A 227,757-nucleotide genomic window follows, 5' to 3' on the forward strand; every position below is an offset into this window, starting at 1 on the left:
GTAGGGCCGAGGATCTGCCGTGGAAGATCTTTCCCGCCAAGCTCATTCAGGCGGCGCGCGCCAGCGTCATACCGATCTACTTCGAAGGGCAGAACGGGCGCATCTTCCATCTCGCGAGTAAGGTGTCGCTCACGCTCCGGATCTCACTGCTGATCCGCGAATTCCGGAGGTTGTCGGGTACGACGATCGCGGCCCGCATCGGGCATATCCTGACATGGGAAGAGCTTTGCGCGCATGGCGACCGCAAGGATCTGCTCGGTCGCATCTATGAGGCGGTGTTTTCGATGGCGCCGCCGCGTCGTCGTTTTCTCAGGCGCGCCGGCTAACGCGGCGTGAGGCATTTGCCTTAACGCCAGCCCTCTACCGTAAGATCAATCCTGCGCTTCCGCGGCCGCTTCCGGGCTTGCGGCGGCGCCGCCGTTGGTCAACAGCACTTCGATGTCGGTGTTGACGCCGGCCTTCACCGTGAAATCGCGCTGGTAGATCTTGTTCTTGTTTCTCGCAACGGCCGTATAGTTGCCCTCGAGAAGAACGAGCGTCGGGAACGCGCCTTCCTCCTGGTCGACGATGTCGCCGGCCGAAGTGAGGATCGACCAGCCGGTATCGGCGATGGCTTCGCCACCCGCTTCGGAAACCAGCTTCAGCGTCAGCTTTGCGGCCTTGTGCTGGATCGTCGCCTCGGTGAGCTTGCCGGCTTCCACCTGGATGTCGGCGGTGATCACCGCGTTTGTCGTGCCGTAGTTGGAGCTGACATGGTAGGTGCCGGCGCCAAGGCGGATGACGGTGCTGGGTTTCACGTCGGCGGCAATCAGCGCCCGTTCACCATCGCCCTGCGTTTCGGAGGAGTAGATGGAGAAGCTGAGTTCGCCCGGAGGTATGCGCACATCGCTGCCGGAGACAGCGTTTAGCGTCATGCCGCCGGCATCGAGCACCAGCACCTGCTTGTCGAGCGCACCGTCTTCCGGGATGCGGATCTTGCGCGTGGCGGCTGCACGTCCGAATGCGACGTTGACGAAATACTCGCCTGGCACCAGGCTGAAGGCCGTTGATCCGCCTTCCGACGTTGCCAGCAGCGGCAGCTTGCCATCGCTTCCAGGGATGGGGCTGAACACCCGCCAGGTCAGGCCCGCCTCGACCGGTTGGCCCTTGCCGGTCAGAAGTGCCTCGAGCTTCACGTCCCTCAGCGTGCCTTCCCGCGTGGGGTCGGTGGTCATCGGGCTGAAGCCGGTCAGCTTCGGCATCTTGCGCGTTCCGGAAATCGACGGAAAGCTCTCGAAAGCCTCGGTCGCATCCTGCGCCAGGGCGCTGCCGGCGGTGATGCTTGCGAGTGCGACCGCCAAACCGGTTCTGATGAAAATACGAGGGCAGGTGCGCATGAGAGCAGTTGACTTCCTGACTGGGTGACTCCACTTGAGACGCCGGTATGGCATTTTCGTGGCTGCCGGTCGGCGGCAAAATAGTGGAATTCACCCAATATGAAAACCGAAATAAAGCTCGTTGATTATCTCGCGTCCCGGCGATCCATTCCCGCTTTTCAGATGGGCGAGCCAGGACCTGGCAAGGCCGAAGTCGAGGAAATGCTGACGCTCGCCTCGCGCGTGCCGGATCACGGCAAGCTCGCTCCATGGCGGTTCATCGTTTACCGTGGCGAAGAGAGAGCCCGCATCAGCGCCGAATTGAAGACAATGGCACTCGCCAAGAAACCTGATCTTTCGGAAGAAATGATCAAGGTGGAAGAGACACGGTTGTCGCGCGCGCCCGTGGTCGTCGCAGTGGTCAGCAAAGCGGCCCCGCATTTCAAGATCCCGGAATGGGAGCAGCAGATGTCGGCCGGTGCCGTCTGCCTCAACTTGTTGATGGCGGCCAACGCGCTGGGCTACGCTTCCAACTGGCTGACCGAATGGTACGCTTTTGACGAAGCGGCGTATCCGCTGCTCGGTGTCGAGCCGGGCGAAAGGGTCGCCGGCTTTATTCACATCGGCACCGCCATGGTTCCGCCGACCGAGCGTCCGCGCCCGGAGTTGGCCGAGATCGTCACTTGGGTCGGAGAAGAAGCCTGATGTTCTACGATACGGCCGCAAACAGGCATGGCCTGCCGCACGATCCGTTCAAGGCGATCGTCTCGCCGCGGCCGATCGGTTGGATTGGCACCCGCGCCGCGGACGGGTCGCTGAATGTTGCGCCCTATTCCTTTTTCAACGCGATCAGCGACCGGCCAAAACTCGTGATGTTCTCGTCGAGCGGCTACAAGGATTCCGTGCGCAACATCGAGGCAACGGGCGAATTCACCGCCAGCTTCGCAAGCCGCAACCTGAGCGAGGCCGTCAACAAGACCTCGATTGCGGCCCCCCATGGCGAGAGCGAGTTTCAGATCGCCGGATTGACGCCGGTTGACGGCACCTTGGTCAATGCGCCGTTCGTCGGCGAGGCCTATGCGGCGCTCGAATGCCGGATGACCGAAATGTTTCAGCCCAAGGGGCTCGATGGCGAGCCCTCGGACAATTACGTCGTCATCGGACAGGTCGTCGGCATCCACATTCGCGACGAGGCAATCCGCGACGGTCGTTTCGACATGGCGACGGTGCGCCCGCTCGCCCGCCTCGGCTACATGGATTATTGCGACGGTGGCGATGTGTTCCAGATGGTGCGGCCGACGCGCTGAACCGTTTTCGTTTTGCTGATGCCTGCGGCCGATCGCGTCAATCGTCGCTATTCAGCCATGCCGCCTGCTCCGGGGAGCGGCAGACCACGGATGAAAACCCATCGGCGCGGCTGGCAGCAAATGCCTGCCGGGCAGCAAGCTCAGTGATGGCCGTCTGCGGCAACACGTCGTAACAGGCTAGACCCGCTTCATGGGCGCGAAGAACGGTGGCGGCACGCCCGGCGGCAACAGGCGCCGCCGTGACCTGGTCCTGCCGTACCGGGAGTGGTTCGCAGCCTGTCGCCGCCGCTAGCTTTTGGCCATCGAACACAAGTCCTTCGAGACGTGGTGAGCTTTCGTGAAGAGAGTAGGGTGAAAGCACGCTTTCCGGGACCGCACCATATTCCGCAAGAATAGCTATCTGTTGCGGATGAGAACCGGTGCTTGCCTCCGCGACACGCAACATGACGTCGAGCTTCTGCACGTCCGCACGGCTCCGGCATTCGGAGAGCAAGACGCCGTCAATATCGTTGCGGAGCAGCGCGAAGAGCGCATCCTCCGTCACGCGGTTGATCGGAGGGATCCGTGCGAAGATGCGCAAGGCGCTTCTCGCGACGCCCGCTGGTCGAGCAAGCGTGTCGCCACCAAACCTGAGTTCGACAATGAGGCCATCAACACTTCCGAGGACAGAGGACGGGGGGACAGGCGCTTCGGCGCCCTGAAACAGCAGCGGCTTCATGGTTTTGAAGCGGTTAACGGACATGGTGAACCAATCTTAAACCTTTGCCGGCTAGGCTTCCAACATCAGGTGGCTTTGGGTGTCTAGTGGGGCGTCGGTGATCATACAAGCATTTCTTCGCTGGGTGGAAACGGCGAGAACGGGCGATCGGGCTCGCGCTGCACGAGCCCTCGGCCGGGCGTATGTCGACGCGCAGATGAACGGCATCGATCGTCAGGCCGCCGAAATGGCCATGACCTTTCTGCTCGACGATCCCTCGCCAAAGGTGCGTTTCGCTCTGGCGGACGTGCTTGCCGCATCGTCCGATGTTCCGCGCGCCATCGTTCTCGGTCTTGCCGAAGACCAGCCTGAGATCGCCTATATCGTCATTTCACGCTCGCCCGTTCTGACGGACGATGATCTTGTCGATCTTGCTGCCCGCGGCTCGGTCGAAACGCGGGCGCTGATTGCGGCGCGTACGTTCGTTTCCCGCTCGGTCTCAGCCGCTATCGCCGAAATCGGCGGCGAAGAAGAAATGCTGATCCTGCTGGAAAACGCCGGCGCGCAACTGTCGCGCCGGTCGTTGAAGCGGATCGCCGACCGCCTCGGCCATTCCGCATCCGTCCGCGACCTTCTGCTTGATCGTGCTGATCTTCCAGGTGACGCGCGGCACGCGCTTGTCGAAGAGGTTGGGGCAGCCCTTGCCGCATTCGGCCTGGTCCAGATGGCGATAGGCACGTCACGGGTAGAGCGCGTCACGCGCGAGGCCTGTGATGTCGCAGCGGTCGGCATGGCTGGTGCCCTGGCAGTGAACGAATTGCCGAACCTCGTCGCCCATCTGCGCGAAACCGGCCGTCTGACGCCGGCCTTCCTGCTGCACGCACTTGTCACGGGCCGGGCGGAGTTTTTCTCGGCCGCGATCGTCGACCTCTCCGGCGTTGCGGAAAAGCGCGTTCGCTCGATCCTTTCGAGCGGCCGTATTCATTCGATCCGCGCGTTGTTCGAGAGCGCCGGTCTCGGGCGCGACGTCAGCGAAGCGTTTGCCGAAGCGGTCCTTCTTTGGCGCAGGGATGGCAATACGGGTGCTGACGATTGCCGCGCCTCCGTCTGCTCGGCGCTGCTTACAAGCCTGCGCGGCCAAGGTGCGTCTTCGCCGGCATGCAATGCAATGGCGGAAATTCTTGAGCGACTGGCCTTTGCCGAGCAGCGGCAGTCGGCTCGCGACTATGCTCAATTGGCCGCGCGCCAAGCCGCCTGACGTTGCCTCACCGAAGTTGAAGCCGAAGGGGCTACAGCTTCGTTGAGGTCACGCCGCCGGCATACGCGTTGATGCTGATCTCGCCTTCCTGCGTCAGTCGGTGAACCGCCGCGCCACCCAGGAGTAACCGTCCTCGATGTAGTGAACCGGCTTGCTGACGAGGCTTTTCAGCTTCTCGCGGTCGGGGACGGCGCCGGAGAGAAATTCCAAAGTCCGTTTCGGCAGGCCCGGTTGCGGCTCGGTCACCTGAGGTGATGGCGTCTCGGGCCGTGGTAGGGGAGCAGCCACCTCCTGCTGCGGTTCGTTGGTTGCAAGGCCGGGGCCGGAGCTCTCGCAGACGGCAACGACCACCGGATAGTTGGCGTTGGAGAAGCGTGGCAGCTGTTTCTGCGAATCGGTATCGCACTGCGCGATTGAGGGCCATGCCCCATCCACGGTCGAAATATATTGGCACTGGTTCACGTCGTGGTCACAGCCAAGAATGGTCATGACGATCAGGGCGGCTTTCATGGTCTGGCTGTGTCCATCTGGTGCATGATTGTGCGTTTTCTGACGTCAACTTATGCCTGCGTGATTCTTCCTGAAATGGGGCGATGGCTTGAATGCGCAGAAACAATTTGTTTCGTCGCGTCATTCGGATTGATGGGGCAGGTCCGTTTGTTGCGCAATTTGACGTATTGGCTCCCGATACGCCCGACCGTAGTTTCTTCCGCGAACCGTACCAGAACTCAGAATCAGCCATGGATCAAAAATTGCCTGAAGTCACGATTGCCGAAGAGCCGCCGCGGCAGCCGGAAATCCTGCGCCTCCTGGAGATGTCGGACGCCTATGCCGCCTCGCTCTATCCCGCCGAAAGCAATCATCTTGTCGATGTATCGGCGCTGGAGCAGCCGGACGTATCATTCTTCGTTGCCCGCTTCGACGGGGCGATCGTTGGTTGCTGCGCGCTGGTCGAAGCCGGCGATGGCACGGCGGAGATCAAGCGCATGTTCGTCGATCCCCAAGCGCGGGGGCTGAAAGTCGGCAAGCGCCTTTTGCAGGCAATCGAGCAGCGCGCCGTGAGCATCGGGCTTGACGTGATCCGACTTGAAACCGGCATTCACCAACCGGAAGCAATCGGACTTTACAGAAACAGCGGTTATGTCGAGCGTCCGCCTTTCGGCGGTTATCAGCCGGACCCGCTAAGCCTGTTCATGGAGAAGGTGCTGCAGCCGCCTGCTGATCTCGACGGATAGGCCTTGTCGCTTCTGGCACCACAGCGGGTGCCCGTCGGCCGGCAAGCAGGTAGGCACCGCGACGGATCGGTTGGTCAGATGTCGAGATTGTCGGCGAACACTGCCCGCTCCTGGATGAAGCGAAAGCGTGCGTCGGCCTTCGTACCCATCAGGTTGTCGACGGCTTCGCGCGTGCCTTCGAAATCGACGTCGTCGATCTGCACCTTCAGCAACGTACGGAACTTCGGATCCATCGTCGTTTCCTTGAGCTGCGCCGGCAGCATCTCGCCAAGACCCTTGAAGCGGCCGACTTCCACCTTGCCGCGGCCGTTGAATTCGGTGCGCATCAGTTCTTCGCGATGGGCATCGTCGCGCGCGTAAAGCGTCTTTGAGCCCTGGCTCAGGCGATAAAGCGGCGGCACGGCGAGATAGAGGTGGCCGCCGCGGATGAGCTCGGGCATCTCCTGATAGAAGAAGGTGATCAGCAGCGAGGCGATATGTGCGCCATCGACGTCGGCGTCGGTCATGACGACGATGCGCTCGTAGCGAAGATCCTCTTCACGGTACTTGCTGCGCGTGCCACAGCCGAGCGCCTGGATCAGGTCGGCGATCTGCTGGTTGGCGCCCTGCTTTTCGCGGCCGGCGCTGGCGACGTTCAGGATCTTGCCGCGCAGCGGCAGGATGGCCTGGTTGGCGCGATTGCGCGCCTGCTTGGCCGAGCCGCCAGCCGAATCCCCTTCGACGATGAAAAGTTCGGCGCCATCAGCGGTGTTCTGCGAGCAGTCGGCAAGCTTGCCGGGCAGGCGCAGCTTGCGCACGGCGGTCTTGCGGTTGACTTCCTTTTCCTTGCGGCGGCGAACGCGCTCGTCGGCACGCTCGATCACCCATTCGAGCAGCTTTGCAGCCTCCGCCGGATTGTCGGCAAGATAATGGTCGAAGGGGTCGCGCAAGGCGTTTTCGACGATGCGCTGCGCCTCGACGGTTGCCAGCTTGTCCTTCGTCTGGCCGACGAATTCCGGTTCGCGGATGAAAACCGACAGCATGCCGGCGGCTGAAATCATCACGTCATCGGTGGTGATGATCGCGGCACGCTTGTTCTGCGTCAGCTCGGCGTAGTTCTTCAGACCCTTGGTGAGCGCGATGCGGAAACCCGCCTCGTGCGTCCCGCCTTCGGGTGTGGGAATGGTGTTGCAATAGGAATGGACCTGCTGGTCGCCGCCGTACCAGGTGACCGCCCATTCGAGCGAGCCGTGGCCGTTCGACTTCTCGGATTTGCCGGCAAAGATCTCGCGAGTGACAGTGAATTCCTTGCCGAGCGTGGCGGCGAGATAGTCCTTCAGGCCGCCCGGGAAATGGAACACCGCCCGATCCGGAATTTCGGAACCTTCCAGCAGCAGCGACGGATCGCACGACCAGCGGATCTCGACGCCGCCGAACAGATAGGCCTTGGAGCGGGCCATACGGAACAGCCGCGCCGGCTCGAAGCGGGCATGCGGTCCGAAGATCTGCGGATCGGGATGAAAGCGAACCCGCGTTCCGCGCCGATTGTGGACGTCACCCAGTTCTTCCAGCCCGCCCTGCGGTACGCCGCGCGAAAAGCGCTGACGATAAAGCTTGCGGTTTCTGGCGACCTCGACCTCCAGATCGTCCGAAAGCGCGTTCACCACGGAAACGCCGACGCCGTGCAGACCGCCGGAGGTCTCGTACGCCTTGCCATCGAACTTGCCGCCCGCATGCAGCACCGTCATGACGACTTCGAGCGTCGATTTTCCGGGGAATTTGGGGTGGTTTTCGACCGGAATACCGCGGCCGTTGTCGGTCACCGACAGATAGCCGTCGGCATCGAGATGGACGTCGATGAAGTTGGCATGGCCCGCCACCGCTTCGTCCATCGAATTGTCGATGACTTCGGCGAAGAGATGGTGCAGCGCCTTTTCGTCGGTGCCGCCGATATACATGCCCGGACGCCGACGGACCGGCTCCAGCCCTTCCAACACCTCGATTGCCGAAGCGTCGTAGTCGTCGCTGCCGCTGTTCTTGGGGGCAGGGCGCGGTTCTTCACGCGGGACCGGTGCCGCTCGCGCAGCGGGCGCGGCTTCCGGCGCAACGGGCTTCGGTTGTTCGGGCATTGCAGAGAAGAGGTCGTTGCTGTCGTCCATGGGGCGTCTAGATCATTCCTGTCGTGCGGAGGTGTCAAGGCCATAGCAAGACCTCGGTCTTGTCGCCATCCCCAGTCATTCGAATCACCCGAATTCTGCCAGACTCTTGCAGATTGTGCGAACAAAAGGAGAATGGCGGCGCCGAATGCCTGCAAAATAATGCCTGAGCGTTGGCACCTGTCACCAACTGTTGCTTTGGTGCCGAGCCGATGGCAAGGCTTTGCGACTAACCAGGGAGCCCTTCGTTGTCCGTGTCCACAGCTCATTTTTGCTTTCGTCGTCTTAGCGCCATCGTGCTGTCCTTCGGGCTTGTTGCCGGGGCCGCTGCTTCCGCCGCGGCGCAGGTGCTGAAGCCATACAAGGATGATCTGTTTTCCTACGGCACAGTGCTTGAGCAGAGCGACAATGGCGACTACCGCGTCGTCGATTATCAGGAATTGCGCGACATCAACGGGCGTGACGAAATTCCGGAGCGGCGGGTCAAGCGCGCCTTCGTTTCGCTTGGCGTCAAGGGAGATCAAGTCAACGAAACTATCGAAATCGGTGGGCGTTCTCTTGATGTAACACGCGTCGGTCGGGAGCAGGGCGCTGCATTCAGCGTAATCTTCATCCACGGGCGAGGCGGCGACCGGCGGCTAGGCGCCAACGACTTTTCGTTCGGTGGCAACTTCAATCGTCTGAAGAACCTGGCTGTCGCCAATGGCGGCGTCTACTATGCACCGAGCGTCCGGTCGTTCGATACGGCCGGGGCGGCTGATGTTGCCGGCTTGGTCAAGCTTGTTGCCGAGCGCTCCGGCGGTCGGCCGGTCGTGCTGGCTTGCGCCTCCATGGGCAGCTTCATCTGTTGGGGTGTGGCCCGAGATGCCGGTGCCGTTGCGGCCCTTGGCGGCATGATGATCATGGGCGGCGTCGCCGATCCCGAATTCACCAAGAGTGCCGCGTACAAGGCAAGGCTGCCGATGTTCTTCAGCCATGGCAGCAAGGATAGCGTCTATCCGGCCGAGAGCCAGAAGGCCCTCTATGGTGCGTTGAAAGGGCAGGGATACCCGACCCGCTTCGTGCTGTTTGAAACCGGTTCGCACGGAACGCCGGTTCGCATGACCGATTGGCGCGACGCCTTGAACTGGATCGGCAGTCGCTGAAACGCACCGTCCAGCACTCGGCATTTGTTAACCAGACCGGCAATTTCCGGGTGCAACCTGGCCGCTTGTTTCCACCTTTGAAAGCGATCGGCGCGATGATCTTCGGCAGATATTGCTGGGGTATATTTCATGGATGCGCGTACCGAAACACGGCAGGTTCCGCTGTGTGTCGACCTGGACGGCACATTGCTGGCCGCCGATACGCTATGGGAAGGCGCCGCGATCATTCTGCTGCGCAACCCGCTGATGCTTGTGCTGATGCTCATGTGGTTGTGGCAGGGCAAGGCACGCCTGAAACATGAGGTTGCCCTGCGCTCGGGCCGAAAGGCGGAGGACTGGCCGTACCGCCAGGTCGTCCTGGATCGCCTGTCGGCCGAACGTGCCGACGGACGCGAGATTGTGCTGGTGACCGGCGCGGCAGCTTCCGTCGCCCACGACGTCGCAGCACATGTCGGCCTCTTTGCGTCGATCATGCATTCATCAGAGACGCTCAACATGACGAGCAGCCGGAAGCGTGACGCGCTGGTCGAACGCTTCGGCAAAGGCGGTTTCGACTATATGGGCAACAGCCGCGACGACATCGCGGTTTTCGACGTTGCGCGCCGGGCGATCGTCGTGGCACCCGACGCGGCCGCCGAGAAATGGCGCCGCAACCACGACGCGGAGAAACTCGACACCGGCAAGGTCAGCATGCTTGCCCCGCTGAAGTCGATCCGGGTCCATCAGTGGGCGAAGAACGTGCTGATCGGCGTGCCGATGATCCTCAATCACGAAGTGCTGCATGTCGATGCGCTCGTGAGCGTTATCATCGCATTCTTCGCGTTCAGCTTCCTCGCCTCCGCCGTCTACGTGATCAACGATCTGTCCGATCTCGCGAACGACCGGCGGCACGCAAAGAAGCGTAACCGGCCGCTGGCCAGCGGTCAGATGTCGGTTCCGACCGCGTTCACGCTGGCCGTCTGCCTGATCCTCGCCTCGGTTTCGCTGACCTTTCTGCTTCCCTGGAAATTTGCCTGCGTCCTCGCTTTTTATGCCTGCGCGACGACGGCTTACACCTTCGTGCTCAAGCGCAAGCTTCTCGTCGACGTCTTCACGCTCGCCGGCCTCTACACCACCCGTATCGTCGCCGGCGCCGCTGCGACCGGAACGGAGCTCTCCTTCTGGCTGGTGTCCTTTGCGATCTTCTTCTTCCTGAGCCTGGCGCTGGTGAAGCGCTACGTTGAACTGCATGAATTCGACGACAAGGATGGTGGCGCCGTTCCTGGCCGTGGTTACCTCGCGGTCGATTTCGAAATGGTCGGACAGGCAGGTGTGGCCTCAGCCTTCACCTCGGCCCTGGTGCTTGCGCTCTATGTGCACAGCAAGGAACTGCAGGAAATGTACACGACGCCGTGGGCGTTGTGGCCGCTCTGCCCGCTGGTGCTCTATATGCTGTTGCGGATCTGGATGCTTGCACGTCGTGGCATGCTGCACGAGGATCCTGTCGTTTTCATCATGCGCGACTGGCGCAGCCAGCTGACCATGCTGGTCGGGGCGTTACTCATCCTTTTCGGAGCTGTCGGGCCGCAATGAACACGCAAGATTACGAAAGCTGGGGCCGGCTCGATCGCCGGCCGCGGCAGGGCATTTCGCCGGACGACTACGAAGATCGCATCGGTTCGATCGAGCCGGAGACGTTCCTCCCGTTCGGCAACGGTCGCAGCTATGGCGACAGCTGCCACAACGATCTGGGCGTACTGATCGACAATCGCCGCCACGCCCGCATACTCGCGTTCGACCCCGGCACCGGCATGATGACCTGCGAGGCGGGCATTACCCTTGGCGAAGTTCTTGCACGTGCCATTCCCCACCGTTTCTTTCTTCCGGTGACGCCCGGCACGGCTTTCGTCACGATCGGTGGCGCGCTTGCCAACGACGTTCACGGCAAGAACCATCATGCGCGGGGGACCTTCGGCAATCACGTCACCGGCTTCACGCTTTTGCGGTCCAATGGCGAACGCTTGACCTGCACGCCACAGGAAAACCCGGAGCTGTTTGCAGCCACGATCGGCGGCATGGGGCTGACCGGTTTGATCCTGACCGTGAGCCTTCGTCTCAACAAAGTGCCGTCGCCACATGTTCAGCAGCACGCCATTCGTTTCGACAATCTCGACGAATACTTCGGTCTGGTCGACGGCGTCGACGAGGAGCATGAATACTCCGTCGCCTGGATCGACCAGCTTGCAACCGGACGGCGCATGGGCCGTGGGGTCCTGCTCGCCGGGGATCATGCGGATGGCTCGTGCGAGTTTCCGGACATGCCGAAAGGCATGAAACTCTCGGTGCCGTTCTCGCCACCTTTCAACCTTCTCAACTTCGCGACGCTCAAGGCGTTCAACGAATACTATTTCCGCAAGGAGAAGCCGGGCGAAACCGTTTCGACGGTGCCGTGGACGTCCTACTTCTATCCGCTCGATGCCATCGGCGCGTGGAACAGGCTTTACGGTCCCAAAGGGCTCTATCAGCACCAGAGCGTCTACCCTACCGAGAATGCCCGGGAAATCACTGCGATCCTGATGGACACCGCGCGTCGTGCCGGACATGCATCCTTCCTCACGGTGTTGAAGCGCTTTGGGGACGTCGCCTCGCGCGGCCTGCTGTCGTTTCCCCGGCCTGGTTTTACCTTGACGCTCGACTTCGCCAATCAGGGTGAACGAACGGTAAAGCTGCTGGACCGCTTGGACGCGATCGTTGTCGAAGCCGGGGGCGCGATCAATCCTTACAAGGATGCGCGCATGAGCCCACAAGTCTTTGAAAAGTCTTTCACTTCTTGGCGGAAGCTTGAGGCGTTGCGCGATCCGGCGCTGACGTCGAACTTCTGGCGCCGCACCGCGTTGGCTTTGTCAAAATGAGAATGCAGACAATTTTATTAAATTAAATGCGCGAACTTCACGGAATATGCGCCTATTGCGTGTAGTTCATTTCCCGGGACTGGGAGTAAAACTATGAAATATATTCCATTCATTCTCTTCACTGTTCTGACCAATGCGGCCGCACAGCTGATGCTGAAGCAGGGCATGATGTCGCTCGGGCCGATCTCGATGACGGCAGAGACGGCGATCGTTCGCCTGTTCCAGATCGTTTTCAATCCATGGGTCTTTGCGGGGCTCGCGACCTTCGTCATCTCCATGGCATCGCATCTCTACGTGCTGTCGAAGGTGGAGCTTTCCTTCGCCTATCCGTTCCTGAGCCTGGCCTACGTGGCGGTCGCGATCTTCGCCTACTTTGTTTTTCGCGAGGATCTCAACGCCTGGCGCATCGCCGGCATCGCGCTCATCTGCGTCGGAACGGTCCTGATCGCCCAGTCGGGCATGTCTTCCCATAGCGACGAAACGCCGGCCGATGCGGCTGGAGCAAGAACAGCAGATTTCGGGAGCAAGTCATGAAGCATATTATCTTTGGTGGCGACGGGTTCGTCGGGCGGCATCTGGCGCAGCGCCTCGTTCAGGACGGCGAAGATGTCGTCGTCGCCGATATCGTCAAATCCGATCTGTCGCACTACAGCCGCGCGCGCTTCGTCCATTGCGACGTGACGCAGATGAGCGATGTGCTGAAGGTCGGCATCGGTCCGGACGACATGGTCTACAACATGGCGGCCAAGATGCTGTCGCCGTTGCAGATCCGCTCGAAGCGTTGGGATTTCTTCTGGCCGGTCAACTACTACGGCGCCGAGAACATCATGAAGGCCATGGGTGTAGCGAACGCCTCACGCCTTGTGCAGTTCACCACCGACATGATCTACGGCCATACGGTTCAGTCACCGCAGACCGAGGACCATCCGGCAAAGCCGCTCGGCGAATACGGAAAGTCGAAGTGGGCGACAGAACAACTGGCCGTGCAATGGCGCAAGCAGGGCATGAGCATCTCGATCTTCCGCCCGCGCCTGATCATCGGCCCCGGTCGTCTCGGCATTCTCGAAAAACTGTTCAAGCTGATCGACATGAACCTGCCGGTGCCGATGATCGGTTCTGGCAAGGTGCCATACCAGTTCATCTCGGTGTTCGATTGCGCCGAAGCGGCGCGGCTTGCCTGGAAAGGCGGCGTGCCCAACGAGGCCTACAACCTCGGCTCCGACAATCCGCCATCGGTTCGCGAACTGCTCGGCAACCTGATCAAGCATGCCGGCTCAAAGTCCTTCCTGCTGCCGACGCCCGCCTTCGCGGTCAAGCAGACGCTTGCACTCTTCGATCTGATCAACAAGCCGATCATGGATCCGGAGCAGTACCTGATTGCCGACGAACTGTGCGTGCGCGAGACGGGCAAGCTGAAGCATCAGCTCGGCTGGCGGCCGGAGTTCAACGACGGCGATATGCTGGTTGCCGCCTATGACGAATATCGGGCCAAGAAGTCCGGTGCCACGATACAAAACGCCGCTGCCGTACCGGCCGAGTGAGGGGAATGACCATGCTGGATAGACCGAACCGCACAGCCGTCTCGGCACCGTCGCAAGAAGGTGGCGTCGCAAGGCCAAATCTGCTCACGGTCGAGCAGGCGAAAGCCATGTCGATCGGCGATATCACTACGGCCTTCAAGGACCACCTCAATCCAGGCCAGTTGCACTTCATGAAGCTGCTCGGTTTTCACAAGGTGAAGATCGAAAGCGCCGAGGGCATGTATTACACCGACCAGAACGGCCGGAAGATCCTCGATTTCTTCGGCGGCTTCGGCTCGCTGGCCTTTGGCCACAACCATCCGCGCATTCTCGAAGCGCGTCAGAAGTTCCAGGACGAGAAGCGCCACGAGATCGCCATCGCCTTCATGTCGCAATATGCGGCGGCGCTCGCCAAGAACATCGCCGCCTGCTCGCCCGGTGACCTCGACATGGTCTTCCTCGGGTCGTCCGGTTCCGAGGCGATGGAGGCAGCGATCAAGCTTGCCGAGCGCGCCGCCGGCCCGAAGCGACCGAAGGTCGTCTATGCGGAAAATTCTTTCCACGGCAAGACCAAGGGGGTGCTTGCTATCACCGACGGGCAACTCTACCGCGCCGATTTCAAGCTCACTGACAACACGGTGCGTGTTCCCTTCGCCGATATCGCGGCCGTGGAGAAAGCCTTCCAGTCCGATCCGGAGATCGGCGTCATCGTGCTTGAGACCATCCAGGGCGGCGGCGGCATCATCCAGGCACCGGCCGAATACTGGCAGCAGCTTCGCGCTCTGTGCGATCGCTATGGCGTTCTGTGGGTCGCGGACGAAGTGCAATGCGGTTATGGCCGCTCGGGCCGCTTCTATGCTTTCGAGCATTATGGGGTCGTGCCTGACGTTACCGCCCTCGCCAAGTCGCTCGGCGCTGGCAAGGCGGCGGTTGGCGCGATGATCGCGCGGCGCGAAGTCTACATGAAAGCCTATGGCACATCGAAGACGGCGATGATCCACGCCATGGCGACGTTCGGCGGCATGGGTGAAGCTTGCGTCACAGCGATCGAGGGCATCAACGTGCTCTACGACGATCATCTGATCGATCGCGCCGCCGACAGCGGCGACTATCTGCTTGAGCGTCTGCAGGCGTTGAAGGAGAAGTATCCGAAGATCATCAAGGATGTGCGCGGCAAGGGCCTGATGGTTGGCCTGGAGTTCCAGGATTTCAGCCAGACATTGCCGATGGTACTGCGTCCCGTGGTTTCCGTGCTCGACGACAAGCTGAAGGGATCGCTCTCGGGCTTCATCGGCGCCTTGCTTCTGCGCGACTACGACGTGCTTGTCGCCTTTACCGAATACAATCGCAACGTCATCCGCCTTGAGCCGCCGCTGATCTGCGAACGTGCTCATGTCGACCAGTTCATTGCCGCGCTCGACGCGCTCCTGGGCCGTGGGATCGTGCGTATCGTCAAGGACTTCGTCGGCAGTCAGATCGGCAGCTGATAGCGTTCGCAATCGATTGAGAGGGGGCAGGGCGCTTAGTGCTTCTGCCCCTTTATGTTCATGTCGAATTCGACGACGTTGGAATAGATCGGTGTGCCGACGTCCATGCCGTAGGGCGAGCGAAAGATGCTGCCCCGGATCATGAACGAGATCGAGCGGCTGTTCCAGTCCGTCAGCTTTACCGAGAAACGTTCCTTCCGGGTTTTGCCGCGCGCGGTCAGGGTGCCTTCGACAGCGGCTGAGTCAGGGCCGGTCTGCGTGATGCTGGTCGACCGGAAGGTGACGGTGCGGTAGGTTGCGCTGTCGAAGACTGCGCTCGACTTCAGAAAGTCTTCGACGCGGCTTTCTCCCGTCTCGACACTTTCGGGATAGAGCGTGAACTCGACTGACGAGCGGCTGATATTGTTGCCGTCTATGCGAAAATTGCCTGAGAATTTGCCGAAGTCGCCGACAATGCCGCCGCCACCGACTTGGGCGACGGAAAAATGAACGCGTGACGCCCCGGTAATGCCGTAGTTGCCGGCAGCGTCCTGGAGTTGCGGGGCACTGGCTCTGGCAATACCTGGTCCAGACGCGCTCGTGAGCACGATACAAAGTGCCAATGCTGCTGGCGATGGTTTCGATTTCTGCATGATCATGGGTTATTTCCTCTTGGCAACCAGGGGCGCGCCGCTGGCTTTCTCGATTTCGCCGTGACGCCGCTGCCGCAACGTCAACATGCGGGCCAGAACCTCATCGCGCCTGATGATGTGGTGGTAGAGAGCGGCCAGGGCGTGGACGAGGACGAGGGTGAGCATCACGTAGGCCAGGATCGCGTGCGTTGACGTCCAGACGGTCTCGGCCGCCTCTGATTTCGCCATCGGCAGATGCGGGATGACGAACCAGTCGAAATAGAAGCTCGGAATGTTCAGGGTCGATGTCGACGCGACCGCCCAGCCGGCAAGGGGCACCGCCAAGGTGAGAACGATCAGCACAACATGCGTTCTTGCCGATGCCTGCCGTTCAAGTGGCGAAAGGCCCGCGGTCGCCTCTGGTTTCCGCTCCAGGAGATGCCAGGCGGCCCGAAGCGCCGCGAGAGCAAGCACGGTAAATCCGAACGATTTGTGCCATTGGTAGAGTGAGAATTGCAACGCCGGATCCAGCGATAGTCTTCGCATGGCGAAGCCGAGCGCGATCAGGCCAAGGATCAAGGCGGCGATCGCCCAATGGAGGACGATCGTCACCCAGCCGAATGTCGATCTGCTGTTTCGCAGCATGGCAAGCTCCCGCGATTTCAGACGAAGTCCAAGACTTCGCTCTGGTCGCTCGGATGGGACCCACAGGCCCTGGCTTTTATTCGCCGACGATACCGTAAATCTGCGGGCCGTTTACGTTGATGCGCGCGAAAGACGCCTCATTTGCTTGTGATCAGGCCGCGGGCTGGCTGGTCTGGTCTCTGCAAAAATCCAACCTATCGCGGAACATCAATCATGACCGAGAATAAGCCGACACACCAGTTGATCCCACTTGAAAACGTGGTGTTGGACCACGCAAACGCCGGCATTGCACTGGGGACGGAGCGCCGGTTCGAGGACGCGCTCGAACAGTGGCGGCTGGCCGCGCAACTGGCGGACGCAAATTTCGAGGGGGAAGATCTCTATTATTGGGTCAAGGGTGGTTATGGCGCTGCGCTTCACGACGTCGGTCGTCACCGCGACGGCATCGCCGTTTCGAAGCTTGTTCGTGCGTGGACGCTTTCACTGCGCCAGCCGCTCGCATCGATGACCATTGCACGCTCTTACCTGGCACTCGGCGAGGCCGAGAACGCCTATCCCCATATCCAGGACGTCCACCGGTTGGTGGGTGACGAGGTGTTCAATTTGTTCGACCGGCGGCACCTGGCGGAAATCCGCAGGGCGCTTGCGGTGAAGGCGTAAGTCAGGGTGCCCCGGTCATCTCCTGAAGCGCGATGCCGAGGTCGTCGGTCACGGTCTGCATCATGAGATTGCGGACGGCTGGCGGCGACAGCAGGGGCACCGGCAGCACCGCCATGCTGGAAAGGCCAATACCGAGACCGAGGATCCGCCACGCGATCGTTTCCGACACGGCGCCTGTGCGGAATTCATCGGCTGCAATGCCATCCGCGATGATGTCACAGAGAAGGCGATGCCAACAGGAAACGGCCTCAGCGTAAGCCTCTGCCAACGCGATGTCGGCCTGGGCCGCCCTCCATGCCTCCGCCCAGAAGCGCATGCCGTTCTCGCGCGCGTTGTCCGTGTGGTCGCTGACGAAGAGCTTGAGTGCCGACGTCGCTGCGAGCGTCGGCCTCATCTTCACGAATTCGGCCCGGGCCGCAGCCTCGTAATGCTGGAAGGCCGCACATTTGAGTTCGCTTGCGGTCTTGAAGTGATGGTGGATGATGCCGTTTGCCGCTCCCATTTCGGCGGCTACCCGCCGTGTCGTCATCCCGTCAAAGCCGTCCTTCAGCATGACGGCAATGGCCGCCGCGATGATCGCCTCACGCCGGGCGAGGCGGGTCATGTACACCATATTCAGTCTCCGGTTGTATCCGGTTGACATAGCGCAGATTTGATCATATGTCCAATTTGAGCGTTGGCTCAAATCGTTGGCGGACGATCTAAAACCGCGGCCGGCCTTTTTGGTCTGGTCTTCGTTTTCATCTATTGATTTTCAGGGAACGCTCATGAGCGAACATGCATTGCCGTCCGATGCCGAAATCACCTTCCGCCGTATCTCGGCGCTGACTGTCTGCGACGTCTGCGAACTCAGCGAAACGCTGAGCGAAGAACAGCGCAACATGGTGGCCGACAACGGCACGTCGATTGCCGAAGCACATTTCTCCGAGAATGCCTGGTTTCGCGCAATCTACGCCGAGGAAACGCTTGTCGGTTTCGTCATGCTGCACCAGGGATCGGATTGGGACGATGGCATCGATTGCCCCGGCGTCTACCTCTGGCGCTTCATGATCGCCCGACCTTTTCAGGGCAAGGGCATCGGCAAGAAGGCGATCGACCTTGTCGTGCGCGACCTCAAGGCGCGCGGGATCCGCGAGCTTTACACCAGCTACGGCTTGGGCGAGGCAAGCCCGGAAGGCTTCTACAAGGGACTGGGCTTTGTTCGAACCGGTGACAGCTACGGCGAAGAGCCGGAGGCCGTGCTGAAATTTGCGGCCTGAACGAGACATCATTGGCGGCGCTCGACCCGGCGTCGCCTGGAATATTTTACGAGAGAGACATGCAAAACGACCTGCACGAGGCCAATCGCCTCTCATGGAACGCGGCAACCGCCGCGCACAACAGCCACAAGGGTGATCAAGGCGCGTTCTTCCGCAACGGCGGCTCGACGCTCTATCCCGAAGAGATCGAATTGCTCGGCGACTTGGCCGGCCTCGATCTCTTGCATCTGCAATGCAACTCCGGCCAGGACAGTTTGAGCCTTGCCCGCCTGGGCGCCAACGTCACTGGCGTCGACATTTCCGACGAAGCCATCGCATTTGCCACAAGGCTTTCGAGCGAAAGCGGCATCGCGGCGACTTTCGAGCGCGCCGACCTTTTCCACTGGTTCGAAGGCGCTCGAGCACGCGGCGCTGTGTTCGATCGCGTCTTTGCGTCCTATGGCACCATATGCTGGTTATCCGACCTCGGGCCGTGGGCTCGAGGTATCGCTTCCGTGCTGAAACCCGGCGGCCGGTTCGCCTTCATCGAGTTTCATCCGTTTGCGATGGTCTTCGATGAAACGTGGACGCCACGTTATGACTATGCACCGCGAGAGCCGATCTCCGAAGCGGGCGTTGGCGATTACGTCGCAGCTTCCGGGACGGGTCTGGCGCCGGATGGCTACGAGCAGGGGGTGGTGGATTTCCGCAACCCCCACCCCTCATTCGAGTTCAATTGGGGCATCGCCGACGTCGTCCAGGCGCTGATCAACGCCGGTCTCAAGGTCGAATGCCTGAAGGAATATCCCTATGCCAACGGCTGGGTCGGCTTCGAGGCGATGCGCGACAGTGGTGGCGGGCGGATGCTGCCACCCGAAACCATGCCCAGCATTCCGCTGATGTATGCGATTGCGGCGGCGAAACCGGACGCGACAACGCAGGTTTCGGCAGGGAAACGGTCCGAGGCAATCATCCGTCCCTACCGCGCAGAGGATCGTGACAGGCTGGTCGATATCTGGCTCTCCGCCTCGCGCGTCGGGCACCCCTTCCTTGGCGAAGAGCGCCTGCTCGCCCAGCTAGAGATGGTTCGCGACACCTACCTGCCGATGGCGGATAATTGGGTTGCGGAAGTGGACGGGCGTCCGGCCGGCTTCATCGGCCTGATCGACAGATTCATCGGCGGGCTGTTTGTGGATCCGGAGATCCATGGCGCCGGCATCGGCCGCGGGCTGATCGAGCACGCGGCAGCGAGGCTCGGGCATCTCGATGTTGGCGTCTATGCCGATAATGCCAGTGCCGTTGAATTCTATCGCCGTCGCGGTTTTGTCGAGACCAGCCGGCAAGAGACGGATGATGAAGGGTTGCCTTTTGCTGTGATCCACATGGCTCGCCCTTCCTGAGCAACAAACGACCGACAGGGCCACTCGTTTTGGCCCTGTCGGGAATATTGCGCGCCGCATGCTTTCCTTTGCCGGTGGCATTTGCTAGGCCGCTTTCCGGAGAAACGTACCTGACCCGGAGGAAATTTCATGACGCCTGACATCCGCCCGCTCGTCGCCGGAAACTGGAAGATGAACGGAACGCGCGCCTCGCTCGATCAGATCAAGGCGATGGCCGAAGGGGTCAAGGGCGATCTGTCAGGTAAGGTCGAGACGCTGATCTGCCCGCCTGCGACGTTGCTCTACGTGGCGACGGCGCTGTGCGACGACAGTCCTCTGATGATCGGCGCTCAGGATTGCCATCAGAAGCAGTCCGGCGCACACACCGGTGACATCTCGGCCGAGATGATCGCCGATTGCTTCGGTACCCATGTGATCGTCGGCCATTCCGAGCGCCGCACCGACCATGCCGAACAGGACGGGCTGGTGCGCGAAAAGACCGACGCTGCACACGCTGCCGAGCTCATCGCCATTGTCTGCATCGGCGAAACAGGTGACGAGCGCAAGGCGGGCAAGACGCTCGACGTGCTCAAGCGTCAGCTCGCCGAAAGCCTGCCCGATACCGCCACGGCGGAAAACACAGTTATCGCCTACGAGCCGGTCTGGGCGATCGGTACGGGCCTGACGCCGACAACTGCCGACGTCGAGGAGGCGCATGCCTTCATGCGCAACGAACTGGTGTCGCGCTTCGCCGACGCCGGTGCCAAGATGCGCATCCTCTATGGCGGTTCGGTCAAGCCGTCCAATGCCCGCGAGTTGATGGCCGTCGCCAATGTCGATGGGGCACTGATCGGTGGTGCGAGCTTGAAAGCCGAAGACTTCCTCGCCATTTACCGGGCTTATGAAGATTTGACGGCCTGATTGTCCGGCACAGATCGGGCAGGGGGTTGGAATAGCGGACAGGTTGGTATAAAGAGGCGCGAAAATTGCGCCCGGGAAACCCCGTGTCCGCGCAAGATTTGATTCGTTTGCCCAAAGGGCAGGACTGGAAGCTGATGCAGACCGTACTACTCGTCATCTATCTCATGGTCGTCGTTGCCCTGATCGGCGTCGTTCTCATTCAGCGTTCTGAAGGCGGTGGCCTCGGCATCGGTGGCGGCTCGGGCTTCATGTCCGCACGCGGCACGGCCAATGCGCTGACCCGCACCACGGCGATCCTTGCCGCGCTGTTTTTCGTTCTGGCCCTGGCGATGGGCATCCTTGCCCGTTACGAGCCGCAGGCGACCGACATCCTTGACCGTATTCCGGGCACCAGCTCGGGTGGCGGCGTGCTCGATTCGCTTGGCGGCGGCAACACCCAGGCTCCGGCTGGAGGTGCAACCCAGCAGCCGGCGACCGGCAATGGCGCCGCGGCACCGGCTCCCGCCACCACGGGCGAAGCTCCGGCCGGCGGTGCTGCGACAACGCAGACACCCGCAGCCGGCGCAAACGGCAATACGGGATCGCAAGTTCCCAGCGGCCAATAAGGTCGCAAATTAGAAGAACCCGCCGGCGGATGGCACCATCCGCCGGTTTTGTTTTGTGTGAAAATCAGATTCCCTTCGAAGACGGAAAAATTCGGATAGACGAATTTTTCGGTGGCGGAATCGTTTGTTAAAAGGTATCCGGTGACTCCCATGGCGCGATATGTATTCATCACTGGCGGCGTGGTTTCCTCCCTCGGAAAAGGCATAGCTGCGGCTGCTCTTGGAGCATTGCTGCAGGCGCGTGGCTACCGGGTGAGACTGCGCAAGCTCGACCCCTACCTCAACGTCGATCCGGGCACCATGAGCCCGACCCAGCACGGCGAGGTGTTCGTCACCGACGACGGCGCCGAGACCGATCTGGATCTCGGCCACTATGAACGCTTCACGGGGCGTTCGGCGACGAAGACCGACAACATCACCACTGGCCGGATCTACAAGAACATCATCGACAAGGAACGTCGCGGCGACTATCTCGGCGCGACCGTTCAGGTGATCCCGCACGTCACCAACGAGATCAAGAACTTCGTTACCGAAGGCAACGACGACTATGATTTCGTGCTGTGCGAGATCGGCGGCACCGTCGGCGACATCGAGGCGATGCCGTTCATGGAAGCGATCCGCCAGCTCGGCAACGATCTGCCGCGCGGCACCGCCGTCTATGTTCACCTGACACTGATGCCCTATATTCCGGCGGCGGGTGAACTGAAGACCAAGCCGACGCAGCATTCGGTAAAGGAGTTGCAGGCGCTCGGCATTCATCCCGACATCCTGCTGGTTCGCGCCGACCGCGAAATCCCCGAAGCCGAACGCCGCAAGCTGTCGCTGTTCTGCAACGTCCGGCATTCGGCGGTTATCCAGGCGCTCGATGTTGCCTCGATCTACGACGTGCCGATCGCCTACCACAAGGAAGGTCTCGACAACGAAGTGCTTGCCGCCTTCGGCATCGAGCCGGCACCGAAGCCGCGGATGGCAGCGTGGGAAGAGGTTGCCGATCGCATCCGTACGCCGGAAGGCGAAGTCACCATTGCGATCGTCGGCAAATACACTGGCCTGAAAGATGCCTACAAGTCGCTGACCGAGGCGCTCTATCACGGTGGCATTGCCAACCGGGTCAAGGTCAAGCTCGAGTGGATCGAGTCGGAAGTCTTCGAAAAGGAAGACCCGGCGCCGTATCTTGAAAAAGTGCACGGCATCTTGGTTCCCGGCGGCTTCGGCGAGCGTGGCTCCGAGGGCAAGATCAACGCGGCGCGTTTCGCCCGCGAACGCAAGGTGCCGTATTTCGGCATCTGCTTCGGCATGCAGATGGCGGTCGTCGAAGCGGCGCGCAATCTCGCCGGTATCGACAAGGCGTCCTCGACCGAGTTCGGCCCCACCAAGGAGCCGGTCGTCGGCCTGATGACCGAATGGGTGAAGGGCAACGAACTCCAGAAGCGTTCCGCTTCTGGCGATCTCGGCGGCACCATGCGCCTTGGCGCTTATCGCGCGTCGCTGAAGGGTGGCACGAAGATTGCCGACATCTACGGCACGACCGACATCTCGGAGCGTCATCGCCACCGTTACGAGGTCAACGTCGACTACAAGCCGCAGCTCGAATCCTGTGGCCTGGTCTTCTCCGGCATGTCGCCTGATGGCATCCTGCCCGAGACCGTCGAGTACCCTGATCACCCGTGGTTCATCGGCGTGCAGTACCATCCGGAGCTGAAATCGCGTCCGCTTGATCCGCACCCGCTGTTTGCGAGCTTCGTCGAAGCCGCGCTGGAACAGTCGCGCTTGGTTTGATCCGCGATCGCGGTTCTGAAAATGACGGCCGGTCCCTTGTGACCGGCCGTCGTCGTTTCAGCGTCCTGTGCTGCATCGTCAGCGGCGTGACGGATGTCCTTGCCGCCGTGAGAAGATGTAGCTGTACAGGCCGCCGACGGCGAACGGTAGCATGAAGGCTGCAATCGTTACCGCCGTGAGCAGCGGTCCGGCGTTTAGGGCCAATGCGGCCAGCATCAGCAGGCTGCCGGATACCAGCATCAAGCGGCCGGTGAGGCGATGCGTCGCCACCCAGTTTGCCGGGTCGGCGAGGGTCCATGGCAGGCGGAGGCCCGCAATGCCGTTGGGTTGCGATTTCGGCATCACGTTGCCGATGACGACGGAAAGCAGACCCATCGCGAATGCGATGACGTTGACCATCGATATGTCGAACCCGAGACCTATGAGCACGATGACGGTTTGGATTGCCATGAAGAGTGCAAGGATGCCGGTCGAAGCCGCGGAAACGACATGGCGGCCGGCCTGTCGTCCGGGTGCGAAGCGGTCGGTAAAAGCCATCAAAGCCAGAACGACCGTTGCACCGACCGGAGCCGACAGCAGCGCCCGGTCGCGCGGCCAGAACGCATCCGGCTTGCCGTCGAGACCCCAATGGATCGGAAGCTCGGTGGCGGACGGTATCATGAGATAGCCGGCGATCGTCGTGGCGACGAGCGCGGCGGCCAAGGGCAGCACCAGCGGAGAACGCAGCACAGAGGTCATGGCGTTTGATCCTTCTTGCCCAGAAGTCCGCTCAAGGCTTCTTCCAGGATGGACATGTTGAGATGATAGATGAGGCTGGTGCCCCGCCGTTCCACCGCGACCAGTTCGGCATCGCGCAGCTTGTTGAAGTGCACCGAAAGCGTCGGCTTGGTTAGATCGAAATGACCGGCGAGCTCGCCGGCGCTCATCGGACCGGTTTTCAGCAGGGTCAGAATTTGTCGCCGCACCGGGTGTGAAAGCGCTTCGAAGACGGTGTTGATCCGCATGTTCATGTTCCGTTATGACTCTATAGTTAGATAATTATCTAATTAGAGTCAACGCGAAGAACGAATCGCGCTGAACAGCAAAACACCCGTCGCGAAACGCGCCGGGTGCAAGGAGATTGCGCCTGAAGCAAGGGGCTATCGCTGATCGGCGCTTGCGAGCTTGCGCCATTGCGGGATGCGGCAGATGGTGATGAAGCGCAACAGCCACTCCAGTGGACCATAGGCGAAACGCTGCATCCACCAGCCGCTGAGAACGAGTTGGACGGCGTAGATGATAAGGGCAATCAATACGGTTTCCAGCGGCGAAACGCGTCCGACCAGGCCGAGGCCATAGCCATGGAAGATCAGCGCGCAGACGAACGACTGCAGCAGGTAGTTGGAAAGCGCGGTGCGTCCGGCTGGTGCCAGCCGATCGCGCAGCCATCGGCCGCCGGCACTGTCAAGGAGCAGCACCATGGCGCCGACATAGGCTCCCGTCAGCAATGGTGCTGTCATGAGCCCAATGGCAAGCCCGATGATCGCCAGCGGCGTATCGCTCATCTCGACGCCGGTATAGGCATAGACGACGGCGCCAGGCAGGCCGAAGAAGAGGCCGAGCCGAACGAGCCGCCGGAGCATGCCTCGGTTCTCCTGCGGGCGAGACAGGATCTGCCGGCGTCCGGCAATCAGGCCGACGAGAAACATGGCAAGCGCCGATGGAGCCTGCAACAGACCAAGGATCACCCAGACTGACGACAGTTCCGTCAGGTGCTGTCCGATGATCGATTGCCAATTGCCTCGGAAGGCCGCTTCCGTCGCTGCGGCCGCGGCGACGATTGCATCCCGGTCAAGCGAAGGAGGTTCCAGGACGGCGACGACGCCAAGAGCGAACCATGCGAGAGCCGTGCCGATCACCAGAAAGCGAGCGAGACGCCAGAGGGTGGCGTCGCTTCGTGTCCGCAGCATCATCAGCGCGATGCCGAGAACGGCGTAGGTCGTCAGGATGTCGCCGTGAAACAAAAGCACCCCATGCGCCAGCCCGATCAGCCAGAGCCCCACTTGGCGCCGCAGGAGGCGCGGCACAAAGGCATCGCCGGCTTTTTCGGCGGAGCGCATCTGCAGCGTGAAGCTGTAGCCGAAGAGGAAGGAGAAGAGCAGGTAGAACTTCATCTCGAAGAACAGCGCGACGATAAGGTGCACGGCGCGGTCGAGGCCGGTATCGTACGACGGATCCGGCAGTTCGAGGCCGTAAAATGCCGAAGCGAACGCCATGCTGTTGACAAGCAGGATGCCGAGCAACGCGAACCCGCGCAGTGCATCGACCCCGTCTATGCGGTCTTGGGTGGTCATGGTCATCTCCGTCACGGCAGGCGCTATGGCTCCCACCGGATCCAACTGATTCAAAACATGTATCGGAGAACGGACCGGGCGATTGCATGGCCGATTTAGCCGCTTCAATCATCCATCTCGGCAGTGCGCCGCGTCAGCCGTTCAACGCTGGTCAGGTTGTGCTATTCAATAAATAGAGTAATCTATCTAATAATTAGCGACGGTAACGTCAAGGCTCTCACCGGGCGGATATGGGCGAGGGCGGTCAAAGGATCGGTTTTGGAGATTGCAGTCCGGTTGATGCGACTATTTACGTGTAGCGTTGGTCCTCAGCCAGGCGGTCTGGCGCCGGGCGCGACGCAGCGCCGTGAGGGCCGCGCCGAGTGCGACAATGACAAGTGCGGCGAGTAACACTTCGCCATCGCCAAGCCACAGCCCCTCAAAAGCGGAAACCACGGCCGCGAGCGTGATTGCCGCCATGCGGTGCTGTTTTGCCATAGGTCCGGAAAAGTCGCTCGGCGCACCATTGGCGCGTCCGAGTTCGCGGACATAGGCAGTGAGCACGGCGAACGCGCCTGCGGCAAAGCCGAGCGCTGGCAGGCCGATGCCGTAGCCGGCACCGACGAGAATGAAAAGATCGGCGACCCGGTCGGGAAACTCGTTCCAGAAGGGACCATCCGGTGCACCTTTGCCGCCCTCGACGGCGACCATGCCGTCAAACAGATTGCAGAGCAGACGCAACTGGCAGAACAGAGCCGCCGCTATGAAGAGAAGCGAGCGAAGTCCGTCCTGGACCTCGCTCGTCAGCCAGAAGGCAAGGCCTGCCAGCGCTGCGGCCGCCATGCTCGCCTGCGATATTTGGTTGGGCGTGATCGCCATCGCGGCAAGCCGCCGGGCGATGGCTTGCGCCCATCGCGTGTTGCGGCTTGCGAGCGGCCTGCGGTCACCGGTGTCTGTCATGGTTCAAGGTCCCCCGCGGCTGATCGAATAGTTGTAGGCAACCGCATAGCTGGTCGAGACCATGAGCGGTACGGCAATGGTCTTCAGAATTTCCGGGGTTCCGGTCGCCGCGTGGATTGCAACGAGAATGCTCGTCGAGGCAAGGCAGGCCAGAAGCGGCGGCATCCAAAGCCGCGCGGTACCGCGGAAACGAAGCGACAGCGCGTCGATCGTCGACTTCAGGCAAAGCGTCAGCGCCGCTGAAAGCGCGCCCTGCACAATGCCGGCAACGAGCGGCCGCGGCATCGGGTGAAGCCTGTTGGCAAACAGCGCCCATCCGCCCATGGCCACAAAGGCAAAAAGCACGTGGACGACGCTGCTGCGTGCAAGGGCGCGCAGATGGCTGTTCATGTCAGCGACCACCAGTATCGCGTCAGATGGAAGAAGATCGGTGCCGAAAACACCACGGAATCCAGACGGTCGATCAGGCCGCCATGTCCTTCGATCAGATGGCCCCAGTCCTTTACTCCGCGGTCCCGCTTGATCGCCGACATCACCAGTCCGCCGAAAAAGCCCATCAATGTGATGATGAGAGACATCACGCCTGCCTGAAGCGGTGTGAACGGCGTGATCCACCACAGCGAGGCGCCGAGCAGCGTGGCGCTCGCAACGCCGCCAACAAACCCCTCCACTGTTTTCGATGGAGAGAGTTTTGGCGCGATCTTGGTGCGTCCGAAGAGTTTGCCCCAGACATATTGCAGCACGTCGCTCGATTGCACGACGATCACCAGGAAGGCGATCAGGAGCACGTTGCGCCCTTCGTAACCGGGGATCTGCAGCGTCAAAAGCGCCGGTACGTGCGAGGCGCAGAACACGCAGATCATCAGTGCCCATTGAACTTCCGAAATCCGCAGCAGGAAGTTTTGCGTGTCGCCTCGCAACACCGCGATGATCGGCATCAGCAGGAAGGCATAGACGGGAATGAAGATCGCATAGATGCCGTACTCTTCCGCCCAGAGCAGATAATAGTTGATCGGCAGGGCCAGGAAGAAGGCTGCGGCGATCGCCCAATGATCGGCGCGTCTCGTGTTGATCAGCGTGATGAATTCGCGCAGCGCTGCAAACGAGCAGAAGGCGAAAAGCAGAAGCACCCCGACACGTCCGGCGATGAAGGCGATGGCGATGAGGAAGACCATTGCCCACCACGCCTTAATGCGGGCGTTGAGGTTCTCGATCGCGCCATTGGAGCCATCCGGCGACAGCTTGCGCTGCAGAACGTAACCGACCGACGAGGCGAACAGCAGGATGCCGCCGACGCCGAGCAGCAGGGTGACCATGTCGGAAGTCGTCGTGCTCATGCGTCGTTGTCCGTCTGGGTCGGGGCGAGGGACAGCAGTGCGCCTTGTGCCCTGGCGATGAAGTCTTCCTTGCTCTCGTCAGCTTCGACTTTGAGCGGTTCGCCGAAGTTGATCGTGCAGATCAGCGGGATCGGAACGAACTCGCCCTTCGGCATCACCCGGTTGAGATTGTTGATCCACACCGGGACCAGCGCCACGTCCGGCCGCTTGCGCGCGAGGTGATAGAGCCCGCTCTTGAACGGCAGCAGCTTGGCGTCTGTCTGGTTGCGCGTGCCTTCGGGAAAGACGATCAGCGAGGCGCCTTCGTCGAGTGCGGTTGCCATCTGCTCGACCGGGTCGCTGGTGCGAGCGGCGGGATCGCGCTCGATCAGAACGGCATTGAAGACGTCGCGGCCGATAAAGGATGTCAGCTTTGACTTCAGCCAGTATTCGGCGCCGGCGACAGGGCGGGCGCGTTGGCGAAGCCACGGCGGCAACACGGCCCAGATCAGAATGAAATCGCCATGGCTTGAGTGATTGGCGAAATAGACGCTTTGCCTCGGAGGCAGGCCGGTTTCGTGCCAGAGTGCCCTGGCAGCGGTCAGCGCACGTGCAAACATCATGATGGCGACTGAAGCGAGCTTGGCAAGAAAATCGCGAATCATGCTGCTTCGATCTCACCCGCAAGAGATGCCGTTGTTGAAGGGCGCTTCGCCCCTCGTGCCCGGATGCGTCTCACGCTGTGCAATGCATTGATCAAATGGTGGCCCTCAAAATGGCAGGCCTGTCGTAACCTCAGGCTGCATTTGCCGACTTTACGCGATTGCGTCCGCTTCACAAGCGGCCCCAGTCGCTGCTGAGATGATGACGTTTGGGCGCCGCGAATTCTTCGATCTCCGTAAGGTTTTTACGCGCACCCAGAAAAGATGCGACGTCTCACCGCAGTCTTTGCCTCAAGGACGGTTTCTATCCAGCGTTGACCGCTTGCAACTCCGGCGCTAATTTCCGAGGGTCAATAAGAGGAGCGTCGTCCAATGCGCCAGTAATGCCCGGTGAAAACCGAATTCGCCTCAACTTCGCTCGCGAAGGGGATGGACGATGGCATTGCTCGACCCGCACAACGGACAGACGCAAAGGCACCTTTGCCTGCAAATTCCATTCCCCGTGAGCGGTCATGTTTGGACATGTTTCCAAGGACCGATTATGCAAGACACAACGAACAAGCTCGATATCATCGATCACAACCGCCAGGCCTGGGACCGCCAGGCAAGCGAGCAACGCGAATGGTCAAGACCGGTGACGCCGGAACTGATCGCTGCCGCCCGCAACGGGCAATGGCAAGCGCGGCTGACGCCCGGTGACCTCCCGAAAGGCTGGCTGCCCGACATTAGCGGCCTGAAGATCCTGTGCCTGGCATCGGCCGGCGGTCAGCAGGCGCCTATTCTGGCGGCAGCCGGTGCCGAGGTCACCGTCTTCGATATTTCGGAACGCCAACTCGATCAGGACCGGCTGGTGGCGCAGCGCGAAGGTCTGGCGCTGAAGGCCGTCCAGGGCGACATGCGCGACCTCTCGGTCTTTGCCGATGGCGCCTTCGACATCGTCTTCCATCCGATATCGAACCTCTATGTGCCGGATGTGCAGCCGGTCTGGCGCGAATGCCACCGGGTGTTGAAGACGGGCGGACGACTGCTGGCAAGCTTTTACAACCCGGTCGTCTTTATCGGCGACCGCGACCCGAGCCATGCCGAGCAGGGTCTCATCCGACCGGCCCACGCGCTGCCCTTTGTCGAGGCCGAGCATCTCTCCCCCGACCTGGTGCGGTCAAAGATCGAAAGGGGTGAGGCACTGGTGTTCGGGCATAGCCTGGCCGACCAGATCGATGGCCAACTCCGGGCCGGTTTCGTGCTGGCTGGCTTCCACGAGGATCGGCGACCGGTGCCGCGCTTCCTGATCGACAGGTTCATGCCGACCTTTATCGCCACCTGCGCCATCAAGAGCGATCTTGGTCTTTAGCGCGCTTGAGCCGACCCCGCTGTTCGGGTCGTAAACACAAAGGTAACGAGGACAACCGCAGCGCCCGACGCGACGCTGCGGTTCCCAACGCCGCTCGTAATCCCATGTTACGTCGTGTTACTGTTACGTACTCGCCAAATCATCGGATTCATTCTTTTCTGTTCTCCAGCGAAACCGGAAAGGGTCAATGCATATGCGCTACATAGCTTTGTTGTTTGTGCCTCTGACGATTGCCCTGCTGGGGCTGTCGGGCTGTGCCACGACGTCATCGAGCAATACGACCTACGCGCAGCCGCAAACATCCGCCCCCGGACTCGGAGCCTCGAGTACGGGCAATGCCACGGCGGCTCCAGGCTACTATTGACGCCGAGGCAGTTCGGCGCCTGCTGGCAGCCGTAAAACCGCGGCGGGGTGGTGCCCGGCGCGGACGGGTTGTGTTTGTTGAGGATGTCTGGGTCAAGGCGGCCAATCGGCGCCATGGCCGGCAGCCGGCTTGCATTCGCCGGGCAAAAGTTGCAAACAGCGGCAAACCATCAGGGAAACCGCCATGAGCCTCTCCAAGCGCACCACCCGCCCGCTCGATCATCTCGTGCTGCCGGTGGACGCACTTGAACAGGCGCGGCGACGGCTCAATGATCTCGGCTTCACCGTGGCCGAGGATGCACGCCATCCCTTCGGCACCGAAAACGCCTGCGTCTTCTTTTCCGACAGCACCTATCTCGAGCCGCTTGCCGTCGCTTCGCGTGAGGAATGCGAAGCCGCCGCCCTGGACGGCAACGCCTTCGTCGCCCGCGACCAGGCATTCCGTTTCCGTCAGGGGCCGCAGGGGCTGTCGGCGATCGTGCTCGGCACCGAGGACGCAGCCTCTGACCACATGCGGTTCCGCGCCCATGGTATCTCGGGCGGCGACATGCTGGAGTTTTCGCGGCCGATGCGGCTTCCCGACGGCCGGGAAGGGCTGGGCTCGTTCCGGCTGGCTTTTGCCGCAGACCTGCGCTCGCCGGATTTCTTCCTGTTCAGCTGTCAGCGTGTGCGCGCGCTTCCGAGCGAGCTCGGTGCGCTGGAGCGGCACGACAACGGCGTGCTCGGGATTTCCGAGGTCGTGCTATCGGAGACGAACCCGACCGATTTCCAGTACCTCCTGCAAGAGGCAGTCGATGAGCGTGAAGTCGAAGCGCATTCTTTCGGCATGGACATCGAGACGACGAACGCCAAGATCTCGGTGCTGAGCGCCGCCGGCATGGAAGCTTTCTTCGGCCGTTCCGTTCGCAGCGCCGAGCGCGGCCTGCGTGGCCGGGCCGTGGTCTTCCGTGTCGCCGACCTCGAGGTGACGCGCGCGCACTTTGCGCGCAACGATATCGAATTTTCAGAAATGGGCGGACGCCTCATTGTTCCCGAAATGCCGGGGCAAGGGGTGATCTTCGCGTTTGGAGCTTGATAATGGAAACGAATGCCAGAGTAGTTGTCGGTGATGGTTCAAAGCAGGTCGCCTTCTCGCAGAAGGAGCGACTGTCGCTGATCGCCGGCCCCTGTCAGATGGAAAGCCGCGAACACGCCTTCATGATGGCCGGAAAACTTGCCGAACTCTGCAAGTCGCTCGACATCGGCCTCGTCTACAAGTCGTCCTTCGACAAGGCCAACCGCACGTCGCTTTCGGGCAAGCGCGGCATTGGCCTCGACACGGCGATGGAAGTCTTTGCCGACCTCAAGAAGGAGTTCGGCTTCCCGGTGCTAACTGACGTCCACACCGAGGAGCAGTGCGGGCTCGTCGCCAAGACCGTCGACATCCTGCAGATCCCGGCCTTCCTGTCGCGCCAGACCGATCTTCTGGTGGCAGCCGCCAAGACCGGCCGCACCATCAACGTCAAGAAGGGCCAGTTCCTGGCGCCTTGGGACATGAAGAACGTGCTTGCCAAGTTCACGGAAAGTGGCAACCCCAACATTCTCCTGTGCGAACGCGGCGCGTCCTTCGGTTACAACACGCTGGTGTCCGACATGCGCTCGCTTCCGATCATGGCTTCGCTCGGCGCACCCGTCGTTTTTGACGCCACGCACTCGGTGCAGCAGCCCGGTGGGCAGGGTGGTTCGACCGGTGGCCAGCGCGAGTTTGTCGAGACGCTTTCGCGGGCGGCCGTTGCCGTCGGCATTGCTGGCCTGTTTGTCGAAACCCACGAGGATCCTGACAACGCTCCGTCCGATGGCCCCAATATGGTGCACTTGAAGGACATGCCGCGGCTGCTCGAAAAGCTGTTGGCCTTCGATGCCGTTGCCAAGGGCTGAGACAGGCTCGTGAAATTTTCGTGAACCCCGGTGGCGCGGTTGTTTTTACATCTTGCGCGCCATTGAAATTCCCGGGCCTTCGCTTATGACAGGCCCGACCCCACCACCGTCCTCAAGTAGGGAAGAGATCATGACTGCAATCATCGACATCATCGGCCGAGAAATTCTGGACAGCCGCGGCAACCCGACCGTCGAGGTCGACGTCTACCTGGAAGACGGAAGCTTCGGCCGGGCGGCAGTCCCGTCGGGCGCTTCGACCGGTGCGCATGAGGCTGTCGAGCTGCGTGACGGTGGAACGCGTTACCTCGGCAAGGGCGTCGAGCGCGCTGTCGACGCCGTCAACGGCGAGATCTTCGAAGCGATCGGCGGCCTCGATGCCGAAAACCAGATCCAGATCGACAAGACCATGATCGAGCTTGACGGCACGGCCAACAAGTCGCGCCTCGGCGCCAACGCCATCCTCGGCGTTTCGATGGCTGTCGCCAAGGCCGCTGCGGAAGCCTCCGGTCTGCCGCTCTACCGTTACGTCGGCGGCCCGAACGCGCACGTGCTTCCGGTACCGATGATGAACATCATCAACGGTGGCGCCCATGCCGATAACCCGATCGACTTCCAGGAATTCATGATCGTTCCTGTCGGTGCCGATACGATGCGCGATGCGGTCCGCATGGGTTCGGAAGTCTTCCACACGCTGAAGAAGCAACTCTCTGCCGAAGGCCACAACACCAATGTCGGTGACGAAGGTGGTTTCGCGCCGGGCCTCGCTTCCGCTCCGGCGGCACTCGACTTCATCATGAAGTCGATCGAAAAGGCCGGCTACAAGCCGGGCGAAGACATGTTCATCGCGCTCGATTGCGCTGCGACCGAATTCTTCAAGGACGGCAAGTACGTTCTCGAAGGCGAAGGCCGTACGCTGGAGCCGGGCGCCATGGCCGAGTACCTGGCCGAACTCGCTGCCAAATACCCGATCTTCTCGATTGAAGACGGCATGGCGGAAGACGACTGGGATGGCTGGAAGGCCGTGACCGATCTCATCGGCAACAAGTGCCAGCTCGTCGGCGACGACCTGTTCGTCACCAATTCCGCGCGCCTGCGCGACGGCATCAAGATGGGAGTCGCCAACTCGATCCTCGTCAAGGTCAACCAGATCGGTTCGCTGTCGGAAACGCTCGACGCGGTCGAGACGGCGCACAAGGCGCGCTACACCGCCGTCATGTCGCACCGGTCGGGCGAGACCGAAGACGCGACGATCGCCGACCTCGCGGTTGCCACCAACTGCGGCCAGATCAAGACCGGTTCGCTTGCCCGTTCCGACCGGCTCGCAAAGTACAACCAGCTGATCCGCATCGAAGAGCAGCTCGGCCTGCAGGCCAAGTACGCAGGCCGCTCGATCCTGCGCGGCTGATAGCCTCGATCGATCGTTGAAATCTTGACCCGCTCACGGCCTCCGTGGGCGGGTTTTGCTTTATCCGGCCATTCATGGTCAACGGTCGGTTAATCAATGCCCGCTAGTCTCTATTCCGTAATGCGTATCAGGGTGTGACGGGATGTGGACACGGCATCATAAGAAACGGAAACTGGGCCGGCTGGTGCTGCCGCTGATCGCGGTCGCCTTTCTCTCCTATTTCGGCTATCATTCCATTCATGGCGGCTACGGCTTGAAGGCGACGGAACAATTCGATCGCCAGATCGTTGAGCGGCAGGCACGGCTGGACGAGCTCACAAAGCAGCGTACGACTCTCGAAAAAGAGGTCCAGCTGATGAGCGACGGTTCGCTGGAGCGCGACATGCTGGATGAGAAAGCTCGCCTCGCGCTCAACATGTCGCGGAGCGACGAAATCGTTATTTTCCACCGCATGACGAATTAACCGAAATTCGGTTAATTGATATTCCGTGTTTAAATTCAATAAGTTACGCGGAATGTGAGCCATGCAAATATGGCATTGCTGTGGCGCTTTTCTTTCCCTATGGTAACCCTCAAAGGCTAACCATTGGGAGGAATGAATGGCTCCGCGAAAAAACGCGTCCGTCTCCAGCCGTAAGACCGCAGCAAAGCCGGCCAAGAAGGACTTGAGCGGCGGCAATATCGCCGACTTCACCAAGGAAGACGAACTGAAGGCCTATCGCGAAATGCTGCTCATCCGGCGTTTCGAGGAGAAGGCCGGCCAGCTCTACGGCATGGGCTTCATCGGCGGCTTCTGTCACCTCTACATCGGTCAGGAAGCTGTCGTCGTCGGCATGCAGATGGCTTTGAAAGAGGGTGACCAGGTCATCACCGCCTATCGTGACCACGGCCACATGCTGGCTTGCGGCATGAGCGCCCGCGGCGTCATGGCCGAACTCACGGGTCGTCGCAGCGGTCTTTCCAAGGGGAAGGGCGGCTCGATGCACATGTTCTCCAAGGAAAAGCATTTTTACGGCGGTCACGGCATCGTCGGCGCCCAGGTGTCGCTCGGTACCGGTCTGGCCTTTGCCAACCGTTACCGCGGCAACGACAATGTCAGCGTCGCTTACTTCGGTGACGGTGCGGCCAACCAGGGCCAGGTCTACGAAAGCTTCAACATGGCGCAGCTGTGGAAGCTTCCGGTGATCTACGTGATCGAGAACAACCGCTACGCGATGGGCACCTCGGTGACGCGCGCCTCGGCGCAGACCGATTTCTCCAAGCGCGGCGTTTCCTTCGGCATCCCCGGATTCCAGGTCGACGCCATGGACGTTCGCGCCGTCAAGGCGGCTGGCGACGAGGCAGTCGAGTATTGCCGTTCCGGCAAGGGCCCGATCATCCTGGAAATGCAGACCTACCGTTACCGTGGTCACTCCATGTCCGACCCGGCGAAGTATCGCTCCAAGGACGAAGTGCAGAAGATGCGGTCGGAGCACGATCCGATCGAGCAGGTGAAGGCGCGTCTGGCTGAAAAGGGCTGGGCGAGCGAGGACGAGCTGAAGCAGATCGACAAGGACGTCCGCGATATCGTCGCCGACAGCGCCGATTTTGCCCAGGCTGATCCGGAGCCGGATGTATCCGAGCTCTACACCGATATCCTGCTTTGATCCGGGGAGGCTCAAACATGCCAGTAGAAATTCTCATGCCCGCCCTTTCCCCGACGATGGAGGAAGGCACGCTCTCGAAATGGCTGAAGAACGAAGGAGACAAGGTCTCCTCCGGCGACGTCATTGCCGAGATCGAGACTGACAAGGCCACCATGGAAGTGGAAGCCGTCGACGAAGGCACGATCGGCAAGCTGTTGATTGCTGCCGGCACCGAAGGCGTCAAGGTCAACACGCCGATCGCGGTCCTGCTGCAGGATGGCGAAGGCGCTGGCGATATCGCCGCACCGAAGGCGGAAGCGCCGAAGGCTGCTGCCGCTGCAAGCGAAGCACCGGCCGCCGCCGCATCCGCGCCGGCACCGGTCGCTGCTCAGCCGAAGGTCGAAGTTGCCGCCGATCCTGCCATTCCGGCCGGCACCGAGATGGTAACGATGACCGTGCGCGAAGCGCTGCGCGACGCCATGGCAGAAGAAATGCGTGCCAGCGACGACGTCTTCATCATGGGTGAGGAAGTCGCCGAGTACCAGGGCGCCTACAAGATCACGCAAGGGCTGCTTCAGGAATTCGGCGCCCGTCGCGTCATCGACACGCCGATCACCGAGCACGGCTTTGCCGGCGTCGGCGTCGGCGCTGCCATGACCGGGCTGCGCCCGATCGTCGAGTTCATGACCTTCAACTTCGCCATGCAGGCGATCGACCAGATCATCAACTCCGCCGCCAAGACGCTCTACATGTCCGGCGGCCAGATGGGCGCCCCGATCGTGTTCCGCGGCCCGAGCGGTGCTGCTGCCCGCGTCGCAGCGCAGCACTCGCAGTGCTATGCCGCCTGGTACAGCCACATCCCGGGCCTCAAGGTGGTCATGCCTTACACGGCAGCCGACGCAAAGGGCCTGCTGAAGGCGGCGATCCGCGATCCGAACCCGGTCATCTTCCTCGAAAACGAGATCCTCTACGGTCAGTCCTTCGAAGTTCCGAAGCTCGACGATTTCGTTCTGCCGATCGGCAAGGCGCGGATCCACAAGGTCGGCAAGGATGCCACCATCGTTTCCTTCGGCATCGGCATGACCTACGCGGTCAAGGCGGTTGCCGAGCTTGAAGCGCAGGGTATCGACGTCGAATTGATCGACCTTCGCACCATCCGCCCGATGGATCTGCCGACGGTCATCGAATCGGTCAAGAAGACCGGCCGCCTCGTCACCGTCGAGGAAGGCTACCCGCAGTCTTCCGTGGGCACCGAGATCGCGACCCGCGTCATGCAGCAGGCATTTGACTACCTTGACGCCCCGATCCTGACGATCGCCGGCAAGGATGTGCCGATGCCTTACGCCGCGAACCTCGAGAAGCTCGCGCTTCCGAACGTCGCAGAAGTCGTCGATGCGGTGAAAGCCGTTTGCTACAAATAAGGGGAGGGCCCTTCGATGCCTATCAACATCACAATGCCTGCCCTCTCCCCGACGATGGAAGAAGGCAATCTGGCCAAGTGGCTGGTCAAGGAAGGCGATAAGGTCAAGTCCGGCGACGTGATCGCCGAGATCGAGACCGACAAGGCGACGATGGAAGTCGAGGCTGTCGACGAAGGCACAGTTGCCAAGCTCGTCGTTCCCGCCGGCACCGAAGGCGTCAAGGTCAATGCGCTGATCGCAGTTCTGGCCGCCGATGGCGAAGATGTCGCCGCGGCCGCCAAGGGCGGCAATGGTGCAGCCGCAGCACCAGCACCAGCCGAAAAGAAGGAAGAGGCAGTCGCAGCACCTGCAGCCGCGGCCGCTCCGGCACCCGCCGCAGCGCAAGCCGTGGCGGCAGCGCCGCAGGCGGCAAAGGCCGAGACCGGCGCCCGTGTCTTCTCGTCGCCGCTCGCCCGTCGCCTTGCCAAGGATGCCGGCATCGATCTCTCGGCCATCACAGGCTCTGGCCCGCATGGTCGTGTGGTCAAGAAGGACGTCGAAACGGCAGTTGCCGGTGGCGGTGCCAAGCCGGCGGCAGCACCCGCAACGGCCGGTGCTGCAGCTCCCGCTGCCGCGCCGCTTGCCAAGGGCATGTCGGAAGACGCCGTCCTCAAGCTGTTCGAGGCTGGCTCCTACGAGCTCGTGCCGCATGACGGCATGCGCAAGACGATCGCCAAGCGGCTGGTCGAATCCAAGCAGACCATCCCGCACTTCTACGTCTCGGTCGACTGCGAACTCGACGCGCTTCTGGCGCTGCGTGCCCAGCTCAACGCTGCATCCCCTGAAAAGGACGGCAAGCCGGTGTACAAGCTCTCGGTCAACGACATGGTGATCAAGGCTCTGGCGCTTGCCCTGCGCGACGTTCCGGATGCCAACGTCTCCTGGACCGACAGCAACATGGTCAAGCACAAGCATGCCGACGTCGGTGTTGCCGTGTCGATCCCGGGTGGCCTGATCACGCCGATCGTCCGCCAGGCGGAGCTGAAGAGCCTGTCTGCCATCTCCAACGAGATGAAGGACCTCGGCAAGCGCGCCAAGGATCGCAAGCTGAAGCCCGAAGAATACCAGGGCGGCACCACGGCGGTCTCCAACATGGGCATGATGGGCGTCAAGGACTTTGCTGCCGTCGTCAACCCTCCGCATGCCACGATCCTTGCGGTCGGCGCCGGCGAGGAACGCGTCGTCGTCAAGAACAAGCAGATGGTCATCGCCACTGTCATGACCGTCACGCTTTCGACCGACCATCGTTGCGTCGATGGCGCGCTCGGTGCCGAATTGCTCGGAGCCTTCAAGCGCTACATCGAAAACCCGATGGGCATGCTGGTCTGAGTTGGATAAGGACCGGCCTTCGGGCCGGTCCGTTCCTTTTCGCGCAGCCGAAGGCGGGCCCGGACGATGAAAACAGTTCTCTGCTACGGTGACAGCCTAACCTGGGGCTACGATGCCACGGACGGCGGCCGTCATGCGCTTGCCGATCGCTGGCCCAGCGTCCTGCAGATGGCACTGGGTTCGGACGTCCAGATCATTGCCGAAGGTCTGAATGGCCGCACGACCGCCTATGACGATCACCTCGCCGATTGCGATCGCAACGGCGCCAAGGTGCTGCCGACTATTCTCCACAGCCATGCGCCTCTTGATTTGATCATCCTGCTTCTCGGCGCAAACGACATGAAGCCGATCATTCATGGGACAGCCTTCGGCGCCGTGAAGGGTGTCGAGCGCCTGGTCAACCTCATTCGTCGGCACGACTGGCCGGTCGAGGGTGAGGGCGGGCCGGATATCCTGATCGTCTCGCCACCGCAGCTTTGTGAAACCGCCAATGCGGCCTTCGGTGCAATGTTCGCCGGTGGCGTCGATCAGTCGGGCATGCTGGCGCCGCTTTATCGCGATCTGGCCGATGAACTCGATTGCGGGTTCTTCGACGCGGGATCGGTTGCAAGGACGACACCGCTCGACGGCGTGCACCTGGATGCGGAAAACACCCGCGCGATCGGCCGTGGCCTCGAGCCGGTCGTTCGGATGATGCTCGGTGTCTGAGATGGCGGACAACGTCACCATCAGACCGGCGGAACGAAAAGAGGCGGCGGAGATCGCTGTTCTCGTCGATATCGCCTCGCACGGCTTTGCCGCCTGGCTCTGGTATGGTGCGGTTCTCGGCGGGGCGAGCGACACGGCCTTCGAGCGCGGTCGCAACAAGCTGCGTGAGGATGTCGGACCGGGAAACTGGCGCGACGCCGTCGTTGCCGATGTCGAGGATGAAATTGCAGGCGTTTCGATCGGCTACGGTATCGACGCGTCAGCGGTGGAGCCCGAAGCAAAGCATGCCGTGATCGAACCGCTGCTGGTTCTGCAGCGGCAGGTGGTTGGCCACTGGTTCGTCGACAGTTTGGGCGTCTACCGTCACCGGCGTGGTCGCGGCATCGGACGCAGATTGCTTGCACATGAAATTGCACGCGCCGGCTCGGCGCCGGTGAGCCTGATCACCGAAAGCCACAATGAAACGGCGCAGGCGCTTTACAGGAAAAACGGCTTTGAAGAGAGGGCCCGGGCTGAGGCCGTACCGCTCTTCGAAGGCAGCAGAAAACACGACTGGGTGCTCTTCACCCGCAAGGTCGCTTGAGACAAAGGCAGGAAACACATGGCTGAGAATTACGACGTCATCGTCATCGGTTCGGGTCCAGGGGGCTATATCGCCGCCATTCGTGCGGCACAGTTGGGTCTCAAGACCGCGGTCGTCGAGCGCGAGCACCTGGCCGGCATCTGCTCCAACTGGGGCTGCATTCCGACCAAGGCGCTGCTGCGCTCGGCCGAAGTGCTGCACTACGCCCAGCATCCGGGCAGCTATGGCATCAAGATCGAAGGTGCCGTGACGCCGGACCTGAAGGCGATCGTCGCCCGCTCGCGCGGCATTGCCGAACGCATGAATGGCGGCGTCGGCTTCCTGATGAAGAAGAACAAGGTCGACGTGATCTGGGGCGAAGCCAAGCTGACGAAGCCCGGCGAAATCGTCGTCGGCAAGTCGACGAAGCCGGCCGTCCAGCCGCAGGCGCCGTTGCCGAAGAACACCAAGGGCGAGGGCACCTACACCGCCAAGCACATCATCATCGCCACTGGCGCTCGTCCGCGCGCGCTTCCCGGCATCGAGCCGGACGGCAAGCTGATCTGGACCTATTTCGAGGCGATGAAGCCGGAGGAAATGCCGAAGTCGCTGCTGGTCATGGGCTCTGGCGCCATCGGTATCGAGTTTGCCTCGTTCTACCGCACCATGGGTGTTGACGTGACGGTCGTCGAAGTCATGCCGAACGTGATGCCGGTCGAAGATGCCGAGATCTCGAACATTGCCAAGAAGCAGTTCGAAAAACAGGGCATGAAGATCCACCTCGAAGCCAAGGTGACGAAGGTCGAGAAGGGTGCGAATTCGGTCACCGCCCATGTCGAGATGAAGGACGGCAAGGTCGAGAAGATCACCGCCGACCGCATGATTTCCGCCGTTGGCGTTCAAGGCAATATTGAGAACCTCGGCCTCGAGGCGCTGGGGATCAAGACCGACCGCGGCTGCATCGTCATCGATGGCTACGGCAAGACCAATGTTGCGGGCGTCTACGCCATCGGTGACGTTGCCGGCCCGCCGATGCTTGCACACAAGGCCGAACATGAGGCCGTCATCTGCGTCGAGAAGATCGCCGGCCTGCCGAACGTCCACCCGATGGACAAGCTGAAGATCCCGGGCTGCACCTATTGCCACCCGCAGGTCGCCTCGGTCGGTCTCACCGAAGCCAAGGCGAAGGCCGAAGGCCGCGAGATCCGCGTCGGTCGCTTCCCCTTCGTCGCCAACGGCAAGGCGATCGCGCTTGGCGAAGACCAGGGCATGGTCAAGACGATCTTCGACAAGAAGACCGGCGAACTCTTGGGCGCGCACATGGTCGGCGCCGAGGTGACCGAACTGATCCAGGGCTTCGTGGTCGCCATGAACCTGGAGACGACGGAAGAAGACCTGATGCACACGATCTTCCCGCATCCGACGATCTCGGAGACGATGAAGGAAAGCGTGCTCGATGCCTATGGGCGCGCGCTGAACGCCTAATCCAAAAGGCTGACGCCGGAACTTTTTGGCGCCATCCGGCATTGAGGACTTGTCCTCAATGAACGGAGATTACCATGAGCTTGAACGGCGTCGGCATTCTGGCTGCGATCATCATCGGCGGGTTGGCCGGATGGCTCGCGGAGCGGTTCATGAACAGCGATATGGGGCTGTTCATGAACATTGCGCTCGGCATCATCGGTGCGGTGGTGCTGAATTTCATTCTGGCGGCCTTCGGCATGGCCTTTGCCGGCTGGCTCGCCTACCTGGTCATCGGCTTTATCGGCGCCTGCCTGCTGATTGCCGTCGGCCGCGCTGTCAAGCGATAGCCTGCGACGCTTTCTTTACGAGCGGTCGGGCCGTCGAGCAAAAGGTGGCCTGACATTTCGCGTCTGGCCATCTATATAGATCGAAAAAGGGGCTGCCGGCACGACGCCGGGCCCGCCGCGACGAGGAAGACAGTATGGTAACGGTGTTCGATGCCGTCTCTGACCGGGCGCAACGCGTCCGCCATCCGGAAAAGGCCCACAAGCCCGATACCGAAATGCTGCGCAAGCCGGAGTGGATCCGCGTCAAGGCGCCGACTTCAAAGGGCTACCAGGAAACCCGTGAGCTGGTGCGCTCGCACAAGCTGGTCACGGTCTGTGAAGAAGCCGGCTGCCCGAACATCGGCGAGTGCTGGGACAAGAAGCACGCCACCTTCATGATCATGGGCGAGATCTGTACCCGCGCCTGCGCCTTCTGCAATGTCTCGACCGGCAAGCCGAATGCGCTCGACATGGCGGAACCCGAAAATGTCGCCAAGGCCGTCAAGCAGATGGGCCTTTCCCATGTCGTTATCACTTCCGTCGACCGCGATGATCTGCCGGATGGTGGCGCCGAACATTTCGAGAAAGTGATCTGGGCGATCCGTGCGGCTTCGCCGGAAACCACGATCGAAATCCTGACGCCGGACTTCCTGAAGAAGCCTGGCGCGCTGGAACGCGTCGTCGCCGCCAAGCCAGACGTCTTCAACCACAACATGGAAACGGTGCCGGGCAACTATCTGACCGTCCGTCCGGGCGCGCGCTATTTCCACTCCATCCGCCTGTTGCAGCGCGTGAAGGAACTCGACCCGACGATGTTCACCAAGTCCGGCATCATGGTCGGCCTCGGTGAGGAGCGCAACGAAGTGCTTCAGCTGATGGACGACCTGCGTACCGCCGACGTCGACTTCATCACCATCGGCCAGTATCTGCAGCCAACCCGCAAGCACCACAAGGTCGAGAAGTTCGTGACCCCTGAGGAGTTCAAATCCTACGAGACGGTCGCCTACACCAAGGGCTTCCTGATGGTCGCCTCCAGCCCGCTGACCCGCTCCTCGCACCACGCCGGCGACGATTTCGCCCGCCTGCGCGAAGCCCGCGAAAAGAAGCTGGCGGCTGCGGCCGGGTAAGGCCGGGGCATATCGAGACAACAGGAACTCCGGCCTTGGCGCCGGAGTTTCGCTATTTGTCGTCCTTCCCGAAACGTCCGGGAATTCCCATGGATCAGCCGTCAGGACCGATTGCGGTGAATTATGTCGAAGATGTCGTGGGTGCTGACTGCATCCGCAACGCTCGACGTATCCTCGTGGTCGGGTGCTCCGGCGGCGGCAAGTCGACGCTATCCCAGAAGCTCGCTCGACATTACGACCTGACCTACATCTCGATCGATCGCGATATTCTGTGGCTTCCCGGCTGGGAGCAACGCGATCGGGCCGAGCAACGCCTACGTATCGCCGAGAGGATTGCCGGCGATCGCTGGGTCATGGATGGCACCGGCCCGTCCACGTTCGATCTCCGTGTGCCGAGAAGCGATGTGGTGATCTGGGTGCGCATGCCGCGGATTCTCTGTGTCTGGGGTGTCGTCACGCGGTGGATGAAATATTTCGGACGCACCCGCCCGGAAATGGCGCCGGGCTGTCTCGAGAAGGTCGACTGGCAGTTCCTCGAATTCATCTGGACCTTCGAGGAAAGGTTTTCGCCGCGTATCGTCGCAGGCCTCGCCGAACATGGCCCTGGAGTGCCGGTTCTGCAGTTGAAATCGCGTCGCCAGATGCAGAGGCTTCTTGATCTTCTCGGTCTGCCCGCTTAACTCCCCTCTATGCCGCAATTCGAAACCAACCACGTCGTCAAGCACACGGCCGATCAGATGTTCGATCTCGTCGCCGATGTCGAACGGTATCCTGAGTTCCTGCCGCTCTGTGAGGCGCTGAGCATACGCTCGCGCAAGGAGAGGGATGGTAAGGTGCTACTGCTCGCCGACATGACCGTCGGTTACAAGGCGATCCGCGAGACCTTCACGACGCAGGTGCTGCTGAACAAGGCCGAGCGCGTCATCGAGGTCAAATACATCGACGGCCCGTTCAAGTATCTCGACAATCGCTGGCGTTTCGAGCCGGCGGGCGAGGGCCAGTCGTCGGTGCATTTCTACATCGACTACGAGTTCAAGAGCCGCATCCTCGGGGCGCTGATGGGTTCGATGTTCGATCGCGCCTTCCGCATGTTCTCCGACGCTTTCGAAAAGCGCGCCGACAAGATCTACGCCGTCTGAGCGATTTCGCTCAGCATCTCCAGCGCAGTTCGGATGGTCGCCAGCCGCACGGCGTCGCGACCGATATCGCCGTAGCGCATTTCACGGTGGAGCGCGGTGCCGTTGCGGCCCGTCGCCGACAGATGCACCAGTCCAACAGGTTTTTCCACCGACCCGCCGCCTGGGCCGGCAATACCGGTGACGGCGACGGCAAAGTCAGCCTCGGAGTGCAAAACCGCGCCACGCACCATCTCAATGGCCGTCTGTCGTGAGACGGCACCATGCGCGGCAAGCGTTGCCGGATCGACGCCGAGCATCTGGATCTTGGCGTCGTTGGAGTAGGTGACGAAGCCGCGGTCGACGACCGCCGACGATCCGGAAATTTCCGTCAGAGCACCTGCTATCAGCCCGCCGGTGCAGGACTCGGCCGTTGCCACCTTGAGGCCACGCGTGGTGAAATCGACGATGATCCTGGCCGCCGCCGCCTGAATGTCATTCGGCCACATCTTGGGTGTCTCCTGCCGTGTAGACAACAGTTGCCGTCGCGATTGCAGCGATGCCCTCGTCGCGGCCGACGAAGCCGAGCCGCTCGTTTGTCGTCGCCTTGACCGAGCAGCGGTCGAGATCGATGCCGAGCATATCGGCAAGGTTCTCTCGCATCGCCTGGCGATGCGGGCCGACCTTCGGTGCTTCGGCAATCAACGAAATATCGGCATTGGTAATGGTGCCGCCGCGCTGACGCACGATCTTTGCTGCATGTTCGAGGAAGATGCGCGATGGCGCCCCTTTCCACTGCGGGTCGGATGGCGGGAAGTGATCGCCGATATCGCCGGCGCCACAGGTGGCCAAGAGCGCATCGGTGAGCGCATGCAGCGCGACGTCGGCATCGGAATGGCCGGAGAGCTTCTTGGTGTGCGGGATGAGCACGCCGCAAAGCGTGACGCCATCGCCTTCGACCAGCTGGTGCACGTCATAGCCATTGCCGGTGCGGACATCCGGAATGAGATGTCGCTTGAGTTTTTCGTCGGCCATGGCGATGTCCCTTTTCAGTGTGAGCTTGACGTTGTCGACCGTGCCTTCGACGAGGACCACCGGGATGCCTGCCCATTCGGCGATCGAGGCGTCGTCGGTAAAATCCGTCCGCCCGCTGCTGGCTGCGCCCCGGTGGGCGTCGAGGATGGTCGTGAGGTCGAAGGTTTGCGGCGTCTGTGCCGCATGAAGGTGATTGCGCGAAACGGTTTCGGTCACCATGCCGGCGGCATCGGCGCGCTTCAGCGTATCCGACACGGCAATTGCCGGCAGCACGGCGCGCGCTCCCTTCGCCACCGCTTCCGCGCAGCGCGAGAGCAGGGCATGATCGGCAAACGGGCGCACGGCATCGTGAATCATGACGTAGCGTGAGCCGGTTGCTGCTACGGCTTCCAGGCCTGCCAGCACCGATTGCTGTCGGGTTGCGCCGCCGTGAACGACGATCAGGGCGCGTGTCGGCGATCGCCTGCGCGCCGCTGCCAACAGATCTTCATCGTCAGGATGGATCACAACGACGATCGGTCCAGTCCCCGGCCATGTCGCGAAAGTGTCAAGCGTATGGGCGATAACCGGCTTGTCGCCGATGGTGCGGTACTGTTTCGGCCCCTCGGTCGACTGTCCCGCGCGTTCGCCGCGCCCTGCTGCAACGATCACAATGCCGCAGGAAAGCTGTTCTTCAGGCTGCATCTTCTGTATGTGGTCCCGGATTTCGCCAATCTTCGCCGTGATGTACCGCGAAGGTCCGCGCTTTGCCAGCCGAACAGGGAAATTTGCCCGACGCTTCGAAATCGCTTGGCAAGCCAGAGAACAATGTCTAAAAATAGTGCAAGAACAACATGTGCCTGAAAGATATGCATTTGCCAGCTCCGGCTTTGTCATCACCGCTTCGGATCGGGAATATCGAAATCCGCAACCGGGTGGCGCTCGCCCCGATGTCAGGTGTCACGGACCTGCCATTCCGCACTTTGGCCTGGCGCTTCGGTGCGGGGTTCGTTGTGACGGAAATGGTAGCGAGCCGCGAACTGGTCGGTAACGCCTCGGAATCCTGGGCGAGGCTGAAGAACTCCGGCATCAAGCCGCATATCGTCCAGCTGGCCGGACGCGAGGCGCATTGGATGGCCGAGGCGGCCAAGATTGCCGCCGCCAACGGCGCCGATATCATCGATATCAATATGGGTTGCCCGGCAAAGAAAGTGACGGGCGGCTATTCCGGCTCGGCGCTGATGCGCGATCCCGATCACGCTCTGTCTTTGGTCGAGGCGACCGTCAACGCGGTCGATGTGCCGGTCACTTTGAAGATGCGGCTCGGCTGGGACGAGAACTCGATCAACGCGCCGCTGATTGCCAGGAGGGCGCAGGAGGCCGGTGTCCAGGCGATCACCGTGCATGGCCGCACCCGCATGCAGTTCTACACCGGCAAGGCCGATTGGGACGCGATCCGCGCCGTGCGCGACGTCGTGACTGTGCCGCTGGTCGCCAACGGCGACGTCGATACCGTCGCGGATGCGCAGGAGATCCTCCGGCGGTCCGGCGCCGACGCCGTCATGGCTGGGCGGTCCTCGCAGGGCCGTCCCTGGCATGTCGGCGTTCTCGCCGGTGCTGCAGGCCATCCTGACCAGGCGGAGATCGCCGACATTTTCGTGGAGCACTATGAAATGATGCTCGAATTCTACGGTGCCGACACGGGCTTGAGGCATGCACGCAAGCATGTCGGCTGGTACTTGGACCGTTTCGCATCCGATCTTGCCGGGTCGGAGAAGGGAGCGATCCTGACGTCGACCGATCCCAAATCCGTCGCCGCGCGCGCCTCGGAGGCCATTCGCAGTTCGCATGCGCCCCTCGCAAGCGAAGGGATCGCGGCATGACGGACAAGCCCAACACGCCGGAAGCCATGGCTGCTGCCAACGGGCTGTCGATGGCCGTTCTGAATGCCATTCAGAACCCGGTAATTCTCGTCGATCAGAATGGCCTGGTCGCCTTTGCCAATTGGGAAGCCGAATCCTTCTTCGGCGCCAGCGCCAATCATCTCGCCCGCCACGATATCAGCGCCTTCATCCCGTTCGGCAGTCCGCTTCTGACGCTGATCGAGCAGGTGCGCGAGCGCAAGGCACCGGTCAACGAGTATCGCGTCGACCTGAGTTCGCCGCGGCTGGGTGCCGACAAGTTGGTTGATCTCTACGTGGCACCGGTGATTTCGGAGCCCGGCTCCGTCGTGGTCGTGTTCCAGGAGCGGTCGATGGCCGACAAGATCGATCGCCAGTTGACGCATCGCGCGGCGGCGCGCTCGGTCACTGGCCTTGCCTCGATGCTGGCGCATGAGATCAAGAACCCGCTTTCCGGCATTCGGGGTGCGGCGCAATTGCTGGAGACCTCCGTCAACGACGAGGATCGGGCGTTGACCCGGCTGATCTGTGACGAGACCGACCGGATCGTATCGCTGGTCGATCGCATGGAAGTGTTTTCCGACGAGAGGCCGGTCGATCGCGTGCCGCTCAACATTCACTCGGTGCTCGATCACGTGAAGGCGATCGCACGGGCCGGTTTTGCGCGCCGGATCAAGGTGACGGAAAACTACGACCCGTCCCTTCCGTCCGTCTTTGCCAACCGCGACCAGCTCGTGCAGGTGTTTCTCAATCTCATCAAGAATGCGGCGGAAGCGATCGGCGATCGGCCGGAAGGCGAGATCATGCTGACGACCGCCTACAGGCCCGGCATTCGCCTTTCGGTCGCCGGCACCCGCGAGAAGATCTCGCTGCCGCTGGAGTTCTGCGTACACGACAACGGCCCGGGCGTTCCCTCCGACCTGCTGCCGCACCTGTTCGACCCGTTCATTACCACCAAGACCAACGGTTCAGGCCTTGGGCTGGCGCTTGTCGCCAAGATCATCGGCGGGCATGGCGGCATCGTCGAATGCGACAGCCAGCAGAACCGCACGACTTTCCGCGTCCTGATGCCGGCCTCAAAGGGGCAGGCGGCGGATGAAGACGACATGCCTATGACAAAAGGAAACATTGCATGACGGGCGCCACGATCCTCGTCGCGGATGACGACGCAGCCATTCGCACCGTGCTCAATCAGGCGCTGAGCCGCGCCGGCTACGATGTCCGGATTACGTCGAACGCAGCGACGCTCTGGCGTTGGATTTCCGCGGGCGACGGTGACCTTGTTGTCACCGACGTGGTCATGCCCGACGAGAATGCCTTCGATCTTCTTCCGCGCATCAAGAAGGCGCGACCGGACCTGCCGGTCCTTGTCATGAGTGCGCAGAACACCTTCATGACGGCGATCAAGGCTTCCGAGAAAGGCGCTTATGACTACCTGCCGAAGCCCTTCGATCTGACCGAGCTGATTGGCATCATCGGCCGGGCGCTGGCCGAGCCGAAGCGACGCCCGGCGAAGATCGACGACGATTCGCAGGATGGCATGCCGCTGGTTGGTCGCTCCGCAGCGATGCAGGAAATCTACCGCGTTCTCGCCCGCCTGATGCAGACCGATCTCACGCTGATGATCACCGGCGAATCCGGCACCGGCAAGGAGCTGGTGGCGCGGGCGCTGCATGACTACGGCAAGCGCCGCAACGGCCCTTTCGTTGCCATCAACATGGCGGCGATCCCGCGCGACCTGATCGAATCGGAACTGTTCGGTCACGAAAAGGGGGCCTTCACCGGCGCGCAGACACGTTCGACGGGTCGTTTTGAGCAGGCCGAAGGTGGAACGCTCTTCCTCGACGAGATCGGCGACATGCCGATGGACGCACAGACGCGGTTGCTGCGCGTGCTGCAGCAGGGCGAGTATACGACGGTGGGCGGACGCACGCCGATCCGCTCCGATGTGCGCATCGTCGCTGCAACCAACAAGGATCTGAAACAGTCGATCAACCAGGGTCTCTTCCGCGAGGACCTGTATTACCGGCTGAATGTGGTGCCGCTGCGCCTGCCGCCGCTGCGCGATCGTGCGGAAGACATTCCCGATCTCGTACGCCATTTTGTCCAGCAGGCCGAAAAAGAAGGCCTGGACGTCAAGCGTTTCGATCAGGAAGCGCTGGAGCTGATGAAGGCGCATCCGTGGCCGGGCAACGTGCGCGAGCTCGAAAACCTCGTGCGACGACTGACCGCCCTTTACCCGCAGGATGTCATCACGCGGGAGATTATCGAAAACGAACTGCGGTCGGAAATCCCCGACAGCCCCATCGAAAAGACGCAGGCGCGCAACGGCTCTCTTTCGATCTCGCAGGCGGTTGAGGAGAACATGCGGCAATACTTTGCCAGCTTCGGGGACGCGCTTCCCCCAAGCGGTCTTTACGAGCGGGTGCTCGCCGAGATGGAGTATCCTCTCATCCTTGCCGCTTTGACGGCGACGCGAGGAAATCAGATCAAGGCCGCAGATTTGCTCGGCCTCAACCGCAACACGCTGCGCAAGAAGATCCGCGAACTCGGCGTCTCTGTGTATCGCAGCTCACGTACGGCTTGACTTGGCCGCAACCACCGTTGCATTTTCGCCACAATGCGTTGCTTGAACGTGTTATGACCGCCGAATCGAGCGGTGTTGCGCTGCTTTGCCTGGCCTTGGGGGCTGTGGCTGATGCGCAACAGCTCCGGTTGACGGTCCGGTCAATACCTTGACCCGGGATGTGCGTGAGAATTGCTGGTGTCGATAGGCGCCGGTCGAGGGAACGTTTTTTACATGGTGGATGCAATGGCCTTGCCGCTGGGCACAGATGACGGATTGGCGGCGCACGACCGTCGCGCGTCCTTTGCCTTACCGGGCCTCATGCTGGCGATCGGCGCACTCGTCTGCGCCACTCTGTCTCTGCTCGTTCTGCTTGGGCTGACGCCGATTCGGCTGGAACGCAACATTTTCATCGCCTGTGCCGCGATCAACGGACTATTTGTCGTCGGCCTGATCTATCTCATCGTTCGCGAAATTCTCAGGCTGCTGCGGGCGCGTCGCAAGGGGCGGGCCGCCGCGCGGCTTCATGTCCGCATCGTCGCGCTGTTTTCGATCGTCGCCATCACGCCCGCCATTCTGGTCGCGATCTTCGCCAGCATAACGCTCGATGTCGGACTTGACCGCTGGTTTTCGCTGCGCACGCAGGCGATCGTCCGGTCGTCGATCAGCGTCGCCCAGGCCTATGTGCTGGAGAATGCCAGCTATCTCCAGGGTCAGACCGTTTCGATGGCCAATGATCTTGAGCGCAACCGGCAACTCTACAGCCTCGACCGCACCGGCTTTACTGAACTGGTGACGCGCCAGGCCAGAGGGCGCGGCATGCTCGGCGCGTTCCTCGTGCGGGCAGACGGCAGCGCCATTCTGCAGGCCAACATCTCGACGGAAAAACCCCTGCCGGCCATCCCGCCGGATGCGCTCAAAAGCTCGGTTTCCGGACAGCCGACATTGATACCGCCCGGGATTACCAATCTGGTGGGTGCGGTGATCCCGCTTGACGATATTCCCGGCACCTATCTCTACACCGTTCGCAACGTCGATCCGGAAGTGATGCGTTCGCTGCGGCTGATGGAAGAAAACACGGCGGAGTATAAGACGCTCGAAGCCGGGCGCGCCTTTACGCAGATTGCCTTCGGTGTGCTCTATATCGGCTTTGCCCTGATCGTGCTTCTGGCGGCCATCTGGACGGCGATCGCCGTCGCCGACCGCATCGTTCGACCGATCCGCCAGCTGATCGGGGCCGCCGACAGCGTTGCGGCTGGTAATCTCGATGTCGTAGTGCCGGTGCGTGCCGTCGATGGCGACGTCGGCAATCTTTCGCGTACGTTCAACAAGATGGTTTCGGAAATCCGCACCCAACAGGAGCAGATCCTTGAGGCCAAGGATGAGGTCGACCACCGACGGCGTTTCATCGAGGCAGTTCTTTCGGGCGTCACGGCAGCGGTCATCGGCGTCGGCCGCGACCGGCAGATCACCATCGCCAATTCCTCTTCGGAGGAGTTTCTGAAGAAGACCGCTCCGGATCTGCTCGGTGCGGATCTGCGCGTGGTTGCGCCTGAGATCGAAGAAGTGCTGGTCGAAGCGGAAAGCCGCTACCGCAACAATTTCCGCAAGCAGATCAACATTATGCGCGGAGGAACCGAGCGCACGCTGAACATCCAGGTGACGCGCGAAGAAGGCGGCGAGGCAAACGAGTCCTACGTCATCACCATCGACGACATCACGGATCTTGTCATTGCGCAGCGCTCCACCGCCTGGGCCGATGTGGCGCGCCGTATCGCACACGAAATCAAGAACCCGCTGACGCCGATCCAGCTCTCGGCAGAGCGCCTGAAACGTCGCTATGGCAAGCAGATCGATCAGGAAGACAAGGCCGTCTTCGATCAGTGCACCGATACGATCGTAAGGCAGGTCGAAGATATCGGTCGCATGGTCGATGAGTTCTCCGCCTTTGCCCGCATGCCGAAGCCGACGAAGGAGAAGGTGGATCTGCGCGCAATTTTGAAGGACGCCGTGTTTCTGCGCGAGATGGGCAACAACCACATCCGCTTCATCCGCGAGTTCGGCGACGAGCCGCTCCAAGGCATGTTCGATGGCCGCATGCTCGGACAGGCCTTTGGCAATATCGTCAAGAATGCCGTGGAGTCGATCGAGGCGGTGTCGACTGACGCTGTTCGTGGCGAGCCGACAGTGCTCGTGCGTGCGCAGCAGGATGGAGCCGCCGGCCGGCTAGTCGTCGATGTCATAGACAACGGCAAGGGCCTGCCGACCGAGAACCGGCATAGAATATTGGAACCGTATATGACGATGCGCGAGAAGGGCACGGGCCTCGGGCTCGCGATCGTCAAGAAGATCATTGAGGACCATGGCGGACAATTGGAATTGCACGACGCACCGGCCGATTTCGATGGCGGCGTTGGAGCAATGATCCGCGTGATCCTGCCGCCTGCCGGAGAAGCCGCGGGCGAAGACACTTTGAAGGGTAAGGGTACGAGCGATGGCCGCTGACATTCTGGTTGTAGACGATGAGGAAGACATCCGCGAGATCGTCTCCGGCATCCTGTCCGACGAGGGGCACGAGACCCGAACGGCTTTTGATAGCGACAGTGCGCTGGCGGCGATCAGCGACCGCGTGCCGCGGCTCGTCTTTCTCGACATCTGGATGCAGGGCAGCCGCCTCGACGGCCTCGCCCTGCTCGACGAGATCAAGGCGCGCCATCCCGATTTGCCGGTGGTGATGATTTCGGGGCACGGCAATATCGAAACGGCGGTCAACGCCATCAAGCGCGGCGCCTATGATTTCATCGAGAAGCCGTTTAAGGCTGACCGCCTGATCTTGATTGCCGAGCGCGCGCTCGAGAACTCCAAGCTGAAGCGCGAAGTCTCGGAGTTGAAGAAGAAGTCGGGCGATCCGGTCGAACTGATCGGAACCTCCGTTGCCGTCTCGCAGCTCCGCCAGACCGTCGAAAAGGTCGCGCCGACCAACAGCCGCATCATGATCCAGGGGCCGTCCGGCTCCGGCAAGGAGCTGGTGGCGCGCATGATCCACCGCAAGTCGACCCGCTCGACCGGTCCGTTCGTGGCCCTGAACGCCGCGGCGATCACGCCCGACCGCATGGAGATCGCGCTTTTCGGAACCGAGGGAACGCCGGGGCAACCGCGCCGTACCGGTGCTCTCGAAGAGGCACATAGCGGCATCCTCTATCTTGACGAAGTCGGCGAAATGCCGCGCGAAACGCAGAACAAGATCCTGCGGGTTCTCGTCGATCAGCAATTCGAGCGGGTCGGCGGCACGAAGCGCGTCAAGGTCGACGTCCGCATTATCTCCTCGACGGCCTACAACCTCGAAAACATGATCTCCGAAGGCCTCTTCCGCGAGGATCTCTTCCACCGGCTCGCGGTCATCCCGGTGCGGGTGCCGGCTCTGGCCGAGCGCCGCGAGGATATTCCGTTTCTTGTCGACATGTTCATGCGCCAGGTCAGCGAGCAGGCAGGTATCCGCCCGCGCAAGATCGGCGACGATGCGCTTGCGGTGTTGCAGGCCCACGATTGGCCCGGCAACATTCGCCAGCTCCGCAACAATATCGAACGGCTGATGATCCTGGCTCGCAGTGACGGCCCGGATACGCCGATCTCGGCCGACATGCTGCCGACCGAAGTTGGCGATACCTTGCCGAAGATCTCCGCGCAGGGCGACCAGCACATCATGACGCTGCCGCTGCGCGAGGCTCGCGAAATGTTCGAGCGGGATTATCTGATCGCTCAGATCAACCGATTCGGCGGCAACATTTCCCGCACGGCCGAATTCGTTGGCATGGAGCGGTCGGCGCTTCACCGCAAGCTGAAGTCGCTGGGCGTTTGAGCGATAGATTTCTTCTGGCTGACGGCCGCCTGTACCTTGGTGAAAGAACGACATGAAGGTGATCATTTGTGGTGCGGGACAGGTCGGCTACGGCATCGCCGAACGGTTGGCCCAGGAAGACAATGACGTCTCGGTGATCGACACATCGGCGGCGCTCATTGCCAACATTACCGAAAGCCTCGATGTGCGTGGCTATGTCGGCCACGGCGCCCACCCGGATGTGCTGGCGAAAGCCGGTGCCGATCAGGCCGACATGTTGATCGCGGTCACGCTGTTCGACGAGGTCAACATCGTCGCCTGTGAGGTGGCGCATGCGATCTTCAATGTGCCGACCAAGGTCGCCCGTATCCGCGCTCAGAACTATCTGGCGCCGGAATACGCCAACCTTTTCTCCCGCGAGAACGTGCCGATCGATGTGACCATTTCGCCGGAAGTCGAAGTCGGGCGCTTGGTGCTGCGGCGCATCTCGTTCCCGGGCGCGACGGATGTCGTACGCTTTGCCGACGACCGGATCGCGATGGTCGCGATCGAGTGCATGGAAGACTGCCCGGTGGTCGACACGCCGCTGCAGCAGTTGAGCGAACTGTTTCCCGATCTGCAGGCAACGGTCACCGGCATCTTCCGCAACGGCAAGCTGATCGTGCCGCATTCGTCGGATCAGTTGCAGACCGGCGACCTTGCCTATGTCGTCTGCGACCGCGACCATGCGCGCCGCACGCTGGCTCTGTTCGGCCACGAAGAGCAGGAAGCGCGCCGCATCGTCATTCTCGGCGGCGGCAATATCGGCTATTTCGTCGCCAAGGCGATCGAGGAAAACCAGCCGAGGACCCGCGTCAAGCTGATCGAGAACGATCGAGACCGTGCGGTGATGATGGCCGACAAGCTCAGCAACACTGTCGTTCTCAACGGTTCGGCGATGGATCAGCGCATCCTGATGCAGGCCGACGTGCAGGATGCAGACCTGGTGGTGGCGCTGACCAACAACGACCAGATCAATATCCTCGGCAGCATGATGGCAAAACGGCTCGGCGCCAAATCGACGCTGGTTTTGATCAACGAACCGTCCTACCAGGATTTCGCGGGAACGGCCGGTGTCGATGCCTATATCAACCCGCGTGCGGTGACGATCTCGCGCGTGCTTCAGCACGTGCGCAAGGGTCGTATCCGCTCGGTCTATGCCGTCCAGAAGGGCACGGCTGAAGTGATCGAAGCCGAAGCGCTGGAAACCTCGCCACTGGTCGGAAAAGCACTGCGGGAGCTGGATCTGCCCGATGGCATTCGCATCGGCGCGCTCTACCGGGACAAGACATTCATCCGCCCGCACGGCGACACCAAGATCAAGGCTAGGGATCGCGTCGTGCTCTTTGCCGCCGCCGAGGCCGTCCGCCACGTCGAACAGCTCTTCCGCGTCAGCATCCAGTTCTTCTGAGGTCAAACAAACGCCATGCCGAGAATTGCCTATGTCAACGGCGCCTACGTGCCGCACGCCGATGCTGCCATCCATATCGAAGATCGTGGCTACCAGTTCGCGGACGGGGTCTACGAGGTCTGCGAGATCCGTCATGGCTTCATCGTCGATCTGACCCGCCATCTCGACCGCCTTGGTCGATCGCTGAGTGAACTTCGCATCGACTGGCCGATGAGCCGTGCGGCGCTGACCCATGTCATTCGTGAAGTCGTGCGCCGCAACCGGGTGCGAAACGGCCTGTTCTACATGCAGGTCACGCGCGGTGTCGCTCGCCGCGATCATGTCTTCCCGGCAAAAGACACCGCGCCGACGATCGTGGTGACGGCAAAGCGTACCGATACGGCGGCAATCGCCCGGAAGGGCGCCGAAGGCATCTCGGCGATAACGGTTCCGGAGAACCGCTGGGATCGGGTCGACATCAAGTCCGTCGGTCTTCTGCCGAACGTGCTGGCCCGCCAGAAGGCCAAGGAGGAGGGCGCCCAGGAGGCGATCTTCGTCGATCCTGATGGCACGGTGAAAGAAGGTGCTGCGACCAATGTCTGGATCGTCGATCGCGACGGCGTCCTGCGTACGCGCCCGGCCGATCACGGCATTCTCAGGGGTATTACCCGCACGACGCTGATGGACGTGGCCAGGCCCCTTGGCATCAAGATCGAGGAACGGGCCTTCTCAGTGGACGAGATGCTCGCAGCGCGCGAGGTCTTCATCACGGCCGCAACGAGCATCTGTTTTCCGGTCGTTTCCATCGACGGCAAACCGATCGGCAACGGTCATCCAGGAAGCATAGCACAGAATATTCGTGAAGCCTTTTTCGACGTTGCGGAAAAGACATTGATTTGATACCAAACTGACAGAGGCGTCGGGGGAAGGGTACTTGTGACGCCTCTGATTGAAAAAATAGACAAAATGCACCGGCGCGCGACGCCGGCAAATAAGAAAGAATCGGCGCGATGGCGGAACGTTCTCAGAACTTGCAGGATCTTTTCCTTAATACGGTCCGCAAACAAAAGATTTCTCTGACAATTTTTCTTATCAACGGCGTCAAATTGACGGGCGTTGTCACGTCATTTGACAATTTCTGTGTGTTGTTGCGCCGCGATGGTCATTCGCAGCTCGTCTACAAGCACGCGATCTCGACCATCATGCCGGGCCAGCCGCTGCAGATGTTCGAGAACGAAGAAGCCGCATCCTGACGGGACGTAAGGCACATTACCAAACGGGATTCAAAGTCGTCGTCGATCATTCCGGAGCTTGAAACGCTCCGCGACGACATGCGCGCAGTCGTCATCGTGCCGGTTCTGAAAAAGACCGGCCGGCAGACGGCTGAAACTCTTTCTGCGACCAGCACCCGCACCGACGAAAGTCGGCTCGAGGAAGCAGCCGGCCTTGCACGGGCGATCGACCTTAACGTCGTTCATGGGGCCATCGTATCGGTGGCACAGCCAAAGCCAGGCACGCTTCTCGGCACCGGCAAGATCGAGGAGATCGGTCACATCCTCGTTGAACAGGATGCTGGCCTGGTCATCGTCGACCACCCGCTGACCCCGGTGCAGCAGCGCAATCTGGAAAAGGAATGGAACGCCAAGGTCATCGACCGGACGGGCCTCATCCTTGAGATCTTCGGACGCCGCGCCTCCACCAAGGAAGGCACGTTGCAGGTTGATCTCGCACATCTCAACTATCAGAAGGGCCGGCTCGTCAGGAGCTGGACTCACCTCGAGCGTCAGCGCGGCGGTGGCGGCTTCATGGGCGGCCCGGGCGAAACCCAGATCGAAGCGGACCGGCGCTTGCTGCAGGACCGTATCGTCAAGCTTGAGCGCGAACTGGAACAGGTTCGCCGCACACGGCAATTGCACCGCTCCAAGCGCAAGAAGGTGCCGCATCCGATTGTGGCACTCGTCGGCTACACCAATGCCGGCAAGTCGACGCTTTTTAACCGAATGACCGGAGCCGGCGTGCTGGCTGAGGACATGCTGTTTGCAACGCTCGATCCGACGTTGCGACGGCTGAAGCTGCCGCAAGGCCGCATGGTGATCATGTCCGACACGGTTGGCTTCATCTCGGATCTGCCGACGCATCTTGTCGCGGCCTTCCGTGCGACGCTCGAAGAGGTGCTTGAAGCCGATTTGATCCTGCATGTCCGCGATCTCTCCGATCCCGACAATCAGGCGCAGGCAAGCGACGTTCTGCGCATCCTTGCCGATCTCGGGATTGACGAGAAGGAGGCTGCGGCCCGGCTTGTCGAGGTCTGGAACAAGATCGACCGGCTTGAGCCGGAAGCGCGTGAGGCCTTGACGAACAAAGCCGCAAGCTCTGAGAACACCGTGGCCGTCTCGGCGATTACCGGTGAGGGCGTTGATGGGCTGCTGGCCGAGATCGGCCGTAGGCTTTCCGGTGTCCTGACAGAATGCACCGTCGTTCTCGGTGTCGATCAGTTGCAGCTTCTGCCCTGGGTCTACGAACATGCCATCGTCGACGGTCGCGAAGATCAGGAGGACGGCAGCGTCAGTCTCGATCTGCGTCTGACGGAAAACGAGGCTGTGGATCTGGAGCGGCGTCTCGGCAACGGGCCGAAGCCCGCCGCGGAAGACTGGTAAGACATTGCAACTGAGGCGCGGATCGTCGCCTCAGGTCAGTTGCCGTTCGATGGCCTTGGCCGCCTGCCACAGCTCTTCCATCCGTTCCAGCGTGGCTTCCTCGAGCGTTTCTCCGTGCGCTTCAAGCTCGTGCTCGATATGGGCAAAGCGTCGGCGGAACTTGGTATTGGTGCCGCGCAGCGCCATTTCCGGATCGGTGCCGACATGGCGGCCGATGTTCACGACCGCAAAGATCAGATCGCCGAGTTCATCGGCCACCTTCGCACGGTCCCTCTCCTTCAACGCCTGACGCAACTCTCCGATCTCTTCCTCGATCTTGTCGAGGATCGGCTCCGGCTCCGACCAGTCAAAGCCGACCTTGGCGGCGCGTTCCTGCAGTTTCAGCGCTTCCACGAGGGCAGGGAAGCTGCGCTGGATCGAACCCAGATGACTGGCAGCACCATCGTGCGGCAAACCCCGGTTGGCGCGCCGCGCCTGACGTTCGGCCTTTTCGGCCTGCTTGATCTCGTCCCACTGGGCCTTGACTGCTTCCGGAGTGTCCGCGTCCGAACGGGCAAAGACGTGCGGGTGGCGGCGGATCATCTTGGCCGTGACGGCCTCGACGACATCGCCGAAGGCGAACTCGCCGGCCTCTTCGGCCATGCGGGCATGAAACACCACCTGCAACAGCAGGTCTCCCAGCTCGTCGCAAAGGTCATGCATGTCGCCGCGCTCGATCGCGTCGGCAACTTCGTAGGCTTCTTCGATGGTATAGGGCTTGATCGTCTCGAACGTCTGGACGACGTCCCACGGGCAGCCGGTTTCCGGCTGCCGCAGTGCTTCCATGATATCGAGAAGGCCCTTGATGTCGCGTGATGGTTTCATGAGATCAATTCAACGGAATGGCGTTGTCGCTTTTGCCCGACTGGTAACTGTCGGACAGGCGCTGATAACAGTCACGGATGCGAGCATCCTGGGCTGCAAGCTTCTCCTGCGTTGCCTGGTCGGCGTCCCTGGCGAGCGCTGCGATCGACGATGACGTCCAGAACGCATTGTTCTGTGCGTAGCCGCCTGGCTCAAGACGAAACACCTCCTTGAGAATCTTCAGGTCGTGCGGGATGGAAAAGCTGTCGCGCGAATCTTCGTGGCTGAAGAAGTAGTAGAAATTGTCAAAGCCCGCCCAGGTGATTGCCGACAGACACATTGAGCAGGGCTCGTGCGTCGAAAGGAAGATCAAGTCGTGTGTATCAGGTTTTTCCGCCAGCTCGTAGAAACGCTTGAGTGCGTGTACTTCGCCGTGCCAGAGCGGATTTTCCGTCTCGTTGTTCGTCTCGGCGAGAACGAGAGAAAGATCGGACTTGCGCAGGATCGCCGCGCCAAACACCTTGTTGCCGGCGGCCACACCCTTTTCCGTCAGGGGCAGGATATCCTGTTCGATCACATCGAGCAGCCGTTCGGCCAGTTCGGATTGCGTCATGTCTTCAGTCTCCGGCAAATGCGTTGCGGCATTTAACGGAGGTTGCCCCTTGGGCGCAATGGCTGCCGACAGCAGGTATTGCGCAACAGTCCCGGAGATATTTGCTCAAAATGCCGCGTGGTCGAGCAAAACAATACGGGACCTCAAAGCCATTGAAATTTCTGTTTCTTCAATTGCTGTGGGCTATGCGGGATATTGAGCGGAGCCTGTAGAAGGAACAGATTGCAAGACCATGCCGCAGCAACTCTCCGTCTTCCCCGCATTCTTTCGCGTCGCGCAAAAGCGCGTGGCGGTTTTCGGCAATGGCGACGAGGCCTTTGCCAAGGTGCGTCTGCTGCTCAACACCGAGGCCGCGATCGTCGTTTATGCCGATGCACCGGAGGCCGACTTCGCTGCATTTCTGAGCGAGCGCGCGATTGAAACCGTACGCGCCGCCTTCGCTCCAAAACAACTTGAAGGCGCGATCCTGGCGTTTGCCGCGACCGGCGATGCAGCGCAAGATCGCAGGATCGTCGTTGCCGCGCGCGAACAGAGAATTCCGGCCAACGCCGTCGATCAGCCCGATTACTGCGATTTCTTTACACCGGCGCTCGTCAATCGCGCCCCGGTCGCCGTTGCGATCGGCACCGAAGGCGCCGGCCCGGTGCTTGCGCAGATGATCCGCGCCCAGATTGATCAGATGCTGTCACCGTCGCTCGGGCTCGTGGCAACGCTCGCCGCCAGCTACCGCGAAGCTGTCGATCGGCTCGTGCCGCGCGGTGTCGCGCGTCGCCTTTTCTGGCGTCGGTTCTTTCAGGGGCCGGTGGCAGACAAGGTCGCGCTTGGCGATGTTGCCGCCGCGCGCCGCGAAGCTTCGCGCCTGCTCGACACGGCACAGGCAGCCTCCGGTCACGTCTGGCTCGTCGGCGCTGGCCCGGGCGCCGAGGATCTGCTGACGCTGAGGGCGCAGCGGGTGATGATGGAAGCCGATGCGATCGTCTACGACGCGCTGGTGCCACAGGCGATCGTCGACATGGGGCGCCGCGATGCCGAGCGCCTCTCTGTCGGCAAGCGCAAGGGGTGCCACACGAAATCACAGGACGAGATCAACCAGCTGCTGGTGAAGCTTGCAAGTGAAGGCAAGCGCGTCGTTCGCCTGAAATCTGGCGATCCGCTTGTCTACGGTCGCGCTGGCGAAGAAATGGCTGCGCTGCGCGAGGCTGATATCACCTATGAGATCGTACCGGGGATCACCTCTGCCTTTGCCGCCGCTGCCGATTTCGAGTTGCCGCTTACATTGCGCGGCGTTGCATCGTCGCTGGTCTTTACGACCGGCCATGACCTGACTGGAGAAGTGCTGCCGGACTGGGCGCGCCTGGCCGTGTCCGGCGCGACCATCGCGGTCTATATGGGGCGCACCGTCGCGGCCTCGGTTGCGGGCCGCCTGATGCAGGCGGGCTTGCCCGCGGAAACGACCGTGGCGGTGATCGAAAACGCCAGCCGCTCCGACCGCCGACTGTTGCACGGCACGCTCAAGGACCTGCCGGATCTCGAGAGCCGCACCGAACTTTCCGGGCCGGTCATGGTCATCATCGGCGACGCCGTGGCCGGCGCGAATTTCGAGCGTTCCGAGCCGCTGGTGGCCCGCAAGCGCACGGCAAAGCATAAGAAGATCGAAGCTGCCGCTGAGCGCAGCGAACAGTTTGTGAATTAAGGGAAACGTCATGGTGAACAAGGTATTGACGGCAAATCGGCTCTCGGATGGCATATCCGTCTGGCTGGATGCCTCGGGCAACTGGGTCGAGCAGCTCCAGCAGGCCTTCATTGCCCGCCATGCCGAGGCGGTCACTGCGCTCGAAGCGACCGGCAAACTCGCCTTTGACGACAACAAGGTTGTCGACGCCAACGTCGTCGACGTCGAGGAAGTCAACGGCACGCTGCGGCCGCTGCGCATGCGTGAACGCATCCGCGCCGAGGGTCCTTCGATCCCCTATGCCGCCGGATATAATGGCCTCGCCGGCCCGAACTTTGCTGCCTGAGGAACCGACAGAACATGTACCGTTACGATGAATTCGACCATGCCTTCGTTTCCTCGCGAGTCGATCAATTCCGCGATCAGGTCGAACGCCGCCTGAGCGGCGAACTGGCCGAGGATGCATTCAAGCCGCTGCGTCTGATGAACGGCGTGTACCTGCAGCTTCATGCCTACATGTTGCGCGTCGCAATCCCCTATGGCACGTTGTCGAGCCGCCAGATGCGCATGCTGGCGCACATTGCCCGCAAATATGATCGCGGATACGGCCATTTCACCACGCGTCAGAACATCCAGTATAACTGGCCGCGTCTTTCCGACACGCCGGATATCCTCGACGAACTGGCGAGCGTCGAAATGCACGCGCTTCAGACGTCGGGCAATTGCATTCGCAACGTGACGGCAGACCATTTCGCTGGTGCGGCGGCTGATGAAGTTGCAGATCCAAGGCCTTATGCCGAAATCCTCAGACAGTGGTCGAGCGTTCACCCGGAATTCTCGTTCCTGCCGCGCAAGTTCAAGATCGCCGTTACCGGTGCCGAGCGCGACCGCGCCGCAATCCAGGTGCATGACATCGGCCTGCACCTGAAGAAGGATGAGAACGGCCGCATCGGCTTTGCCGTCTATGTCGGTGGCGGTCAGGGCCGCACGCCAATGATTGCCAAGAAGATCCGCGATTTCCTGCCGGAAGAAGATCTTCTGTCCTACACGACGGCGATCATGCGCGTTTACAATCTGCATGGCCGTCGCGACAACAAGTACAAGGCGCGTATCAAGATCCTCGTCCACGAGACCGGTGCGGAAGAACTCTCCCGTCAGGTCGAGGTGGAATTCGCAGCGCTGAAGGATACGGAGCTGAAGCTTCCGGAAGCCGATATCCAGGCCATCTCCACCTATTTCGCACCTCCGGCGCTGGAGCCGCGCGCGGAAGGCTGGGAAAGCCTTGCACGCTGGAAGAAGACCGATGCGGAGTTCTCGCGCTGGGTCCACCAGAACGTTCAGCCGCACAAGCATCCTGACTACGGAATGGTCACGATCTCGCTGAAGCCGATAGGCGGCATTCCGGGCGACGCGACTGACGCACAGATGGAAGCCGTTGCCGATATTGCCGAGGAATATGCCTTCGACGAAATCCGCGTCAGCCACGAGCAGAACCTGATACTGCCGCATGTGGCGCTGCCGGATCTGGAGCCGATTTACCGGGCGCTCGTCGTTGCCGGTCTGGCGACAGCCAATGCCGGCCTGATCACCGATATCATTGCCTGTCCCGGGCTAGACTACTGCGCGCTTGCAAACGCTCGCTCCATTCCGGTCGCGCAGGAAATCTCGACCCGCTTCGGCGCGCCAGAGCGGCAGGCCGAAATCGGTGAGTTGAAGATCAAGATCTCCGGCTGCATCAACGCCTGCGGCCACCACCATGTTGGCCATATCGGCCTGCTCGGCGTTGAGAAGAAGGGTTCGGAACTCTATCAGATCACGCTTGGCGGCTCCGGCGATGAGAACACTTCGATCGGCGAAATCATCGGTCGCGGTTTCGAGCCGGAAAAGGTGACTGACGCGATCGAGACGATCGTCGATACCTATCTCGGGCTGCGCAACGACAAGTCGGAGACGTTCCTTGCGGCGTACCGTCGCGTCGGTCCGCAACCCTTCAAAGACGCGCTCTACGGCGGCAGCGCACAGGAAGCCGCTTGAGGGGCTAAGGAACGGACATGACAAAAATCTGGAAAGAAACCGGCTTTGTGAGTGATGATCCCTGGATCATCGAAAACGAGGAAACCAAGGCCGGTTCGAACGAAAAGGCGATCCTCGCTCTCGACGCGTTTCTCGCCAAGGTGGCCGAGACGGACGAGGTTGGCTTGGGGGTTGTCGTTGCTCCGGCGGATGACGTGACCAAACTGCAGCCTCATCTCGATCGCATCGCGCTGGTCGCCGTCGCATTCCCGGCTTTCAATGACGGGCGGGCATTCAGCCATGCGTCGCTGTTGCGCGCGCGGCTTGGTTTTGCCGGTGAGGTAAGGGCAGTCGGAGACGTCCTGATCGATCAGATCCCGTTGATGCTGCGTTGCGGTATCGATAGTTTCGCGGTAACCAATGGAACGGCCCTGAAGCGTCTGACGGAGGGCCGGTTGCCGGGTATCGCCAATCATTATCAGCCGACGGCGCGACCCTCTGCAGACGCCAGATCCTATAGCTGGCGGCGTGTTTCTTGAATGTTGTGCTGACCGCGACAGTGTGAAGCACGCCGAATTGCGCGAAAGCGACTATATTTGGAAGGGATTTCCTTCCCGTTGAGCGCGGCTTGGAATATCCGCTTATTGTTGATAGACAGGGTCATCATTTACAGGACTGTAGCCACGATGAATGCTCCGGCAAAAACGGAAGATTTCGCGATCCAGGCACCAGCAGGTGTCTTCGTCGAGACGGTGACGAGCGTCACTCACTATACGGATCGGCTCTTCCGCTTCCGAATGACCCGTCCTGCGGAGTTCCGCTTCCGCTCCGGCGAATTCGCGATGATTGGTTTGATGGTCGGGGACAAACCCGTCTATCGCGCCTACTCGATCGCAAGTCCGGCCTGGGACGAGGAACTCGAATTCTTCTCGATCAAGGTTCCCGATGGCCCGCTGACGTCGCATCTGCAGGCGATCAAGCCGGGCGACAAGGTGCTGATGCGCAAGAAACCGACCGGTACGCTGGTTCTGGATGCGCTTGTTCCCGGCCGCCGGCTCTACATGTTCTCGACCGGCACCGGCATTGCGCCTTTTGCCAGCCTGATCCGCGACCCCGAGACCTATGAGAAGTTCGAGGAGGTCATCCTCACGCACACCTGCCGCGACGTGGCCGAGCTGAAATACGGCTTCGATCTCGTGGACGAGATTCGCAACCACGAATTCCTGAACGAGATTGTCGGTGACAAGCTTCGCCACTATGCGACGGTGACGCGCGAGGACTACCCGTTCAAGGGCCGGGTGACCGACCTGATGGTCAACGGCAAGTTCTTCGCCGATCTCGGTCTTCCGCCGCTCGATCCGGCGATCGACCGCGGCATGATCTGCGGCTCGACGGCGATGTTGAAGGACACCAAGGAGATTCTCGAGGCGGCAGGCCTGACCGAGGGCGCCAACAACAAGCCGGCCGAGTTCGTCATCGAACGGGCTTTCGTCGGCTAACGGGCGACAAGAGACGAAACATCATCGCAACATCTTGAAGGGCGCATCACCGGATGCGCCTTTTTCGCATCTGTGCCACAGTCGCGACCGGAGGACGAGCTATGCGTTTCCGGAAGCTCCGCTCTGATCAATCAGCGTACCGGCGGCTGGCATCAGGCACTATCGTTCCCCTAGCATTTTGACATGGTGCGCGACCGTAACCAGTCGGAACGAGCGCACCAATAAAAGCGTCCGTGCCGGAGATGTTCCGGCGATGGCGGACCTTGCAGGGAGTGGCTGATGAGCCTTGAATCCAGAATTCGCCGCAAGTCGTTGCATGACCGGATCGTCACGCCTGAGGCGGCGGCGGCCCTGATCAAGGACGGCATGACGATCGGCATGAGCGGCTTTACCAAGGCTGGCGATGCGAAAGCCGTGCCGCTGGCCATGGCGCAGCGGGCGGCTAAGGAGAAGTTCCGCATCACCCTGATGACCGGAGCGTCGCTCGGGCACGACATCGACAAGATGCTGACGGAGGCGGGCGTTCTTGCGCGCCGCCTGCCGTTCCAATCCGATCCCGTGCTGCGCGCTGCCATCAATCGCGGTGAAGTCATGTTCATCGACCAGCACCTCTCTGAAACGGTCGAGCAGCTCCGCTCCGGCCAGATCAGCCCGATCGACTATGCCGTCGTCGAGGCGGTGGCGATTACCGAGGACGGTGGCATCGTGCCTTCGACGTCGGTCGGCAACTCCGCAAGCTTTGCGATCCTCGCTAGGAAAGTGATCGTCGAGCTCAATCTCAGCCACAGCCCGGAGCTCGAGGGGCTGCATGACATCTACATTCCGGCCAAGCGACCGTCGCGCACGCCGATCCCGGTCGTCGCCTGCGACAGCCGCGTCGGCTCACCCTATATCCCGATTGATCCGGACAAGATTGCAGCGATCGTCATTACCGAAAAGCAGGACAGCGCCGCGCGCATCTCGCCACCGGATGCCGAGACCATCTCGATCGCCGGGCACCTCATCGGCTTTCTTCAGGACGAAGTGCGCAAGGGTCGGCTCGACATGACGTTGAACCCATTGCAGGCCGGTATCGGCGTTATAGCGAATTCGGTCTTGAGTGGCCTCGTCGACAGCCCATTCCACGATCTGCGCATGTACAGCGAAGTGCTGCAGGACAGCACCTTCGAGCTTTTCGAGGCCGGCAAGCTGAGCTTCGCCTCGGCGGCGTCGATGACGCTCAGCAGCACCTGGGCCGATCGGGTCTTCCGCAATATCCGCGCCTACAAGGACAAGGTGATCCTGCGGCCACAGGAGGTGAGCAACCATCCGGAGATCATCCGCCGCCTCGGTGTCATAGGCATCAACACCGCGCTTGAGTTCGACATCTATGGCAACGTCAACTCGACCCATGTCGGCGGTACCGACATGATGAACGGCATCGGCGGCTCCGGTGACTTTGCCCGCAACGCCTTCCTGTCCATCTTCGTCGCCAAATCGGTTGCCAAGGGCGGCGCGATCTCGTCCGTGGTGCCGATGGTTTCCCATGTGGATCACACCGAACACGATGTCGATATTCTGGTCACCGAGCATGGGCTCGCCGATCTGCGCGGCCTTGCGCCGCGCGCGCGCGCGCCGTTGATCATCCGCAATTGTTGCCACCCGGCCTATCGCGAGTTGCTGGCGGATTATTTCAAGCGCGCAGTGGCAACACGGGCAGGGCAGACGCCGCATATCCTGGAGGAAGCCTTCGACTGGCATGTGCGCCGGCTGAAGACGGGCAGCATGCTGCCCGGTGCCTGACCGCCTACTCCTGCGCCAGGTAGGTCATCAGGGCTGACATCGCCGTCGCCGCACTCTCGGCGTCGGCAGACGCGATTGCGTCGATCACTTTGATGTGGCGCTCGACCGATCCGCGCATCCGCTCGACGGACGCTGCGGCAAACCAGATGCGCCGGGCATGCGTCTGCAGTGGCGCAAGAGCTGCCGTCAGGAACCTGTTGGGGCAGACTTCCTCCATCAGTTCGTCGAAGACCTTGTCGGCCACCAGGAAGCCTTCCATGTCGGCAGCGTCTGCGCATCGGCTCATTTCCGCGGCGCATTCCTTCATTGCGCGCCGTGCATCCGCGGTGGCGTGTTCCGCGACCAAGGCGGCTGCAAGCGGCTCCAGCTTCTGGCGAGTTTGCACCACATGCGCGCGATCGTCCGGCCCGATCGTCGTTATCTGCAGTCCGATGCGCGGACGGACTTCCATCAGTTCCTGCCAGGCAAGCTTCTGGATGGCCTCGCGCACCGGCGTGCGGCCATGGCCGGCAAGTTCGATCAGTTGTCTTTCCGTCAGCAACATGCCGGGCTCAAGCTTGAGCGTAACGATCAGCCGCTCAAGAGCGAGATAGGCGAGGTGGGCCTGGGAGTGAACTGACATGTGCATCCCACAGTTTCTGATATATCAGAGCGTGTCATGATTTCAGTTTAATGGCAAACAAACTCATGGCTGCTAATCAGGAAGGATTACACTGATCGAAGTGGTAGCCATGGAACGGTAAAAGCCTCAGATTTCAACGGCCTGAATAAATTTGGCTTGCCGCGCGTTCGAGGGTTGAATGGTGTTGACGAAGAGGAAGCTGCTTGTCAGTCTTCTCTAAAAAGAGCGTCAGACATCGGCGTTGAGGGGCTTGGCTAAAGGTGGGTGCGTTTCTGGTCTGGTCGCTGATTGTTTTTGCGGGGCTGCTTGCCGTCCCGGCAGTCAGCCATACGAACGCGCAGACGACGTTCTCGCTGATGGCCTCCTCGATGGCTTTCGTCGGTATGGGCATCGCGCAGTTCATGGCGGCACGCCCGCCGGTCATCGAGCCGTTGTTCGGCGGGCTTGACCGCATTTATCACCTTCACCGCAAGATCGGCATCAGTGTGCTGGTGCTTATCCTTGTCCACTATTTCCTGACGCCAGATTTCAAGGGGCTGTCATTCACCAGTGGACTGAACCAGCTTGCCGCCTCCGCCGGGAAGTATGCGTTCTATGGGCTTGTCATTCTGCTTGTTCTCAGCCTCGTCAAAATCATCCCAAAGACGAAGATCAAGATTCCCTACCACCTCTGGCGCTATACCCATCGCTTCATCGGCCTGCTGTTCGTCCTTGTCGCGTTCCACCAGATGTTCATCAAGCGTCCCTATGACAGCACCGCTCTGCTTGCGGTGTATCTCAATGTGTTCGCAGCACTCGGGATCCTGAGTTATGCCTATACGCAGCTTCTGCCTTGGCTGAGGACCCGTCGATACGACGTTTCCGAGGTGGTGAGGCACGATGGAGCGACGATCATTTCGGCGCGGCCAAAAGGTCGGGCGCTGCGGGCCAAACCCGGGCAGTTCGGTTTCCTGCGTGTGTTGAAGACTGGCCTGCGCGAGCCGCATCCCTTCACCATTGCCGGCATCGATGGCGACGGCACGGTGTGCTTCGCCATCAAGCCGCTCGGTGATTATACGCAGGCCCTGCGGGATAGCGTTGCCGTTGGCGACCGGCTAAAGCTCGAAGGCGGATACGGTCATTTCAATCATCGACGCGGCGCCAGGAAGCAGATCTGGCTTGCCGGAGGCATCGGGGTCACGCCGTTTCTCGCCATGGCCCGCCATCTGACCGGCGCCGAGGAGCAGGACATCCATATGGTCTATTGCGTGCGCGACCGAAAGGAAGCGATCGGCCTTGAAACCTTCGAGGCGCAGGCGGAAAAGCTCGGCAACTTCAGTTTCGTGCTGCACGATTCGGCCGCGGACGGGCGGCTCGATGCGGCCAAACTGGCGGCGGGCAGTCTCATCGATCCGGGCGAGGCCGACCTTTGGTTCTGCGGTCCGGCACCGCTGCGGGAGGCGATCGTCAAGGGCTTGAAAGAGCTTGGAAAGAAGCCGCTCCGCGTGGAGTTCGAACAGTTCCAGTTTCGATAGCAGTTTCATTGAAGATTTTTCGATTGAGGGAGTACGGCCATGCGCGATCTGCGTGAAATGCGAGCAAGCGTCTCGTCAAGTGCCGGCATCCGCAAGAGGAACGGATTGCTAGTGATTGCCGGTCTGCTCGCCGCCACGCTCTGTCCCGGCGCCGCATCGGCGCGCGACGCTTTTGCCGAGGACGCCTTCTCGACCTACAAGTCGAATGTCGAGAACGGCAAATACATGTTCAACGCAGCCGGCTGCGGCGCCTGCCACGGATCGGGCGATGAAACCTTGCTTTTGTCCGGCGGCATGGAGATGAACACGGCGATCGGAACCTTCTATGCGCCGAACATCTCGCAACATTCCAACGGTATCGGCGGCTGGAGCAATGCTCAGTTTCTCAACGCGGTGATGGTCGGGCTCGACCGCGACGGCAACAATCTCTATCCGGTCATGCCCTATACGTCCTATGGCGGGATGAAGCCGGAGGACGTGCTTGATATCAAAGCCTATGTGGAGACCTTGCCGCCGTCGGATGCGGCCTCCAAGGAACATGAGATCGCTTTTCCCTTTAGTCGACAAACGACCATAACCCTATGGAAACGCAGCAACTTCAACGTTACGGCTTATCAGTCGCGCGAAGAGACGCAGATGGAGCGCGGGCGCTATCTCGTTGAAAATGTCGGCGGCTGCGGCGACTGTCATACGCCGCGCACGACTACCTACGGGCTCGATCTGGAACGCGCCTATCAGGGCGAGAAGGGGCTGACGGGTGCGGTCGCGCCCGATATCGGCAAGGCGAAGATGGCGGGTCTGGCCGCGCCCGAAGTCTTTACCACGGGCCTGATCGGCGAAGGCAAGAAGCTGTCCGGCGCACCGATCAGCGATCCCGTCATGCGGCGCATCGCCAAGGGACTTTCGGCGCTCAGCGACGATGATCGTCGCGCGATCTACGCGTTCCTGTCCGATCGCGAGGTCAAGGCGCCGTCGCCGGTGGCGCAATCTGTCACGGCAGTTTGCAAGGAGACCACCGCCTCGACAGCATTCTCTGGCGACAATGCGGCACTCGCCCAACAGGCGGATGCATTCATTGGCAAGTATTGCCGCAACTGCCATGGACCGGGCGAGAGTTCGCAGGGCAGCTACCCCGCAGGCGAACTGACGTCGATCGCCGCCGATGCCAATTTCGTCACGCCGGGCAATGCCGCGAAATCACGCCTCTTCACCTCGGTCACGAGCGGCCGCATGCCGCTTGGCAAGCGACCAACGGATGGAGAGGTCAAGGTGCTCGAAGACTGGATCAATTCGCTCAGTGAAAAGAACCTGCCGCAGACGGCGGCCGCCAAGCCGGATCGATCGCGCCCGATGCTGTCCTACGACCAGTTCGTCGAAGCGGCACTCAAGGATATCTCCAAGGTCAGCGCACTCGATCGTCAGAACGTGCGCTACTTCTCTTACCGCGACCAATATAACGGCATGATGGGTTGCGAAGACGACGCCACGTTCATGAAGCGCATGGATGTGCTGGCGGGTGGCTTCAAGAAGTTGCTGAACTCCTTGTCCTATGGTCCGAAGCTGGTGGTGCCGGCGGAGGTGGACGGCACCAATGGCCTGCTCGTGCGGGTCGATCTGCGAGACTTGCAGTGGGATGCCGCCGACTATGATTTCCTGGTCAAGCGCTACTTCTATGGCGTCGATCCGAAGAGCGATGCCTCGCTTCAGGCGCTGTCCACCGAGACGCAGACGCAACTGCCGATCATGCGCATCGACTGGTTCATGAGCAATGGCGCCCGGCCGGAGATTTACAACAGGCTGATGAAGTTGCCGACGCATATCCGAGAACTGGAAACGCGCTTCAAGATCGATGTGGACGACAACATCAGGCGGCGCAATGTTATGCGGGCCGGATTTGCGGATGGCTCCTCTGGTGTTTCGGACCACAACCGCATGCTTGAGCGGCACGATATGCCGTTTGGCGGATACTATTGGAAATCCTACGATTTCGCTGGTGATCTCGGCAAACAGGTGCTGAAGCGCTTCCCGCATGGGCCCAAGGAACTGGGCACGCTCGATGCCGGTCTGGTGCCGTTTGAGCACGATGGCGGGGAAATGATCTTTTCGCTGCCCAACGGCTTGCAGGGCTATTACCTGTCGACCGCGGCAGGAAAACAGCTCGATGTCGGGCCCACCACCATCGTTTCGTTCCGCGAGCGGCCGATAGGCAAGGGGGTCGAGATCGTCAATGCCCGCTCCTGCTTCGATTGTCATGCCGATGGCATTCTGTCGAAGCGTGATCAGTTGCGCGACCACATCGCCACGTCGACGCTGTTCAGCAAGGACCAGCAGGATGTGCTGCTGGCGATGTATGTGAAGCAGGAGGAGCTGGACGAGGCCTATCGCAAGGATCGCGAGCGCTTCGTCGGGGCTCTGCAGAAATTGGAAGTAACCGAACCGACACCGGACGGCGGACTGCAGAGCAAGCACGCGCCCGGCGACGCGGAGATCGTCACCTATTTCGCCGACAAGTATGAAGACGAACTCGACTTCGACGGTCTGGCGGCTGAATTCGACATGACGCCGCAGCAGTTTTCCGAAGCGGTCAAGCGCGTGACGGATGTGAATGTGCTGCGCCTCGGGCTGGATTGGGTCACGACGCTGGAGGCCGGCGGAACCGTTCCGCGCAACGAGGTCGAGCAGCAATATGCCCTGTTGCTGGAGCCGCTCACCCAGCGTCGCGCCCTCGATACCGGCTTGATCGTGGTCGCCGGCGATGGACTGCAGCCGGAGGCAATGCCGCAGTCCGTGGCCGCGGCGGTTCCGGACTACCGCAAACAGGAGACGACAGACGGCAGCAAGCTGGAACTCGCGTTGAAGGTGCCGACGACGACGGCCAAGGTCGGCGACCAACTGTCGTTCGAGCTCAGCGCCAATCAGGCCTGCGAATTGCAGATCCTCTATGTCGAGGAAAACGGCAATGTCGAAGTCATCCCGGACGAGATGATAGGCAACACGACGCTGCAGCCCGGCGAACGCAGACTGATCCCGCAGCCTGGGACCGGTACGCTGACCTTCGACACGGCAGCGCCCGCCGAAACCATGCTTGCCTTCTGTCGGGTTGGTGGCCTGGCGGAGCAGAAGCTCACATTGGAGAAAGCACGCCAATACGTTGCCCAATCGAAGTTGCCGCCGACCCGCGGGCTGGCGGTCAACCTCGCCAAGAAGGCGCGGGCGGACAACGGTGCGAGCAGCGTGCAGATGGTAACTTTCGAGATAAAGGAATAGCGCTAAAGCAATGGGAAAGCTGATGAAAAGGTTGATCGTCGCTTCCGCAGTGTTGTTGCCGCTCGCCAACCCGGCCAGCGCCTGTGACGCGTTGGTCGAAGCCTCTGAAGCCCTCAACAGGGGCGACGAGGCGGGGGCGCGATCGGCTGCCGCGCTGGAAAGCACGAAAGCTTGTTCTGATACGGAGGCAGCGCTTACCCGGCGCGTGGCGGCGCTTGCGACTTTCAACCGCATCGCAAACGCGGTCGGCGGTGGCGCCTCCCTTGAGACGTTCCAAGGCGAGCTTGAAGCGGTGCGCAACGATGTCGGTGGACCATGGCAGATCCTCGATGCGCTTGGCGATATCGACCGGTCGCGAAAGAAATACGAGAGTGCAGCGACCTATTACCAGCAGGCGTTGGAGGATGCGGCCAATGAGCAACTGACCCCGGAGTGGATGGCGCCGGACAACGCCTACATTCTGCGCCTCGATCGGCTTGCCTCCGAGATGCGGCTTGCGGCAGCCAGGCCGGTGAAGCTCGCGATGCGCGGCGCCTGCAAATTTTCCTATCGCGGCGTATCGATCCGGAAGAAGGCGACGCCGGTTCGCTATGTCTTCGGGACTGCCGAGTTCACACCTGAAGGGCTGCAGTCAGCAAAGGATCTGTTCGAGTGCCTCAAATCGGCAAAACCCGCGTCGATCACCCTGATTGGCCACACGGATCCGGTGGGCAGCACAGAGGCGAACAAGACGTTGTCGTTGGCGCGTGCCGAAGCTCTCGCGCGCTATCTCGTGGACGCTGGGTACAAGGGCACCTGGACCACGGTCGGCAAGGGTGAGGAAGAGCCGTTCAAGCCGGATGACCCGAGCGCCTATGACGAAGCGATGTTGCATCAATTGGATCGCCGCGTTGAAGTTGATGTGGAGAAATAGACGGTGCTGCGCGAAGCTCTGATTTCGAGCGTGATCTTTGGGCTATCGGCGCTGCCCGCCATGGCCGCCACGTCAGCGCTTGTTGTCGGCGTCGATACCTATCCACATGAAGTGAGCCTCGACGGCGCCGTCAAGGACGCACGTGACGTGGCGCAGGCGTTGAAGGCGGCAGATGTCGGCCCTATCCTCGAATTCATCAACGAGCAGGCGACCAAGGACGCGATCCGCACCGCCTGGCTGGAGCTTGTCGAGGCCGCAACAACCGGCGACACGATCGTCTTCACCTATGCCGGGCATGGCGCTCAGATGCCGGAGCTTGTTGCCGGCAGCGAGCCGGATGGGCTGGACGAGTTTTTGGAGCTTCCGGGCTTCGATCGCAGCCGGGCTGCGGAGACGGCAAGGGAGGTCATCGTCGATAACGAGCTCAATGCCTGGTTCGCCGAAGCAGAGGCCAAGGGCGTTCAGGTGTTGTTCGTTTCCGACAGTTGCTACTCGGGCGGCATGAACCGGTCGATCTCCGGCAAGACGCGGCTTGCGCCGACGGTGCGGGCGCAGTTGCCGCCGCCGTCGCAAGAGGCGGTTTCCGGCGCGGCGGTCAAGGACGAGGATCTGGCGCAGGTGACGATCCTTGCCGCATCGCTTGAGAGCCAGCCAACGCCGGAGGTTGTGATCGAAGGTGAGCCAAGGGGCGCGCTCAGCTGGAGTTTCGCCCGTGCGCTTGAGGGGGCAGCCGATCGTGATGGCGATGGCCTGATCTCAAGGGTCGAGCTTGAGGACTACGTCTTTTCTAACGTCAAGCTCCAGTCCGAGGCGCTGCAGGTGCCGAACTTTACGCCGCAGGTTCCGCGATCAGATAGGGAAATCGTCCTGTCCCTGCCCAGAAGCGCGACGCTGGCAATAGGCAACAGTGCTGCCGCGACCGGCCGGTCGGCAAAGCTGAAACCGGCCCGGGACATGGGGTGGACGGGCAAGCTGGCGCTCAGCGTCGACGGCGTGGCGCCGACGCTTGAGAATATCGGTGGCAGCGGCGTCCCCTATCGATGGGATGCTACCAGCGGCACATTCTACACGCCAAACGGCGATGTTGCCGGCGAACACGTTGCCCCCGATATGGTGCAGGGGGTGGTGGACAAATTCATCGTCCTCGATTTCCTGAAGGCTCTCGCCGCGCAGAACCCCGGCAAAGTCTCGCTGACGCCGGCCAAGGACATCTATTCATCAGGGGATCGCCTGAACTTCGATGCGCCGCAATCCGGATACGCGAACATGTTGGTCGTCAATCTCGCCAATACCGGGGAAGTCCAGCTTCTCGACGCCCAGATAGCAGGCTCCGGCAGCCATGTATTCAAGCTGACGGACCTGGAAGTGGTGAAACCCTTCGGCGCCGATCATCTGGTGGTCATCTCGACGAATGCTTCGATCGACGCGGTCGCTGCTGCCCTCGCGGGCCCCGGCGTCGATGCATCGAGGTTTTTGCGTCTCCTGGAAGAACGGCTTGATGGAACCGACAGTGCCGTCGCGATCCAGCCGCTCTATACGCGGGAGCGCGGGCAATGAGCGTCGACATCAGAGCCTGGTCATTGCTGTTGCCGTTTGTAAGCTTGGGGATGTGTTCGCCTTCATTGGCTGCGGACCGGGCCTTGCTGATCGGGATCGGAAGCTACCAGAACCTGCAGCCAAAGCTGTTTCTACACGGGCCGAAAAATGACCTTGTTGCCATGGAGGGGTTACTGACCGGCACTCTCGGCTTCGATCGTTCTGCCATTCACGTCCTGAAGGACGAGCAGGCGACGCGCGCGACCATCCTGTCGTCGATCGAGGAGTGGTTGGTCGCGGGCACGCAGCCCGGCGACCGAGCCTATCTCTATTATTCAGGTCATGGTCTCCAGGTCGCCGATATCGATGGCGACGAGGAGGATGGTTTGGATGAGGCGCTGGCGCCGTTCGATGTGGTCGCCGGGATCAAGGATTGGGACGGTGCCGTCACCGATGACGAGCTCGATGCCATCCTCGACCGTTTGAAGGGCAGGGCGGTGACCCTGGTGATCGACGCCGGTTACTCAAGCACGATTTCGCGGTCGCTGTCGGGCGAGGTATCCGCTGGCATCGACGGCGCCCGTTTCCTGGCGCGGTCGGAGGCGAAGCCGGTGGAGCAGGCGCTGACACGTGGGCTTCGCATCGACCTTGGTGTCGTCGACAAGCCCAGCCGCGTCAAAGAGAGCGGTATCGTCGCCTGGAGTGCAAGCGCACCCTATCAGGTGGCATGGGACGATGTGAGGCTGCCGATCGAAGGCCGCCACGGCGTTTTCACGGAGGCCTATGTCGCTGGACAGACGGGGGCGGCGGCGGACGCCAACGCCAACGGGCTGACCAGCAACGCCGAACTTTTCGAATATGTCACCGCGCAATCTGCTGCTTACTGCGCATCGCAGGAGAAATGCGAGACCCTCGACCCGCAACTTGAGACGAAGGCGCTGAACCTCGGCGCCAGTGCAGTCGTTCCTGTTCAGGCAGGGACTGAAGTGACGGCACGGTATCAGCCCGTTGCCGGCGACGGTGCCGCCCCGGCAAGTTATCAGGATGCAGATGCAGTCGATGCGGTCGGCGATATCGTCGGCAAGGCCGATGCTGGCGACGTGCGTATCAGCATCAACCGGCCAACGACGATGAAAGCCGGTGACGTGTTCAAGTTGACGGTCGCAAGCAAAGCTGCCGGAAGCCTCATCCTCATCGACGTCAATGCGAACGGCACTGCAACCCAGATCTTTCCCAACGAGTTCGCGCAGAAGATTACGCCGCTCGCCGCCGACGTTCCGTTGACATTACCGGACGAGTATTACGGCTTCGACTTCGAAGCCTCGGGAGAAGGCGGCAGCGCCTTTGTTGCCCTCGTGATCAGCGATGCCGTCGATCTGGCAGACGTTGCGCCGAAAACCAGCGGACTGAAGGTCGAGCTCAGTGCGCGAGAAACGCTTAGCGAAATTGTCTCGCGGCTGCAGCAGGCCTGGACTGATGACCTGGAGAAACGTGGTATCCGCTGGTCGATCGGCATTTTGCGCTATCACGTGGAGTGATCGCCGTCACGACGGATCGGATCGCAAGAAAAAGCCCGCCGAAAAGGCGGGCTTTCTGTTTGAAATCTTTCGCAATCCCTAGTGCAGGATCTGGCTGAGGAAGAGCTTGGTCCGCTCGTGCTGCGGATTGTCGAAGAACTCGGCGGGCGAGTTCTGTTCGACGATCTGGCCCTGGTCCATGAAGATCACGCGGTTGGCGACCTGGCGCGCAAAACCCATTTCGTGGGTCACGCACAGCATGGTCATGCCTTCTTCGGCGAGGCCCACCATCGTGTCGAGCACTTCCTTGACCATTTCTGGGTCGAGCGCCGAGGTCGGTTCATCGAACAGCAGGATCTTCGGCTTCATGCACAGCGAACGCGCAATCGCCACGCGCTGCTGCTGGCCGCCCGAAAGCTGACCAGGATACTTGTGGGCCTGCTCAGGGATCTTGACGCGCTTCAGGAAGTGCATCGCGATTTCTTCTGCCTGCTTCTTCGGCATCTTGCGGACCCAGATCGGTGCAAGCGTGCAGTTTTCCAGAATCGTCAGGTGCGGAAACAGATTGAAGTGCTGGAACACCATGCCGACTTCGCGGCGCACTTCATCGATCTTCTTCAGATCGTTGGTGAGCTCGATGCCGTCTACTACGATCTTGCCCTTCTGGTGTTCTTCCAGCCGGTTGATGCAGCGGATCATCGTCGATTTACCGGAGCCCGATGGGCCGGCAATGACGATACGCTCGCCCTTCATCACCTTCAGGTTGATGTCACGGAGAACATGGAAGTCTCCGTACCATTTGTTCATTCCGCTGATTTCGACCGCAACGTCAGTCGCGGATACGGTCATCTTGGAAACAGTGGCTGCATTGGCCATGCGATCTCCCCCTCTTATCGTTTATGGCTCGTGTCGAGCACGCGTTCCATGAAGCCTGAATAGCGCGACATACCGAAGCAGAAAAGCCAGAATATGAAGCCAGCGAAAATTAGCCCTGAGATCGGCGTCACCGCCGAGGCCCAGTTGGCATCCGAGAAGTTCAACCGGACGATACCAAGAAGATCGAACATCCCGATGATCGAGACCAGCGAGGTGTCCTTGAACAGCCCGATGAAGGTGTTGACGATGCCGGGGATAACGAGTTTCAGCGCCTGCGGCAGCACGATGAGGTTCATCTTCTGCCAGTAGCTGAGGCCGAGCGAATCGGCGCCCTCATACTGCCCCTTGCCGATCGCCTGCAGACCGCCGCGCACCACCTCGGCCATGTAGGCGGAGGCGAAGAACGACACGCCGATCAGCGCCCGCAGGAACTTGTCGAAAGTCACCCCCTGCGGCAGGAACAGCGGCAACATCACGCTCGCCATGAACAGAACGGTGATAAGCGGGATGCCACGCACGACTTCGATGAAGAATGTGCAGAGCATCTTGATCACCGGCATTGTCGATCGCCGGCCGAGCGCAAGCAGGATGCCGAGCGGCAACGAGACAGCGATGCCGACGAAGGACAGCACCAGCGTCACCATCAGGCCGCCCCACAGCGGCGTCTCGACGAACGGCAGTCCGAACCACCCGCCTGGCAGAAGGATGAGCGCCAGGATAGGCAGAACGGCGAGAAGCAGGATCGCGTTGATGTTCTTGTAGGGAACCTTCGGGATCAGCATCGGGGTCAGGAACAGGACGAACAGGATGCCGACAAGTGCGGGGCGCCAGCGCTCCTCGATCGGGTAACGCCCGAAGAGGAACTGGTCGAACTTGGCGTTGACGAAAGCCCAGCAGGCGCCGCTCCAGCCATCCGGCTGCGAGCCACCCTGCGCGACGGTCGCACACACACCACGTCCGCCGCCGGTCCAGGCGGCATCGATGAACAGCCATTGCACGGCCGGCGGGACGAGCCAGGCGAGCACAAGCAGGCTTATGATCGTCAGAGCCGTATCTTTCGGCGTCGCAAAGAGGTTCTTGCGAAGCCAGTAGGCAAGGCCGCCCGTCTGTATGGGCGCCGGTGCAGCCTCGATCATCGAGGCGCGGACAAAATTTCCCTGGTGTGAGTTCATGATCTTATCTCTCCACCAGGGCCATTCGGGCATTGAACCAGTTCATCAGCAACGACGTCGTCAGGCTCAGCGACAGGTAGACGATGATCCAGATCGATACGACTTCGATCGCCTGACCGGTCTGATTGAGGATCGTCCCGCCGACGGCAACCAGGTCGGCGTAGCCGATGGCAATCGCCAGTGACGAGTTCTTGGTCAGGTTGAGATACTGGCTGGTGAGCGGCGGAATGATGATCCGCATCGCCTGGGGTACGACGACAAGGCGGGTGGTGAGGCCGGGCCGGACGCCCAGTGCATGGGCAGCCTCGGTCTGTCCCTTCGAGACGCCACGGATACCGGCCCGAACGATTTCGGCGATAAAGGCGGCGGTGTAGAAGGAAAGCGCCAGGAACAGCGACAGGAACTCCGGTCCGATGACCGAGCCGCCGGTGAGGTTGAACTTGCCGGCTACCGGGACATCGAAGGTAATCGGCGAGCCGGTTGCCAGGAAGGCGAGGAGTGGCAACCCGATGACGAGGCCAAGCACGGTCCAGAGCAACGGGAAGCGCTGTCCGGTTGCTTCCTGCTTGATGCGGGCATGGTGGGCGACGAGGAAGCTCGCGATCACGGCGATCACGAAGGCATATAAGACATATTGCGAGCCGTCGCCGAAGACCGGCTTCGGAAAGGCGATGCCGCGGTTGTTGAGGAAGATGTTGAGGGGCAGCGCGGCCGATTCGCGCGGTTGCGGAAGCACGGCCAGAACGCCGCTGTACCAGAAGAAGATGACCAGCAGCGGCGGGATGTTGCGGAACACTTCGACATAGGCGAGCGACAGTTTCGCGATCAGCCAATTGTGCGAGAGCCGCCCGATGCCGACGATGAAGCCGATGATGGTTGCGGTGATGATGCCGGTTATCGCCACGAGCAGCGTATTGAAGAAGCCGACGACCAGCGCGCGCCCGTAAGTGGAGTCACTCGTATAGGCGATCAAGGACTGCCCGACATCGAAGCCGGCGCGCCCGTTGAGGAAGCCGTAGCCGGACGCGATGTTGGCACGCTTGAGGTTCTCGATCGTGTTGTCCGCTATCCAATAGACGACGGCAACGAGAATAATGACGGTTATGACCTGGTAAAATATTCCGCGCACCTGCGGGTCGTTGATGATCGAACCGGAAGGTTTGCTTTTCTCAGGCGTAGTTGTGACGCCAATCGCCATGCAATGCCTCTTTCCCCTTGTCACCCTTTTGGGTGTTTTTATCGTTGGGATGGGGAAGCGGCGTGCCGCTCCCCCTTTCGTGTCGGGCCGTATTAGCGGACCGGAGGAGCGTACTGAATGCCGCCCTTGCTCCACAGCGCGTTGAGGCCGCGTTCGATCTTCAGCGGGCTGCCGGCGCCAATGTTACGGTCGAAGACTTCGCCGTAGTTGCCGACTGCCTTGATGATGTTGACGGCCCATTCGTTGGTCAGGCCAAGGTCGGTGCCGATCTTGCTGTCAGCTTCGACGCCGAGGAAGCGCTGAACGTCCGGGTTGGTGGACTTCTTCATTTCTTCGATGTTTGCCTGCGTGACGCCGAATTCTTCTGCCTGGATCAGCGCGTAATGGACCCAGCTGACGATATCGAACCACTGGTCGTCACCCTGGCGAACGGCCGGACCAAGCGGCTCCTTCGAGATGATTTCCGGCAGGATCATATGATCGTCGGGCTTGGACAGCGTCAGGCGCAGCGAGTAGAGGCCGGACTGGTCGGTGGTGTAGACGTCGCAACGACCGGCGTCATAGGCCGCGTTCACTTCTTCGAGCTTTTCGAAGACGACCGGGTTGTACTGCAGGTTGTTGGCCTTGAAGTAGTCGGCGAGGTTGAGCTCGGTCGTGGTGCCGGTCTGTACGCAGACGGCAGCGCCGGAGAGTTCGAGGGCCGACTTTACGTTCAGGCCCTTGCGGACCATGAAGCCCTGGCCGTCATAGTAGTTGACCGGGCGGAAGTTGAAGCCGAGAGCGGTGTCGCGGTTGATCGTCCAGGTGGTATTGCGGGCGAGGACGTCGACCTCACCGGACTGAAGGGCCGGGAAACGTTCCTTGGCCGAAGTGGGTGTATATTTTACCTTGGTGCCATCCGCGAAGATCGCGGCGGCGATCGCCTTGCAATAGTCGACGTCGAAGCCGCTCCAGTTGCCCGAAGCATCCGGTGCCGCGAAGCCGGCGAGACCGGTGTTCACGCCGCATTGGACGAAGCCCTTGGCCTTCACGTCATCGAGTGTCGCAGCCGAAGCCGCATGCGCGCCAATCCCCATGACAGCAGCGCCAACAAGAGCTGTCAGAATACTTCTTGCCATTTTTTAGAACCTTTTTCTGTTGTCGTTAGTTCCCGTCTGCACCAGCGCGTCTCCCTGCGCGTACAGCCTCCGCCACCCTCATGGCGCGAGTGCAATCTATCTCATGCTCAAAATCCATGGGGGTCAAGAGAGCTTGCCGATTTTCTGAACTTGCGTGTGAAAAACCTGAAATAAGCCAGAAGTTTAGGCAGGTTTTGCAGGAAACGGGCAATTGCTGAGCGAAAAATCGCCAATCCTCGCTTCATTCGGCCGCAAAGTGTGTTTGTCGGATTTTGCCACTTGACCCCGGTTGTAGGGCGTTCGAAGAGTTTGGGATCGGTTTTTCAGCATCGGACACTTCAATGGCAGACAGCGGCAATGTGAACGGCAAGATGGGCATCAACACCCGTCTGGCCCATACCGGCAACAAACCCTTCGACTATTTCGGTTTCGTCAATCCGCCGGTCGTTCACGCGTCCACGGTACTGTTTCCAAACGCTCAGACGATGGAGACGCGCGCGCAAAAATACACCTACGGCACCCGTGGCACGCCGACGACGGACGCCCTCTGCGACGCGATCAATGAGCTTGAGGGGGCCGCCGGCACGATCCTCGTTCCCTCGGGCCTTGCTGCCGTCACCGTGCCGTTCCTGGCCTATCTTTCGTCCGGTGACCACGCGCTCATCGTCGATTCGGTCTATTTCCCGACCCGCCATTTCTGTGACACGATGTTGAAGCGTCTCGGTGTCACCGTCGAATATTACGACCCGATGATCGGTGCGGCGATCGAGAGCCTGATTCGCCCGAACACGCGCCTGGTTCACACGGAAGCTCCGGGCTCCAACACGTTCGAGATGCAGGATATCCGGGCGATCGCCGATGTCGCGCATCGTCATGGCTGCATTGTCACCATGGACAACACGTGGGCGACGCCGGTCTATTTCAAGCCGCTTGACCATGGCGTCGACGTATCGATCCATGCAGCAACGAAATACCCCTCGGGCCATTCCGACGTGCTGTTCGGCACGGTTTCGGCCAATGCCACCCACTGGCCGGCGTTGACGGAAGCCATGGTCACGCTCGGCATCTGCGTTTCGCCTGACGACAGCTACCAGATCCTGCGCGGGCTTCGCACCATGGGCGTCCGTCTCGAGCGGCACCAGGAAAGCGCGCTGTCGCTCGCCACTTGGCTCGAGGGGCGTGACGAAGTTGCCCGCGTCCTGCATCCGGCGCTGCCGAGTTTCCCAGGCCACGACCTCTGGAAGCGCGACTTTACCGGCGCGAGCGGCATCTTTTCCTTCGTGCTGCGCGCGGAAAGTCCAGATCGCTTCAAGGCCAAGGCGCATGCCTTCCTCGACGCGCTGTCGCTGTTCGGGCTTGGTTATTCCTGGGGTGGTTTCGAAAGCCTGGCGCTTCACGTCGGTCTGTCGGATCGCAAGGTGGCGTTGGCGCCAACCGAGGGCCCGGTCCTTCGCCTGCAGATTGGTCTTGAGGATGTTGCGGATATTCGCCGGGATATCGAGGCGGGGCTGGCAGCGGCGAACGCCGTCTGACCGTTTTCAGCGTTCGGGAGCGCCGTAGCCGTAGAGCCAATCGAAGTCGGCTGCGAGCGCTTCCGGACCCTTCATCGACAGAACGATATTCCGCCCGAGCCGGAACGGACCTCGAGCGTGATAGGCGAAACGGTTGAAGGCAGCGCGACGGCGCACCTGGGCGATGCGCGGACGGCGCTTGGCCTCGAAGGCGCCGAGGGCTTGGCCAATATCGCCTGAGCCGGCGAGGCAAGCCGCAAGCTCATGCGCATCCTCGATCGCCATGGCAGCGCCTTGTGCAGCAAACGGCGTCATCGCATGGGCGGCATCGCCGATGAGAACCGTCTTTCGCCCACTCTGCCAGGCGCCATCTGTTACCGTGCAAAGCGGCCAATAGGTTGGCGCGTCGGCGTTTTTCAGCAACGTTTGCAAGCCAATGTTCCAGCCGGAAAAGGCTTCAAGGTAGTCGCGACGTCGATCTTCAGAATCCCTGCCGACCCAGACGCTGTCGGTTTCCTTGCCCTCGATGATCGCAACCAGGTTGAAGCCATCGATTTCGCGCAAGGGGTAGGCGACGAGATGCGCCCGTGCGCCAAGAAAGGCGGTGACGCGATCCGGCTGCAGAAGGCCAGCGGCGGCATCGCGCGTGACTGTCATGCGCCATGCGACATTGCCCGAAAACTGGACCGTACCGGCACCGGGAATTGCACTGCGCAGGCGCGACCAGATGCCATCGGCGCCGATGATCAGCGCTGGTGGCCGACCGGTGATGATGGCAATCGCCTGCTCGGCATCTCCATCGATGCGGTGGCCGAGATGGAGGCGGCAGCGCGGTTCGGCGATTACGGCAGCGATCAGTATCCTTTGAAGGCTTGCCCGGTGCAGCACGCCATAGGGCGCACGCCATCGCTCACGGGCAAAACGGCCTGACGCAACGCTTGCAAGCGAACGCAGGGATTTTCCATCGACAAGCGCGATTGCATCAGGCTCGGTCCAGACAGCCTCAAGCGCCTCGATGAGACCGAGTTCACGCAGGACGCGCGACGCATTGGGGGAGAGCTGAAGTCCGGCTCCGACCTCGGTCAGAGCGGCTGCCTGCTCGACTATGTCGACTTCAAAACCGCGACGGGCAAGGCTGAGTGCTGCCGTGAGCCCGCCGACGCCGGCACCGACGATCGCGACCGCCGCTGACATCCGCGTTGATCAGGCTGCCTGGAACGTAAAGAGACAGCCAGGCGGGTTGGTTTCGGTCGCCTTCAGCTTCGGATTGTAGCGATAGAGCGTCGAGCAGTAGGAGCAGACCTTTTCATTGTCGTCGCCCATGTCGATAAAAATGTGCGGATGGTCGTAGGGAACGGACGCGCCGGTGCACATGAATTCCTTGACGCCGATCTCGATTGCCTGGTGTCCGCCGTCATTCTGGAAATGGGGGATGCTGTGGCCGGCCATGTCATGCTCCGATGTATGCAAGTCTTTGAGGGTCGAATTTGCCGGCACCATAGTGAGCTTTGTTGCAAAAGTGTAGCGGCAAACACGCCGCACCTGTGGTTTTTGCGGGCTCGGGGTTTCCCTCTTGGGAGCGACAAATTAGGTTGCGCCAAACCGATGCCGCCTCAAGGACTAGAATGATGGATCTCAATCCGCCCCCATTTTCGCACTTCACGCATGAGGGGCTGGATATTGCCTTCTTCGACGAAGGTGATTCGTCCGGTCCGCCGATCCTGCTCATTCACGGCTTTGCCTCGAGCGCCAACGTCAACTGGGTTTTCCCCGGTTGGCTGAAGACGCTTGGCGATGCCGGCTACCGGGTGATCGCGTTTGACAACCGCGGTCACGGCAAGAGCAGCAAGCCCTATGATCCAGCCGTCTACCATCCCCAGCAGATGGCCGGCGATGCGATCGCTCTGCTTGGGCATCTCGGCATCGCCGAGGCGCATGTCATGGGTTATTCCATGGGTGCGCGCATCTCGGCGTTCTTGGCGCTGGCTCATCCCGATCGTGTGCGCTCGCTGGTGTTCGGTGGGCTCGGTATCGGAATGGTGACGGGGGTCGGCGATTGGGACCCGATCGCCGATGCGCTCGTGGCGTCGTCGCTCGACGTCGTGACACATGCGCGTGGCCGCATGTTCCGCGCCTTTGCCGACCAGACCAAAAGCGATCGTCAGGCGCTGGCCGCCTGTATCTCGACCTCGCGCGACCTTTTGACCGCCGAGGACATGGGGCGCATCGATGTTCCGACCCTGATTGGCGTCGGCACCAAGGACGATATTGCCGGCTCGCCGCAGGAGCTTGCCGACCTGATGCCGAATGCGCGTGCGCTTGATATTCCGGGCAGGGACCATATGCTTGCGGTCGGTGACCGGGTATTCAAGAAGGCGGTCCTTGAGTTCCTCGAAGAGGTGGGGCGAGCTTAAGTGCGTCTACGACCTTTGGTCGAACTGGTTCCAGCCCATTTATGTCCAGCCGGATTTCCCCTATATTGACGGCATAGACCGATTGAGAAGGAGTGCGACGATGGTCGCGACGACCGAACTTCGTCAGACGGAATCCCTCAAGCTGATGGATCCGATCTGGAGCAGCCTGCGAGAGGAAGCACGCCTCGCCGCCGAGCAGGATCCGATGCTGGCAGCGTTCCTCTATTCCACGGTCGTCAACCAGCATTCGCTGGAAGAAAGTGTCGTCTACCGCATCTGCGAGCGCCTCGATCATCCCGATCTGCAGGCGAACCTCTTGCGACAGACCTTTGCTGAAATGCTGGAGGATTGGCCGGAATGGGGCACGATCCTGCGCGTCGACATTCAGGCGGTCTATGACCGCGATCCGGCCTGCACCCGGTTTCTTGAGCCCGTACTTTACTTCAAGGGCTTTCATGCGATCCAGACGCACCGGCTCGCCCATTGGCTCCTGAAGCGCGGGCGCCGGGATTTCGCGTTCTATCTGCAGAGCAGGGCATCCAGCGTCTACCAGACCGACATCAACCCGGCCGCCCGCATCGGACGCGGCATCTTCCTCGATCACGCCACCGGCCTGGTCGTCGGCGAGACCGCTGTCATCGGCGACAACGTTTCGATCCTTCACGGCGTCACGCTCGGCGGTACCGGCAAGGAAGGCAGCGACCGTCATCCCAAGATCGCCGACGGCGTTCTGATCGGGGCAGGCGCCAAGATTCTCGGCAATATCCATATCGGCCACTGCTCGCGCATTGCCGCCGGCTCCGTGGTCCTGAAACCGGTGCCGCCGAAAACGACGGTTGCCGGCGTTCCGGCCAAGGTCGTCGGCGAAGCCGGATGTTCCGAACCGTCACGCCAGATGGACCAGATCCTGACAAGCTTCGAAATTTGAACCATCGGGAACCGGTGCGTAGCCGCTTTCGAGGGGTTTACACCCGCCAATGCAGCGTGCGAGAAGCGCCGCACATCAAAAACGGCTACGGAGAAGACATTTGAAGCCCGAAGAAATCCGCAAGCTTGAAGCCTACCTCAAGCGCACGTTCAACCAGTCGATGGTCGTCAAGGCTCGCCCGAAGAAGGACGAGTCGGCTGAAGTCTATCTCGGTGACGAATTCCTCGGCGTCGTCTTCCGCGATGAGGAAGATGGCGAACTGTCCTACAACTTCTCCATGGCGATCCTCGACATCGACCTTTAAGTCGCCGATCGACCGTTTCAGGAAGTGACCCGGTGGCGAGCGATCGTGCCGGGTTTTTCTATGCTTTGACGTTTTTTGGGGCGCAAGGCCGAAGAAATTTGCGCATCCGTGGCTCTTTTTCATCAAGCTGTTGCAAGTATTGTGTTTTATTGCACTGCACGCTCGACTTGACTTTTTGTGCAGTGCACATAAACTGAAGCCTCCAGATCAGGCCGTCACTAAGGAGACACCCGATGTTCAACTTCGATGATGCAAACAAGAAAAGCAAAGAAGCCATTGACGTGGCTGTGAAAAGCTATTCCGCCTGGACCAAGGGCCTTCAGGCCATTGCGACCGAGGCTGCTGATTTTTCCAAGAAGTCCTTCGAAGACAGCGTTGCGCACGTGGAGAAGCTCTCCAGCGTCAAGAGCGTCGAGACGGCTTTCGAACTGCAGACCAACTTCCTGAAATCGAGCTACGAAGGCTTCTTTGCCGAGGCGACCAAGATCGGCGAAATGTATGCCGACCTCGCCAAGGACGCCTACAAGCCGTACGAAGCGCCGGTTGCCAAGGCGACCGCAGCCGTCAAGGCCGCCGCTGCCGCGTAACGCAACGGATCATTGCCGTCATTGGAAGGCCGGTCGCCGATACAGCGACCGGCCTTTTTGCTGTTTCGCACACTTCGCGGTGGATCGAAGAAAGTTGATCAATCTTATGCCTCTCCGTGCGATTATGATTGCAGTGCGTTGGTTCGGTCTTAAAATCTAGAAACGAACCATTAGATAAAGGGCAAGCACGCCGCGGCACATCAGATGGATCCGCGGCTTGTACTAAGGAAAAGACACGAATGATCGCCATGCCGGTCCGGATGCAGCAAGGAAGCGACGACGAAGGAGGGGGAAGCAACCGCAGCACCTCCGTCATCACGCGCACCAAGCCGAAGACCAAGAAGCCTAGTTTGTATCGCGTTCTGCTTTTGAATGACGATTACACGCCGATGGAGTTTGTCATCCATATTCTGGAACGTTTTTTTCAGAAGAATCCGGAAGAGGCGACTCGCATTATGCTCCACGTCCACAATCACGGTGTGGGGGAGTGCGGCGTCTTTACGTACGAAGTCGCCGAAACGAAGGTGACGCAGGTGATGGATTTCGCCCGCCAGCATCAGCATCCGTTGCAATGCGTCATGGAAAAGAAATGAGGAACTAACGTGCCAACATTTTCGCCCAGCCTCGAAAAGGCGCTGCACCAGGCACTGACTTTTGCCAACGAGCGCCACCACGAATATGCGACGCTTGAGCATCTGCTTCTGGCATTGATCGACGATGCCGATGCAGCGGCCGTGATGGGCGCGTGCAACGTCAATCTAGAGACGCTGCGCAAGACCGTGACAGACTATGTCGACAACGAACTGTCAAACCTGATCACCGGCTATGACGAGGATTCAAAGCCGACCGCCGGTTTCCAGCGCGTCATCCAGCGGGCCGTGATCCACGTTCAATCGTCCGGGCGCGAGGAAGTGACGGGCGCAAACGTGCTCGTTGCGATCTTCGCCGAGCGCGAAAGCCATGCCGCCTATTTCCTGCAGGAGCAGGAAATGACGCGCTACGACGCGGTCAACTTCATTTCGCATGGCATCGGCAAACGGCCGGGAAGCTCCGAGGCACGTCCGGTGCGCGGGGCAGAGGAACACGAATCCGAGCAGAAGCCTGCACGCGAAAACGAAGAGGCGAGCGCCAAGAAGCAGCAGGACGCGCTGACGGCCTATTGCGTCAACCTCAATGAGAAGGCGAAATCGGGCAAGATCGATCCGCTGATCGGCCGGCACGCCGAAGTCAATCGCACGATCCAGATTCTCTGCCGCCGTTCGAAGAACAATCCGCTCTATGTCGGTGACCCCGGTGTCGGCAAGACGGCCATCGCCGAAGGCCTTGCCAAGCGCATCATCGAGAAGAAGGTGCCGGAGGCGCTCCAGGACGCGACGATCTTCTCGCTCGACATGGGGACGCTGTTGGCCGGTACGCGCTATCGCGGCGATTTCGAAGAGCGACTGAAGCAGGTCGTCAAGGAACTCGAGGATTATCCGGGTGCGGTGCTGTTCATCGATGAAATCCACACTGTCATCGGCGCCGGCGCAACATCGGGCGGCGCGATGGATGCGTCGAACCTGTTGAAGCCTGCGCTTTCGTCGGGTGCGATCCGCTGCATCGGATCGACCACCTACAAGGAGTACCGGCAGTTCTTCGAAAAGGACCGCGCGCTCGTGCGCCGCTTCCAGAAGATCGATGTCAACGAGCCGACGATCGCCGATACGATCGAGATCATGAAGGGTCTGAAGCCTTACTTCGAGGACTATCACCACCTGAAATATTCGAACGAGGCGATCAAGGCGGCGGTCGAGCTTTCGGCCCGCTACATCAACGACCGCAAGCTGCCGGACAAGGCGATCGACGTGATCGACGAATCCGGTGCAGCGCAGATGCTGCTGCCGATCAGCAAGCGCCGCAAGCTGATCACCGAACGTGAGATCGAAGCCACCATCGCGACGATGGCCCGCATTCCGCCGAAAACCGTCTCGAAGGACGACGAAGCAGTGCTGGCCAACCTCGAGAAGGAACTGCGCTCCGTCGTCTACGGTCAGGATCTGGCGATCGAAGCACTGGCGTCGTCGATCAAGCTCGCCCGCGCGGGTCTGCGCGAACCGAACAAGCCGATCGGCTGCTACGTCTTCTCCGGGCCGACAGGCGTCGGCAAGACCGAAGTCGCCAAGCAGCTGGCAACGTCGCTCGGCGTCGAACTTCTGCGCTTCGACATGTCGGAATACATGGAACGGCACACGGTATCGCGACTGCTCGGTGCACCTCCCGGCTATGTCGGTTTCGACCAGGGCGGTCTTCTGACCGATGGCGTCGACCAGCATCCGCATTGCGTGCTGCTGCTCGACGAAATCGAAAAGGCCCATCCGGACCTGTTCAACATCCTGTTGCAGGTTATGGACCATGGCTCGCTCACGGATCACAACGGCAAGAAGATCGACTTCCGTAACGTCATTCTGATCATGACGACCAATGCGGGCGCTTCGGAAATGGCACGGGCCGCAATCGGCTTCGGTTCGTCCAAGCGCACCGGTGAGGACGAGGAAGCGCTGAACCGCCTGTTCACGCCCGAGTTCCGCAACCGTCTCGATGCGGTCATCCCGTTCGCATCGCTGCCGACACCGGTTATCCATCAGGTGGTGCAGAAGTTCGTCATGCAGCTGGAAACCCAGCTTGCGGAGCGCAACGTCACGTTCGATTTGGCACCCGATGCCATCGCCTGGCTTGCGGAGAAGGGCTACGACGAGAAGATGGGTGCGCGGCCACTGGCCCGCGTCATCCAGGAGCACATCAAGAAGCCGCTCGCCGACGAAATTCTGTTCGGCAAGCTGAAGAAGGGTGGCGTCCTCAGGGTGACGATCGGCACAAAGCCCGATGGAACCAGAGGGCTGTTGCTTGATGCCGTACCGGAAACGGCGCCGATCAAGCCGAAGGCGGAAGTGACACGCCCGGCGATGAAGAGCGCCAAGCCGAAGAAGGCCGAGGAAAAGGAAGCCGTCGGCGCTGAGCCCGCACCGAAGGCCAAGCCGAAGAAGGCTGCCGCCAAGGCGCCGTCTGTCGCCGAAGCCAAGGATACGGGCGCGGCAAGCCCACGAAAGGGTAAGACGGTGCCGAAGGTTCCGCGGAAGAAGTAGTCCTACTGGACATGATGTTTGGCGCTGCCGGATGATCTCATCCGGCAGCGTTTTTCTGAATAGAACATTCCGGAACGGCTGATGAAAAGTGATGAAAACGACCAGTCGTCGGTCGTCTGGTTTCTGAGCGGCATGCGTGGCCTGTTCAGCCTACCCGCCTTTATCCTGATGCTGTCCTTCGTCGGCTTCTGTTCGCTGACGGCGCAGGCTGGAATTCCGCCGGAACAAGTCGTGTTCATGACCGGCATGGTCTGGGCATTGCCAGCCAAGGTCATTCTCGTCAGTTCGATGATGAGTGGCGCAAGCCTGGCGGCCGCCTTCCTTGCCGTCTCGCTCTCTTCCGTCCGTCTGATGCCGATGGTTGCGGCGCTCATTCCCGAATTGCGCACGTCGAAGACACCGACATGGCTTTTGCTGTTCCTGTCGCATTTCGTCGCGATCACCGCCTGGGTGTTCGCGATGGAGAGGGTGCAGGCGGTGCCGCGCGACAAACGTGTCGCCTTCTTCGCCGGTTTCGGCATCACGCTGGTTGTCGCCAATATGGTGCTGGTCGGCGTCGTCTATCACTTCGTCGCTGATTTTCCGCCGATTGTCGCGGGTTGCCTGTTCTTCCTGACACCGATCTATTTCCTGGCTTCGATCTGGCATTCGGCGCGCCATCCGGTCGTCCATATCGCGCTGCTCATCGGCCTGGTCGCCGGTCCGTTGTTCTATTGGCTCGTGCCCGAATTCGACATCCTGCTTGCGGGCGTCGGCGGCGGGACGCTGGCCTGGGCCACGGAGCGACTGTGGCGTCGGCGCAAGGAAGCCGGCGCATGACGTGGCAGGATGGTTGGTGGGCCTACGCCTTCATCGCGATCGCCGGCTGGCTTGCAACCGACATCTGGCGCTGGCTGGGTGTCATTGCCGGAAACCGGCTGCGCGACGATTCCGAGGCTTTGAACTGGGTGAGGGCGGTTGCGACTGCGCTCGTCGCGGCCGTCATCGCCAAGTTGATCCTCTATCCGACGGGCGTGCTTGAACAATCGCCGCTATGGCTGCGCCTGGGGTCGGTGGCGATTGGCGCAACGGCATTCTTCCTGCTCGGCCGCAAACCGGCAATCGGCATCGCCACAACGATAGCAGCATTGGCAGCAGGCTTATGGTGGCTAGGTTTCTAGAGCGCCGTTCAGTGGGACGCACCAAGGACGTTCTAGCACTCTGATTCTAAAGCATCTTATCCGCCTGCAGCGATTGCACTTGAAAGCCAGATGCTCGGGAAATGCGAAGCGTGGCAGGTGACGGCCGCTGGCGCGACCGTCAGACTTGCATTCAAAGTGCCTGGCGCACTTTCTCGGCATTGGCGGCCAGCACCGCGCCATCTTCCATCGTACCGGAATGGGGCTTCAGCGGAACGCCGTCGCGTCGCGGAATGACGTGGAAGTGCAGGTGGAAGACGGACTGGCCGGCGGGCGCCTCATTGAACTGCATGATCGTCACGCCGTCGGCATCGAAAGCCTCCTTGGCGGCGACGGCGATTTTCTGAACCGCGGCGATCAGCGCCGGCAGGCTCGCGGCGTCCGCATCCAGCAGGTTGCGGGAAGGTGCTTTGGGAACGACCAGCATGTGGCCCTCTGCCTGCGGCATCACGTCCATGAAGGCGATCGTCGCATCGTCCTCGTAGACACGATGCGACGGGATCTCGCCCCGCAGGATCTTCGCGAAGATGTTGTTGGTGTCGTAAGCGCTCATTGTCTTTCCTCGTAGATTGGATCCGGCCAGAACCGGAGAGCGGTTCAATCGTCCTGGCGCTCACCTTTTCGGAAAGGGCCGTGCTCTGCAAGAAACTCAGCCGTTTCCTCCACATCCCTGCGTTCGCGAACGAGATAGTCCTCGACTGCGCGGGCGAGGCCGGGATGGCTGATGTAGTGTGCCGAATGGGTTGTGACCGGCATGTAGCCGCGGGCGAGCTTGTGCTCGCCCTGCGCACCGGCTTCCACGCGCTTGAGGCCCTTTGCGATCGCGAAGTCGATTGCCTGGTGATAGCAGACTTCGAAATGCAGGAAAGGGTGGTCCTCGGTGCAACCCCAGTGGCGGCCATAAAGCGCATCGCCGCCGATGAAGTTGATAGCACCTGCAACATAGCGGCCATTGCGACGCGCCATCATCAGAACGATGTCGTCTGGCATGCGCTCGCCGATCAGCGAATAGAAGGCGCGCGTGAGATACGGGCGCCCCCACTTGCGGCTGCCGGTATCCATGTAGAACGTGAAGAACTGGTCCCAGATCGCTTCCGTCAGATCGCTGCCGGTTAGCCAGTCGATCGTGATGCCATTTTCAAGTGCCGCACGGCGCTCCTTCTTCAGGGCCTTGCGTTTTCTGGATGCCAGCGTTTCCAGGAAGTCGTCATGGGTGCCATAACCTTCGTTGAGGAAATGGAACTGCTGGTCGGTGCGGTGAAGGAAACCGGCGTTTTCGAAGATTGGCATCTCCGCTTCACGCACGAAGGTCACATGCGCCGACGAGGCATCGTGCCGTCGCGCCAGTTCCTTCAAGCCTGCCGCAAGCCCATCTTGCACGGGCGAGCCATCGTCCCCCGAAACCGTCAGCAGCCTCGGCCCGGTTGCCGGCGTGAATGGAATGGAGCCTTGAAGCTTCGGATAATAGCGGCCGCCGGCGCGCTCGAATGCGTCCGCCCAGCCATGGTCGAAGACATACTCACCCTGGCTGTGGTTCTTCAGATAGCAGACGAGCGCCCCGAGAAGTTGTCCATCGGAGCCCTCCATCAGCAGATGTTGCCCGAGCCAGCCGGTTTTGGCGGTGGCCGAGCCCGATTCCTCCAGCGCCGAAAGATAGGCATGCGAGACGAACGGATTGTAGATTGCGCCGTCTCGCCCCTTCGCCGCGCCGGAAAGCGTGTTCCAGCGCGCCGCCGGTATCTCGGCGAAGGATTGCTCTATGCGGATGGTGACGGCGTCGGACATGAGCTCAGGAAATCAACGCCTCCCGCGGGTCGAAGCCCTCGAAGGTCATCTGGTCGGCGTGGGCGTAGGTATATTCTTCAGCCTGCCTGTCGCGAACGGTCCAGGTGATGATCGTCCGGCCGAGGGTGCGTTCCTTGGTGATGAACGAATTCGGCAGATGGCCGTAATGGTAGGAGATGAAGTCGAGGCCGAGTTGCATCGCCTCTTCGTGCACGAAGAAGGTTTCCGGTCTGGCACCTTCGGCGGTCAGGCCGAGTGGGTAGGGCGCATCCAGTGCTTTCAGGTCCTTGAGCAGCCAATGGTCGAAGCTCATCAGGGCGACGTGGCCCTTGTAGCCTTCGAGCGTTTCGAGGACGGCTGCGGCAAAGCCCTCATCGTCGCCCTTGCGCCCCTTGAGCTCGATGACGAGCGGCACGCGCCCTTTGACCAGCCGCAGCATCTGCGACAGCGTCGGGACCTTGTCCTTCGTCCCGCCGATCGCCATCAGGCCGAGTTCGCCGGCCGTCCTTGCCCGCACGTCGCCCTTGATGCCGCACAGCCGCTCGGTGTCGTCATCATGAAAGACGACAGGCACGCTGTCGGCGGTGTATTGCAGGTCGCATTCGATGGCGAAGGCGGCATCGGCGGCGCGGGAAAACGCCGAAAGCGTGTTTTCCCAGACCTCTTTGTTCATGTCGTGATAGCCGCGGTGGGCGATCGGCTGAGCCTTCAGCCAGGAAATGTCCGTCATGCCCGGCACCTGATCACGCGATCTCGATCACCGCGTCGATCTCGACGGCGGCGTTGAAGGGCAGGGCAGCCATGCCGACGGCCGCGCGCGCGTGCTTGCCGGCTTCGCCGAGCACGTTGGCAAGCAGGTTGGAGGCGCCGTTGATCACCAGATGCTGTTCGATGAATTCCGGCGTGGAGGCAACGAATCCGTTGATCTTGACCAGCCGGCGGATGCGGCCGAGGTCGCCGCCGAGCGCGGATTTGGCCTGGGCGAGAATATTGATCGCGCAGAGTTCGGCGGCGCGCTGGGCGCCCGCGACGTCGACGTCCTTGCCAACATGGCCGGTCACTGCGATCTTCCCGCCTTCCATCGGCAGCTGTCCGGAGATGTAGAGCATCGAGCCGCTGATGACGTAGGGTACGTAGTTCGCCGCCGGCGCTGCCGCCTGGGGAAGGGTGACGCCGAGGTCCTTGAGGCGCGTTTCGATCTCTGCGGACATGGAAAGCTCCGTTGTTGTCTTTTGTGTTAAAATCCGGCATTCAGGCCGGATCGCGGTGGGCGAAGGCATTTAAATGTGGTGACGCCTCGCTTCTGCCGAAAGCTTGTTTATAGCATTGCCCGCGAGTCCAACAGGAGGAAACGGATGTTTCGTAAAGGCTTCGGTCTCGCCGGTTTCGGCAGCGCTTGCTTTGCAGCGATGATGGTTTCGGGCCCCGGCGCGGCGAGCGCAAATGTCCTTGTGCCGCATCGGGCCGTCTACGACCTCGAGCTCAAGGACGCTTCCGACCGATCGGGCATTTCCGGCATGTACGGCCGAATGGTCTACGAGTTCAATGGATCGGCCTGCGAGGGGTACACGGTCAGTTTCCGCTTCGTGACGCAGGTCAATACCGGCGAAGAAACGCGCATGACCGACCAGCAGACGACCACCTATGAAGATATGAAGTCCGGCAACTTCCGCTTTTTGACGCGCTCGTTCACCGACGAGAAGCTCGACAAGGAAGTGCGCGGCACGGCCCATGACGACAAGACCGGCGTCAAGGTCGAACTGACCGCGCCGGACAAGCGCGAGGTCGAGCTGGCGGCAAGCCGGTTTCCGACCGAACATATGGTCGAGGTCATCGACCGCGCCAAGAAGGGCGAAAGCTTCTTCGAGGCACGGATTTTCGACGGATCCGATTCGGGTGACAAGACGCTGATCACCTCGACCTTCGTCGGCAAGTCGCGCAAACCGTCGGCCGACGAGCCGGATGCAGGCAAGGCTGGCAAGCTCGGGACCGAGAATTACTGGCCTGTCACCATCTCCTATTTCAACGACGACAAGAGCGGCGATGCGCTGCCGATCTACCGCATGTCGTTCAAACTGTACGAAAACGGCATTACCCGCGATCTGACGATGGACTACGGCGACTTCGTGCTGAGCGGCAAGCTCGCCGACCTCGAAGTCTTCAAATCGGAAGAATGCAAGTAGTCGATATGACAAAAACGGACTCCAAGTCTTGATTTGTCGGGCAGTTGCCGGTAAGGGGCTGCCCATTCCACACGTGAGGCATGGGATGTTCCGGGAGAAATCCGGATCGTTCCGCCGGTGGGCTTTTCAAAAGAAGAGCTCGACGTCTCGCGGAGGTTCAACCGGAAAAGGAGAAAAGGCATGGCATTGCCTGATTTTAGCATGCGCCAGCTGCTTGAGGCTGGTATTCACTTCGGCCACCAGACACATCGCTGGAACCCGAAGATGAAGCCCTACATCTTCGGCGATCGTAACAACGTTCACATCATCGACCTCGCACAGACCGTTCCGATGCTGTCGCGCGCACTCCAGGTCGTTAGCGACACCGTCGCCAACGGCGGCCGCGTCCTGTTCGTCGGCACCAAGCGCCAGGCTTCTGAAATCATCGCTGACGCTGCAAAGCGTTCGGCCCAGTACTACGTCAATGCTCGCTGGCTCGGCGGCATGATGACCAACTGGAAGACGATTTCGAACTCGATCCAGCGTCTGCGCAAGCTCGACGAAATCCTCGCTTCGGAAGCTTCGGGCTTCACGAAGAAGGAGCGTCTGAACCTCGAGCGCGAACGCGAAAAGCTCAACCGCGCTCTCGGCGGTATCCGCGACATGGGCGGCACGCCGGACCTGATGTTCATCATCGACACCAACAAGGAATCGATCGCAATCGACGAAGCCAAGCGTCTTGGCATCCCGGTTGTCGCCGTTATCGACTCCAACTGCGATCCGGACCAGATCGACTACCCGATCCCGGGCAACGACGACGCATCGCGTGCAATCGCTCTTTACTGCGATCTCATTGCTCGTGCAGCCATCGACGGCATTGCCCGTCAGCAGGGCGCATCGGGCCGCGATCTCGGCGCATCGGCTGAAGCTATGATCGAGCCGGCGCTCGACGAAGCCTCCGAAGCCTGATCGGACGGCGCGGCGGACATAGGATCGCCGCACCAATCTAATGTCGGGACGAGGCCGTTTGGGATGAAAGATCTGAACGGCCTTGTTCTTTTCAGCGAGGGATGAAGCGGCTTGGGCCGGCGATCCGCGCCCCGGACACGACAGCGGTGGGCGCGTTCATCACGGTGTCACATTCGCAAGCCATTCCCCTGCCAAACCTCCTGGTGCCGCGCCACTTGCGGGCAGCGCGCCAGCCAAACAGACAAAGAGGCAAAAGATGAGTGTAACTGCAGCAATGGTGAAGGAACTGCGCGAAAAGACCGGCGCAGGCATGATGGATTGCAAGAAGGCGCTCGCCGAAACCAATGGCGACATGGAAGCTGCGATCGACTGGCTGCGTGCCAAGGGCATCGCCAAGGCCGACAAGAAGTCGGGCCGCACGGCTGCTGAAGGCCTCATCGGTATCGTCAGCGGCGGCGTCAAGGCTGTTGTCGTTGAAGTCAACTCCGAGACCGACTTCGTTGCCCGCAACGAAGCCTTCCAGGAACTGGTTCGCGGTGTTGCCAACGTTGCTCTCGGCACCGACGGTTCTGTCGAAGCCATTGCCAACGCCAACTACCCGGCAACCGGCAAGTCGGTCGACGACACGATCAAGGATGCGATCGCCACCATCGGCGAGAACATGACGCTCCGCCGCGCAGCCCTGCTGCAGGTCGAAGATGGCGTCGTTGCCACCTACATCCACAACGCTGCCGGCGACGGCATCGGCAAGCTCGGCGTTCTCGTTGCGCTGAAGTCGATTGGCGACAAGGAAGTTCTGTTCTCGGTCGGCCGCCAGGTCGCCATGCACATTGCTGCCACCAACCCGCTGGCCATCCGCGCCGACGAAGTCGACGCTGCTGTTGCCGAGCGCGAACGCAACGTGTTCATCGAACAGTCGCGTGCTTCGGGCAAGCCGGACAACATCATCGAAAAGATGGTCGAAGGCCGCATGCGCAAGTTCTTCGAAGAAGTCGCCCTGCTGTCGCAGGCCTTCGTCATGAACCCGGAAATCACCGTCGGTCAGGCCATCAAGGATGCTGAAAAGCTTGCTGGCGCACCGATCGAAGTGACCGGCATGGCCCGTCTTCTGCTCGGCGAAGGCGTCGAGAAGGAAGAATCGGACTTCGCAGCCGAAGTTGCGGCTGTCGCCAAGGGCTGATTTCTTCACCCTTGTTTGGAAAACCTCAGGGCATCGCGTGACAACGCGGTGCCCTTCGTGTATCCGGCTTCGTCAATGCGCCGGACCCGCCGGAAAATGCTCCGCAGCGGTTGAAACCGGGTAGCGCACTATGTCCTTATACGCAGCGCGCCTTTTTGCGTGCACGCGTACCGATCTGATCAGGAGCGATGATGCCGGCCGAGCCAATCTACAAGCGTGTTCTACTCAAAGCCTCCGGTGAAGCCCTGATGGGAAGCCAGGGCTTCGGCATCGATGTGGCTGTCGCTGACCGCATTGCGGCCGACATCGCCGAGGCGCGCGCCATGGGCGTCGAAGTTGGCGTCGTCGTCGGCGGCGGCAACATCTTCCGCGGCGTCGCCGTCGCCTCCAAGGGTGGCGACCGGGTGACCGGCGACCATATGGGAATGCTGGCAACCGTCATCAATGCGCTCGCGCTGGCGACGTCGCTGCGCAAGCTCGACATCGACACGGTGGTGCTCTCGGCAATCGCAATGCCTGAGATCTGCGAAAGCTTCTCGCAGCGCGCAACGCTCTACCATCTGTCGCTCGGGCGCGTGGTGATCTTTGCGGGCGGTACCGGCAATCCGTTCTTCACGACCGATTCTGCAGCCGCGCTGCGCGCCGCCGAAATGGGTGCCGAGGCGATCTTCAAGGGCACGCAGGTGGACGGCATCTATTCCGCCGACCCGAAGAAGGACCCGACCGCGACGCGCTTCGACCACCTGACCCACAGCGCCGTCCTGGAAAAGGGCCTGGCGGTGATGGATGTGGCAGCGGTGGCGCTGGCGCGCGAGAACGCCATTCCGATCGTCGTCTTCTCAATCCACGAGAAGGGCGGCTTTGCCGAAATATTGACCGGTGGCGGCCGCGCCACCATCGTCACGGACAACTAGAAGCTGCCAGACAGCTATCTGCCGATGAAAGACAGAACGGGAGTTTTCAACCATGAGTGAAGGTGTAGACCTGAAGGAACTGAAGCGTCGCATGGATGGCGCTATCTCCGCATTCAAGAGCGATATCGCATCGCTACGCACCGGCCGCGCGTCGGCGAATGTTCTCGATCCGGTGACCGTGGAAGCCTATGGCTCGCGTGTTCCGCTCAATCAGGTGGCAAACATCACTGTGCCGGAACCGCGTATGCTGTCCGTTTCGGTCTGGGACAAGCAGATGGTCGGCGCCGTCGATCGCGGCATCCGCGAATCGAACCTCGGCCTGAACCCGATCATCGACGGCCAGAACCTGCGCATCCCGCTGCCGGAACTCAACGAAGAGCGTCGCAAGTCGCTGGTCAAGGTTGCGCACGACTATGCCGAAAAGGCCAAGGTCGCGGTGCGGCACGTTCGTCGCGATGGCATGGACGACCTGAAAAAAGCCGAAAAGGATGGCGACATCGGGCAGGATATCAGCCGTGCTCAGTCCGAGCGGGTGCAAAAGATGACCGATGAAACGATTTCCGATATCGACCGCTTGCTCGTCGATAAGGAAAAGGAAATCATGCAGGTCTGATCTGCCCCTGATCCTTTGAGTCTCCTTTCGCGGACGCCTTATGCAAACTCTCCTCCCGATCACCGTTCCGGAACACGTTGCCATCATCATGGATGGCAACGGGCGCTGGGCGAACGCGCGCGGACTTCCGCGCACGATGGGGCACCGCAAGGGTGTTGAGGCGGTTCGCGACGCCGTGAAGACGGCAGCGGAAGCCGGGGTTCGCTACCTCACGCTCTTTGCGTTCTCATCGGAAAACTGGAACAGGCCGCAGGCCGAAGTGACGGATCTGATGGGCTTGCTCAAGGCCTTCATTCGCCGTGACCTTGCCGATCTGCATCGCGAAAACGTCCGCATCCGGATTATCGGAGAGCGGTCGAACCTGCGAGGCGACATCCTGCCCCTGCTGATCGAGGCCGAGGAGACGACGAGCGGAAATACCGGCATTACGCTGGTGATCGCCTTCAATTACGGTGCGCGTGACGAGTTGACGCGCGCCATGCGACGCCTGGCGACGGAAGTTGCCGAGGGGCGCCTGCGGCCGGAGGACATCACGCAGGAACGTATTGCCGCTTCGCTCGATACGGCCGGGATACCCGATCCGGATCTCATTCTTCGCACCAGCGGCGAAGAGCGGCTTTCAAACTTTCTGTTGTGGCAGGGCGCCTATTCGGAACTGCTGTTTGTTCCCGAGCTTTGGCCAGACTTCACACGCGAGACGTTCCTGTCCGCGCTCGAGAAATTCGCCTGCCGCGAGCGTCGCTTCGGCGGTCTGGCGCAGCCGACGTTAGCGGTTGGTTCGTAATGCAAACAGAACTCAAGCTTCGCATCGCTTCCGGAGTGGTGCTCGCGGCGGTCGCCCTTGGCGCGACCTGGTTCGGTGGCCTGGCCTTCCAGCTGCTTTCGGTGGCGATCGCCTTGCTCGTCTACTACGAATGGTCGACGATAACAGGCCTTGCGGAACGTGATTTCCAGGGCAACGCCTTCGGTTGGCTGTCTCTGGCGACAATCGCGGCGCTCATTCTTCTCGGAAACATCGGCTACAGTCTGCCGGCCCTGCTCCTTGCCGTCGTAATAGCGGTGCTCTGGGTGTCGCTCAAAAAGGGGAGCTGGTGGCTGCCGGGTGGGATTGTCTACGCCGGATTGACAGGTATCTCGTTGGCTGCGCTGCGAGGCGCCGACAACCCTGGCCTGGTGGCGACGTTGTTCGTCTTCGCCGTCGTCTGGGGAACCGATATTCTTGCCTATTTCGTCGGCCGCGCCCTCGGCGGACCCAAGCTGGCGCCGCGCATTTCGCCCGGCAAGACCTGGTCCGGTGCGATTGGTGGCACCATCTGCGGTGTTCTAGCCGGAACGGCCGCTTTTATGGCATACTTCCCGCTGCAAGACCTGCGTATCCCAATGTTGGCGCTGGTTCTCTCCGTCGCGAGCCAGATCGGGGACCTCTTCGAATCCTTCATAAAGCGCCGTTTCGGCGTCAAGGATTCGAGCCATCTCATTCCTGGGCATGGCGGGGTCATGGATCGGGTCGACGGTCTGGTCTTCGCCAGTATCGCCACGCTGGTCCTTGTCCTGATACAGTATGTCGTCAGCGACGGGCGTCAGATCGCCTTCGGTTCGGTCCTGCTCGGCCTGTGATGCTGGTGGCAGGCACTTAAGGAAAGTCCATGACATATCTGCTTGATGCCCTGCAATTCGTGACCGGCTATATCGTTCCATTCCTGCTGGTTCTGACCCTCCTCGTCTTCGTGCACGAAATGGGACACTACCTCGTCGGCCGGTGGTCGGGCATTCGTATCCTCGCATTCTCGGTTGGCTTCGGACCGGAACTGTTGGGCTGGACCGATAAGCATGGCACCCGGTGGAAATTCTGCGTGATACCGCTTGGCGGCTACGTCAAGTTCTATGGCGACGAGGATGCGGCCAGCACGCCGGACTACAAGCGGCTCGAGACGATCTCGCCGCAAGAGCGGGCGCAAACCTTTCTCGGGGCCAAGCTGTGGAAGCGGGCAGCGACGGTGGCCGCCGGCCCCATCGCAAATTTCATCCTTGCCATCGCCATTTTTGCCGTTCTCTTCGCCGTCTACGGGCGTTCGGTGGCAGACCCCGTCGTCGCTCAGGTCAAGGAGAACAGTGCTGCGGCCAAAGCCGGCATTCTGCCGCGCGACCGGTTGATCGCTATTGACGGGACCCCGGTGGCGACGTTTGACGATGTTCGTCGCTATGTCAGCGTGCGGCCGGAACTCGAGATCAAGATCCGGATCGAGCGGGACGGTGCATTCCTGGATCTTCCCATGGTGCCGCAACGGACCGAGATTTCCGACCAGTTCGGAAACAAGATGGAGATTGGCATCATCGGTATCGTAACCGATCAGGATGCCGGTAATTTCCGTCTGGTCACCTATGGCCCGATCGAGGCGATCGGGCAGGGTGCGCTGCAGAGCTGGCACATTGTTACCGGTACGTTCGACTATCTGGCGAATCTCGTTACCGGGCGGATGAAGGCGGATCAGCTTGGCGGCCCCATCCGTGTGGCCCAGGCGTCGGGTCAAATGGCGACCCTGGGTGTTGCAGCCGTGCTGCAGCTTGCGGCTGTCCTGTCAGTTTCCATAGGATTGCTTAACCTCATGCCCGTTCCGGTGCTTGATGGCGGCCATCTGATGTTCTATGCGGTTGAGGCCTTGCGCGGAAAGCCGGTTGGAGCCGCCGCGCAGGATGTCGCTTATCGGATCGGCTTTGCCATGGTGCTGATGCTCATGGTTTTCGCCACCTGGAACGACATTTCGATGTTCTTCGGCTAGCGTTCGGCCGGGGAGTGTTTGGGCGGATACGACGACCGGTACTGTGAACGATAGGATTTCAATGGCTTGTGCAGCAAGGATTTGTTTACGATAACTCGAATCTGTAGTGGCCGTTAAGCCACGGTTCGAATTGAAGTAAACAGAAATTAACGAGCTGGCTTGCTTGTATGGGAAAAGCGGGTAAAACGGCAACCGTGACCGGAGTCGGCACGAAATTGCCGCGCGACGTTGGGAAAAGGTAAGATTTGAACATGAAAGCTGGTTCAAGGTTTTTGAACGCGGTGTCTGCGTTTGCGCTATCCACGAGTATTGTGGTTTCTGGCGCTGGTGTTGGATTGCTCGCAGGCGCTTCCGTCGCAGAGGCCGCCACCATCAGTCGTGTTGAAGTTCGCGGAGCCACGCGCGTCAGCGCCGAGACGGTGCGCGCGAACATCACGATTGTTCCCGGTAAGAGCTTCAGCAATGCCGATATCGATGCTTCCGTGAAGCGTCTGTACTCGACCGGCTATTTCTCTGATGTCAGCATCAATATTGCCGGTGGGACGCTCGTCGTCACCGTCAGCGAGAATCAGCTGATCAACCAGGTTGTCTTCAACGGCAATCGGAAGATCAAGGACGACAAGCTGCAAGGCATCGTCCGCACCCAGCCGCTCGGTCCCTACAGCGAAGCGACCGTCGAAACCGATATTCAGTCGATCAAGGACGCCTACGCAGCGATCGGTCGCAGCGATATCACGGTGACGACCCAGGTTGTTCCGATCGCCGAAGGTCGTGTGAACCTTGCCTTCGTGATCAACGAAGGTGAGCGTACCAAGATTTCGCAGATCAATTTCGTCGGCAACGAAGCCTACAGCGATGGTCGTCTGCAGTCGGTGATCGCGACGAAGGAATCGGGCATCTTCTCGTTCCTGACCCGCAAGGACGTTTACAACCCGGACAAGCTGCGCGCCGACGAAGAGCTGCTGCGCCAGTTCTATTTCAACCGTGGCTACGCTGACTTCCAGGTCATTTCGTCCGAGGCTACGCTGAACGAGGCGACCAACGAGTACACGGTGACGGTCACCGTCGAAGAAGGTCCGCGTTACGACTTTGGTGCGGTGACGGTTGAATCGACGGTCGAAGGTGTGGATGCTGAATCACTGAAGGGTGTTGTCCTCAGCCGCGAAGGATCGGTCTACAAGGCCAAGGATATCCAGGAAACGATGAGCGAGATTTCGAAGCGCGTCGCTTCGGCTGGCTACCCGTTTGCGCGCGTCACCCCGCGCGGTAACCGCGACCTCGGCAATCATACGATCGCAGTCGATTATCTCGTCGATCAGGGCGAGCGCGCCTATGTCGAGCGCATTGAAATCCGCGGCAATACCCGCACACGTGACTACGTTATCCGTCGCGAGTTCGATATGGGCGAAGGCGATGCCTTCAACCAGGAAATGGTAGCGCGTGCCAAGCGTCGGCTTGAGGCTCTTGGCTACTTCTCAACCGTCAACGTCTCGACGGCTCCCGGCAGTGCTGCCGACCGTGTCGTGGTTATCGTTGACGTTCAGGATCAGTCGACCGGTTCGTTCGGTATTGGTGCCGGTTACTCCGCTGGCAGCGGTGGCGGCTTCCTCGTCGAAGCCTCGATCGAAGAAAAGAACTTCCTCGGTCGCGGTCAGTACATTCGCGTCGCTGCAGGTCGCGGCGATGAGAGCCGGACTTACAACGTTTCGTTCACCGAGCCGTATTTCCTTGGTTACCGTCTGGCCGCCGGCTTCGACGTCTTCAAGAACGAAAACGACTTTGATGACGACAACTACAGCTATGAAGACCAGGGTTTCAGCCTGCGCATAGCGGCGCCGATCACCGAAAACCTTTCGACCACGCTGCGGTATAACTATACGCAGTTCGACTATAGCAGCGGCAATCTCGCAGATCTGTCGTCGCCTTACGTTCGCGCAGTTGAGGGTGGAAATTGGCTCCGCTCGTCGGTATCGCAGTCGGTCACCTACAACACGCTGGATGACGCGCAGCTGCCGCATGACGGTATCCTGGCAACGTTTACCCACGAGTTCGCGGGCCTCGGCGGTGATTCCGACTTCTACAAGATGACCGGTAAGGCCAAGTGGTACTACACCGTGAACGACGAAGCGGACATCATTGCCTCGCTTAGCGGTGGTGCTGGTCATATCTTCGAAACCGGCAGCGACCTGCAGGTCTTCGACCAGTTCCAGCTCGGCAGCAACGATATTCGTGGCTTTGAGCGTAACGGTATCGGCCCGCGCGACCAAAGAACGGGCGACGCGCTTGGCGGCACAACGTACTTCACGGCTTCGGCTGAAGCGACGTTCCCGCTTCCGGGTATCCCGCGTGACAGCGGTTTCCGCGGCGCGGTCTTTGCCGATGCGGGTACGCTCTATAGCAACAAGGTCGCAATGTTGCCTTCGGAAACGGTCCAGGGCAACGGTTCCTCGCTGCGTGCGTCGGTCGGTCTCGGCTTGATCTGGGCTTCGCCGTTCGGTCCGCTGCGTGTCGACTACGCCTGGCCGATCGCGAAGGAAGATTTCGACAAGGTTCAGAACCTGAAGTTCGGTATTTCCTCGTCGTTCTGATAAAGAAGCAGTCCAGAACTGCCGAAAGTTGATTGTTCTGGAGTGTCCATGGAACAGAACTGGTTTTTTCCGCCCCATAAAGGGATTCGTTTGGGTGACCTCGCGGATCAGATTGGGGCGGAGTTGTCGGATGGCGCGGTTGCAGATCGCGCTATCCATTCCGTAGCACCTGTCTATCGGGCAAAGCCCGGCGACATTTGCTATATGCTCTCACGCAAGTACCGCGCCGAACTGGAGAGCTGTCAGGCCTCTGCGATTATCTGCGACAAGACGATCGCTCCGCTCGTGCCGCCTCACATTCCCATTCTCCTGACTGGACGGCCGCATACGGCCTTTGCCTTGGCTGGCACGCTGTTGCACGAGGTGGCGATGCGCCCGTCGCGCAATACCAGCCTTGCTGGCGTCTCACCGGCTGCTTTCGTCGATCCGTCCGCGCGTCTGGAAGAGGGCGTTGAGGTCGAGCCGATGGCTGTGGTCGGAGCCGATGCGGAGATTGGTAGCGGCACCCGGATTGCTGCCGGTGCGGTGATCGGCCCCGGCGTTCGTATCGGGCGAGACTGCACGATCGCAGCAGGCGTCAGCGTTCTTTGCGCTCTTGTTGGCAACAACGTCATCATCCATCCCGGTGCACGGATCGGCCAGGACGGGTTCGGCTACGCGCCGGGTCCCAAGGGTGGAATGATCAAGATCGTCCAGGTCGGGCGTGTGATCATTCAGGACCATGTCGAGATCGGTGCAAACACGACGATTGATCGTGGCACCATGGACGACACTGTCATCGGCGAGGGCACGAAGATCGACAACCTCGTGCAGGTGGGCCACAACGTCCGCATCGGCCGCTATTGCGGTATTGTCAGCCAGGTCGGTATCGCCGGCAGCACCAGAATTGGTGACGGCGTGATGATCGGCGGTGGCAGCGGCGTCAACGGCCACATCACCGTGGGCGACGGCGTGCAGATTGCCGCGATGAGCGGCGTTGCAAGCGACGTGCCTGCGGGCGAGCGTTATGGCGGTATTCCAGCGCGTCCGATGCGCGATTTCCTGCGCGATGTCGCCGAGATGGCGTTGCGCGCAAGTGACAGACAGAAAAAGAAGGGTGGCACGAATGAGTGAGGCGGCAACGGTTCTGGGTACGGCGGATATTCAGGAGATCCTGAAGCTTCTCCCGCATCGCTACCCCTTCCTGCTCGTCGACCGGATCATCGAGATCGACGGTGACAATTCGGCGATTGGCATCAAGAATGTCTCGGCGAATGAGCCGCACTTCACCGGCCACTTCCCGGAAAAGCCGATCATGCCGGGCGTATTGCTGATTGAAGGCATGGCGCAGACCGCAGGCGCGATCTGTGCGCGCAAGACTGCTTCGGGCACCAACCTCGTCTACTTCATGACCATCGACAATGCGCGGTTCCGCAAGCCGGTTGTTCCGGGCGATCGTGTCGAGTTTCATGTCGTGAAGCAGAAGCAGCGCGGCAATATCTGGAAGTTTCATTGTGACGCAAAAGTTGACGGGCAACTTGTCGCGGAAGCTGATATCGGCGCGATGATTGTCAGCACGGAAGACGCTTGAACATGATTGCAGCAACAGCGAAGATCCACCCGTCCTCGATCATCGAAGATGGGGCGACGATCGGCGAGAACGTCAAGATCGGCCCGTTTTGTTACATCGGGCCGAAAGTCGTTCTCGGCGACGATATGGAACTCAAGAGCCACGTCGTCGTGGACGGCCGTACGACGATCGGCAAGGGCTCCAAGATTTTCCCGAATGCCGTCATCGGTGGAGATTCGCAAAGCGTGCATCACAGCACGGTCGACACCATCCTGCAGATCGGCGACAACTGCACGATCCGCGAAGGCGTGACGATGAATGCAGGCACCGTCGAGTATGGCGGCGCGACGATCGTCGGCAATAACAATCTGTTCCTCGCCTATTCGCATGTGGCGCATGATTGCCGCCTCGGCGACAATATCATCATGTCGAACAACGTGATGTTGGCAGGCCACGTAACGATCGGGGACCGTGCAATCCTCGGTGGCGGCTGTGCCGTGCATCAGTTCACGCGCATCGGCCGACAGGCGTTCATCGGCGGTCTTTCGGCCGTCAGCTACGACGTCATTCCCTATGGTATGCTCAACGGCAATCCGGGCGTCCTGAGCGGGCTCAACGTGGTGGGCATGACTCGCGCGGGCATCGAGCGTGCAACCATCCACGTGGTGCGTCGGGCCTACAAGCAGATCTTCGAAGGGCCGGAATCGGTTCGCGCCAATGCAGCTGCGATTCGCGCTGATTATGCGGACTGTGCACCGGTCGTCGAAATCCTCGATTTCATTGCAGCCGAGAGCGACAGGGCACTGTCGTCGCCAAGCCGCGGCAAGGCCTGAGCGTGACGTCGGCCGGGGCGAGCCGTGCGGCAAAAGGCGGCCGGCTCGCGATCATAGCCGGAGGTGGCGCTTTACCCCACCACGTGGCCGAGGCGGTTCGCGCCCGGGGAGAAGATCCCTTTATCATTGCGCTCTCGCGCGAAGCAGAAGAGAGCGATTGGCTTGAGTTCGATCACTCTGTTCTCCCTATCGGTGATTTCTCCGCGATCAGCCGCACCTTTAGGGATGAAGGTATCGACCGGGTCGTGCTTTCGGGTTGGGTTCGCCGGCGGCCGGAATGGCGCGATATTCGACCAACGCTGAAAACGCTTGCCAAGGTCCCGAGCGTGTTGAGGACGCTGGTGTCCGGCGGAGACGATGCCGTCTTGCGCATGGCGATGCAACTCATCGAGGCGAGCGGCGCGCATGTGATCGGCGTGCACGAGGTTGTTCCGAACCTTCTGGCAGATCCGGGGCCCATAGGCGCCCTTGCTCCATCAAACGATGATCGACGCGATGTTGAGGCGGGTATCGCTGCCGCCAACGCGCTCGGTGCTCTTGATGTGGGGCAGGGCGCCGTTGCCGTCGGTGGCCGAGTGGTTGCGCTGGAGGGTGCTGAAGGCACCGATGCGATGCTCGAGCGCGTAGCGACACTCAAGGCGGAAGGACGGGTCTCGGCGCGCCGCCGCGGGGTGCTGGTCAAGCTGTGCAAGCCGGAACAGGATTTGCGTGCAGATCTGCCGTCGATCGGACCATCGACAGTTGCCGGCGCTGTCGCTGCGGGGCTTGCCGGAATTGCCGTCGAAGCCGGCCGCGCCCTGGTGCTCGAGCGTGCCGAGGTGATCGAGGCCGCCAACCGGGCAGGGCTGTTTGTCATCGGCGTCGAGCGCAGCGATTACCGGGGAAGGGCATGAGCGGACAAGGCTATAGGCTGGCGGTGATCGCCGGCGAGGTATCGGGTGATCTGCTTGGGACAGATCTGGTACGGGCACTGCGCATCCAGAGCGGCCGTGATGTCGAATTGGTCGGCGTCGGCGGGGACGGCCTGGAGGGCGAAGGTCTGAAATCGCTGTTCGACTATTCCGAACTGTCGATCATGGGCTTTTCGCAGGTGCTGGCGCGTCTGCCGAAGCTGATTCTGCGCATCCGGCAGACCGCCAATGCTATCATTGCGGCGCGCCCCGATGCCCTGCTGATCATCGATAGTCCGGATTTCACCCATCGTGTGGCGCGTCGCGTGCGTGCCGCACTGCCGGATCTGCCCGTCATCAACTATGTCTGCCCGAGTGTATGGGCGTGGAAGCCGGAACGTGCGCCACGCATGCGCAGCTATGTCGACCACGTGTTGGCGGTTCTGCCGTTCGAACCCGAGATCATGCGCAAGCTCGAGGGCCCGCCGACGACCTATATAGGCCATCGCCTGGCCTCGGACGCCAATGTGCTTGCCGTTCGCGCCAGCAGGCGTGAGAAATTGCGCGAGGCGAATGGCAGTTCCGTTTCGACCTGTCTGCTTCTGCCGGGCTCTCGGTCGAGCGAGATCGGGCGACTGCTGCCGATTTTTGGGCAGATGGTGGAAGAACTTGCGGCCCGGCATCCGGGCATCCGGTTCCTGTTGCCAACGGTTTCTCGCCAGGAAAAACTGGTACGCGAGATCACCTCCAGTTGGAAGGTTCAGCCGGAGATATCCGTCGGCGCTGCCGAAAAATGGGCGGCCTTCGACAAGGCGGATGCTGCAATCGCCGCGTCGGGCACAGTCATTCTTGAACTCGCGCTTGCCGGCGTTCCGGTCGTCTCGACCTATGATGCCGATTGGCTCGTGCGGTTGCTGCATAACCGCATCCGAATCTGGAGCGGGGCACTTCCCAATCTGATCGCCGATTTCCCGATCGTGCCGGAATATTTCAACCAGAGCATTCGGCCGGGCGCCCTGACCCGTTGGGTCGAGCGGCTGTCTGCCCCGACCGCCCAGCGCGCATCAATGCTCGATGGCTACGCGCTCGTGCAAGAGCGCATGGCGACAAGCAGACCGCCCGGCCAACTGGGCGCTGAGATCGTCCTTGCGCATATGCAGGACAAAAACGTCCGCTAGTTACGCATTTCCCGACGGAAAACCGCTCCGCACTTTTCCTGGAAATGCTTTGGCGACCGATCTCCTTGGGCATTCGATCTTTCGGTGCAGCGATCGCCACGGCAATAGAGTAGATCGGAGCATCGTCGCGATGGTCCGGTCTCCAAATGAAAAAAAGCCCGGTCATTTCTGGCCGGGCTTTTTCATTTTATATCAAAATCTTAACGCTTGGAGACCGGCACGTAGTCGCGCTGCGGAGCGCCGACATAGAGCTGGCGCGGGCGGCCGATGCGCTGTTCCGGATCTTCGATCATCTCGTTCCACTGGGCGATCCAGCCGACCGTGCGCGCGAGCGCGAACAGCACGGTGAACATGGTGGTGGGGAAGCCCAGCGCCTTCAGCGTGATGCCGGAGTAGAAGTCGATGTTCGGGTAGAGCTTTTTCTCGATGAAGTATTCGTCGGTCAGCGCAATACGCTCGAGCTCCATCGCCACTTCGAGCAGCGGATCGTCCTTGTGGCCAAGTTCCGCGAGGACTTCATGCGTGGTCTTCTGCATGATCTTGGCGCGCGGATCGTAGTTCTTGTAGACGCGGTGGCCGAAGCCCATCAGGCGGAACGGGTCGTTCTTGTCCTTGGCCTTGGCGATGAATTCCGGAATACGGTCAACCGAGCCGATTTCGGCCAGCATGTTGAGCGCAGCCTCGTTGGCGCCGCCGTGAGCGGGCCCCCAGAGGCAGGCGATGCCGGCGGCGATGCAGGCAAACGGATTGGCTCCGGACGAACCGGCAAGGCGCACGGTCGAGGTCGAGGCGTTCTGCTCGTGGTCGGCATGCAGGATGAAGATGCGATCCATTGCGCGCGACAGCACCGGGTTGACCACATACTCCTCGCAAGGCACGGCAAAGCACATGCGCAGGAAGTTGGAGGCGTAGTCGAGGTCGTTCTTCGGATAAACGAAGGGCTGGCCGATATGGTACTTGTAGGCCATGGCGGCAATCGTCGGCATCTTTGCGATCATGCGCAGCGAGGCGACCATGCGCTGGTGCGGATCGGTGATGTCGGTCGAGTCGTGATAGAACGCCGAGAGGGCGCCGACGCAGCCGCACATGACGGCCATCGGGTGTGCGTCGCGGCGGAAGCCAGTGAAGAAGCGCGACATCTGCTCGTGCACCATGGTGTGGTGCGTGACGCGATAGTCAAAGTCAGCCTTCTGTGCCTTCGTCGGCAGTTCGCCGTAAAGCAGCAGGTAGCAGACTTCGAGGAAATCGCCATGTTCGGCAAGCTGCTCGATCGGGTAGCCGCGATGCAGGAGCACGCCTTCATCACCGTCGATATAGGTGATTTTGGATTCGCACGACGCCGTCGAGGTAAAGCCCGGGTCGTAGGTGAACATCTTGGTCTGCTTGTAGAGCGAACCGATATCGACCACATCAGGACCGATGGACCCCGATCGCACTGGTAGTTCCGCCGACTTTCCATCGAGTGTTACGACCGCGCTTTTTTCTGTCATGGGGACCCTCCGTCTTATGGCAACGTGGCACAGAGATATGCCACGAAAATGAACGTTGCGAAGTTGCTATATGATTTATTTTCGGCTGCCAAGCTGTACGAAAGGCAAATTGTGCGATGCGAAAATGTGCATATGGCGACGCAATAATCGCACGTTAGGGCAATATGTCCAACGGGATCAATGGCGGTCAAAGCAATGGTGGGGGACCATTCCATATAGGATTGCCGCTTTTTTCGGCAGATAGCGTCCTGGTTGCGGATCTGGCGTGTTGGTTGCATCATCGATGTCGACTGTCTTCGGGGGGAAGTGCCGTACGATGAGCGAGATCGAGGCCCGGTCTTCGATGCAGGATGGAGTTCGCGCCGCTCCGGCGCTACCCGCGTCGGTTTTGGCCGACGGTGCGCCTGCAACGCCTGCGAACAGGCGCGCCAAGCTCGTCTTTCGCTTTTTGAAGTCTATGGCAATGGCTGCGCGCATGCGCCTGCGACCGGCTGCCATTGCTTCATCCTGGCGCAGCGCCATCGAGGAAGAGGCGGCGTTCGGCCACGGATTGGTCCTCGTCCCGGTGCTACTTGCCGCCGGTGTGCTGACGTGGCTTTCGCTGCCTTATGACCTCGGACTCGTCAAACTTGCACTGCTGCCTTGCGTTTTCGGTATAGCCGCCTTGTCGTGCAACGGGGCCGTGCGCGCCATTCGCCCGCTGATGATCGCCGCCGGATTGTTCAGTGCGGGCATGGTGCTTGTCGCGGCCGAAACGGCGCGCATCGACACGGTCGTGCTCGACGGCCCGGTAACGACCAATCTGCGCGGGAAAGTGTTTTCACGCGAGAAGAATGATCGTGAGCATTGGCGCTACGGCGTTCTTATCGAGCAAACCACCGAGCCGACGCTGCGGCGGCCACCGCTCAAGGTCATGGTACTGTCACGCAGCCCGCACACACCGTTGGCGATCGGAGCCACGATCGAAGGCAGGGCACGCCTTTCTCCACCTTCAGGCCCCGCGCTACCGGGCCTCAACGATTTCGCATTTGACGCATACTTCCGGCAGATTGGCGCCGTCGGCTATTTCTACGGTGCGCCGCATAGCCCTGCGGTCGATGCTGGCGCCGCGAAGGAGGACCCTTCGCTTTGGGCGCAAATGGCAGAAGGTCTGGCCGCGATGCGCGCAGCGGTCGGCGAGCGGATCCGCGGGGTGATCGGGGGCGACACCGGTGCGCTCGCCGCGGCGCTGGTGACAGCCGAGGAGAGAGCGATCGGTCGCGAGACGGTCGAGATGCTGCGGCAGGCGGGCCTCGCCCACGTGTTGGCGATTTCCGGTCTCAACATGGTGCTCGCCGCGGGAACCTTCTTGATCGGGGCTCGAACGATCCTGAGCGCGGTTCCCGGGTTGGCGCAGCGGGTCGCGATCAAGAAGATTGCCGCTGCCGGTGCGCTGGCCATGGTCTTTCTTTACATCCTGATTTCCGGCGGCGCTGTTTCCGCGGTGCGAGCGTGGATCATGATCTCGATCATGCTGGTGGCGGTGCTCTTCGATCGTATGTCAATCAGCCTGCGAAACATCGCGCTGGCTGCAATTGTCATCATCGTGATTACGCCATCTGCCGTTGCGGGGCCGGGCTTCCAGATGTCTTTCGCCGCCACGTTGGCGTTGGTTGCCGGTTACGCACGCTGGCGTGAGCGTGCGCAAGCTGATGAGCTGGCAGCCGCCGGACGCTGGTGGGGCAGGCGGCTCGTCGTGGGCTTTGTCATCGGCGTACTTGCGACCTCGCTGATCGGCGGCCTTGCGACGTCCGTATACTCCGCCGCCTATTTCCAGCGCCTGCCGGCCTACGGCCTGCTCGCCAACATCCTCGCAGCACCTCTGATCAGCATTGTCATCATGCCGTTCGGTCTCTTCGCCATGTTGCTGATGCCCTTTGGTCTCGAACAGTATCCGCTTGCCGTGATGGCGTGGGGGCTCGATGGCATGCTGGTGATCGCCCGCTTCGTGACGTCGCTCGACGGCGAATTCCTGACGGGCCGAGTCGGGCCTTTGGCTTTCCTGCTCATTGCCTTTGGCGGCATCATCCTGTGCGTGTTGCGGACCTGGCTTGCGGCTCTGGGTGGCGTCGTGTTGCTCGTCGGTTTGATGTGTCTCGTCGTCGAGGACAGACAGCTGCCGGCGGTTGTGGTGTCGGAGGACGGGCGTCTCGTTGGATTGGTCACTGACGCCGCCATTGCGACGAACCGGGATCGGCCCTCGGATTTCCTTTTTTCACAATGGCAGCGCGCATTGGCGGCCGAGAGCCACGTCGCTCCAATGCCTGCGCTTGGGGCGGTAGCCGAAGGCCTCTATCCCGAAGCCAAACGCCAATCCGGCAAGGCAACGCCGCGGGTGTTCGATCCAGCGGCCGCCGCCACCATCCGCAAGGATTTCAACGCCGCGCTCAGTAACGCGTCGCCCAATGTCTTTTCATGCCGCGAGAAACAATGGTGCGTCGCCCGAAGCAATGCCGGATGGATGGTCGCCCTCATCGAAAATCCCAACCTGTTCGAGGTGCTGTGCGATCAAGCCGATCTGTTGATCGTGCCCGGAAGCTTTAGCGAGCGGACCTGTTCATCCGGTCAAGCGCGGATACTGAATGGACGCCTGCTGCGGTTGACAGGTGCGGTCGAGATTTTCGCGGAGCCGACCCTAGGCAATCAGCGTTCGGACATGCGTTTCAAGACGTCGTTTACGTCCCTGCAACGCCCCTGGGAGCGTCACCGTGCTTATGACTGGCGGCGGGACGACTTTGGCGATGATCCGCCACTGCTCTAAATCTTGAGGCCGGGTGGGTTGAAATGCAGGCGCGAAATTATTCTTGATTTATATACTCCACAAATCCTTGTGTTTCGGTCATAGTTTGTCGTAAAGAGCGGCCAATGCACGTTGAGGTGGCTCGAACTCCGGCCGCCAGTGATTTTGTGATGGCGAAACGGACCAGTACGCGAGGAACAAGATGCCCAACCGAACCCGATCGAAGCTGAGTATTTTGGCGGCAGCGACATTGGTGCTGGCTTGCAGTGTTTCCTCAACGGTCGTCTTGGCTCAGGCCACCTCAATCGACACAACAACCCCGACCATCGGTCAGGTTCAGAGCGCCGAACCGGCGGCAACGGCACCGAGCAACGCAGGCACTGCGGCCCAAGGCGAGCAGCCCGTGGCTTCTGGGGCGGTAACGTCGCAGCCCGTGGGCGCTCAACCGGCTGCCGGTACGCAGCCGACGGAGAACGGAATTGCTGTGACCGGAGCAGATACCGGCGGACAAACCCCGCCCGTATCGGTTGATACCCCCGCAGTCGAAGCGCCGCCGGAAGTCGCCGCCAACCCCATTCTGCCGCATGATCTCTCGCCGATGGGTATGTTCCTTGCTGCCGACATGGTGGTGAAGACCGTGATGATCGGACTTGCGCTTGCCTCGGTGATCACCTGGGCGATTTTCGTGGTCAAGACGTTCGAACTCTTTGCCGCAAAGGCACGCCTTGGCCGTGCTGTCCGTCAACTCTCGGCTGCAAACGGATTGGCTGAGCTTAAGTCCACATTCGACGGCAGGTCGGGGCCTGCCGCGGAAATGGTTGCCGCTGCGATCGACGAGATGGTGCGTTCCGAGGCTGTGCTCGATCACGCGCCGGCGGCAGGTCTCAAGGAACGCGTCGCATCGCTGCTGACGCGCATCGAAGTTCGCGCCGGCAAGCGCATGACCAGCGGTACGGGGATTCTTGCCTCGATCGGATCCGTCGGTCCGTTCGTCGGCCTGTTCGGAACCGTCTGGGGCATCATGAACTCCTTCATCGGCATCAGCAAAGCACAGACGACCAATCTGGCGATCGTTGCCCCCGGCATTGCCGAAGCGCTGCTGGCGACCGCAATAGGCCTCGTCGCCGCAATCCCAGCAGTTATCATCTACAACTACTTTGCCCGCTCGGTGGGCGGCTACAAGGTGGTCCTCGCCGACGCGGCAGCTGCCGTCGAACGGCTTGTCAGCCGTGATCTCGATCATCGCCTGGTGCGCAAGGCACAACCGCGTCGCCAAGACGGCTTCGCCCATCCGGCAGAAGCATCCATTGCAAGGATCGGGTGAGACATGGCCGGAAAGGTTAGCGATAGCGGCGGCGATCTCGACGAAAACAGCGAGATCAACGTCACTCCTTTCATCGACGTCATGCTCGTCTTGCTCATCATCTTCATGGTGGCAGCACCGCTTGCGACCGTGGACATGAAGGTTGATCTGCCGCAGTCAGTCTCCAAACCGACGCCGCGTGACGACAAGCCGGTGTTCGTGACGCTCAACGCCGATCTTGGCTTGGCGATCGGCAATGAGGAAACGGCCCGCGAAGAGTTTGCGGCGGAGCTTCAGCGCCTGACCGAAGGCAACACCGAGACACGCGTCCTGCTGCGTGCGGACAAAGCCGTCGACTACGGCGAGCTGATGACGGTCATGAACCTCATCCAGAACGCCGGTTATACCAAGATTGCCCTTGTTGGGCTGGAGGGTGCGCCTGGCCGCTGAGTCGGGCGTTAGCCGTTCGGGTGTCGGCCGGCCGCATGTCTGGCGCATTTATCGGGTCGCGCGATCGCCGAACCCGCTTTTCCGGTTTCCTTTTTCCGCTGCAAGATGTCGCTGTCGCTTGAAACCGGCGGGGCGGCGATTTATGAGCTTATGGAAAGGCTGCGCATCGGCAGCCGTATGACGACTGCGCGGTTTTCCGGGATGCCGGTACCGCGCCCATCCGGACACGAGGGCAGTATGATGAATTTCGAAGCGGCGCGCACCAAGATGGTGGACAATCAGATCCGGACGACGGATGTCACGTCCCACGCGATCTTGTCCGCTTTCCTTTCCGTACCGCGCGAAGAGTTCGTGCCCGCGCGCATGAGGGAGCTTGCCTACATCGACGCCGACATCGAGCTCGACGGAACCAAGGGCGTTGGCCCACGGTACCTTATGGAGCCGTCGCCGCTCGCCAAGCTGTTGCAACTTGCCGAAATTTCGAAGTCGGACGTTGTGCTGGAGATCGGTTGTGGCACCGGCTACGCCTCCGCGCTGCTTTCGCTGATCGCCGGCTCGGTCGTCGCACTTGAAAGCGATGAGGCGCTTGCCGCCACGGCGACGGAAACGCTGGCCCGGCTCGGTTATGACAATGTTGCCGTCGTCACAGGCGATCTTGGCAAGGGCTATGCCGCCGAAGCACCCTATGACGTGATCTTCGTTAACGGGTCCGTGGAGGTGCTTCCTGCGGCATTGTTCGAGCAGCTGCGCAACGGCGGCCGGCTAATTGCGGTCGAAGGCTTCGGTAATGCTTCGCGTGCTAAGCTCTATGTCCATGAGCATGGGAAGACGTCCGAAAGGGCGGACTTCAACACTGCGGTAAAGCCGCTTCCCGGTTTTCGCCGCGAGCAGACTTTTGTTTTTTGAGGTGCCACTTATTGAGGTATCTCAACATTTGATTGTGCTGCTAAAATAGCAATGTTGCCAATTGGCAACGAACCACCTGTTTCTTTTTGAAATGATCGTGCGCAGTATCGGTGTACAGTTGTGATCGTGCCGATTCCGGGTTTCAAAGAGTGCTGAGGTAGTGATTTGCTCACCGGTGGGCGGTGTGAGCGCTTCATCGCCGTATTTATGGCGGCTCGGTTTCGACTTCGGAATGGTGCCGCAGGAAATAGTGGGCTGGCTTTGCCGCCCCGATCGGAGAGGGAAGTATGGTGTCGATTGTCCGCAAAGCAGCCTTTTGGGCTGCCGTCTCGACGAGTGTACTGCTTGCGCCGCAGGCCGTGCTGGCGGAGACGATCTTCGGCGCAATGGCCAAAGCCTATGAGAATAACCCGGATCTGAACGCCGCGCGCGCCGGTCTTCGGGCGACCGACGAAGGGGTTCCGATCGCGAAGTCCGGGTTTCGCCCACAGGTTTCGGCGTTTGCAAACGGAACGCTTTCCAATGTCCAGAACGACGTTATCGGAAGCCGGAACTTTCACCAGGGGCAGATCGGTGTCACCGTAACCCAGATGATTTTTGACGGCTTTCAGACGTTGAACAACGTTCGCGCCGCCGAATCGAATGTCTTCGCCAACCGCGAAGGGCTTCGGGCGAACGAAATCCAGATTCTGCTGGCAGCAGCGACATCCTACGCCAACATCGCACGCGACCAGCAGATCGTTTCCATCCGTCGACAGAACATCGCCTTCCTCAAGGAGCAGCTGAACGCGTCTCAGGCCCGCCTCGACGTCGGTGAAGGCACGCGGACTGACGTGAGCCTTGCTGAAGCATCGCTCGCCAACGCTCAGTCGCTTCTGATCAGCGCCATCGCGCAGCTGAAGCAGAGCGAGGCGGTTTATGTTCAGATCGTCGGCGTCGCGCCGACCGGCATCAAGCAGCCGGCACCTGCCTCAAAGGGGCTTCCCCGGTCGCTCGATCAGGCTGTTGCCCTTGGGCTGCGCCAGCATCCGACCATTCTCGCCGCGCAATACAATGTCGATACGGCCGGCTTCCAGGTGAAGTCAGCTGAAGGCACGATGCTCCCCGGCGTAACTATCCAGGGCCAGGTTGGGCGCACGACGGGTAATTCCGGTGACGGTGTCGTCAGCGACACGTCGAGCGTCACGGCTCGCTTGACGGTGCCGATCTACCAGGGCGGTGCAGAATATGGTCAGATTCGTCGGGCCAAAGAGACCCTGGGGCAGCAGCGTATTCTGGTCGATTCGCAGCGTGCAGCCGTTCAGCAGAACGTTGTGACGGCTCATGCCCAGCTTGAGGCGGCGATCGCCCGCATCGGCGCCAACAAGACCCAGATCTCGGCGGCCAACATGGCGCTCGCCGGCGTCATCGAAGAGCGCAAGGTCGGCCAGCGCACCACGCTCGACGTCCTCGACTCGCAACAGACTGTGCTGAATGCGCAGGAACAGCTGGCGATTGCCCAGCGCGATGCTGTCGTAGCGAGCTACGGTCTGCTCGCCGCCACCGCGATCTTGAGCGTCAAGAGCCAGGGCCTGCAGGTTGCCGAATACCGTGCCGAAGAGCACTACGAGGCGGTCAAGGACAAGTGGTTCGGACTTCGAACCGTCGACGGCCGCTGATCAAAGAAAACGCCTCGGGAAACCGGGGCGTTTCTGCTTCTGCCGGCAAAAACAAATCTGTGCAACAATCCAAGTGTCTGATTCGCGGCGTATGTTTCGCCCGCGAACTCACTTAAGGTTTGTTTGCAATCGGCACATGCGTCGTTTCGGGACACATGCTCGGCCGCGTCAAACGGGGATAGAAATGGCACAGCTCAATGTCGCGCGTGAACCTTCGATGGATGAGATTCTTGCATCCATTCGTAAGATCATCGAGAGCAACGAGCCGGGGCAGATCGATTTCTCCTCGCAGGATCACTACGAGGACGATGCGTCCGACGAAATCGAGCTGACGATCGACAGCGAAATCGAAGCAGCGGCTTTCGGCGGGCGCGACGAGAGCCTCGAAGCGCCAAAGCCAGCAACGCCTGCGCCGGCGATCGAGGTGGCCGTCATCCCTTTGGAGCCGCACGCAAACATCGCGCAGCCGCCGCTTTCCCTGGCCGATGTCGCTGCCCGGGTGCGGGCGGCCTCCGAGCGTCATACCGTGAGCTATACGACGAAAGCGAACGCCGGCGACGAACCGCCGCGTAGTGTTCAGGATAGCCCGGTGATCACGTCGCGAATGGCTGCCGTCTCGTCGCCGCAAGCGCCGGCTGGTCGTCTCCCGCTGAGCGAGGCCCAGCAGCCCGGCAACGAGAGTGTCGCGGTTGAAACGCCGGTAGCGGCGCCGAAGCTGGTAGAGCCTGTGGCCGTCGCCGTTTCGGCCGGTCCGGTGGCGCTTGTCGCTGAAGAACCTGTGGTCGAAAAAGCCGCACCTGCGATCATTTCGGCCGAGGTCGGTCGTCAGGTTGCGCAGTCCTTTGACAATCTTGCCCAGGCGGTCGACCTTAGCACGCGTCGGTCGTTTGATGAAATTGCCGAAGAAATGTTGCGTCCGATGCTGCAGGAGTGGCTGGACGACAACCTGCCGACCTTGGTGGAACGGCTCGTGCGGGAAGAGATCGAACGCGTCGCGCGCGGCCCCCGACGCTGATACCTGAGCCTTTCCGACACAGGGGCCGCGGAACAGTCGCGGCCTTTTTGCGTTCGTGTTGACTTGCACCGGTCGTTCCGGTTTACAAGACATAGATATCAATCTCCAAAATTGGCTTCAAAATGCTTGATAAGACCTACGATTCCGCATCCGTCGACCCGCGTATCGCCAAGAAGTGGGACGAAGAAAACGCGTTTCGTGCAGGTGCGGGAGCAAAGCCCGGCGCCGACAGCTTCTGTATCGTGATCCCGCCACCGAACGTGACGGGCTCGCTGCACATGGGCCATGCGCTGAACAACACGCTGCAGGACGTCCTGGTGCGGTTCGAACGCATGCGCGGCAAGGACGTGCTGTGGCAGCCGGGCATGGACCATGCCGGTATCGCCACGCAGATGGTCGTCGAGCGCAAGCTGATGGAGCAGCAACAGCATCGCCGCCAGATGGGCCGTGAAGCCTTCATCGAGAAGGTCTGGGAGTGGAAGGCCGAATCCGGCGGGTTGATCTTCAATCAGCTGAAGCGCCTCGGTGCCTCCTGCGACTGGTCGCGCGAGCGCTTCACCATGGACGACGGCCTGTCGGAGGCTGTCCTCGAAGTGTTCGTTTCGCTCTACAAAGAGGGCTTGATCTACAAGGACAAGCGTCTGGTCAACTGGGATCCGAAGCTGCTGACGGCGATTTCGGATCTTGAAGTCGAACAGCATGAGATCAACGGAAACCTCTGGTACCTGCGCTACCCGCTGGAACCGGGCGTAACCTATCAGCACCCTGTCGCCTTTGACGAAGACGGCAAGGCGACGGAATGGGAAACCCGCAACTATCTGGTCGTTGCCACCACGCGGCCGGAGACGATGCTTGGCGACAGCGGCATTGCCGTCAATCCGGAAGACGAGCGCTACAAGCCGCTCATCGGCAAGCACGTCATCCTGCCGATCGTCGGCCGTCGCATCCCTGTGGTCGGTGACGATTATGCCGATCCGACTGCCGGAACCGGTGCCGTCAAGATCACGCCGGCGCACGACTTCAACGACTTCGACGTCGGCAAGCGTGCGGGCCTTGCTGCCATCAACATCCTGACCATCGAAGGTCGCATCACCATCAAGGACAACGAGGAGTTCCTCGAAGGGCTCGCCGATCCCGCCGCCTTGCACGGCGCGTGGGACGAGCTTGAGGGCAAGGACCGCTTCGAGGCGCGCAAGATCATCGTGCGGATTTTCGAGGAGGCGGGGCTGCTCGACAAGATCGAGCCGCACAAGCACATGGTCCCGCATGGCGACCGTGGCGGCGTCCCGATCGAGCCGCGCCTGACCGAGCAATGGTATGTCGATGCCAAGACGCTGGCCAAGCCCGCGATCGCGTCGGTCAAGGAAGGCCGCACCAACTTCGTCCCGAAGAACTGGGAAAAGACCTATTACGAATGGATGGAGAACATCCAGCCGTGGTGCGTCTCGCGCCAGCTCTGGTGGGGTCACCAGATTCCGGCCTGGTACGGCCCTGATGGTCAGGTCTTCGTTGAGAAGACCGAGGAAGAGGCGCTGCACGCTGCGATCCAGCATTATCTGGCCCACGAGGGCCCGATGAAGGCCTATGTCGAAGACCTGCTTGAGAACTTCAAGCCGGGCGAGATCCTGACCCGCGACGAGGACGTGCTCGACACCTGGTTCTCCTCGGCACTCTGGCCGTTCTCGACGCTCGGCTGGCCGAACGAGACACCGGAACTCGAAAAATACTACCAGACCGACGTTCTGGTCACCGGCTTCGACATCATCTTCTTCTGGGTCGCCCGGATGATGATGATGGGACTTCACTTCATGAAGGATGCCGACGGCACGCCGGTCGAGCCGTTCCACACCGTTTATGTCCACGCGCTCGTTCGCGACAAGAACGGCCAGAAGATGTCGAAGTCCAAGGGCAACGTTATCGATCCCCTGGAGCTGATGGACGAATACGGCGCCGACGCGCTGCGCTTTACGCTGGCGATCATGGCCGCCCAGGGGCGCGACGTGAAGCTCGACACGGCCCGCATCGCCGGCTACCGCAACTTCGGCACCAAGCTCTGGAACGCAACGCGTTTCGCGCAGATGAACGGCGTCACCAACAGCGACGGCTTCATTCCGGAGGCGTCGTCGCTGACGATCAACCGCTGGATCCTGACCGAGCTTTCGCGCACGATCCGCGACGTGACCGAAGCGCTTGAAGGTTTCCGCTTCAACGAGGCTGCCGGCAGCCTCTATCGCTTCGTCTGGAACCAGTTCTGCGACTGGTATCTCGAGCTGCTGAAGCCCGTCTTCAGCGGTGACGACGAAGCGGCAAAGCGCGAATCCCAGGCCTGCGTCGCCTATGTTCTCGATGAGATCTACAAGCTGCTGCACCCGTTCATGCCCTTCATGACCGAAGAACTCTGGGATCAGACGGCGGGCGAGGGACGTGAGCGCGCCGGCCTGCTCTGCCACGCGGAATGGCCGTCTGCGTCCTATGCCGACGATGCTGCCGCCGACGAGATCAATTGGTTGATCGATCTGGTGTCGGGCATCCGTTCGGTCCGCTCCGAAATGAACGTGCCGCCGGCGGCAACCGCGCCGCTCATCGTCGTCGCCGCCAATGCGCTGACGCGCGAACGGCTGGAACGTCACGCTTCGGCCATCGGTCGGCTGGCGCGTGTGGAGCATATCGATCATGCGACCGTTGCCCCGCGCGGCAGCGCCCAGATCGTGATCGGCGAAGCGACGGCCTGCCTGCCGCTGGGCAACCTGATCGACCTCTCGGTTGAAAAGGCACGTCTTGAAAAGGCGATTTCCAAGGTCGATGTCGAGCGAGACCGTATTCTCGGCAAGCTGGCGAACGAGAAGTTCGTCGCCAACGCAAAGCCAGAACTGGTTGAAGCCGAGCGTGAGCGTCTCGTCGAGCTGGATCTGCAGAAGGAATCGCTCGGCATTGCCCTGGCGCGGGTGGCGGAAGCTGGCTAAGCGGATCGCAAGATCTTGATTTTATACGATCCGCGGTGGCAACACCGCGGATTTTTCATTTTCTGACGGTGCATCCGGAGCGTCTGCCGAGCCGATTCGGCGCGCCGGCGCGGCGGCTTTCTGTCGCGCCGCCTTGGGCGTTCGAGGCTGGCTTTCAAACCCGGATATTTCTTTTTTGGTGCAAAAACCAATGTTGTTGTCGTTGAGTAACACTTTCGGATTATATTGGAAAATAATACTAACATTAGCGACATAATCGCCGTTAGGAGGAAAATCCGTTCGATTTGCGGGGATTGTGTTCAAATGATGAGAATCTTACGTAAATTTGGCGGCGGCGATGGCCGGTATCCCCCTAGAATGCGGCATTTGCGATTTCACGTGATCGTGAGAATACTTTTGCCACAGGCGACGTGAGGTGGATTGTCGCAGATTGAAATGCAGGGGGAGGAGCTTAATGGCTCATGAGAATTTGAAGCGGGGCGTCCTGGCGTTGGCAGCCGGAATTCTGGTTGCGTCGTCGGCGCACGCTGGCGGTCTTGAACGCGGCGGTTACAACATCGACCTGCTGTTCGACCCGTCGGACTATGCGGCGGAAGCAGCAACGACTTACGTGGTGCCGCAGCGCAGGCTGAAGAATGTTCGGGACACTGATACCGGCAACACGGACATCCTCGGCGGGACGTTCGGTGGGGGAAATCTGAATTACCGTCCGAATTCCGTCGATGACACCGAGAACTATTGGGTCCCCCGTGTTGGTATCAAGGCAGCCTTGACTGACGGTATCGATTGCATGGCTGACTACTCCCAGCCTTGGGGTGCGCACACCAATCCCGGCAAGAACTGGGCTGGCGCCAATAACAATATCGAGACGAAGGTCGAGAGCGATAACTATGCGGCGACCTGTTCCTACAAGTGGGATATGGGTCCCGGTCAATTCCGCATCATCGGCGGCGTCTTCTACCAGGAAGTGAACGGCTTCAAAGAACGGTTGGTCCAGGATTATACGGGCACCGCGCTGGCAGGCCTCTTTTCGGGCGTTGGCAGGCTTGAGCTCGAAGGCGACGGCTGGGGCTGGCGCACGGGCGTGGGCTATGAAATCCCTGAGTACGCCCTGCGGGCGAGCCTCGTCTACAACAGTTCGGTAGAGTTGGATAATCTGTCGGGCTTCATCGATCTGCGTCAACTTGGCTTCGTTGTCCCCGGTGTTGGCCTGGTCACCGGTACGAAGTACGATGTAAACGGTTCGGCTTCGATGCCGGATTCGCTCGAACTCAAACTGCAGAGCGGGTTCGCGCCGGATTGGGCGGCGTTCGGCTCCGTCAAGTGGACCGACTGGAGCCAGTTGCAGGTCTTGAAATTCTGCCCGGCCACCGTATCTCCTACCACCCCTTGCACCAGCCTGGACCTTCTTTATCGTGATGGCTGGACCATTTCAGGCGGCGTCGGACACAAGTTCAACGAACAGTGGAGCGGTGCGGTCAGCCTGACCTGGGATCGTGGCACGAGCCACGGTTATGGCAGTCAGACTGATACCTGGCTCTTGGGCTCGGGTGTCTCGTATACGCCGACGAAAAATGTCGAGTTTCGTATGGCTGGTTTCGCCGGTATCATGACAAGCGGCAGTTCCGGCGCGGTTACCTATCAGGGCGACGTCATCGGCGACGATGTGTCGTATGACTTTGGCAATGATTTCGTCGGAGGGATTTCGACGGCACTCAAGGTAAAATTCTGATCCACTATCGACCAGAACGTTCAAGGCCCGGCTCATCCCCGGGCCTTTTCTTTGAGTTGCGCGACATCTGTTGGTGACTGTTCCGCGACCCGCCAATGTGACGATTCAGCAACACATTTAATGCTAGAGTTTGCTAGGGTCGGACTCAAGGTGAGTATGTCCATTTCCCGCCACAAACAGGGAGCAGCGATGTTGGGGACAAACGTGCAACTCGACGATCGAGCCAGCAATGTTTGTAACGAAATGAAGTCATGTGTTGTCTTGAGTGAGCTGCCGCACTTCTGCGGAAATGGTCGGCTAAGGCTACACAAAATGGAGTTTCATCCTGGACTGGGTGCGTCGATGTTTTCGGCGGTTTCGGTGAACAATTGAATGGCAAAGGGCTGTTCAGGCGTTTGTGTTTGCAGCGGTGATGAGTTCGGCGTGGCCGGCTGGAACGGAAGAATTAGACTGTGATGCTTGCGGGTGAACTGAAGTCTCTGAAGGTTGCGATGCTCGGCGTGTCGCTTGTGGTCGGCGGTGCGACGGCCGGTCCAGCGCGTGCCTTTGATCCGGGCACCGGTGTCAGCAAGGAATCCGGCCCGTTTGCCTTGTTCAAGTTCGGCTTCTCCGCCTACAAGAGCGGCCGCAAGGACGAAGCCGTCGAGGCCTACCGCTATGCTGCCGAGAAGGGGCATACCGGCTCCCGCTGGGCCCTTGCCAATATGTATGCTTATGGCGACGGCGTCGCTGAAAACGACCTCGAAGCCTTCAAGATCTACAGCGAGATTGCCCAGCAGGGTGTGGAGCCCGGTTCCGAAGATACGGGGTACTTCGTCAACGCGCTGATCTCGCTTGCCGGCTACTATCGCCGCGGCATTCCCGACAGCCCGATCAAATCCGACATGTCTCAGGCCCGCCAGCTCTATTTCCAGGCGGCGTCTACCTTTGGTGTATCGGAGGCCCAGTTCCAGTTGGCGCGCATGCTGCTTTCGGGCGAGGGCGGCAACGTCAACGTTCAGCAGGCCAAGAAGTGGCTGAACCGCGCGCGAAAGAGTGGTCATGCCGGCGCCATGGGCGTTTTCGGTAATGTCATCTTCCAGGAAGGTCAGACCATCCGTGGTCTTGCTTATATGACCGCGGCGCTCGATCAATGTTCGCCAAAGGACCGGCCGTGGCTGCAGTCGATGCAGGAGCAGGCCTTTTCTCTGGCTACCGAAGGCGATCGCCGCCAGGCGATCATGCTGTCGCAGAACATGCACACGCAGGGCGACGACGACTAAACGCGTCCGGCTGAATACGACCAGGTCGTTCTGGTTTAAACGAAGTCGCAGAAGCCCTCTATCTTCCCGCTGTTTCGCCTTTCCTGACGCAAATCGCTACGCACTTTTCCTGGAAATGCCAAAGCGCCGCCCCCGCGCAAACCTTAGCGTCAAAGCGGACGTTCGAACGTGAAATAACCCGCGACCGGTACGTGGTCGGATGGCTTCTCCCACGCCCGCACATGTTTTTCGATCGACGTCGAAACCAGCCTGTCCGCCGCTTCCGGTGACAGCATCAGGTGATCGATGCGTATGCCGAAATTCTTCGGCCAGCATCCGGCCTGATAGTCCCAGAATGAATAAAGCGGAACGTCATCCGTGGTCGAGCGAACAGCATCCGTCAGGCCGAGATTGCGCAGTTGGCGGAAAGCCTGGCGGGTCTCGGGCAGGAACAGTGCATCGTTCTGCCAGACCTTGACGTCCCAGCAGTCGTGCTCCTCGGGGATGACATTGTAGTCGCCGGCAAGAATGAACGGTTCTTCAAGCTGCAGGCGCTGCTCGGCATAGGCCGCCAGGCGCTGCATCCAGCGCAGTTTGTACGGATACTTCTCGCTGTCGACCGGGTTGCCGTTGGGTAGATAGAGCGAGCAGACGCGGATGACGCCGCCGGAGACGGAAAACACGCCTTCGATAAAGCGGGCCTGCTCGTCCGCGTCATCGCCTGGGAGGCCGCGATTGACTTCGTCCGGTTTCAGCTTGGAAAGCAGCGCAACGCCATTGAAGCCTTTCTGGCCGTGCGTTTCGACGTGATAGCCGAGCGCTTCGATCTCCAGGCGCGGGAAGTTTTCGTCGACCGATTTGATTTCCTGCAGGCAGACGATGTCCGGATTCGATTCCTTCAACCATGCCAGCAGGCTGTCGATCCGCGCCTTGACGCCATTGATGTTCCAGGTGGCAATCTTCATGGCTCGAAACGCCCTTCCATGTCAGTGAATCCGCTCGGACCGTTTCTTGTAACGGCTCCGGATTCTTTTGACAAATCCGATACCTGCGGTCTTTTCGTCAAGAATGTCGCAATACACCCTTAACGCGCAGCGAATTCCAGCCACTTGCGCCTCGCGCGCATCGGCAACGAATTGATTCCGATCGGTTGCAGGCTATAGTCCCGCTCATGATCGACTTCATCCAGAACTATTGGCCGCATTTTCTCGTCTTCCTGTCTTTCGTTCTGGGCGTGCCGGCGGCAATCCATGCTGCCATGACCAAGGACGATGTCAGGGCGGCTGCCGGCTGGGTCGGCGTCGTGCTGCTGTCGCCGATCGTTGGGGCGCTCGTCTATGGTGTTGCCGGTATCAACCGGATCCGCCGCTCGTCGATAGGCATGCAGCGTTCGCTGGTGCGGGGTCGCGGGCCGGATCAGTTCGGGCGCTTCGATGTATCCGATGCGGAAATCGGAACGCGATTCGGCCAGCGATTCGCGGCGATGAAAATCCTCGGCGACCGGGTGTCGCGACATGCAATGTCCACCGGAAACCGCATAATCATGCTGGAAGGCGGGGACGCGGCCTATACTGCCATGTTGCACGAGATTGCCAATGCGCGCCGCAGTATCCTGCTGGAAAGCTACATCTTCGACCGAGACGCACTGGGTTTGCGTTTCGCGGACGCGCTGATTGCCGCGCGTGGGCGAGGGGTCGATGTGCGGGTGTTGATCGATGCGGTCGGCGCCCGCTACTCGGTGCCGAGCATTGTCGGCTATCTCAAGGCGGCGAGTGTGCCGACAGCCGTCTTCAACGGCAACATCATCATGGGGCTGAGATTGCCCTATGCCAATCTGCGCACCCACAGGAAGATCCTGGTCGTCGATGGCAAAGTCGCCTTTGCCGGGGGCATGAACATCCGCGCCGGCTTCACGACCGAAATCGCCGGTCCGGAGGCGGCCTATGACACGCATTTCCGTATCACCGGCCCGGTCGTCGCCGACATCTTCCAGGTTTCAGCCGAAGATTGGCAGTTTTCGACAGGCGAGCCTCTGGCAAGCGATACCTGGAAGACCGAGGCTGTGCCGCCGCCGGCAAAGACGCCGGGCATGCTGATGCGGGCCGTCCCCTCCGGCCCCGACAGCACGAACGAAACCAATCACAAGATGCTGATGGGCGCCTTCTCCGTGGCGCGGAAGAACATCCGGCTGATGTCGCCCTATTTCTTGCCGGATCGGGAACTGATCAGCGCGCTGGTGACAGCCGCGCGGCGCGGCGTCGAGGTGGATATCGTCGTGCCCGCAGTCAACAATCTGTTGCTGGTCGACCGCGCCATGACGGCGCAATTCGATCAGGTGCTGAAGGGGCATTGTCGCGTGTGGCGCGCAAGGGGCGCCTTCAATCACTCGAAGCTGCTCGCGGTGGATGAACGCTGGGCCTATGTCGGATCGACGAACCTCGATCCTCGATCGCTGCGCCTCAATTTCGAGTTCGATCTTGAGGTGCTCGACGACGTTTTTGCTCGGACGGTCAGCAGCCGTATCGCGGCGATCGTCGAGGCGGCGGAGGAAGTGACGCTGAAGGACCTGAAAGCCCAGCCCTTGACGGCGCGCCTTGCCAACAGGCTGCTGTGGCTGGGATCGCCGTATCTGTGACTGCGACGCGCAAGAAGGCGTGCCGCTTACTCAGATCGAAAAACTCGTTCCGCATCCGCAGCTTGCGACAGCATTCGGATTCTTTATCTGAAACGACTGGCCGAGCAGGTTGTCGATGAAGTCGATCTCCGAGCCCCCCATATAGACGAGAGACAGGCTGTCGATCAGAACTTTGGCGCTGTCCTTTTCAAGCACGAAGTCGTCGTCGTTCGCGTCGTCGACGAGATCGAACTTATAGGAGAAGCCCGAGCATCCGCCGCCTTCGACGGAAACACGCATGGCATTCTTATGCCCGTCCGAGCGCAGAATGGTGGCGATCCGCTTGGCCGCTGCGTCGGAAAGGGTCACTGTTTCCTGTGTCATATTTGCCTCCTGCCGGGGTCAAGAACCGGAGAGATTCGTCTTCATTGCGCGATTTGCAGTGGCCGGTACCGGCATGTCTTTTCACGCCGAGCGCCAAACCGTTGCTTTGACTAGAGGAATCGGTCGATGCTTGCTGACCGCTTTCCCGTAGCTTTCACTATAGGTATGAAGGCTTGAATGTCCCGTCAATGGGACGACCACGCAGGTGTGAAATGACATTCGACAAAAATGCGCTCGGCTTCGGTTACGGTGAACATGCGCCATTCGCGTCGAATCCCTGGGCGACGCGCGGCAGGCTCTACCCGGAGGCGACAAGCCCGACGCGTTCCGATTTTCAACGCGACCGTGACCGCATCGTGCATACGACGGCTTTTCGCCGGCTGAAACACAAGACGCAGGTCTTCATCGCCGCCGACGGCGACCACTATCGCACCCGCCTGACCCACACGATCGAAGTGGCGCAGATCGCGCGCGCCCTGGCGCGGGCGCTGAAGCTTGACGAGGATCTCGCCGAAGGCGTGGCGCTCGTCCATGATTTTGGCCACACCCCGTTCGGGCATACGGGCGAGGATGCGCTGCATGACATGCTCAAGCCCTATGGCGGCTTTGATCATAACGCGCAGTCGCTGCGCATCGTCACCAAGCTCGAGCGGCGCTATGCCGAGTTCGACGGGCTGAACCTCACCTGGGAAAGCCTGGAGGGGCTCGTGAAGCACAACGGGCCGCTTCTGACCCTGGACGGGCAGGGCACGCATGGGCCGGTGCCACAGCCTATCCTCGACTACTGCGCAATTCACGATCTTGAGCTCGCGAGCTTCGCGAGTCTTGAGGCGCAGGTGGCAGCTATCGCCGATGACATTGCCTATAATACCCACGACATCGATGACGGACTGAGATCCGGCTATCTGACGTTCGAGATGTTGGAAGACGTGCCGTTCCTCGCCCGTCTGATGCGCGAGGTCAGCGACCGCTACCCGGGTCTGGAAGCGAGCCGCTTCACCCATGAGATCATGCGGCGCCAGATCACGGCGATGGTCGAGGACGTGATAACGGTCGCGCAAGCGCGCCTCGGGGATATCAGGCCCGAAAGTGCCATGGATGTCAGGCATGCCGGTAAGGTCATCGCGACATTTTCGGACGAGATGGGCGAGACCGACAAGCAGATCAAGAGACTGTTGATGACGCGGATCTATCGACATCCCGAGGTGATGCGGGTGCGCGAAGGGGCTGCGTCGATCGTCTGCGATCTCTACCGCGCCTTCATGGCCGACCCCTTGCTGATGAGAGAACACTATTGGATCGACCAGATCCCCGGGATGGCCGAGCCTGCGCGGGCGCGGCATGTCGGCGATTATCTGGCGGGCATGACGGATACCTTTGCCATCAGCGTTCACAGGCGTTTGTTTGACCATACGCCCGATTTGCGGTAGGGACGCCCCGCCCGGAGGCTTTTGGTTCAAGCGAACCGAGCCTCCTTTTGAGTTTTGCACCGACCATATTCGGTCGGGAATAGCGGACGGATCAGATGAATCTCTTCACGGACTTCGAATCAAGAATTAAGGATATTCTCGAAACGCTTGATGCCGTTCGAGAAAAGCGATCCGAGCTTGATTTCAGCCGTATCAATGTCGAGCCGCCGCGAGACCCCAGCCATGGCGATGTCGCGACCAATGCTGCGATGGTGCTTGCCAAGCCGCTCGGGATGAATCCGCGTGCGCTTGCCGATCTGATCGTCGAGAAGCTCCGGCTGGACCCCGAGGTCACGGAGGTTTCCGTTGCGGGGCCTGGCTTCATCAACGTCCGGCTGTCCGTCTCCTATTGGCAAAAGCTGTTGACCCAAATGGTTCGCTCCGGCGCCGACTATGGCCGCAGCACGACCGGTGCGGGTCGCAAGGTCAACGTCGAATACGTCTCGGCCAACCCGACCGGCCCCATGCATGTCGGCCATTGCCGCGGTGCCGTTATCGGTGACGCGCTGGCGAACCTTTTGACCTTCGCCGGCTACGACGTGACCAAGGAATACTACATCAACGACGCCGGTTCGCAGATTGACGTGTTGGCGCGCTCCGCTTTCCTTCGTTACCGGCAGGCGCTCGGCGAAGAGATCGGCGAAATTCCATCGGGCCTCTACCCCGGTGACTATCTCGTCCCCGTCGGCGAGGCGCTGGCCGACGAATTCGGCACGAGCCTGCGGCTGATGCCCGAGGACAAGTGGATGCCGCTCGTCAAGGAGCGCACCATTGACGCCATGATGGCGATGATCCGGGAGGATCTTGCCGCGCTCAACGTCACCCATGACGTCTTCTTCTCGGAGCGCACCTTGCATGCCAATGGCGCTGCGAAGATCCGCACCGCGATCAACGACCTGACCTTCAAGGGCCACGTCTACAAGGGCACGTTGCCGCCACCGAAGGGACAGTTGCCGGAAGACTGGGAAGACAGGGAGCAGACGCTGTTCCGCTCCACGGAGGTCGGTGACGACATCGACCGGCCCTTGATCAAGTCGGATGGGACTTATACCTACTTCGCCGCTGACGTTGCTTACTTCAAGGACAAGTTCGACCGCGGTTTCGACGAGATGATCTATGTGCTTGGCGCCGACCACGGCGGTTACGTCAAGCGCCTGGAGGCGCTGGCCCGGGCGGTGTCCGGCGGCGCGTCGAAGCTCACCGTGCTGCTTTGCCAGTTGGTCAAGCTTTACCGCGAGGGTGAGCCAGTCAAGATGTCCAAGCGCTCGGGCGACTTCGTGACGCTGCGCGACGTTGTTGACGAAGTCGGTCGCGATCCGGTGCGGTTCATGATGATCTACCGGAAGAATTCCGAGCCGCTGGATTTCGATTTTGCCAAGGTGACAGAACAGTCCAAGGATAACCCCGTCTTCTACGTGCAGTATGCCCATGCCCGTTGCCGGTCGGTTTTCCGTCAGGCGGCGGACGCATTCCCCGATCTCGACCTGTCTTCCGTCGATCTTGCCGGCGCAATCAACGGCGCGATCGTCGATCCGGCGGAGCTGCAGCTGGTCGCCAAGCTCGCAGAATATCCGCGTGTCATCGAGGCTGCAGCACTGGCGCAGGAGCCGCATCGCATCGCGTTTTACCTGTACGATCTTGCCGCTGCCTTCCATGGACACTGGAACAAAGGTAAAGAGAATCCGGAATTACGTTTTGTTAACGATAAAAATAGAGAATTAAGTACTGCCAGACTCGGGCTGGTGCATGCTGTCGCTTCCGTACTGAAGTCGGGCCTGTCCATTACAGGCACCTCCGCACCGGAAGAAATGCGATAAGTATTGTCACCATTTTCCCACAATGCACTGGCAAGTGAATGCAGGCAATTGTGAGTGGAGAGCATGGCAGACAAACAATTCGCACGAAGCGGGCCGGCTGAATTCGATGTATTGGCAGACGATGATCCGTTGGCCGAACTCGCCCGGATCGTCGGCTACGATGCCCGGCCGGCTGTCCAGCAGTTGCAGGAGTTGCAACGCCACCAGGAAGCCGTCCGGCAGGATCCGGCGTTCGACCTTGAGGAAGAGCTTCTTCGAGAGTTCGATACCTATGACGCGCCGCGCGCGGCAAGTGTTCAGCCGGACAATGCTCCGGTTGAGCATGATGCCTCGGTAGCGCAAGAGGTTCAGCAGGCCGAGCCGGCGCTCGAATTTGAGCCGTTCGAGTTTGCTGCGCCCGAATCGGCCCCTGTCGAAGAGGTGCAGGCGCTCGAGCCGGCGTATCAGCCAGCTGAATTCGTAGAGCCATGGGCAGAGGCCGTCGGTCCTTCCGGCGAGGTCGATCACGCCCATGCCGAAGTCGTCGCTTTTCCTGAGGCGCCTTCCGCTCCGATCGCTGATCCGGTTGTCCACGACTTCGTTTCGGAAGAGGCCGAGCCGACCTTCGATCTGGAGCATGAGCTCGAGCTCTCGCTTGGCGACGTCGATCTTTCTCCTGCAGCCGAGTTTGCCTCGGTCGAACAGCACGTGGCGGCACCTGAAGAATGGCATGCGCCGGTCGAGGATATTTCGTTCGACGTTTCGGATTTCGCCAGCGAGATGGCGACCGAGCAGGCCACTTTGGCGGTTGAGCCAACCTTCGGAGTGGCTCCGGTTGCCGAGGGCAGCAATGCCTATGCGCTGGACAATGCGTATGCGTATGAACCGGCCGTGATCGAACAGGCCGCTCCAGTTGCCGCAGAGCCGACAACCGACAGTGCTGTCGACGAGCTTCTTGCCGATATCGAGCGGTTCCCTGTGCCGGCTGCAACCGGATTGGTCGCCGCCGCGGTTCACACCCATCCCGCCGTCCATGCACGGGCTGAGCCGGTCGCAACCGGAGCAGCTCCCGTCAAGAAGAGCCCGTACCCCTTCACGCCGACTTTCAGCCGTGCCACTCCGGTCGCCTCGGCCTCCGGCGTCGGTCAGCAACGTGCCTTCGCCGGTCCGATCGTCTCGTCGATCCCCGCAGCTGCTGCCGCTGCAGTCGCTGTCCCAGCGGTCGCACCGGTGGTTCCTGAGGCCATCGTTGAGCCTGCTCGCCCGGCTTTTGAGCCGGAGAACGAGCCGAGCTTCGACATTGAGAACTTCGAAATGGAGCTCTCGGATGTGGCGCTGGAAATGGAGCTTCCGGTGTTCGATGCGTCTGAAGACGTGGCGACCGCCCTTCAGCAGCCTGCTTTCGCTGCCGTCGAGCCGACGCCTCTGCAGCGCGAAGAGCCTTTCGTCGCGCCGCCGATCGCAGCAGCGCCTATCGAAATCGAAGAGGTTCCGGTTGAAAGCGCGTTGCCATTCGATCCCTCGATGATCGCCGAAGCCGACACCGGTGTCGCTCCGATCGCCGACATGGAGGTGCCGCAGCTGCCGGTCATCGAGACGGAAAAGCCGGCCGCCTATCCCGCCGACTATGATCTCGATATCGACGCGGAAATGGCACAGCTTTTCGGCACGCCGGCACCGTCTGCAAGGGAGACACAGGCTCGCCCTGCCGAGGTTCGTGAACCTGCGCGCGCTGCGCCAGCAGCCAAGCCGGCCGCATCGTTCGGCGCGGCCCCGATGGATGATTTCGACGAGTTCGAGAAGGCAATGGAAGAAGACTTCCGTCGCTCGATGGTCGAACGCCAGACCACGCCGCGCGAATCCGAGCGCGTGCATCCGATGTCCGGCCAGGCCGAAGAGGGTGCTTACAAGGAGTACGGTTCCGGTCGCCGCTCGCAGCGCGCAATGCTGCTGGCCGCAAGCGTCGCCGGCGTCATCATTCTTGGCGGTGCGGGCGTTTATGCATGGATGGGGGGCAGCGATGCCGCTTCGTCCGGCGAAGGACCCAAGATCATTCTCGCCGATAAATCGCCGGTGAAGGTCGTGCCGGAGGAAAAGGGCGGGAAGACCGTGCCGAACCAGGACAAGGCCGTCTATGACCGCGTTGCCGGCGCACAGGGCACAGGTCCTCGCCAGGAGGCGCTCGTCTCTTCCACCGAGGAGCCGATGGATGTCGTGCAGCGGACGCTGACGCCGGAAAACCTGCCGAATGATAGCAGCGATGAAGCGGATGTACTCGGCGCGACGTCGCCGAATGCAGACGAAGAGTCTGCCCGTCTTCTGCCTGACGACGGCACTGCTGCGCCGGCAGACCAGGAAGAGGACAAGGCTCCCGCTGTCGCGCCGCGAAAAGTACGTACGATGATCGTTAAGCCGGACGGCACGCTCGTCGCCCGCGAAGAGCCAGTTGCTGCACCTGCAGCGGAAGTCGCCGGCAATGCTCAACCGGTTCCGGCAACGGCTTCGGGTCAGGTTGCTGCGTCGGGCGCAGAGGGCCAGGCAACTGCCGCGGGCGCCGGTTCCGAACTTCGTGCAGCCGGGCAGGCACCAGTCAGCGCCGACCAGGTCGCACTTGCCGCCGCAAGCAACGCCACTGTCAACGCCGGCGACCAGGCACCCTTGCCGCAGACCCGCCCGGCCGAACAAGCGGCAAACGTGGCCGCAGCCGCAACGGCTGCGCGCCCGGCGGAAACGCAAGGCGCCGCCAGCGCCGCAGTGGATACCCAGCAGGTTTCCACCGCATCCGTTCCGGCTGGCACCTACTTCATCCAGGTGGCGTCGCTGCCTTCCGAGGCTGAAGCGCAGAAGTCCTACAATAGCCTTTCCAACAAGTTTGGAAGCGTTATCGGCGGTCGCGGCGTGGATATCCGCAAGGCGGAGATCGCGGGCAAAGGCACCTACTACCGTGTCCGCATCCCGGCCGGCTCGCGCGAAGAGGCCAATGCCCTTTGCTCGCGCTACAAGGGGGCAGGCGGCAGCTGCCTCGTTACCAAGTAGTCAGCGCGGAACTCGTGCTACAGGAAGGGCGCGGCAGAGATGCCGCGCCCTTCCTGTTTCAGTGTCAGTAGTCTGTGCATGACGTACACTGATGATTATTCTCGCTTCGCGGCCGGCAAGTGGCGCACTATGCTTTTGGGATGAGCGAATCAAAAGCATTTATCTCCGGCTGCAAAGGTCTTTCGCTTTCGGGCGAAGAGCGCAGCTTCTTTGATGGCGAGCGTCCCTGGGGCTTTATCCTCTTTGGTCGCAACATCGGTGAAGAACAGCAGATTTCCGATCTGGTCGCAGCCTTGCGAGATAGTATCGGCAATCCGGCGGCACCCGTGCTGATCGACCAGGAAGGCGGGCGCGTCCAGCGCATCCGGCCGCCGCTTGTCCAGCAGTACCCGAACGGTGCCGCGATCGGTGAAATCTACCGCCGCGATACGGAAGGCGGCCTGCGGGCTGCCTGGCTGATGGGGCGGCTTCACGCCTTTGATCTGATGCGGTTCGGCATCACCGTCGATTGCCTGCCGGTACTCGACGTTCCGGTTCCCGGCAGTCACGATGTCATCGGCAATCGCGCCTATGGACACGACCCGCAGAGCGTGACGGCGATCGGCCGGGCGATGGCGGAGGGCCTGAAGTCCGGTGGCATGCTGCCGGTGATGAAGCATATGCCTGGCCATGGCCGCACCTTCGTCGATTCCCACCACAGCCTGCCTGTCGTCAGCGAAACATTCGAGGAACTCGCCAAAAGCGATTTCCTGCCCTTCATCGCCATGAAGGACGAGGTCATGGCCATGTCGGCGCACATGGTCTTTACGGCGATCGATCCGGACAATCCGGCAACGACGTCCGCCAAGGTGGTGCGTGAAATTATCCGCGGCCACATCGGTTTCGACGGGTTGTTGATGTCCGACGACGTGTCGATGAACGCGCTGGCGGGCGACATGTCGACCCGCGCGCGCAACATCATCGACGCCGGGCTTGATCTTGTCTTGCATTGTCATGGCATAATGGACGAGATGAAGGCTGTGGCGGATATCGTCCCGGTTCTGGCCGGAGAGACATTGAGCAGGGCAAGGGCCGCAGAGGCCGCCTTCCGCAAGCCCGACGATGCGAACGAACAGGAACTGCGGGCCGAGTTCAACGGTCTGTTCGCAACTGTTTGAGGACGGGTACGGCCGGCGGGAAAGGATCGGGCTGTCGTGAGTAGTGCGGGCGAAAAACAGGGAAGGTCCGGGCCGAAAGCGCCGATGGATCCCCTGTGGCAGGACGAGACCGCGGAGCGGGGGCTGCACGAAGAGGCGCTTGTCATAGACATCGCCGGCTTTGAAGGCCCGCTCGATCTGCTTCTCCATCTCGCCCGCAGCCAACGGGTCGATCTTGCCCGCATCTCGGTGCTAGCACTGGCGGAGCAATACATCGCCTTTGTCGAGCGCGCGCGCAGCATTCGCATCGAACTGGCCGCCGACTATCTCGTGATGGCGGCTTGGCTTGCCTATCTCAAATCGCGGCTGCTGATCCCGCAACAAGCGAAAGACGACGGCCCTTCGGGCGAGGAGATGGCCTCGGCGCTGGCGTTCCGGCTGAAACGCCTCGAAGCGATGCGCGAGGCCGCCACCCGGCTGATCAATCGAAACCGCCTCGGCCGCGACGTCTTTGTCCGGGGTGCGCCGGAGCATATCGTCACCGAGCGGAAGTCGGACTACGACGCTTCGCTCTATGATCTGCTGACGGCTTATGCAGGCTTGCGGCAACGCACGGCGATTACGCAGGTAACGATCGAAAAACGCCATGTCTGGTCGCTTGCCGATGCGCGACTGATCCTGGCGCGCATGATCGGTCATCTCGATGACTGGACCGCACTCGATCACTTCCTTCTGCGTTACATGACGACGCCGAAAGAGCGCGCGACGGCTATCGCCAGTTCGTTTGCGGCCTCGCTGGAAATGGTGCGCGAGGGACGCCTGGAAATCCGCCAGGAGGAAGCATTCGCGCCGATTTATCTGCGGCGCGGGCCAAACCCGATCGATGCCGCAACGCTTGCCGACATGGAGGCAGCCCGTGGCTGAGCCGCAGAAATATTTGCCCCGCCTGGACGAAGACGAGAGCGAGAGCGACGGACCGCTGCTTGATCCGCGAACGGAGCGGGAAGCCGAACGGATTGCCGAAGCGCTGGTCTTTGCCTCGGCTCAGCCGGTCTCGGAGACCTACATTGCCAGCCGCCTGCCGGGCGGCACCAATGTCCCACGCATCATGGCGCGGCTGAAGGCGTTTTATGCCAGCCGCGGCGTCAATCTGGTGCAGGTGGCCGATCACTGGGCGTTTCGGACTGCCGCCGATCTGTCTTTCGTCGTGCAGACCGACGAGCAGGAGGTGCGCAAGCTGTCGCGCGCCGCGCTCGAAGTCCTGGCGATTATCGCCTACCACCAGCCGGTCACCCGTGCCGAGATTGAAGACATTCGTGGTGTGCAGACGTCCAAGGGTACGCTCGATGTGTTGATGGAGGCGGGGTGGGTCCGCTTCCGCGGCCGCCGGCGAACGCCTGGGCGTCCCGTCACCTTCGGAACGACGCGCGATTTTCTCGACCACTTCGGCCTGGAGGAACTGCGCGATCTGCCCGGGATTGAGGAGTTGAAGGGGGCGGGGCTTCTGTCCGGACGCATTCCGTCCAATCTGCATATACCCGTGCCGGTGGGCGATGATGACCTGGCGGAAAACGAAGATCCGATCACCCAGCTCGATCTGGAAGAACTGGGGCTCTTGACTCCGAAGGGCGAAGAGGCCGATTAAAAACCTGATTGGAGATATCGGCTTTCTCCGTCGAGCCTGCACCCGGCACGATCGCTGCGGTGCCACCGGTGTCAAGGAATACGCAGCATGGTTTCAGATACGCAGCACGTGCCCGTCATGGCAACGCGACGGACGGCGGGCGTATCTTTCGCGGCGAGCCTGACATTCGAGGATATCCACCACAGCTATCATTCCAAGGAGACGATCAAGGGCGTCAGTCTGGCGGCAAAGGCCGGCGAGGTCCTGTGCCTGCTCGGCCCCTCCGGTTCCGGCAAGACCACGCTGTTGCGGATTGCCGCCGGCATCGAGATGCAAAGCGCCGGTCGCCTTCTGCTCAACGGGCAAGAGATTTCCGGCCCATCGATCTTCCTGCCGCCGGAAAAGCGCGGCGTCGGGCTGATGTTTCAGGACTTTGCGCTGTTTCCGCACATGACCATCCGCGACAACGTTCGCTTTGGGCTGACCGCCCTTCCCAAGAGGGAGGGGCTGATACAGGCCGATGCGGCCCTGGAGCGGGTTGGCTTGTCGCATTATGCCGACCGTTATCCCCATGTGCTTTCAGGTGGCGAGCAGCAGCGCGTCGCCCTTGCCCGTGCGCTCGCGCCACGGCCTGCCGTGTTGCTGATGGATGAACCTTTTTCGGGGCTCGACTCAAGGCTCAAGGATTCGATCCGTGCCGATACGCTCGCCATCCTGCGTGAGACCCGAGCCACAGCGATCGTCGTCACACATGATGCCGAGGAAGCGATGCGCATGGCCGACCGGATCGCTTTGCTCAAGGATGGACGCCTGGTCCAGGTCGGTACGGCCGACGAGCTTTATCGCAAGCCAAGGGACCTCTTCGCCGCCGGTTTCTTCTCTGAAATCAATGTGTTCGACGCGCAGGTTCGAAACGGCCGCGTCGACACGCCGCTGGGGGGCGTGGATGCCGGCAGATATCGCGACGGGCAGCTTCTTTCCGTAGCGGTGCGACTTTCGGGCCTGCATGTCGGTGAGGACGAGGGCGATATACAGGCACGGATCGTGTCGCGTCGTTTCATCGGAGTCGTCGAATTGCTCGAGCTGGCTGTGCCGGGCTGCGACGGGACGGTGCGCGCGCGCATCCGGGCGGACCAATTGCCGCAAGGATTGCGCGATGTAATGCTTTCAGTTAACGAGCGGGATATATTGCTGTTTGAAAAAGATGTTCCGACATCTTAGGGTCTGTGGCGAAAACGGGCTGTGCTGGTGGCGCGCCTGAAAATTGACACGCGAATAGGGCCTGAATTCGGGGAAGGCTCAGAGGGAGAATACGCATGGGTTCCTTTAGTATCTGGCACTGGCTGATCGTTCTTGTCGTGGTGCTGTTGTTGTTCGGCCGCGGCAAGATTCCGGAACTGATGGGCGACGTTGCCAAGGGCATCAAGAGCTTCAAGAAGGGCATGAACGACGATGACGTCGCGTCTGCTGACAAGCCGCTCGACGGCAAGACTGTCGATCACAAGTCTGACGAAGTTCGCTAGAGATCGAGCATCGATAGGGCCGGGCTGGGATTTCGTCCCGGCCGGCCGCATCACGGGTTTGCAGGACATATCGAATGCTTGATATCGGCTGGACCGAGCTAGTCGTCATTGCCATCGTACTGATCGTTGTTGTCGGACCGAAGGATTTGCCGCCGATGTTGCGGGCCTTTGGCCGCATGACGTCGAAGTTGCGCGGCATGGCCTCTGATTTCCGTCAGCAATTCGATGAGGCGCTGCGCGAGGCGGATCTTGAAGATGTCCGCAAGACGATCAGCGATGCGCAAAGCCTCAATCCGGCGAATGCGCTACGCGATGCCATGAACCCGCTGCGCCAGATTGGCAACGAGATCAAATCCGATCTCCAGAAGGCCGCTTCGCCGGACAAGCCGTCGGTTCCTTCTCCAGAGCCAGCAGCCACTTCCGCAGAGCCGGTGAATGCTCCTGTCGTCGCTGCGCCTGAGGCAAAGCCGGCAGATAGCGTTGCGGCAGCGGCAATCGGTTCCGCCAGCCGGCAGATGCAGCGCGCCGATGCGGCTGAGCCGGCAGCAAAGCCAAAGCGGGCAACGAAGGCGAAAGCTGAGACAACATCGCCCAAGAAGGCTTCTGCCGTGAAGGTCGCAGCGGTCGAGGCTGCACCCGCGAAGCCTGCGGCCAAGAAACCTGCCGCCAAGAAACCTGCGAAGGTCGAGGCCGAACCGGCTAAAGAAAAAACACAAAAGACACGCGCGGCAACGCGCAAGAAAGGTGACGCATGAGCGGCGATATCGAGGACCGGCCGCAGCCGCTGATCGAGCATCTGATCGAGCTCAGAAAGCGGCTGATGTGGGCCGTCGGCGCGTTCTTCGTCGCCTTTCTCGTCTGCTTCTATTTTGCCAAGGGTCTGTTCAACCTGCTGGTTCTGCCGTTCAAATGGGCGGTTGCCTGGGCAGGGATGGATCAACGCAATGTCGAGCTGATCTATACGGCGCCTCAGGAATTCTTCTTCACCCAGATCAAGGTGGCGATGTTCGGTGCCTTGGTGATCGCCTTTCCGGTTATCGCGTCGCAGATCTACAAGTTCGTTGCTCCGGGCCTCTACAAGAACGAACGCGCGGCATTTCTGCCGTTCCTGATCGCTTCGCCGCTTCTGTTCCTGCTTGGCGGCGCGCTGGTCTATTTCTTCTTCACGCCGATGGTCATGTGGTTCTTCCTGGCGATGGAGCAGGGCGCTGACGAAGGCCATGTGGCGATCCAGCTTCTGCCCAAGGTTTCGGAATATCTGAGCCTGATCATGTCGCTGGTCTTTGCCTTCGGTCTCGTGTTCCAGCTGCCGGTGATCACCACGCTTCTCGCGCGTGTGGGCTTCGTCACTGCCCAAGGGCTTGCCGAGAAGCGTAAATACGCAATCGTGATCGCCTTCGTCGTCGCGGCCGTCCTGACGCCGCCGGACCCGGTTTCCCAGATCGGCCTTGCACTGCCGGCCATCCTTCTCTACGAAATTTCGATCCATATGGCGCGACTCGTCGAAAGACGACGGGCAGCGGATGCGCTCCAGCGCGAGGCCGCCCAGTCGCAGGAAGAAACTTCCGAAGAGGTTGGCCCCGCCCAGGGCTGAGCATTCGACGGTTCCGCGCCGTGACCTGAAAAACGCGTGGAACGACAATGCTTGATATCAAATGGATCCGTGAGAATGCCGATGTGCTGGACGCCGCCCTGGCCAAGCGGGGCGCGGAACCATCGTCCGCGTCTCTGATCGCCGTAGACGAACGTCGCCGCACGATCCTTCAGTCGCTGCAGGACATGCAATCGCGCCGCAATGCCGCATCGAAGGATATCGGCGCGGCGATGGCGCAGAAGAACAGTGAGCTTGCGGAAAAGCTGAAGGCCGAAGTGGCCGAGCTGAAAAATTCCATGCCGGCCCTCGAGGAAGAGAGCCGCCAGGTCGAAGCCGAACTGAACGACGCCCTGTCACGCCTGCCCAACATTCCGCTCGACGATGTCCCTGTCGGTTCGGACGAGGCGGACAATATCGTGACGCGCGTCGTCGGCGCCAAGCCCACCTGGAATCACCAGCCGCGCGAACATTTCGAAGTCGGCGAGGCGCTCGGCCTGATGGATTTCGAGGGCGCCGCGCGCATTGCCGGATCGCGCTTCACCATCCTGAAGGGGCAGCTCGCCCGGCTCGAGCGCGCGCTCGGCCAGTTCATGCTGGACCTGCACACGCAGGAGCACGGCTATACCGAGGTTCAGCCTCCGTTGCTGGTGCGCGACGATGCGATGTACGGCACCGGGCAATTGCCGAAATTTGCCGAAGACCTGTTCCGCACCACCGATGACCGCTGGCTGATTCCGACTGCCGAGGTGCCGCTGACCAATATCGTTCGCGAGCAGATTCTCGACGGCGAAAAACTGCCGCTGCGCTTCACGGCGCTGACGCCGTCCTTCCGTTCGGAGGCCGGTTCTTCGGGCCGTGACACGCGTGGCATGCTGCGCCAGCACCAGTTCAACAAGGTCGAACTCGTGTCGATCACCGATGCGGAGACATCCGTTGCCGAGCATGAGCGCATGACCGCCTGTGCCGAAGAGGTGTTGAAGCGCCTCGGGCTGCACTACCGCGTGATGACGCTTTGCACCGGCGACATGGGCTTTGGCGCCCGCAAGACCTACGATCTTGAGGTCTGGCTTCCGGGCCAGGATACATACCGGGAGATTTCGTCCTGCTCGGTCTGCGGCGATTTCCAGGCGCGGCGCATGAATGCGCGTTACCGCAACAAGGAAGACAAGGGCACGAAGTTCGTTCATTCGCTGAACGGGTCCGGTGTCGCGGTCGGCCGGGCGCTGATTGCCGTTATCGAAAACTACCTCAACGCCGACGGTTCGGTTTCGGTGCCCGATGTCCTGCTTCCCTATATGGGCGGCCAGACGCGTATCGAAAAAGCTGCCTGACGGGAAAGAAGTCGCAATGCGGATCCTGCTGACAAACGACGACGGCATCCACGCCGAGGGCCTTGCGGTCCTCGAGCGGATTGCGAGGACAATTTCCGATGATGTCTGGGTGGTGGCGCCCGAAGCGGATCAGAGCGGTCTTGCCCATTCGCTGACGCTGTCTGAACCTTTGCGCCTGCGCCAGATCTCCGAGAAGCGTTTTGCGCTGAGGGGCACGCCGACGGATTGTGTCATCATGGCAGTGCGCAAGGTTTTGGACCGCAAGCCGGATCTCGTGCTCTCGGGTGTCAACATCGGCGCGAACATGGCGGATGACGTGACCTATTCCGGAACCGTCGCCGGTGCGATCGAGGGAACGCTGCAGGGAATTCGCTCGATGGCGCTCAGCCAGGCCTACAGCCACGTCGTCGGCGAGGCGGTTGCCTGGGATGTTGTCGAGCGCCATGCGCCTGCGTTGATCCGAACTCTACTGGCGGTTGACCTGCCTGATGGAACGCTGCTTAACCTCAACTTCCCGAAATGCTCTGCCGACGCTGTCGCCGGCACGGAGGTAACCTCGCAAGGCAAGCTCGATTTCGGCTTGACGATTGACGAGCGTTCTGACGGCCGTGGGTTTCCTTACTTCTGGCTGCGCTTTGGCGAGCGTTTCGGCGATTTCCGCGCCGGTACCGACATCCACGCCCTTCGGGAAAACCGGATCTCGGTGACGCCGCTGAAGCTTGATCTGACCGACTACACTGTGCAGGATCGCTTAGCGCGAGCCTTGAGCGAAGGGGCCGTCGATTGAGCGGACGTGTTTCGGAACAGGAAGGCTTTGCTGCGATGGTCCTGCGGCTTCGCGGTGAGGGTATCAGCAACCAGAGCCTACTGAACGCGGTCGAGCAGACGCAACGCGGCCATTTCACACCTCCGCAATTCCAGGCGGACGCTTACTCCCAGCGAACGATCCCGCTCGATTGTGGCTCGTTCATGGAAGGATATGACTTCGCCGTCCGGCTGCTGCATTGCCTCAATCTCAAGTCCGGCCAGCGTATTCTGGAAGTCGGCACCGGCAGCGGCTTTACCGCTGCGGTGATGGGGCGCATTGCTGAGCGCGTGCTGACGATCGATCGCTATCAGACGCTTGTCGCCACCGCCCAGAAGAACCTGGAAAAATCGGGCGTTCGCAACGTCATCGTCCGCCAGGCCGATGGCAGCGCGGGGGTGCCGGGCGAGGGTACGTTCGACCGCATCCTGATTACCGCTGCTTTCAACAGTCTGCCGCGCATGTTCTCCGACCACCTCGTTTCCGGAGGAACACTGGTGGTTCCGATCATGATGAGCGAAACGCATTGTCGGGTGGTTCGTGTCAGCCGCACCGGCAGCCGTTTCGACCGCGAGGATCTGTTCGACGCGCCTTACATTCCGATCGTGACGCAACTGGCGTCTTACCTCTAGGCCCGCAGGCCGCTTGAGCGGATCGATGCGGCCAGTTGATCTTTGCGGCCAAGGGCTGCCCGTCTCAACGACAGTCTGAACCCGACCCCGATCACAATTCTGCCGAGGGATTGGCCTGCTACGTAGCGCGGCAATGCCAAGTTCATGGATTGTGATGTCTCGACGAGACAGGCGCGTTAGAGCGCAGTCCGGTGGCGATCGCCGTGGCCGCGCGACACGGTGCAGACATTTGCCTGCTCAATCGGTCGCTGGTTAACAAAATCCTAATTCCTCCAGTTTCGCGCAAGCTTCGCGCCATACGCCTTCGGCTGCACGAAAGGTCTGGCCTTGCGAGTCGCTGAATTTCTATGCGGTTCGGAAAGGTGATCTGGTCGTGCGGTTGACGGAGACGGCACATGCAGATTGCGAACAGGCTGACGGCTGCCACATCAGGCGACGGATTGGGCAATCTTGCCGGTCGTGCGGCTGGACAATCCGCTGCCGGTGGCAAGGACGAGAGTGCTGCGCAGGCCATGCAGGCCACCTTTTTCGATCCGACGCCGCGCATTTCGCTTTCCGCCGATGCGCTGCTCTACCTCAGCCAGAACAGGAAGTCCTCCGATGGGCAGCCCGCGCTGACGCGCGACGAATGGAACAACCGCTTGTCGCCGCAGCTGGCCTTGCGAGAGTACCAGGCCTTTGGAAAGTTTCTCGAGACCGGCGACCATCGCGACTACTACAAGGGCTTCATCGAGTATTACGATGGCCTGCGTTCGGAAGACCAGAACAGCCTGCGCTATTTCGGGACACGTGAGGCGGCTGTCGCCGGGTTGCGCTCGCTCGAATACGAGCAGGCAAGTGGCCTCGAGGCGGAGACGACTTTCCAGACGCTGGTGAGCGTGCTTCTCGAGGAAGACAAGACCGCGCTGTCGGAAGTGCCGGCGGTACCGGCGGGACGACAGATCTTTGCCTGGGACCTGACAAGCATCAGCTATGAGGACGAGCCAACCGAGCGGCGTGCCGTCTCGGAGATCGAGCGCCTTTATTCCGAACTGATCTAGGTTCACTGTGCGCTCGTTGGCGCGCTGCGCATCGTTCTATGGTTAGCATTCTGTCAAACTAGGGCTTTGGTGGTGCTGACCTTAACCGCGCGGTAACTCTAATACGCTTTAATAAACCCACATCGAGTTGCGTTCGGAGTGGGTAAGCGTCATGCGTCAGTTTGTATCTCCCAAGGTTGGAAAGTCCACGATCCGCCTGTGTGCAGCGGTCCTGTTGGCAGGTGTTGCCACCGGCTGCAGCTCCGACGCCAGCCGTTTCGACGGTTTGTTCTCGCGGTCGGACGCCTTGACCACCAACTCAATCCAGAGAAATACGACCCCCGTGCCGCGCGGCGATGTCGCGAACGGCCAGATGGCGGTCGTTTCACCGGCCGACACGCGCAACTCGGCGCTCGGGCAGCCCTACCCATCGGCAAACGGCGCCTACGATCCGGTCAATACGTCATCGACGCCGATGTCCACCGCGCGCGCTGCCTCGACACCGATCAATGTGCAGCGCTCGACGCTCGCTGATCCGACGTCAAGCGCGAGCCGCGTTGCCGATCCGCAACCATTCCCGGCCGCCCGCCAGGTCGAGCAGGCGTCCGCGGCGACGCGGCAGGCATTGCCGGCCGCCGCCAACGAAACGGCGAGCAAGAGCGGTTGGACAACGCAGAACGCGCCTTCCGTCATGGTCCGCCAGGGCGACAGCGTTGCCATTCTCTCCAAGCGGTTCGGCGTTCCTGAAAAGGAAATCCTGAAGGCCAACGGTTTGAAGACTGCAGGTCAGGTCGAGCCTGGTCAGCGCCTCGTCATCCCGACCTTCGGTGTTGCAAGCAGTGCCGCGAAGGCTGCCGCCTCCAACACGCTCACCGACGTTGATGGCAGCAAGCGGCAGCCGTCGCCCTTGCCGACTGACCAGCGCGACGTCGCGATCCTGCCCGGCCAGTCGCAGTCCCGCGACAAGAGCGAGGGCAAGACCGATGTGGCAGCAGGCAAGGTCTCCTCGACGGGCGAGGGTGGTGGTGAGGGTTCCTACACCGTCAAGCCGGGCGACTCGCTCAACCGCATTGCCAAGGCAACGGGTGTTTCAGTCGGGGCGCTCAAGCAGGCCAACGGCTTGACGGCAGAATCGATCCGCGTCGGCCAGACTTTGAAAGTGCCGGGTGCCGCAGGCGCTGCCACGGACCAGGTCAAGACGGCTTCCGTTCCGAAGAAGGCCGAAGGCCAGGTCGCCTCGCTCGACAAGAACAAGCCCGCTGAGTACCAGCCGCCGGTGGCCAAGCAAAGCGTATCCGAAGTCGCCAGCAAGAATCCCGACGTTGACGAGGAATCGCCGAAGTCGACGGGCATCAGCAAGTATCGCTGGCCGGTTCGCGGTGCAGTTGTTGCCGGCTATGGCGCCAATGTTGATGGCAATCGCAACGACGGCATCAACATTTCCGTGCCCGAGGGCACGCCGATCAAGGCTGCCGAAAACGGTGTGGTCATCTACTCCGGCAGCAGCCTGAAGGAACTGGGTAACGCTGTCCTCATTCGTCACGACGATGGCACTGTCACCGTCTACGGCAATGCGTCCGAGCTGAAGGTCCAGCGCGGCCAGAAGGTTCAGCGTGGCCAGACCCTTGCCGCTTCCGGCATGACCGGTCGGGCAAGCCAGCCGCAGGTCCACTTCGAAGTGCGCAAGAACGCCAGCGCGGTGAACCCGGCGACCTTCCTCGAGTAGGCCGATAGCACGCGAGTTGCTATCAGCCGTCCAGCCGGTGGCGCAGACGGCCGGCCAAATCTTGAATGAACTGCCAGGCGACGCGGCCGGACCTTGCTCCCCGCGTCGTTGACCACTCCAGCGCATCGGCGTGCAAGGCGTCTTTGTCGACCGCAATGCCGTAATGGCCCGCGTAGCCGTCGATCATCGCCAGGTAGTCGTCCTGGCTGCATTTGTGGAAGCCGAGCCACAGGCCGAAACGATCCGAAAGCGATACCTTTTCCTCGACTGCCTCTGACGGATTGATGGCGGTCGACTGTTCGTTTTCCATCATGTGCCGCGGCAGGAGGTGACGTCGGTTCGATGTTGCGTAGAGCAGCACGTTGGTCGGCCGCCCTTCGACGCCGCCATCGAGCACGGCTTTCAGCGACTTGTAGGACGTGTCGTCGTGGTCGAAGGAAAGATCGTCGCAGAAGACGATCACCGGAACGGGAGCCGACTTCAGGATGTCCATCAGTGCCGGCAGCGTGGCGATGTCCTCGCGGTGAACTTCCACCAGCTTGACGGCAACGCCCGTATCGCGGGCGACTTGGGCATGGACGGATTTGACGAGCGACGATTTTCCCATGCCGCGCGCGCCCCAGAGAAGCACGTTGTTTGCCGGATAACCTTCGGCAAAACGCAGCGTGTTGTCGACCAGGATGTCGCGCACATGGTCGACGCCGGTAATGAGCGACAGCTCGATGCGGTTCGGCCTCTTGACCGGCTGCAGATGGTGCGTTGCCGGCGCCCAGACGAAACACTCGGCGGCGTCCCAATCGTTGGCGGCGGCAGCGGGGCCGGCGATGCGCTCAATCGCCGCGGAAAGCTTCTGCATTTCCTTGATGAGAACGTCGATCTTTGTTTCACCCATCGGTCCATCTCCGCTTGCTGAATCAGTCACTTGGCTTCGGTTTAACCGAGTAGCACGCAGGTTTGCGCTGGAAAAGGCCGCACCGGGTGGGAGGGGGGGTTCTCCTCTTGCGGAATTTATGTCAGAGGCACTGGATCGGATACGGGTGCCGTCGCTTTGCATTGCGGCTGCGCGCCCTTATATTCCGGCCGATTTGGCGCGGAGGAACCGCCGCATATTTTGAACTCAAGGAGTGATCGATGTTCATTACCGAAGCTTTTGCGCAGACAGCCGCCGCCCCGTCGACCGGCGGTGCGGACATTCTTATGTCGATTCTGCCTTTCCTGCTGATCTTTGTCGTCATGTATTTCCTCATCATTCGTCCGCAGCGCGCTCAGATGAAGCGCCGCGAAGAACTGCTGAAGAACATCCGTCGCGGTGATCAGGTCGTGACTGGCGGCGGCATCGTCGGCAAGGTGACGAAGGTTGTCGACGACAGCGAACTGGAAGTCGAAATCGCCGAAGGCGTCAAGATCCGCGTCATTCGCGGCGGCGTATCGGAAGTTCGCGTCAAGGGCGAACCCGTAAAGGAATAATTCCAGTCCAGCCATATCCGGGAGCATCCGGGAAGCGGAGCGTTTGAGGCATGTCCAATCTGAAGCCGTTGAAGAGCGCTCTTGTTTGGCTGGCAGTGCTTTTGGGCATCGCGTTTGCGATGCCGAATTTCCTGACGAAGGAACAGGCTGATGCGCTGCCTTCGTGGCTCCCGCATCGCCAAGTGGCGTTGGGGCTCGATCTCCAGGGTGGCTCTCACTTCATGTTGCAGGCCTCGCGCGAGGACATCCTCGCCGAACGGCTTGAAGCGGTGACAAATGATGTCGGCAAAGCGCTGCGCGATGCCGACATCGCCTATATCGGCCTGTCGGGCGAAGGGCAGTTGATATCGCTGCGGGTCCGTGACCGGGCTAAATTGCCGGCAGCGCGTGCCGCACTTGCTCCGCTCATGGTTCCGGTGGAAACCGGTGGACTGGTCAACGACGAAATCACCGAACTTGCTTTCGACAGCGCCGAAGAAGACGATCTGATCCGCCTTCGCCTGAGCGACGAAGGCATCGACTACCGCATGTCGCAGGCGTTGGGCCAGGCCATGGATGTCGTTCGGCGCCGGATCGCCGAAGTCGCGGTAGCAGAACCTTTGCTTCAGCGCCGAGGCGATGACCGGTTGATCGTTCAGGTTCCGGGTCTGGCGGATCCACAACGCCTGAAGGACCTGCTCAGCCAGCGCGCCCGCATTTCCTTTCAGATGTTGAACGTGACCGTGCCCGTGCAGCAGGCCGTCGATGCGCAGCCGCCGGTCGGCAACGAAGTTCTGTATTCCTTCGACGATCCACCGATCCCCTATCTCATCGAAAAGACACCGCTGCTGTCGGGGGAAGATTTCACCAGCGCCGAACCGCAGATCGACGCGACAAGCGCCGAGGCGTCGGTTGCCATCAAGCTGACGCCCGCGGCGACCGGTCGTGTCGCCGCCCTTCAGGCAAAGGGCGCCGACCAGAAGGTTGCGATCATTCTCGACGATCAGGTCGTCGCGACACCAATGATTGGCAACGCCGTGAAGGGCGATACGGCAATCATTGCCGCCGATCTGCCGGAGGAAGGCGCCGGCGATCTCGCAGCGCTGGTCAGGACCGGACCTCTGCCGGCGACTTTGACGGTCGTTGAAGAGAGGACCGTCGGGCCAGGCGTTGGCGATGATGCGATCGGCGACGGTCTGAAGGCCGGCTTCGTCGCCGCCGTTGCCGTTGCTGCATCGATGGTCTTCTTCTACGGCGTCTTCGGCATCTTCGCCGTTGCTGCCCTGGCGGTGAACCTGATCCTGATCATCGCAGTCCTTTCACTAACCGGTGCGACGCTGACATTGCCGGGCATTGCCGCAATCATTTTGACCATTGGCGTTGCCGTCGACTCCAACGTGTTGATCTACGAGCGTATTCGCGAAGAGGCGCGGGGTGGGCAGCCTCTGGTTCAATCGGTCAACAAAGGCTTTGCGCGTGCCTTCAGCAGCCTTTTCGATGCCAATTTGACGATGCTGATCGCAGGGGCGATCCTCTTCTACCTCGGGTCCGGTCCGGTTCGAGGCTTTGCGGTTACGCTGGCAATCGGTAGTTTCACCACGCTGTTTACCGCCTATACCGTCACACGCAGGATCGCCAAGGCGTGGCTGCGCGGCTGGAAGGCGCAGCATCTGCCGAAGGGTATTCGCACGGGACGCTTCAGCGATCTCGACATCCGCTTCATGGCGATCCGCAACCCGGTCTTCATCGTCATGGCGGCGCTGTCGGTTGCTTCCGTCCTGCTTCTTGGCACTCTCGGTCTCAACCTGGGTGTCGACTTCAAGGGCGGCTCAATCATCGAGCTCGAAAGCAAGGCCGGCAACGTCGATATTGCCGACCTGCGCGTGCGGCTTGACGAGTTGAACCTGGGCGAAGTGCAGGTGCAGCATCTCGGCTCGGGCAACGGCGTCCTGGTGCGCGTGCCGTCGCAGGAGGCCGGCGACAACGCCGAGCAGACGGCGATCGGCGTCATCCGGGCGGAACTCAGTGACGAATATGCCTTCAAGCGCGTCGAGGTTGTCGGTCCGGTGGTATCGGGCGAATTGACCCGTGCGGGAACGACTGGTCTTGCCGTCTCCTTCGTCGCGATCCTGCTCTATGTCTGGTTGCGTTTCGAGTGGCGATTCGCGCTGGGTGCGATCGTCGCGACCCTGCACGACGTACTGCTGACGATCGGTTTCCTTGTGGTGACCGGCATCGAGTTCAATCTCGGCAGCATCGCCGCTGTCCTGACCATCATCGGCTATTCGCTCAACGATACCGTCGTGATCTATGACCGCATCCGCGAGAACCTCGGCCGCTACAGGAAGATGCCGCTCTCGGTGCTGATCGACGCTTCGATCAACCAGACACTGTCACGCACGATCCTGACGGCGCTGACGACGGTGCTGGCGCTGACGGCGCTCTACCTCTTCGGTGGTGGTCTTATCCGCTCTTTCAGCGTTACCCTCTTGTTTGGCGTCATCGTCGGCACGATCTCTTCGATCTATATCGCTGGTCCGATCCTCATCCTCTTCCGCAAGCGGACGGACCATTTCCAGGGTGGGGAGAACGTCTCCGGCCCGGGCGCCGGGGCGGCGCAAACGGCAAAGGGTTCAGTCTGAAATGCCAAGGGGTATCGAAATCCGCGAAGCGCATTTTCCGGGGCGTGCCCCGATCGATGCCTATGGCAATGGCGGCTTTCGCTTTGCCGACATGTCGCATCGCGGCTCCGTGCTGATGTTGCCTTCGGGCGTCTATGCATGGGATGTTGCAGAGGGCGATCCGCTGGCGGTTGAAAAGTTCCAGCGCGTGTTGGACGAGGCGCGCGATATCGAAGTGCTGCTCGTCGGCACCGGCCGTGACATCCGCCCGCTGCCGGCCGAGCTGAAGACCGCCCTGCGTGCGCTGAACATCTCCTCCGATCCGATGAGCACAGGGGCCGCCGTCAGAACCTACAATGTGATGCTGGCCGAAGCGCGGGCGGTTGCCGTCGCGCTGATTGCCGTCTGATCTCGGCCAGGGAAGACTTGCGTGCAAGAAATCGATACCCAGATCCTGAGCGACCTCAGGGACAATGACCGTGACCGCTACCTCGCCTGCCTGCTGGCGCCTGCAGCGAGTCAGTCGTCACTCGCTGCGCTCTACGCCTTCAACGCCGAGCTCGCCCGCATTCGCGAGCTGGTCCATGAGCCGATCCCGGGTGAGATCCGCATGCAATGGTGGCGAGAGTTGCTGGAAAACGAAGATGCGACGGGTGAGGGGCACCCGCTCGCACGTGCGCTGCTCGACTGCATTCGTAAGCATAGACTTCCCATCTCGGTGTTTCAGAACATGATCGACGCCAGGATCTTCGATCTCTACGATGATCCGATGGAAGACCGGGCGGCATTCGAAGGTTACGCCGGTGAGACTGCGTCGGCGCTGATCCAGCTGTCCTGCCTTGTTCTTGATCCGCAAAATGCAGCGAAGTCCGCCGAGGCAGCCGGCCACGCTGGCGTCGCGCAGGCGGTGGCGGGGGTGCTGCTGCTGCTGCCGCAGCATTGCCGCCGAGGGCAGGTCTACCTACCGGCCGAGCTCCTGCGGGCAACCGGCCTCGACAGGGAAACGCTGCTCGCCGGGGAGGATCAAGACGCGATCGGAAGAGCGGTCAGGGCGTTTGCGGGCTACGGCCGGGACCACCTGACCAAGGCGCGTGCCCGGCTCGATACGATCGCGCCCGGCAATTTCCCCGGCTTTGTTCCCCTAGCACTCGCCGAGCCGATCTTCGACCGTGCCGAGACCGTCGGCGCGGGGGTGTTGCGCGATCCGATCAGGCCGGCGCAGTGGCGGCGGCAATGGTGGATGTGGTGGGCGAGCAGGTGCAGGCGGTTCTAAGTGGCGGGAGCGGGCATCAGAGGGCGCAGCATATGGTCAAACTGGCGCAAGGCTCACACCGTATAGAGGCAGTTTATCGGCTTCTTGCCCACTGAAGGGGTGCCCGTCTGATGCTCTGGCTGCTTTTGATCATCGTCGTCATTCTTGCCGGCTCGTTCTACATGTGGATGAACGCGCGGGCTGAACGGGACTGGAACGACCCGGATGCCGGCTCGGCGATGGTCGAGTTCGGGCGGGCCTTTCCGGACGAGGCAATTCGTGCCCTTCATTCGACCGCGGACCGCAAGGCGATCTTCCTGCGACTGCATGACGGCAAGGCCGGTTTCATACAATCACATGGAACGCATTATGTTTGCCACGTCATTCAGCCGGGCAAGGTCCGGGTCAACAGTTCCGAAAGCGGCCATGGGTTGATCGTTCATTTCCCCGATTTCGCCTATCTCGACAATGCGTTCGAGTTTCACAACCCCAGTGAGGCGGCTGAAGTCTCGCTGTGGCTGCTTGGCAGCTTCAGCCCGAAATCGGAATTCACCGCCGATGAGGCGGACGTGCCATCGCCAGCGAAAGCGGGCGAATAACGAACACCTGGCGGCAGCCATCGCTGCCGGCGGTCCTGATCAGTGTAAGCCTGCGAAAGTAAGAGGCCCGCAAACCGGCGTTGATCCGGATTGCAGGCCAATTGCCTGGTGGCCGATTACCCGTTCAACCAGGCGGCACAGTCGCTGAGTGCGCGCGCAGCAGTCGCCTGCTTCTTTGCCGCAGCCTTTTCCTTGCCGCGGAAACGCTTCACGCCCTCGGGCTTGGTGATGGCGCCGGGATCGAGCGGTGGGAACAGCCCGAAATTGACATTCATCGGCTGGAACGAGCGTTTGCCCGGTTCGTCGTCGGAAACGATGTGGCCGCCAGTAATATGATTGAGCAGTGCGCCAAAGGCGGTCGTTGCTGGCGGCGTGATCAATTCTTCGCCCTTGCGTTGCGCTGCGGCGAACCGACCGGCCAGCAAGCCGATGCTGGCACTTTCCACGTAGCCCTCGCAGCCGGTGATCTGACCGGCGAAGCGCAAGCCCGGCCGTGACTTGAGCGTCAGCGTTCCGTCGAGCAACGTGGGTGAGTTGATATAGGTGTTGCGGTGCAGGCCGCCGAGGCGGGCGAATTCGGCATTCTCGAGGCCCGGGATCATGCGGAAGACTTCCGCCTGCGCGCCATACTTCAGTTTCGTCTGGAAGCCGACCATGTTGTAGAGCGTGCCAAGCGCGTTGTCCTGGCGCAGCTGGACGACAGCGTAGGCCTTGACTGTCGGGTTGTGGGCATTGGTGAGGCCCATCGGCTTCATCGGCCCGTAGCGCAGCGTCTCGCGCCCGCGCTCGGCCATTACCTCGATCGGCAGGCAGCCGTCGAAATAGGGCGTACCTTCCCATTCCTTGAAGCCGGTCTTGTCGCCGGCCACGAGCGCGTCGATGAAGGCGTTGTACTGCTCCTCGTTCATGGGGCAGTTGATATAGTCCTTGCCGGTTCCGCCGGGGCCCACCTTGTCGTAGCGCGACTGATACCAGCAAATGTCCATGTCGATCGTCTCGGTATAGACGATCGGCGCGATGGCATCGAAGAAGGCGAGCGCATCGGCGCCCGTTTCCTGGCGGATCGATTCGGCAAGGTCAGGGGCAGTCAGCGGGCCGGTGGCGATCACCGCCAGGTCCCATTCTTTCGGCGGCAAGCCGCGGATTTCTTCGCGCACCACGGTGATGAGCGGGTGGCCGGCGATCGCCGCGGTGACGGCATCGGAGAAGCCGTCGCGGTCGACGGCGAGCGCGCCGCCCGCCGGCACCTGGTTCGCATCGGCCGCCTTCATGATCAGCGAGCCGGCAAGGCGCATTTCGGCATGCAGCACGCCGACAGCGTTGCTGGTCGCGTCGTCGGACCGGAACGAGTTCGAACAGACGAGCTCGGCAAGGCCGTCCGTCTTGTGCGCATCGGTGCCGCGCACGCCGCGCATCTCGTGCAGCACGACCGGAACGCCGGCCTCGGCGATCTGCCAGGCAGCTTCAGACCCGGCAAGGCCGCCGCCGATGACATGGATGGGAGAGTGGGAAGAGGTGTCTTTGCTCATGGCCGGCTTCCTACCATGCTCGCTTCGTCGTTCCAACCGTCGTTGCTATCGCCACAAACGAAAACGGCGCCCGAAGGCGCCGTCTTGGAAGTCTGGTCGTTCGATCCGATTAACGGAAGGAGCGCGATGCAATGTTGCGGATATCGTAGCGGGTGATGCCGATATCATTGAGAGCGTGGTTCGACAGGTTGCCGAGCTCGCTGACGGTGCGGCGGTAGTTGATCCAGCTTTTTGCGATACGAATCGGGTTCATGACTTTTTCCTCAAGATCTGTTTGTCGCGACAGCCATCTGTCTGCGTCGTTGAGGTTCTTATACGCTTGTCTAATTAGAAGGTGGAGTGCAAAGAAAATGCATCTGCTATGCATTTGTGCAGTGCATCGCCACATTGCTGGGCAAGAATTGCGCCCGCTCGAAAACGCGCCATCGCTTAAAGATTGATTAAAAAGCGGGAGAGGTCCATTAACGATTTGGAATCGTATCATTTTTTGGGCGGCTATCGGGGGCATGTCGCCGGCGTGTCTTGCTGCAAACCAAGGCAGGATTGCCGGTCCGGAGCCGTTCCTGGCTTGTGGTTGGCCTTCGCAGTTGCGAAGAGAATTTGTTAGGCAATTTGCCAACGAAAAACGCCCCCCGGAATGAACCGGAGGGCGTTGGTAATGTCCGGCGCGCTGCGCGAAGCAGCGCTCCTGGAGATTACTTGATTGCCTGACGTGCAACGTAGGCGATGTCGCCACGGCCGATGCCGAGGTCGCTCAGTTCGCGGTCGCTCATGCGGCCGAGTTCGTTGCAGGTCTGACGGTACTTGCGCCAATTGTTGAAAGAACGTGCGAGGTTCATGATCCTATCCTTTCTAGGGTCGTTTGCCAGCGCTTGTCTCTCGGCTGGCCGTCATCTGATGACCCGGAATATAATCGTTTTGAGCAGAAGTTACAGAGATAATGCTGCATCGCACCCATGCAGCTCATGCAGGTCTCGTTTTGATCGATGCACCGGCGTCGCACTCCGATGCCGCCGCGAGGAGGTCATGGACTTGGCCGGAGAATGGAGGGGGGAAAGGTGGTTGAATCAAACAACGCCCGCTGGGGGAGGAGATCCAGCGAGCGTCGTTTTGTTCTGATCGGCAACTGGGAGGAGGAGTGCTGCCGATCCAAATCGAGGGGCGCTGGGAGGAGGAGTGCGCCGCCCCGATCGATGAGTTGAAGATAGTTTAGTCTGCTGAATTTGTGTAGTTCAGATGTCTCATGGCACGTATGCGCTTAATGCATGGCTCGACGCGGAGTCGGTGAAAGGATGCGCAAACATTGTGCAGATGCTTCGAGCGGCCATGATAAACGCGAAGGGAGGGCTGAAACGAATAACGCCCGCTGGGGGAGGAGGTCCAGCGAGCGTCATTGAAGGTGATTGGCAACTGGGAGGAGGAGTGTTGCCAATCGTATCGGAGGGGCGCTGGGAGGAGGAGTGCGCCGCTCCGAATTCCATCGAACTTTCGTCCGGGTCTTTCCCGGCTCCCGGGGCGGCTGACCATCGCCGCTGGCGTCCGCTTGGCTGTTTGCCTTCGTTCGCCTCTGATGATTTGAATATAGGGTCTTTAAATCGATTTGTGCAGTGCAATATCCGCATGGAAGATATGCGCATTGCGCAAGTCGTCAAATTCGGGCGAAGACACCTGGGGTGCGCGTGATCGAATGGTTGTGTTTTTCCGACATTGCATGATTAGGTGTTGATCTCGGCTTGGGCCTTCAAGGGGCAAGTCGTCGCGGGAGGTGGGGCAATATGTATCGCGGGCGTCTCGAAAAGGATTTCAAGCATTGGGTCGGTATGGGGCTTCTGCCGGAAGCGTCCGCACGACAGATGCTTGCGGAGTACGACGGTCGCGAATCCGCGTTCCGGGCCGGGCGTGTGCTCTTGGTGCTGGCAGCTCTGCTGCTCTCCGCCTCGATCCTTTTGCTGGTGGCGGCCAACTGGGAGGCGCTGCCGCGTCTCGCGCGGCTGTTTGGTATCGTCGCCTTGATCTGGGGCTTTCATTTTGCCGGTGCCTTGTTTGTCCGGCGGGGCAATGGTGGTCTTGCGGCAGCGACGCTCGTGCTGGCCACAATGTCGTTCGGCGCCGGCATCGCGCTTGTCGGGCAGATGTATCATCTCTCCGGGGATGCCGCCGACGCGCTCCTGCTCTGGATCGCAGGGGCATGCGTAACCGCGCTCGCCTTTCGCTCGGCCGCTGTCACGACCGTGTGCGGCGGGCTGGCCTGGGCCTATTTCCTGACGGTGCTGTCCGAAAACGGACTTGGTGAAATCGTCGAGTGGCAAACCTGGATTGTCCCGGCACTTGCCATCCTCGTGGTCATCCTGGTGCGCCTGACGGACGCCGGTCGCGCCCGTCACCTGGCTTACCTGCTGGTGGTGGCGTGGCTCATCTGGCTCTATATCGAGAATTCGTCCCTCGGTTTTGCCGGCACATTGGCTGTCGGCGGCATTGTGGCCTTCCTCGCGGCAGCCATGCCCGGTTCACCGCTTCGTCCCATGGCGCTCGAGGCCGGTTCGGCGCCGGCATTCTATTCCTTTGCCCTCGCGCTCATCGGTTTCTCTGTGTTGCAGTTTGAAGCGGTCGGGTTGTTCACGGAAGTTGCCGCCGGTGCGGCCGTGCTGATCGTCGCTCTGCTTGGGATAGCGCTCGCCGGCGCGCAGAACGGAGCTGTTCGCTATCTCGGTTATGCGGCCTTTGCCGGTGAGCTTCTCTATCTCGCTTTCGAGACGCTCGGCTCGATGCTTGGAACCTCCGGCTTCTTCCTGATTTCCGGCCTGCTGGTGGCGGTAATCGCCTGGCTGGTGATCCGGATCGAGGGCCGATTGATGCGATCGGGACGCGAGGAGGTTTCGCCATGAATGATCTCTCCGCAAAGCGCCGCTGGCTGCCGCCGCTCGTCGCCGCGCTGATCGCGGCCGTTCTGCAGACGGCAGCGCTGGGCTACATGGTCGAAAGCCGGGCATCGATCCTGAGGAACGGCAAGGAAGTCCTGCTCAAGACAGTGCCGGTCGATCCGAGAGATCTGCTGCGCGGTGACTATGTCATCCTCAGCTATGACATTTCTTCACTGCCGCCTGAACTCTTCAAGGGCGGTTTGCCGAAGGCGCCGCAGGAGGTGACGGTTTTCGTGCGCCTTGCCAAGCAGCCGGACGGCTTCTGGAGTGCATCCGAAGCATCCTTCACGGAGCTTGCGCCTGCGGATGAAAGCGTCGTGCTTCAATCGCAGCCCTTCACTTACTACCCTTCGTCGAGCGAAATCCCGTCACCGATCAATGTCGCCTACGGTATCGAGCGATTCTATGTTCCTGAAGGTGAGGGACGGGTGCTGGAGCAGGCGCGCAATGCCGAAGCGCTTTCGGTGAACGTACGCGTCAATGATGCCGGGCGAGCGCAGATCAGGCAGATCGCAGTTGAAGGTACGCCTGTCTACGAGGAGCCGCTCTACTAGCGGCTCTTGGCGGGACCAAATCGTTCTATGTGGGTAATCGTATTTTCCCTTTGATCCCGTCAAAACGAGTGATATAGAGACGCCGCGCTCGGGAAAGCCCTGAACCTCAGCATGCCCTTTGTATCCGCGGTGTTTCCGTTGGTTGGTCTTGCGGGAATACGCTCAGTCGGTGCGATTGTCTGAACGCGGGTATGGTGAAATTGGTAGACACGCCAGATTTAGGTTCTGGTGCCGTAAGGCGTGGGAGTTCAAGTCTCTCTACCCGCACCAGGACAGTGATCGCACCAAAAGACCGGATTCTGCGTAGATGAAGGGGGCTGGAGTGCCATTTTGCTTGCAAAACGGTTACGGAACTGCGTAAAGCCACTCCCGGCAAATGGATCGGCTCACGTGCTCGCCAGACCTTTCTAAGGGGAAGAGCACAGTCAACGTGAAATGAAGGTTTGAACATGCAGGTTATCGAAACGCTCGCTCAAGGGCTGAAGCGCGAACTCAAGGTCGTTATCCCGGCCAAGGACATGGAAGCTCGGATGAACGAGCGCCTGGCCGAAGTTAAGGACCGTGTGAAGATCAACGGCTTCCGCCCGGGCAAGGTGCCGTTCGCGCATCTCAAGAAGGTCTATGGCAAGTCGATCATGGCAGACCTCGTCAACGAGATCGTCCGTGAAAAGCCGACCGAGATCCTTTCGGGCCGCGGCGAGAAGTCGGCGACCCAGCCGGAAATCGCGATGACAGAGGACGAGTCCGAAGCCGACAAGATCCTCAACGCCGAGGCTGACCTCGAGTTCACCGTCGCCTACGAAATCATCCCGGCGATCGAACTCAAGGACGTCAGCGGCATCAAGGTGACGCGCGAAGTCGTCGAGATCGCCGAAGACGAAGTCAACGAGCAGATCCTGCGCATCGCTGAAAGCGCCCGCACCTACGAATCGAAGAAGGGCAAGGCTGCCAACGGCGACCGCGTCACCATCGACTACCTCGGCAAGGTTGACGGCGAAGCCTTCGACGGCGGCAAGGACGAAGATGCTGAACTGGTTCTCGGCTCCAACCGCTTCATCCCGGGCTTCGAAGAGCAGCTCGTCGGCGTCAAGGCTGGCGACGAAAAGACCATCACCGTGACGTTCCCGGCCGATTACCCGGCAGCGAACCTTGCCGGCAAGGAAGCCACCTTCGACATCACCGTCAAGGACGTTGCTTCTGCCCAAGACATCGAAATCAACGACGAACTGGCCACCAAGCTCGGTCTCGAATCGGCTGAAAAGCTGAAGGAAATCGTTCGCGGCCAGATCGAGAGCCAGTACGGCTCGCTGACCCGCCAGAAGGTGAAGCGTCAGATCCTCGACCAGCTCGACGAACTCTACCAGTTCGACACGCCGGAGCGCCTCGTCGAAGCCGAATTCGAAAACATCTGGCGCCAGATCAACACCGACCTGCAGCAGGCCGGCAAGACCTTCGCTGACGAAGAAACCACCGAAGAAGAAGCCCGCGCCGAATACCGCAAGCTCGCTGAGCGTCGCGTTCGCCTCGGCCTCGTTCTCTCGGAAATCGGCGAAAAGGCCGGCGTTCAGGTCAGCGACGACGAACTGCAGCGTTCGCTGTTCGAACAGCTCCGCCAGTTCCCGGGCCAGGAAAAGCAGATCCTCGACTACTTCAAGAACACCCCCGGCGCCGCTGCTTCGCTGCGCGCTCCGCTGTTCGAAGAAAAGGTCGTCGATCACCTGCTGTCCGAGATCTCGGTAACCGACAAGACGGTTTCCAAGGAAGAGCTGACGGCTGACGACGAAGAAACCGAAGGCAAGGCTGACAAGAAGGCTCCGGCCAAGAAGAAGGCCGCTGCCAAGGCTGATGCCGCTGAAGGCGAAGAAGCCGCAGCTCCGAAGAAGAAGGCTCCGGCCAAGAAGAAGGCTGCTGACGACAGCGCCGAGTAATCGTTTCTTCGATTGCCTGAAAATCTGGGGCCCTGCCGTTCTACGGCAGGGCCTTTTCCGTTGTGCAGACGTTTGGGTGCAGATGTTTGGGTGCGCGCGGTGGCGACGCGATTTTCTCTACCGAAGATCCAGCAGCAGTGCGCGGTGATCCGAGACTTCAGGATGTGCCACCACATCGAAACCAACGACCTCGACATCCGGCGTCGCCAGCATGTAGTCGGCGAAGCGCCCAGGCTTTCCATAGTACGATGTGCGCGTATCGGCATGGCCGCGGCCGGTGACGAGATCGGCGAGGCCGAGATTGCCAAGGACCGTGAAGGTGTCGCTATCGGGGAGGAGATTGAGATCGCCGCAGACGATCAGCCTTTCGTTGCCGGGCCACACACGACCTATCAATTGCACCAGGGCATCCGCCTGGGCCTGCCGTTCCGGTGTGTCGCCCTTGCCGTTCTCCGCCCGCAGGCCGTGCATTTGCGCGATGGTGATGGAAAAGCCGGCCTCATAGTCGAAGATCCGGAGGCAATGGGCGTTTCGCGGACGCGGATGCTTGCCCCAGCCATCAGGGGAAAACGCGCCGTGGACGAAGTCGAGCGCCTGGCTGATGACCGGAAGGGATTTGCGCACGAACGTGGCCAAGCCGAATTCGGCATGGACCATGCGGATGCCATCGTGAAGCTCGCCTCTCGACGTCGGGCAGAAATAGCCGTCGTGATCAGCCAGGGCTGCCCGAATCTCGTCAAAGAGGTTGGCACGCTGTGGCAATTCAATATCGCGATCGCGGTAAAGGAGCCAGCCGGACGTCGTCTCGGGTGATCGCACGACTTCCTGGAGGCACAGAACGTCGGCATTCGCCTCGACGAGATACGGGATCAGCGACGCATGTAGCTTGCCGCCCCAGACATTCAGGGAAAGGATGCGTAATGACATGGCCAAATGCTCACCGGAAGGGCCGCCGGGAGATGCGCGATGCCCAGGCGGTGAACCAAAACAGAAGCCTAGGGCCGATGGCTTGATGGTGTGGCCAAGCATGCGGCCCTGAGACGGTCAGGACCGCGACGCTATCTGATTCGCGTGGCAGTGGCAGAGGCCGGCTTGCCGAGCCTTGCAGAATATCACGCCGTCGGCTTGATCTCGCCCATGCGGTTCCAGGCGTCGAGACCGGCGATCTTGTAGGCCTCGGCAAGCGTCGGATAGTTGAAGGTGTTTTCAACGAAGTACTCGACCGTTCCCTTGAGATTGAGCACGGCTTGGCCGATGTGAACCAGTTCTGTCGCGCCTTCGCCGATGATGTGCACGCCGAGCAGGCGACGCGTCTTCAACGAGAAGATCATCTTCAACAGCCCGGAATCGAGGCCCATGATGTGACCGCGCGACGTCTCGCGGAAGCGCGCCATGCCGCATTCGTAGGGAATGCCGCGATCCTTGACCTCTTCTTCGGAAAGGCCGCAGGTGGAGATTTCCGGCACGGCGTAGATGCCGTAAGGGAAATACTTCTGTGGTTCCATGGCGATCGCGCCAACGGCAACGCGAGCCGCGATGCGGCCCTGTTCCATGGACGTCGAGGCAAGGCTTGGAAAGCCGACCACGTCGCCGGCGGCATAGATGTTCGGCACCGAGGTCTGGAAGGTTTCGGGATTGACCTTCAGCCGCCCGCGGCTGTCTGCTTCCAGCCCGGCTGCAGCAAGATTGAGCGTGTCGGTAGCGCCCATGCGGCCGGCGGCAAAGAGCACCATATCGCTGGTGATCCGGCGGCCGTTGTCGAGCGTCAGCAACACCTTGCCATTGTCGAGCCGTTCAACCGTGTCTGCCTTGTGCCCGAGATGCAGCTTCATGTTGCGGTCGCGCAGTTGGTAGATGAAATCCTCGACGATCTCCTTGTCGATGAAGTCGAGCATCGTCGTCTTCGGGTCGATCACCGTCACCTGCGTGTCGAGCGCGCTGAAGATCGTCGCATACTCGATGCCGACGACGCCGGCGCCGATAACCACGAGCGAGCGCGGCAGTTCCGAAATATCGAGCAGTTCGTCGCTGTCGAGCACCGTCTTGCCGTCGAACGGCATGTAATCCGGGCGGAAGGGCTTGGTGCCGACGGCGAGCATGATGCTGGTGCCGGATACAAGCATGGTCTCGCCGTCGTCCTTGACGACTTCGAGTGTCGTTGGATCGACGAACCTCGCCTTGCCGCGCATCTGCTGCACCCGGTTGCGGGCAAACTGATGTTCGAGAACCTCGACTTCGTGGTTGAGCGTGATGATCAGCCGCTGGCGCAGGTCATCGGCGCTGATTTCTTCCTTGACGCGGTAGGACCGGCCGTAAAAGCCGCGCTCGCGCCAGCCCGACAGATTGAGCGCCGTTTCGCGCAATGTCTTCGAAGGGATCGTGCCGGTGTGCACGGAAACGCCGCCGACGCGTTTTCCCTGTTCGATGACGAGAACCTTCTTGCCGAGCTTGGCGGCCTGGATGGCGCCGCGGCGGCCTGCGGGTCCGCTTCCGACGACGATGAGATCGAACTGGTTCATAAGAATTCCGTCAAAAAGGGAGAATCGTTGTGCGCTGCGAAAAGTGTCGCTTGCATGCGTCTATACCGTCAATCGCACAGTTTGATGAAGTGGTTTTCGAGTTTGAAACCTGTTGGGTGCGAATATCAGCAAATACGCGTATGCTCGACGGTCCAATGGCATACCGGTCCATGAAATTCATGCGGGCATGGGAGGTTTTCTATGGCGCTGGACCTGACGAACGAAAGATCTGGGAATTCGCAGACGACTGAAGGGCCCCATGCTGAAGAGCGGCAGGGCGTGGTCGCCGCCGCGGTCTACGAAAACGGCGTGCGTATTCAGGACATTCACGTGGAAGATGCCGGCAAATGGCGAAGCCGCCCCGGCACCGTCATCTGGATCGGCCTCCACGAACCGGATGCGGCACTGCTCCGGCAGGTGCAACGTGAATTCGATCTGCATGATCTCGCGATCGAAGACGCCTGCAAGGCGCACCAACGGCCGAAACTGGAGATTTACGGCGATTCGATCTTTGTCGTCGCCCGGACCGCCCACATGGTCGGAGACGAAATCGCTTTCGGGGAAACCCATCTGTTTGTCGGGCGCGGCTATGTCGTGTCGGTTCGCCACGGCGCCTCGACCTCTTACATGGCCGTCCGGCAGCGGTGCGAGGCTTCGCCGGCAGCTCTGGCCCATGGCGAAAACTACATCCTCTATTCGATCCTCGATTTCATCGTCGACAACTACATGCCGGTGATCGAGGCCATTCACGAGGAGGTTGAACGGCTCGAGGATCGCCTGCTTCGCCAACGTCTGGAGAAGGACGATATCGAACGGCTCTATCTGCTCAGGCGCAATCTGCTCCGGCTTCGAAATGCGGCCGTACCATTGGTCGACGTCTGCCGGCGGCACGAGCATGTCGATTTGCCCGGCATGGACGCGGCGTTGCAGCCGCTCTTTCGCGACGTGACCGATCATGTCCGCCGCGTGCAGGAAGATATCGATGCCCTGCGCGAGGTTCTGGCCTTCACGTTCGAAGCGAGCCTGATGATGGGGCAGTCGGAGCAAACGGAGATCTCCCGCAAGCTGGCGTCCTGGGCGGCCATTCTGGCGGTGCCGACGGCAATTGCCGGGATCTATGGGATGAACTTCGACGACATGCCCGAGCTGAAATTCCGCTACGGCTACTTCGTCGTGCTGGCGGTGATCATCGGGCTGTGCCTGACGCTTTTTCGCTTCTTCCGCCGCGCCAGATGGCTGTGAAAGTCGGTTGCGCGGCTAGAACAGGCGCAGCCCTTTCAGGCTGACATGGCCATCCTTGCCGATGATGATGTGATCGTGCACGGCGATGCCCAGCGGCTTGGCCGTCTCGACGATCAGCTTGGTCATGTCGATGTCCGCGCGGGACGGTGTCGGGTCACCGGAAGGATGGTTATGCGCAAGGATAAGCGCTGTCGCCGATAGTTCGAGCGCGCGCTTGACCACTTCGCGCGGATAGACCGGGGTATGGTCGATGGTACCGGTCTGCTGGACCTCATCGGCGATCAAGGTATTGCGCTTGTCGAGAAACAGGATGCGGAACTGTTCCTTAGTCTCGTAGGCCATGGCCGCATGGCAATACTCGATCACAGCCGACCAGGAGGAGAGAATGTGCTTCTTGCGCAGATCGCTCTTCAGCGTCCGGTGGCCGATCGTTGAGACAAGCTTCAGGTCGAGCGCCACCGCTTCGCCGACACCCTTGACTTCCTGCAGCAAGGCGAGCGGCGCGCCGAACACGCCGGCAAGCGTACCGAAGCGCGTCAGCAGCGCCTTGGCGATCGGCTTGGTGTCCTTGCGCGGGATCAGCCGAAACAAGAGCATTTCCAGGATTTCGTAGTCGGCAAGCGCGCCATCGCCGTGCTCGCGATACCGGGTGCGAAGCCGGTCGCGATGACCGAGGTAGTGCGCCTCGGTGGTCGCGGCATTCGTTTCGGGTGCAGCAGGAGCCTGCGGCAGGAGATCTGCAAAAAACGATCGTTCATCCGCCGGCTGCGTCGCGTCGCCTACGGATGAACGGGTGTTTTTCGTCATGCAGCGCCCATGGCGGCCATATCAGGCTTGAAGAGGCCGGCCGGGGAGAGGGTAAAGATCTCACAGCCGTCAGCCGTCACGCCGACCGTATGTTCGTATTGTGCCGAGAGAGAGCGGTCACGGGTGACCGCCGTCCAGCCATCGGCCAGCACCTTCACGTGTGGCCGGCCGAGATTGATCATCGGCTCAATGGTGAAGATCATGCCTTCGCGCAGTTCCGGCCCTTCGTTGGCGCGGCCGTAATGCAGGATGTTCGGGGCATCGTGAAACAGCCGGCCGACGCCGTGTCCGCAGAAGTCGCGCACGACCGAGCACCGTTCGGCTTCCGCATAGGTCTGGATCGCTTCGCCGATCGCGCCGGTGCGCGAGCCGGGGCGCACGGCCGCAATGCCGCGCATCAGACACTCGTGCGTGACATCAAGAAGGCGTTCGGCAGCGCGTTTGATCTCGCCGACCGGATACATGCGGCTGGAATCGCCGTGCCAGCCATCGATTACATAGGTGACGTCGATGTTGACGATATCGCCGTCGCGAAGCGGCTTGTCGTTGGGAATGCCGTGGCAGACCACATGGTTGATCGAGGTGCAGGACGATTTGGTGTAGCCGCGGTAATTCAGCGTCGCGGGAAGCGCGCCATTGTCCATGCCGAATTCGAAGACGAAGCGATCGATCTCTTCGGTCGTCACACCCGGTCGCACACGCGATACCAGCTCGTCGAGGCAACGCGCCGTCACCTGACAGGCTTTGCGCATGCCCTCAAACCCCTCCGGTCCGTAGAGGCGGATGACGCCGGTGTTTTTGTGGGGCGAAGACCCCGCCTCGATGTAAGTCACCATTCCAGAACTTTCAGTTGTTTCCTGCTTGATTTCATAATGCAGCAGGGGCCGTCTCGTCCACTGCCGCGCACCAAGAGGAACTGATACACGGCCCGGAGCTCAGATTTTGGCGCGTCGTGCCTTCGCCTGGCTCGTCATCAAGCCTACCGCGGAACAATGCCTGCGCCTATCCGCAGATTGTTGCAGGTTGGCGCGGGATTGGCGACAAAGGATTGGCCCGGCAGCACCGCTCAGGCTGAGTTGCGTAGTGTGCCGACATTCGTGTCGTCGACGGCGATCATACCAATAGGCGCGATCTCGGTCGGCGATATCAGGCATTTCACCGCATAGGCCTCGACACCGCGTGCCATGGCACGGTCGAAGGCCGCGGCATATGCGGGATCATAGTCGCGGCAGATCCTCAGGCTGTCACAATCGCTGCGTTGCACGAGATAGACCATGATCGCCCGATGGCCGGCCTCAACCATGTCGCCCAGTTCTTCCAGGTGTTTTGCGCCGCGCGTGGTGGGACTGTCGGGAAACTCGGCCACGCCGCGGATCCGACTGAAATGCACATTCTTGACCTCGACATAAGCGGAGCCGCGGACCGGATCGCTGAGCAGGATATCGATGCGCGAGTTGCGCCCGTACTTCTGCTCGCGGGAAAGCGACGGATAACCATGGAGATCGGAAATCAAGCCGAGGCGAATGGCTTCTTCCGCCAGGCGATTGGGCAGGCCGGTGTTGATGCCGACGAGCGTGTCATCGGCCTCGACGATCTCCAGCATCCGCCGGTACTTTCGTGTCGGGCTGTCATGTTCCGACATCCAGATCCGCGAACCCGGCGTCGTCAGCCCGCGCATCGACCCGGTGTTGGGGCAGGAACCCGTCAAAGCCGTGCCGTCCATAAGAGTGGCGTCGAACAGAAAGCGTTTGTAGCGCTGCACGAGCGTGGCGGGCACGAGTGGCCGATCGAAAATCAAAGTCTATTCCACACTTTTGTCAGGCGCGAGCGCGCACGTAGGAGCCGGGTGCCTCTTCCAGCGTGTTGAGCTGGCCGCCGGGCTTGCGCGCCGGCACGCGCTTCTTGTCGAGTTTTTCGATCCACTGGTGCCAGTGCGGCCACCAGGACCCTGGCGTTTCCTTGGCCGTCTTGACCCAATCGTCGTACTCGCCCTTGGGCGGACCGCCGGTCCAGAACTGGTACTTGCCCTTATCAGGCGGGTTGACGACGCCGGCGATGTGGCCGGAGCCGGAGAGCACGTACGTAACCTTGCCGCCGAACGACGAGGAGCCGAGGAAGACCGAGCGCGGCGGGGCGATATGGTCTTCCTTCGTGGCGAGGTTGTAGATCGGGATCTTGACGTCGCCGAGCGACACTTGCTTGCCGGCCAGCATCATCTCGCCCTTCGACAGCCGGTTCTCCAGATAGCAGTTGCGCAGGTAGAACGAGTGGTTGGCCGCCGGCATTCGGGTCGAATCGGAGTTCCAGTAAAGCAGGTCGAAGGGCAGGGGCTCCTGACCCTTGAGATAGTTGTTGACGAAGTAGGGCCAGATCAGTTCGGAAGCGCGCAGCATGTTGAAGGCGGTTGCCATCTTCGAACCGTCGAGATAGCCGGTGACCTGCATGTTGGCTTCCATCTGGCTGATCTGATCTTCATCGACGAAGACCTTGAGATCGCCTGCGTGGGTGAAATCGACCTGGGTGGTAAAGAGCGTCGCCGAGCGAATGCGCTCGTCACCCTCTGCGGCATGAAGCGCAAGTGTAGCGGCCAGCAGGGTGCCGCCGACGCAATAGCCGATGGCATTGACGTCCCGCTCGCCGGTCGCCTGTTCGACGGTGTCGAGCGCAAAGCCGATGCCTTCGCGCGCATAGGCTTCCCAATCCTTGGCCGCGTGCCGCTCGTCCGGGTTGACCCAGGAAATGACGAAGACCGTGTGTCCCTGGTCTACTGCCCATTTGATGAAGGATTTTTGCGGGTTGAGATCGAGCACGTAGAACTTGTTGATCCAGGGGGGGCAGATCAACAGTGGGCGCTTGAGCACCGTTTCCGTCGACGCTTCGTACTGGATGACCTGACAGACGTCGCTCTGCGCGACAACCTTGCCGGGGGTGATGGCGATGTTTTCGCCGATGGCGAACTTGCTGGTATCGGTCTGGCGCATCTTCAGATCGCCGCGGCCGGCCACCACATCCTCGGCAAACATCTGCATGCCCTTGACGAGATTGGCGCCGCTGGTGGCGACCGTCTCCCGATAGAGTTGAGGATTGGTGGTGATGAAATTGGTCGGCGACAGCGCGCTCGAAATCTGCCGGACGTAGAAGGCGGCCTTGTGCTTGGTGTGATCGTCGAGGCCCTCGGCGTCGCGCACCATCTTGTCGGCCCAGTCGGACGTGATGAAATAGGCCTGCCGGACAAAATCGAAGAAGGGGTTCTTGACCCAGTCCTCATCGGTAAAGCGCTTGTCGGCGCGCAGCGGGGGCGCCGGATCACCATCGGTACCGGACATGCGGTTGATGCTGCGCGACCACATCTCGAAGAAGCTGCCCATGAGATGGGTCTGCGCTTCGAGTGTGCGGCGCGGATCGGAAAGCCAATACTCGGAAACCCGCGACAGAGTCTTGACCATGTCGGTGACGGGTTCGGCGAAGACGTCGGATTTCTCACCGGTCTCGCGCGGCGCAAGCCAGGCGGAAGCCGCCTTGCCGAGCTGTTCCATCGCGCGGGCAAGGTTGACCGCGAGGCCTTCCGGATCCTTGACGATGTAGGGTTCAACGGACTTTGGGTCGAAGCCAGCAAAGCCGTCCTTGCCGGCGTGGCCTTCGGCATTCCTGTCTGCTGTCACCCGGTTTCCTCCACAGCATCTTGTTTGTTTTGTATTTTTACATTCTGCCCGAAAATGATTACAAGGGCTAGCGCATCGTCGCGCCACGATAACAGAGGTCTTTGTCAGTATGTTCGCCGTCGGAAAACAGCGCTCCATCACCTGGGTTGCCGGGATCATTCTCCTGGGCACGCTTGCGGGCTGCAACACCCAGAAGACCCCGTTCGAAAACTATCCCTCCGTCTACGGTCAGAAGCCGGCCGCGACACAGCAGATGACCAACGAGGAAGCCGCCGATATGCAGGCGCGGTTGAGCTCGCTCGGTGCCGCGCGCAAATCCGGTTCCATCTCGGAAGCTGAGTATCAGCGTCGCATGAAGGAAATGCGTACGCTTGCCGAAGACCACGGCTCCGACACGCTGAAACAGATCACGAATTAGCACTTGCGTTTCGGGTGATTTGGACGCAAAGCGTTCAATGGCCGCAGTGACGGCCGTTCACCAAAGCGCATGTTTTCGCGACGGCCAACCGCTGGCGGAGACGTGCGCCAAACGAGGTTTGGAGATGGAAGAGTTTCACAAAGTCCGGCGTTTGCCGCCTTATGTTTTCGAACAGGTCAACCGTTTGAAAGCAAGCGCGCGAGCGGCCGGTGCTGACATCATCGACCTCGGCATGGGCAATCCGGATCTTCCCACTCCACAGTCGATTGTCGACAAGCTCTGCGAGGCCGTTCAGGACCCGCGCACGCATCGTTATTCGTCGTCGAAGGGCATTCCCGGGCTGCGTCGTGCCCAGGCCGCCTATTACGCCCGCCGTTTCGGCGTCAAACTGAACCCGGACACGCAAGTCGTCGCCACCCTTGGCTCGAAGGAAGGCTTCGCCAATATGGCGCAGGCGATCACCGCACCCGGCGACGTCATCCTGTGCCCCAATCCGACTTATCCGATCCATGCCTTCGGCTTCCTGATGGCAGGCGGCGTCATCCGCTCGATCTCGGTCGAGCCCGACGACACCTTCTTCGGACCACTGGAACGCGCCGTTCGCCATTCGATCCCGAAGCCGCTGGCGCTGATCCTCAACTATCCGTCGAACCCGACGGCGCAGGTCGCCACGCTCGATTTCTACAAGGAAGTCGTGGCGTTCGCGAAGAAGCACGACATCATCGTGCTCTCGGATCTGGCCTATTCGGAAATCTACTTCAACGACGCACCGCCGCCGTCCGTGCTCGAAGTGCCAGGCGCGATCGACGTGACGGTCGAGTTCACCTCGATGTCGAAGACATTCTCCATGCCCGGCTGGCGCATGGGTTTTGCCGTTGGCAACGAACGGCTGATCGCAGCGCTGACGCGGGTGAAGTCCTATCTCGACTACGGTGCGTTCACGCCAATTCAGGTTGCCGCCACCCAAGCGCTCAACGGTGACGGCAGCGACATCGCCGAAGTCCGCAACATCTACAAGCGTCGCCGCGACGTGATGGTCGAAAGTTTCGGCAAGGCCGGTTTCGAGGTGCCCCCGCCGGCAGCCACGATGTTTGCCTGGGCGAAGATTCCTGAGAAGTTCCGTCATCTCGGATCGCTTGAGTTCTCCAAGCTGCTGGTCGAAAAGGCCGATGTGGCCGTGGCACCTGGTATCGGCTTTGGCGAGCAGGGCGACGACTACGTGCGTCTGGCGCTCGTCGAAAACGAACACCGGATCAGGCAGGCGGCCCGCAATATCAAGAAATTCCTGTCCACGGCTGACGAGACGATGCACAACGTCATCTCGCTCAACGCGCACCGGTAAAAGATGGGGGCGTGCGGCAAGCACGCCCCTTCCACCACGGCCCCGCCGTTCTGGCGGGGCGCCTTCACATGTTAGGAAATGGCTATGGCAGATGCCCTCAAAATTGGCATTGCGGGCTTGGGTACCGTCGGTGCCTCGCTCGTGCGGATCCTCCAGGATCGTCGCGAGATGCTGGCAACGACATGTGGCAGGGCAATCGAGATTACAGCCGTCACGGCGCGTGACCGCTCCAAGGATCGTGGCGTCGACATTTCAAACGCGGCGTGGTTCGACGACGCGGTTTCGCTCGCGGCCAATGCAGACATCGATGTCTTCATCGAGCTGATGGGCGGCTCCGGCGACCCTGCTTATGCCGCCGTGAAGACGGCGCTTGGCCGTGGCATCCATGTCGTCACCGCCAACAAGGCGCTGCTGGCAGCCCACGGCATCGAGCTTGCAGCTATTGCGGAGAACAAGGGCGCGCTGCTCAACTACGAAGCGGCGGTGGCCGGCGGCATCCCCGTCATCAAGGCGCTGCGCGAGTCCATGACCGGAAATACGATCTCACGCGTTTACGGGATCATGAACGGCACCTGCAACTACATCCTGACGAAGATGGAAAAGGAAGGGCTGTCCTTCGAGGCCTGCCTGAAGGAAGCCCAGCGGCTCGGCTATGCGGAGGCGGACCCGGCTTTCGACATCGAAGGCAATGATACGGCGCACAAGCTGTCGATCCTGACGAGCCTTGCTTTCGGCACGGCAATTGCTGCCGACGACATCTATCTCGAGGGCATCACCAATATCTCCATCGACGATATCAATGCCGCGGCCGATCTCGGCTACCGCATCAAGCTTCTCGGTGTCGCCCAACGCACCGAAAGCGGAATCGAGCAGCGCGTGCACCCGACGATGGTTCCCTATGATTCGGTGATTGCCCAGGTCGATGGCGTCACCAATGCGGTCGCGATCGAATCCGATATTCTCGGCGAACTGCTGATGGTCGGCCCCGGCGCCGGCGGCAACGCCACGGCATCTGCCGTTCTCGGTGATATCGCCGATATCGCCAAGAGCCGCCCCGGCGCACAGCACGTGCCGGCATTCGGCCGTCCGACCAATGCGCTGCTTCCCTACAAGCGCGCCCAGATCCAGAGCCACGAAGGCGGTTATTTCATCCGCCTGAAGGTCGTCGATCGCACCGGCGTGTTTGCAAGCATCGCATCGCGCATGGCCGAAAACGGCATCTCGCTGGAATCGATCATGCAGCATTCCAAGCACCCGAAGGAATCGGACGAGCCGCAAACGATCATTCTCGTGACGCACGCGACCGCCGAGCATTCGGTGCGCGATGCGATCGTTGCGATCAAGAGCGAGGGCTATCTGGTCGGAGAACCACAGGTTATCCGCATCGAGCGGCCGAAGGCGGCCTAAGTCCTGGCGCAAAACTGTTGAGAAAGGGCCCCATCGACCACAGGCGTCGGTGGGGCCTTTTTCATAGCGGGTTTTGCTGGTGCGCGACGTTCGCTAAGAACGAAGAGAGTATGGGCAGGTAGGCAGCATGGAAGAACCGGTAGATCCGATACAGCGAGCATTCCTTGGCGTGGAGCGATCGGTCAGCGGTCAGCGCTGGGTGTCGCGCCTCGATCAGGCCGGCCAGAACCGGGCGCTGGCGATCAGTCAGGTGCACGGCTATTCCGATCTGCTTGGCCGTGTGCTGGCCGGGCGCGGCGTTTCGCTCGACGATGCCGCAACCTTTCTCGACCCGACGCTTCGCGCGCTGATGCCGGATCCCGATACCTTGACCGATTGCCGCAAGGCGGCTGAACGTTTGGCACTGGCGATCTCCAGACGCGAGAAGGTCGTCGTTTTCGGAGATTATGACGTCGACGGCGCCGCCTCGTCGGCGTTGATGGCGCGCTTTCTCATGCATTTCGGGCTCGAGGCCGAAATCTACATTCCCGACCGGATATTCGAAGGCTACGGCCCCAACCCACAGGCGATCGAGCAGCTGATCGACAATGGGGCGAAGCTCATCGTGACGGTCGACTGTGGCTCGACCAGCCATGAATCGCTTGCTGTTGCCGCAAAGCGCGGCATCGACGTTGTCGTCATCGACCATCACCAGGTCGGCGCGACGCTGCCGCCGTGCCATGCGCTCGTCAACCCCAACCGTGAGGACGATCTCTCCGGCCAGGGACACCTTTGCGCCGCCGGCGTCGTCTATCTCGTGCTCGTCAACACGGTGCGCGTGCTGCGTGCCACCGGTGACGCTCGCGTCGCATCCTTCGATCTGCTGGCGCAGCTTGATCTCGTGGCGCTTGCGACGGTGTGTGACGTGGTGCCGCTCAAGGGGCTCAACCGTGCCTATGTCGTCAAGGGACTGATTGCAGCGCGACACATGGGCAATGTCGGGCTGGCAGCGCTGTTGCGCAAGGCGGCCATCGGCGGCCCGGTAACGCCCTATCATCTCGGCTTTCTGGTCGGGCCGCGCATCAATGCCGGCGGACGCATCGGCGATGCGGCTCTCGGTAGCCGGCTGCTGACCATGGAAGACAGTTCAGCCGCAGAGACAATCGCGGCCCGGCTCGACGAGCTCAACCGCGAACGGCAGGCGATGGAAGCCGCAATGTTGGCCGAGGCAGAAGCGGAAGTTCTGGCCGAATACGGCACGGGCGAGGGCGCCTCGGTGATCGTGACGGCGCGGGAGAACTGGCACCCGGGCATCGTCGGGCTGATTGCAGCAAGGATCAAAGAAAAGTTCCGCCGTCCCACCTTTGCCATTGCCTTCGATCCGAATGGTCGCGGCACGGGATCCGGCCGGTCGATCGCCGGCTTCGATATGGGCAAGATGGTTCGTGCCGCCGTCGATGGCGGATTGTTGGTGAAGGGCGGCGGCCACGCTATGGCGGCAGGCCTGACGGTCGAGCGGCCGAACCTCGGCCGGTTGCGGCAATTCTTCGAGGAGAAAGCCGAGGCGGCGGTACGTGACCTCGTTGCGGTGCAGACACTCAAGGTCGATGGTGCGCTTGGTGCGTCGGGCGCAACGTTGGAACTGATCGATCTCTTGGAGCAGGCAGGTCCCTATGGCTCCGCCCATCCACAGCCGGTCTTTGCCTTCCCGTCGCATCGGCTGCGAGACTGCCGGCAGGTCGGGGCCAACCATATCAAGGTGACGCTTGAGGGGCAGGATGGTAGCCGCCTCGACGGCATTGCGTTTAGGGCCGTGGAGACGCCGCTCGGCGACTTCCTGTTTGCCAGCCGCGGTGCATCAATCCACGTTGCCGGCTCGGTTTCGGCCGATCTCTGGCAGGGCCAGCGTCGCGTCCAGCTGCGCGTCAGTGACGCTGCCAAGGCATTCTAGCCGGCAAGCCTGCGCGCGAACCTCGATGTCTCACGATCTGCGATGCTGCTTGAACGGCACTGTTTTCCGCCGGCATGATACTGCCTGGTGGCCGTGAGGGTCCGGGATGGCCGGGCGAGGGTGCACTTTGTCTGCCGGGATGGAGTATGGACGTTTGGTGCCCTGCAATGGCCGTCAGATCAAATCGTAGCGATGTCAGGGAAAGATCACAGTGGCACGCCCTAGGGGAGTCGAACCCCTCTTCCCAGAATGAAAATCTGGTGTCCTAACCGATAGACGAAGGGCGCACTTGCTGTGTGGCCGTCTTATAGTCAGCACTCTTTCCGGCTGCAAGCGCTAATATCGATTTTTTCAAGGTTTTCTGTGAAAAATGCTGGGAGAATCAAAGGCTAAGAATGCGACGCTCATCGTCGAAGCGAAGAGGTGTATGGTGGCCGCAATCGGGCCAAATCGGAAATGAGAATGGTGGTGAAGAGGGTCACAGTGGCACGCCCTAGGGGAGTCGAACCCCTCTTCCCAGAATGAAAATCTGGTGTCCTAACCGATAGACGAAGGGCGCACTTGCTGTGTGGGCGCCTTATAGTCAGCGCCATTGTAGACTGCAAGCGCTAATCTGAAAATTCGCGTGCTTTTCCTGTGAAAAAAATCGGAAAACCTGCGGTGAGCTTGCCGTGCCAAAGAGGGGGGCGCTTCAACGAGCGAGCGTCGAGCTCTCGACGCAAAACCGCCGGTCTCGAACAAGGAAATCATGTAGGGGATAGGGTCACAGTGGCACGCCCTAGGGGAGTCGAACCCCTCTTCCCAGAATGAAAATCTGGTGTCCTAACCGATAGACGAAGGGCGCACTTGCTGTGTGGGCGTCTTATAGTCAGGCGTTTTGATTACCGCAAGCGGCAATTTTCATTTTTCTGTAAAAAATGCACAGGTTGGGGAAAATACAGAGCGCCTGTGGATTAGCTCATGGAAACAAAGGCTTGCGTTCAGCCCTTGCCGCGGCGGCAGCGCCAGTTCCAGTCGCGCTGGGCGCCAATGTCGATATGGACCGATTCCGTGTGACAGTAGGTGCCGACACCGCCGCGTCCAGGAATGCTGCGCAGGAAATCGGCCAATTCCCATTTGCTGACGCCCTGGACTTGAATGTCTGCCGCTTCGCAGCGCGTATGCAGCGATTGCTTGGCGCGGTTGACCTTGATCGGGCGCAGGCCCGACGTCACCATGACTTTCTTGCCGTAATGCGTTTCGACGTTTTTCAACATCTGCATCAGCTCGGGCTTGAAACAGCCCGCATCAACCTTTTCGGTCTGCAGAATAAGGCCACTTGGCGCCAGCCGAGCAAGGCCGGAAAGCGATGCGACCTGAACCGGAGCGTCCTCTTCATCAGCGGCATGGTCTTCATGCGCGACGCTGAACAGCGGGCTCATCTTGACGCCAGGCAGGCTGGTGTAGGCAAGCGAGGCCATCTGCGGTTGGCTGGCATTGCTCGTGGTGATGGTCTTTTTTTCGGCCGGCTGGGCTGCGCGCGCCGTCTCCTGCTGCTGCTTTTCTTTGCGCTTCCCGGCGAAGAGGCTCGCAAGCGTCCAGGCCTTGGGAACCTCCTTCTTACCGCTTTCGCTGGCCTCGTTGTCTGACGCTATCGTCGCGGCCTGAGCCAGGTCGGTTGCCGGCTGTACCTGCTCTGCGGCTTGCACCGGCTGCAGCACGCGCGACGTCTTGCCGCCGATGGCGGCCTGCGCGCTCAAAGGTAGCGGTACCGACGCGGGAAGGGTGGCTCCTTCCGGGACGGCATAAGCCATCACGGCCGTATCGGAAGGCGTAGCGTCGGTTTCGTTCAGGGCGCCCTGCTGTGGCTGGATGATTGGTTGGGGTTGGGGCTGTGTTTGTGGCTGTAGCTGCTTCGGGCTGGTGCCGAAAAGACTGTTCGTCGTCGCGTTGACGGTCGGCTGGGCGGTGCCTGTCGCCGGAATCGAGCCAGTTGCTTGCGGCTGTACACCCACCGTTGCCGCCTGCGCACCAGCTGCTGTCGGAGCCTGGCCGTAGATGCTGGAGGAGGCTGCGCGCAAGCCCGTGCTCTGCATGGCCAGCGGTCCGCCCTGCTGCGCGGGGTCTTGCCCTGGCGCGAGGGCGCCATTGCCTTGCGCTGGCTGCGGATTGCTGCCGACGGCCGACACCTGCGCGTCGCGAACCGCAACGCCAGCCTGGGTCGAATCGGCGACCTGCACCGGTTCCTGCGTTTGTTCGACCGCCAGTGCATTTGCCGCTTCGCTATCGGCCACAGCAGAGACGCACCCGCTTAGGGCAAACAGCGAAACGGATATCGCGGCCGCGCGGCTGATGGACGACAGCAGCGCCCTCTTGGTTTCCCGATGTTGCAACGTCCTATCCCCGCTCTCCGTGCATGATCGGTGAGATCGTCACCTTGGCCATGCATTAAGTCTCAGTTCCGAAACATCGCTCAGAACAAACAAACACGAATTTCGCGCAGCGGCCCAAACGGATCGCTGCGGGAAGGATTAGGCCAAATACAGTCAAGGGGGCATCGCCACGAGACATCGCGGATAGGACCCCGTATCAACGTTTCGCGCGGAAAGTTACTGAACGATACGTGATTTGTAAACTGGCGCTAACCTTGAGCCCACATGCGCCCAGCATGCGAAGGCCCGGTGTCGGTGCCGGGCCTCGGATCATTCATCATTTCCTGGGATCCGCGACTCGACTGTGCCAAGCCGGAAATGCCGGCTGCAGACATCAATCATCGGCGGCTAGAATTGTGCGAGGCTTACCAGGCGCCGGTATTGGCCATGGAGGCCCAGGGCTCCTGCGCCGGCAGGTTGTCACCCTTCTGCAGGATCTCGATCGAAATGCCATCGGGCGAGCGCACGAAGGCCATGTGTCCGTCGCGCGGTGGGCGGTTGATGGTCACGCCGTTGTCCATCAGATGCTGGCAAAAGCCGTAAATGTCGTCCACCTCATAAGCCAGGTGACCGAAGTTGCGCCCGCCTGTATAATCCTCGCTATCCCAATTGTAGGTGAGTTCGAGGCAGGGGGACAATTCGCCCTTTGCCCGGTCCAGATCGCCGGGAGCGGCCAGGAAGACGAGCGTAAACCGGCCCTTTTCGTTCTCATAGCGGCGGATTTCGCTGAGGCCGAAGAGCGTGCAGTAGAATTTCAAGGCCTCGTCCAGATTTTTGACGCGAACCATCGTGTGCAGATAACGCATTGCAATGTCCCTGTTTCGAAGAAGATGGCGTATACTTATCTGCCAGCAAGCCAGAGGCAAGGCTGCGTCCCTACATTTGACCTGGGCCAAAATACGCCGAGGGTCTTGCGCATAAGCGGCGGGACGATGTTATTCTGGTCAATAAGAATCAGTTAACCGTAGTCAGTAGTCGCGCGTAAACGAGGGGCTGGGAGAGAATGGCGGATAGGACATCTTCAAAAGACGTCATGCAGGATGACGACTTTGGCAGCGACGCCCTCGACCTCGTCGAAATCACCGGCGTGATCAAATGGTTCGATGTCGCCAAGGGCTTCGGCTTCATCGTGCCTGACAACGGCATGCAAGACGTGCTGGTGCACGTGACCTGCCTCAGGCGCGACGGTTATCAGACGGTGCTGGAAGGTGCCCGGGTCGTGGCGCTCATCCAGAAGCGCGACCGTGGCTATCAGGCCTTCCGGATTCTCTCGATGGATCAGTCGACTGCCATTCATCCTTCGCAGTTGCCGCCGATCAGGACTCACGTGCAGGTCACACCGACGAGCGGTCTTGAGCGCGTGCTGGTCAAGTGGTTCAACCGAACCAAAGGCTTCGGCTTCCTGACGCGCGGTGAAGGTACGGAGGATATCTTCGTTCACATGGAAACGCTTCGTCGTTTCGGCCTGACGGAGCTGCGCCCCGGACAGGTGGTTCTGGTGCGCTTCGGCGACGGTGAAAAGGGTTTGATGGCGGCCGAGATCCACCCAGATGGCCCAACGCCGACGAGCCGCTCGCACTAATGACGACGGTTCGAACCTTTTCTGCAAGAAGCGCCGCCATGGCGCTTTTTTTGTCGCTCGTATTGTGTGCCGTTGCCGCCCTTGCGGACGTTACGTTCACGACCGAAAGGATGCGGCTGGTGACAGCCGACAGCAAGAGCCACGAGCTGACGGTCGAACTCGCCATCGACGCGGATCAGCGGGAGCAGGGGCTGATGTTTCGCCGCTCGATGGCGCCCGATCACGGAATGCTGTTTGATTTCGGTGAAACGCGCCGTGTCATGATGTGGATGAAAAACACTCATCTGGCACTCGACATGCTGTTTGCCGACAAGAGAGGTGTCGTTCGCACGGTCCATGAGAATGCGGTGCCATTCTCCGAGGCGATCATCGATTCGCGCGAGCCGGTGGCGTTCGTGCTGGAACTCAACGCCGGCACCGTCAAGCGGCTGGGCATCAAGCCAGGCGACCGGCTGGAAAGCGCTCGAATCGGCGGCAATTGATCGATCGCATCAAAGCCCTGATCTCATCCCGCCCGGCTGATCCGATGATTTGATTTGGCAGCGCATCTTATTATTCTCGCCCTGTAGCGAGCCTTTTCGGCAGACGCGCCCTACATATGTTGGTAATCTTTCTATCGGACCAACAGGAGCATCTGTGATGATCAGGCATGTGCTTGTTGCAATCTTTGCCGCTGCCGCTTTTGCGCCGGCTGCGTCGGCTGCTGATCTGACCGAAAACCTCGAACCTGCGCCGCTGGTGGAAGCCGCGCCCACCTTCGTGTGGACCGGCGGTTATGTCGGTCTGCAAGGTGGCGGCGGTTGGCTCAATGGCGATTTCAGCGCTGCAGGTGCAAGCGCTTCGCAGGATTTCAACGGCGGTCTTCTCGGCGCATTTGCGGGCTTCAACTATCAGCAAGGCGACTGGGTCTACGGTATCGAGGGCGATGTCAGCTACAATTGGAACGACAAGACCTTTGATATCTTCGGCGCTGCTCCGGAGGTTGGAACCGATGTGTCCGGCTCCGTCCGCGGCCGTCTCGGCTACACTGTCAACGACAAGGCGTTGCTCTATGCGACGGGCGGCTGGGCGATTACGCGCGGCTTCGTCGACGTGCCGGGGGCTTCCAAGGAAAAGGAAACCTTCAATGGTTGGACGATCGGCGCCGGCGTCGACTACGCCTTCACCGACAGCCTGTTTGGCCGGGCCGAGTACCGATACAACGACTATGGCGACAAGGACATCGGCGGCGTCAATGTCGACCTCGACCAGCATCAATTCACGGTCGGCATCGGCGTGAAGTTCTGAGGAGAACTGCTGCGTGTTTCCTTAAGTCGTAGCCGGTTTACGGATAAAAACATGCAGCAATTCAAAATGCGACAGCGACCTTTGCGCGCCCGAGAAGACGCGCGGTGCTGCAGGGGGGAGGAAGGCTCCGATGGCTTCGGAGCCCTCTTCGCGGTGGGGGCATCCGCACCATTCACGCCCAGACCGCCGCCGACGCCTCACGCAATCCCTGGCTAAGGACCAGCGCGGCTGAGGATCGCATTGCGATCAGCTTCGCTTGCAAGATCGATGGTGACGCGCATTTCGTCCTTCACTGGCCGTCGCAACGCGTTCTTGCCCGATGGTGTCGTGGATATGCGCCCGGTCTGTTCAAGCATGGCGATCCGTTTGCGTGACAGGCCGAGTTCCGTCGAGAGCAGCCTCTCCGTTCTGAGCATTGTTTTCATTTCCAGGTTGAGAGCGATCTCCAGGTGCAGGGCTGGTTCGACTGCCGCCTTCAGAATCGTCTTTTGCAAACGGACATCGGCGAATTCTTCGACACGCCCCGCATTCCGGCGCAATCCGTCGATATCGAAGGCGACTTTCTCGATCCAGCCGCCATCGTTGTTCTGCAGCGCGTGCAGCGTCGCCTGGTCGATATCGCCGACATGTCGCCGCTCGAAGATGGGACGGTTCCAGGTGCTGTCGCAACTGCTGCAGCGATAGATCAGCCAGGCGTCCAGCCGCCGGCCATTGGCATTGAGGCGCGTCTTGCCGCTCGTCTCGAATGGCCGCGTCGTTCGGCAGCGATTGCAGGCGAGCCAGGGACGTGGCGCGATTTGCGGCGTGATGGTCCATTGGACCAGGAATGTGTGAGACATGTCGTCTGGTTCTTCCGATTGGAAGTCCATCAAGACGACGGTTTGAGCACCCGTTCGGGGGACGCGGTCTGGCAGCGTTTTGGTGATGGTTCGATCCGCACGAAGTTTCATGCAGCGACAGGTCGGCAATGCCATTCCGGTCTCGAACCGTCACCTCGACGAACGCATTGAAATGCGATCCGACAGCGATGATCGCTATCGGGTGTGCGTGGTGAAACAAGCGAGACCGGGGTTTACAAAGGCAAAGCAGAACTCCAGGAAAGACAGCGTTTGCTGCGCAAACGTCCTAGCCGAATATTATTGCTACGGGAAGTAGCGGGCGCGAAAAATGGTCGCGTTTTCGGATTTTGGCCATGAGCGCGGAGCGTTACGCCACGCGATGCTGAAGCCTGAAAATGGCTAGTGAGCCGCTCTGGCTCTCGCCAATCCGTGCTCGATCAACAGGCCGACAAGCTCGGGATAGGGGATGCCGCTTGCGGCCATCGCCTTCGGGTACATGCTGATATCGGTAAAGCCCGGCATGGTGTTGACCTCGTTGATCACCGCGCTCATATCGGCACGAACAAAAAAGTCGACGCGAGCGAGCCCTTCGCAGCCAAGCGCGATGAACGCTTTTCCGGCCATATCCTGCAAGCGTTGCGTGACCTCATCTGGCAAAACTGCCGGCACGCTGATTGCGGCGCCATCTTCGTCGATGTACTTTGCCTCGTAGGTGTAAAAACCGTGGCTGGCATTGGCTGCGATCTCGCCCGGAACGGAAACCATCAAGGCTCCGTCCGGCCTTTCGAGCACGGCACACTCGATTTCCCGCGCCTTTACGAACTCCTCGATCAGAACCTTGGTATCGAACTTGAAGCCTTCGTCGAGCGCGTGTCGCAATTCTTCGGCCGAGCGCGCTTTGCTGACCCCGACAGACGACCCCTGCCGCGCAGGTTTGACGAACACCGTCTGTCCGAGCGCGGCTGCTATGTCCTCATAATCTGGGCGTTGATCGGGCTTGAGGGTGACAGAGCGGGCAACCGGCAGTCCCGCTTCGCGCAGCAGTCGCTTGGTCATGTCCTTGTCGATGGCGTTCGCTGATCCGAGGATGCCGCAGCCGACCAATGGAATGTTGCAAGCCTGCGCGAGACCCTGCATCGACCCATCCTCGCCATGCAATCCGTGCAGGACGGGAAACAGGATATCGATTGCTGGCGGATGAGCCGCCTGCGCAGTCGCGTCGAATGCGAGCAGGCGACCGCGCCCGCCGGGAACCAGGCAGACCTTGGTGCCTGAATAGGCGATGGCGGCGGGCAGGGTGCCTTGTACCGTTTCTATCAACAGCCATTGACCGGTCCGGTCGATGAGGATCGGCACGACCTCGTATGTGTTCGGGTCTATGGCCTTCACGACGTTACGCGCCGAAAGAATGGAAACGTCATGCTCTGAGGATTGGCCGCCGAAGAGCACGCCGACACGCAATCTTGAGGTCATGAAAGGTCCTTTCTCTGAAGGGGAAACAGTCTATGGACCCAGTTGTACCTGACCAATTGCAACCGAATTGAGATGCTTCCAGCCGCGCTCTATGCGCTGGGCGTTCGCCGAACCGCTGAGCCGGCGGTAACGCGCTGAGCTTCAGAAGGTATGTTGCCCCTCAAACCGGGCATCGCCACGCGTTCCTTCAGGCGCCGACGACCGCTGCAGCGCATGGAATCATTGCGCGGCTTTGGCCTTGAAACTGAGACGTTGGCGTCAGCTGCGAGCCAATTGTTATGCGCCAACTCGATCAGGGCTTCCGCGGGCTGCTCGGGCGCCCAGCCAGCCGCTGGGACCAAGGCAAAAGAGCATCAAATTTGCCACATTGAACCGCACTGATTTGTGGAACGGTTTCAGCGATCAGGCGTTACTCTTGCCAGGCAGCGTAAGCCCGCGGGCAGAGGCTGCCTGTATCTCGTAAGGCGGGGCTGAAAACCCGCCGGAGATGGGAGCAACGCCATGAAAATTTCCACGAAGATGTCATGGGTCGCATTTGTCATCACCCTTGCTGGGACCACGGTGCCGGCTTTTGCCGAGAACGACTATTATGAGCCGGTACCCGGCGGCGTCTATGTTGATCCCATGCCGATGGGCAGCGTGTACGTGGAGCCGGTGCCGCTCTACGGTGCATACGGTTACTATCGTCCCCCGGCGCTGACCTTGGGTGACGAAAGGGAACGCTACACGAACGAGTACATGGGTGGTGGTGAAGGTGACTACTACCAGGGGATCGCGCATCCGCCGTCAGTTCCCTGAGCGTCCGATCGTTCAGCGTAACGAAACCAGAGTTGTGATCTACCGCCAGCCGAGAGCCGGCAATGCTGATGCAAGATCGACGGTCTTGTGCGTTGTAGTCGGCGCCCAACCAGTCTCGGACGGCCACTCTGCCGGAGCGCCGAGGCGACTAACGGCTCTTGAACTGATTGCGCAGCGCGCCTCAGCAAATCTACCGGGAACCTGTACGGGATTTTTCCGGGACTGTTCAGGTGACTCTCGGGAGTCCGCCGAAGTGTGCCTCGCGGTCGGCGCAGTTTGCGACGACGGGTCAGGCTCTTGTCGGCTTCGGCTCCAAAGCCGTCACCGTTCCTCTTTCAGGATTTCGTCCAATACCTCTTCACCTAACACGTCCTCGTTGCCCACGAACCGGGACACTTCAACATGGCCGTCCTCAAAGATCGAAATCTCAACACGCTCACCGACCACTGTAGCCGTGATGTCTATCGTATCGGGACGATATCTGCCGATAAAATAATGGACTTTCGCATCGTCCAGCCGCCTCAGAACCTCGAACACTTTCGACATTGACGAAGCCTCCCAGTGGCATCACGCGCCGCCATTTATAGCTGCTCTTCTCGCCGCAACAATGATTGCTTGTGGCGTACAGTTGCCGCCATCCGAAAAAATCTTCCATATAAATGCCGGCTCGTTTCGTAGAGCTGGAAGGGTATCGCCATAGGTGACGGCCGACACTCAGATTGACGGTTGGGGGGGATGCAACATGGTGCCAAGCAGGTGTAGCTACGAAGTTGGTGCGGTGTGAAACGCCCAAAAATCGCCAATGCCGAATTTTGCGACGTGTTCGTCACCGCACAGGGATAACCCTTGTCGCCAAACCAACCAGGTCCAGAAAAAATGTGTCATGCCATGGAGGTAGGTGGCGACCCCTGCAGGATTCGAACCTGCGACAACCTGCTTAGAAGGCAGGTGCTCTATCCAACTGAGCTAAGGGGCCGTTGCGGGCAGGGCCCGTCGAAAACGGCTCAAGGACCTCAATGGGTCCAGGGCTGCATCCGGCTGAAACGGAAATTGTCCGGGTAGGACACAGTCTTGCGGGTCGCCTCCTTCGGGGCAATCACGCGGTACTCGATGCCGTTGCGCTCGGCATAGGCGATGGCCTGCTCCGCACTTTCGAAGGTCAGTCGCAGCTGCTGCAGCGTATCACCCGAGCTGGTGTAGCCCATGACCGGGTCGATGGTGCGCGGCTTTTCCTGATCAAACTCCAGCAGCCACAGATTCGTCTTGGCTTTGCCAGACTGCATGGCGGTCTTTGCTGGACGATAGATCTTTGCGGACATGGTTTCGAACGGCTCCGTTATTTCGCTGCTGAAGCGTTTTCTCGCCGCAACACGCGTCATCCCATAGCGCAGAATGATTTAAAACGGAATGACTTTCAGACGGATAAATCTGGCTTTTCGCCCGGATTCTGTCAGCGGCATGAGGTGGGACGCTGGCCAAGGGGGGCGGCCACGCAATCGCCGCCAGACACGATCGTCGGACCACAAACGCCGAAAGCACTCACAGATCGACGCATGCCAATGTTGCAGTCGACCAATAAGTCAATATTTTCAGGGATTTCGTTGGTCGGAGTGGAGAGATTCGAACTCCCGACCCTCTGGTCCCAAACCAGATGCGCTACCAGACTGCGCTACACTCCGTGCCAACGGCGCCGGAGATACACGCTTCACCCACGCCCTGCAACATGTAATTTCATGCCGGGCGAGCTTCCGGGGAAAATGTCATGCGCTTATGGGATGCCCGCGTGGCCAATATGCCGGAAATTCAGGCTTTCGCGCCCGATTTCTCATTTTCATTTAGTAATCCCTAAACTCCATGCGGTAGAGGCGCGGCGACGAACAACCAGTCCGAGCCGGATCGATGACCGCCCAACTTGACCTCGCAACTGTGCTGCTGCTCCACAAATCGTCGTTTCTGGTCGGCGCGCTGTGCTTTCTTTATCTCCGGTGGCAATCGCCCCGGAATGAAGGGCTTGGGATTCTCGCAATCGGCTTTCATTTTCTCGCCTTGGCATCCACGCTTGCAGGATATGGCGAGCAGAAGCTGCTGCCGGCATTTTTGTGGACGCTTTCGAGTTTTACGCTCGGCCTTACCGGCTACGCTCTCTTCTGGATCGGGCTGTGCCGCCTTAGTGGTCAAAGGCGGCAACGGGCCGATTGGCTGGCACTTGCTATTCCCTTGACCGGGGTGATCGTCGGCTTGGTCACGCATTTCCATGTCGTCAACTACATGCGTGCAACCGCCTTCAACACCGGTGCTTTTGTCGTTCTCGCCGCCTCCGCCTTTAAAGTCGTCTCGGACCGGAGGGATGAGCCGTTGCCCGTACGGGCAATCTTTGCGGCGTCTCTGGCGGTCGCGGCCGCTCTTTGCCTTGCTGTCGTGGTTGGCCTGCTCAAGCCGGAATTTCTGCCGGTTACCACGACCTACGCCTTCTTCCTGCTGATCATCAGCCACTTCGCCATCGCACTCTTTGCGCTGGTGCTCGTCAAGGAGCGTGCGGAGGCGGCATTGCGGCGGACGGCCGATACGGACATGCTGACGGGCGTTGGGAATCGCCGATGGTTCCTGTCGCAACTGCCCCGCTTCGGCTTCGAGGGCGATGCCCTTGCGATCATGGACCTCGACTTCTTCAAGCGCATCAATGACCGATTTGGCCACCAGGCAGGTGACAAAGCGCTGATCGCCTTTGCCGAAACGGTGCGCGCTAACCTGCGTTCGAGTGATTGTTTCGCCCGGCTCGGAGGCGAAGAGTTCGGGCTCTACCTCCCGAAAACGAGCGAAGTGCAAGCCCAGGCCGTCGTCGAACGGCTCCGCCTTGCCATCGAGCAATTGGATATCCGATTTGACGACCGTCGCGTTGCTCTCAGCGTCAGCATCGGCGTTGTCGCCGGCCGCGGCGTGCAACGTAGCTGGGAGGAGCTGTTCAGCATGGCCGATGCCGCGCTCTACCAGGCGAAGGATGCCGGCCGTAACTGCGTCGTCGCCTATGCCCCGCCACCGGCGTCATTTGCGAGGAACATATCAGGAGCGCGTGTAGGTTGAATTTATCGCGGGGCGGCGTCGATCTGCCAGCCTGTGAGCGCCAGGGCTGCTGCGCCGCGTGGCTGTACCGCTCTCGATCCCGGCCTCGTTCAAGGTCGTGGATAAAAAAACGGGCCGGCGGAAATGCATCCAGCGGCCCGTTCCGGCAATCTCGCGGAAAGGGGAACGTCTCTGCGCGGGGCTGCAGCGCCGCGCGAAGGGAGATCGATTGCCACCTGATAATGCCTGAATGCGCCTTGCCCAATTGACATTTCGCGCTGAAAATTTGACATTTATCGCATGGACGCCACAGAGAAAATGCAATCTGTGATCGATGTCGTGGTTGTCGTTCTGCCAGAATCGTCAATCATGTCTCTGGCTTCTGTGCTCGATCCGATGCGGGCTGCCAATCGGGTCTCGGGTCGCCAGGTCTTTCGCTGGCGGTTGTTGTCGGGGGACGGCCAACCAATCATCCTGACGTGTGGCATTCCGATCGCCGTCGACGGCAAGTTCGCCTTGCCGCTCGAAGGCGATGTCTTGCTGGCGATCGGTGGCTTCAATCTCGACAGGCATGTCGGAAGCAGCTTCATCGCGACGCTTCAGGAGTGCGCCCGCCATTTTGACGTTGTGGCCGGTATCGAATCGGGCTGCTGGCTGCTCGGCCGCTCGGGTCTGCTCAACGGCCGCAAGGCGACAGCCCACTGGGAAGAGCTGGAGGATTTCAGCCAGGCATTCCCCGCATTGACGGTGCTGGGTGATCGCTTCGTCACCGATGGAAAATTCTGGACCTCCGGCGGCGCATCGCCGACTTTCGACATGATGCTGCATCTCATCAGCCAGCGCCTCGGCTCTGCCTTGGCGCTCGATGTCGCCAGCATCTTTGTCTACGACCAGACCCACAGCGCGACGGACGTCCAGCCGGTGGTCTCCCTCGGGCGGATAGAGACCCTTGATCCCGGTTTGGCGGGGGCGATCCGTCTCATGGAGCGCACGCTCGAACGGCCTCTCACAGTTTCTGCGCTCGCACGTCGCCTGTCCGTGTCGCAGCGAAAGCTGGAGTCTCTGTTTTCAAAGGGCCTTTCGACCAGCCCCGGCGCCTATTACCTGCGCCTGCGCCTTCAGGTCGCCCATCGGCTTGTGCGCGATTCGGGAAGCCCGATCCGCGAGATCGCGCTGCGCTGCGGCTTCGACAGCCTCTCGGCGTTTTCTCGCGCCTACAGCCGCGAATACGGAACGAGCCCGTTGAAAATGCGCGGCAGGCACCGCGGCGCGGCTGCGATACCGCAACGCGGCGAGGGGATCTGAAGATGGTGAGTGCGCCTGATCCTTCGCTAGCGATTGCTATGCTTGGAGGTCGCGCAATCGGACGCCTGGTCTGCGTTCATTGGCAGCGGGCTTCGTACCGGCGGCCATAGCGATCACGATAGATACAATAGCCTTGGCGGTCCTGGGAACGCCCAATCAGGTTACCCATGAGCCCCCCGGCCACAGCGCCGATAGCCGCACCGCCCCAGCTGTCGCTGACGACACCCCCGATAAGGGCGCCGGTACCCGCGCCGATTACGGTCCCTTTCTCTGTCTGAGTGCAGGACGCGAGGGTCGCAATCATTCCAACTGCAATGATAAGGTTTTTCATGCTTTCATCCCTTTGCTCGATGTTAATCTGGACTATCTCGATGGGAGTCTTTGCATTCACGCTACGTAACGCAGCATCTACGTAATGCGCGTAATTGTCGATAGTGGCGATTCGTGAAGGGATTCGGCGCGCTGATTGGCCTCTCATCCGGGCAACCCGGCGGCGTTAGGCTTCGTTTCGCGATCGGCGTTCCGAGCGTTTCTCTGCTTCGTTCAGAGCCGTGCCCGTTTCTTGGATCGCATCCAGAGTAGCGGTGTTCATGGTAGCCCGCAAAGAACGACGACAGCAACCGCTGGCACGCATGCCGATGACGAAAGTGCCCCGCTGGTGGCGGATTGCGGGCGACTTGGTATGTCGCAGCCGGAAGCTATTGGCTCGAAGTGGAGACATCAATGCTCCGCCGAGCCGGGCGGGGGGTGAGGTTCACAGACGTTAGTGCCCGCTACTGAATTATCCCCGTATAGCGTTGCTTGCCACCACCGCAGCCGCCCGGCTGCCGGACACCACCGGATCAACGCGCTCACCCCGACGGCTCCGCTGGCGCCAGACCCATCGTTCCGTCCGCCCGAGGGGCTTTTTTGACACGCGCAGCCGTTTGAAAGCAGTGCACTGTCGTTCATCGGCAGTTCAGGGTGATTAGCTCAATGTGATAACCAGTTAGGAGGAGTTTGCTATGAAAAAGCTCTTATCCGCCCTCGCAGCGATCAGCTTGGCTGCGTCTTTCGCGTTACCGCTAAGCGCCGCTCCGATTTTCGTGCCGAAACCTGTAGAAGTGCAGGCCATCACTACCGCCGAACAGGTCAACCACTGGCGAAACCGCCATTGGCGGGCTGACCGTCGGTGGGATCGCCGCTGGGATAGGCGGCACGCCTGGCGTTCCTGCGGCTACTACGACAGGTGTTACCCACGCTATTACGGGTACAACGGCTACCGTGACGGTTATGGTTACCGTGACCGATACCGTTACCACCGGCGTTCGGGTGTGACCATCTACTTCAATTTCTAGCGGGATGCGCTGCCGCGCCAAGCGGACGCTGGATTTGCTACGGATCGATACGAAACGTGCAGCAATTACTCAAAGCGCACAGGTCTGGAAGTGGCGTCAAAGAAAGAGAAAAATGGTGAGCGCGCAGGGATTCGAACCCTGGACCTACTGATTAAAAGTCAGTTGCTCTACCGGCTGAGCTACGCGCTCCCTAGCCGCGGCCGTGAAGCCCGGCGGAAGTGGGCGGACATATGCACTTGAGCTTCCCGCCGGTCAACCCAAAAATTTCGGCTTTCGTGAAGAAATGGTGCATGGCGCAATGATCGCCAAAAGGTGATTGGTATCATCCGGATCATGCGGCTATGGAATGGCCCAAATACCGCATGCCGGAGTTCTTGCCGTTGTCGATTGCCGATATTTCGATCTGGACCGCCATTCTCGCTGGTGCCCTGTCCTTCCTTTCGCCCTGTGTTCTGCCGCTTGTGCCGCCCTATCTCTGCTATATGGCAGGTGTTTCGGTCGATCAGTTTCGAAGCGGTGAGGCGGTTTCGGCGCGCAGCACAAGGCGCGCCGTTTTGCCGGCGGCCCTTCTGTTCACGCTCGGTTTTGCGACCGTGTTCGTGTCGCTCGGTGCCGGCGCATCCTCGATCGGCCTGCTCCTGCGCCAGCACATGGATCTCCTGTCGCGCATCGGTGGCGTGGTGATCATCATCATGGGTCTGCATTTCCTCGGCGTGTTCAAGATCGGCCTGCTTGCGCGCGAGGCGCGTTTTCAAGGCGGCGGCAAGCCGGCGACGTTGTCTGGCGCCTATATCATGGGCCTTGCCTTCGCCTTTGGCTGGACGCCTTGCATCGGCCCGGTGCTTGGAACGATCCTCGGGGTTGCGGCAGCACGCGACACGGTCACGGACGGCGCCATGCTCCTGGCCGTCTATTCGCTCGGACTTGCGATTCCGTTCTGGATTGCAGCCGGTTTCTCCGGTGCGTTCATGCGCTTTCTCCTGCGGTTCCGACGCCATCTCGGCCTCGTCGAAAAGCTGATGGGCGCGCTTCTGGTGCTGGCGGGCCTGGCCTTCCTCTTCGGCTTCATCAGTTCCGTCGCCATCTGGTTCCAACAGACCTTCCCGATTCTGATGAAGATCGGCTAAGTCGACCGAGGACAGGGGCGCGTTCGCCGATTGCGGCTCAACCTATTGGAATCGATCAGGTTGATGCTATTGGGTTGAACAAGCCCAATTGAACGGCAGCGCGAACTTTGCGCTTAAACGACGACTGTCGCAACGACTGGGCATCGGGTGGGGTTCTGTTCCCGCTCAGCGGATCGCATGCGCATGGTCGGGGAGTGGCATGACGGAAATTGCTGGCCTGGTACTGCCATTCTTCGGGCTGATTTTTCTCGGTTATCTGACCGCCCGCTTTGTCGAGCATCCGGGCGAGGCGATGGGATGGTTGAACACGTTCATCATCTACCTCGCTTTGCCGGCGCTGTTCTTCAAGCTGGTGTCGCGAACGCCGATCGAACAGCTGACGCGCGCCGATTTCATCCTGACGAGTGTCGGGGCGACCTACGTCGTCTTTTCGCTGATCTTCATCGTCGGCCTGTACGCGCGGCGCAACACCGTGGGCGAGGCAACCATCCAGGGCTTTGCCGCCGCCTACGGTAACATCGGTTACATGGGGCCCGGGCTTGCCTTGCTGGCACTGGGCGACGCCGCGGCGGTGCCGGTCGCGCTGATCTTCTGCTTCGAGAATGCTGCGCATTTTACCGTGGCGCCAGCGATGATGGCGCTGTCGGGCGGGCGAAAGGAAAAGCCTGTTGTGCTGGCCTTCGGCATCGCCCGCAAGATCATCCTGCACCCATTCATCCTGTCGACCTTGGCGGGTGTCGTCGCGGCATTTTTTGCAGTCCAGCCGCCGTTGCCGGTGCAACGCCTGATCGACTATCTGGCGCAGGCGGCAGCCCCTTGTGCCCTGTTTGCCATGGGTGTGACGCTGGCGCTGCGGCCGATCAAACGCATCCCGGTCGAGATCGGGTACATCGTGCCGGCCAAGTTGATCCTGCACCCGCTCCTGGTGTTTACGGCGCTCAGCCTGACAGGCAACTATGATCCTGTCTGGGTGCAGACGGCTGTGTTGCTGGCCGCGCTGCCGACGGCGACGAACGTCTTTGTCATCGGACACCAATATGGCGTCTGGCAGGAGCGTGCATCGGCGACGATCCTGATCACCACGCTGCTTTCGGTCGCAACCGTGACCGGGCTGCTCTACCTGATCCGCTCAGGCGCTCTTCCGGCCGATCTTTTCCCGTAATCCGTCCTTCAGCGCGTGGAACGCGCTGCCGGGGTGCACGCCTTCACGCATCAAAAGGCTGCGTAGCGGTCCCGCGGCAGAGAGAATGTGCAGGCCGACGGCGCGCAGCGCCTGAACCGGCAGAAAACCGGACAGAAGCGATCGGTTCAACAGATCGACGCTTGCCGTGCGGCTGACGATGTCCGGACGGCGACGGCTGTCGAATCGGTCACCGATATCACCTTGCAGATTGTCGTCCGCTTTTGCGCCGATCAGATCGACGAGCGTCATTGCATCGCGAAGACTCAAGTTGAGGCCCTGGGCGCCGATTGGCGGGAACGCGTGCGCAGCTTCGCCGACGAGCGCGACCCGGCCCTTGCCGAAGCGATGAGCGCTCATGCCGGAGAGCGGGAAGGACTGCGGGGCAGCCTCGACGGTGACCTTGCCGAGGATCGACTGCATCCGATCTTCGACGGCACGCGACAATGTCGCGAGGTCGAGCGCCAGCGTGGCAGCCGCATCTTCGGGTTTGCGCACCCACACGAGGCTTGAGTGATTGCCGGGCAGGGGCACCTGGGTGAAGGGGCCGCTCTCGGTGTGAAATTCGGTCGACGTGTCCTGGTGGGGAAGCTCGTGCGCAAAGTTGAGGACGATGGCGGTCTGCGGATAGGACCAGGTGCTGACGGCGATCTTGGCCGCTTCGCGCACCGGCGAACGGCGACCATCGGCGCCGACGAGCAGATCGGCCGTGATATCGCGTCCGTCATCCAGCGAAATCCGCGCCTTGTCGTCGGAGAGGTCGAAATCGACCGCCGACATCGTCAGGCGGTCGAGCGTTGCTGTTTCGGAGGCGCGCTGGCGCAGGATATCGAGGAAGGGGGCATTCGGAATGTTGTAGCCGAAAGCCGCGAGTCCAACTTCCGAGGCGCGGAAGTTCACGGTCGGCGCCCGCAGCAGGCGGTTGGTGCCGTCAAGAATGCGCATCGTCGACAGCGGCGCCGTCACCGGCTGAACCTTGTCCCAGAGGTTCAGTTTTTTCAGATATTCGATCGACTGGTCCATCAGTGCGGTCGTCCGTCCGTCGGACGATGCCGGTTCCGGCCCGATCAGCGCAACGCGGTAGCCCGCCTCGGCAAGCGCGATCGCTGCCAAGGAGCCCGCCAGACCGGCGCCGACGACGGCAATGTCGTAATGATCCATGATGGAAAGAACCCCTTCGCTCGCGCCATCAAGCGCCTGCTGCTTTCATTTCGATCTTACTTCTAGTCTTCGGCAAGTGCGAAATAAATGGGTTGAATCAGCGCAGAAGCAATTTGAAAATGTCCACAGATCAATCTCAGTCGGACAAAGTCTTGCTTGAATTTTGCTGGCGATGCGTTGCAAAGGGTGCATATTACGCGCAATGCGCCGCCAAAGCGGTTGGGGCGGGGTTACAGCCCCGTCTGGCGAAGTGCACAAGGGGATAGGCGGCGTCCGCAGATGAAGTTTTTCAACTACAAAAGAGTCCCCTACGCCGAGATCCGCGCCTTCTCCGTGCACATATTGACCGCCTCCGGGTCGTTCCTTGCTTTTCTTGGCGTCGTTGCCGCGGCTGAGCACCGTTTTGTCGATATGTTCTGGTGGCTTGGCCTTGCCTTGCTGGTGGATGGCATCGACGGCCCGATCGCCCGCAAGGTGCGGGTCAAGGAAGTGCTGCCCAACTGGTCGGGTGACACGCTCGACAACGTCATCGACTATGTGACTTACGTGCTCTTGCCGGCCTTTGCGCTCTATCAGAGCGGCATGATCGGCGAGCCGTGGTCCTTCGTGGCAGCCGGCGCGATCGTCGTCTCGAGCGCGATCTACTATGCCGACATGGGCATGAAGACCGACGAGTACTTCTTCTCGGGCTTTCCCGTCGTCTGGAACATGGTGGTCTTTACGCTGTTCGTCATCCAGGCCAGCGAACTGACCGCATCGATCGTCGTCTTCGTGTCGGTGGTACTGACCTTCCTGCCGATCAACTTCCTGCACCCGGTGCGCGTTCAACGGCTGCGGGTGCTCAACCTCGGCGTCTTTTTCGTCTGGTCGGCGCTCAGCATGTACGCGCTGCTTCTGCATTTCGTGACGCCGGCCTGGGTGATGACCGGTGTTCTAGCAACAGGCATCTATCTCTACGTGATTGGTTTCGTCCTGCAGATTTTCCCCAAGCTCGGCCGGACCTAGGAGCTCTTCGATGGCACAGGCAATTGTCGTACGCGAACTCGGCGGACCCGAGGTCCTGAAGCTGGAGGGTGTTACGCTCTCGCCGCCGGGGCCGGGCGAAGTGCAGATCCGCCAGGTTGCTGTCGGCTTGAATTTCATCGACGTCTATTTCCGAACGGGTCTCTACAAATCCGCCTCGGGCCTGCCTTTCGTTCCGGGCAAGGAAGGGGCCGGGATCGTGACAGCCGTCGGCGATGGCGTCAGCCTCTTTGGCATTGGCGACCGGGTGGCCTATGCTTCGTCGGACGGTGCCTATGCCAGCGAACGCAACGTCGAAGCCTCGCAACTGGTCAAGGTTCCCGACGACATATCGCTCGAGACGGCAGCGGCGATGATGCTGAAGGGCATGACCGCGCAGTACCTGCTCAACCAGACATTCAAGGTCGGCCCGGAAACGACGCTGCTTTTCCATGCGGCCGCCGGCGGCGTCGGCTTGATTGCCGGCCAGTGGGCAAAAGCCCTCGGCGCAACCGTCATTGGTACTGCAGGATCGCAGGACAAGATCGATCTGGCGCTTGCCCATGGCTACGACCACGTCATCAATTACCGCACGGACGATTTCGTTGCCCGGGTGAAGGAATTGACCGACGGCAGGGGTGTCGATGTCGTCTATGATTCGGTCGGCAAGGATACCTATCCTGCCTCGCTCGATTGCCTGAAATCGCGCGGCCTCTGGGTGAGCTTCGGCAACTCGTCCGGTCCGGTCGATGCCTTCAGCATCGGCATCTTGGCGCAGAAGGGGTCGCTGTTTGCGACGCGTCCGACACTCTTCGGTTATGTGTCGACGCGGCCTGCGCTTGAAGCGTGTGCAAATTCCCTCTTTGATATTGTGCAAAGCAACAAAGTGCGTATCAATATAAATCAGACTTATCCGCTTGCCGACGCCGGTCGCGCGCATACGGATCTTGAGACAAGAAAAACGAGCGGAACAACACTGCTGATTCCTTGATCGAAGCCTTAAGGCGGACGGGAATCGACAGAGGGGAAAAGAGGGCAGCGTGCCTGTTGAGGGAGCAACTGCGAACAGTCCATTGTTGACTGTGAGCAACCTGACGAAATTGTTTGGCTCATTTGCGGCCTGCAATGACATCAACCTGCAGATAGACCAGGGCGAAATCCACGCCCTTCTCGGCGAAAACGGTGCCGGGAAATCGACGTTGGTGAAGATGCTGTTCGGCGTCCTCGCACCGACGGCGGGCGAGATCGTGTGGCAGGGGCGCAACGTGCGCATCGCCAGCCCGGCTGCGGCGCGCAAGCTCGGCATCGGCATGGTTTTCCAGCATTTTTCGCTGTTCGAGGCGCTGACCGTCGCCGAAAACATCGCGTTGTCGATGGACGGCAACGTTTCGCTTGCCAAGGTCGCCGAAGAAGCGTCGCGCCTGTCGCACGCCTATGGCCTGCCGCTTGATCCGAAGGCGCATGTGGCCGATCTCTCCGTCGGCGAGCGCCAGCGTATCGAGATCGTCCGTGCGCTCTTGCAGAACCCGCGCCTCATCATCCTCGACGAGCCCACATCGGTGCTGACGCCACAGGAAGCCGACCGGCTGTTCGAGACGTTGAATAAGCTCAAGGCGGAAGGACGTTCGGTTCTCTATATCAGCCATCGGCTCGAGGAAGTGCAGCGCATCTGCGATCGCGCCACGGTGCTTCGCCACGGCAAAGTCACAGGCGCCTGCGACCCCAGGGTCGAAACGCCGGCGTCGCTGGCACGCATGATGGTGGGAAGCGACGTCGCGGCGGTGACTGCCGAGGGCACCAGCACCAAGGGCGACGTGCAGCTGGAGGCGCGGCATCTGTCCGTTTCCGCACGCACTCCGTTCGCCGTCTCCCTAAAGAACATCTGTCTCAAGGTGCGCGCCGGCGAAGTGCTGGCGATTGCCGGGGTGGCAGGCAACGGCCAGGGCGAGCTTTTCGATGCGCTTTCCGGTGAATATCCGGTTGCCGATGACGCGGCCGTGCAGATCAGGCAAAAGCCGGTCGGCACCAGAAACATCAACGCGCGACGACTGATGGGCGCCGGCTTTGTTCCCGAAGAACGCCACGGCCACGCTGCGGTATCGGCCATGCCGCTTTCGGACAATCTCGTGCTGGCCAGAAGCCGCTCAGATGCCAAGGCATTTCTCGGCGGCGGATTCCTCAACGTCATCCGCCGAGACGCGGTCGCCACGGCGACCAGACGCATCTCTGAGGCGATGGACGTGCGCAAGAGCGGGGAAGACCCGCCGGCGGGATCGCTTTCGGGCGGCAACCTGCAGAAATTCATCGTCGGTCGAGAACTAGACCGTCAGCCGGCCGTCCTGGTCGTCAATCAGCCGACCTGGGGCGTCGACGCGGGTGCTGCAAGCCGTATCCGGCAAGCGCTTGTCGATCTCGCCAAGGCCGGGTCCGCGGTGCTGGTGATCAGCCAGGACCTCGACGAGATCTTCGAAGTGGCGACCGAAATCGCGGTGATCAGCGAGGGGCGGCTGTCCGATCCCTATCCGGCGCGCGAGCTTTCTCGCGAAAAGATCGGCCTGCTGATGGGCGGCATGTACGGCAAGACCGAAGGTACGGGGGCAGTGCATGCGCATTGAACTGGAAAAGCGCGCCAAGATATCGACGCTGTTCTCGATTCTCTCTCCCTTCATCGCCTTCCTGCTGATGATCGTCTTCGGCGGCATCATGTTTGCTCTGCTCGGCAAGAACCCGGTCACGGCGCTCTACAGCTTTTTCGTCGAGCCCCTGAGCGAGGTCTGGTCGCTGCATGAGCTGGCGATCAAGGCTGCACCGCTGATCCTGATCGCCGTCGGCCTTTCCGTCTGTTTCCGGTCGAACAACTGGAACATCGGCGCCGAAGGGCAGTTCATCATGGGGGCGATCGCCGGCTCGATCCTGCCAGTGGTATTTTATGATTGGCAGTCGCCGCTGGTGCTGCCTCTGATGATGCTGATGGGCATGCTCGGCGGTGCGTTGTTTGCTGCCATTCCCGCCTTCCTCAAGGCGCACATGAACACCAACGAGATCCTGACGAGCCTCATGCTGGTCTACGTCGCCCAGCTGTTTCTCGATTGGCTCGTGCGCGGCCCCTGGCGAAATCCGGGCGGGATGAATTTTCCGGAGACGCGCACCTTTGCCGCCGATGCAATCCTGCCGGAAATGATCGCATCGGGGCGCACGCACTGGGGCTTTGCCTTCGCCATCATTGCCGCGATCCTCGTCTGGTTCATGATGCGCTACACGCTGAAGGGCTTCGAGATCTCGGTTCTCGGCCAGTCCGAGCGGGCAGGGCGCTTTGCCGGCTTCTCGTCGCGGCGGATGATCTGGTTCTCGATGCTGCTGTCGGGCGCGCTTGCCGGTCTTGCCGGTATTTCGGAGGTCAGTGGCGCGATCCAGCAGCTGCGGCCGGTGATTTCGCCCGGCTATGGCTTCACGGCGATCATCGTGGCGTTTCTCGGCCGGCTCAATCCGCTCGGCATCATCGCTGCCGGTCTGGTGCTGGCGCTGACCTATCTCGGCGGCGAGGCGGCACAGCTGTCGCTCGGCGTGTCCGACAAGGTGACCCGCGTCTTCCAGGGCCTGCTCCTGTTCTTCGTGCTCTCCTGCGACACGCTCATTCATTATCGCATCCGGCTGGTCTGGTACCGGTTCACTGCGTCAGATCTGGACGGGAGCCGCTGATGGGGATCGTCGAAGCCATATTGCTGAGCGTCATCACTGCCGCGACACCGCTTGTCCTTGCCGCTTTGGGTGAGCTGGTGACGGAACGTTCCGGCGTGCTCAATCTCGGTGTCGAGGGTATGATGGTCATGGGCGCCGTCTGCGCCTTTGCTGCCACCCAGATCACCGGGTCGCCTTACCTGGGCATTCTGGCGGGCATCGTCTGCGGCGCCGTGTTCTCGCAGCTCTTTGCATTCCTGACCCTGACGTTGGTTGCCAACCAGGTGGCAACCGGCCTGGCGCTGACGCTGCTTGGTCTTGGCGTCTCCGGCATGCTCGGCGAGGGCTTTCTCGGCATGCAGGGGATCAAATTGCAGCCGATCGCCATTCCGCTGCTGTCGGATATCCCCGTTATCGGGCCGTTGCTGTTCCGGCAGGATATCATTTTCTATCTGTCCATCGCTTTGGTGGCGGGCGTTCACTGGTTCCTGTTCAAAAGCCGCGCGGGCCTGAAGCTGCGCGCCGTCGGCGACAGCCACGCGTCGGCGCATGCCCTTGGCGTCAACGTCATCAGGACGCGCTATCTCGCGGTGATGTTCGGCGGCGCCTGTGCAGGCTTGGCCGGTGCTCAGCTGTCATTGGTCTACACCCCGCAATGGGTGGAGAACATGTCGGCAGGGCGCGGCTGGATCGCGCTTGCGCTGGTGGTGTTTTCGTCCTGGCGCCCGTGGCGCCTCGTCGCCGGTGGTTATCTGTTCGGCGCCGTATCCATCAGCCAGCTGCACGCGCAGGCCTTCGGCCTCGGCATACCCTCGCAGCTCCTGTCGTCGCTTCCCTACCTCGCGACGATCATCGTCCTCATTCTCATTTCACATAACCGGCGCACGACCTTGATCAATACGCCGGCATCGCTCGGTAAGCCGTTTGTGCCAGATCGGTGACATAACAATCCAGACGGACGTTTCTCAAACCGACAGAGGTCAAGAAAATGAAAAAACTACTGCTCGCTCTCGCAAGTACCGCTGCTGTCATCGGCTTTGCCAGTGCCGCTGCCGCCCAGGAAAAGGCCAAGGTCTGCTTCGTCTATGTTGGTTCCAAGACCGATGGCGGCTGGACGCAGGCCCACGATATCGGCCGTCTGGAGCTGGAAAAGGCGCTCGGTGACAAGATCGAGACGCAGTTCCTTGAAAGCGTTCCGGAAGGCCCGGATGCCGAGCGCGCCATTGAGCGCCTGGCTCGCTCCGGCTGCGGCCTGATCTTCACGACGTCCTTCGGTTTCATGGACGCGACGATCAAGATCGCCCAGAAGTTCCCGGACGTGAAGTTCGAACATGCCACTGGCTACAAGACTGCGCCGAACGTGGCGACCTACAACAGCCGCTTTTATGAAGGCCGCTACATCCAGGGCGTGATCGCCGCCAAGATGTCTGAAAAGGGCGTCGCCGGCTACATCGCCTCGTTCCCGATCCCGGAAGTGGTGATGGGCATCAATTCCTTCGTTATCGGCGCGCGTTCGATCAACCCGGACTTCAAGATCAAGGTTGTATGGGCCAACACCTGGTTCGACCCGGGCAAGGAAGCCGATGCCGCCAAGGCGCTGGTTGACCAAGGCGTCGATATCCTGACGCAGCACACCGACACGACCGCACCGATGCAGGTTGCCGCAGAGCGCGGCATCAAGGCATTCGGCCAGGCATCCGACATGATCGCTGCCGGCCCGAAGACCCAGTTGACCGCGATCGTCGACACCTGGGGTGCCTACTACATCAAGCGCACCCAGGCCTTCCTCGACGGCAAGTGGGAAACCACGTCGAGCTGGGATGGGTTGAAGGACGGCATCCTGACGATGGCGCCCTACACCAACATGCCTGACGACGTGAAGAAGCTGGCCGAGGATACGGAAGCCAAGATCAAGTCGGGCGAGCTGAAGCCGTTCACCGGCCCGCTGAAGAAGCAGGATGGCAGCGAGTGGCTGGCAGCAGGCGCGTCGTCGGATGACGGCACGCTGCTCGGCATGAACTTCTACGTCGAAGGCGTTGACGACCAGCTGCCGAAGTGAGCTTAGCTGAAGAGATTGGCTAATATGCAAACCCCGCCGCTACGGCGGGGTTTGTCGTTCTAGACGGGTGCTCGTGACGCCACGGCGGCTCGTTTGCAACTGTGAAATGGTGTTGTTCACCTCGTGGAAGTCGTTGCAATCAATGGTCGTGCGCGTCGGTTTCGACACTAGTGCAGCATGGCCGTATTTCGTGTAATGCTCTGAGGAATCGGTTGATCACTTCGACGTTCGCCTGTCCCGTTCGTGGGGAAAGGGGGCTCGGTGGCAAACCGCATGTTGAGGCGCCGCAATCGGCGCTGTCAGGCAAGGGAGTGCCTGGAGGAGGTGGGTTGAACAGGAGTTTGCTGGAGACAGTCCTTTCCGGGACGCGGAAGCGCACCAGTCATGCGCATGTGGTCGACCAGCTCGGCAAGGCGATCGTTTCAGGCGAGTTCCCGATCGGGTCGATCTTGCCTGGGGATCCGGAACTGGCGGCGCGTTTCAAGGTGTCGCGCACGGTTCTTCGCGAAGCGATGAAGACGCTTGCTGCCAAAGGCTTGGTGGTTCCGCGCGCCCGCATCGGCACGCGCGTCACGCCGAGAAACGACTGGAACCTGTTCGACAACGATATCCTGACTTGGCATTTCGAATGCGGCGTGGATGAGGCTTTCCTTCACCACCTGAGCGAAGTGCGCCTGGCCTTCGAGCCGCATGCGGCCGCGCTTGCGGCAAGGAACGCGTCGGATGCCGAGATCAGCCGGATGATGCGTCTCGCAGTCGCCATGGGCGAAGCCGGCCACACGGCCGAGAGTCTCGCCTATGCCGACCTGAAGTTCCATCTGTCGATTGCCGAGGCTTCGGGAAATCCGTTCATGCGCACGGTCGGCGGACTGATCGAGGCGGCGCTGGTCGGCATTTTTAAACTGAGTTCCCCGGTCGAGGAAAAGGGCGGCGTCGACGAAGTCGCCCGCAATCACATCCGGATCGTCGAGGAGATCGGCCGTCGCGACGAGGCAGGCGCGCGCGCCGCGATGGAAAATGTCATCAAGATCGGGCGCGAGCGGGTGCGCGGCGCCCTTCGCTCGGGCGAACGTTAAGCCAGCTTCTCCAAAGTTTCCCATTTTGGGCAGGTATTTCCTCGCGAAATACGGGTGAAGTGCATTTGGTGACACGGATTTCGAGACTTGCGCTTGCCCGGATCGCCCGCTGGCCTTATTTGGTGAACGGTCGCTCTCGATTGGGCGACTTTTCGTCAACGGTGACTTGGAGACCATGTCCGAATTTTTTGTCATTTTCGTCCTGCTTTTGATCAACGCATTTTTTGCTCTCTCGGAAATGGCAATCGTCTCGGCAAGCAAGCCATTGCTTCGCCAGATGGCAAAACAGGGAAATCTCCGCGCCGAAGCGGCATTGAAGCTGGCGGAAGACCCCGGCAAGTTTCTTTCCACCGTCCAGGTGGGCATCACATTGGTTGGCACGCTCGCCGGCGCCTACGGTGGCGCGACCATCGCAGCCAAGTTCGCGCCGTTCTTCGACAGCATCGCCTGGATCAACCCCTACGGCCATCCGGTGGCCGTCGCGATCGTGGTCACGCTCATCACGTTCCTCTCCGTCGTCATCGGTGAGTTGATCCCCAAGCAGCTGGCACTGAAGAATTCGGAGGGCTTCGCGATGTTCGTCGCCCGGCCGATGACGCTTCTGTCGCGCATCGTCGCACCGATCGTCTATCTCTTCGAAACCTCGGCAGCGCTGATGATGCGCCTGCTCGGTATCCGTCCGGATGATCCGGACCATGTGACCGAAGAGGAAGTGCACGCGATCATGGCGGAAGGCGTCGAGAGCGGCGCGATCGAAAAGTCGGAGCACGAGATGCTCCGCCGTATCATCCGTCTCGGCGACCGCAACGTGAAGTCGATCATGACGCATCGCACCGAGATGAGCTTCATCGACATCAACGACAGCCTGGAGACCATTGGCGAGAAGATCCGCCAGTATGGCCACTCCCGTTATCCCGTTGTTGAGGGACCAAGCGGCGACGTTATTGGTGCCGTTCTGGCGAAGGAAATCTTGAATGCGCCGACATCTGTTCCGCTCGATGTTCGCAAATATGTGCGCGAGATCCACACACTGCCGGAAACCGCATCCTGCCTGAAGGCGCTCGATGCCTTCAAGTCGTCAAGCATCAACATGGCTATGATCGTCGACGAATACGGCAGCACCGAAGGCATCATCACCATCGCCGATATTCTCGAGGCGATCGTCGGTGTGCTGCCGTCGAACTATGACGATCTCGAGCACGCCCTGATCCGCCAGCGCGAGGATGGGACCTACCTTGTCGATGGACGAACGCCGATCGATGAAATCCATCTGACCATCGGCATCGAAGGCATCGATGCCGACGGAAACTTCGAAACGATCGCGGGCTTTCTGGTTCAGCAGCTGCGCAAGACGCCCGAAGAGGGCGATATCGCGATTGCCCATGGATATCGTTTCGAAGTGATCGATATGGATTCCCGCCGTATCGATAAGATCCTCGTCAGCCGCTGCGAGAACACCGCTGCCTGATGTCCTGATGAGGACGCGGCGCCCCTCCTGGGCGTCGCGGACCGGCCGCTGGCCAAAGGTGCTTTGACAGACGCAGTCGTCGTTCGGGAAAAGCGGATAGCTTAGAAAAGCAAAAGGTCGGGCAATACCCGACCTTTCCCTCAAATCATCACGGCGCCTGCTAGTACATCCGTAGTCATTCGCCTTAAGCGATGATTGAATAATTGCGTTATTAAAGGGTTACTGTGTCGGGCATATGACAATGCCGCCGCAAATATCCTTTGTGTCCGATGCGCTGCAATGAATGCGATGTCCGGCGCCTCGAGTGCGCGCAACATGTCACGCGACCGCGCATACGGGGCTATCTGAGCTGGAGGACCTGGCAGCGCGAGCCCGCGGGCGCCTCTTCGGCGTTCGGCGCGCGAACGATCAGGCAATCGGACTGTGCGAACACCTTCATCATCGACGAATCCTGCCGCGGGAAGGGATGGGCCAAAAGGGAACCGTGCGCATCTTTCGAAAGCCGCGCACGCACATAGTCCTGGCGCTTGTCGTTGGCAGGCAAGGGCGAGGCGAGGCGCGCGGTGGTAAGACGGTCGCGCGCCGCCAGGCTCGCCAGCTTTCGGGTCAGGGGCTCGAGAAAGAGGAGCGCGCAAACGAGGCTGGAGACAGGATTGCCCGGCAGGCCGAGTACCGCCATGCCGCCGAGCTGGCCGACCATCAGGGGCTTTCCGGGCCTCATGGCAATGCGCCAGAAATCGAGCGTCATCCCGTTTGCAAGCAAGGTCGACTGCACGAGGTCATGATCGCCGACCGAGGCGCCGCCAAGGGTGACGAGTACGTCGGCTCCCGCGAGCCTTGCCTGCTCTACGGCCGCTGAAATCGCCCGGCTGTTGTCCGGGACGATACCCAGGTCGAGGACATCGGCCCCATTGTCGCGCGCAATGGCGGCAACACCAAAGGTATTGGAGGCTATGATCTGATCGGCGCCAGGTATGCTACCGGGTGTCAGCAACTCGTCACCGGTGGCAAGGATCGCGATCAAAGGCTTCTTGAAGACCGGCAAGGTCGCATGGTTCATGCCGGCGGCGACAGTCAGCCGGCCGGCATCCAGCACGTCGCCCGCATGCAACACCGTCTCGCCGGCTGTAAAATCCTGGCCGGATAGCCTGATATGCCGCCCCTTGTCGGGTGAAAACGAGGTACGAATTCTGCTATCCGTAAGCTGCTCGGTGTCTTCCTGGATAATGACGGTATCGGCGCCCGCAGGAAGCGGCGCTCCGGTAAAAATGCGAACGGCTTGCCCGGCGTTTACTTCGCCACCGAAGCCATGGCCTGCAGCGGATTGGCCGATGACGCCGAGTTCGGCGCCGACGGTGCTGACATCGTCGTGGCGCACGGCATAACCATCCATCGCGGAATTGTCGAAGGCGGGGTGGGTCACGCGCGCAACGACATCCTGCGCCAGGACACGACCGAGGCCGTCATGCAGGCCGATCTCTTCGATCGCCTGCCGCGGGCTGGCGCTGCCGAGGATCCTGTCAAGCGCATCTTCGACGGAAAGCAGCGACATCGTCCGTCAGTCTCCTCGACGCTGGTAATCGCCCGACCGCCCGCCCGATTTGCTCACAAGCTGGATGCCACCGATTTCCATCTCCCGGTCGGCAGCCTTCGCCATGTCGTAGATGGTCAGGCAGGCGATGCTGACGGCGGTCAGCGCCTCCATCTCGACGCCAGTCTTGCCGGTCAGCTTGGCAAGTGCCTCGACCCGCAAGCCCGGTAGGGCCGGGTCGGGCACAATGTCCACTGACACCTTGGTCAGCATCAGCGGGTGGCAGAGCGGAATGAGACTGGACGTCTGCTTGGCGGCCATGATGCCGGCCAGCCGCGCCGTGCCGATGACATCGCCCTTTTTGGCATCACCCTCCAGGATCAGCGCAAGCGTCTCGGGACGCATGCGCACGTGGCCCTCGGCAGTGGCGGTACGGACTGTCTCGGCCTTGTCGCCGACGTCGACCATGTTCGCTTCGCCGCTGCTGTCTAGGTGTGTGAGCGTGGTCTTGCTCATCATTCCGCCGCCAGGACGCTTTCGGAGCCGGTCAGGAGTGCGCGTGTTGCTGTCTCGACATCGCTCTTGCGCATCAGGCTTTCGCCAACCAGGAATGTGGTTATGCCACTCAATTCCAGTCGCTTGCAATCGTCATGGGTAAAGATGCCGCTTTCGCCGACGAGCAGCCGATCGGACGGAACCATGGATGCCAGTTTCTCTGACACTGCGAGGTCGACGTCGAATGTTCTCAGATTGCGATTGTTGATGCCGACCAGCGGCGAGGCAAGCTTGAGCGCCCGCTCCATCTCTTCGGCGTCGTGCACTTCGATGAGGACATCCATCCCGAGAGAAAAGGCAGAATCCTCCAGGCGTCGGGCGTCGTCGTCGCTCAGCGAAGCCATGATGAGCAAAATGCAATCCGCACCCCACGCGCGGGCTTCCAGGACCTGGTAGGTGTCGAACATGAAGTCCTTGCGCAACGCTGGAAGGGCGCAGGCTGAACGCGCAGCCTCCAGGAATGCCGGAGCCCCCTGGAAGCTCGGTCCGTCGGTCAGCACAGAAAGACAGGCTGCGCCACCAGCCTCATAGGCCTTCGCCAGGGCCGGCGGATCGAAATCAGGGCGGATCAGGCCTTTCGACGGGCTCGCCTTCTTGATTTCCGCGATCAGGCCGAATCGGCCCTCATTTTGGCGTGCGGACAATGCCGCATGGAACCCGCGCGGAGCGGACTGTTCGGCGATGCGGGCCTTCAGGTCCTCGATCGAGGTTTGCGATTTGGCCGCGGCGATCTCGTCGCGCTTATAGGCTTCGATCTTGCGCAGGATATCGGTCATGGCGCGGTTCCTTGTCTTACGCAGCGTTCGAGACGCTGACCAGGCGCTGCAGCGCCGCTTTGGCGCCACCGCTTGCAAGCGATTGGCGGGCGAGCGTCATGCCTTCACCAAGATTTGTAGCCTTGCCGGCAATCATCAGCGATGCGGCCGCATTGGCAAGCGAAATGTCCCTGTAGGCGTTTTCAGCACCATCGAGCACAGCCTGGAGCGCAACGGCGTTATGCGCGCCGTCGCCGCCCTTCAAGGCGTCGAGAGTGACCGTCTGCAGGCCGAAATCGTCCGGCGTGAGGTTGAAGGTGCTGATCTTGCCATTCTCGAGAGCCGCAACCTGCGTCGTGCCGGTGGTAGTGATCTCGTCGAGACCTTCGCCATGCACGACCCAGACATTTTCGGATCCGAGGTCGCGAAGCACCTCCGCCAGTGGCTGGACCCACTGCGGCGCGTAGACGCCGACGAGCTGCCGCTTGACGCCGGCGGGATTGGAGAGCGGTCCGAGCAGGTTGAAGATCGTGCGGGTTCCGAGCTCGACGCGCGTCGGGCCGACATGACGCATGGCGGAATGATGCTGTTGGGCAAACATGAAGCCGACGCCAGCTTCGCGGATGCAGCGTGAAATCGCTTCCGGGCCGATATCGAGCTTGACGCCGAGGCAGGACAGCGCGTCGGCCGTACCGGACTTGGAGCTCAGCGCGCGATTGCCATGCTTGGCGACCGGGACGCCTGCGCCAGCGACGATCAGCGAGGCCAAGGTCGAGATATTGTAGGTGCCGGCGCCGTCGCCGCCAGTGCCGACGATATCGACGGCATTGGCCGGAGCATCGACCGGCAACATGCGGGCGCGCATGGCGGCAACCGCGCCGACGATTTCATCCACGGTTTCACCACGGACGCGCAGAGCCATAAGGAAGCCGCCAATCTGCGATGGCGTCGCCGCACCCGACATGATGATCTCGAAAGCCGCTCGTGCGTCTTCGCGGTTGAGTGCCTCGCCGGCGGCGACTTTGGCGACAAACGGTTTCAGATCACTCATCGGTTGTTTTCCTTGCCGCTTATCTCTGTGCCAAAGCCGTTTCGGCAAGCGTCTGATTGATCGAAACACCGTAGGCCGACTGCAGCGTCGAGACCATCTGGTCGAGAATGTCGTCGCCGCTGGCGCGGGCCATGGCCTGGATCTGGCGGCTGTCGTCCTCGAGCGCGTCGGTCGGGCCGTTGTTCTCGATCGAGGTGACACGCAACAGGATCTGACCGTCGCCACCGATACCGGCGGCGTTGGCAACGTGACCATCCGGACCGCTGAAGGCGGCAGCAACGGCGGCCGGGCTCAGGGCCGCGTCCGACGTCGACCGGGTCAATCCGGCCTTCGTTTCGACGGCAAGACCCAGTTCCGTCGCGATATCGGCGAGCGTCGCGCCCTTTTCGATGCGCTGCCTCAGCTCCGTGGCCTTGGTTGCGAGAGCCGTGCGCTGCTGTTCTGCGGTCCAGTCCGCTGCCACTTCGTCACGTGCTTCGTCGAGCGTGCGATCCCGTGCCGGAACCACTTCGTCGAGGTCGAACCAGACGTAGCCGTCACGGCCGATGTTCACCGGCAGCGTCTCGTCGCCCATCTGGGCCTTGAAGACTTCCTGCAGCAGAGCGTTCGGCTCGGGCAGACCAGCGACATCATCGCCGTTCATGTCCTTGCCGGTTGCGTCGATGCCATCAATGGTCGCAACCTTCAACTTTAGGGTCTCAGCCAGATCCTTGAGCGAGGCGCCGGAAGCACGCTCGTCCTCGATCTTGTCGTGAAGGCCGACAATTTCGCCCTGCGCGTTTGCCAGCGCAATTTCCTTGCGCAGTTCTTCCTTCACTTCATCGAAGCTGCGCACCGTTTCCGGACGGATGTTCGTCACGCGCAGGATCACGGGGCCGAAGGCGCCATCGACGACCGGCGAGGTGCCACCATTGGCGGCGATCGCAAAGGCGGCTTCGCCGATCTTGGCGTCCGGAACATTTGCAGGGGTGAACTCGCCGAGCAGAACGTCGGCCGGCGTCTTGCCTTCGGCCTTCACAAGGTCGTCGAAGGATGTGCCAGCCGTGAGTTTGGCTGCTGCAGCGTCCGCTGCCTCACGCGAGGGGAAGGCGAGCTGTTCGATCGTACGCAACGCTTCGGTGCGGAAGTTGTCCTTGCGCTTGTCGTAGTCGGCGCGGACGTCCGCATCGACGACGGTCGTCACATCGGCAAGATCTTCGGGCGCCAGCTTCAGGTAGGTGACCTTGCGGTATTCCGGCGCACGGTAGTTCGCCTTGCGGCTGTCATACCAGGGGGCAAGAATGTCATCGCCCGGCGCCTTTACCGGGTCGATGTTGGCGTTCGACAGCAGGACGTAGTCGATCGTGCGCTTTTCGTGACGGTAGGACGCGATCGCGTCGCTCAGCACCTTTGGTGCGATATAGCCGTCGGACAGGGCATCGACGATCTGCGAGCGCACGGCAACCTGGCTGCGGTTGTTGATGTAGTCCTGCTCGCGAAGGCCGGCGTTGCGCAGAACGCTGGAGAACGTCATGCGATCGAACTGGCCGTTGACGCTGTGGAAGGCCGGATCTTCGGCGATGAGCTTGGCCAGCCGGTCTTCCGAAAGTCCGAGGTTCATGTCGCCGGCGAGCTGGTCGAGGGCTGCACCCGCGACGAGCTGGGAATAGACCTGCTGCTCGATGCCGAACGCCTTTGCCTGCTGCGGCGTCAGGCGGGTGCCGAGCTGCCGGGAAACGAGTGCGAGCTGCCGCTCGTAAGCAAGCCGGAAGTCCGGCGCCTTGACCTTGACGTCACCGACGACGACCACGGCATCCGACTGGTTCGCGATCATCGATGTCGATGCGCCCCACACCATGAATGACAGCACGAGAATGACGAGCAGGCCTTTGACGACCCAGGTCTGGGCGGCTTTTCTCAGGAATTCGAGCATGGGGGCAGAAACCTCGTTGCAGTGCGGTGGCTGTTGGCCAAACGAGTTCGTTCCTTAAAACAAACGAAACAGGAAATGAAGGGCGCAATGGCGCAAATTGCGCGCCACCCGCAGATCACGGCAATTCAAGTGATTCGTCCGGACTTCGGGCCATCGGCAGCCGGGAGGCCCGGGCGAACTCTTTGCGATGCCGATCGCTATCGATGCGACGGCGCTAATGACAAAATTGGCGTCGGATTTATTAGCCGGCAACAGAAATTTGGCCGTCATACTGAGGAATTCGCCGTCGCTGGATTGAGATCGAAAACACTTCGGAACTATGGTTGTGTGTATCAGGCGGGGCGATTCATGCGGCCTCCGTGGAAAGACATGCCATGCAATCGACAATCGTTATGGTCAATCTGTTTGGGGCGGTGGCGCTGCTGCTGTTCGGCCTTTCCCTGGTCAAGGAAGGGGTCACGCGCGCCTTCGGGGCGAAGCTGCGGGCCGGCCTTGCTCGGGGCACGAGCGGGCCGACGCGGTCGTTCCTGACGGGGCTGTTCGCCACCCTTGCCCTGCAGAGTTCGACTGCGACGGCCTTGATGACCGCGTCCTTTGTGGAAAAGGGGCTGATCCGCTCACGCATGGCACAGATCGTCCTGCTCGGCGCCAATGTCGGCACGGCCGTTACAGCATGGATCGTGGCGACGGGTATCGAATGGCTGTCGCCGATGATCATTCTGGTCGGTGTGGTGCTGCATCGCGTCAGCCGGTCAAACGCACGACAGGGCCTCGGTGCGGCTTTCGTCGGCATTGGCCTGATGTTGCTGTCGCTGCATCTGCTTGGCCTTGCGACCGAGCCGATGCGCGAATCGGCGGCGCTGGCCGCATTCCTCGGCATGCTCGACAGTGCCTGGCCGGTGGCCTTGATCATATCGGCGGGCCTTGCCTTTGCGTCTTCATCCAGCCTCGCGGTGGTGATGCTGGTGCTCTCGCTTTCCACAGCAGGCGTTCTCTCCGTCGGGCTGACGGTGGCGCTGGTGCTCGGTGCCAATCTCGGCGGCGCGATCCCGCCTGTTATGGCGACACTGTCTTCGGCGCCGCCGGCCCGACGCGTGACGCTCGGCAACCTGGTGGTTCGCGGCATCGGCTGCCTGATCGCGCTGCCTCTGACCGGCGTCAGCGTCGAGTTTCTCCAAAGCTTGCCTTTGCCGAAGCAGAACCTGCCAGTGGACATCCATCTGGCGTTCAATCTTGCCGTCGCCGTCCTTGCCTGGCCGTTTGCCGGCCTCCTGTCGCGGCTGATGGCCCGCTTCATTCCCGACAGCGAGACCGACGAAACCGGTCCGCGCTATCTCGACGAGAACGTTCTGCACACACCGGTCATGGCCCTTTCGGGCGCCACGCGCGAAGTGCTGCGTGTCGGCGACCTGATCGAGATGATGCTGATCCGCGCCCAGACGGCCTTCAACAACAACGAACTCTCCGAGATCCGCGATGTCGGCAAGTTCGAGAAGCAGGTCGATCTGCTGCAGCAGGAAGTGAAGATCTTCCTGTCACGCCTAGGTCGTGATGGCCTGAGCCCGGAAGATGGGCGCCGCTCGATCGTGATCATCGACTATGCGATCAACCTCGAGCACATGGGCGACATCATCGAGAAGGGGTTGTGCGAACAGATCGGCAAAAAGGTCAACAACGGCCTGAAATTCTCCGAGGACGGCTATCAGGAGCTCAAAAGTCTCTTCAACCTGACGATCGACAATCTGCGCGTCGCCCAGACAATTTTCGTCACCCGCAACGCCGATCTCGCCCGGCAATTGATCGAGGTGAAAGTCAATGTTCGGCATATGGAAAAGCGATCAGCCGAACGTCATATCGAGCGGTTGCGCGACGGACGGCTCGAAAGCCTGCAGACCAGTTCGCTGCATCTCGACATGCTGCGCGACTTGAAGCGCATCAACGCCCACATCGCCTCCGTCGCCTATCCGATCCTTGAGGAGAATGGGCTCCTGACAGAGAGCAGATTGCGACCGCCGGCGTGATCGTCAAGAACCGGTGGCCGCTGCGCCGGAGCTGCCGGCGTTAAGGCCGTTCCGCACGAACGCGTCGTAACATGGCGTGAGCTTGATGCGTGTGCGGCCGGCCTCGAGGCTTGGCAGGTAAAGCGCCAGGAGCGTCCTGTTGACATTCGTCGTCGGGCAGGTCGGCACGAGGGCGATGTCGACGGCGGCGACCGCGGTGCGGACGTCTTGATCCGGCTCCGGGATCGCGCGGAATGGATCTGCGCCGATGGCGACATGCTTCGGCGCGTGGCGATCCATCAGCCAGGGAAACGGATTGGCGAAGTCGATGTTGAAGATCGTGTCGAAGCGAACGCCATTGGCATCCTCATAGGCGCGCAATGCATCGATCGCATTGTCGACATTCGTCAGCCAGCCCGCTTGAAAGTCGAAGTCGCTATAGAACAGGAATGACGGCAACTCGCCTTGATCTGCCAGGGCTTCGAAGGCGCCCGGTTCGGCGATGTAGGTGTTGCGCATCCGCTCGGCTCGCGCGGCGACGATCGGGCGGACGTTGACGGCCCCCATGGTTTTCAGGTTGCGGCTTTCGATCCTGATATTGTTGGCGGCGCCGACCCAGGCGCGTGCACTCTTCTGGACGACGACAGTCATCGGTGGCAGTGCCGCAGCGATGGCGAGCAGCCAAACCGCGATTGTCTGCCGTTTGGCCTTGCCCTTCGTGGCGTAGTCGAGAGCGATCCGGAGAAGCAGCGGGTAGAGGAAGATGAAGGCCTGGCTGCCAGTGTTCTGGCTTTCGAACAGGATGCCTGCCACGACAAAGGTGCCAAGCCAGAAGAAATCCTGATCGAAAAACCTGCCGAGGGCGGCGATCGAAGGCCGTCGGTACGCATCCTCCAACAACGAGACGAAAGTAGGCCGGTCGGCAAAGAACAGGGTCAGGCAGAGAACGCCTGCCGGCACCAACAGACCGGCATTCAGCGATACGGCCTGTAGCAGGCGCGTCAGCAGGATCCCGTCATTAACGTCGAGCAACGCCAGAATGTCGCCGACATAGGCCGATACTGCGCCGATGGACAGTTCGATAACGGCAAGGATGCCAAAGAAGATCAGAGCTGCCACGACCGCTGAGCGCAGGCTGAGCCGTCCGGCGGCAAACGCCGTCAGGCATAGAATGACGCCGGCGACGGCTCCGGTGACCTTTACAAAGAAAAGCGCGATCATCGCGCCGGCTGCAACTGCGATGAGGATGCGTGGGTTGCGGACGTAGATGAGCGCTGCGGCCAACACATAGAGCAATTGGCAGACCTGGCGGTTGTAGATGCCAAACCCATCCGAACCCGGATAGGGGTAGAAGTCGCCGGTGTTGAACGGGAGTACGGAAAAGAGAAGGAACGGCAACAGTATGGCGTAGGCCAGCGTTCGTGAACGCTTCTGGAGGTCGAACGTGACAAGGCCGATCAACGGCCCGGTGACGACGAGAAGGCACCAGCTGGCCAGCAACAGGGGGTGGCCGCTCGGGAAGGCAGACTGCAAGGCGGCAAAGAGATAGTAACCCAGTGCACCAACCGGCGCGAAGAAGTCGACCGATGGGATCTGGCCGTCGCCAAGCCGGTTGGCGGCGTCGAGATAGAGATAGTGATCCCAGAACATTGGCCCTATCGGCTGCGGGATCGTGACGGTCAGAAGCAACGAGAGCAGGACGAGCGCCAGAGCGAGTGCCGCGAGTGGCGAGCAAACGGCGGCTAGAATGGTATTGGCCGGCTTTGCCGCTGCGTCGAGATCGGTGCTGGCATGCATTGCGGCTTCTCTCCCCGGGGGAGCGATGCACGCGCATGGGTTGTCGAGGCAGGCTCCGCTTCTTCTTATGCCATCATCGGGTTTTAAGCGGGTTAACGTGACGTGATTGTGCGAGTTATGCTTCCCGCAATATGTTGCTGATAAACGAGGGTCGAATCGGGCGACCCGTTTGGCCCTTCAAGAAAAAGACCAAGGAGATCATTGGATGGAACGGAGTTGCCTGGCGATTGTACTGGCTGCGGGTGAAAGCACGCGGATGAAGTCGTCGATGTCGAAGGTGCTGCATCCGGTGGCCGGTCGGCCGATGATCGCCCATGTGGTTGCGGCGCTTTCGAGTGCCGCGATCTCCGACGTGGCTCTCGTAGTCGGTCGTGACGCCGATGCCGTTTCGAGCGCCGCCGCGATCGGTGGCGTATCGATCGCCTCGTTCCTCCAGAAGGAGCGCCTCGGCACGGGACACGCGGTTCTGGCGGCGCGCGAAGCGATCGCCAAAGGTTTTGATGACATCCTGGTTATCTTTGGTGACACGCCGTTGATCACGCCCGGGCCGCTCAAGGCAGCGCGCGATGGCCTGGCCGCCGGCAACGATGTGGTCGTTATCGGTTTTGAGGCTGCCGACCCTTCCGGTTATGGCCGGCTGATCGTGGAAGATGGCGCGCTGATCGCGATCCGCGAGCACAAGGATGCAACCGAGGAAGAGCGCCGCATCACCTATTGCAACGGCGGGCTTATGGCGATCGATGGTCGCAAGGCGATCGATCTGCTCGACCGCATCGGCAATGACAACGTCAAGGGTGAATACTACCTGACAGACCTGGTCGAGATTGTGCGGGCGATCGGCGGTCGCGCCATTGCGGTCGAGGCGCCGGAAGAAGAGCTGACCGGCTGCAACACTCGCGCCGAACTCGCCTTTATCGAGCGGCTCTGGCAGGAGCGCCGCCGTCACGAGCTGATGCTATCAGGCGTGTCGATGATTGCGCCGGAGACTGTTTTCCTTGCCTGGGACACAGAGCTGCAACAGGACGTGCTGATCGAGCCGAACGTCGTCTTCGGCCCGGGCGTTCGGGTCGAGAGTGGCGCCATCATCCATGCGTTCTCGCATCTGGAGGGAGCGACGGTGCGCTCTGGCGCGACGGTCGGTCCTTATGCGCGGCTGCGGCCCGGCGCCGATCTTGGCGAGAAGTCGAAGGTCGGCAATTTCTGCGAGGTCAAGAAGGCGGAAATCGGGGCCGGTGCCAAGGTCAATCACCTGACCTATATCGGCGATGCCTTCGTCGGCGCCGGATCCAACATCGGAGCCGGCACGATCACCTGCAACTATGATGGCGTGAACAAGCACGAGACCCGCATCGGCGAAAATGCCTTCGTCGGCTCGAATTCCTCGCTGGTGGCGCCGGTGACGATTGGCGATGGCGCATTGGTCGCCTCCGGCAGCGTCATCACCGAGGATGTGCCGGCCGATGCCGTTGCCTTCGGCCGTGCGCGCCAGGAGATCAAGCCGGGCAGGGCGCGTGTCTTGCGCGAGCGCTACGAAGCAGTCAAGGCCGCCAAAAAGGCGGCCAAGGCTGCTGGATAGAGGCCGCGTTAAATACTGAAACCGAAAGTGAAATCGGGGCGGATTGCCTCGTCCGGCAAATGCGTTACCAAGGCAGCGCGCCGGGCGGGACTTCCGCCCTGTCGATTGGGGCGTCGAAACGGCGCGGGACGAATTCGGAGACGACTATGTGCGGAATTGTTGGCATCGTTGGGAACCAGCCGGTCTCGGAGCGGTTGGTCGATGCGTTGAAGCGCCTGGAATACCGCGGCTACGATTCGGCCGGTGTTGCGACCATCCACGCCGGTGCGCTTGAGCGGCGCCGGGCGGAGGGCAAGCTGGTCAATCTGGAGAGCCGCCTGCGCGAAGAGCCGCTGGCCGGCACAATCGGCATTGCCCACACACGCTGGGCGACGCATGGTGCACCGACCGAGCGCAACGCCCATCCGCATTTTACCGACGGCGTTGCCGTGGTCCACAACGGCATCATCGAGAATTTTTCCGAGCTGAAGGACGAACTGATCGCCTGTGGGGCTAAGTTCGAGACGCAGACCGACACCGAAGTCGTGGCGCATCTCCTGGCGAAGTTTCGTCGCGACGGCCTTGGCCGGCGCGAGGCCATGCATGCGATGCTGAAGCGTGTCACCGGCGCCTACGCGCTGGCCGTCCTCTTCCAGGACGATCCCTCGACCATCATGGCTGCCCGCAACGGCCCGCCGCTGGCGATCGGCCATGGCAAGGGCGAGATGTTCTTAGGCTCAGACGCAATCGCTCTGTCGCCCTTTACCAACGAGATCACCTATCTGGTCGATGGCGACTGGGCGGTGATCGGTGCCAATGGCGCCCATATCTTCGATCTCGCCGGCAATGCCGTCGATCGCCCGCGACAGATCTCGATGGCGGCTGCCTACATGATCGACAAAGGCAACCACCGGCACTTCATGGAAAAGGAAATCTACGAGCAGCCGGAGGTGATCTCGCATGCGCTCGGCCACTACATCGACTTTGCCGAAAACCGGGTGAAGGCGCCCACGGATGCGATCGATTTTGCCGGCGTGCCGAGCCTCGCAATCTCCGCCTGCGGCACCGCCTACCTCGCCGGTCTTGTCGGCAAGTACTGGTTCGAGCGTTACGCCCGCCTGCCGGTCGAGATCGACGTCGCCTCCGAGTTTCGCTACCGCGAAATCCCGCTGTCGCCGCAGTCGGCAGCCTTGTTCATCTCGCAGTCGGGCGAAACCGCTGACACGCTGGCGTCGCTTCGCTACTGCAAGGATCACGGACTGAAGATCGGTGCCGTCGTCAACACCCGCGAATCGACCATCGCGCGCGAATCCGACGCCGTGTTTCCGATTCTTGCCGGGCCTGAGATCGGGGTCGCCTCGACCAAGGCGTTCACCTGCCAGCTGGCGGTACTGGCGGCCTTGTCGATCGGCGCCGGCCGCGCCCGCGGCACGGTGTCTGCCGACGAGGAACAGGCACTCGTTCGCCATCTGACGGAAATGCCGCGCATCATGGGCCAGGTTCTGAACGCCATCCAGCCGAAGATCGAGATGCTGTCGCGCGAGCTGTCGAAGTGCCGGGACGTGCTTTACCTCGGTCGTGGCACCAGCTTCCCGCTGGCGATGGAAGGCGCGCTGAAGCTCAAGGAAATCTCCTACATCCACGCCGAAGGTTATGCCGCTGGCGAACTGAAGCACGGGCCGATCGCGTTGATCGACGAAAACATGCCGGTCATCGTCATCGCCCCGCACGACCGCTTCTACGAGAAGACCGTGTCGAACATGCAGGAAGTGGCAGCTCGCGGCGGACGGATCATCCTGATCACGGACGAGAAGGGCGCAGCCGCTTCGAAGCTCGAGACGATGGCGACGATCGTGCTGCCGAACGTCGACGAGATCATCGCGCCGATGATCTTCTCGCTGCCGATCCAGCTGCTCGCCTACCATACCGCCGTGTTCATGGGCACCGATGTCGACCAGCCCCGTAACCTCGCAAAGTCGGTCACGGTCGAATGATCACCATCCGGTCGGAAAGTGCGGGCGACGAGCAGGCGATCCACGACGTGACGGCCGCCGCCTTCAAGGATCACCCGCACAGCGACCAGAGCGAGCCTTTCATCATCGAGCGCCTTCGAGAGCAGGGCGCTCTGACGCTCTCGCTCGTGGCCGAAGACGAAGGCCACATCGTCGGCCATGTCGCCTTCTCGCCAGTGACGCTCACCCCGCCGGTCGCAGGCTGGTTCGGGCTCGGTCCTGTCGCCGTTTTGCCGGACCATCAGACGAAGGGCGTTGGCAGCCGGCTGATCCGCGAGGGGCTCGCAATGCTTGCCGGCGACGGTGCGGCTGGCTGCGTGGTCATGGGCGACCCCGACTATTACCAAAAGTTCAGATTCGGACACGAATCTTCGCTTGTATTCCCGGGTTGTGCGCCGCAATATTTCATGGCGCTGGCCTTCTCCGGCGCGGTGCCTGAAGGCACGGTTGCCTATCATCCGGCGTTCGGCGCCGAGTGAGGTTTAAACGGACGAGGCATGAGCGAAAATTCGAAGAGCGGCTATATTGCGACCCGGTTGCGGAACTATTTCCTGACAGGGCTGATCATCTGCGCGCCGCTGGCAATCACTGTCTGGCTGGTCCGCACCTTCATCGAATGGGCCGATGGATGGGTGAAGCCCTATCTGCCGAATTTCTATAACCCGGACACCTATTCGCCGGTGGCCATTCCCGGTTTCGGCCTGCTGGTCGCGCTCATCGTCATCACCCTGGTCGGCTTCCTCACCGCCAATCTGGTCGGGCGCTCGATCGTTGCCTTCGGCGAATCCCTCGTCAGCCGGACGCCGCTGGTTCGCACCATCTACAAATCGCTGAAGCAGATCTTCCAGACGGTGCTGCAGGAGCAATCGTCCTCGTTCAAGAAGGCGGGGCTGATTGAATATCCGAGCCCCGGCCTCTGGTCGCTCGTCTTCATCGCCACGGATGTCAAAGGCGAGGTCGCCGCCAAATTCTCCGAACGCGGCATGGACATGGTGACCGTGTTCCTGCCGCCGACGCCTATCCCGACCGCCGGCTTCCTGCTGTTCGTTCCGCGCGACAAGATCATCCCGCTTGAAATGAGCGCCGAGGATGCGGCCAAGCTATTGATTTCCGGCGGCCTCGTTGCTCCGGATTACAAGCCGCTGGCCAACGCGCCGCCGCGCAAGATCGCCCAGCAGAAAACCGCCTGACGCGTCAGCCGGCGCGCAGAAATCGGATCGCCTCGTCGCGGCGGTGCAGATAGAGCAGGGTCCTCAGCGCTTCACCGCGAGGTGATGTCAGGTCCGGATCCCGCTCGATCATGTAGGCGGCGTCCTTGCGGGCGATTTCGAGCAGGTCGCCATGTGCTTCGAGGCTGGCGATGCGAAAGCCGGGCGTGCCCGACTGGCGCGTTCCCAGCAATTCGCCCTCGCCACGCAGCTTCAGGTCTTCCTCGGCGATCAGAAATCCGTCCTCGCTGTCGCGCAGGATCGAAAGCCGCGCCCGACCGGTCTCTCCGAGCGGGCTCTTGTAGAGCAGGATGCAGGTTGAGGCCTCGTCGCCACGACCGACGCGGCCGCGCAACTGGTGCAATTGCGCCAGCCCGAAGCGCTCCGCGTGTTCGATCACCATGATGGTCGCGTCCGGTACGTCGACGCCGACTTCGACGACGGTGGTGGCAACAAGCAGGCGGATCTCGCCATTCTTGAAGGCGAGCATGACGGCGTCCTTCTCCGCGCCGTTCATGCGACCGTGGACGAGGCCGACATCGCTGCCAAAGCGTTTGGACAGACCCTGGTAACGCTCATCCGCCGACATGACGTCGATCGCTTCGGATTCCTCCACGAGCGGGCAGATCCAGTAGGCCTTCTTGCCCTCCTTGAGGGCCGCTGCGAGACGATCGACGATCTCGTCGGTCCGTTCGGTCGGGATGGTAACCGTCTGGATCGGCTTTCGCCCGGCCGGCTTTTCCGTCAGCTTGGAAACGTCCATGTCGCCGAAAGCCGCGAGCACGAGCGTGCGCGGGATCGGCGTGGCGGTCATGACAAGCATATGCGGTGAGATGCCCTTGGCAGTGAGGCGCAGACGCTGGTGGACACCGAAGCGATGCTGTTCGTCGACGACCGCAAGGGTGAGTTCCCGATAGTTCACGGTGTCCTGGAATAGGGCATGAGTGCCGACCACGATCCGTGTTTCGCCGGACGCGATGCGTTCGAGGATGGCATCGCGCTCCTTGCCCTTGGTGCGCCCGGTCAACACATCCATGGTGATACCAGCGGGAGCCGCCATTTTCGACAGCGTTGCGAAATGCTGCCGCGCGAGGATTTCCGTCGGGGCCATCAGCACGGCCTGGCCGCCCGATTCGACCGCCGCCAGCATTGCCATCAGCGCGACCATGGTCTTGCCGGAACCGACGTCGCCCTGCAGCAGACGAAGCATCCGCTCGTCCCCGGCCATGTCCTTGAGGATGTCGGCAATCGCGGTCGACTGGCTCGCTGTCAGCGAGAAGGGCAGTGCGGCGATGACGGGGCCCGAGAGCTTGCCGGTCGCATGCACCGGCGTGCCGGCAACCTTTCGGAGGCGCTGGCGAACGAGGGCGAGAGAGAGCTGGCCGGCCAGGAATTCGTCATAGGCGAGACGCCGACGCGCCGGCGCCTGCGGGTCGATATCCGTGGCGTCGCGCGGCTCATGCAGGGCACGAAAGCTGTCGGCCGCACTTTGAAAACCCTGCTTGGAAGCGAGTGTGTCGTCGATCCACTCGGGCATCTCAGGGACGCGGGCAACCGCCGCCTCGATCGATTTGCGCAGGATGCGAGCCGAAAGCCCGGCCGTCAGCCCGTAGACGGGCTCGACGAGCGGCAAGTTGTCCGCCTCGCTTGCCTTGACCATATAATCGGGGTGAACCATCGATGGCCGGCCGTTGAACCAGTCGACCTTGCCGCTGACGATCACCGTTTCGTCGACCGGTAGCGATTTTTCCAGCCAGTTGCCTTTGACGCGGAAGAAGGTGAGCGCCAGTTCACCGGTGTCATCATGCAGGAAGATGCGGTAGGGCAGGTTCTGCTTGCCGGGCGGCGGTGGCTGGTGGCGATCGACGCGGCCAGTGATCGTCACCACGACGCCTTGCGGCGCATTGGCGATTCCAGGCTGCTGCCGTCGATCGATCAGCGAATGCGGGGCGTGGAAAACCAGGTCGACGACACGGCAGTCTTCGATGGTTTCACGGCCAAGAAGTCGGGCATACAGCTCGCCGATCTTCGGACCGATACCGGGCAAAGTGTTCAGCGGTGAAAAGAGCGGGTCGAGCAGGGCAGGGCGCATGGCGATGAAATTGCGACGACAATTCGGAGTTTGGCAAGGCTGACAATCATCTATTCAGCGTTTATAGAGCGCAGTGACGAAAAACCGTACCCCCCGCGGACGGCAGGAAGGAACTCCCATGACTGGCATCTCACGCACCAGCGCCGATCTCGATCCGCGTCGCCGCCGGATCCTGTTTCGCGCCTGGCATCGCGGCATCCGCGAAATGGACCTCGTCCTCGGACAGTTCGCTGAAGCCGAGCTTCCCGGCCTCTCCGAGGTCGAACTGGACGAGCTTGAGATCATTATGGCCGAGGAAGACAACGATCTCGTCAAGTGGATCATCGGCGAACAGCCGGTGCCCGAGCGTTACCAGACGCCGATGTTTACGCGCATCGCCGCTTACCGCCCCGATTTCGAGCGGCTCCCCGAAGAGATGAAGTAGACCGATGCTGGCTGGCCTTGACCCGAAGAAGATTGTAGCGGCAACGCGTGAAGTCACGATTGGCCCGGTTCCTTCAGGCGCCGAGGCGCTGGTGCTGGCCGATCTCGCCCGGGCCGGCACACCAGTTGCCTACATTCTCTCAGACGGCCAGCGTATCGCCGATCTGGAGCAGGTCCTCGGCTTCGTCGCCCCCGATATCCCGGTTCTGACACTGCCCGGATGGGACTGCCTTCCCTATGACCGTGTCTCGCCGAGCGCCGATACCTCGGCGCGCCGGCTTGCGGCGCTGAGCGCCCTGATCGCCCACCGCAAGAAGCCGCATGCGGCAATCGTGCTGGTGACGGTCAATGCTGCCTTGCAGAAGATTTCGCCGCAGGATGTGATCGAGAGCCTTGCCTTCTCCGCGCGCCCAGGCAACCAGGTGCGCATGGACGATGTGGCCGCGCGGCTGGAGCGCAACGGTTTCGAGCGTGTGGCGACAGTCCGTGAAGTCGGCGAATACGCCGTGCGCGGCGGCATTCTCGACGTCTTCGTTCCGGGCAGCGGCGATCCTCTGCGGCTCGACTTCTTCGGCGATACGCTCGAGACCATCCGCTCCTTCGATCCGGCGAGCCAGCGCACGACCGGTCAGGTCCGTTCCCTCGACCTCAATCCGATGAGCGAAGTGTCGCTGACGCCGGAAACGATCAGCCACTTCCGCACGCGTTATCTCTCGCTGTTCGGTGCGACGACCCGCGATGACGCGCTCTATCAGGCCGTCTCGGAGGGGCGTCGCTATGCCGGCATGGAGCATTGGCTGCCGCTGTTCTACGATCGCCTCGAGACCGTCTTCGACTACCTCCAGGGTTTTCGCATCGTTACCGACCATTTGGCACGGGAAGCCGCCGCTGAACGGTCGAAGCTCATTCTCGATTATTATGACGCCCGCCACACGGCGGCATCGCCGGGCAAGTCGCTGGCGACACAGGGCACGCCCTATAAGCCGGTGCCGCCGGAATTCCTGTATCTGAATGCCGAAGGTTTTGCGGCTGCGCTCGCCGAACGCAACGCCGTTCGCCTGACGCCCTTCAGCGAGCAGGAGGGAGAAGCCCGACAAGTCGTGACCGTCGATGCGCGTCAGGGCGTGCGCTGGGCAAAGGCAGCCGGTGAAGGCGAGGCGGAGGGCGATCGCGTCAATGTCTTCGACCAGGCGGTGAAATACATCGCCGAAAAGCGCTCGCAAGGCTCGAAGGTCATCGTCTCTGGCTGGAGCGAGGGGTCTCTCGACCGCCTGCTGCAGGTGCTGGTCGAGCATGGTCTCGGCAACATCCGCCAGATCAAGGCGCTAGCAGAGGTCAAGACGCTGAAGCCGGGCGAGGCTGCGTCCGCGGTCCTCAGCCTTGAAGCGGGTTTCGAGACGGGCGATCTCGTCGTCATTGGCGAGCAGGACATTCTCGGCGACCGCATGGTGCGCCGCTCCAAGCGGCGCAAGCGCGGCGCCGATTTCATTGCCGAGGTCGCGGGTCTCGATGAAGGCAGTTACGTCGTCCATGCCGAACACGGCATTGGCCGTTTCGTCGGACTGCGCACGATCGAAGCAGTCGGGGCGCCGCACGATTGCCTTGAGCTCGTCTATGCCGACAACGCCAAACTCTTCCTTCCGGTCGAAAACATCGAGCTCCTGTCGCGCTACGGCTCGGAGGGGACGGATGCGATCCTCGACAAGCTCGGCGGCGTCGCTTGGCAGGCCCGCAAGGCCAAGCTCAAGAAGCGCCTGCTCGACATGGCCGGTGGCCTCATCCGCATCGCCGCCGAGCGCCACACCCGACATGCGCACGTGCTTGTGGCGCAGGATGGTGTCTACGACGAATTCGTCGCCCGCTTCCCTTATGACGAAACCGAGGATCAGTTGAACTCGATCGATGCCGTCCGGGAAGATCTCGGTAGCGGTCGGCCGATGGACCGGCTCGTCTGCGGCGACGTCGGTTTCGGCAAGACGGAGGTTGCGCTGCGTGCGGCCTTCATCGCCGCTATGAACGGGGTCCAGGTTGCCGTTGTCGTGCCGACGACGCTACTGGCTCGGCAGCATTTCAAGACATTCACGGAGCGCTTCCGTGGCCTGCCGATCCGCATCCAGCAAGCGTCTCGGCTCGTCGGCTCCAAGGAGTTGGCGCTGACCAAGAAGGAAGTGGCCGAAGGCAAGACCGACGTCGTCGTCGGAACCCACGCCCTGCTCGGAACGTCGGTCAACTTCGCCAATCTCGGCCTGCTCATCATCGACGAGGAGCAGCACTTCGGCGTCAAGCACAAGGAACGGCTGAAGGACCTGAAGTCGGACGTGCATGTGCTGACGCTGTCGGCAACGCCAATCCCGCGGACGCTGCAACTGGCGTTGACGGGCGTGCGCGAACTGTCGTTGATCACGACGCCGCCTGTCGACCGCATGGCGGTGCGCACCTTCATCTCACCTTTCGATGCGCTGGTGATCCGCGAAACCCTGATGCGCGAGCATTATCGCGGCGGCCAGAGCTTCTATGTCTGCCCGCGCCTCAGCGACCTCTCCGAAATCCACGACTTCCTGAAATCCGATGTGCCGGAGCTGAAGGTGGCTGTGGCGCACGGCCAGATGCCGGCAACGGAACTGGAAGACATCATGAACGCCTTCTATGAAGGGCGTTACGACGTGTTGCTGTCGACGACTATCGTCGAATCCGGTCTTGACGTGCCGACGGCCAATACCCTGATCGTGCATCGCGCCGACATGTTCGGCCTGGCACAGCTCTATCAGCTGCGCGGCCGTGTTGGCCGCTCGAAGGTGCGCGCCTTCGCGCTGTTCACGCTGCCCGTCAACAAGACGCTGACGGCAACGGCCGAGCGGCGGCTGAAAGTCCTGCAGTCGCTCGACACACTCGGCGCCGGTTTCCAGCTGGCAAGCCATGATCTCGACATCCGCGGGGCCGGCAACCTGCTCGGCGAGGAACAGTCCGGCCACATCAAGGAGGTCGGCTTCGAGCTCTACCAGCAGATGCTCGAAGAGGCCGTCGCTGAGCTCAAGGGCGAGGAAGAGGTTCACGACACCGGCTGGTCACCGCAGATCTCCGTAGGTACCCCGGTGATGATCCCGGAACACTACGTACCGGATCTGCATCTGCGACTTGGCCTTTACCGCCGGCTTGGCGAATTGACGGATCTGAAAGAGATAGATGGCTTCGGCGCCGAGATGATCGACCGGTTCGGCCCGCTCCCGATCGAGGTGCAGCATCTGCTGAAGATCGTCTACATCAAGTCGCTCTGCCGCACGGCCAATGTCGAAAAGCTCGATGCCGGGCCGAAGGGTGTGGTCGTGCAGCTTCGCAACAAGGAATTCCCAAACCCGGCAGCGCTGGTCGGCTACATCGCCAAGCAGGGCACGCAGGCGAAGATCAGGGCCGATCACAGCATCTTCTTCCAGCGCGAATTGGTGACGCCGGAAAAGCGCCTTTCGGGCGCGGCGATAGTGATGACGCAACTCGCAGGGCTGGCGAAGCAGGCTTGATCGCCTCCGCGCCGCCGCTCCAGGTGGCGGCGCGCGTATCGATGCAGAAGATTATGCCGTGGCTTTCATCTGCGCGATTTCGCGCAGTGCATTGCTGAGCACGTCGACCGACTGCGCACCCATCACGGCATATTGCCCGTCGATGATGAAACAGGGCACGCCGGTTACGCCCATTTCACGCGCCATGCCGATCTCTTCTTTTACTGCGTCCTTGTCGGCATCCGAGTTGAGGAGCGCTGCGATAACGGGCCGGTCGAGGCCGGCCTCAGCTGCGATGTCGAGCAGCACCGCGGGATCGCCGACATTGCGGCCTTCCTCGAAGTTGGCCTTGAAGAGCAGGCTGACGACGGCCGACTGTGCCGCATCGCCATGGGTCGCCGCCCAGCGGATGAGGCGGTGCGCATCGAGCGTGTTCGGGCTGATCTTCACGGCATCGAAATTGAAGGCGATGCCATCGGCATGGCCGAGTGCGTTCAGCGATTCATGCGCCCGGTCGACGGCGGCCTGGCCGCCGAGCTTGGCGGCGAGATGCTGCTTGTGGTCCACACCTTCAGGCGGCAGGTCGGGGTTGAGCTGATAGGGGCGCCACTGCACCGCGACCTGCAGCTCAGCGCCGACATTGGCGATCGCCTGGTCGAGCCTCGCCTTTCCCAGATAGCACCACGGGCAGACGACGTCGGAGACGATATCGATGCTGACGGTTTGCATGATGTGGGGTGCCTTTCCTGTTGGATAAAGCTGCGAGATAAGCCGGTTCGATCCGGCTTTCAATGCGTTACCAAAAGGGAACCATCCCTTTACTGTACGTTCTCGTCCCACCAGGCGGGCAGCTGGTAGCCATAGAGCGGAACCGCCTCCGGCCGTCCGATATGCTTGCGCCGGGCGACCCATTGCGCATCCAGGTGGTAGAGCGGCACAAGGTAGGAATTGTTGACCAGCAACCGGTCGTGCGCACGAACGGCTGCGGTGAAGTCCTCTGTCGTTCTGGCCTGCAGGATGTTTTCGACCATGCGGTCGACTTCCTTGTCCGCAACGCCGGCGAAGTTGTCGCTTCCCTGGCGATCGCGCGACTGCGAGGTCCAGCGGCCGACCTGTTCGATGCCAGGCGACAGCGTGGACGGGAACGACTTGATGATGACGTCGTAGTCAAACGATTGGCTGCGTTGCTGATACTGCGAATCGTCGACGGTGCGCACCGAGGCCTTGATGCCAAGCGGTGCCAGGAAGCGCTGGTAGGCGAGGGCGATTTTCTCCTGGCCGGCGTTCTGGCTCATGATCTCGAAGGCGAGCGGCGCGCCGTTGGCGTCAACCATCTTGCCGTCCTTGATCTGATAGCCGGCCTCGCGCAGCAGGGAGACGGCCACGCGCAGCACGTTGCGGTCGCGCCCCGATGCATCCGTCACCGGCAGGCGATAGGTGCCGTCGAGGATTGCCGGGTTGATGTGCTCGCGTGCATCGCCGATCAAACCGAGTTCACGGTCGTCGGCAGCGGCACCCAGAAACGAAAGCGTCGAGTTCTGCCAGTAGCTCTGGGTGCGGGTGTAGGCGCTGTCGAACAGGTTCTTGTTTACCCACTCGAAGTCGAAGACCAGCGCCAAGCCCTGGCGGAGCTTGAGGTTGTCGAACATCGGTTTGCGTGTGTTGAAGACGATGCCGAGCATGCCGGAGGGCGTCTTCGGGGTGAATGTTTCCTTGACGACGTCTCCGGAGCGAACCGCAGGAAAGTCGTAGCCGCGGGCCCATTTGGTGGCGCTGCCTTCGGGATAGATGTCGATCTCGCCCTTCTTGAAGGCTTCGAACAGCGAATTCTCCTGCAGGAAGTACTCGACGGAGATCTCGTCGTAATTGTCGAAGCCGACCTTGGAAGGAAGGGTCTTTGCCCAATAGTCCGGGTTGCGGCGGTAGACGATGCGTTCGCCGGGCTTTACCTCGGCAACGCGATAAGGGCCTGAACCAAGCGGGGCTTTAAGTGTCGTCTGGTCAAACGTCGCCACATCGGTCGCGTGTTTCGGCAGGACCGGAGACAGCCCAAGCAGCAGCGGCAGTTCGCGATCGGCGTCTTCGGTGAAGGTGAAACGGACGCTGAGGTCGCCGACCTTCTCGAGCTTGGCCACCTTCGCCATGCGGTTGGCAAAGGGCACGCGCCCCTTGTCGCGCATCAGTTCAAAGGTGAAGATGACATCGTCTGCGGTTACCGGCTGCCCGTCGGCCCAGCGCGCGGCCGGATTGATATTGAACTGAATGAACGTCCGGTCGTCGTCCCATTCCACCGACTGGGCCAGCAGACCGTACATGGTGAAGGGTTCGTCGCGGGAGCGCTGCATCAGTGATTCGTAGACGAGATTGCCGTATTCCGGATCCCACATACCGCGCGCCGTCGTGCGCATGCTCTTCAGGATGAACGGATTGAGGCTGTCGAAGGTCCCGACCACGCCGTAGGAGATCTTGCCGCCCTTCTTCACATCGGGATTGACGTACGGGAAATGCTTGTAGTCCGCCGGCAGCGCGGGCTCGCCATGCATGGAAATGGCGTGTACGGGAGCGGCCATCGCGGCATCGCCAAATGCGGTTGCGGCCAACAGGATGGCCAGACCGGAAAGAATTGTGCGCAACGTTATCTCCAGTGAAGTGGCAAATGGCCGATTCCCGGCACGTTACCAATGCCGGTCGACAATTCCAACCGACGCTATACCCAAATTCCGGCGGGCAAGAGGTCAAAAAAAAGCAAGAAACACTGGATAAACCGCACGAGCCAATGTAACAGGTGTTTCCGGAAACGGGGTCATGCATTTGCCTTATTTGGCCAACAGGACAACGGCGGCTGACGATACTCACCTGCGGAACGAATTGTTCCGTTACCGGATTTCAGGAGACGGAATCACAATGTTCTTCAAGTCGAACTTCACCAAACGTGCGGGTCTGGCAACGCTGGCGCTCTCGGTAGCAGCTGCGGGCGTCCCGGGCGTCGCATCTGCCCAGCAGGCTGGTGGCAAGCCTCCGCAGGGTTGGTTCAAGGTCTGCACCAAGCAGGAAGACAACGATGTCTGCATCGTTCAGAACCTCTTGACGGCAAACAACGGTCAGCTCCTGACCGCAGTTGGCCTCATCACCGTATCGGGCAAGGTCAACCGCAAGGTTCTGCAGGTTTCCGTGCCGTCCGCGCGACTGATCCCGACCGGCGTCCAGATGCAGATCGACGGCGGCAAGCCGGTGAAGCTCGACTACGCTATCTGCATGCCGGACAAGTGCGTGGCTGAAGCTCCGCTGTCTGACCAGCTGATCGCAAGCCTGAAGAAGGGCAATGAGGTGGTCTTCACCTCCGTCAACTTCCAGCGCGCACCGAACCCGATCAAGATGGGTCTTGAAGGCTTTACCGGTATTTTCGACGGCGAGCCGATCGAGCAGTCGCAGCTTGAAGAGCGTCAGCGCCTGCTGCAGGAAGAAATGCAGAAGAAGGCTGAAGACGCGCGCAAGAAGCTTGAAGAGGCCCAGAAGGCCGCCAAGCAGAACTAAGCGCTTCGGCTCTTTCGAGAATAAAAGAAACGCCCGGACGATGTCCGGGCGTTTTTCATTTGAGCGAGTGCCGACGGCGCGGTTTCCAGAGTATCCCCAGTGCGTTTATCCGAACGCACGGCCCTTAGTGGCGGAACGTGACCTTGGGCTTGTAGTGCCCGATATCGTCCTTTTCGAACAGGGCGTCGACCTGAGCGTGGCGGATCGGCCGATCGCTCTCGTCGGAAACCAGGTTCTGCTCGGACACGTAGGCGACATACTCGCTGTCGTCGTTCTCGGCGAACAGGTGGTAGAAGGGTTGATCCTTGCTTGGGCGGATCTCCTGCGGAATGGCATTCCACCACTCCTCGGTGTTTGCGTATTCCGGGTCGACGTCGAAGACGACGCCGCGGAACGGGAAAACCCGATGGCGAACCACCTGTCCGATCTCGAATTTCGCGTTTCTCTGTTTCATGACGCAACACATCCTTTCAAGGGATTATCTGGGTTGCCAAACCCAAAACATCAATAGGGTGTCATGCACGGCTTCGTGTACGCCTTCCTGGCCTTCCTGTTTCCCGCTGCAGCGTGGTTGAAAAAAACAAGCCGGCGAGGGTCCCTTGAACCCCGCCGGCTTGCCGCGTCGCTTGCGGACCGGTGCGGCATCCGCCGCCCGGCCCATCGGTCTTAGACCGAGTAGTACATGTCGTACTCGACCGGGTGCGGGGTCATTTCGTAACGCATGACTTCCTGCATCTTCAGCTCGATGAAGGAATCGATCTGATCGTCGTCGAACACGCCGCCGGCGGTCAGGTACTTGCGATCCTTGTCGAGGCTTTCGAGCGCTTCGCGCAGCGAGCCGCAGACGGTCGGGATCTTCTTCAGTTCCTTCGGCGGCAGGTCATAGAGGTCCTTGTCCATGGCCTTGCCCGGATGCAGCTTGTTCTTGATGCCGTCGAGGCCGGCCATCAGCATCGCTGCGAAGGCGAGGTAGGGGTTGGCGGTCGGGTCCGGGAAGCGGACTTCGACGCGCTTGGCCTTCGGGTTGGTGCCGAACGGAATGCGGCACGAGGCCGAGCGGTTGCGCGCGGAGTAGGCGAGCAGAACCGGCGCTTCATAGCCCGGGACGAGACGCTTGTAGGAGTTCGTCGACGGGTTGGTAAACGCGTTCAGCGACTTGGCATGCTTGATGATGCCGCCGATGAAGTAGAGGCACGATTCCGACAGGCCGGCATATTCGTCGCCGGCGAAGGTCGGCTTGCCGTCCTTCCAGATCGACAGGTGCACGTGCATGCCCGAACCGTTGTCGCCGAAGATCGGCTTCGGCATGAAGGTTGCGGTCTTGCCATAGGCGTTGGCGACCTGGTGCACGACGTACTTGTAGATCTGCATCTTGTCGGCGTTGCGAACCAGTGCGTCGAACTTGACGCCGAGTTCGTGCTGGGCAGCGGCGACTTCATGGTGATGCTTTTCGACCGTGACGCCCATTTCGGACAGGACCGTCAGCATCTCGGAGCGCATGTCCTGGCAGCTGTCGATCGGCGGAACCGGGAAGTAACCGCCCTTGACGCGCGGACGGTGGCCGAGGTTGCCGGTCTCATAGTCGGTGTCGTCGTTGGACGGCAGTTCCGAGGAGTCGAGCTTGAAGCCGGTGTTATAAGGATCAGCCTTGTACTTGACGTCGTCGAAGACGAAGAATTCGGCTTCCGGGCCGACGAAGACGGTGTCGCCGATGCCCGATGCCTTGAGGTAGGCTTCGGCCTTTTTCGCCGTGCCGCGCGGGTCGCGGTTGTAGGCTTCGCCCGAGACCGGATCGAGAATGTCGCAGATGATGACCATCGTCGACTGCGCGAAGAACGGGTCCATATGCGCTGTTTCCGGGTCGGGCATCAGCACCATGTCGGACTCGTTGATGGCCTTCCAGCCGCCAATCGAGGAGCCGTCGAACATGACGCCATCGGCGAACATGTCTTCGTCGACACAGACGACATCCATCGTTACGTGCTGCAGCTTGCCCTTGGGGTCGGTAAAGCGCAGGTCGACGAACTTGACGTCGTTGTCCTTGATTTGCTTCAGAATATCGCTTGCAGTCGTCATTTTCCGTAATTCCCTGTGTGAGATGACGAGGTTTTAAGGTGAAAGGGCCGGGCGGCCCTTGAGGATCAGATGGCGTCGAGGCCCGTTTCGCCGGTACGAATTCGGATGACTTCCTCCACGTTGGAAACGAAAATCTTTCCGTCGCCAATCCGGCCGGTTTGGGCAGCATTGCGGATCGCCTCGATGACGGCCTCCGCGTTTTCGTCCGCCAGCACCACTTCGACCTTTACCTTGGGCAGGAAGTCCACGACGTATTCAGCGCCGCGATACAGCTCCGTGTGACCCTTCTGCCGACCGAAGCCCTTTGCTTCCGTGACGGTAATGCCCTGCAGACCGACTTCCTGAAGGGCTTCCTTCACTTCGTCGAGCTTGAAGGGTTTTATGATCGCTTCGATCTTTTTCATGAGAAAATGTCTCTCCGCTTCTCCCTTTAAAGCAGGATCATGCCCGCTCACCCGTCAATATGCACGTTGCATGCCAGTTTTTCTGCAAAATGATTGCCGAGGAGCAAAATTTCTTGGGATTGAGCGATGGTGACTGCATTCCATGCCTTTGACTTCGGTCGATCTGCCTATTTTTTGTAAGCTTTCTGCCCAGCTTGTTCGGTTTGGGTCGAGGGTCGTGGCATCTGCACCGGGAAAGCACGTTATTTGAGCAACAAATATGTGCAAATGCATCATTCGTGAGCAATCCGGAATCCGTGGACACCACTTGCCGCGGGCTGATGGACGGGGGTAAGTCTGGACCATGCACTCTTCTCTTCGTGATCTGTTGATTACCCCGGCCGAAATGGCCGCAATAGACCTGGCAGCTGCGCGATCGGGGATCGACAGCTTCCTGTTGATGCGCAGCGCCGGGTTGGCTGTCGCTGCGGCTGCGCTCGGGCGTTTTCCGCAGGCACAACGCTATGTCGTTCTGTGCGGACCCGGCAACAATGGTGGTGACGGCTATGTCGTGGCCTCGGCGCTTGCTGAGAGCGGTGCGAACGTCGCCGTTTTTGCCTTCGGTGATCCAGCCGCACTTTCCGGCGACGCCGCCCGTGCACGGCAACTGTGGAATGGCACCATAGATCCACTTGCTTCCTACTTGCCGCAGCCCGCAGATGTCGTCATCGATGCGCTCTTCGGCGCAGGCCTTTCGCGCGATCTACCGGGACCGGTGGTGGAAGCGATCGATCGGATCAACGGGCGGAACTTGCCCATCATTGCAGTCGACCTGCCGACCGGCGTTGACGGGCGGACAGGGCAGATCCGCGGCGCGGCATTCGCTGCGAACCATACGGTCACCTTCATGGCGAGGAAGCCGGGCCATCTGTTGCTTCCCGGCCGTTCGCTGTGCGGCGCTCTCGAGGTCTTCGACATCGGTATTCCGGCCCGGATCGTGCTCGCGGGGGGGAACGCATTGCGCGTCAACACACCGGCGCTCTGGTCCGACCATGCGGCAAGGCTCGATGCATCGAGCCATAAATTCCGTCGCGGTCATCTCGTCGTCTTCTCGGGCGGGGCGCAGGCGACGGGTGCCGCGCGACTGGCGGCGGCCGCCGGTCTCGCTGCCGGGGCCGGTCTGGTGACGGTGGCATCACCGACGTCGGCGCTCGACATCAATGCCGGGCAACTGACGGCCGTCATGTTGAAAGCGATAGATGATCCGCCGGAGCTCGCGCGCTGGCTGGAAGACACTAGGCTCGGCGCATTTGTCCTTGGTCCGGGATTTGGAGTTGGAGAGCGCGCGCGCGCCTTTGCGCTTGCGCTCTGCGACCGCGCTCTGGTTCTCGATGCCGACGGCATAACGTCGTTTCAGGAGCACCGGTCGCAATTGTTCGCCCGACTGGCGGCCGCAACGGGCAGGGCGGTGATGACGCCGCATGAGGGGGAGTTTGCCAGGCTGTTTCCCGAGATTGCCCGAGACAAATACCAGTCGAAGGTCGAGAAGGCGCAAGCCGCGGCACAGATCAGCCGTGCGACGATTGTCTACAAGGGTGCCGATACGGTTATCGCCAGCCCGGACGGGAAGGTTGCCGTCAATTCCAACGCTCCGCCGTCACTGGCGACAGCCGGATCCGGAGACGTGCTTGCAGGCATTATCGGCGCGCACTTGGCGCAAGGCATGCCAGCGTTCGAGGCTGCTGCCGCCGGTGTCTGGCGCCATGGGGCCGCCGGAGCGCAGGCCGGTCCTGGGTTGACCGCCGAAACGTTGGTGGCATCCATGCCGCCGCTTGGCTGAAGCCCACATCGTCATTCGAGCGTGAAAACAAAACGCCTTCGACACGCTGGCGCGTGACGAAGGCTTACATGACCCAATCGGATCAACCGCGCGTGCCCTTGGCGATTGGCTCCTGATAGGTGAAGCCCAGATCCCATGGGAAGTAGATCCAGGTATCCTGACTCACTTCGGTGACGAACGTGTCGACCATGGGCCGGCCCTTGGGCTTGGCGTAGACGGCGGCAAAATGCGCCTTCGGCAGCATGGCGCGAACTTCCGCGGCCGTCTTGCCGGTATCGGTCAGGTCGTCGATGATCAGTACGCCTTCGCCGCCATCCTTGGCGATCTCAGGCGCGATGCCTTTCAGCACCTTCATCTGACCCTGCGTGTCATAATCGTGGTAGGAGGCGATACAGACCGTCTCGATCATGCGGATGTTGAGCTCGCGGCAGATGATCGCCGCCGGCACGAGGCCGCCGCGGGTAATGCACACCATGGCGCGCCATTCCTGCCCCTGATCTGCCAACCGCCAGGCAAGCGCACGCGCGTCGCGGTGGAACTGATCCCAGGAAACGGGGAAGGCTTTATCGGGCAGGGACATTGATGGGCTCCGGCTTGTCTGGACGAGGTAATGGCGAAGCATCCGGCAGATCGGGCATGCGCAGACGCTTCATCCTGATTTGCCGACATGCAATAGCGGCAATGACGGCCGATGCGCAAGAGCTACGCATCCTTGCAGTGCTCTCCGTAGGCTCTGCTGTCAGGTTTGAACGCGCGAAGCGGTAATCGCATCGATCATCGCCTGCACATCCGCGGCTGCGGCCGACAGAGCCTGCGGATCGCGCGCCCTGACGACGATATCGGTCGAGAAAACCTTGCCGTCGAATTTGGGGTAGGATCCGATGCTGGTTTCCGGGTGGTTCTTCTGCACTTCGGTGAGCGGCGTGCCGATATCGCCTTCGCCATAGGGAGAGCGTACCGATTGCGAGAGCAGCGGCGTGCCGGCCTGCAAGTCCGGCATGATCGCATCGAGCATCGCCTGAAACACCTGCGGCACGCCGGCCATCACATGCACATTGCCAATCGCAAAGCCCGGTGCGGTGGAGACCGGATTTGGGATCAACCGCGATCCCTGAGGCATGCGCGCCATCCGCTTGCGCGCGTCCGAAAATTCCATGCCGCGGCGTTCGTACATCGCGGCAAGCAACGCCATGGCTCGCTCATCATAAATGCAATCGACAGCAAAGGCTTTCGACACGGCGTCGGCCGTTATGTCGTCATGGGTCGGGCCGATCCCGCCTGAGGTGAAGATGTAGTCGTAGCGCGTGCGCAGCGCGTTGATCGCTTCGACGATCGACGCCTCCTCGTCAGGCACGATACGCACCTCCCGAAGGTCGATGCCGACCATCGTCATCATGTCGGCGAGATGGCCGATGTTCTTGTCCTTGGTTCTGCCGGACAACAGTTCGTCGCCGATGGCGACCATGGCGGCAGTAACGATCTTGGGGCTGCTCATTGGCGATCCTGCTTATGTGAGGCGATTGTTCAGTAGCATCTCGTGATTGTTCGAGAATTGAGAACGCTCTGTTGACCGTGTGGCTTCTGGCAACCGGACGCATTTTGATAAATCTTGCACGTGACGGTAATCAAGCGGAATTGCCTGAATCCAAAGGAGCATTTATGGCCAAGGTTCTCGTTCTCTATTATTCGGCATACGGGCACATCGAGACGATGGCCTATGCAGTGGCGGAAGGCGCCAAGTCAGCCGGTGCTGACGTCGTCGTCAAGCGCGTTCCCGAACTGGTGCCGGAAGACGTTGCCAAGGCATCGTACTACAAGGTGGATCAGGCTGCGCCAATCGCTACGGTCAACGAACTGGAGAATTACGACGCCATCATCTTTGGCGCTGGCACGCGCTACGGCACGGTCGCCTCGCAGATGCGCAACTTCATCGACCAGACAGGCGCGCTTTGGGCTCAGGGCAAGCTGGTCGGCAAGGTGGGCTCGGTGTTCACCTCATCGGCGACACAGCACGGCGGCCAGGAATCAACCATTCTCGGCTTTATCCCAACCTTGATGCACCACGGCATGGTCGTCGTCGGCCTTCCCTATGCCTTCCAGGGTCAGATGGGTCTTGAGGAGATCAAGGGTGGCTCGCCCTACGGCGCTTCGACCATCACTGGCGGTGACGGTGCGCGCCAACCTTCGGTGATCGAACTCGACGCCGCTCGCTATCAGGGCGCGCACGTCGCCAAGATCGCAGCGAAGCTGTCGGCCTAAGCCACGGAAAAGTCTTGAAAGATCGACAGGAAAGCGGCTCTCGCAAAGGGCCGCTTTCTCGTTTCGGGACGGCCTGTCACATTCTGATTCGCGAAAGTGGCCTACTGGCCTGTACCTGTGTTAATATCCGCCGCGTTCGGCATGAGAATGCCATTGACGAGGAGGAATATTGGGCCGTGCGGCAACGGTCCGCGGAAGGCGGAATTGCCTTTCGGAGTGCAGGGAGAGAAGTATGGCGCGCATTACGTACTCCATCGTTCCCCATGACGGCGGTTGGGCCTACAAGGCAGCCGACGCTTTTTCGGAACCCTTTCCCAGCCGAGAAATGGCGCTGGCGGCCGCCAAGGCCGCCGCAGCCGAACAACAGGTCGGCGGCGACGACGAGGATATCAGCTTCCAGGACGAAAAAGGGAACTGGCACTTCGAACACACCGACGGCGGTGATCGACCTGAGGCAACCGTCGAAGACGGTTGACAGACTTTTCGGACGATTTGAGCGGTCCGTTCCATATCAGCATCTGCGAGAGTATTGCGTCCACTGCGTCGGCATTAGCGGAGGATTTTCAATGCAGCATTACAGCGTTCAGATCTTCACCTGGACCGCCCGCAACGGCGTGCAACAGGTCGGATCAGCAATCGAAGTCGATGCCCTCAATCCGAAGGCTGCAGCCGTCTCACTGCTGGGCCTGCGGTTGGAGGATAAGGGAGCCTGCACGAAACTGGCGGTCAGGGTGTGGCACGACGATACCCACATGGCCGAATGCGACTGCTTCTACTACCACTGAGCGGCAATCGATCCCAAGCGACGTTGCGCGACCCGTTCGTTGAACGGGCGTATGATCCAGCGCGCGCGGAAAGCCTCCAACGAGCATTATCTGGTGCGGGCGGCGGGGATCGAACCCGCACAGCCGAGGCCGAGAGATTTTAAGTCTCTTGCGTCTACCAGTTTCGCCACGCCCGCACTGAGTGTTTTCAGTACCTTGCGCTCTTCGGTTTTGGAAGGCCCGAACAACGGAATTTTCGGTGTCGGGTTCATGTGGGTTGGGCTGCCGGCAGTGTGGGGGGGGCTTTGGATACAGTGGATCGTTGATATGCCCCGGTCACGGCGCGCACCCGCAATGAGGTGGGGCAGGGCCTTCGCCGACGGCGGCAGACGCGTGCATGGGAACAGGGATCGGGAAGACGTACGGGCGACCCGCGCCGCCCTTCTGTCCATTAAAAGTCGTTTTCTTGCTTGGCGGGCTTGGGGCGTTGTTCTGGTTGCCTGAAGTGCTGGTTCGGTGGTCGCGAATTCGGCCGGCGGCCAGTTCACCCTCGTTCGTTGCTTTAACGAGGGTCTGCTTTCCGACCGATGTCGAAGGCACGGCGGTATAGGCGCCGTTCGCAAATGCGAGCGATAGCACGGCGGCAATGACAATCTTCTTCGGTAGTCTCCTTGGTTCGGACCCGGCGCACAACGGTGAGCAAGCGGGGAACCTTGGCGTAGAACGGCCGATGTTTCAGAGACATACGGCAGATGCTGTACTTCGCTCGGGTCGACGTGGCGAGATCCGGAAATAATTATGAAAGCTTGAGGCGATGTCTCCCATCGCCTGCTCCATGCTCGAAGGGTCTAGATCAGAAGTTGGTGGTGATGCTGTGGTTATATATCCGGCTCTGTTCCGCCTTCTTGGCGGCAAGGGGCACCACGACAATGAATGCAACGAGTGCGAGAATGAAAGCCGGTCCAGGAAGTGCCACCAGAGATTTCCCCGATTTATGATTGTCCCCATTATTCGGGAATTAGGCTTAATTGAAGCTGAATGAAGCCTGTCGAAATGCTGTCGAAAAGCGGAAATAGCCGCCGACGTGCCGATGAAATAGCGGCACCGTTGTCATTTTTCATCGGTGATCGGGTCGTTGTCGCGTCCTGAACACGAAATCCGGAAGGAAGAATCTTGGCGGGCAGAGACGTTTCCCCGTTGAGATCCAGAATGATCGCGACAACGTCCGCAGATGCCGCAGCGTCGCCGCTTTCACCAATTGTTCTTCCCTCAAATGGGTGAGCAGGGCCAGAATAGACCGGGTTCGTACTGCGGATGTTCGCCCCCCGTTCGCCATGTTTTAGGTGTCGCTTTAG

At 60.9% G+C, this 227,757-nt stretch carries 208 protein-coding genes and 8 tRNA genes (1 of these 216 only partly in view); 143 read left to right on the top strand and 73 right to left on the bottom strand.

The window, feature by feature from the left end; all coding sequences use genetic code 11:
• Positions 1-326, top strand: partial view of a lysophospholipid acyltransferase family protein gene (locus AC1Q80_RS06270; RefSeq protein ID WP_173419777.1) — the 3' end only. It extends 514 nt beyond the left edge of the window; only the last 326 of its 840 coding nucleotides appear in the window; its start codon lies off the left edge, out of view; it ends in the stop codon at positions 324-326.
• A 45-nt stretch (positions 327-371) separates the two neighbouring features.
• Here the strand turns inward: AC1Q80_RS06270 and AC1Q80_RS06275 are convergent, their stop codons facing one another.
• Positions 372-1,376: an RgsD C-terminal domain-containing protein gene (locus tag AC1Q80_RS06275; protein ID WP_492359933.1), complete on the bottom strand. Its 1,005-nt coding sequence runs from the start codon at positions 1,374-1,376 to the stop codon at positions 372-374.
• 99 nt (positions 1,377-1,475) lie between these two features.
• Here AC1Q80_RS06275 and AC1Q80_RS06280 point away from each other — a divergent pair, with 99 nt between their 5' ends.
• Positions 1,476-2,060: a nitroreductase family protein gene (locus AC1Q80_RS06280; RefSeq protein WP_173419779.1), complete on the top strand. Its 585-nt coding sequence runs from the start codon at positions 1,476-1,478 to the stop codon at positions 2,058-2,060.
• Positions 2,060-2,662 carry a flavin reductase family protein gene (locus tag AC1Q80_RS06285; RefSeq protein WP_492359934.1) on the top strand — a complete coding sequence of 201 codons (603 nt, stop codon included), beginning with the start codon at positions 2,060-2,062 and terminating at the stop codon, positions 2,660-2,662. The genes AC1Q80_RS06280 and AC1Q80_RS06285 overlap by 1 nt, the downstream gene beginning before the upstream one ends.
• Before the next feature lie 37 nt (positions 2,663-2,699).
• On the opposite strand, the gene AC1Q80_RS06290 is transcribed toward AC1Q80_RS06285, so the two are convergent.
• Positions 2,700-3,404, bottom strand: a complete 705-nt coding sequence (locus AC1Q80_RS06290) for an aldolase (protein ID WP_492359935.1) — start codon at positions 3,402-3,404, stop codon at positions 2,700-2,702.
• Positions 3,405-3,477: 73 nt separating this feature from the next.
• On the opposite strand from AC1Q80_RS06290, the gene AC1Q80_RS06295 reads away from it, so the two are divergent.
• Positions 3,478-4,617, top strand: coding sequence for a DUF2336 domain-containing protein (locus tag AC1Q80_RS06295; RefSeq protein ID WP_492359936.1), 1,140 nt, complete (start codon positions 3,478-3,480; stop codon positions 4,615-4,617).
• A 93-nt stretch (positions 4,618-4,710) separates the two neighbouring features.
• Here the strand turns inward: AC1Q80_RS06295 and AC1Q80_RS06300 are convergent, their stop codons facing one another.
• Positions 4,711-5,127 carry a hypothetical protein gene (locus tag AC1Q80_RS06300; RefSeq protein ID WP_209792843.1) on the bottom strand — a complete coding sequence of 139 codons (417 nt, stop codon included), beginning with the start codon at positions 5,125-5,127 and terminating at the stop codon, positions 4,711-4,713.
• A gap of 242 nt (positions 5,128-5,369) precedes the next feature.
• On the opposite strand from AC1Q80_RS06300, the gene AC1Q80_RS06305 reads away from it, so the two are divergent.
• Positions 5,370-5,852 (top strand): GNAT family N-acetyltransferase, encoded by a 483-nt coding sequence (locus tag AC1Q80_RS06305; RefSeq protein WP_492360356.1) that lies wholly within the window; start codon positions 5,370-5,372, stop codon positions 5,850-5,852.
• Between the two features lie 74 nt (positions 5,853-5,926).
• On the opposite strand, the gene parE is transcribed toward AC1Q80_RS06305, so the two are convergent.
• Positions 5,927-7,990: a DNA topoisomerase IV subunit B gene (gene parE / locus AC1Q80_RS06310; RefSeq protein WP_173419784.1), complete on the bottom strand. Its 2,064-nt coding sequence runs from the start codon at positions 7,988-7,990 to the stop codon at positions 5,927-5,929.
• A 245-nt stretch (positions 7,991-8,235) separates the two neighbouring features.
• On the opposite strand from parE, the gene AC1Q80_RS06315 reads away from it, so the two are divergent.
• The 6 genes from AC1Q80_RS06315 to AC1Q80_RS06340 all read left to right on the top strand — a co-directional run bounded on the left by AC1Q80_RS06315 (position 8,236) and on the right by AC1Q80_RS06340 (position 15,030).
• Positions 8,236-9,132 (top strand): alpha/beta hydrolase, encoded by an 897-nt coding sequence (locus AC1Q80_RS06315; RefSeq protein WP_492359937.1) that lies wholly within the window; start codon positions 8,236-8,238, stop codon positions 9,130-9,132.
• 129 nt (positions 9,133-9,261) lie between these two features.
• The gene (locus tag AC1Q80_RS06320; RefSeq protein ID WP_492359938.1) at positions 9,262-10,704 is read left to right on the top strand and encodes a UbiA family prenyltransferase; all 1,443 of its coding nucleotides are present in this window, start codon (positions 9,262-9,264) and stop codon (positions 10,702-10,704) included.
• A complete protein-coding gene (locus AC1Q80_RS06325) occupies positions 10,701-12,023 on the top strand; it encodes an FAD-binding oxidoreductase (RefSeq protein ID WP_492360357.1) in 1,323 nt (440 codons plus the stop codon). Before AC1Q80_RS06320 ends, AC1Q80_RS06325 begins: the two co-directional genes overlap by 4 nt.
• Positions 12,024-12,116: 93 nt before the next feature.
• Positions 12,117-12,557, top strand: a complete 441-nt coding sequence (locus tag AC1Q80_RS06330) for an EamA family transporter (RefSeq protein WP_173419787.1) — start codon at positions 12,117-12,119, stop codon at positions 12,555-12,557.
• On the top strand, positions 12,554-13,564 hold the full coding sequence (locus tag AC1Q80_RS06335) for an NAD-dependent epimerase/dehydratase family protein (protein WP_492359939.1): 1,011 nt from the start codon (positions 12,554-12,556) through the stop codon (positions 13,562-13,564). Before AC1Q80_RS06330 ends, AC1Q80_RS06335 begins: the two co-directional genes overlap by 4 nt.
• Before the next feature lie 11 nt (positions 13,565-13,575).
• Positions 13,576-15,030, top strand: a complete 1,455-nt coding sequence (locus AC1Q80_RS06340) for an aspartate aminotransferase family protein (RefSeq protein ID WP_412728419.1) — start codon at positions 13,576-13,578, stop codon at positions 15,028-15,030.
• Positions 15,031-15,065: 35 nt separating this feature from the next.
• Here AC1Q80_RS06340 and AC1Q80_RS06345 read toward each other — a convergent pair whose 3' ends face one another.
• Entirely contained in the window at positions 15,066-15,668 is a 603-nt protein-coding gene (locus tag AC1Q80_RS06345) for a YceI family protein (RefSeq protein ID WP_173419790.1), read from the bottom strand.
• Between the two features lie 3 nt (positions 15,669-15,671).
• Entirely contained in the window at positions 15,672-16,286 is a 615-nt protein-coding gene (locus AC1Q80_RS06350) for a cytochrome b (RefSeq protein ID WP_492359940.1), read from the bottom strand.
• Between the two features lie 213 nt (positions 16,287-16,499).
• Here AC1Q80_RS06350 and AC1Q80_RS06355 point away from each other — a divergent pair, with 213 nt between their 5' ends.
• Positions 16,500-16,946 carry a hypothetical protein gene (locus tag AC1Q80_RS06355; protein ID WP_492359941.1) on the top strand — a complete coding sequence of 149 codons (447 nt, stop codon included), beginning with the start codon at positions 16,500-16,502 and terminating at the stop codon, positions 16,944-16,946.
• Between the two features lies 1 nt (position 16,947).
• Here the strand turns inward: AC1Q80_RS06355 and AC1Q80_RS06360 are convergent, their stop codons facing one another.
• Positions 16,948-17,559 carry a TetR family transcriptional regulator C-terminal domain-containing protein gene (locus tag AC1Q80_RS06360; RefSeq protein ID WP_173419793.1) on the bottom strand — a complete coding sequence of 204 codons (612 nt, stop codon included), beginning with the start codon at positions 17,557-17,559 and terminating at the stop codon, positions 16,948-16,950.
• Between the two features lie 154 nt (positions 17,560-17,713).
• On the opposite strand from AC1Q80_RS06360, the gene AC1Q80_RS06365 reads away from it, so the two are divergent.
• From AC1Q80_RS06365 to pyrG, 5 genes are all read left to right on the top strand, one after another.
• Positions 17,714-18,205 (top strand): GNAT family N-acetyltransferase, encoded by a 492-nt coding sequence (locus AC1Q80_RS06365; RefSeq protein ID WP_173419794.1) that lies wholly within the window; start codon positions 17,714-17,716, stop codon positions 18,203-18,205.
• A gap of 59 nt (positions 18,206-18,264) precedes the next feature.
• Entirely contained in the window at positions 18,265-19,584 is a 1,320-nt protein-coding gene (locus tag AC1Q80_RS06370; RefSeq protein ID WP_492359942.1) for a GNAT family N-acetyltransferase, read from the top strand.
• 129 nt (positions 19,585-19,713) lie between these two features.
• Complete coding sequence (gene tpiA, locus AC1Q80_RS06375) at positions 19,714-20,484, top strand: triose-phosphate isomerase (RefSeq protein WP_492359943.1); 771 nt, start codon at positions 19,714-19,716, stop codon at positions 20,482-20,484.
• 134 nt (positions 20,485-20,618) lie between these two features.
• The gene (gene secG, locus AC1Q80_RS06380; protein WP_112809893.1) at positions 20,619-21,089 is read left to right on the top strand and encodes a preprotein translocase subunit SecG; all 471 of its coding nucleotides are present in this window, start codon (positions 20,619-20,621) and stop codon (positions 21,087-21,089) included.
• 141 nt (positions 21,090-21,230) lie between these two features.
• Positions 21,231-22,868, top strand: coding sequence for a CTP synthase (pyrG, locus tag AC1Q80_RS06385; protein WP_327795898.1), 1,638 nt, complete (start codon positions 21,231-21,233; stop codon positions 22,866-22,868).
• Positions 22,869-22,946: 78 nt separating this feature from the next.
• Here the strand turns inward: pyrG and AC1Q80_RS06390 are convergent, their stop codons facing one another.
• The 7 genes from AC1Q80_RS06390 to AC1Q80_RS06420 form a co-directional block, all read right to left on the bottom strand.
• Positions 22,947-23,606: an SdpI family protein gene (locus AC1Q80_RS06390; RefSeq protein WP_492359944.1), complete on the bottom strand. Its 660-nt coding sequence runs from the start codon at positions 23,604-23,606 to the stop codon at positions 22,947-22,949.
• Positions 23,603-23,872: an autorepressor SdpR family transcription factor gene (locus AC1Q80_RS06395; RefSeq protein ID WP_209792869.1), complete on the bottom strand. Its 270-nt coding sequence runs from the start codon at positions 23,870-23,872 to the stop codon at positions 23,603-23,605. Before AC1Q80_RS06395 ends, AC1Q80_RS06390 begins: the two co-directional genes overlap by 4 nt.
• A gap of 135 nt (positions 23,873-24,007) precedes the next feature.
• On the bottom strand, positions 24,008-25,201 hold the full coding sequence (locus tag AC1Q80_RS06400; RefSeq protein ID WP_492359945.1) for a DUF418 domain-containing protein: 1,194 nt from the start codon (positions 25,199-25,201) through the stop codon (positions 24,008-24,010).
• A 285-nt stretch (positions 25,202-25,486) separates the two neighbouring features.
• Complete coding sequence (locus tag AC1Q80_RS06405) at positions 25,487-26,140, bottom strand: CDP-alcohol phosphatidyltransferase family protein (protein ID WP_492359946.1); 654 nt, start codon at positions 26,138-26,140, stop codon at positions 25,487-25,489.
• A 3-nt stretch (positions 26,141-26,143) separates the two neighbouring features.
• On the bottom strand, positions 26,144-26,530 hold the full coding sequence (locus AC1Q80_RS06410; RefSeq protein ID WP_492359947.1) for a hypothetical protein: 387 nt from the start codon (positions 26,528-26,530) through the stop codon (positions 26,144-26,146).
• Positions 26,527-27,477, bottom strand: a complete 951-nt coding sequence (locus tag AC1Q80_RS06415; protein WP_077498349.1) for a phosphatidate cytidylyltransferase — start codon at positions 27,475-27,477, stop codon at positions 26,527-26,529. The genes AC1Q80_RS06410 and AC1Q80_RS06415 overlap by 4 nt, the downstream gene beginning before the upstream one ends.
• Entirely contained in the window at positions 27,474-28,121 is a 648-nt protein-coding gene (locus tag AC1Q80_RS06420; RefSeq protein WP_209792878.1) for a lysophospholipid acyltransferase family protein, read from the bottom strand. The genes AC1Q80_RS06415 and AC1Q80_RS06420 overlap by 4 nt, the downstream gene beginning before the upstream one ends.
• Positions 28,122-28,659: 538 nt before the next feature.
• On the opposite strand from AC1Q80_RS06420, the gene AC1Q80_RS06425 reads away from it, so the two are divergent.
• From AC1Q80_RS06425 to AC1Q80_RS06495, 15 genes are all read left to right on the top strand, one after another.
• Positions 28,660-29,469: a class I SAM-dependent methyltransferase gene (locus tag AC1Q80_RS06425; protein ID WP_492359948.1), complete on the top strand. Its 810-nt coding sequence runs from the start codon at positions 28,660-28,662 to the stop codon at positions 29,467-29,469.
• Positions 29,470-30,016: 547 nt separating this feature from the next.
• Complete coding sequence (locus AC1Q80_RS06430; RefSeq protein ID WP_492359949.1) at positions 30,017-30,907, top strand: VOC family protein; 891 nt, start codon at positions 30,017-30,019, stop codon at positions 30,905-30,907.
• A complete protein-coding gene (gene kdsA, locus AC1Q80_RS06435; RefSeq protein ID WP_492360358.1) occupies positions 30,907-31,749 on the top strand; it encodes a 3-deoxy-8-phosphooctulonate synthase in 843 nt (280 codons plus the stop codon). The genes AC1Q80_RS06430 and kdsA overlap by 1 nt, the downstream gene beginning before the upstream one ends.
• A gap of 130 nt (positions 31,750-31,879) precedes the next feature.
• Positions 31,880-33,154 carry a phosphopyruvate hydratase gene (gene eno, locus AC1Q80_RS06440; protein ID WP_173419804.1) on the top strand — a complete coding sequence of 425 codons (1,275 nt, stop codon included), beginning with the start codon at positions 31,880-31,882 and terminating at the stop codon, positions 33,152-33,154.
• 142 nt (positions 33,155-33,296) lie between these two features.
• Positions 33,297-33,617, top strand: coding sequence for an FtsB family cell division protein (locus tag AC1Q80_RS06445; RefSeq protein ID WP_173419805.1), 321 nt, complete (start codon positions 33,297-33,299; stop codon positions 33,615-33,617).
• A 136-nt stretch (positions 33,618-33,753) separates the two neighbouring features.
• Positions 33,754-34,800 carry a pyruvate dehydrogenase (acetyl-transferring) E1 component subunit alpha gene (gene pdhA / locus AC1Q80_RS06450; RefSeq protein ID WP_077498343.1) on the top strand — a complete coding sequence of 349 codons (1,047 nt, stop codon included), beginning with the start codon at positions 33,754-33,756 and terminating at the stop codon, positions 34,798-34,800.
• Positions 34,801-34,817: 17 nt separating this feature from the next.
• Positions 34,818-36,200, top strand: coding sequence for a pyruvate dehydrogenase complex E1 component subunit beta (locus AC1Q80_RS06455; RefSeq protein WP_492359950.1), 1,383 nt, complete (start codon positions 34,818-34,820; stop codon positions 36,198-36,200).
• Between the two features lie 15 nt (positions 36,201-36,215).
• Complete coding sequence (locus AC1Q80_RS06460) at positions 36,216-37,568, top strand: pyruvate dehydrogenase complex dihydrolipoamide acetyltransferase (protein WP_492359951.1); 1,353 nt, start codon at positions 36,216-36,218, stop codon at positions 37,566-37,568.
• Between the two features lie 66 nt (positions 37,569-37,634).
• Entirely contained in the window at positions 37,635-38,276 is a 642-nt protein-coding gene (locus AC1Q80_RS06465; protein WP_492359952.1) for an SGNH/GDSL hydrolase family protein, read from the top strand.
• 1 nt (position 38,277) lies between these two features.
• On the top strand, positions 38,278-38,859 hold the full coding sequence (locus AC1Q80_RS06470; protein WP_492360359.1) for a GNAT family N-acetyltransferase: 582 nt from the start codon (positions 38,278-38,280) through the stop codon (positions 38,857-38,859).
• A gap of 18 nt (positions 38,860-38,877) precedes the next feature.
• A complete protein-coding gene (gene lpdA, locus AC1Q80_RS06475) occupies positions 38,878-40,323 on the top strand; it encodes a dihydrolipoyl dehydrogenase (RefSeq protein ID WP_492359953.1) in 1,446 nt (481 codons plus the stop codon).
• Positions 40,324-40,397: 74 nt separating this feature from the next.
• The gene (locus tag AC1Q80_RS06480; RefSeq protein WP_492359954.1) at positions 40,398-40,649 is read left to right on the top strand and encodes a GlsB/YeaQ/YmgE family stress response membrane protein; all 252 of its coding nucleotides are present in this window, start codon (positions 40,398-40,400) and stop codon (positions 40,647-40,649) included.
• Positions 40,650-40,783: 134 nt separating this feature from the next.
• Positions 40,784-41,755, top strand: a complete 972-nt coding sequence (gene lipA / locus AC1Q80_RS06485) for a lipoyl synthase (protein WP_492359955.1) — start codon at positions 40,784-40,786, stop codon at positions 41,753-41,755.
• 89 nt (positions 41,756-41,844) lie between these two features.
• Positions 41,845-42,435: a P-loop NTPase family protein gene (locus tag AC1Q80_RS06490; RefSeq protein WP_492359956.1), complete on the top strand. Its 591-nt coding sequence runs from the start codon at positions 41,845-41,847 to the stop codon at positions 42,433-42,435.
• Between the two features lie 9 nt (positions 42,436-42,444).
• Positions 42,445-42,894, top strand: a complete 450-nt coding sequence (locus AC1Q80_RS06495) for a type II toxin-antitoxin system RatA family toxin (RefSeq protein WP_492359957.1) — start codon at positions 42,445-42,447, stop codon at positions 42,892-42,894.
• On the opposite strand, the gene AC1Q80_RS06500 is transcribed toward AC1Q80_RS06495, so the two are convergent.
• Positions 42,882-43,379, bottom strand: coding sequence for a CinA family protein (locus AC1Q80_RS06500; protein ID WP_492359958.1), 498 nt, complete (start codon positions 43,377-43,379; stop codon positions 42,882-42,884). The two genes, AC1Q80_RS06495 and AC1Q80_RS06500, sit on opposite strands and share 13 nt — an antisense overlap.
• On the bottom strand, positions 43,366-44,589 hold the full coding sequence (locus AC1Q80_RS06505) for a bifunctional 2-C-methyl-D-erythritol 4-phosphate cytidylyltransferase/2-C-methyl-D-erythritol 2,4-cyclodiphosphate synthase (protein ID WP_492359959.1): 1,224 nt from the start codon (positions 44,587-44,589) through the stop codon (positions 43,366-43,368). The genes AC1Q80_RS06500 and AC1Q80_RS06505 overlap by 14 nt, the downstream gene beginning before the upstream one ends.
• Positions 44,590-44,738: 149 nt before the next feature.
• On the opposite strand from AC1Q80_RS06505, the gene dusB reads away from it, so the two are divergent.
• From dusB to hflX, 9 genes are all read left to right on the top strand, one after another.
• The gene (gene dusB / locus AC1Q80_RS06510) at positions 44,739-45,767 is read left to right on the top strand and encodes a tRNA dihydrouridine synthase DusB (protein WP_492359960.1); all 1,029 of its coding nucleotides are present in this window, start codon (positions 44,739-44,741) and stop codon (positions 45,765-45,767) included.
• On the top strand, positions 45,764-46,921 hold the full coding sequence (locus tag AC1Q80_RS06515) for a two-component system sensor histidine kinase NtrB (RefSeq protein WP_173419819.1): 1,158 nt from the start codon (positions 45,764-45,766) through the stop codon (positions 46,919-46,921). Before dusB ends, AC1Q80_RS06515 begins: the two co-directional genes overlap by 4 nt.
• The gene (gene ntrC, locus AC1Q80_RS06520) at positions 46,918-48,372 is read left to right on the top strand and encodes a nitrogen regulation protein NR(I) (protein ID WP_077498331.1); all 1,455 of its coding nucleotides are present in this window, start codon (positions 46,918-46,920) and stop codon (positions 48,370-48,372) included. The genes AC1Q80_RS06515 and ntrC overlap by 4 nt, the downstream gene beginning before the upstream one ends.
• Before the next feature lie 213 nt (positions 48,373-48,585).
• Complete coding sequence (locus AC1Q80_RS06525; protein ID WP_209792895.1) at positions 48,586-50,856, top strand: sensor histidine kinase NtrY-like; 2,271 nt, start codon at positions 48,586-48,588, stop codon at positions 50,854-50,856.
• On the top strand, positions 50,846-52,210 hold the full coding sequence (ntrX, locus tag AC1Q80_RS06530) for a two-component system response regulator NtrX (RefSeq protein WP_077498329.1): 1,365 nt from the start codon (positions 50,846-50,848) through the stop codon (positions 52,208-52,210). The genes AC1Q80_RS06525 and ntrX overlap by 11 nt, the downstream gene beginning before the upstream one ends.
• 52 nt (positions 52,211-52,262) lie before the next feature.
• Complete coding sequence (gene trkA, locus AC1Q80_RS06535; protein WP_173419821.1) at positions 52,263-53,639, top strand: Trk system potassium transporter TrkA; 1,377 nt, start codon at positions 52,263-52,265, stop codon at positions 53,637-53,639.
• Positions 53,640-53,654: 15 nt separating this feature from the next.
• Positions 53,655-54,518, top strand: coding sequence for a D-amino-acid transaminase (locus tag AC1Q80_RS06540; protein ID WP_209792897.1), 864 nt, complete (start codon positions 53,655-53,657; stop codon positions 54,516-54,518).
• Between the two features lie 110 nt (positions 54,519-54,628).
• Entirely contained in the window at positions 54,629-54,871 is a 243-nt protein-coding gene (gene hfq / locus AC1Q80_RS06545) for an RNA chaperone Hfq (RefSeq protein ID WP_003535434.1), read from the top strand.
• A 78-nt stretch (positions 54,872-54,949) separates the two neighbouring features.
• On the top strand, positions 54,950-56,275 hold the full coding sequence (gene hflX / locus AC1Q80_RS06550; protein WP_209792899.1) for a GTPase HflX: 1,326 nt from the start codon (positions 54,950-54,952) through the stop codon (positions 56,273-56,275).
• 30 nt (positions 56,276-56,305) lie between these two features.
• On the opposite strand, the gene mazG is transcribed toward hflX, so the two are convergent.
• Both mazG and AC1Q80_RS06560 read right to left on the bottom strand, forming a co-directional pair.
• Positions 56,306-57,139, bottom strand: coding sequence for a nucleoside triphosphate pyrophosphohydrolase (gene mazG, locus AC1Q80_RS06555; RefSeq protein ID WP_209792901.1), 834 nt, complete (start codon positions 57,137-57,139; stop codon positions 56,306-56,308).
• Positions 57,140-57,143: 4 nt separating this feature from the next.
• Positions 57,144-57,731 carry a nucleoside deaminase gene (locus AC1Q80_RS06560; protein ID WP_173419825.1) on the bottom strand — a complete coding sequence of 196 codons (588 nt, stop codon included), beginning with the start codon at positions 57,729-57,731 and terminating at the stop codon, positions 57,144-57,146.
• A 232-nt stretch (positions 57,732-57,963) separates the two neighbouring features.
• Between AC1Q80_RS06560 and cysG the strand changes: the two genes are divergently transcribed.
• The 6 genes from cysG to scpC all read left to right on the top strand — a co-directional run bounded on the left by cysG (position 57,964) and on the right by scpC (position 64,697).
• Positions 57,964-59,424: a siroheme synthase CysG gene (gene cysG / locus AC1Q80_RS06565; protein WP_492359961.1), complete on the top strand. Its 1,461-nt coding sequence runs from the start codon at positions 57,964-57,966 to the stop codon at positions 59,422-59,424.
• 10 nt (positions 59,425-59,434) lie between these two features.
• Entirely contained in the window at positions 59,435-59,749 is a 315-nt protein-coding gene (locus AC1Q80_RS06570) for a DUF2849 domain-containing protein (protein ID WP_173419827.1), read from the top strand.
• Between the two features lie 14 nt (positions 59,750-59,763).
• Complete coding sequence (locus AC1Q80_RS06575; RefSeq protein ID WP_492359962.1) at positions 59,764-61,437, top strand: nitrite/sulfite reductase; 1,674 nt, start codon at positions 59,764-59,766, stop codon at positions 61,435-61,437.
• A gap of 17 nt (positions 61,438-61,454) precedes the next feature.
• Positions 61,455-61,955, top strand: a complete 501-nt coding sequence (locus tag AC1Q80_RS06580) for a DUF934 domain-containing protein (RefSeq protein WP_209792911.1) — start codon at positions 61,455-61,457, stop codon at positions 61,953-61,955.
• 147 nt (positions 61,956-62,102) lie between these two features.
• The gene (locus AC1Q80_RS06585; RefSeq protein ID WP_173419830.1) at positions 62,103-62,915 is read left to right on the top strand and encodes a ferredoxin--NADP reductase; all 813 of its coding nucleotides are present in this window, start codon (positions 62,103-62,105) and stop codon (positions 62,913-62,915) included.
• Positions 62,916-63,194: 279 nt separating this feature from the next.
• Positions 63,195-64,697 carry a succinyl-CoA:acetate CoA-transferase ScpC gene (scpC, locus tag AC1Q80_RS06590; RefSeq protein WP_492359963.1) on the top strand — a complete coding sequence of 501 codons (1,503 nt, stop codon included), beginning with the start codon at positions 63,195-63,197 and terminating at the stop codon, positions 64,695-64,697.
• Between the two features lie 4 nt (positions 64,698-64,701).
• On the opposite strand, the gene AC1Q80_RS06595 is transcribed toward scpC, so the two are convergent.
• Positions 64,702-65,319: a GntR family transcriptional regulator gene (locus AC1Q80_RS06595; RefSeq protein ID WP_492359964.1), complete on the bottom strand. Its 618-nt coding sequence runs from the start codon at positions 65,317-65,319 to the stop codon at positions 64,702-64,704.
• 260 nt (positions 65,320-65,579) lie between these two features.
• On the opposite strand from AC1Q80_RS06595, the gene AC1Q80_RS06600 reads away from it, so the two are divergent.
• The 5 genes from AC1Q80_RS06600 to AC1Q80_RS06620 all read left to right on the top strand — a co-directional run bounded on the left by AC1Q80_RS06600 (position 65,580) and on the right by AC1Q80_RS06620 (position 74,087).
• Positions 65,580-66,833, top strand: a complete 1,254-nt coding sequence (locus tag AC1Q80_RS06600) for a ferredoxin reductase family protein (RefSeq protein ID WP_492359965.1) — start codon at positions 65,580-65,582, stop codon at positions 66,831-66,833.
• A gap of 39 nt (positions 66,834-66,872) precedes the next feature.
• On the top strand, positions 66,873-70,100 hold the full coding sequence (locus AC1Q80_RS06605) for a c-type cytochrome (RefSeq protein WP_492359966.1): 3,228 nt from the start codon (positions 66,873-66,875) through the stop codon (positions 70,098-70,100).
• Between the two features lie 22 nt (positions 70,101-70,122).
• Positions 70,123-71,013: an OmpA family protein gene (locus tag AC1Q80_RS06610; RefSeq protein WP_492359967.1), complete on the top strand. Its 891-nt coding sequence runs from the start codon at positions 70,123-70,125 to the stop codon at positions 71,011-71,013.
• Between the two features lie 3 nt (positions 71,014-71,016).
• Positions 71,017-72,570: a caspase family protein gene (locus AC1Q80_RS06615; protein WP_492359968.1), complete on the top strand. Its 1,554-nt coding sequence runs from the start codon at positions 71,017-71,019 to the stop codon at positions 72,568-72,570.
• Positions 72,571-72,653: 83 nt separating this feature from the next.
• Positions 72,654-74,087: a caspase family protein gene (locus AC1Q80_RS06620; protein ID WP_492359969.1), complete on the top strand. Its 1,434-nt coding sequence runs from the start codon at positions 72,654-72,656 to the stop codon at positions 74,085-74,087.
• A 78-nt stretch (positions 74,088-74,165) separates the two neighbouring features.
• Here AC1Q80_RS06620 and AC1Q80_RS06625 read toward each other — a convergent pair whose 3' ends face one another.
• The 4 genes from AC1Q80_RS06625 to AC1Q80_RS06640 all read right to left on the bottom strand — a co-directional run bounded on the left by AC1Q80_RS06625 (position 74,166) and on the right by AC1Q80_RS06640 (position 78,430).
• A complete protein-coding gene (locus tag AC1Q80_RS06625; protein ID WP_077498313.1) occupies positions 74,166-74,942 on the bottom strand; it encodes an amino acid ABC transporter ATP-binding protein in 777 nt (258 codons plus the stop codon).
• A gap of 14 nt (positions 74,943-74,956) precedes the next feature.
• Entirely contained in the window at positions 74,957-76,114 is a 1,158-nt protein-coding gene (locus AC1Q80_RS06630; RefSeq protein ID WP_173419838.1) for an amino acid ABC transporter permease, read from the bottom strand.
• 4 nt (positions 76,115-76,118) lie between these two features.
• Positions 76,119-77,312: an amino acid ABC transporter permease gene (locus AC1Q80_RS06635; RefSeq protein ID WP_173419839.1), complete on the bottom strand. Its 1,194-nt coding sequence runs from the start codon at positions 77,310-77,312 to the stop codon at positions 76,119-76,121.
• Positions 77,313-77,404: 92 nt separating this feature from the next.
• Positions 77,405-78,430 (bottom strand): amino acid ABC transporter substrate-binding protein, encoded by a 1,026-nt coding sequence (locus tag AC1Q80_RS06640; protein WP_173419840.1) that lies wholly within the window; start codon positions 78,428-78,430, stop codon positions 77,405-77,407.
• Positions 78,431-78,771: 341 nt separating this feature from the next.
• Between AC1Q80_RS06640 and AC1Q80_RS06645 the strand changes: the two genes are divergently transcribed.
• The gene (locus tag AC1Q80_RS06645; RefSeq protein ID WP_492359970.1) at positions 78,772-79,962 is read left to right on the top strand and encodes a cystathionine beta-lyase; all 1,191 of its coding nucleotides are present in this window, start codon (positions 78,772-78,774) and stop codon (positions 79,960-79,962) included.
• A gap of 6 nt (positions 79,963-79,968) precedes the next feature.
• On the opposite strand, the gene AC1Q80_RS06650 is transcribed toward AC1Q80_RS06645, so the two are convergent.
• On the bottom strand, positions 79,969-81,135 hold the full coding sequence (locus AC1Q80_RS06650) for an FAD-dependent monooxygenase (RefSeq protein WP_492359971.1): 1,167 nt from the start codon (positions 81,133-81,135) through the stop codon (positions 79,969-79,971).
• Positions 81,136-81,144: 9 nt separating this feature from the next.
• Positions 81,145-81,390: a zinc-finger domain-containing protein gene (locus AC1Q80_RS06655; RefSeq protein ID WP_053247284.1), complete on the bottom strand. Its 246-nt coding sequence runs from the start codon at positions 81,388-81,390 to the stop codon at positions 81,145-81,147.
• A 179-nt stretch (positions 81,391-81,569) separates the two neighbouring features.
• Between AC1Q80_RS06655 and AC1Q80_RS06660 the strand changes: the two genes are divergently transcribed.
• The 8 genes from AC1Q80_RS06660 (at position 81,570) to AC1Q80_RS06695 (ending at position 88,456) form a co-directional block, all read left to right on the top strand.
• Positions 81,570-82,355 carry an alpha/beta fold hydrolase gene (locus tag AC1Q80_RS06660; RefSeq protein ID WP_492360360.1) on the top strand — a complete coding sequence of 262 codons (786 nt, stop codon included), beginning with the start codon at positions 81,570-81,572 and terminating at the stop codon, positions 82,353-82,355.
• A gap of 100 nt (positions 82,356-82,455) precedes the next feature.
• Complete coding sequence (cysE, locus tag AC1Q80_RS06665; RefSeq protein ID WP_053247285.1) at positions 82,456-83,283, top strand: serine O-acetyltransferase; 828 nt, start codon at positions 82,456-82,458, stop codon at positions 83,281-83,283.
• 100 nt (positions 83,284-83,383) lie between these two features.
• Positions 83,384-83,587, top strand: coding sequence for a DUF3126 family protein (locus AC1Q80_RS06670; protein ID WP_003535016.1), 204 nt, complete (start codon positions 83,384-83,386; stop codon positions 83,585-83,587).
• A 233-nt stretch (positions 83,588-83,820) separates the two neighbouring features.
• On the top strand, positions 83,821-84,174 hold the full coding sequence (locus AC1Q80_RS06675) for a phasin family protein (RefSeq protein WP_025426808.1): 354 nt from the start codon (positions 83,821-83,823) through the stop codon (positions 84,172-84,174).
• A 239-nt stretch (positions 84,175-84,413) separates the two neighbouring features.
• A complete protein-coding gene (gene clpS / locus AC1Q80_RS06680; protein ID WP_025426809.1) occupies positions 84,414-84,767 on the top strand; it encodes an ATP-dependent Clp protease adapter ClpS in 354 nt (117 codons plus the stop codon).
• Between the two features lie 9 nt (positions 84,768-84,776).
• Positions 84,777-87,296: an ATP-dependent Clp protease ATP-binding subunit ClpA gene (clpA, locus tag AC1Q80_RS06685; protein WP_173419844.1), complete on the top strand. Its 2,520-nt coding sequence runs from the start codon at positions 84,777-84,779 to the stop codon at positions 87,294-87,296.
• An 81-nt stretch (positions 87,297-87,377) separates the two neighbouring features.
• A complete protein-coding gene (locus AC1Q80_RS06690) occupies positions 87,378-88,115 on the top strand; it encodes an AzlC family ABC transporter permease (protein WP_492359972.1) in 738 nt (245 codons plus the stop codon).
• On the top strand, positions 88,112-88,456 hold the full coding sequence (locus AC1Q80_RS06695; RefSeq protein WP_173419846.1) for an AzlD domain-containing protein: 345 nt from the start codon (positions 88,112-88,114) through the stop codon (positions 88,454-88,456). Before AC1Q80_RS06690 ends, AC1Q80_RS06695 begins: the two co-directional genes overlap by 4 nt.
• 151 nt (positions 88,457-88,607) lie before the next feature.
• Here AC1Q80_RS06695 and AC1Q80_RS06700 read toward each other — a convergent pair whose 3' ends face one another.
• The 4 genes from AC1Q80_RS06700 to AC1Q80_RS06715 are packed head-to-tail and all read right to left on the bottom strand — an operon-like array spanning position 88,608 to position 91,470.
• Positions 88,608-89,027: an HIT family protein gene (locus tag AC1Q80_RS06700; RefSeq protein WP_173419847.1), complete on the bottom strand. Its 420-nt coding sequence runs from the start codon at positions 89,025-89,027 to the stop codon at positions 88,608-88,610.
• Between the two features lie 44 nt (positions 89,028-89,071).
• Positions 89,072-90,259, bottom strand: coding sequence for a GNAT family N-acetyltransferase (locus AC1Q80_RS06705; protein WP_492359973.1), 1,188 nt, complete (start codon positions 90,257-90,259; stop codon positions 89,072-89,074).
• A gap of 4 nt (positions 90,260-90,263) precedes the next feature.
• A complete protein-coding gene (locus AC1Q80_RS06710) occupies positions 90,264-90,989 on the bottom strand; it encodes a glycerophosphodiester phosphodiesterase (protein WP_492359974.1) in 726 nt (241 codons plus the stop codon).
• A gap of 13 nt (positions 90,990-91,002) precedes the next feature.
• Positions 91,003-91,470 carry a RidA family protein gene (locus AC1Q80_RS06715; RefSeq protein WP_492359975.1) on the bottom strand — a complete coding sequence of 156 codons (468 nt, stop codon included), beginning with the start codon at positions 91,468-91,470 and terminating at the stop codon, positions 91,003-91,005.
• A gap of 144 nt (positions 91,471-91,614) precedes the next feature.
• Here AC1Q80_RS06715 and AC1Q80_RS06720 point away from each other — a divergent pair, with 144 nt between their 5' ends.
• The 14 genes from AC1Q80_RS06720 (at position 91,615) to AC1Q80_RS06785 (ending at position 105,915) form a co-directional block, all read left to right on the top strand.
• Positions 91,615-92,442, top strand: coding sequence for a cell envelope integrity EipB family protein (locus AC1Q80_RS06720; protein ID WP_209792273.1), 828 nt, complete (start codon positions 91,615-91,617; stop codon positions 92,440-92,442).
• 180 nt (positions 92,443-92,622) lie between these two features.
• The gene (rpsB, locus tag AC1Q80_RS06725; protein WP_077498297.1) at positions 92,623-93,390 is read left to right on the top strand and encodes a 30S ribosomal protein S2; all 768 of its coding nucleotides are present in this window, start codon (positions 92,623-92,625) and stop codon (positions 93,388-93,390) included.
• A 256-nt stretch (positions 93,391-93,646) separates the two neighbouring features.
• Positions 93,647-94,570, top strand: coding sequence for a translation elongation factor Ts (tsf, locus tag AC1Q80_RS06730; RefSeq protein ID WP_173419851.1), 924 nt, complete (start codon positions 93,647-93,649; stop codon positions 94,568-94,570).
• Between the two features lie 191 nt (positions 94,571-94,761).
• Entirely contained in the window at positions 94,762-95,484 is a 723-nt protein-coding gene (pyrH, locus tag AC1Q80_RS06735) for a UMP kinase (RefSeq protein ID WP_173419852.1), read from the top strand.
• A gap of 52 nt (positions 95,485-95,536) precedes the next feature.
• Positions 95,537-96,097 carry a ribosome recycling factor gene (gene frr, locus AC1Q80_RS06740; protein ID WP_025426821.1) on the top strand — a complete coding sequence of 187 codons (561 nt, stop codon included), beginning with the start codon at positions 95,537-95,539 and terminating at the stop codon, positions 96,095-96,097.
• Positions 96,098-96,137: 40 nt separating this feature from the next.
• Positions 96,138-96,881, top strand: coding sequence for an isoprenyl transferase (locus AC1Q80_RS06745; protein WP_173419853.1), 744 nt, complete (start codon positions 96,138-96,140; stop codon positions 96,879-96,881).
• A complete protein-coding gene (locus AC1Q80_RS06750; protein WP_492359976.1) occupies positions 96,881-97,714 on the top strand; it encodes a phosphatidate cytidylyltransferase in 834 nt (277 codons plus the stop codon). Before AC1Q80_RS06745 ends, AC1Q80_RS06750 begins: the two co-directional genes overlap by 1 nt.
• A 29-nt stretch (positions 97,715-97,743) precedes the next feature.
• Positions 97,744-98,877 (top strand): RIP metalloprotease RseP, encoded by a 1,134-nt coding sequence (gene rseP, locus AC1Q80_RS06755; RefSeq protein ID WP_173419855.1) that lies wholly within the window; start codon positions 97,744-97,746, stop codon positions 98,875-98,877.
• Positions 98,878-99,128: 251 nt separating this feature from the next.
• Positions 99,129-101,465 (top strand): outer membrane protein assembly factor BamA, encoded by a 2,337-nt coding sequence (gene bamA, locus AC1Q80_RS06760; protein ID WP_173419856.1) that lies wholly within the window; start codon positions 99,129-99,131, stop codon positions 101,463-101,465.
• 48 nt (positions 101,466-101,513) lie between these two features.
• Positions 101,514-102,578 carry a UDP-3-O-(3-hydroxymyristoyl)glucosamine N-acyltransferase gene (gene lpxD / locus AC1Q80_RS06765; protein ID WP_173419857.1) on the top strand — a complete coding sequence of 355 codons (1,065 nt, stop codon included), beginning with the start codon at positions 101,514-101,516 and terminating at the stop codon, positions 102,576-102,578.
• Complete coding sequence (gene fabZ / locus AC1Q80_RS06770) at positions 102,571-103,035, top strand: 3-hydroxyacyl-ACP dehydratase FabZ (protein WP_025426827.1); 465 nt, start codon at positions 102,571-102,573, stop codon at positions 103,033-103,035. The genes lpxD and fabZ overlap by 8 nt, the downstream gene beginning before the upstream one ends.
• Positions 103,036-103,037: 2 nt before the next feature.
• The gene (lpxA, locus tag AC1Q80_RS06775) at positions 103,038-103,847 is read left to right on the top strand and encodes an acyl-ACP--UDP-N-acetylglucosamine O-acyltransferase (RefSeq protein ID WP_412728407.1); all 810 of its coding nucleotides are present in this window, start codon (positions 103,038-103,040) and stop codon (positions 103,845-103,847) included.
• 2 nt (positions 103,848-103,849) lie between these two features.
• Positions 103,850-104,740: an LpxI family protein gene (locus AC1Q80_RS06780; protein ID WP_492359977.1), complete on the top strand. Its 891-nt coding sequence runs from the start codon at positions 103,850-103,852 to the stop codon at positions 104,738-104,740.
• The gene (locus AC1Q80_RS06785) at positions 104,737-105,915 is read left to right on the top strand and encodes a lipid-A-disaccharide synthase (RefSeq protein ID WP_492359978.1); all 1,179 of its coding nucleotides are present in this window, start codon (positions 104,737-104,739) and stop codon (positions 105,913-105,915) included. The genes AC1Q80_RS06780 and AC1Q80_RS06785 overlap by 4 nt, the downstream gene beginning before the upstream one ends.
• A gap of 200 nt (positions 105,916-106,115) precedes the next feature.
• Here the strand turns inward: AC1Q80_RS06785 and gltA are convergent, their stop codons facing one another.
• Positions 106,116-107,405: a citrate synthase gene (gltA, locus tag AC1Q80_RS06790; RefSeq protein ID WP_077498285.1), complete on the bottom strand. Its 1,290-nt coding sequence runs from the start codon at positions 107,403-107,405 to the stop codon at positions 106,116-106,118.
• Between the two features lie 316 nt (positions 107,406-107,721).
• Between gltA and AC1Q80_RS06795 the strand changes: the two genes are divergently transcribed.
• From AC1Q80_RS06795 to AC1Q80_RS06825, 7 genes are all read left to right on the top strand, one after another.
• Positions 107,722-110,205 carry a ComEC/Rec2 family competence protein gene (locus tag AC1Q80_RS06795; protein WP_492359979.1) on the top strand — a complete coding sequence of 828 codons (2,484 nt, stop codon included), beginning with the start codon at positions 107,722-107,724 and terminating at the stop codon, positions 110,203-110,205.
• Between the two features lie 181 nt (positions 110,206-110,386).
• Positions 110,387-111,508 (top strand): tonB-system energizer ExbB, encoded by a 1,122-nt coding sequence (exbB, locus tag AC1Q80_RS06800; RefSeq protein WP_492359980.1) that lies wholly within the window; start codon positions 110,387-110,389, stop codon positions 111,506-111,508.
• A 3-nt stretch (positions 111,509-111,511) separates the two neighbouring features.
• Positions 111,512-111,937 (top strand): TonB system transport protein ExbD, encoded by a 426-nt coding sequence (gene exbD / locus AC1Q80_RS06805; RefSeq protein WP_077498282.1) that lies wholly within the window; start codon positions 111,512-111,514, stop codon positions 111,935-111,937.
• Between the two features lie 240 nt (positions 111,938-112,177).
• On the top strand, positions 112,178-112,843 hold the full coding sequence (locus AC1Q80_RS06810; RefSeq protein WP_173421011.1) for a protein-L-isoaspartate O-methyltransferase family protein: 666 nt from the start codon (positions 112,178-112,180) through the stop codon (positions 112,841-112,843).
• Positions 112,844-113,130: 287 nt separating this feature from the next.
• Positions 113,131-114,501: a TolC family outer membrane protein gene (locus tag AC1Q80_RS06815; RefSeq protein ID WP_173419864.1), complete on the top strand. Its 1,371-nt coding sequence runs from the start codon at positions 113,131-113,133 to the stop codon at positions 114,499-114,501.
• Positions 114,502-114,685: 184 nt separating this feature from the next.
• Positions 114,686-115,516: a PopZ family protein gene (locus tag AC1Q80_RS06820; RefSeq protein ID WP_492360361.1), complete on the top strand. Its 831-nt coding sequence runs from the start codon at positions 114,686-114,688 to the stop codon at positions 115,514-115,516.
• A 122-nt stretch (positions 115,517-115,638) separates the two neighbouring features.
• Entirely contained in the window at positions 115,639-118,479 is a 2,841-nt protein-coding gene (locus AC1Q80_RS06825) for a valine--tRNA ligase (RefSeq protein WP_492359981.1), read from the top strand.
• A gap of 21 nt (positions 118,480-118,500) precedes the next feature.
• Here the strand turns inward: AC1Q80_RS06825 and AC1Q80_RS06830 are convergent, their stop codons facing one another.
• Positions 118,501-118,782 (bottom strand): hypothetical protein, encoded by a 282-nt coding sequence (locus tag AC1Q80_RS06830; protein ID WP_173419867.1) that lies wholly within the window; start codon positions 118,780-118,782, stop codon positions 118,501-118,503.
• A gap of 151 nt (positions 118,783-118,933) precedes the next feature.
• Here AC1Q80_RS06830 and AC1Q80_RS06835 point away from each other — a divergent pair, with 151 nt between their 5' ends.
• Complete coding sequence (locus AC1Q80_RS06835) at positions 118,934-120,211, top strand: outer membrane protein transport protein (protein ID WP_492359982.1); 1,278 nt, start codon at positions 118,934-118,936, stop codon at positions 120,209-120,211.
• Positions 120,212-120,666: 455 nt separating this feature from the next.
• Entirely contained in the window at positions 120,667-121,473 is an 807-nt protein-coding gene (gene exoR / locus AC1Q80_RS06840) for an exopolysaccharide production regulator ExoR (protein ID WP_492359983.1), read from the top strand.
• 149 nt (positions 121,474-121,622) lie between these two features.
• Here exoR and xth read toward each other — a convergent pair whose 3' ends face one another.
• Positions 121,623-122,417 (bottom strand): exodeoxyribonuclease III, encoded by a 795-nt coding sequence (gene xth / locus AC1Q80_RS06845; RefSeq protein WP_492359984.1) that lies wholly within the window; start codon positions 122,415-122,417, stop codon positions 121,623-121,625.
• Positions 122,418-122,623: 206 nt separating this feature from the next.
• Between xth and AC1Q80_RS06850 the strand changes: the two genes are divergently transcribed.
• Complete coding sequence (locus AC1Q80_RS06850; RefSeq protein ID WP_209792301.1) at positions 122,624-124,087, top strand: phospholipase D-like domain-containing protein; 1,464 nt, start codon at positions 122,624-122,626, stop codon at positions 124,085-124,087.
• Positions 124,088-124,117: 30 nt separating this feature from the next.
• On the opposite strand, the gene erpA is transcribed toward AC1Q80_RS06850, so the two are convergent.
• On the bottom strand, positions 124,118-124,450 hold the full coding sequence (erpA, locus tag AC1Q80_RS06855; protein WP_173419872.1) for an iron-sulfur cluster insertion protein ErpA: 333 nt from the start codon (positions 124,448-124,450) through the stop codon (positions 124,118-124,120).
• 212 nt (positions 124,451-124,662) lie between these two features.
• Between erpA and AC1Q80_RS06860 the strand changes: the two genes are divergently transcribed.
• The 15 genes from AC1Q80_RS06860 to AC1Q80_RS06930 all read left to right on the top strand — a co-directional run bounded on the left by AC1Q80_RS06860 (position 124,663) and on the right by AC1Q80_RS06930 (position 142,141).
• The gene (locus AC1Q80_RS06860; protein WP_173419873.1) at positions 124,663-125,880 is read left to right on the top strand and encodes a deoxyguanosinetriphosphate triphosphohydrolase; all 1,218 of its coding nucleotides are present in this window, start codon (positions 124,663-124,665) and stop codon (positions 125,878-125,880) included.
• A gap of 95 nt (positions 125,881-125,975) precedes the next feature.
• On the top strand, positions 125,976-127,736 hold the full coding sequence (argS, locus tag AC1Q80_RS06865) for an arginine--tRNA ligase (RefSeq protein WP_492359985.1): 1,761 nt from the start codon (positions 125,976-125,978) through the stop codon (positions 127,734-127,736).
• Between the two features lie 63 nt (positions 127,737-127,799).
• Positions 127,800-130,751: an SPOR domain-containing protein gene (locus AC1Q80_RS06870; RefSeq protein ID WP_492359986.1), complete on the top strand. Its 2,952-nt coding sequence runs from the start codon at positions 127,800-127,802 to the stop codon at positions 130,749-130,751.
• Positions 130,752-130,891: 140 nt separating this feature from the next.
• Positions 130,892-131,908, top strand: a complete 1,017-nt coding sequence (nagZ, locus tag AC1Q80_RS06875; protein ID WP_492359987.1) for a beta-N-acetylhexosaminidase — start codon at positions 130,892-130,894, stop codon at positions 131,906-131,908.
• 84 nt (positions 131,909-131,992) lie between these two features.
• On the top strand, positions 131,993-132,811 hold the full coding sequence (locus AC1Q80_RS06880) for a segregation and condensation protein A (protein WP_077498269.1): 819 nt from the start codon (positions 131,993-131,995) through the stop codon (positions 132,809-132,811).
• Complete coding sequence (gene scpB / locus AC1Q80_RS06885) at positions 132,804-133,532, top strand: SMC-Scp complex subunit ScpB (RefSeq protein WP_209792306.1); 729 nt, start codon at positions 132,804-132,806, stop codon at positions 133,530-133,532. Before AC1Q80_RS06880 ends, scpB begins: the two co-directional genes overlap by 8 nt.
• Positions 133,533-133,619: 87 nt before the next feature.
• Positions 133,620-134,732, top strand: coding sequence for an ABC transporter ATP-binding protein (locus AC1Q80_RS06890; protein WP_173419878.1), 1,113 nt, complete (start codon positions 133,620-133,622; stop codon positions 134,730-134,732).
• 95 nt (positions 134,733-134,827) lie between these two features.
• Complete coding sequence (locus AC1Q80_RS06895; RefSeq protein ID WP_025426854.1) at positions 134,828-135,034, top strand: twin-arginine translocase TatA/TatE family subunit; 207 nt, start codon at positions 134,828-134,830, stop codon at positions 135,032-135,034.
• Positions 135,035-135,108: 74 nt separating this feature from the next.
• Positions 135,109-135,789, top strand: a complete 681-nt coding sequence (gene tatB, locus AC1Q80_RS06900; RefSeq protein WP_492359988.1) for a Sec-independent protein translocase protein TatB — start codon at positions 135,109-135,111, stop codon at positions 135,787-135,789.
• A complete protein-coding gene (gene tatC, locus AC1Q80_RS06905) occupies positions 135,786-136,628 on the top strand; it encodes a twin-arginine translocase subunit TatC (protein ID WP_173419880.1) in 843 nt (280 codons plus the stop codon). Before tatB ends, tatC begins: the two co-directional genes overlap by 4 nt.
• A 47-nt stretch (positions 136,629-136,675) precedes the next feature.
• The gene (serS, locus tag AC1Q80_RS06910; RefSeq protein WP_492359989.1) at positions 136,676-137,959 is read left to right on the top strand and encodes a serine--tRNA ligase; all 1,284 of its coding nucleotides are present in this window, start codon (positions 136,676-136,678) and stop codon (positions 137,957-137,959) included.
• Between the two features lie 16 nt (positions 137,960-137,975).
• Positions 137,976-138,746, top strand: a complete 771-nt coding sequence (gene surE, locus AC1Q80_RS06915; protein ID WP_209792312.1) for a 5'/3'-nucleotidase SurE — start codon at positions 137,976-137,978, stop codon at positions 138,744-138,746.
• On the top strand, positions 138,743-139,396 hold the full coding sequence (locus tag AC1Q80_RS06920; RefSeq protein ID WP_077498262.1) for a protein-L-isoaspartate(D-aspartate) O-methyltransferase: 654 nt from the start codon (positions 138,743-138,745) through the stop codon (positions 139,394-139,396). Before surE ends, AC1Q80_RS06920 begins: the two co-directional genes overlap by 4 nt.
• A 395-nt stretch (positions 139,397-139,791) precedes the next feature.
• A complete protein-coding gene (locus AC1Q80_RS06925; RefSeq protein ID WP_173419883.1) occupies positions 139,792-140,436 on the top strand; it encodes a biotin biosynthesis protein BioC in 645 nt (214 codons plus the stop codon).
• A 151-nt stretch (positions 140,437-140,587) separates the two neighbouring features.
• Positions 140,588-142,141: a peptidoglycan DD-metalloendopeptidase family protein gene (locus AC1Q80_RS06930; RefSeq protein WP_492359990.1), complete on the top strand. Its 1,554-nt coding sequence runs from the start codon at positions 140,588-140,590 to the stop codon at positions 142,139-142,141.
• A 22-nt stretch (positions 142,142-142,163) separates the two neighbouring features.
• Here AC1Q80_RS06930 and AC1Q80_RS06935 read toward each other — a convergent pair whose 3' ends face one another.
• Positions 142,164-143,033, bottom strand: a complete 870-nt coding sequence (locus AC1Q80_RS06935) for an ATP-binding protein (protein WP_173419885.1) — start codon at positions 143,031-143,033, stop codon at positions 142,164-142,166.
• Between the two features lie 239 nt (positions 143,034-143,272).
• Between AC1Q80_RS06935 and yajC the strand changes: the two genes are divergently transcribed.
• From yajC to AC1Q80_RS06960, 5 genes are all read left to right on the top strand, one after another.
• Positions 143,273-143,608, top strand: coding sequence for a preprotein translocase subunit YajC (gene yajC, locus AC1Q80_RS06940; protein WP_173419886.1), 336 nt, complete (start codon positions 143,273-143,275; stop codon positions 143,606-143,608).
• 50 nt (positions 143,609-143,658) lie between these two features.
• Complete coding sequence (gene secDF / locus AC1Q80_RS06945; RefSeq protein WP_492359991.1) at positions 143,659-146,229, top strand: protein translocase subunit SecDF; 2,571 nt, start codon at positions 143,659-143,661, stop codon at positions 146,227-146,229.
• Position 146,230: 1 nt separating this feature from the next.
• Positions 146,231-146,617, top strand: coding sequence for an Mth938-like domain-containing protein (locus AC1Q80_RS06950; RefSeq protein WP_077498256.1), 387 nt, complete (start codon positions 146,231-146,233; stop codon positions 146,615-146,617).
• 21 nt (positions 146,618-146,638) lie between these two features.
• The gene (locus tag AC1Q80_RS06955; RefSeq protein ID WP_492359992.1) at positions 146,639-147,481 is read left to right on the top strand and encodes a phytoene/squalene synthase family protein; all 843 of its coding nucleotides are present in this window, start codon (positions 146,639-146,641) and stop codon (positions 147,479-147,481) included.
• A gap of 110 nt (positions 147,482-147,591) precedes the next feature.
• On the top strand, positions 147,592-148,059 hold the full coding sequence (locus AC1Q80_RS06960; protein ID WP_492359993.1) for a hypothetical protein: 468 nt from the start codon (positions 147,592-147,594) through the stop codon (positions 148,057-148,059).
• A gap of 116 nt (positions 148,060-148,175) precedes the next feature.
• Here the strand turns inward: AC1Q80_RS06960 and trmFO are convergent, their stop codons facing one another.
• From trmFO to AC1Q80_RS06975, 3 genes are all read right to left on the bottom strand, one after another.
• Positions 148,176-149,588: a methylenetetrahydrofolate--tRNA-(uracil(54)-C(5))-methyltransferase (FADH(2)-oxidizing) TrmFO gene (trmFO, locus tag AC1Q80_RS06965; protein ID WP_209792322.1), complete on the bottom strand. Its 1,413-nt coding sequence runs from the start codon at positions 149,586-149,588 to the stop codon at positions 148,176-148,178.
• 109 nt (positions 149,589-149,697) lie between these two features.
• Entirely contained in the window at positions 149,698-149,841 is a 144-nt protein-coding gene (locus AC1Q80_RS06970) for a DUF1127 domain-containing protein (RefSeq protein WP_065781539.1), read from the bottom strand.
• A gap of 442 nt (positions 149,842-150,283) precedes the next feature.
• Positions 150,284-150,427 carry a DUF1127 domain-containing protein gene (locus AC1Q80_RS06975; protein ID WP_065781538.1) on the bottom strand — a complete coding sequence of 48 codons (144 nt, stop codon included), beginning with the start codon at positions 150,425-150,427 and terminating at the stop codon, positions 150,284-150,286.
• A gap of 936 nt (positions 150,428-151,363) precedes the next feature.
• Between AC1Q80_RS06975 and AC1Q80_RS06980 the strand changes: the two genes are divergently transcribed.
• The 4 genes from AC1Q80_RS06980 (at position 151,364) to tig (ending at position 154,991) form a co-directional block, all read left to right on the top strand.
• Positions 151,364-152,473, top strand: a complete 1,110-nt coding sequence (locus AC1Q80_RS06980; RefSeq protein ID WP_492359994.1) for a DUF2157 domain-containing protein — start codon at positions 151,364-151,366, stop codon at positions 152,471-152,473.
• Positions 152,470-153,063, top strand: coding sequence for a GDYXXLXY domain-containing protein (locus tag AC1Q80_RS06985; protein WP_173419892.1), 594 nt, complete (start codon positions 152,470-152,472; stop codon positions 153,061-153,063). Before AC1Q80_RS06980 ends, AC1Q80_RS06985 begins: the two co-directional genes overlap by 4 nt.
• 185 nt (positions 153,064-153,248) lie before the next feature.
• Positions 153,249-153,333 (top strand) — tRNA-Leu (locus AC1Q80_RS06990).
• Between the two features lie 179 nt (positions 153,334-153,512).
• Positions 153,513-154,991 (top strand): trigger factor, encoded by a 1,479-nt coding sequence (gene tig, locus AC1Q80_RS06995; protein WP_492359995.1) that lies wholly within the window; start codon positions 153,513-153,515, stop codon positions 154,989-154,991.
• Positions 154,992-155,108: 117 nt separating this feature from the next.
• On the opposite strand, the gene AC1Q80_RS07000 is transcribed toward tig, so the two are convergent.
• Together AC1Q80_RS07000 and sthA are read right to left on the bottom strand one after the other, a co-directional pair.
• Positions 155,109-155,918 (bottom strand): endonuclease/exonuclease/phosphatase family protein, encoded by an 810-nt coding sequence (locus tag AC1Q80_RS07000; RefSeq protein ID WP_492359996.1) that lies wholly within the window; start codon positions 155,916-155,918, stop codon positions 155,109-155,111.
• Positions 155,919-156,103: 185 nt separating this feature from the next.
• Positions 156,104-157,510, bottom strand: coding sequence for a Si-specific NAD(P)(+) transhydrogenase (gene sthA / locus AC1Q80_RS07005; RefSeq protein WP_173419895.1), 1,407 nt, complete (start codon positions 157,508-157,510; stop codon positions 156,104-156,106).
• Between the two features lie 201 nt (positions 157,511-157,711).
• Here sthA and AC1Q80_RS07010 point away from each other — a divergent pair, with 201 nt between their 5' ends.
• Positions 157,712-158,752 carry a magnesium and cobalt transport protein CorA gene (locus AC1Q80_RS07010; protein WP_173419896.1) on the top strand — a complete coding sequence of 347 codons (1,041 nt, stop codon included), beginning with the start codon at positions 157,712-157,714 and terminating at the stop codon, positions 158,750-158,752.
• Positions 158,753-158,767: 15 nt separating this feature from the next.
• On the opposite strand, the gene radC is transcribed toward AC1Q80_RS07010, so the two are convergent.
• From radC to phaC, 4 genes are all read right to left on the bottom strand, one after another.
• Positions 158,768-159,559 (bottom strand): RadC family protein, encoded by a 792-nt coding sequence (gene radC / locus AC1Q80_RS07015; protein WP_492359997.1) that lies wholly within the window; start codon positions 159,557-159,559, stop codon positions 158,768-158,770.
• Positions 159,556-160,395 (bottom strand): type I methionyl aminopeptidase, encoded by an 840-nt coding sequence (gene map / locus AC1Q80_RS07020; RefSeq protein ID WP_492359998.1) that lies wholly within the window; start codon positions 160,393-160,395, stop codon positions 159,556-159,558. Before map ends, radC begins: the two co-directional genes overlap by 4 nt.
• A gap of 230 nt (positions 160,396-160,625) precedes the next feature.
• A complete protein-coding gene (sfsA, locus tag AC1Q80_RS07025) occupies positions 160,626-161,357 on the bottom strand; it encodes a DNA/RNA nuclease SfsA (protein WP_492359999.1) in 732 nt (243 codons plus the stop codon).
• Positions 161,358-161,376: 19 nt separating this feature from the next.
• Positions 161,377-163,221, bottom strand: coding sequence for a poly(3-hydroxyalkanoate) polymerase subunit PhaC (phaC, locus tag AC1Q80_RS07030; RefSeq protein WP_345791005.1), 1,845 nt, complete (start codon positions 163,219-163,221; stop codon positions 161,377-161,379).
• Positions 163,222-163,330: 109 nt separating this feature from the next.
• On the opposite strand from phaC, the gene AC1Q80_RS07035 reads away from it, so the two are divergent.
• The 4 genes from AC1Q80_RS07035 (at position 163,331) to recJ (ending at position 168,318) form a co-directional block, all read left to right on the top strand.
• Positions 163,331-163,639 carry an SHOCT domain-containing protein gene (locus AC1Q80_RS07035; RefSeq protein ID WP_173419901.1) on the top strand — a complete coding sequence of 103 codons (309 nt, stop codon included), beginning with the start codon at positions 163,331-163,333 and terminating at the stop codon, positions 163,637-163,639.
• A 124-nt stretch (positions 163,640-163,763) separates the two neighbouring features.
• Positions 163,764-164,981, top strand: a complete 1,218-nt coding sequence (locus AC1Q80_RS07040) for an LL-diaminopimelate aminotransferase (RefSeq protein ID WP_173419902.1) — start codon at positions 163,764-163,766, stop codon at positions 164,979-164,981.
• Positions 164,982-165,065: 84 nt separating this feature from the next.
• Positions 165,066-166,388 (top strand): homoserine dehydrogenase, encoded by a 1,323-nt coding sequence (locus AC1Q80_RS07045; RefSeq protein ID WP_173419903.1) that lies wholly within the window; start codon positions 165,066-165,068, stop codon positions 166,386-166,388.
• A gap of 127 nt (positions 166,389-166,515) precedes the next feature.
• Positions 166,516-168,318, top strand: a complete 1,803-nt coding sequence (gene recJ, locus AC1Q80_RS07050) for a single-stranded-DNA-specific exonuclease RecJ (protein WP_492360000.1) — start codon at positions 166,516-166,518, stop codon at positions 168,316-168,318.
• 212 nt (positions 168,319-168,530) lie between these two features.
• Here recJ and AC1Q80_RS07055 read toward each other — a convergent pair.
• From AC1Q80_RS07055 to AC1Q80_RS07075, 5 genes are all read right to left on the bottom strand, one after another.
• Positions 168,531-168,605, bottom strand: a tRNA-Glu gene (locus AC1Q80_RS07055).
• 197 nt (positions 168,606-168,802) lie between these two features.
• A tRNA-Glu gene (locus AC1Q80_RS07060) sits at positions 168,803-168,877 on the bottom strand.
• A 210-nt stretch (positions 168,878-169,087) separates the two neighbouring features.
• Positions 169,088-169,162 (bottom strand) — tRNA-Glu (locus AC1Q80_RS07065).
• A 136-nt stretch (positions 169,163-169,298) separates the two neighbouring features.
• A complete protein-coding gene (locus tag AC1Q80_RS07070) occupies positions 169,299-170,690 on the bottom strand; it encodes a D-Ala-D-Ala carboxypeptidase family metallohydrolase (RefSeq protein WP_492360001.1) in 1,392 nt (463 codons plus the stop codon).
• 404 nt (positions 170,691-171,094) lie between these two features.
• Positions 171,095-171,535 carry a VOC family protein gene (locus AC1Q80_RS07075; protein ID WP_077498238.1) on the bottom strand — a complete coding sequence of 147 codons (441 nt, stop codon included), beginning with the start codon at positions 171,533-171,535 and terminating at the stop codon, positions 171,095-171,097.
• A 197-nt stretch (positions 171,536-171,732) separates the two neighbouring features.
• On the opposite strand from AC1Q80_RS07075, the gene AC1Q80_RS07080 reads away from it, so the two are divergent.
• From AC1Q80_RS07080 to AC1Q80_RS07090, 3 genes are all read left to right on the top strand, one after another.
• A complete protein-coding gene (locus AC1Q80_RS07080) occupies positions 171,733-172,311 on the top strand; it encodes a cold-shock protein (RefSeq protein WP_077498237.1) in 579 nt (192 codons plus the stop codon).
• Positions 172,311-172,793: a DUF192 domain-containing protein gene (locus tag AC1Q80_RS07085; RefSeq protein WP_209792333.1), complete on the top strand. Its 483-nt coding sequence runs from the start codon at positions 172,311-172,313 to the stop codon at positions 172,791-172,793. Before AC1Q80_RS07080 ends, AC1Q80_RS07085 begins: the two co-directional genes overlap by 1 nt.
• A gap of 157 nt (positions 172,794-172,950) precedes the next feature.
• A complete protein-coding gene (locus AC1Q80_RS07090) occupies positions 172,951-173,598 on the top strand; it encodes an outer membrane protein (protein ID WP_173419907.1) in 648 nt (215 codons plus the stop codon).
• 212 nt (positions 173,599-173,810) lie between these two features.
• Here the strand turns inward: AC1Q80_RS07090 and AC1Q80_RS07095 are convergent, their stop codons facing one another.
• Positions 173,811-174,437: a DUF1062 domain-containing protein gene (locus tag AC1Q80_RS07095; RefSeq protein ID WP_492360002.1), complete on the bottom strand. Its 627-nt coding sequence runs from the start codon at positions 174,435-174,437 to the stop codon at positions 173,811-173,813.
• A 399-nt stretch (positions 174,438-174,836) separates the two neighbouring features.
• On the bottom strand, positions 174,837-175,910 hold the full coding sequence (locus AC1Q80_RS07100; RefSeq protein WP_492360003.1) for a D-alanine--D-alanine ligase family protein: 1,074 nt from the start codon (positions 175,908-175,910) through the stop codon (positions 174,837-174,839).
• Positions 175,911-176,411: 501 nt separating this feature from the next.
• Between AC1Q80_RS07100 and AC1Q80_RS07105 the strand changes: the two genes are divergently transcribed.
• Complete coding sequence (locus tag AC1Q80_RS07105) at positions 176,412-176,708, top strand: hypothetical protein (RefSeq protein WP_176354769.1); 297 nt, start codon at positions 176,412-176,414, stop codon at positions 176,706-176,708.
• A 321-nt stretch (positions 176,709-177,029) separates the two neighbouring features.
• Here the strand turns inward: AC1Q80_RS07105 and AC1Q80_RS07110 are convergent, their stop codons facing one another.
• From AC1Q80_RS07110 to AC1Q80_RS07125, 4 genes are all read right to left on the bottom strand, one after another.
• Positions 177,030-177,254, bottom strand: a complete 225-nt coding sequence (locus AC1Q80_RS07110) for a hypothetical protein (RefSeq protein WP_492360004.1) — start codon at positions 177,252-177,254, stop codon at positions 177,030-177,032.
• Between the two features lie 353 nt (positions 177,255-177,607).
• Positions 177,608-177,684: transfer RNA gene (locus AC1Q80_RS07115), tRNA-Arg, on the bottom strand.
• A 37-nt stretch (positions 177,685-177,721) separates the two neighbouring features.
• Complete coding sequence (locus AC1Q80_RS07120; RefSeq protein ID WP_065781518.1) at positions 177,722-178,027, bottom strand: ETC complex I subunit; 306 nt, start codon at positions 178,025-178,027, stop codon at positions 177,722-177,724.
• 283 nt (positions 178,028-178,310) lie between these two features.
• A tRNA-Pro gene (locus AC1Q80_RS07125) sits at positions 178,311-178,387 on the bottom strand.
• Between the two features lie 220 nt (positions 178,388-178,607).
• Between AC1Q80_RS07125 and AC1Q80_RS07130 the strand changes: the two genes are divergently transcribed.
• Positions 178,608-179,789, top strand: a complete 1,182-nt coding sequence (locus AC1Q80_RS07130) for a GGDEF domain-containing protein (protein WP_492360005.1) — start codon at positions 178,608-178,610, stop codon at positions 179,787-179,789.
• 279 nt (positions 179,790-180,068) lie between these two features.
• On the top strand, positions 180,069-181,073 hold the full coding sequence (locus AC1Q80_RS07135) for a GlxA family transcriptional regulator (RefSeq protein WP_492360006.1): 1,005 nt from the start codon (positions 180,069-180,071) through the stop codon (positions 181,071-181,073).
• Positions 181,074-181,149: 76 nt separating this feature from the next.
• Here AC1Q80_RS07135 and AC1Q80_RS07140 read toward each other — a convergent pair whose 3' ends face one another.
• Positions 181,150-181,404, bottom strand: a complete 255-nt coding sequence (locus AC1Q80_RS07140) for a YMGG-like glycine zipper-containing protein (RefSeq protein ID WP_173419914.1) — start codon at positions 181,402-181,404, stop codon at positions 181,150-181,152.
• 673 nt (positions 181,405-182,077) lie between these two features.
• On the opposite strand from AC1Q80_RS07140, the gene AC1Q80_RS07145 reads away from it, so the two are divergent.
• Entirely contained in the window at positions 182,078-182,410 is a 333-nt protein-coding gene (locus tag AC1Q80_RS07145) for a hypothetical protein (RefSeq protein ID WP_492360007.1), read from the top strand.
• A 113-nt stretch (positions 182,411-182,523) separates the two neighbouring features.
• Here the strand turns inward: AC1Q80_RS07145 and AC1Q80_RS07150 are convergent.
• Positions 182,524-182,599, bottom strand: a tRNA-Lys gene (locus AC1Q80_RS07150).
• Positions 182,600-182,790: 191 nt separating this feature from the next.
• On the opposite strand from AC1Q80_RS07150, the gene AC1Q80_RS07155 reads away from it, so the two are divergent.
• On the top strand, positions 182,791-183,537 hold the full coding sequence (locus tag AC1Q80_RS07155; protein ID WP_053247663.1) for a cytochrome c biogenesis CcdA family protein: 747 nt from the start codon (positions 182,791-182,793) through the stop codon (positions 183,535-183,537).
• A gap of 199 nt (positions 183,538-183,736) precedes the next feature.
• Positions 183,737-184,699 (top strand): AEC family transporter, encoded by a 963-nt coding sequence (locus AC1Q80_RS07160; protein WP_209792354.1) that lies wholly within the window; start codon positions 183,737-183,739, stop codon positions 184,697-184,699.
• Here the strand turns inward: AC1Q80_RS07160 and AC1Q80_RS07165 are convergent.
• A complete protein-coding gene (locus tag AC1Q80_RS07165; RefSeq protein WP_492360008.1) occupies positions 184,667-185,878 on the bottom strand; it encodes a UbiH/UbiF family hydroxylase in 1,212 nt (403 codons plus the stop codon). The genes AC1Q80_RS07160 and AC1Q80_RS07165 overlap by 33 nt on opposite strands.
• A gap of 279 nt (positions 185,879-186,157) precedes the next feature.
• Between AC1Q80_RS07165 and pcsA the strand changes: the two genes are divergently transcribed.
• From pcsA to AC1Q80_RS07205, 8 genes are all read left to right on the top strand, one after another.
• Entirely contained in the window at positions 186,158-186,883 is a 726-nt protein-coding gene (pcsA, locus tag AC1Q80_RS07170; protein ID WP_492360009.1) for a phosphatidylcholine synthase, read from the top strand.
• A gap of 10 nt (positions 186,884-186,893) precedes the next feature.
• The gene (locus AC1Q80_RS07175; RefSeq protein ID WP_173419918.1) at positions 186,894-187,871 is read left to right on the top strand and encodes a quinone oxidoreductase family protein; all 978 of its coding nucleotides are present in this window, start codon (positions 186,894-186,896) and stop codon (positions 187,869-187,871) included.
• 49 nt (positions 187,872-187,920) lie between these two features.
• The gene (locus tag AC1Q80_RS07180) at positions 187,921-189,495 is read left to right on the top strand and encodes an ABC transporter ATP-binding protein (protein WP_492360010.1); all 1,575 of its coding nucleotides are present in this window, start codon (positions 187,921-187,923) and stop codon (positions 189,493-189,495) included.
• Positions 189,485-190,579, top strand: a complete 1,095-nt coding sequence (locus AC1Q80_RS07185) for an ABC transporter permease (protein WP_209792359.1) — start codon at positions 189,485-189,487, stop codon at positions 190,577-190,579. The genes AC1Q80_RS07180 and AC1Q80_RS07185 overlap by 11 nt, the downstream gene beginning before the upstream one ends.
• On the top strand, positions 190,579-191,499 hold the full coding sequence (locus AC1Q80_RS07190; protein ID WP_173419921.1) for an ABC transporter permease: 921 nt from the start codon (positions 190,579-190,581) through the stop codon (positions 191,497-191,499). The genes AC1Q80_RS07185 and AC1Q80_RS07190 overlap by 1 nt, the downstream gene beginning before the upstream one ends.
• Before the next feature lie 47 nt (positions 191,500-191,546).
• Entirely contained in the window at positions 191,547-192,617 is a 1,071-nt protein-coding gene (locus AC1Q80_RS07195) for a BMP family ABC transporter substrate-binding protein (protein WP_173419922.1), read from the top strand.
• A gap of 329 nt (positions 192,618-192,946) precedes the next feature.
• Entirely contained in the window at positions 192,947-193,693 is a 747-nt protein-coding gene (locus AC1Q80_RS07200; RefSeq protein ID WP_173419923.1) for a FadR/GntR family transcriptional regulator, read from the top strand.
• Positions 193,694-193,868: 175 nt separating this feature from the next.
• Positions 193,869-195,161, top strand: coding sequence for a hemolysin family protein (locus AC1Q80_RS07205; protein WP_492360011.1), 1,293 nt, complete (start codon positions 193,869-193,871; stop codon positions 195,159-195,161).
• A 340-nt stretch (positions 195,162-195,501) separates the two neighbouring features.
• Here AC1Q80_RS07205 and AC1Q80_RS07210 read toward each other — a convergent pair whose 3' ends face one another.
• Genes AC1Q80_RS07210 through AC1Q80_RS07230 form a run of 5 tightly spaced genes read right to left on the bottom strand, consistent with a single transcriptional unit; the run spans position 195,502 to position 200,965 of the window.
• Positions 195,502-196,713, bottom strand: coding sequence for a molybdopterin molybdotransferase MoeA (locus AC1Q80_RS07210; protein ID WP_492360012.1), 1,212 nt, complete (start codon positions 196,711-196,713; stop codon positions 195,502-195,504).
• 6 nt (positions 196,714-196,719) lie between these two features.
• Positions 196,720-197,208 carry a cyclic pyranopterin monophosphate synthase MoaC gene (gene moaC / locus AC1Q80_RS07215; RefSeq protein ID WP_209792361.1) on the bottom strand — a complete coding sequence of 163 codons (489 nt, stop codon included), beginning with the start codon at positions 197,206-197,208 and terminating at the stop codon, positions 196,720-196,722.
• The gene (trpC, locus tag AC1Q80_RS07220) at positions 197,208-198,023 is read right to left on the bottom strand and encodes an indole-3-glycerol phosphate synthase TrpC (protein ID WP_492360013.1); all 816 of its coding nucleotides are present in this window, start codon (positions 198,021-198,023) and stop codon (positions 197,208-197,210) included. Before trpC ends, moaC begins: the two co-directional genes overlap by 1 nt.
• 16 nt (positions 198,024-198,039) lie before the next feature.
• Positions 198,040-199,053 (bottom strand): anthranilate phosphoribosyltransferase, encoded by a 1,014-nt coding sequence (gene trpD / locus AC1Q80_RS07225; protein WP_173419928.1) that lies wholly within the window; start codon positions 199,051-199,053, stop codon positions 198,040-198,042.
• A 19-nt stretch (positions 199,054-199,072) separates the two neighbouring features.
• Positions 199,073-200,965, bottom strand: coding sequence for a peptidylprolyl isomerase (locus AC1Q80_RS07230; protein WP_492360014.1), 1,893 nt, complete (start codon positions 200,963-200,965; stop codon positions 199,073-199,075).
• Between the two features lie 374 nt (positions 200,966-201,339).
• On the opposite strand from AC1Q80_RS07230, the gene AC1Q80_RS07235 reads away from it, so the two are divergent.
• Positions 201,340-202,986 carry a Na/Pi cotransporter family protein gene (locus AC1Q80_RS07235; RefSeq protein ID WP_492360015.1) on the top strand — a complete coding sequence of 549 codons (1,647 nt, stop codon included), beginning with the start codon at positions 201,340-201,342 and terminating at the stop codon, positions 202,984-202,986.
• A gap of 3 nt (positions 202,987-202,989) precedes the next feature.
• On the opposite strand, the gene AC1Q80_RS07240 is transcribed toward AC1Q80_RS07235, so the two are convergent.
• Positions 202,990-204,762 (bottom strand): hypothetical protein, encoded by a 1,773-nt coding sequence (locus AC1Q80_RS07240; protein ID WP_492360016.1) that lies wholly within the window; start codon positions 204,760-204,762, stop codon positions 202,990-202,992.
• 205 nt (positions 204,763-204,967) lie between these two features.
• On the opposite strand from AC1Q80_RS07240, the gene glmU reads away from it, so the two are divergent.
• The 4 genes from glmU to AC1Q80_RS07260 all read left to right on the top strand — a co-directional run bounded on the left by glmU (position 204,968) and on the right by AC1Q80_RS07260 (position 209,519).
• Positions 204,968-206,338 carry a bifunctional UDP-N-acetylglucosamine diphosphorylase/glucosamine-1-phosphate N-acetyltransferase GlmU gene (gene glmU / locus AC1Q80_RS07245; protein WP_492360017.1) on the top strand — a complete coding sequence of 457 codons (1,371 nt, stop codon included), beginning with the start codon at positions 204,968-204,970 and terminating at the stop codon, positions 206,336-206,338.
• 146 nt (positions 206,339-206,484) lie between these two features.
• Positions 206,485-208,311: a glutamine--fructose-6-phosphate transaminase (isomerizing) gene (glmS, locus tag AC1Q80_RS07250; RefSeq protein ID WP_492360018.1), complete on the top strand. Its 1,827-nt coding sequence runs from the start codon at positions 206,485-206,487 to the stop codon at positions 208,309-208,311.
• Positions 208,311-208,808: a GNAT family N-acetyltransferase gene (locus AC1Q80_RS07255; RefSeq protein ID WP_173421012.1), complete on the top strand. Its 498-nt coding sequence runs from the start codon at positions 208,311-208,313 to the stop codon at positions 208,806-208,808. The genes glmS and AC1Q80_RS07255 overlap by 1 nt, the downstream gene beginning before the upstream one ends.
• Positions 208,809-208,826: 18 nt before the next feature.
• Entirely contained in the window at positions 208,827-209,519 is a 693-nt protein-coding gene (locus AC1Q80_RS07260; RefSeq protein WP_077503497.1) for a DUF502 domain-containing protein, read from the top strand.
• Between the two features lie 4 nt (positions 209,520-209,523).
• Here the strand turns inward: AC1Q80_RS07260 and recG are convergent, their stop codons facing one another.
• Positions 209,524-211,629, bottom strand: coding sequence for an ATP-dependent DNA helicase RecG (gene recG / locus AC1Q80_RS07265; RefSeq protein ID WP_209792378.1), 2,106 nt, complete (start codon positions 211,627-211,629; stop codon positions 209,524-209,526).
• Positions 211,630-211,747: 118 nt separating this feature from the next.
• On the opposite strand from recG, the gene AC1Q80_RS07270 reads away from it, so the two are divergent.
• Complete coding sequence (locus tag AC1Q80_RS07270) at positions 211,748-212,053, top strand: FAD assembly factor SdhE (protein ID WP_173419936.1); 306 nt, start codon at positions 211,748-211,750, stop codon at positions 212,051-212,053.
• Positions 212,054-212,057: 4 nt separating this feature from the next.
• Positions 212,058-215,567 (top strand): transcription-repair coupling factor, encoded by a 3,510-nt coding sequence (mfd, locus tag AC1Q80_RS07275; protein ID WP_492360019.1) that lies wholly within the window; start codon positions 212,058-212,060, stop codon positions 215,565-215,567.
• Between the two features lie 51 nt (positions 215,568-215,618).
• Here mfd and AC1Q80_RS07280 read toward each other — a convergent pair whose 3' ends face one another.
• Positions 215,619-216,275, bottom strand: a complete 657-nt coding sequence (locus AC1Q80_RS07280; RefSeq protein ID WP_492360020.1) for a DsbA family oxidoreductase — start codon at positions 216,273-216,275, stop codon at positions 215,619-215,621.
• Positions 216,276-216,364: 89 nt separating this feature from the next.
• On the bottom strand, positions 216,365-218,179 hold the full coding sequence (locus tag AC1Q80_RS07285) for an extracellular solute-binding protein (protein ID WP_492360021.1): 1,815 nt from the start codon (positions 218,177-218,179) through the stop codon (positions 216,365-216,367).
• A 271-nt stretch (positions 218,180-218,450) separates the two neighbouring features.
• Between AC1Q80_RS07285 and AC1Q80_RS07290 the strand changes: the two genes are divergently transcribed.
• Positions 218,451-219,080: an invasion associated locus B family protein gene (locus AC1Q80_RS07290; protein ID WP_173419940.1), complete on the top strand. Its 630-nt coding sequence runs from the start codon at positions 218,451-218,453 to the stop codon at positions 219,078-219,080.
• A 124-nt stretch (positions 219,081-219,204) separates the two neighbouring features.
• Here AC1Q80_RS07290 and hspQ read toward each other — a convergent pair whose 3' ends face one another.
• The 3 genes from hspQ to AC1Q80_RS07305 form a co-directional block, all read right to left on the bottom strand.
• Positions 219,205-219,534 (bottom strand): heat shock protein HspQ, encoded by a 330-nt coding sequence (gene hspQ / locus AC1Q80_RS07295; protein WP_025427014.1) that lies wholly within the window; start codon positions 219,532-219,534, stop codon positions 219,205-219,207.
• A gap of 212 nt (positions 219,535-219,746) precedes the next feature.
• Positions 219,747-221,156, bottom strand: coding sequence for a type I glutamate--ammonia ligase (gene glnA, locus AC1Q80_RS07300; protein ID WP_025427015.1), 1,410 nt, complete (start codon positions 221,154-221,156; stop codon positions 219,747-219,749).
• Between the two features lie 65 nt (positions 221,157-221,221).
• Complete coding sequence (locus AC1Q80_RS07305) at positions 221,222-221,560, bottom strand: P-II family nitrogen regulator (RefSeq protein WP_003528058.1); 339 nt, start codon at positions 221,558-221,560, stop codon at positions 221,222-221,224.
• A 343-nt stretch (positions 221,561-221,903) separates the two neighbouring features.
• Between AC1Q80_RS07305 and AC1Q80_RS07310 the strand changes: the two genes are divergently transcribed.
• The gene (locus tag AC1Q80_RS07310) at positions 221,904-223,379 is read left to right on the top strand and encodes an NAD(P)H-hydrate dehydratase (RefSeq protein WP_492360022.1); all 1,476 of its coding nucleotides are present in this window, start codon (positions 221,904-221,906) and stop codon (positions 223,377-223,379) included.
• Positions 223,380-223,461: 82 nt separating this feature from the next.
• Here AC1Q80_RS07310 and gpt read toward each other — a convergent pair whose 3' ends face one another.
• Both gpt and AC1Q80_RS07320 read right to left on the bottom strand, forming a co-directional pair.
• On the bottom strand, positions 223,462-223,959 hold the full coding sequence (gpt, locus tag AC1Q80_RS07315; protein ID WP_025427018.1) for a xanthine phosphoribosyltransferase: 498 nt from the start codon (positions 223,957-223,959) through the stop codon (positions 223,462-223,464).
• Positions 223,960-224,118: 159 nt separating this feature from the next.
• The gene (locus AC1Q80_RS07320) at positions 224,119-224,874 is read right to left on the bottom strand and encodes a competence/damage-inducible protein A (RefSeq protein ID WP_209792395.1); all 756 of its coding nucleotides are present in this window, start codon (positions 224,872-224,874) and stop codon (positions 224,119-224,121) included.
• A gap of 164 nt (positions 224,875-225,038) precedes the next feature.
• Between AC1Q80_RS07320 and wrbA the strand changes: the two genes are divergently transcribed.
• The 3 genes from wrbA (at position 225,039) to AC1Q80_RS07335 (ending at position 226,423) form a co-directional block, all read left to right on the top strand.
• Positions 225,039-225,638: an NAD(P)H:quinone oxidoreductase type IV gene (gene wrbA, locus AC1Q80_RS07325; protein WP_492360023.1), complete on the top strand. Its 600-nt coding sequence runs from the start codon at positions 225,039-225,041 to the stop codon at positions 225,636-225,638.
• Between the two features lie 232 nt (positions 225,639-225,870).
• Entirely contained in the window at positions 225,871-226,113 is a 243-nt protein-coding gene (locus tag AC1Q80_RS07330; RefSeq protein ID WP_053247390.1) for a DUF2188 domain-containing protein, read from the top strand.
• 91 nt (positions 226,114-226,204) lie between these two features.
• A complete protein-coding gene (locus tag AC1Q80_RS07335; RefSeq protein WP_077503508.1) occupies positions 226,205-226,423 on the top strand; it encodes a hypothetical protein in 219 nt (72 codons plus the stop codon).
• A 91-nt stretch (positions 226,424-226,514) separates the two neighbouring features.
• Here AC1Q80_RS07335 and AC1Q80_RS07340 read toward each other — a convergent pair.
• Both AC1Q80_RS07340 and AC1Q80_RS07345 read right to left on the bottom strand, forming a co-directional pair.
• Positions 226,515-226,599 (bottom strand) — tRNA-Leu (locus AC1Q80_RS07340).
• A 656-nt stretch (positions 226,600-227,255) separates the two neighbouring features.
• On the bottom strand, positions 227,256-227,378 hold the full coding sequence (locus AC1Q80_RS07345; RefSeq protein ID WP_256372324.1) for a hypothetical protein: 123 nt from the start codon (positions 227,376-227,378) through the stop codon (positions 227,256-227,258).
• Positions 227,379-227,757: the final 379 nt, after the last annotated feature.

Source organism: Ensifer sp. GW823-FHT05D09, from assembly GCF_058795755.1.

Bases quoted from the DNA above. Each gene is read 5' to 3' on its own strand.
- wrbA (WP_492360023.1), top strand. From the start codon at position 225,039: ATGGCCAAGGTTCTCGTTCTCTATTATTCGGCATACGGGCACATCGAG.
- AC1Q80_RS06750 (WP_492359976.1), top strand. From the start codon at position 96,881: ATGCAAACAGAACTCAAGCTTCGCATCGCTTCCGGAGTGGTGCTCGCG.
- sthA (WP_173419895.1), bottom strand. From the start codon at position 157,510: ATGAACCAGTTCGATCTCATCGTCGTCGGAAGCGGACCCGCAGGCCGC.
- AC1Q80_RS07190 (WP_173419921.1), top strand. From the start codon at position 190,579: ATGGGGATCGTCGAAGCCATATTGCTGAGCGTCATCACTGCCGCGACA.
- parE (WP_173419784.1), bottom strand. From the start codon at position 7,990: ATGGACGACAGCAACGACCTCTTCTCTGCAATGCCCGAACAACCGAAG.
- gpt (WP_025427018.1), bottom strand. From the start codon at position 223,959: ATGTCCCTGCCCGATAAAGCCTTCCCCGTTTCCTGGGATCAGTTCCAC.
- AC1Q80_RS07210 (WP_492360012.1), bottom strand. From the start codon at position 196,713: ATGTCGCTGCTTTCCGTCGAAGATGCGCTTGACAGGATCCTCGGCAGC.
- ntrX (WP_077498329.1), top strand. From the start codon at position 50,846: ATGGCCGCTGACATTCTGGTTGTAGACGATGAGGAAGACATCCGCGAG.
- AC1Q80_RS06350 (WP_492359940.1), bottom strand. From the start codon at position 16,286: ATGCTGCGAAACAGCAGATCGACATTCGGCTGGGTGACGATCGTCCTC.
- AC1Q80_RS06355 (WP_492359941.1), top strand. From the start codon at position 16,500: ATGACCGAGAATAAGCCGACACACCAGTTGATCCCACTTGAAAACGTG.
- AC1Q80_RS06640 (WP_173419840.1), bottom strand. From the start codon at position 78,430: ATGGCAAGAAGTATTCTGACAGCTCTTGTTGGCGCTGCTGTCATGGGG.
- AC1Q80_RS06610 (WP_492359967.1), top strand. From the start codon at position 70,123: ATGAAAAGGTTGATCGTCGCTTCCGCAGTGTTGTTGCCGCTCGCCAAC.
- secG (WP_112809893.1), top strand. From the start codon at position 20,619: ATGCAGACCGTACTACTCGTCATCTATCTCATGGTCGTCGTTGCCCTG.
- AC1Q80_RS06595 (WP_492359964.1), bottom strand. From the start codon at position 65,319: ATGTCAGTTCACTCCCAGGCCCACCTCGCCTATCTCGCTCTTGAGCGG.
- hspQ (WP_025427014.1), bottom strand. From the start codon at position 219,534: ATGAAACAGAGAAACGCGAAATTCGAGATCGGACAGGTGGTTCGCCAT.
- AC1Q80_RS06280 (WP_173419779.1), top strand. From the start codon at position 1,476: ATGAAAACCGAAATAAAGCTCGTTGATTATCTCGCGTCCCGGCGATCC.
- pdhA (WP_077498343.1), top strand. From the start codon at position 33,754: ATGGCTCCGCGAAAAAACGCGTCCGTCTCCAGCCGTAAGACCGCAGCA.
- AC1Q80_RS06810 (WP_173421011.1), top strand. From the start codon at position 112,178: ATGAATTTCGAAGCGGCGCGCACCAAGATGGTGGACAATCAGATCCGG.
- AC1Q80_RS06650 (WP_492359971.1), bottom strand. From the start codon at position 81,135: ATGTCAGCGGCGGTCGCGATCGTCGGTGCCGGCGTCGGCGGGCTCACG.
- AC1Q80_RS07075 (WP_077498238.1), bottom strand. From the start codon at position 171,535: ATGCGTTATCTGCACACGATGGTTCGCGTCAAAAATCTGGACGAGGCC.
- AC1Q80_RS06420 (WP_209792878.1), bottom strand. From the start codon at position 28,121: ATGATTCGCGATTTTCTTGCCAAGCTCGCTTCAGTCGCCATCATGATG.
- AC1Q80_RS06470 (WP_492360359.1), top strand. From the start codon at position 38,278: ATGGCGGACAACGTCACCATCAGACCGGCGGAACGAAAAGAGGCGGCG.
- AC1Q80_RS06705 (WP_492359973.1), bottom strand. From the start codon at position 90,259: ATGTCCGACGCCGTCACCATCCGCATAGAGCAATCCTTCGCCGAGATA.
- bamA (WP_173419856.1), top strand. From the start codon at position 99,129: ATGAAAGCTGGTTCAAGGTTTTTGAACGCGGTGTCTGCGTTTGCGCTA.
- eno (WP_173419804.1), top strand. From the start codon at position 31,880: ATGACTGCAATCATCGACATCATCGGCCGAGAAATTCTGGACAGCCGC.
- serS (WP_492359989.1), top strand. From the start codon at position 136,676: ATGCTTGATATCAAATGGATCCGTGAGAATGCCGATGTGCTGGACGCC.
- AC1Q80_RS06850 (WP_209792301.1), top strand. From the start codon at position 122,624: ATGATCGACTTCATCCAGAACTATTGGCCGCATTTTCTCGTCTTCCTG.
- AC1Q80_RS06395 (WP_209792869.1), bottom strand. From the start codon at position 23,872: ATGCGGATCAACACCGTCTTCGAAGCGCTTTCACACCCGGTGCGGCGA.
- rseP (WP_173419855.1), top strand. From the start codon at position 97,744: ATGACATATCTGCTTGATGCCCTGCAATTCGTGACCGGCTATATCGTT.
- AC1Q80_RS06975 (WP_065781538.1), bottom strand. From the start codon at position 150,427: ATGAACCTCGCACGTTCTTTCAACAATTGGCGCAAGTACCGTCAGACC.
- AC1Q80_RS06715 (WP_492359975.1), bottom strand. From the start codon at position 91,470: ATGTCCGCAGAGATCGAAACGCGCCTCAAGGACCTCGGCGTCACCCTT.
- AC1Q80_RS06585 (WP_173419830.1), top strand. From the start codon at position 62,103: ATGAATGCTCCGGCAAAAACGGAAGATTTCGCGATCCAGGCACCAGCA.
- pcsA (WP_492360009.1), top strand. From the start codon at position 186,158: ATGAAGTTTTTCAACTACAAAAGAGTCCCCTACGCCGAGATCCGCGCC.
- pyrH (WP_173419852.1), top strand. From the start codon at position 94,762: ATGCCGGCCGAGCCAATCTACAAGCGTGTTCTACTCAAAGCCTCCGGT.
- recG (WP_209792378.1), bottom strand. From the start codon at position 211,629: ATGCGCCCTGCCCTGCTCGACCCGCTCTTTTCACCGCTGAACACTTTG.
- AC1Q80_RS06675 (WP_025426808.1), top strand. From the start codon at position 83,821: ATGTTCAACTTCGATGATGCAAACAAGAAAAGCAAAGAAGCCATTGAC.
- AC1Q80_RS06880 (WP_077498269.1), top strand. From the start codon at position 131,993: ATGGATCCCCTGTGGCAGGACGAGACCGCGGAGCGGGGGCTGCACGAA.
- AC1Q80_RS07320 (WP_209792395.1), bottom strand. From the start codon at position 224,874: ATGAGCAGCCCCAAGATCGTTACTGCCGCCATGGTCGCCATCGGCGAC.
- AC1Q80_RS06745 (WP_173419853.1), top strand. From the start codon at position 96,138: ATGCAAACTCTCCTCCCGATCACCGTTCCGGAACACGTTGCCATCATC.
- AC1Q80_RS07205 (WP_492360011.1), top strand. From the start codon at position 193,869: ATGTCCGAATTTTTTGTCATTTTCGTCCTGCTTTTGATCAACGCATTT.
- AC1Q80_RS06460 (WP_492359951.1), top strand. From the start codon at position 36,216: ATGCCTATCAACATCACAATGCCTGCCCTCTCCCCGACGATGGAAGAA.
- AC1Q80_RS06445 (WP_173419805.1), top strand. From the start codon at position 33,297: ATGTGGACACGGCATCATAAGAAACGGAAACTGGGCCGGCTGGTGCTG.
- lpdA (WP_492359953.1), top strand. From the start codon at position 38,878: ATGGCTGAGAATTACGACGTCATCGTCATCGGTTCGGGTCCAGGGGGC.
- AC1Q80_RS06540 (WP_209792897.1), top strand. From the start codon at position 53,655: ATGCCGAGAATTGCCTATGTCAACGGCGCCTACGTGCCGCACGCCGAT.
- tatB (WP_492359988.1), top strand. From the start codon at position 135,109: ATGCTTGATATCGGCTGGACCGAGCTAGTCGTCATTGCCATCGTACTG.
- AC1Q80_RS07195 (WP_173419922.1), top strand. From the start codon at position 191,547: ATGAAAAAACTACTGCTCGCTCTCGCAAGTACCGCTGCTGTCATCGGC.
- mazG (WP_209792901.1), bottom strand. From the start codon at position 57,139: ATGAAACCATCACGCGACATCAAGGGCCTTCTCGATATCATGGAAGCA.
- AC1Q80_RS06580 (WP_209792911.1), top strand. From the start codon at position 61,455: ATGACAAAAATCTGGAAAGAAACCGGCTTTGTGAGTGATGATCCCTGG.
- AC1Q80_RS07310 (WP_492360022.1), top strand. From the start codon at position 221,904: ATGCACTCTTCTCTTCGTGATCTGTTGATTACCCCGGCCGAAATGGCC.
- AC1Q80_RS06325 (WP_492360357.1), top strand. From the start codon at position 10,701: ATGAACACGCAAGATTACGAAAGCTGGGGCCGGCTCGATCGCCGGCCG.
- rpsB (WP_077498297.1), top strand. From the start codon at position 92,623: ATGGCATTGCCTGATTTTAGCATGCGCCAGCTGCTTGAGGCTGGTATT.
- AC1Q80_RS07175 (WP_173419918.1), top strand. From the start codon at position 186,894: ATGGCACAGGCAATTGTCGTACGCGAACTCGGCGGACCCGAGGTCCTG.
- tig (WP_492359995.1), top strand. From the start codon at position 153,513: ATGCAGGTTATCGAAACGCTCGCTCAAGGGCTGAAGCGCGAACTCAAG.
- AC1Q80_RS06290 (WP_492359935.1), bottom strand. From the start codon at position 3,404: ATGTCCGTTAACCGCTTCAAAACCATGAAGCCGCTGCTGTTTCAGGGC.
- AC1Q80_RS06560 (WP_173419825.1), bottom strand. From the start codon at position 57,731: ATGACGCAATCCGAACTGGCCGAACGGCTGCTCGATGTGATCGAACAG.
- AC1Q80_RS06390 (WP_492359944.1), bottom strand. From the start codon at position 23,606: ATGACCTCTGTGCTGCGTTCTCCGCTGGTGCTGCCCTTGGCCGCCGCG.
- AC1Q80_RS06430 (WP_492359949.1), top strand. From the start codon at position 30,017: ATGAGCCTCTCCAAGCGCACCACCCGCCCGCTCGATCATCTCGTGCTG.
- secDF (WP_492359991.1), top strand. From the start codon at position 143,659: ATGTCCAATCTGAAGCCGTTGAAGAGCGCTCTTGTTTGGCTGGCAGTG.
- AC1Q80_RS07095 (WP_492360002.1), bottom strand. From the start codon at position 174,437: ATGTCTCACACATTCCTGGTCCAATGGACCATCACGCCGCAAATCGCG.
- AC1Q80_RS06785 (WP_492359978.1), top strand. From the start codon at position 104,737: ATGAGCGGACAAGGCTATAGGCTGGCGGTGATCGCCGGCGAGGTATCG.
- AC1Q80_RS06495 (WP_492359957.1), top strand. From the start codon at position 42,445: ATGCCGCAATTCGAAACCAACCACGTCGTCAAGCACACGGCCGATCAG.
- cysE (WP_053247285.1), top strand. From the start codon at position 82,456: ATGGTCGCGACGACCGAACTTCGTCAGACGGAATCCCTCAAGCTGATG.
- trmFO (WP_209792322.1), bottom strand. From the start codon at position 149,588: ATGAGCAAAGACACCTCTTCCCACTCTCCCATCCATGTCATCGGCGGC.
- moaC (WP_209792361.1), bottom strand. From the start codon at position 197,208: ATGAGCAAGACCACGCTCACACACCTAGACAGCAGCGGCGAAGCGAAC.
- AC1Q80_RS06425 (WP_492359948.1), top strand. From the start codon at position 28,660: ATGCAAGACACAACGAACAAGCTCGATATCATCGATCACAACCGCCAG.
- AC1Q80_RS06870 (WP_492359986.1), top strand. From the start codon at position 127,800: ATGGCAGACAAACAATTCGCACGAAGCGGGCCGGCTGAATTCGATGTA.
- AC1Q80_RS06895 (WP_025426854.1), top strand. From the start codon at position 134,828: ATGGGTTCCTTTAGTATCTGGCACTGGCTGATCGTTCTTGTCGTGGTG.
- AC1Q80_RS06500 (WP_492359958.1), bottom strand. From the start codon at position 43,379: ATGTGGCCGAATGACATTCAGGCGGCGGCGGCCAGGATCATCGTCGAT.
- hflX (WP_209792899.1), top strand. From the start codon at position 54,950: ATGCGCGCAGTCGTCATCGTGCCGGTTCTGAAAAAGACCGGCCGGCAG.
- AC1Q80_RS06695 (WP_173419846.1), top strand. From the start codon at position 88,112: ATGACGTGGCAGGATGGTTGGTGGGCCTACGCCTTCATCGCGATCGCC.
- glmU (WP_492360017.1), top strand. From the start codon at position 204,968: ATGGAACGGAGTTGCCTGGCGATTGTACTGGCTGCGGGTGAAAGCACG.
- AC1Q80_RS07290 (WP_173419940.1), top strand. From the start codon at position 218,451: ATGTTCTTCAAGTCGAACTTCACCAAACGTGCGGGTCTGGCAACGCTG.
- glnA (WP_025427015.1), bottom strand. From the start codon at position 221,156: ATGACGACTGCAAGCGATATTCTGAAGCAAATCAAGGACAACGACGTC.
- dusB (WP_492359960.1), top strand. From the start codon at position 44,739: ATGTGCCTGAAAGATATGCATTTGCCAGCTCCGGCTTTGTCATCACCG.
- AC1Q80_RS07335 (WP_077503508.1), top strand. From the start codon at position 226,205: ATGCAGCATTACAGCGTTCAGATCTTCACCTGGACCGCCCGCAACGGC.
- AC1Q80_RS06815 (WP_173419864.1), top strand. From the start codon at position 113,131: ATGGTGTCGATTGTCCGCAAAGCAGCCTTTTGGGCTGCCGTCTCGACG.
- AC1Q80_RS06505 (WP_492359959.1), bottom strand. From the start codon at position 44,589: ATGCAGCCTGAAGAACAGCTTTCCTGCGGCATTGTGATCGTTGCAGCA.
- AC1Q80_RS07110 (WP_492360004.1), bottom strand. From the start codon at position 177,254: ATGTCGAAAGTGTTCGAGGTTCTGAGGCGGCTGGACGATGCGAAAGTC.
- AC1Q80_RS06400 (WP_492359945.1), bottom strand. From the start codon at position 25,201: ATGACCACCCAAGACCGCATAGACGGGGTCGATGCACTGCGCGGGTTC.
- AC1Q80_RS06335 (WP_492359939.1), top strand. From the start codon at position 12,554: ATGAAGCATATTATCTTTGGTGGCGACGGGTTCGTCGGGCGGCATCTG.
- AC1Q80_RS06890 (WP_173419878.1), top strand. From the start codon at position 133,620: ATGGTTTCAGATACGCAGCACGTGCCCGTCATGGCAACGCGACGGACG.
- ntrC (WP_077498331.1), top strand. From the start codon at position 46,918: ATGACGGGCGCCACGATCCTCGTCGCGGATGACGACGCAGCCATTCGC.
- lipA (WP_492359955.1), top strand. From the start codon at position 40,784: ATGGTAACGGTGTTCGATGCCGTCTCTGACCGGGCGCAACGCGTCCGC.
- AC1Q80_RS07130 (WP_492360005.1), top strand. From the start codon at position 178,608: ATGACCGCCCAACTTGACCTCGCAACTGTGCTGCTGCTCCACAAATCG.
- AC1Q80_RS06330 (WP_173419787.1), top strand. From the start codon at position 12,117: ATGAAATATATTCCATTCATTCTCTTCACTGTTCTGACCAATGCGGCC.
- cysG (WP_492359961.1), top strand. From the start codon at position 57,964: ATGCCGCAGCAACTCTCCGTCTTCCCCGCATTCTTTCGCGTCGCGCAA.
- AC1Q80_RS07165 (WP_492360008.1), bottom strand. From the start codon at position 185,878: ATGGATCATTACGACATTGCCGTCGTCGGCGCCGGTCTGGCGGGCTCC.
- AC1Q80_RS07035 (WP_173419901.1), top strand. From the start codon at position 163,331: ATGTTCGCCGTCGGAAAACAGCGCTCCATCACCTGGGTTGCCGGGATC.
- AC1Q80_RS06985 (WP_173419892.1), top strand. From the start codon at position 152,470: ATGAATGATCTCTCCGCAAAGCGCCGCTGGCTGCCGCCGCTCGTCGCC.
- AC1Q80_RS06645 (WP_492359970.1), top strand. From the start codon at position 78,772: ATGGCAGACAGCGGCAATGTGAACGGCAAGATGGGCATCAACACCCGT.
- AC1Q80_RS06345 (WP_173419790.1), bottom strand. From the start codon at position 15,668: ATGATCATGCAGAAATCGAAACCATCGCCAGCAGCATTGGCACTTTGT.
- AC1Q80_RS06300 (WP_209792843.1), bottom strand. From the start codon at position 5,127: ATGAAAGCCGCCCTGATCGTCATGACCATTCTTGGCTGTGACCACGAC.
- AC1Q80_RS06625 (WP_077498313.1), bottom strand. From the start codon at position 74,942: ATGGCCAATGCAGCCACTGTTTCCAAGATGACCGTATCCGCGACTGAC.
- AC1Q80_RS06340 (WP_412728419.1), top strand. From the start codon at position 13,576: ATGCTGGATAGACCGAACCGCACAGCCGTCTCGGCACCGTCGCAAGAA.
- AC1Q80_RS06525 (WP_209792895.1), top strand. From the start codon at position 48,586: ATGGTGGATGCAATGGCCTTGCCGCTGGGCACAGATGACGGATTGGCG.
- trpC (WP_492360013.1), bottom strand. From the start codon at position 198,023: ATGACCGATATCCTGCGCAAGATCGAAGCCTATAAGCGCGACGAGATC.
- AC1Q80_RS07185 (WP_209792359.1), top strand. From the start codon at position 189,485: ATGCGCATTGAACTGGAAAAGCGCGCCAAGATATCGACGCTGTTCTCG.
- AC1Q80_RS06970 (WP_065781539.1), bottom strand. From the start codon at position 149,841: ATGAACCCGATTCGTATCGCAAAAAGCTGGATCAACTACCGCCGCACC.
- AC1Q80_RS07230 (WP_492360014.1), bottom strand. From the start codon at position 200,965: ATGCTCGAATTCCTGAGAAAAGCCGCCCAGACCTGGGTCGTCAAAGGC.
- AC1Q80_RS06360 (WP_173419793.1), bottom strand. From the start codon at position 17,559: ATGGTGTACATGACCCGCCTCGCCCGGCGTGAGGCGATCATCGCGGCG.
- trpD (WP_173419928.1), bottom strand. From the start codon at position 199,053: ATGAGTGATCTGAAACCGTTTGTCGCCAAAGTCGCCGCCGGCGAGGCA.
- AC1Q80_RS07270 (WP_173419936.1), top strand. From the start codon at position 211,748: ATGACTGGCATCTCACGCACCAGCGCCGATCTCGATCCGCGTCGCCGC.
- AC1Q80_RS06370 (WP_492359942.1), top strand. From the start codon at position 18,265: ATGCAAAACGACCTGCACGAGGCCAATCGCCTCTCATGGAACGCGGCA.
- lpxD (WP_173419857.1), top strand. From the start codon at position 101,514: ATGGAACAGAACTGGTTTTTTCCGCCCCATAAAGGGATTCGTTTGGGT.
- AC1Q80_RS07330 (WP_053247390.1), top strand. From the start codon at position 225,871: ATGGCGCGCATTACGTACTCCATCGTTCCCCATGACGGCGGTTGGGCC.
- AC1Q80_RS06710 (WP_492359974.1), bottom strand. From the start codon at position 90,989: ATGACGGACATTTCCTGGCTGAAGGCTCAGCCGATCGCCCACCGCGGC.
- AC1Q80_RS06720 (WP_209792273.1), top strand. From the start codon at position 91,615: ATGTTTCGTAAAGGCTTCGGTCTCGCCGGTTTCGGCAGCGCTTGCTTT.
- tsf (WP_173419851.1), top strand. From the start codon at position 93,647: ATGAGTGTAACTGCAGCAATGGTGAAGGAACTGCGCGAAAAGACCGGC.
- AC1Q80_RS06935 (WP_173419885.1), bottom strand. From the start codon at position 143,033: ATGGGTGAAACAAAGATCGACGTTCTCATCAAGGAAATGCAGAAGCTT.
- mfd (WP_492360019.1), top strand. From the start codon at position 212,058: ATGCTGGCTGGCCTTGACCCGAAGAAGATTGTAGCGGCAACGCGTGAA.
- AC1Q80_RS06410 (WP_492359947.1), bottom strand. From the start codon at position 26,530: ATGAACAGCCATCTGCGCGCCCTTGCACGCAGCAGCGTCGTCCACGTG.
- exbB (WP_492359980.1), top strand. From the start codon at position 110,387: ATGCCCAACCGAACCCGATCGAAGCTGAGTATTTTGGCGGCAGCGACA.
- AC1Q80_RS06795 (WP_492359979.1), top strand. From the start codon at position 107,722: ATGAGCGAGATCGAGGCCCGGTCTTCGATGCAGGATGGAGTTCGCGCC.
- AC1Q80_RS07040 (WP_173419902.1), top strand. From the start codon at position 163,764: ATGGAAGAGTTTCACAAAGTCCGGCGTTTGCCGCCTTATGTTTTCGAA.
- AC1Q80_RS07105 (WP_176354769.1), top strand. From the start codon at position 176,412: ATGAAAATTTCCACGAAGATGTCATGGGTCGCATTTGTCATCACCCTT.
- AC1Q80_RS07145 (WP_492360007.1), top strand. From the start codon at position 182,078: ATGAAAAAGCTCTTATCCGCCCTCGCAGCGATCAGCTTGGCTGCGTCT.
- AC1Q80_RS06490 (WP_492359956.1), top strand. From the start codon at position 41,845: ATGGATCAGCCGTCAGGACCGATTGCGGTGAATTATGTCGAAGATGTC.
- exbD (WP_077498282.1), top strand. From the start codon at position 111,512: ATGGCCGGAAAGGTTAGCGATAGCGGCGGCGATCTCGACGAAAACAGC.
- nagZ (WP_492359987.1), top strand. From the start codon at position 130,892: ATGAGCGAATCAAAAGCATTTATCTCCGGCTGCAAAGGTCTTTCGCTT.
- AC1Q80_RS06455 (WP_492359950.1), top strand. From the start codon at position 34,818: ATGCCAGTAGAAATTCTCATGCCCGCCCTTTCCCCGACGATGGAGGAA.
- AC1Q80_RS06570 (WP_173419827.1), top strand. From the start codon at position 59,435: ATGGTGAACAAGGTATTGACGGCAAATCGGCTCTCGGATGGCATATCC.
- AC1Q80_RS06320 (WP_492359938.1), top strand. From the start codon at position 9,262: ATGGATGCGCGTACCGAAACACGGCAGGTTCCGCTGTGTGTCGACCTG.
- AC1Q80_RS06655 (WP_053247284.1), bottom strand. From the start codon at position 81,390: ATGGCCGGCCACAGCATCCCCCATTTCCAGAATGACGGCGGACACCAG.
- AC1Q80_RS06275 (WP_492359933.1), bottom strand. From the start codon at position 1,376: ATGCGCACCTGCCCTCGTATTTTCATCAGAACCGGTTTGGCGGTCGCA.
- argS (WP_492359985.1), top strand. From the start codon at position 125,976: ATGAATCTCTTCACGGACTTCGAATCAAGAATTAAGGATATTCTCGAA.
- AC1Q80_RS06285 (WP_492359934.1), top strand. From the start codon at position 2,060: ATGTTCTACGATACGGCCGCAAACAGGCATGGCCTGCCGCACGATCCG.
- AC1Q80_RS07140 (WP_173419914.1), bottom strand. From the start codon at position 181,404: ATGAAAAACCTTATCATTGCAGTTGGAATGATTGCGACCCTCGCGTCC.
- AC1Q80_RS06365 (WP_173419794.1), top strand. From the start codon at position 17,714: ATGAGCGAACATGCATTGCCGTCCGATGCCGAAATCACCTTCCGCCGT.
- AC1Q80_RS07100 (WP_492360003.1), bottom strand. From the start codon at position 175,910: ATGACCTCAAGATTGCGTGTCGGCGTGCTCTTCGGCGGCCAATCCTCA.
- gltA (WP_077498285.1), bottom strand. From the start codon at position 107,405: ATGACAGAAAAAAGCGCGGTCGTAACACTCGATGGAAAGTCGGCGGAA.
- AC1Q80_RS07045 (WP_173419903.1), top strand. From the start codon at position 165,066: ATGGCAGATGCCCTCAAAATTGGCATTGCGGGCTTGGGTACCGTCGGT.
- xth (WP_492359984.1), bottom strand. From the start codon at position 122,417: ATGAAGATTGCCACCTGGAACATCAATGGCGTCAAGGCGCGGATCGAC.
- AC1Q80_RS07085 (WP_209792333.1), top strand. From the start codon at position 172,311: ATGACGACGGTTCGAACCTTTTCTGCAAGAAGCGCCGCCATGGCGCTT.
- AC1Q80_RS06575 (WP_492359962.1), top strand. From the start codon at position 59,764: ATGTACCGTTACGATGAATTCGACCATGCCTTCGTTTCCTCGCGAGTC.
- AC1Q80_RS07135 (WP_492360006.1), top strand. From the start codon at position 180,069: ATGGACGCCACAGAGAAAATGCAATCTGTGATCGATGTCGTGGTTGTC.
- AC1Q80_RS06660 (WP_492360360.1), top strand. From the start codon at position 81,570: ATGGATCTCAATCCGCCCCCATTTTCGCACTTCACGCATGAGGGGCTG.
- AC1Q80_RS07260 (WP_077503497.1), top strand. From the start codon at position 208,827: ATGAGCGAAAATTCGAAGAGCGGCTATATTGCGACCCGGTTGCGGAAC.
- AC1Q80_RS06415 (WP_077498349.1), bottom strand. From the start codon at position 27,477: ATGAGCACGACGACTTCCGACATGGTCACCCTGCTGCTCGGCGTCGGC.
- AC1Q80_RS06700 (WP_173419847.1), bottom strand. From the start codon at position 89,027: ATGAGCGCTTACGACACCAACAACATCTTCGCGAAGATCCTGCGGGGC.
- AC1Q80_RS07280 (WP_492360020.1), bottom strand. From the start codon at position 216,275: ATGCAAACCGTCAGCATCGATATCGTCTCCGACGTCGTCTGCCCGTGG.
- AC1Q80_RS06960 (WP_492359993.1), top strand. From the start codon at position 147,592: ATGCTCTGGCTGCTTTTGATCATCGTCGTCATTCTTGCCGGCTCGTTC.
- exoR (WP_492359983.1), top strand. From the start codon at position 120,667: ATGCTTGCGGGTGAACTGAAGTCTCTGAAGGTTGCGATGCTCGGCGTG.
- hfq (WP_003535434.1), top strand. From the start codon at position 54,629: ATGGCGGAACGTTCTCAGAACTTGCAGGATCTTTTCCTTAATACGGTC.
- scpC (WP_492359963.1), top strand. From the start codon at position 63,195: ATGAGCCTTGAATCCAGAATTCGCCGCAAGTCGTTGCATGACCGGATC.
- tatC (WP_173419880.1), top strand. From the start codon at position 135,786: ATGAGCGGCGATATCGAGGACCGGCCGCAGCCGCTGATCGAGCATCTG.
- frr (WP_025426821.1), top strand. From the start codon at position 95,537: ATGAGTGAAGGTGTAGACCTGAAGGAACTGAAGCGTCGCATGGATGGC.
- AC1Q80_RS06835 (WP_492359982.1), top strand. From the start codon at position 118,934: ATGGCTCATGAGAATTTGAAGCGGGGCGTCCTGGCGTTGGCAGCCGGA.
- AC1Q80_RS07090 (WP_173419907.1), top strand. From the start codon at position 172,951: ATGATCAGGCATGTGCTTGTTGCAATCTTTGCCGCTGCCGCTTTTGCG.
- AC1Q80_RS06925 (WP_173419883.1), top strand. From the start codon at position 139,792: ATGCAGATTGCGAACAGGCTGACGGCTGCCACATCAGGCGACGGATTG.
- AC1Q80_RS07080 (WP_077498237.1), top strand. From the start codon at position 171,733: ATGGCGGATAGGACATCTTCAAAAGACGTCATGCAGGATGACGACTTT.
- AC1Q80_RS06980 (WP_492359994.1), top strand. From the start codon at position 151,364: ATGTATCGCGGGCGTCTCGAAAAGGATTTCAAGCATTGGGTCGGTATG.
- AC1Q80_RS06405 (WP_492359946.1), bottom strand. From the start codon at position 26,140: ATGACAGACACCGGTGACCGCAGGCCGCTCGCAAGCCGCAACACGCGA.
- AC1Q80_RS06465 (WP_492359952.1), top strand. From the start codon at position 37,635: ATGAAAACAGTTCTCTGCTACGGTGACAGCCTAACCTGGGGCTACGAT.
- AC1Q80_RS06825 (WP_492359981.1), top strand. From the start codon at position 115,639: ATGCTTGATAAGACCTACGATTCCGCATCCGTCGACCCGCGTATCGCC.
- tpiA (WP_492359943.1), top strand. From the start codon at position 19,714: ATGACGCCTGACATCCGCCCGCTCGTCGCCGGAAACTGGAAGATGAAC.
- AC1Q80_RS07120 (WP_065781518.1), bottom strand. From the start codon at position 178,027: ATGTCCGCAAAGATCTATCGTCCAGCAAAGACCGCCATGCAGTCTGGC.
- AC1Q80_RS07305 (WP_003528058.1), bottom strand. From the start codon at position 221,560: ATGAAAAAGATCGAAGCGATCATAAAACCCTTCAAGCTCGACGAAGTG.
- AC1Q80_RS07000 (WP_492359996.1), bottom strand. From the start codon at position 155,918: ATGTCATTACGCATCCTTTCCCTGAATGTCTGGGGCGGCAAGCTACAT.
- AC1Q80_RS06635 (WP_173419839.1), bottom strand. From the start codon at position 77,312: ATGGCGATTGGCGTCACAACTACGCCTGAGAAAAGCAAACCTTCCGGT.
- clpS (WP_025426809.1), top strand. From the start codon at position 84,414: ATGATCGCCATGCCGGTCCGGATGCAGCAAGGAAGCGACGACGAAGGA.
- fabZ (WP_025426827.1), top strand. From the start codon at position 102,571: ATGAGTGAGGCGGCAACGGTTCTGGGTACGGCGGATATTCAGGAGATC.
- AC1Q80_RS06515 (WP_173419819.1), top strand. From the start codon at position 45,764: ATGACGGACAAGCCCAACACGCCGGAAGCCATGGCTGCTGCCAACGGG.
- erpA (WP_173419872.1), bottom strand. From the start codon at position 124,450: ATGACACAGGAAACAGTGACCCTTTCCGACGCAGCGGCCAAGCGGATC.
- AC1Q80_RS06480 (WP_492359954.1), top strand. From the start codon at position 40,398: ATGAGCTTGAACGGCGTCGGCATTCTGGCTGCGATCATCATCGGCGGG.
- AC1Q80_RS06860 (WP_173419873.1), top strand. From the start codon at position 124,663: ATGACATTCGACAAAAATGCGCTCGGCTTCGGTTACGGTGAACATGCG.
- AC1Q80_RS07235 (WP_492360015.1), top strand. From the start codon at position 201,340: ATGCAATCGACAATCGTTATGGTCAATCTGTTTGGGGCGGTGGCGCTG.
- lpxA (WP_412728407.1), top strand. From the start codon at position 103,038: ATGATTGCAGCAACAGCGAAGATCCACCCGTCCTCGATCATCGAAGAT.
- AC1Q80_RS06690 (WP_492359972.1), top strand. From the start codon at position 87,378: ATGAAAAGTGATGAAAACGACCAGTCGTCGGTCGTCTGGTTTCTGAGC.
- AC1Q80_RS07240 (WP_492360016.1), bottom strand. From the start codon at position 204,762: ATGCATGCCAGCACCGATCTCGACGCAGCGGCAAAGCCGGCCAATACC.
- surE (WP_209792312.1), top strand. From the start codon at position 137,976: ATGCGGATCCTGCTGACAAACGACGACGGCATCCACGCCGAGGGCCTT.
- AC1Q80_RS06605 (WP_492359966.1), top strand. From the start codon at position 66,873: ATGCGCGATCTGCGTGAAATGCGAGCAAGCGTCTCGTCAAGTGCCGGC.
- trkA (WP_173419821.1), top strand. From the start codon at position 52,263: ATGAAGGTGATCATTTGTGGTGCGGGACAGGTCGGCTACGGCATCGCC.
- recJ (WP_492360000.1), top strand. From the start codon at position 166,516: ATGGAAGAACCGGTAGATCCGATACAGCGAGCATTCCTTGGCGTGGAG.
- glmS (WP_492360018.1), top strand. From the start codon at position 206,485: ATGTGCGGAATTGTTGGCATCGTTGGGAACCAGCCGGTCTCGGAGCGG.
- AC1Q80_RS07160 (WP_209792354.1), top strand. From the start codon at position 183,737: ATGACGGAAATTGCTGGCCTGGTACTGCCATTCTTCGGGCTGATTTTT.
- AC1Q80_RS06820 (WP_492360361.1), top strand. From the start codon at position 114,686: ATGGCACAGCTCAATGTCGCGCGTGAACCTTCGATGGATGAGATTCTT.
- AC1Q80_RS06630 (WP_173419838.1), bottom strand. From the start codon at position 76,114: ATGAACTCACACCAGGGAAATTTTGTCCGCGCCTCGATGATCGAGGCT.
- map (WP_492359998.1), bottom strand. From the start codon at position 160,395: ATGGTGACTTACATCGAGGCGGGGTCTTCGCCCCACAAAAACACCGGC.
- AC1Q80_RS06950 (WP_077498256.1), top strand. From the start codon at position 146,231: ATGCCAAGGGGTATCGAAATCCGCGAAGCGCATTTTCCGGGGCGTGCC.
- AC1Q80_RS07010 (WP_173419896.1), top strand. From the start codon at position 157,712: ATGGCGCTGGACCTGACGAACGAAAGATCTGGGAATTCGCAGACGACT.
- AC1Q80_RS06930 (WP_492359990.1), top strand. From the start codon at position 140,588: ATGCGTCAGTTTGTATCTCCCAAGGTTGGAAAGTCCACGATCCGCCTG.
- yajC (WP_173419886.1), top strand. From the start codon at position 143,273: ATGTTCATTACCGAAGCTTTTGCGCAGACAGCCGCCGCCCCGTCGACC.
- radC (WP_492359997.1), bottom strand. From the start codon at position 159,559: ATGACGAAAAACACCCGTTCATCCGTAGGCGACGCGACGCAGCCGGCG.